Source organism: Enterococcus sp. DIV1304_2 (assembly GCF_050555445.1).
In the GTDB taxonomy this organism is placed as follows: Bacteria; Bacillota; Bacilli; order Lactobacillales; family Enterococcaceae; genus Enterococcus_B; species Enterococcus_B pernyi.
The window spans coordinates 1,812,399-2,043,084 of sequence record NZ_CP187851.1 but is presented as its reverse complement, the minus strand read 5'-3'; the positions used below and the strand labels follow the sequence as shown (position 1 = coordinate 2,043,084).

The 230,686-nt window shown below is 38.5% G+C and carries 209 protein-coding genes, 1 tRNA gene, 1 other RNA gene and 1 riboswitch (2 of these 212 only partly in view); of the genes, 167 read left to right on the top strand and 44 right to left on the bottom strand.

Annotated elements, in window-relative coordinates; all coding sequences use genetic code 11:
• Positions 1–750: the 5' portion of a serine hydrolase gene (locus IGJ14_RS09375; RefSeq protein WP_104776396.1), read on the bottom strand. 558 nt of this gene lie to the left of the window's left edge; the window shows 750 of its 1,308 coding nt (coding positions 1–750); its start codon is at positions 748–750; its stop codon lies beyond the left edge, outside the window.
• A gap of 476 nt (positions 751–1,226) precedes the next feature.
• On the opposite strand from IGJ14_RS09375, the gene IGJ14_RS09370 reads away from it, so the two are divergent.
• The 9 genes from IGJ14_RS09370 (at position 1,227) to IGJ14_RS09330 (ending at position 10,630) form a co-directional block, all read left to right on the top strand.
• Positions 1,227–2,333 carry a hypothetical protein gene (locus tag IGJ14_RS09370; RefSeq protein WP_104776395.1) on the top strand — a complete coding sequence of 369 codons (1,107 nt, stop codon included), beginning with the start codon at positions 1,227–1,229 and terminating at the stop codon, positions 2,331–2,333.
• A 375-nt stretch (positions 2,334–2,708) separates the two neighbouring features.
• Positions 2,709–2,909, top strand: a complete 201-nt coding sequence (locus IGJ14_RS09365) for a cold-shock protein (RefSeq protein ID WP_005875554.1) — start codon at positions 2,709–2,711, stop codon at positions 2,907–2,909.
• Positions 2,910–3,189: 280 nt separating this feature from the next.
• Positions 3,190–5,979, top strand: a complete 2,790-nt coding sequence (locus tag IGJ14_RS09360; protein ID WP_195273244.1) for a helicase C-terminal domain-containing protein — start codon at positions 3,190–3,192, stop codon at positions 5,977–5,979.
• A 68-nt stretch (positions 5,980–6,047) separates the two neighbouring features.
• Positions 6,048–6,551 (top strand): DUF5590 domain-containing protein, encoded by a 504-nt coding sequence (locus tag IGJ14_RS09355; RefSeq protein ID WP_104776393.1) that lies wholly within the window; start codon positions 6,048–6,050, stop codon positions 6,549–6,551.
• 26 nt (positions 6,552–6,577) lie between these two features.
• Positions 6,578–7,771 (top strand): pyridoxal phosphate-dependent aminotransferase, encoded by a 1,194-nt coding sequence (locus IGJ14_RS09350; RefSeq protein WP_062804936.1) that lies wholly within the window; start codon positions 6,578–6,580, stop codon positions 7,769–7,771.
• 30 nt (positions 7,772–7,801) lie between these two features.
• The gene (asnS, locus tag IGJ14_RS09345) at positions 7,802–9,100 is read left to right on the top strand and encodes an asparagine--tRNA ligase (protein WP_010734979.1); all 1,299 of its coding nucleotides are present in this window, start codon (positions 7,802–7,804) and stop codon (positions 9,098–9,100) included.
• 160 nt (positions 9,101–9,260) lie between these two features.
• The gene (locus IGJ14_RS09340; protein WP_104776392.1) at positions 9,261–9,896 is read left to right on the top strand and encodes an SGNH/GDSL hydrolase family protein; all 636 of its coding nucleotides are present in this window, start codon (positions 9,261–9,263) and stop codon (positions 9,894–9,896) included.
• On the top strand, positions 9,893–10,237 hold the full coding sequence (locus tag IGJ14_RS09335; RefSeq protein ID WP_104776391.1) for a hypothetical protein: 345 nt from the start codon (positions 9,893–9,895) through the stop codon (positions 10,235–10,237). The genes IGJ14_RS09340 and IGJ14_RS09335 overlap by 4 nt, the downstream gene beginning before the upstream one ends.
• Before the next feature lie 33 nt (positions 10,238–10,270).
• Positions 10,271–10,630, top strand: a complete 360-nt coding sequence (locus IGJ14_RS09330) for a YccF domain-containing protein (protein ID WP_104776390.1) — start codon at positions 10,271–10,273, stop codon at positions 10,628–10,630.
• A gap of 71 nt (positions 10,631–10,701) precedes the next feature.
• Here the strand turns inward: IGJ14_RS09330 and IGJ14_RS09325 are convergent, their stop codons facing one another.
• The 3 genes from IGJ14_RS09325 to IGJ14_RS09315 all read right to left on the bottom strand — a co-directional run bounded on the left by IGJ14_RS09325 (position 10,702) and on the right by IGJ14_RS09315 (position 13,284).
• Positions 10,702–11,994, bottom strand: a complete 1,293-nt coding sequence (locus tag IGJ14_RS09325; RefSeq protein WP_104776389.1) for a hypothetical protein — start codon at positions 11,992–11,994, stop codon at positions 10,702–10,704.
• Between the two features lie 110 nt (positions 11,995–12,104).
• The gene (locus IGJ14_RS09320; RefSeq protein ID WP_104776388.1) at positions 12,105–12,854 is read right to left on the bottom strand and encodes a hypothetical protein; all 750 of its coding nucleotides are present in this window, start codon (positions 12,852–12,854) and stop codon (positions 12,105–12,107) included.
• Positions 12,835–13,284: a hypothetical protein gene (locus IGJ14_RS09315; RefSeq protein WP_104776387.1), complete on the bottom strand. Its 450-nt coding sequence runs from the start codon at positions 13,282–13,284 to the stop codon at positions 12,835–12,837. Before IGJ14_RS09315 ends, IGJ14_RS09320 begins: the two co-directional genes overlap by 20 nt.
• Before the next feature lie 207 nt (positions 13,285–13,491).
• Here IGJ14_RS09315 and IGJ14_RS09310 point away from each other — a divergent pair, with 207 nt between their 5' ends.
• The 9 genes from IGJ14_RS09310 to IGJ14_RS09270 all read left to right on the top strand — a co-directional run bounded on the left by IGJ14_RS09310 (position 13,492) and on the right by IGJ14_RS09270 (position 25,422).
• The gene (locus tag IGJ14_RS09310) at positions 13,492–15,573 is read left to right on the top strand and encodes a heavy metal translocating P-type ATPase (RefSeq protein WP_104776386.1); all 2,082 of its coding nucleotides are present in this window, start codon (positions 13,492–13,494) and stop codon (positions 15,571–15,573) included.
• A 298-nt stretch (positions 15,574–15,871) separates the two neighbouring features.
• Positions 15,872–17,335: an APC family permease gene (locus tag IGJ14_RS09305; protein ID WP_010734986.1), complete on the top strand. Its 1,464-nt coding sequence runs from the start codon at positions 15,872–15,874 to the stop codon at positions 17,333–17,335.
• Between the two features lie 102 nt (positions 17,336–17,437).
• On the top strand, positions 17,438–17,971 hold the full coding sequence (locus IGJ14_RS09300; RefSeq protein ID WP_104776385.1) for a topology modulation protein: 534 nt from the start codon (positions 17,438–17,440) through the stop codon (positions 17,969–17,971).
• A gap of 75 nt (positions 17,972–18,046) precedes the next feature.
• Positions 18,047–18,487 (top strand): CopY/TcrY family copper transport repressor, encoded by a 441-nt coding sequence (locus tag IGJ14_RS09295; protein WP_066025739.1) that lies wholly within the window; start codon positions 18,047–18,049, stop codon positions 18,485–18,487.
• A gap of 13 nt (positions 18,488–18,500) precedes the next feature.
• Positions 18,501–18,710: a copper chaperone CopZ gene (gene copZ, locus IGJ14_RS09290; RefSeq protein WP_010734989.1), complete on the top strand. Its 210-nt coding sequence runs from the start codon at positions 18,501–18,503 to the stop codon at positions 18,708–18,710.
• Complete coding sequence (locus IGJ14_RS09285; RefSeq protein WP_104776384.1) at positions 18,711–20,894, top strand: heavy metal translocating P-type ATPase; 2,184 nt, start codon at positions 18,711–18,713, stop codon at positions 20,892–20,894.
• Positions 20,895–20,919: 25 nt separating this feature from the next.
• A complete protein-coding gene (copB, locus tag IGJ14_RS09280) occupies positions 20,920–23,085 on the top strand; it encodes a copper/silver-translocating P-type ATPase CopB (protein WP_104776383.1) in 2,166 nt (721 codons plus the stop codon).
• Between the two features lie 390 nt (positions 23,086–23,475).
• Entirely contained in the window at positions 23,476–24,798 is a 1,323-nt protein-coding gene (locus IGJ14_RS09275; protein WP_023519980.1) for a hypothetical protein, read from the top strand.
• 42 nt (positions 24,799–24,840) lie between these two features.
• Entirely contained in the window at positions 24,841–25,422 is a 582-nt protein-coding gene (locus IGJ14_RS09270) for a hypothetical protein (protein WP_010734993.1), read from the top strand.
• A gap of 145 nt (positions 25,423–25,567) precedes the next feature.
• Here IGJ14_RS09270 and IGJ14_RS09265 read toward each other — a convergent pair whose 3' ends face one another.
• The gene (locus IGJ14_RS09265) at positions 25,568–25,933 is read right to left on the bottom strand and encodes a hypothetical protein (protein WP_229053892.1); all 366 of its coding nucleotides are present in this window, start codon (positions 25,931–25,933) and stop codon (positions 25,568–25,570) included.
• A gap of 199 nt (positions 25,934–26,132) precedes the next feature.
• Between IGJ14_RS09265 and IGJ14_RS09260 the strand changes: the two genes are divergently transcribed.
• The 3 genes from IGJ14_RS09260 (at position 26,133) to IGJ14_RS09250 (ending at position 30,307) form a co-directional block, all read left to right on the top strand.
• On the top strand, positions 26,133–26,603 hold the full coding sequence (locus IGJ14_RS09260; RefSeq protein WP_010734995.1) for a hypothetical protein: 471 nt from the start codon (positions 26,133–26,135) through the stop codon (positions 26,601–26,603).
• A gap of 141 nt (positions 26,604–26,744) precedes the next feature.
• Positions 26,745–27,629, top strand: coding sequence for a phosphate ABC transporter substrate-binding protein PstS family protein (locus IGJ14_RS09255; protein WP_104776382.1), 885 nt, complete (start codon positions 26,745–26,747; stop codon positions 27,627–27,629).
• A 224-nt stretch (positions 27,630–27,853) separates the two neighbouring features.
• Positions 27,854–30,307 (top strand): cation-translocating P-type ATPase, encoded by a 2,454-nt coding sequence (locus IGJ14_RS09250; RefSeq protein WP_195273229.1) that lies wholly within the window; start codon positions 27,854–27,856, stop codon positions 30,305–30,307.
• 100 nt (positions 30,308–30,407) lie between these two features.
• Here IGJ14_RS09250 and IGJ14_RS09245 read toward each other — a convergent pair whose 3' ends face one another.
• Together IGJ14_RS09245 and IGJ14_RS09240 are read right to left on the bottom strand one after the other, a co-directional pair.
• Complete coding sequence (locus IGJ14_RS09245; protein WP_023519976.1) at positions 30,408–32,150, bottom strand: sensor histidine kinase; 1,743 nt, start codon at positions 32,148–32,150, stop codon at positions 30,408–30,410.
• Complete coding sequence (locus IGJ14_RS09240; RefSeq protein WP_010734999.1) at positions 32,147–32,851, bottom strand: response regulator transcription factor; 705 nt, start codon at positions 32,849–32,851, stop codon at positions 32,147–32,149. Before IGJ14_RS09240 ends, IGJ14_RS09245 begins: the two co-directional genes overlap by 4 nt.
• A gap of 127 nt (positions 32,852–32,978) precedes the next feature.
• Between IGJ14_RS09240 and IGJ14_RS09235 the strand changes: the two genes are divergently transcribed.
• The 5 genes from IGJ14_RS09235 (at position 32,979) to IGJ14_RS09215 (ending at position 36,427) form a co-directional block, all read left to right on the top strand.
• The gene (locus IGJ14_RS09235) at positions 32,979–33,452 is read left to right on the top strand and encodes a DUF523 domain-containing protein (protein WP_010735000.1); all 474 of its coding nucleotides are present in this window, start codon (positions 32,979–32,981) and stop codon (positions 33,450–33,452) included.
• Positions 33,442–33,780: a putative DNA-binding protein gene (locus IGJ14_RS09230; protein WP_010735001.1), complete on the top strand. Its 339-nt coding sequence runs from the start codon at positions 33,442–33,444 to the stop codon at positions 33,778–33,780. The genes IGJ14_RS09235 and IGJ14_RS09230 overlap by 11 nt, the downstream gene beginning before the upstream one ends.
• 20 nt (positions 33,781–33,800) lie before the next feature.
• Complete coding sequence (ffh, locus tag IGJ14_RS09225; RefSeq protein WP_010735002.1) at positions 33,801–35,219, top strand: signal recognition particle protein; 1,419 nt, start codon at positions 33,801–33,803, stop codon at positions 35,217–35,219.
• 96 nt (positions 35,220–35,315) lie between these two features.
• On the top strand, positions 35,316–35,879 hold the full coding sequence (locus IGJ14_RS09220; RefSeq protein ID WP_104776380.1) for a DNA-3-methyladenine glycosylase I: 564 nt from the start codon (positions 35,316–35,318) through the stop codon (positions 35,877–35,879).
• A gap of 14 nt (positions 35,880–35,893) precedes the next feature.
• Positions 35,894–36,427, top strand: a complete 534-nt coding sequence (locus IGJ14_RS09215; protein ID WP_104776379.1) for a dihydrofolate reductase family protein — start codon at positions 35,894–35,896, stop codon at positions 36,425–36,427.
• A 65-nt stretch (positions 36,428–36,492) separates the two neighbouring features.
• Here the strand turns inward: IGJ14_RS09215 and IGJ14_RS09210 are convergent, their stop codons facing one another.
• On the bottom strand, positions 36,493–37,047 hold the full coding sequence (locus tag IGJ14_RS09210; RefSeq protein ID WP_104776378.1) for an NADPH-dependent FMN reductase: 555 nt from the start codon (positions 37,045–37,047) through the stop codon (positions 36,493–36,495).
• 318 nt (positions 37,048–37,365) lie between these two features.
• Between IGJ14_RS09210 and rpsP the strand changes: the two genes are divergently transcribed.
• From rpsP to IGJ14_RS09155, 11 genes are all read left to right on the top strand, one after another.
• On the top strand, positions 37,366–37,641 hold the full coding sequence (rpsP, locus tag IGJ14_RS09205; protein WP_010735006.1) for a 30S ribosomal protein S16: 276 nt from the start codon (positions 37,366–37,368) through the stop codon (positions 37,639–37,641).
• Between the two features lie 11 nt (positions 37,642–37,652).
• Positions 37,653–37,901 carry a KH domain-containing protein gene (locus tag IGJ14_RS09200; protein WP_010735007.1) on the top strand — a complete coding sequence of 83 codons (249 nt, stop codon included), beginning with the start codon at positions 37,653–37,655 and terminating at the stop codon, positions 37,899–37,901.
• 104 nt (positions 37,902–38,005) lie between these two features.
• A complete protein-coding gene (locus IGJ14_RS09195) occupies positions 38,006–38,821 on the top strand; it encodes a hypothetical protein (RefSeq protein ID WP_104776377.1) in 816 nt (271 codons plus the stop codon).
• Between the two features lie 125 nt (positions 38,822–38,946).
• Complete coding sequence (gene rimM / locus IGJ14_RS09190) at positions 38,947–39,471, top strand: ribosome maturation factor RimM (RefSeq protein WP_010735009.1); 525 nt, start codon at positions 38,947–38,949, stop codon at positions 39,469–39,471.
• Positions 39,461–40,198 (top strand): tRNA (guanosine(37)-N1)-methyltransferase TrmD, encoded by a 738-nt coding sequence (gene trmD, locus IGJ14_RS09185; protein ID WP_181055211.1) that lies wholly within the window; start codon positions 39,461–39,463, stop codon positions 40,196–40,198. Before rimM ends, trmD begins: the two co-directional genes overlap by 11 nt.
• 145 nt (positions 40,199–40,343) lie before the next feature.
• The gene (gene rplS / locus IGJ14_RS09180) at positions 40,344–40,691 is read left to right on the top strand and encodes a 50S ribosomal protein L19 (RefSeq protein ID WP_002286913.1); all 348 of its coding nucleotides are present in this window, start codon (positions 40,344–40,346) and stop codon (positions 40,689–40,691) included.
• Between the two features lie 374 nt (positions 40,692–41,065).
• Positions 41,066–42,076, top strand: a complete 1,011-nt coding sequence (locus tag IGJ14_RS09175) for an acyltransferase family protein (protein ID WP_195273226.1) — start codon at positions 41,066–41,068, stop codon at positions 42,074–42,076.
• A gap of 44 nt (positions 42,077–42,120) precedes the next feature.
• Entirely contained in the window at positions 42,121–42,675 is a 555-nt protein-coding gene (locus IGJ14_RS09170) for an RNA polymerase sigma factor (protein ID WP_104776374.1), read from the top strand.
• Entirely contained in the window at positions 42,668–43,393 is a 726-nt protein-coding gene (locus tag IGJ14_RS09165) for a hypothetical protein (RefSeq protein WP_104776373.1), read from the top strand. The genes IGJ14_RS09170 and IGJ14_RS09165 overlap by 8 nt, the downstream gene beginning before the upstream one ends.
• A complete protein-coding gene (locus IGJ14_RS09160; protein WP_104776372.1) occupies positions 43,390–44,274 on the top strand; it encodes an ABC transporter ATP-binding protein in 885 nt (294 codons plus the stop codon). Before IGJ14_RS09165 ends, IGJ14_RS09160 begins: the two co-directional genes overlap by 4 nt.
• On the top strand, positions 44,261–45,424 hold the full coding sequence (locus IGJ14_RS09155) for an ABC transporter permease subunit (RefSeq protein ID WP_430607609.1): 1,164 nt from the start codon (positions 44,261–44,263) through the stop codon (positions 45,422–45,424). The genes IGJ14_RS09160 and IGJ14_RS09155 overlap by 14 nt, the downstream gene beginning before the upstream one ends.
• A 315-nt stretch (positions 45,425–45,739) precedes the next feature.
• On the opposite strand, the gene ppdK is transcribed toward IGJ14_RS09155, so the two are convergent.
• Positions 45,740–48,358: a pyruvate, phosphate dikinase gene (gene ppdK, locus IGJ14_RS09150; RefSeq protein WP_104776370.1), complete on the bottom strand. Its 2,619-nt coding sequence runs from the start codon at positions 48,356–48,358 to the stop codon at positions 45,740–45,742.
• A gap of 168 nt (positions 48,359–48,526) precedes the next feature.
• On the opposite strand from ppdK, the gene IGJ14_RS09145 reads away from it, so the two are divergent.
• Both IGJ14_RS09145 and IGJ14_RS09140 read left to right on the top strand, forming a co-directional pair.
• A complete protein-coding gene (locus IGJ14_RS09145; protein ID WP_065096529.1) occupies positions 48,527–49,156 on the top strand; it encodes a CBS domain-containing protein in 630 nt (209 codons plus the stop codon).
• A gap of 13 nt (positions 49,157–49,169) precedes the next feature.
• A complete protein-coding gene (locus IGJ14_RS09140; protein WP_065096528.1) occupies positions 49,170–49,982 on the top strand; it encodes a pyruvate, water dikinase regulatory protein in 813 nt (270 codons plus the stop codon).
• 63 nt (positions 49,983–50,045) lie between these two features.
• Here IGJ14_RS09140 and thiE read toward each other — a convergent pair whose 3' ends face one another.
• Genes thiE through thiD form a run of 3 tightly spaced genes read right to left on the bottom strand, consistent with a single transcriptional unit; the run spans position 50,046 to position 52,298 of the window.
• Complete coding sequence (gene thiE / locus IGJ14_RS09135; RefSeq protein WP_065096527.1) at positions 50,046–50,687, bottom strand: thiamine phosphate synthase; 642 nt, start codon at positions 50,685–50,687, stop codon at positions 50,046–50,048.
• A complete protein-coding gene (gene thiM / locus IGJ14_RS09130; RefSeq protein ID WP_065096526.1) occupies positions 50,677–51,489 on the bottom strand; it encodes a hydroxyethylthiazole kinase in 813 nt (270 codons plus the stop codon). Before thiM ends, thiE begins: the two co-directional genes overlap by 11 nt.
• Positions 51,486–52,298 carry a bifunctional hydroxymethylpyrimidine kinase/phosphomethylpyrimidine kinase gene (gene thiD, locus IGJ14_RS09125; protein WP_065096525.1) on the bottom strand — a complete coding sequence of 271 codons (813 nt, stop codon included), beginning with the start codon at positions 52,296–52,298 and terminating at the stop codon, positions 51,486–51,488. Before thiD ends, thiM begins: the two co-directional genes overlap by 4 nt.
• Positions 52,299–52,375: 77 nt before the next feature.
• A riboswitch (TPP riboswitch) is annotated at positions 52,376–52,473 on the bottom strand.
• A gap of 225 nt (positions 52,474–52,698) precedes the next feature.
• Here thiD and IGJ14_RS09120 point away from each other — a divergent pair.
• From IGJ14_RS09120 to IGJ14_RS09045, 16 genes are all read left to right on the top strand, one after another.
• Complete coding sequence (locus IGJ14_RS09120) at positions 52,699–54,171, top strand: helix-turn-helix domain-containing protein (RefSeq protein ID WP_104776369.1); 1,473 nt, start codon at positions 52,699–52,701, stop codon at positions 54,169–54,171.
• Between the two features lie 164 nt (positions 54,172–54,335).
• Positions 54,336–54,983, top strand: coding sequence for a WxL domain-containing protein (locus IGJ14_RS09115; RefSeq protein ID WP_104776368.1), 648 nt, complete (start codon positions 54,336–54,338; stop codon positions 54,981–54,983).
• Positions 54,970–56,004 (top strand): DUF916 and DUF3324 domain-containing protein, encoded by a 1,035-nt coding sequence (locus tag IGJ14_RS09110; protein ID WP_104776367.1) that lies wholly within the window; start codon positions 54,970–54,972, stop codon positions 56,002–56,004. Before IGJ14_RS09115 ends, IGJ14_RS09110 begins: the two co-directional genes overlap by 14 nt.
• 56 nt (positions 56,005–56,060) lie before the next feature.
• Positions 56,061–56,366 carry an LPXTG cell wall anchor domain-containing protein gene (locus tag IGJ14_RS09105; protein WP_066025718.1) on the top strand — a complete coding sequence of 102 codons (306 nt, stop codon included), beginning with the start codon at positions 56,061–56,063 and terminating at the stop codon, positions 56,364–56,366.
• Positions 56,356–58,440 (top strand): MucBP domain-containing protein, encoded by a 2,085-nt coding sequence (locus tag IGJ14_RS09100; protein WP_195475788.1) that lies wholly within the window; start codon positions 56,356–56,358, stop codon positions 58,438–58,440. The genes IGJ14_RS09105 and IGJ14_RS09100 overlap by 11 nt, the downstream gene beginning before the upstream one ends.
• Before the next feature lie 306 nt (positions 58,441–58,746).
• The gene (locus IGJ14_RS09095; RefSeq protein ID WP_019723363.1) at positions 58,747–59,004 is read left to right on the top strand and encodes a TfoX/Sxy family protein; all 258 of its coding nucleotides are present in this window, start codon (positions 58,747–58,749) and stop codon (positions 59,002–59,004) included.
• Positions 59,005–59,703: 699 nt separating this feature from the next.
• A complete protein-coding gene (locus IGJ14_RS09090; RefSeq protein ID WP_195475790.1) occupies positions 59,704–61,185 on the top strand; it encodes an InlB B-repeat-containing protein in 1,482 nt (493 codons plus the stop codon).
• A gap of 175 nt (positions 61,186–61,360) precedes the next feature.
• Positions 61,361–62,161 carry an SDR family oxidoreductase gene (locus IGJ14_RS09085; protein WP_010735016.1) on the top strand — a complete coding sequence of 267 codons (801 nt, stop codon included), beginning with the start codon at positions 61,361–61,363 and terminating at the stop codon, positions 62,159–62,161.
• Positions 62,162–62,177: 16 nt separating this feature from the next.
• Positions 62,178–64,040: a BglG family transcription antiterminator gene (locus IGJ14_RS09080; protein ID WP_195475792.1), complete on the top strand. Its 1,863-nt coding sequence runs from the start codon at positions 62,178–62,180 to the stop codon at positions 64,038–64,040.
• Entirely contained in the window at positions 64,037–64,519 is a 483-nt protein-coding gene (locus IGJ14_RS09075) for a transcriptional regulator GutM (protein ID WP_195475793.1), read from the top strand. Before IGJ14_RS09080 ends, IGJ14_RS09075 begins: the two co-directional genes overlap by 4 nt.
• A complete protein-coding gene (gene srlA / locus IGJ14_RS09070; RefSeq protein WP_019723990.1) occupies positions 64,519–65,073 on the top strand; it encodes a PTS glucitol/sorbitol transporter subunit IIC in 555 nt (184 codons plus the stop codon). Before IGJ14_RS09075 ends, srlA begins: the two co-directional genes overlap by 1 nt.
• A 15-nt stretch (positions 65,074–65,088) precedes the next feature.
• Positions 65,089–66,096 (top strand): PTS glucitol/sorbitol transporter subunit IIB, encoded by a 1,008-nt coding sequence (gene srlE / locus IGJ14_RS09065; protein ID WP_195475795.1) that lies wholly within the window; start codon positions 65,089–65,091, stop codon positions 66,094–66,096.
• A 16-nt stretch (positions 66,097–66,112) separates the two neighbouring features.
• Entirely contained in the window at positions 66,113–66,469 is a 357-nt protein-coding gene (locus tag IGJ14_RS09060) for a PTS glucitol/sorbitol transporter subunit IIA (protein ID WP_195475797.1), read from the top strand.
• Between the two features lie 37 nt (positions 66,470–66,506).
• On the top strand, positions 66,507–67,211 hold the full coding sequence (locus IGJ14_RS09055) for a fructose-6-phosphate aldolase (protein ID WP_195475799.1): 705 nt from the start codon (positions 66,507–66,509) through the stop codon (positions 67,209–67,211).
• A 454-nt stretch (positions 67,212–67,665) separates the two neighbouring features.
• Positions 67,666–69,117 (top strand): FAD-dependent oxidoreductase, encoded by a 1,452-nt coding sequence (locus IGJ14_RS09050; protein WP_195273219.1) that lies wholly within the window; start codon positions 67,666–67,668, stop codon positions 69,115–69,117.
• The gene (locus IGJ14_RS09045) at positions 69,083–72,445 is read left to right on the top strand and encodes an LPXTG cell wall anchor domain-containing protein (RefSeq protein ID WP_430607597.1); all 3,363 of its coding nucleotides are present in this window, start codon (positions 69,083–69,085) and stop codon (positions 72,443–72,445) included. Before IGJ14_RS09050 ends, IGJ14_RS09045 begins: the two co-directional genes overlap by 35 nt.
• A gap of 337 nt (positions 72,446–72,782) precedes the next feature.
• On the opposite strand, the gene IGJ14_RS09040 is transcribed toward IGJ14_RS09045, so the two are convergent.
• From IGJ14_RS09040 to IGJ14_RS09025, 4 genes are all read right to left on the bottom strand, one after another.
• Positions 72,783–73,439: a YitT family protein gene (locus IGJ14_RS09040; protein WP_010735027.1), complete on the bottom strand. Its 657-nt coding sequence runs from the start codon at positions 73,437–73,439 to the stop codon at positions 72,783–72,785.
• Between the two features lie 112 nt (positions 73,440–73,551).
• Positions 73,552–75,138, bottom strand: a complete 1,587-nt coding sequence (locus tag IGJ14_RS09035) for a response regulator (RefSeq protein ID WP_430607595.1) — start codon at positions 75,136–75,138, stop codon at positions 73,552–73,554.
• Complete coding sequence (locus IGJ14_RS09030; RefSeq protein ID WP_195273217.1) at positions 75,131–76,579, bottom strand: sensor histidine kinase; 1,449 nt, start codon at positions 76,577–76,579, stop codon at positions 75,131–75,133. Before IGJ14_RS09030 ends, IGJ14_RS09035 begins: the two co-directional genes overlap by 8 nt.
• Positions 76,580–76,587: 8 nt before the next feature.
• Complete coding sequence (locus tag IGJ14_RS09025; RefSeq protein ID WP_104776354.1) at positions 76,588–77,553, bottom strand: ABC transporter substrate-binding protein; 966 nt, start codon at positions 77,551–77,553, stop codon at positions 76,588–76,590.
• A 274-nt stretch (positions 77,554–77,827) separates the two neighbouring features.
• Here IGJ14_RS09025 and chvE point away from each other — a divergent pair, with 274 nt between their 5' ends.
• The 9 genes from chvE to IGJ14_RS08980 all read left to right on the top strand — a co-directional run bounded on the left by chvE (position 77,828) and on the right by IGJ14_RS08980 (position 90,056).
• Complete coding sequence (gene chvE / locus IGJ14_RS09020; RefSeq protein ID WP_229049006.1) at positions 77,828–78,871, top strand: multiple monosaccharide ABC transporter substrate-binding protein; 1,044 nt, start codon at positions 77,828–77,830, stop codon at positions 78,869–78,871.
• 184 nt (positions 78,872–79,055) lie between these two features.
• The gene (gene mmsA, locus IGJ14_RS09015) at positions 79,056–80,588 is read left to right on the top strand and encodes a multiple monosaccharide ABC transporter ATP-binding protein (protein WP_019723426.1); all 1,533 of its coding nucleotides are present in this window, start codon (positions 79,056–79,058) and stop codon (positions 80,586–80,588) included.
• A complete protein-coding gene (gene mmsB / locus IGJ14_RS09010; protein WP_019723427.1) occupies positions 80,588–81,790 on the top strand; it encodes a multiple monosaccharide ABC transporter permease in 1,203 nt (400 codons plus the stop codon). Before mmsA ends, mmsB begins: the two co-directional genes overlap by 1 nt.
• 12 nt (positions 81,791–81,802) lie before the next feature.
• A complete protein-coding gene (locus IGJ14_RS09005) occupies positions 81,803–82,126 on the top strand; it encodes a PTS sugar transporter subunit IIB (RefSeq protein ID WP_104871104.1) in 324 nt (107 codons plus the stop codon).
• A gap of 177 nt (positions 82,127–82,303) precedes the next feature.
• Positions 82,304–83,392 (top strand): GntR family transcriptional regulator, encoded by a 1,089-nt coding sequence (locus IGJ14_RS09000; protein WP_019723429.1) that lies wholly within the window; start codon positions 82,304–82,306, stop codon positions 83,390–83,392.
• 301 nt (positions 83,393–83,693) lie between these two features.
• Positions 83,694–85,280: a xylulokinase gene (locus IGJ14_RS08995; RefSeq protein ID WP_396349516.1), complete on the top strand. Its 1,587-nt coding sequence runs from the start codon at positions 83,694–83,696 to the stop codon at positions 85,278–85,280.
• A complete protein-coding gene (locus IGJ14_RS08990) occupies positions 85,274–85,972 on the top strand; it encodes an L-ribulose-5-phosphate 4-epimerase (protein ID WP_104776350.1) in 699 nt (232 codons plus the stop codon). The genes IGJ14_RS08995 and IGJ14_RS08990 overlap by 7 nt, the downstream gene beginning before the upstream one ends.
• A gap of 20 nt (positions 85,973–85,992) precedes the next feature.
• Positions 85,993–87,417 (top strand): L-arabinose isomerase, encoded by a 1,425-nt coding sequence (gene araA / locus IGJ14_RS08985; protein WP_195273215.1) that lies wholly within the window; start codon positions 85,993–85,995, stop codon positions 87,415–87,417.
• Between the two features lie 263 nt (positions 87,418–87,680).
• The gene (locus IGJ14_RS08980; protein ID WP_430607588.1) at positions 87,681–90,056 is read left to right on the top strand and encodes a phosphoketolase family protein; all 2,376 of its coding nucleotides are present in this window, start codon (positions 87,681–87,683) and stop codon (positions 90,054–90,056) included.
• Positions 90,057–90,213: 157 nt separating this feature from the next.
• Here the strand turns inward: IGJ14_RS08980 and IGJ14_RS08975 are convergent, their stop codons facing one another.
• Positions 90,214–91,509, bottom strand: coding sequence for an ISL3 family transposase (locus IGJ14_RS08975; RefSeq protein WP_430607585.1), 1,296 nt, complete (start codon positions 91,507–91,509; stop codon positions 90,214–90,216).
• A 621-nt stretch (positions 91,510–92,130) separates the two neighbouring features.
• Between IGJ14_RS08975 and IGJ14_RS08970 the strand changes: the two genes are divergently transcribed.
• The 5 genes from IGJ14_RS08970 (at position 92,131) to IGJ14_RS08950 (ending at position 97,619) form a co-directional block, all read left to right on the top strand.
• Entirely contained in the window at positions 92,131–95,010 is a 2,880-nt protein-coding gene (locus tag IGJ14_RS08970) for a lectin-like domain-containing protein (protein WP_430607583.1), read from the top strand.
• Between the two features lie 12 nt (positions 95,011–95,022).
• The gene (locus tag IGJ14_RS08965) at positions 95,023–95,328 is read left to right on the top strand and encodes an LPXTG cell wall anchor domain-containing protein (protein ID WP_430607581.1); all 306 of its coding nucleotides are present in this window, start codon (positions 95,023–95,025) and stop codon (positions 95,326–95,328) included.
• On the top strand, positions 95,325–95,885 hold the full coding sequence (locus IGJ14_RS08960; RefSeq protein WP_430607578.1) for a WxL domain-containing protein: 561 nt from the start codon (positions 95,325–95,327) through the stop codon (positions 95,883–95,885). Before IGJ14_RS08965 ends, IGJ14_RS08960 begins: the two co-directional genes overlap by 4 nt.
• Positions 95,886–95,908: 23 nt before the next feature.
• Entirely contained in the window at positions 95,909–96,484 is a 576-nt protein-coding gene (locus IGJ14_RS08955) for a hypothetical protein (RefSeq protein WP_010735043.1), read from the top strand.
• 127 nt (positions 96,485–96,611) lie between these two features.
• Positions 96,612–97,619: a DUF916 and DUF3324 domain-containing protein gene (locus IGJ14_RS08950; protein ID WP_430607575.1), complete on the top strand. Its 1,008-nt coding sequence runs from the start codon at positions 96,612–96,614 to the stop codon at positions 97,617–97,619.
• A gap of 563 nt (positions 97,620–98,182) precedes the next feature.
• Here the strand turns inward: IGJ14_RS08950 and IGJ14_RS08945 are convergent.
• On the bottom strand, positions 98,183–99,064 hold the full coding sequence (locus IGJ14_RS08945; protein WP_430607572.1) for a hypothetical protein: 882 nt from the start codon (positions 99,062–99,064) through the stop codon (positions 98,183–98,185).
• Between the two features lie 422 nt (positions 99,065–99,486).
• Here IGJ14_RS08945 and IGJ14_RS08940 point away from each other — a divergent pair, with 422 nt between their 5' ends.
• Both IGJ14_RS08940 and IGJ14_RS08935 read left to right on the top strand, forming a co-directional pair.
• Positions 99,487–101,910 (top strand): hypothetical protein, encoded by a 2,424-nt coding sequence (locus tag IGJ14_RS08940; protein WP_430607570.1) that lies wholly within the window; start codon positions 99,487–99,489, stop codon positions 101,908–101,910.
• A 263-nt stretch (positions 101,911–102,173) separates the two neighbouring features.
• Positions 102,174–103,166, top strand: a complete 993-nt coding sequence (locus tag IGJ14_RS08935; RefSeq protein WP_430607567.1) for a zinc-dependent alcohol dehydrogenase family protein — start codon at positions 102,174–102,176, stop codon at positions 103,164–103,166.
• A gap of 212 nt (positions 103,167–103,378) precedes the next feature.
• Here the strand turns inward: IGJ14_RS08935 and IGJ14_RS08930 are convergent, their stop codons facing one another.
• On the bottom strand, positions 103,379–104,881 hold the full coding sequence (locus tag IGJ14_RS08930; RefSeq protein ID WP_065096006.1) for a helix-turn-helix domain-containing protein: 1,503 nt from the start codon (positions 104,879–104,881) through the stop codon (positions 103,379–103,381).
• A 776-nt stretch (positions 104,882–105,657) separates the two neighbouring features.
• Here IGJ14_RS08930 and IGJ14_RS08925 point away from each other — a divergent pair.
• The 26 genes from IGJ14_RS08925 (at position 105,658) to IGJ14_RS08800 (ending at position 136,002) form a co-directional block, all read left to right on the top strand.
• Entirely contained in the window at positions 105,658–113,400 is a 7,743-nt protein-coding gene (locus tag IGJ14_RS08925; protein ID WP_430607564.1) for an InlB B-repeat-containing protein, read from the top strand.
• A gap of 20 nt (positions 113,401–113,420) precedes the next feature.
• Complete coding sequence (locus IGJ14_RS08920) at positions 113,421–113,960, top strand: hypothetical protein (RefSeq protein WP_065096004.1); 540 nt, start codon at positions 113,421–113,423, stop codon at positions 113,958–113,960.
• A 59-nt stretch (positions 113,961–114,019) separates the two neighbouring features.
• Positions 114,020–114,676: a hypothetical protein gene (locus IGJ14_RS08915; RefSeq protein WP_430607562.1), complete on the top strand. Its 657-nt coding sequence runs from the start codon at positions 114,020–114,022 to the stop codon at positions 114,674–114,676.
• Positions 114,677–114,697: 21 nt separating this feature from the next.
• The gene (locus tag IGJ14_RS08910; protein WP_410300109.1) at positions 114,698–115,075 is read left to right on the top strand and encodes a hypothetical protein; all 378 of its coding nucleotides are present in this window, start codon (positions 114,698–114,700) and stop codon (positions 115,073–115,075) included.
• Between the two features lie 165 nt (positions 115,076–115,240).
• Entirely contained in the window at positions 115,241–117,004 is a 1,764-nt protein-coding gene (locus IGJ14_RS08905) for a 1-deoxy-D-xylulose-5-phosphate synthase (protein ID WP_430607559.1), read from the top strand.
• A 310-nt stretch (positions 117,005–117,314) separates the two neighbouring features.
• Positions 117,315–118,097 (top strand): ABC transporter ATP-binding protein, encoded by a 783-nt coding sequence (locus IGJ14_RS08900; RefSeq protein WP_023519938.1) that lies wholly within the window; start codon positions 117,315–117,317, stop codon positions 118,095–118,097.
• Positions 118,094–119,779 (top strand): ABC transporter permease subunit, encoded by a 1,686-nt coding sequence (locus tag IGJ14_RS08895; protein ID WP_430607556.1) that lies wholly within the window; start codon positions 118,094–118,096, stop codon positions 119,777–119,779. The genes IGJ14_RS08900 and IGJ14_RS08895 overlap by 4 nt, the downstream gene beginning before the upstream one ends.
• Positions 119,706–120,704, top strand: coding sequence for an extracellular solute-binding protein (locus IGJ14_RS08890; RefSeq protein ID WP_430607553.1), 999 nt, complete (start codon positions 119,706–119,708; stop codon positions 120,702–120,704). Before IGJ14_RS08895 ends, IGJ14_RS08890 begins: the two co-directional genes overlap by 74 nt.
• Before the next feature lie 10 nt (positions 120,705–120,714).
• Positions 120,715–121,866, top strand: a complete 1,152-nt coding sequence (gene phnW / locus IGJ14_RS08885; protein WP_410300112.1) for a 2-aminoethylphosphonate--pyruvate transaminase — start codon at positions 120,715–120,717, stop codon at positions 121,864–121,866.
• Positions 121,859–122,653 (top strand): phosphonoacetaldehyde hydrolase, encoded by a 795-nt coding sequence (phnX, locus tag IGJ14_RS08880; RefSeq protein ID WP_430607550.1) that lies wholly within the window; start codon positions 121,859–121,861, stop codon positions 122,651–122,653. Before phnW ends, phnX begins: the two co-directional genes overlap by 8 nt.
• A gap of 248 nt (positions 122,654–122,901) precedes the next feature.
• Positions 122,902–123,669, top strand: a complete 768-nt coding sequence (locus IGJ14_RS08875; RefSeq protein ID WP_430607548.1) for a DeoR/GlpR family DNA-binding transcription regulator — start codon at positions 122,902–122,904, stop codon at positions 123,667–123,669.
• Positions 123,666–125,063, top strand: a complete 1,398-nt coding sequence (locus tag IGJ14_RS08870) for a M24 family metallopeptidase (RefSeq protein WP_430607547.1) — start codon at positions 123,666–123,668, stop codon at positions 125,061–125,063. The genes IGJ14_RS08875 and IGJ14_RS08870 overlap by 4 nt, the downstream gene beginning before the upstream one ends.
• A 130-nt stretch (positions 125,064–125,193) precedes the next feature.
• A complete protein-coding gene (locus tag IGJ14_RS08865; protein ID WP_019723930.1) occupies positions 125,194–126,210 on the top strand; it encodes a family 20 glycosylhydrolase in 1,017 nt (338 codons plus the stop codon).
• Between the two features lie 262 nt (positions 126,211–126,472).
• Positions 126,473–126,622, top strand: a complete 150-nt coding sequence (gene rpmG, locus IGJ14_RS08860) for a 50S ribosomal protein L33 (protein ID WP_010735066.1) — start codon at positions 126,473–126,475, stop codon at positions 126,620–126,622.
• A gap of 35 nt (positions 126,623–126,657) precedes the next feature.
• Positions 126,658–126,774, top strand: coding sequence for a putative metal homeostasis protein (locus IGJ14_RS08855; protein ID WP_019723931.1), 117 nt, complete (start codon positions 126,658–126,660; stop codon positions 126,772–126,774).
• Between the two features lie 51 nt (positions 126,775–126,825).
• On the top strand, positions 126,826–127,377 hold the full coding sequence (locus IGJ14_RS08850; RefSeq protein ID WP_050816389.1) for a GNAT family N-acetyltransferase: 552 nt from the start codon (positions 126,826–126,828) through the stop codon (positions 127,375–127,377).
• A gap of 179 nt (positions 127,378–127,556) precedes the next feature.
• A complete protein-coding gene (alsS, locus tag IGJ14_RS08845) occupies positions 127,557–129,263 on the top strand; it encodes an acetolactate synthase AlsS (protein WP_019723933.1) in 1,707 nt (568 codons plus the stop codon).
• 12 nt (positions 129,264–129,275) lie between these two features.
• Complete coding sequence (budA, locus tag IGJ14_RS08840; protein ID WP_207463631.1) at positions 129,276–129,983, top strand: acetolactate decarboxylase; 708 nt, start codon at positions 129,276–129,278, stop codon at positions 129,981–129,983.
• A gap of 84 nt (positions 129,984–130,067) precedes the next feature.
• Entirely contained in the window at positions 130,068–130,556 is a 489-nt protein-coding gene (locus IGJ14_RS08835) for a GAF domain-containing protein (protein WP_019724431.1), read from the top strand.
• Between the two features lie 141 nt (positions 130,557–130,697).
• Positions 130,698–130,961, top strand: coding sequence for a hypothetical protein (locus tag IGJ14_RS08830; RefSeq protein ID WP_019724432.1), 264 nt, complete (start codon positions 130,698–130,700; stop codon positions 130,959–130,961).
• Positions 130,962–131,246: 285 nt separating this feature from the next.
• Complete coding sequence (locus tag IGJ14_RS08825) at positions 131,247–131,651, top strand: MarR family winged helix-turn-helix transcriptional regulator (protein ID WP_019724433.1); 405 nt, start codon at positions 131,247–131,249, stop codon at positions 131,649–131,651.
• 31 nt (positions 131,652–131,682) lie between these two features.
• On the top strand, positions 131,683–132,321 hold the full coding sequence (locus IGJ14_RS08820) for a nitroreductase family protein (protein WP_010735080.1): 639 nt from the start codon (positions 131,683–131,685) through the stop codon (positions 132,319–132,321).
• Between the two features lie 21 nt (positions 132,322–132,342).
• Positions 132,343–132,630, top strand: a complete 288-nt coding sequence (locus IGJ14_RS08815) for a putative quinol monooxygenase (RefSeq protein ID WP_023519920.1) — start codon at positions 132,343–132,345, stop codon at positions 132,628–132,630.
• A gap of 227 nt (positions 132,631–132,857) precedes the next feature.
• Positions 132,858–133,225: a transfer-messenger RNA gene (gene ssrA, locus IGJ14_RS08810) on the top strand.
• Between the two features lie 465 nt (positions 133,226–133,690).
• Positions 133,691–134,704 carry an Abi family protein gene (locus IGJ14_RS08805; RefSeq protein ID WP_019724270.1) on the top strand — a complete coding sequence of 338 codons (1,014 nt, stop codon included), beginning with the start codon at positions 133,691–133,693 and terminating at the stop codon, positions 134,702–134,704.
• A gap of 569 nt (positions 134,705–135,273) precedes the next feature.
• Entirely contained in the window at positions 135,274–136,002 is a 729-nt protein-coding gene (locus tag IGJ14_RS08800; protein ID WP_019724269.1) for a response regulator transcription factor, read from the top strand.
• Here IGJ14_RS08800 and citG read toward each other — a convergent pair.
• The 3 genes from citG to IGJ14_RS08785 form a co-directional block, all read right to left on the bottom strand.
• Complete coding sequence (gene citG, locus IGJ14_RS08795) at positions 135,957–136,853, bottom strand: triphosphoribosyl-dephospho-CoA synthase CitG (protein WP_108144847.1); 897 nt, start codon at positions 136,851–136,853, stop codon at positions 135,957–135,959. The two genes, IGJ14_RS08800 and citG, sit on opposite strands and share 46 nt — an antisense overlap.
• Complete coding sequence (locus tag IGJ14_RS08790) at positions 136,846–137,541, bottom strand: GntR family transcriptional regulator (protein ID WP_019724391.1); 696 nt, start codon at positions 137,539–137,541, stop codon at positions 136,846–136,848. Before IGJ14_RS08790 ends, citG begins: the two co-directional genes overlap by 8 nt.
• Before the next feature lie 200 nt (positions 137,542–137,741).
• Entirely contained in the window at positions 137,742–139,088 is a 1,347-nt protein-coding gene (locus IGJ14_RS08785) for a CitMHS family transporter (protein WP_019724392.1), read from the bottom strand.
• A 400-nt stretch (positions 139,089–139,488) separates the two neighbouring features.
• Here IGJ14_RS08785 and IGJ14_RS08780 point away from each other — a divergent pair, with 400 nt between their 5' ends.
• The 10 genes from IGJ14_RS08780 to IGJ14_RS08735 all read left to right on the top strand — a co-directional run bounded on the left by IGJ14_RS08780 (position 139,489) and on the right by IGJ14_RS08735 (position 147,222).
• On the top strand, positions 139,489–139,809 hold the full coding sequence (locus tag IGJ14_RS08780) for a hypothetical protein (protein ID WP_108144845.1): 321 nt from the start codon (positions 139,489–139,491) through the stop codon (positions 139,807–139,809).
• Positions 139,810–139,828: 19 nt separating this feature from the next.
• The gene (locus IGJ14_RS08775) at positions 139,829–140,224 is read left to right on the top strand and encodes an acetyl-CoA carboxylase biotin carboxyl carrier protein subunit (RefSeq protein WP_029594282.1); all 396 of its coding nucleotides are present in this window, start codon (positions 139,829–139,831) and stop codon (positions 140,222–140,224) included.
• A gap of 72 nt (positions 140,225–140,296) precedes the next feature.
• The gene (locus IGJ14_RS08770) at positions 140,297–141,412 is read left to right on the top strand and encodes a sodium ion-translocating decarboxylase subunit beta (protein ID WP_034691433.1); all 1,116 of its coding nucleotides are present in this window, start codon (positions 140,297–140,299) and stop codon (positions 141,410–141,412) included.
• Positions 141,413–141,427: 15 nt separating this feature from the next.
• Positions 141,428–141,553, top strand: coding sequence for an OadG-related small transporter subunit (locus IGJ14_RS08765; protein ID WP_010735089.1), 126 nt, complete (start codon positions 141,428–141,430; stop codon positions 141,551–141,553).
• A gap of 16 nt (positions 141,554–141,569) precedes the next feature.
• Positions 141,570–142,580 carry a [citrate (pro-3S)-lyase] ligase gene (gene citC, locus IGJ14_RS08760; protein ID WP_019724538.1) on the top strand — a complete coding sequence of 337 codons (1,011 nt, stop codon included), beginning with the start codon at positions 141,570–141,572 and terminating at the stop codon, positions 142,578–142,580.
• Positions 142,577–142,885 carry a citrate lyase acyl carrier protein gene (citD, locus tag IGJ14_RS08755; protein ID WP_010735091.1) on the top strand — a complete coding sequence of 103 codons (309 nt, stop codon included), beginning with the start codon at positions 142,577–142,579 and terminating at the stop codon, positions 142,883–142,885. Before citC ends, citD begins: the two co-directional genes overlap by 4 nt.
• Complete coding sequence (citE, locus tag IGJ14_RS08750) at positions 142,873–143,760, top strand: citrate (pro-3S)-lyase subunit beta (protein WP_108144843.1); 888 nt, start codon at positions 142,873–142,875, stop codon at positions 143,758–143,760. The genes citD and citE overlap by 13 nt, the downstream gene beginning before the upstream one ends.
• 2 nt (positions 143,761–143,762) lie before the next feature.
• On the top strand, positions 143,763–145,295 hold the full coding sequence (gene citF / locus IGJ14_RS08745) for a citrate lyase subunit alpha (RefSeq protein ID WP_019724332.1): 1,533 nt from the start codon (positions 143,763–143,765) through the stop codon (positions 145,293–145,295).
• Positions 145,288–145,827, top strand: coding sequence for a citrate lyase holo-[acyl-carrier protein] synthase (gene citX, locus IGJ14_RS08740; RefSeq protein ID WP_430607538.1), 540 nt, complete (start codon positions 145,288–145,290; stop codon positions 145,825–145,827). The genes citF and citX overlap by 8 nt, the downstream gene beginning before the upstream one ends.
• Positions 145,828–147,222, top strand: coding sequence for an oxaloacetate decarboxylase subunit alpha (locus IGJ14_RS08735; RefSeq protein ID WP_430607536.1), 1,395 nt, complete (start codon positions 145,828–145,830; stop codon positions 147,220–147,222). It begins immediately after the preceding gene.
• A gap of 293 nt (positions 147,223–147,515) precedes the next feature.
• Here the strand turns inward: IGJ14_RS08735 and IGJ14_RS08730 are convergent, their stop codons facing one another.
• Positions 147,516–148,289, bottom strand: coding sequence for a Cof-type HAD-IIB family hydrolase (locus tag IGJ14_RS08730; RefSeq protein ID WP_019724436.1), 774 nt, complete (start codon positions 148,287–148,289; stop codon positions 147,516–147,518).
• Positions 148,290–148,431: 142 nt separating this feature from the next.
• Between IGJ14_RS08730 and IGJ14_RS08725 the strand changes: the two genes are divergently transcribed.
• Genes IGJ14_RS08725 through IGJ14_RS08715 form a run of 3 tightly spaced genes read left to right on the top strand, consistent with a single transcriptional unit; the run spans position 148,432 to position 150,921 of the window.
• Positions 148,432–148,782: an SdpI family protein gene (locus IGJ14_RS08725; protein ID WP_019724437.1), complete on the top strand. Its 351-nt coding sequence runs from the start codon at positions 148,432–148,434 to the stop codon at positions 148,780–148,782.
• On the top strand, positions 148,763–149,479 hold the full coding sequence (locus IGJ14_RS08720) for a response regulator transcription factor (RefSeq protein WP_065095978.1): 717 nt from the start codon (positions 148,763–148,765) through the stop codon (positions 149,477–149,479). Before IGJ14_RS08725 ends, IGJ14_RS08720 begins: the two co-directional genes overlap by 20 nt.
• A complete protein-coding gene (locus IGJ14_RS08715) occupies positions 149,479–150,921 on the top strand; it encodes a sensor histidine kinase (protein ID WP_019722958.1) in 1,443 nt (480 codons plus the stop codon). Before IGJ14_RS08720 ends, IGJ14_RS08715 begins: the two co-directional genes overlap by 1 nt.
• Positions 150,922–150,998: 77 nt before the next feature.
• Here the strand turns inward: IGJ14_RS08715 and IGJ14_RS08710 are convergent, their stop codons facing one another.
• The 3 genes from IGJ14_RS08710 to IGJ14_RS08700 form a co-directional block, all read right to left on the bottom strand.
• On the bottom strand, positions 150,999–151,511 hold the full coding sequence (locus IGJ14_RS08710) for a hypothetical protein (RefSeq protein WP_104776589.1): 513 nt from the start codon (positions 151,509–151,511) through the stop codon (positions 150,999–151,001).
• Positions 151,498–152,226 carry a hypothetical protein gene (locus IGJ14_RS08705; RefSeq protein ID WP_019722957.1) on the bottom strand — a complete coding sequence of 243 codons (729 nt, stop codon included), beginning with the start codon at positions 152,224–152,226 and terminating at the stop codon, positions 151,498–151,500. Before IGJ14_RS08705 ends, IGJ14_RS08710 begins: the two co-directional genes overlap by 14 nt.
• 486 nt (positions 152,227–152,712) lie before the next feature.
• Positions 152,713–154,911 carry an LTA synthase family protein gene (locus tag IGJ14_RS08700; protein WP_430608480.1) on the bottom strand — a complete coding sequence of 733 codons (2,199 nt, stop codon included), beginning with the start codon at positions 154,909–154,911 and terminating at the stop codon, positions 152,713–152,715.
• A gap of 386 nt (positions 154,912–155,297) precedes the next feature.
• Here IGJ14_RS08700 and IGJ14_RS08695 point away from each other — a divergent pair, with 386 nt between their 5' ends.
• From IGJ14_RS08695 to ybaK, 3 genes are read left to right on the top strand one after another with little or no spacing between them, the layout of a single operon-like run.
• Positions 155,298–156,467: a class I SAM-dependent rRNA methyltransferase gene (locus tag IGJ14_RS08695; RefSeq protein ID WP_065095976.1), complete on the top strand. Its 1,170-nt coding sequence runs from the start codon at positions 155,298–155,300 to the stop codon at positions 156,465–156,467.
• Between the two features lie 16 nt (positions 156,468–156,483).
• Positions 156,484–157,239, top strand: coding sequence for a type I 3-dehydroquinate dehydratase (gene aroD, locus IGJ14_RS08690; RefSeq protein ID WP_108144838.1), 756 nt, complete (start codon positions 156,484–156,486; stop codon positions 157,237–157,239).
• Positions 157,240–157,259: 20 nt separating this feature from the next.
• A complete protein-coding gene (ybaK, locus tag IGJ14_RS08685) occupies positions 157,260–157,745 on the top strand; it encodes a Cys-tRNA(Pro) deacylase (protein WP_010735105.1) in 486 nt (161 codons plus the stop codon).
• 113 nt (positions 157,746–157,858) lie between these two features.
• On the opposite strand, the gene IGJ14_RS08680 is transcribed toward ybaK, so the two are convergent.
• Positions 157,859–159,118 carry an NAD(P)/FAD-dependent oxidoreductase gene (locus IGJ14_RS08680; protein WP_335884443.1) on the bottom strand — a complete coding sequence of 420 codons (1,260 nt, stop codon included), beginning with the start codon at positions 159,116–159,118 and terminating at the stop codon, positions 157,859–157,861.
• Between the two features lie 112 nt (positions 159,119–159,230).
• Between IGJ14_RS08680 and gdhA the strand changes: the two genes are divergently transcribed.
• Both gdhA and IGJ14_RS08670 read left to right on the top strand, forming a co-directional pair.
• Positions 159,231–160,580 carry an NADP-specific glutamate dehydrogenase gene (gene gdhA / locus IGJ14_RS08675; protein ID WP_034687723.1) on the top strand — a complete coding sequence of 450 codons (1,350 nt, stop codon included), beginning with the start codon at positions 159,231–159,233 and terminating at the stop codon, positions 160,578–160,580.
• Between the two features lie 110 nt (positions 160,581–160,690).
• Positions 160,691–162,037, top strand: a complete 1,347-nt coding sequence (locus tag IGJ14_RS08670) for a glucose-6-phosphate isomerase (protein ID WP_019722952.1) — start codon at positions 160,691–160,693, stop codon at positions 162,035–162,037.
• Between the two features lie 345 nt (positions 162,038–162,382).
• On the opposite strand, the gene IGJ14_RS08665 is transcribed toward IGJ14_RS08670, so the two are convergent.
• A complete protein-coding gene (locus tag IGJ14_RS08665; RefSeq protein ID WP_430607532.1) occupies positions 162,383–162,877 on the bottom strand; it encodes a hypothetical protein in 495 nt (164 codons plus the stop codon).
• Positions 162,878–163,191: 314 nt separating this feature from the next.
• Here IGJ14_RS08665 and IGJ14_RS08660 point away from each other — a divergent pair, with 314 nt between their 5' ends.
• Positions 163,192–163,389: a cold-shock protein gene (locus tag IGJ14_RS08660; protein ID WP_019722950.1), complete on the top strand. Its 198-nt coding sequence runs from the start codon at positions 163,192–163,194 to the stop codon at positions 163,387–163,389.
• 143 nt (positions 163,390–163,532) lie between these two features.
• On the opposite strand, the gene IGJ14_RS08655 is transcribed toward IGJ14_RS08660, so the two are convergent.
• Positions 163,533–164,828: an ISL3 family transposase gene (locus tag IGJ14_RS08655; RefSeq protein WP_195339621.1), complete on the bottom strand. Its 1,296-nt coding sequence runs from the start codon at positions 164,826–164,828 to the stop codon at positions 163,533–163,535.
• Positions 164,829–165,088: 260 nt separating this feature from the next.
• Here IGJ14_RS08655 and IGJ14_RS08650 point away from each other — a divergent pair, with 260 nt between their 5' ends.
• On the top strand, positions 165,089–165,253 hold the full coding sequence (locus IGJ14_RS08650; protein ID WP_157999840.1) for a hypothetical protein: 165 nt from the start codon (positions 165,089–165,091) through the stop codon (positions 165,251–165,253).
• 243 nt (positions 165,254–165,496) lie between these two features.
• Here IGJ14_RS08650 and IGJ14_RS08645 read toward each other — a convergent pair whose 3' ends face one another.
• The 3 genes from IGJ14_RS08645 to IGJ14_RS08635 all read right to left on the bottom strand — a co-directional run bounded on the left by IGJ14_RS08645 (position 165,497) and on the right by IGJ14_RS08635 (position 167,397).
• Positions 165,497–166,420: an Ltp family lipoprotein gene (locus IGJ14_RS08645; RefSeq protein ID WP_019722948.1), complete on the bottom strand. Its 924-nt coding sequence runs from the start codon at positions 166,418–166,420 to the stop codon at positions 165,497–165,499.
• A gap of 179 nt (positions 166,421–166,599) precedes the next feature.
• Complete coding sequence (locus IGJ14_RS08640; protein ID WP_019722947.1) at positions 166,600–167,028, bottom strand: ImmA/IrrE family metallo-endopeptidase; 429 nt, start codon at positions 167,026–167,028, stop codon at positions 166,600–166,602.
• A gap of 6 nt (positions 167,029–167,034) precedes the next feature.
• Entirely contained in the window at positions 167,035–167,397 is a 363-nt protein-coding gene (locus IGJ14_RS08635; protein ID WP_010735116.1) for a helix-turn-helix domain-containing protein, read from the bottom strand.
• A 316-nt stretch (positions 167,398–167,713) separates the two neighbouring features.
• Between IGJ14_RS08635 and IGJ14_RS08630 the strand changes: the two genes are divergently transcribed.
• A complete protein-coding gene (locus tag IGJ14_RS08630) occupies positions 167,714–168,103 on the top strand; it encodes a phage holin family protein (RefSeq protein WP_019722946.1) in 390 nt (129 codons plus the stop codon).
• Positions 168,104–168,245: 142 nt separating this feature from the next.
• Here the strand turns inward: IGJ14_RS08630 and IGJ14_RS08625 are convergent, their stop codons facing one another.
• Positions 168,246–168,395, bottom strand: coding sequence for a hypothetical protein (locus IGJ14_RS08625; RefSeq protein WP_010735118.1), 150 nt, complete (start codon positions 168,393–168,395; stop codon positions 168,246–168,248).
• Between the two features lie 345 nt (positions 168,396–168,740).
• On the opposite strand from IGJ14_RS08625, the gene IGJ14_RS08620 reads away from it, so the two are divergent.
• Positions 168,741–168,935: a hypothetical protein gene (locus IGJ14_RS08620; protein WP_019724616.1), complete on the top strand. Its 195-nt coding sequence runs from the start codon at positions 168,741–168,743 to the stop codon at positions 168,933–168,935.
• Positions 168,936–168,993: 58 nt separating this feature from the next.
• Here IGJ14_RS08620 and IGJ14_RS08615 read toward each other — a convergent pair whose 3' ends face one another.
• The 4 genes from IGJ14_RS08615 to IGJ14_RS08600 all read right to left on the bottom strand — a co-directional run bounded on the left by IGJ14_RS08615 (position 168,994) and on the right by IGJ14_RS08600 (position 173,334).
• Positions 168,994–170,793, bottom strand: a complete 1,800-nt coding sequence (locus IGJ14_RS08615) for a glycerophosphoryl diester phosphodiesterase membrane domain-containing protein (protein ID WP_177187683.1) — start codon at positions 170,791–170,793, stop codon at positions 168,994–168,996.
• A 101-nt stretch (positions 170,794–170,894) separates the two neighbouring features.
• The gene (locus tag IGJ14_RS08610) at positions 170,895–171,491 is read right to left on the bottom strand and encodes a TVP38/TMEM64 family protein (RefSeq protein WP_010735121.1); all 597 of its coding nucleotides are present in this window, start codon (positions 171,489–171,491) and stop codon (positions 170,895–170,897) included.
• Positions 171,492–171,695: 204 nt separating this feature from the next.
• On the bottom strand, positions 171,696–172,031 hold the full coding sequence (locus tag IGJ14_RS08605) for a hypothetical protein (protein WP_176285314.1): 336 nt from the start codon (positions 172,029–172,031) through the stop codon (positions 171,696–171,698).
• Complete coding sequence (locus IGJ14_RS08600; protein ID WP_142433466.1) at positions 172,000–173,334, bottom strand: DUF1576 domain-containing protein; 1,335 nt, start codon at positions 173,332–173,334, stop codon at positions 172,000–172,002. Before IGJ14_RS08600 ends, IGJ14_RS08605 begins: the two co-directional genes overlap by 32 nt.
• 253 nt (positions 173,335–173,587) lie before the next feature.
• On the opposite strand from IGJ14_RS08600, the gene IGJ14_RS08595 reads away from it, so the two are divergent.
• Together IGJ14_RS08595 and IGJ14_RS08590 are read left to right on the top strand one after the other, a co-directional pair.
• Positions 173,588–174,154, top strand: a complete 567-nt coding sequence (locus IGJ14_RS08595; RefSeq protein WP_023519894.1) for a TetR/AcrR family transcriptional regulator — start codon at positions 173,588–173,590, stop codon at positions 174,152–174,154.
• 330 nt (positions 174,155–174,484) lie between these two features.
• Positions 174,485–174,572: transfer RNA gene (locus IGJ14_RS08590), tRNA-Ser, on the top strand.
• An 816-nt stretch (positions 174,573–175,388) separates the two neighbouring features.
• Here the strand turns inward: IGJ14_RS08590 and IGJ14_RS08585 are convergent.
• Positions 175,389–175,952 carry a hypothetical protein gene (locus IGJ14_RS08585; RefSeq protein WP_195476317.1) on the bottom strand — a complete coding sequence of 188 codons (564 nt, stop codon included), beginning with the start codon at positions 175,950–175,952 and terminating at the stop codon, positions 175,389–175,391.
• A 651-nt stretch (positions 175,953–176,603) separates the two neighbouring features.
• Between IGJ14_RS08585 and asnB the strand changes: the two genes are divergently transcribed.
• Positions 176,604–178,499: an asparagine synthase (glutamine-hydrolyzing) gene (asnB, locus tag IGJ14_RS08580; RefSeq protein WP_019724147.1), complete on the top strand. Its 1,896-nt coding sequence runs from the start codon at positions 176,604–176,606 to the stop codon at positions 178,497–178,499.
• 127 nt (positions 178,500–178,626) lie between these two features.
• Here the strand turns inward: asnB and IGJ14_RS08575 are convergent, their stop codons facing one another.
• The gene (locus IGJ14_RS08575) at positions 178,627–179,073 is read right to left on the bottom strand and encodes a DUF2188 domain-containing protein (protein WP_019724148.1); all 447 of its coding nucleotides are present in this window, start codon (positions 179,071–179,073) and stop codon (positions 178,627–178,629) included.
• A 217-nt stretch (positions 179,074–179,290) separates the two neighbouring features.
• Here IGJ14_RS08575 and rpmG (IGJ14_RS08570) point away from each other — a divergent pair, with 217 nt between their 5' ends.
• The 7 genes from rpmG (IGJ14_RS08570) (at position 179,291) to IGJ14_RS08540 (ending at position 187,936) form a co-directional block, all read left to right on the top strand.
• Positions 179,291–179,455: a 50S ribosomal protein L33 gene (gene rpmG, locus IGJ14_RS08570; protein WP_373865805.1), complete on the top strand. Its 165-nt coding sequence runs from the start codon at positions 179,291–179,293 to the stop codon at positions 179,453–179,455.
• 82 nt (positions 179,456–179,537) lie between these two features.
• The gene (locus IGJ14_RS08565; protein WP_010735128.1) at positions 179,538–180,029 is read left to right on the top strand and encodes a dihydrofolate reductase; all 492 of its coding nucleotides are present in this window, start codon (positions 179,538–179,540) and stop codon (positions 180,027–180,029) included.
• A gap of 315 nt (positions 180,030–180,344) precedes the next feature.
• Complete coding sequence (gene kdpA, locus IGJ14_RS08560) at positions 180,345–182,021, top strand: potassium-transporting ATPase subunit KdpA (RefSeq protein ID WP_195476315.1); 1,677 nt, start codon at positions 180,345–180,347, stop codon at positions 182,019–182,021.
• A 15-nt stretch (positions 182,022–182,036) separates the two neighbouring features.
• Positions 182,037–184,067 (top strand): potassium-transporting ATPase subunit KdpB, encoded by a 2,031-nt coding sequence (gene kdpB, locus IGJ14_RS08555; protein ID WP_019723986.1) that lies wholly within the window; start codon positions 182,037–182,039, stop codon positions 184,065–184,067.
• Positions 184,068–184,101: 34 nt separating this feature from the next.
• Entirely contained in the window at positions 184,102–184,623 is a 522-nt protein-coding gene (locus IGJ14_RS08550; RefSeq protein WP_019723987.1) for a potassium-transporting ATPase subunit C, read from the top strand.
• A 27-nt stretch (positions 184,624–184,650) separates the two neighbouring features.
• On the top strand, positions 184,651–187,275 hold the full coding sequence (locus IGJ14_RS08545; RefSeq protein ID WP_108144939.1) for a sensor histidine kinase: 2,625 nt from the start codon (positions 184,651–184,653) through the stop codon (positions 187,273–187,275).
• Complete coding sequence (locus tag IGJ14_RS08540; protein WP_019724299.1) at positions 187,253–187,936, top strand: response regulator transcription factor; 684 nt, start codon at positions 187,253–187,255, stop codon at positions 187,934–187,936. The genes IGJ14_RS08545 and IGJ14_RS08540 overlap by 23 nt, the downstream gene beginning before the upstream one ends.
• Before the next feature lie 154 nt (positions 187,937–188,090).
• On the opposite strand, the gene IGJ14_RS08535 is transcribed toward IGJ14_RS08540, so the two are convergent.
• Entirely contained in the window at positions 188,091–189,047 is a 957-nt protein-coding gene (locus IGJ14_RS08535; protein ID WP_019724300.1) for an iron-hydroxamate ABC transporter substrate-binding protein, read from the bottom strand.
• A gap of 165 nt (positions 189,048–189,212) precedes the next feature.
• Between IGJ14_RS08535 and IGJ14_RS08530 the strand changes: the two genes are divergently transcribed.
• The 13 genes from IGJ14_RS08530 to IGJ14_RS08470 all read left to right on the top strand — a co-directional run bounded on the left by IGJ14_RS08530 (position 189,213) and on the right by IGJ14_RS08470 (position 200,073).
• The gene (locus tag IGJ14_RS08530) at positions 189,213–190,013 is read left to right on the top strand and encodes an ABC transporter ATP-binding protein (protein WP_019724301.1); all 801 of its coding nucleotides are present in this window, start codon (positions 189,213–189,215) and stop codon (positions 190,011–190,013) included.
• A complete protein-coding gene (locus IGJ14_RS08525; protein WP_108144940.1) occupies positions 190,013–191,002 on the top strand; it encodes a FecCD family ABC transporter permease in 990 nt (329 codons plus the stop codon). Before IGJ14_RS08530 ends, IGJ14_RS08525 begins: the two co-directional genes overlap by 1 nt.
• Positions 190,999–192,003, top strand: coding sequence for a FecCD family ABC transporter permease (locus IGJ14_RS08520; protein ID WP_019724477.1), 1,005 nt, complete (start codon positions 190,999–191,001; stop codon positions 192,001–192,003). The genes IGJ14_RS08525 and IGJ14_RS08520 overlap by 4 nt, the downstream gene beginning before the upstream one ends.
• 222 nt (positions 192,004–192,225) lie before the next feature.
• Positions 192,226–192,507 (top strand): TIGR04197 family type VII secretion effector, encoded by a 282-nt coding sequence (locus tag IGJ14_RS08515; RefSeq protein WP_019724478.1) that lies wholly within the window; start codon positions 192,226–192,228, stop codon positions 192,505–192,507.
• Positions 192,507–192,854, top strand: coding sequence for a DUF3958 family protein (locus IGJ14_RS08510; RefSeq protein ID WP_019724479.1), 348 nt, complete (start codon positions 192,507–192,509; stop codon positions 192,852–192,854). Before IGJ14_RS08515 ends, IGJ14_RS08510 begins: the two co-directional genes overlap by 1 nt.
• Positions 192,851–194,362: a transposase gene (locus tag IGJ14_RS08505; RefSeq protein WP_430607521.1), complete on the top strand. Its 1,512-nt coding sequence runs from the start codon at positions 192,851–192,853 to the stop codon at positions 194,360–194,362. The genes IGJ14_RS08510 and IGJ14_RS08505 overlap by 4 nt, the downstream gene beginning before the upstream one ends.
• A complete protein-coding gene (locus tag IGJ14_RS08500) occupies positions 194,362–194,691 on the top strand; it encodes a hypothetical protein (protein ID WP_430607518.1) in 330 nt (109 codons plus the stop codon). Before IGJ14_RS08505 ends, IGJ14_RS08500 begins: the two co-directional genes overlap by 1 nt.
• Before the next feature lie 365 nt (positions 194,692–195,056).
• Entirely contained in the window at positions 195,057–195,608 is a 552-nt protein-coding gene (locus IGJ14_RS08495) for a 5-formyltetrahydrofolate cyclo-ligase (RefSeq protein WP_065096499.1), read from the top strand.
• Positions 195,609–195,625: 17 nt separating this feature from the next.
• Positions 195,626–196,330, top strand: coding sequence for a rhomboid family intramembrane serine protease (locus IGJ14_RS08490; protein ID WP_430607516.1), 705 nt, complete (start codon positions 195,626–195,628; stop codon positions 196,328–196,330).
• A gap of 19 nt (positions 196,331–196,349) precedes the next feature.
• Complete coding sequence (locus IGJ14_RS08485; RefSeq protein WP_010735144.1) at positions 196,350–196,559, top strand: YqgQ family protein; 210 nt, start codon at positions 196,350–196,352, stop codon at positions 196,557–196,559.
• Between the two features lie 2 nt (positions 196,560–196,561).
• Positions 196,562–197,527 (top strand): ROK family glucokinase, encoded by a 966-nt coding sequence (locus tag IGJ14_RS08480; protein ID WP_019723942.1) that lies wholly within the window; start codon positions 196,562–196,564, stop codon positions 197,525–197,527.
• 14 nt (positions 197,528–197,541) lie between these two features.
• On the top strand, positions 197,542–197,937 hold the full coding sequence (locus tag IGJ14_RS08475) for a rhodanese-like domain-containing protein (RefSeq protein ID WP_010735146.1): 396 nt from the start codon (positions 197,542–197,544) through the stop codon (positions 197,935–197,937).
• Positions 197,938–198,270: 333 nt separating this feature from the next.
• A complete protein-coding gene (locus tag IGJ14_RS08470) occupies positions 198,271–200,073 on the top strand; it encodes an FAD/NAD(P)-binding protein (RefSeq protein WP_430607513.1) in 1,803 nt (600 codons plus the stop codon).
• Between the two features lie 192 nt (positions 200,074–200,265).
• On the opposite strand, the gene IGJ14_RS08465 is transcribed toward IGJ14_RS08470, so the two are convergent.
• Positions 200,266–200,433 (bottom strand): DUF3042 family protein, encoded by a 168-nt coding sequence (locus tag IGJ14_RS08465; protein WP_010735150.1) that lies wholly within the window; start codon positions 200,431–200,433, stop codon positions 200,266–200,268.
• A gap of 245 nt (positions 200,434–200,678) precedes the next feature.
• Between IGJ14_RS08465 and galE the strand changes: the two genes are divergently transcribed.
• From galE to IGJ14_RS08370, 19 genes are all read left to right on the top strand, one after another.
• On the top strand, positions 200,679–201,668 hold the full coding sequence (gene galE / locus IGJ14_RS08460; protein WP_065096439.1) for a UDP-glucose 4-epimerase GalE: 990 nt from the start codon (positions 200,679–200,681) through the stop codon (positions 201,666–201,668).
• A 10-nt stretch (positions 201,669–201,678) separates the two neighbouring features.
• Positions 201,679–203,163: a UDP-glucose--hexose-1-phosphate uridylyltransferase gene (gene galT / locus IGJ14_RS08455; protein ID WP_430607511.1), complete on the top strand. Its 1,485-nt coding sequence runs from the start codon at positions 201,679–201,681 to the stop codon at positions 203,161–203,163.
• 29 nt (positions 203,164–203,192) lie between these two features.
• A complete protein-coding gene (locus IGJ14_RS08450; RefSeq protein ID WP_430607509.1) occupies positions 203,193–204,188 on the top strand; it encodes a LacI family DNA-binding transcriptional regulator in 996 nt (331 codons plus the stop codon).
• Positions 204,189–204,322: 134 nt separating this feature from the next.
• Entirely contained in the window at positions 204,323–205,045 is a 723-nt protein-coding gene (gene tsaB / locus IGJ14_RS08445) for a tRNA (adenosine(37)-N6)-threonylcarbamoyltransferase complex dimerization subunit type 1 TsaB (protein WP_066026073.1), read from the top strand.
• Positions 205,029–205,571, top strand: a complete 543-nt coding sequence (gene rimI / locus IGJ14_RS08440) for a ribosomal protein S18-alanine N-acetyltransferase (RefSeq protein ID WP_410300142.1) — start codon at positions 205,029–205,031, stop codon at positions 205,569–205,571. Before tsaB ends, rimI (IGJ14_RS08440) begins: the two co-directional genes overlap by 17 nt.
• A 6-nt stretch (positions 205,572–205,577) precedes the next feature.
• On the top strand, positions 205,578–206,048 hold the full coding sequence (gene rimI / locus IGJ14_RS08435; protein ID WP_019724247.1) for a ribosomal protein S18-alanine N-acetyltransferase: 471 nt from the start codon (positions 205,578–205,580) through the stop codon (positions 206,046–206,048).
• Positions 206,045–207,088, top strand: coding sequence for a tRNA (adenosine(37)-N6)-threonylcarbamoyltransferase complex transferase subunit TsaD (tsaD, locus tag IGJ14_RS08430; RefSeq protein WP_019724246.1), 1,044 nt, complete (start codon positions 206,045–206,047; stop codon positions 207,086–207,088). Before rimI (IGJ14_RS08435) ends, tsaD begins: the two co-directional genes overlap by 4 nt.
• Before the next feature lie 293 nt (positions 207,089–207,381).
• Positions 207,382–207,963 carry a hypothetical protein gene (locus tag IGJ14_RS08425; RefSeq protein WP_019724245.1) on the top strand — a complete coding sequence of 194 codons (582 nt, stop codon included), beginning with the start codon at positions 207,382–207,384 and terminating at the stop codon, positions 207,961–207,963.
• Positions 207,964–207,994: 31 nt separating this feature from the next.
• Positions 207,995–208,642, top strand: a complete 648-nt coding sequence (locus IGJ14_RS08420) for a class D sortase (RefSeq protein ID WP_019724244.1) — start codon at positions 207,995–207,997, stop codon at positions 208,640–208,642.
• A 9-nt stretch (positions 208,643–208,651) separates the two neighbouring features.
• A complete protein-coding gene (locus IGJ14_RS08415) occupies positions 208,652–209,506 on the top strand; it encodes a hypothetical protein (protein ID WP_108144986.1) in 855 nt (284 codons plus the stop codon).
• Between the two features lie 20 nt (positions 209,507–209,526).
• On the top strand, positions 209,527–210,303 hold the full coding sequence (locus IGJ14_RS08410; protein ID WP_019724208.1) for a YveK family protein: 777 nt from the start codon (positions 209,527–209,529) through the stop codon (positions 210,301–210,303).
• 12 nt (positions 210,304–210,315) lie between these two features.
• Entirely contained in the window at positions 210,316–210,993 is a 678-nt protein-coding gene (locus IGJ14_RS08405) for a CpsD/CapB family tyrosine-protein kinase (RefSeq protein WP_019724207.1), read from the top strand.
• A gap of 17 nt (positions 210,994–211,010) precedes the next feature.
• A complete protein-coding gene (locus IGJ14_RS08400) occupies positions 211,011–211,760 on the top strand; it encodes a tyrosine-protein phosphatase (protein WP_019724206.1) in 750 nt (249 codons plus the stop codon).
• Between the two features lie 109 nt (positions 211,761–211,869).
• A complete protein-coding gene (locus IGJ14_RS08395) occupies positions 211,870–213,027 on the top strand; it encodes a glycosyltransferase family 4 protein (protein WP_019724205.1) in 1,158 nt (385 codons plus the stop codon).
• On the top strand, positions 213,015–214,103 hold the full coding sequence (locus tag IGJ14_RS08390) for an EpsG family protein (RefSeq protein WP_065096448.1): 1,089 nt from the start codon (positions 213,015–213,017) through the stop codon (positions 214,101–214,103). Before IGJ14_RS08395 ends, IGJ14_RS08390 begins: the two co-directional genes overlap by 13 nt.
• A gap of 10 nt (positions 214,104–214,113) precedes the next feature.
• Positions 214,114–215,208 (top strand): glycosyltransferase family 1 protein, encoded by a 1,095-nt coding sequence (locus tag IGJ14_RS08385; protein ID WP_065096449.1) that lies wholly within the window; start codon positions 214,114–214,116, stop codon positions 215,206–215,208.
• A gap of 28 nt (positions 215,209–215,236) precedes the next feature.
• Entirely contained in the window at positions 215,237–216,193 is a 957-nt protein-coding gene (locus tag IGJ14_RS08380) for a glycosyltransferase family 2 protein (protein WP_019722847.1), read from the top strand.
• A gap of 19 nt (positions 216,194–216,212) precedes the next feature.
• Positions 216,213–217,379, top strand: coding sequence for a nucleotide sugar dehydrogenase (locus IGJ14_RS08375; protein ID WP_065096450.1), 1,167 nt, complete (start codon positions 216,213–216,215; stop codon positions 217,377–217,379).
• Between the two features lie 4 nt (positions 217,380–217,383).
• Positions 217,384–218,802 carry an oligosaccharide flippase family protein gene (locus IGJ14_RS08370; RefSeq protein ID WP_019722845.1) on the top strand — a complete coding sequence of 473 codons (1,419 nt, stop codon included), beginning with the start codon at positions 217,384–217,386 and terminating at the stop codon, positions 218,800–218,802.
• Between the two features lie 111 nt (positions 218,803–218,913).
• On the opposite strand, the gene IGJ14_RS08365 is transcribed toward IGJ14_RS08370, so the two are convergent.
• Positions 218,914–219,615, bottom strand: a complete 702-nt coding sequence (locus IGJ14_RS08365; RefSeq protein ID WP_029593981.1) for a Crp/Fnr family transcriptional regulator — start codon at positions 219,613–219,615, stop codon at positions 218,914–218,916.
• A 459-nt stretch (positions 219,616–220,074) separates the two neighbouring features.
• On the opposite strand from IGJ14_RS08365, the gene arcA reads away from it, so the two are divergent.
• The 5 genes from arcA (at position 220,075) to IGJ14_RS08340 (ending at position 227,997) form a co-directional block, all read left to right on the top strand.
• Complete coding sequence (gene arcA / locus IGJ14_RS08360; RefSeq protein ID WP_019722843.1) at positions 220,075–221,304, top strand: arginine deiminase; 1,230 nt, start codon at positions 220,075–220,077, stop codon at positions 221,302–221,304.
• Positions 221,305–221,409: 105 nt separating this feature from the next.
• Positions 221,410–222,429, top strand: coding sequence for an ornithine carbamoyltransferase (argF, locus tag IGJ14_RS08355; RefSeq protein ID WP_019722842.1), 1,020 nt, complete (start codon positions 221,410–221,412; stop codon positions 222,427–222,429).
• Positions 222,430–222,542: 113 nt separating this feature from the next.
• Positions 222,543–223,496: a carbamate kinase gene (arcC, locus tag IGJ14_RS08350; protein WP_019722841.1), complete on the top strand. Its 954-nt coding sequence runs from the start codon at positions 222,543–222,545 to the stop codon at positions 223,494–223,496.
• 417 nt (positions 223,497–223,913) lie between these two features.
• Positions 223,914–225,605 carry an arginine--tRNA ligase gene (gene argS / locus IGJ14_RS08345; RefSeq protein WP_019722840.1) on the top strand — a complete coding sequence of 564 codons (1,692 nt, stop codon included), beginning with the start codon at positions 223,914–223,916 and terminating at the stop codon, positions 225,603–225,605.
• 355 nt (positions 225,606–225,960) lie between these two features.
• Positions 225,961–227,997, top strand: coding sequence for an EndoU domain-containing protein (locus tag IGJ14_RS08340; protein WP_430607499.1), 2,037 nt, complete (start codon positions 225,961–225,963; stop codon positions 227,995–227,997).
• Between the two features lie 145 nt (positions 227,998–228,142).
• Here the strand turns inward: IGJ14_RS08340 and IGJ14_RS08335 are convergent, their stop codons facing one another.
• Positions 228,143–229,141, bottom strand: a complete 999-nt coding sequence (locus IGJ14_RS08335) for a hypothetical protein (RefSeq protein ID WP_019722838.1) — start codon at positions 229,139–229,141, stop codon at positions 228,143–228,145.
• A gap of 193 nt (positions 229,142–229,334) precedes the next feature.
• Between IGJ14_RS08335 and IGJ14_RS08330 the strand changes: the two genes are divergently transcribed.
• Positions 229,335–229,760, top strand: coding sequence for an EndoU domain-containing protein (locus tag IGJ14_RS08330; protein WP_019722837.1), 426 nt, complete (start codon positions 229,335–229,337; stop codon positions 229,758–229,760).
• 16 nt (positions 229,761–229,776) lie between these two features.
• Here the strand turns inward: IGJ14_RS08330 and IGJ14_RS08325 are convergent, their stop codons facing one another.
• On the bottom strand, positions 229,777–230,686 hold the 3' portion of the coding sequence (locus IGJ14_RS08325) for a hypothetical protein (protein WP_019722836.1). It continues 74 nt past the right edge of the window; the window shows 910 of its 984 coding nt (coding positions 75–984); the start codon falls outside the window, past its right edge — the gene reads right to left on this strand; its stop codon occupies positions 229,777–229,779.

The following is a 230,686-nucleotide window of genomic DNA, read 5'->3' as shown; positions in this document are numbered from 1 at the left end:
AACGCCTTCTTTGAAGTTGATAAAACCTGGAAGCATCCAATTCCAATTGACCATTTCCACCGGTGATTGTGTATTTTCACCAAACATTTTTGTTGCAGTGCTCGTCACTTCTAGTACCTCGGGAAAATCAAGTAACAGATGACGTGCGATGATCGCTACGTCTTTTGCGGACATTTGATTTTCATCTGCCTCGCCAGTACCTTCTGGACGATTTGCGCCGAGGTACACGTTGTTCAAGCCAGAAACATTGACGATCGTTGCATTTTCAATGCCCCATTCTTTTAACTGGTCATTCATGACAGTCAGAAAGGCTGTTTCGCTGCCAGAGATCTTTTCAGCTAAAGCGACCATTGATGCATTGGCTGATTGGATAAAAGCAGAGTCAAAAAGTTCTTTTACAGTATAGGTATTCTCCTTATGTAAGGGAACATTCGATAAATTAGGTGCAATACTCAAGGTTTCAGCATAATCGGAGATTGCCACTTCATCATCCCAGGATAATTTTCCTTCTTTGACTTGGTCAAGTACGATGTACAACCCGATGATTTTTGAGATTGACGCGATCCCCATTGTTTTTTCTCCGTCTTGGTCGTATAAAATTTTTCCGCTTGTTGCGTCCACAGCAAATGCTGCTTGGGAATTCACAGAAAATGCTTCATCGGCCTGTACGGATAAAGTTGGCAAGAATGATCCTAACGTCAAAAGAAGCGTTGCCAACAGTAAAGCGAAATGTTTTTTCTTAGTGCCCATGTCCAATCTCCTTGTTTTCTAATTTGATTTGCTACAAATTAAAATTTTATCAGAGAGTGTGCGTAGTTTCAATCTTTCTGAAAAAAACTTTAGATAAACCAAACGAACACAAGAGGATAGTTAGCGTTGATTCTTTTTGACTCGTACAGGTTGAGCCTCGGGTTCATTTAGACGAAAGGCAGTGAATACAAATAGAGCAGTCATACATAGTAAACTAAATATCATCAATAATTGCATATAAACACCTCGATTTCTACTTTTCTCTATGTTATCAGTTAGGTATGAATAATTTCGCTGTGAAATGTAACGAATCATTGATGAAATTTTGAAGAATAGTTGAAGAAAACAATCCTTAATCAGAGATGGGATTGTAAACGATTTTTTGTCTAGGGACCATTTTGTTTTATGGATAAAAATGGTTGTGGTAGACTTTAGTTAGTAGTATTGAAGAAATGATTTTTAGGAGGGGTACGTTTATGGCGAAAAAGGATAGAGAGTTACTGTCACAACTGACTTCAGCAGGTGTCAAAGGACCATTTATTACTATTATGCTAAACACTCACGTTGCACATCAAGATGTGGAAAAAGATCAGATCAAATTCAAGAACTTTGCAAAAGAAGCAAAAAAACGTTTTGAAAAGAAATATGCGGAGCATGATTGGTCGAATTTTCAAAAAAAAATCGATCAACTACTAGAAGATGCTTCATTTTGGCGCAGTGCCACTGCGAGTGTCGCGGTGATCTTGTCTCCTGAAAGTACCATTGTTCATCGTTTGAGCATTGCAGTAGATGATCAATATTATGTAAGTGACCTACCTTATTTATTAGCGATCATTAAAAATGGACATTTTAACTACTCGTATTATTTACTGGGATTGAATCGTGATTCAATGAAGCTTTACGAAGTAAGCAACAAACAAGTAAAAGAAGTTGATCTACCCGAAGGAGCACCTACAGATGTGGTGACAGCTTTAGGATCTGAGCTGACAGGCGGAGGGATCAACTACTCGTCAAACGGAAGTGAAGGTTCAACTTTCCATGGAGTTAACCCTAAGGATGAAGAAGTTGAAATTGACTGGATCAACTATTATCAAGCGGTCGATGAATTTCTCAAAGATAGCTTGGATAATCCTGAAAAATGGCCTGTGTACTTGTATGCTTTACCTGAAAATCAAACAATGTTCAAAAAAGTGGCGAAAAACCCTTATTACCGTTCAGATGTGGCGATCTCAGCTTCACCTGCCCAATTATCTTTAAAAGATATTGAAGCAGGTGCGAAGAAACTGTCGGAAGAATTAGCAGCGAAGGAAGCAAGTAGCTACAATCAACTGCTAGATAAAAAATTCTTGGATCAACTAGTGGACATCGTGCCAGCAGCGAAAGAGGGAAAGATTTCTCACTTATTTATCGCAACCTCTAATCTCGCTGACGGTTTTGGTGAAGACCCAGAAACAGAGTACGACCGTCGACAAGTGTTGAATCAACTAGCTGACGACGTAATCACCAATGGCGGACAAGTCTTTATCTTGGATCAAAAAGATGCGCCTGACGAAAAGAGCTTGACCGCGATATTGCGTTATTAGTCTCTAGGAACAGTACCTAGAAACGATGGATAATCCGTTTATAAGAAAGGAAAAGCCATGCAGATCATTTACTTGATTTCGTGGCTTTTTCTTATTTCTCAAAGAAGAAAGGTGAGAAGATCACCTAACTGAAAACTGAATTTTTTTTAAGCGGGAATTAAAAACGTTCGTTTTCTTTGGAGAAATAAGCAAAAGAATGAAAAAAAAATAAAAAAAGTCGAAAATTTACTAGCTAAACTGTAATTAATGTGCTACAATAACTATGTAGTTTTTGTTCGGTAATCTTGGTAGTTTGTTTCAAATAAACATCTTCCAGATATTCACCATTCAAGTAATTGCAAAATATGTGTTTGATACACAAGGAGGATTTTTATTATGGAAACAGGTACAGTGAAATGGTTTAACTCAGAAAAAGGTTTCGGTTTCATTACAGCAGAAAACGGCAACGATGTATTCGTTCATTTCTCAGCTATCCAAGGTGATGGATTCAAAACTTTAGAAGAAGGCCAAACAGTAAACTTCGATGTTGAAGAAGGTCAACGTGGCCCTCAAGCAACTAACGTTGTTAAAGCTTAATTAACCCACTACTAAATAAAAGCTCAGTCTGCTAGTTCCTAGCGTTCTGGGCTTTTTTGTGTTTTCTTATAATATTCTCTGACCGTCTTCACCTAAGAACATCTCTCAGGTTAGGTGGATAAAAGATAACGAGATAAGGTGGTAGGACGTGAACTTACTACTTCTTTCAGTAACAGAGATAACTACAGACGTATACATTAGGTTGATTTCCTAAGAATTTTCAAGTGTTTTGTAGTATAATTTCAAAAGAAGACTAGAGGGAAGAGAAGAGGAAGATATGTTGAAACCGAAAACTTATGCAGTCGTCGATATTGAAACGACTGGGACAAATCCAAAAGAAGATCGCATTATCCAATTTGGATGTGTCATGATCGAAGATGGGCGGATCACCTCTCGTTATTCGATGGATATCAACCCTGGGCGAAAAATCTCAAAACAGATCCAGCATTTGACAGGGATCACCAATCAACGTGTCCATCGTTCACCCTATTTTGAAGATGTAGCACAAACGATTTACAACCTTCTAGCGGATACCATCTTCGTGGCGCATAATATTTATTTCGATTATCAGTTTTTGAACCATGAATTGATTCGGTGTGGTGTACCCAAATTAAAGATTCCGGGAATCGATACGGTCGAGTTGGCACAGATATTTTTACCGACCGAACCAAGCTTTCGTTTAGCTGATTTATCTGAAAGTCTGGGTTTTATCCACGATAATCCCCATCAGGCTGATAGCGATGCAGAAGTGACAGCCCAACTGCTCTTACTGATCGAAGAACGGATGCGCCGCTTACCTTTAGTGACACTTGAACAAATCGTGAAACTGAGCAATCATACAGGGATGGATACCAAGTTATTCATCGAACAAATCACTAATGAGTTGAGAAAGCAGCCACCACCTTTATCGGACGAACTGGAAATCATCGAGGGAATCGCCTTACAAAAAAAAGAAGTCGAATTATTTTCAGAAGTCTACTATGGTCATAAAGATTATCCAAGAAAAAAACAAGCGAAAGAAAAAATATTTGGGAAAACATTGATGTATCGTAAGGAACAAAATCGTTTGATGAATGTCGTTTATGATCATTTTACCAAAGATGAATCCAAAAATTTGATGATCGAAGCTGCGACTGGTATGGGCAAGACGATCGGCTATCTATTGCCTCTTAGCTATCTAGCTACACCGGAGAAGCCGGCAGTGATCAGTACGGTCTCACTTGTTTTACAAGAGCAGATCATGGAAAAAGATATTCCTTTGTTGAATCAATTATTCGACCAACCGATCCAAGCAACGATTATCAAAAGCTACCGCCATTATCTCGATTTGCAACGGTTTAAAGCTACACTCCTTGAGCCGAAGGAGCAAAAGCAGTATGCACTCTACCAAATGACGGTTCTTGTCTGGTTGACACAGACGAAAACAGGGGATTTAGACGAGTTGCATCTAACGAATTTGAATCATGCCTTTTTTACAGATGTTTCCCATCGGGGGCTTGATTTTTTAGCAAAAAAACAAGCATTTTATGAACAAGATTTTATTCGATTTTTGCATCGACAAATCAAGCAAAGCAATTTCTTGATCGTCAACCATGCTTTCTTAGTCCAAGAAACGCAAAGAAAGACACCGTTGTTGCCTGAAAGTCCTTATTTATTGATCGATGAGGCGCACCATTTGCCTGAAATTGCTGAAAAAGTCAATGATCAACGATTCAGTTTGAGCTATTTTAACAAGGAAGTGCAATTATTCGAAGAGCCTGACCGCTTGTTCGATTGCTTCAAAGGCTATCTGCCAGCCAATCATGAGGGGCAGCGTTGGCTTGATATCTACAAAGAAGAGTTGTCCGCGCTTCGTGAAGCACAGCTTTGCTTAGCTGAAGGGTTACTGGAGATTGTCCCTCAACAAAAAAGACAAACTTACCCGGAAGAAGTCATGATCACGAAAGAAGACATGGATAAATTATCTTTTGAGGCAATTACAGCCATTGACCATCTTCATCTTTTTTACCAAGAAATAAAGGAATTGCAACACAGGATTCGTTCGGGATTGGAAGTGCTTCAAGAAAGTTGGACGAAGCAAATGCGGGTCGATCTTGCAAGTCTGTATGCTTTGTTTGATCGTTTAGATCAACAAGCTAGTTTTATGGAAGAATGGTTGGAGAATTGGCAAGAAAGTTTAGTCCATTGGTTCGTTCCAGGAGCCACACCACAGCAGACGATGTTCCATCTCCATGATTTCACTGCTGCACTGATCCCAAATACAGTTTGGTATCAGCGCTATGAACGGATTTTATATATAGGCGGGACATTGAAAGTAGGGCCAGATCGTCAATACTTAGCAAAACGATTAGGAATTGAAGGTACTCCGCTGAAAGTCATTGCCTCTCCTTATGATTACGAAAAACAAGCGCGGATCTTCGTGCCAAAAGAAGCACCAGAGATCAATCAATTAAGTGGTACAGCGTATGTCGACTATCTAACGGATGTGTTATACCAGTTGATCAGACAAGAAAAAAGACCGATCTTGGTTTTATTTACCTCTCATGATATTTTACAAAAGGTGTATCAACGGATGCATTTGACGATGCTTGAACAAGGAAGAGAGATTTTAGCTCAAGGAATCGGTGGCAGTCGGGAGAAACTATTGAAACGCTTTGTTCTTTCTGATATGAGCGTACTATTCGGTGCAGATAGTTTTTGGGAAGGTGTCGACCTGCCAGGAGATGCCTTACAACTAGTCGTCATTACACGGCTTCCATTCGATCATCCACAACGTCCAATGGTCAAAGCGAGAAATGCGTATTTAGAATCGGAAGGCATCAATCCTTTTTATCAAGAATCCTTACCAAAGGCAGCACTGAAGGTCAGACAAGCTTTAGGTCGTTTGATCCGTTCGGAAACGGACAAAGGTGTCTTGCTGATTTTAGATCGACGATTGGTGACCGCAAAATATGGCGCGAGGATCATTCATGCCTTGCCTAAAAAGATGCCTGTCCAAGAGGCACCTTTTGAAAAAATTTGTGAGGACATCCATGATTTCTTAAACAAAAACGAAGAAATTAAGCCATGATCGAGGACTATTTTTACCTCGAAATCTGTTATAATGGACATCAATGAAAAAAGAAGGAGCGACAGTCCTTGAAGAATCAGACAAACAAAGAACATACGATCAATCGCGTATTGTTGGGCTTGATCATCGCTTTATTGGCAGTAATCGTGATCAGTACTATTTTTTATCTGCGCGCGACACGCCCAATGACGCAAGCAAAACAAGAAGCGACAAAACTAGCTGAACAATATGCAAATCTTGAGGAAGTGGACCAATTCTATTGGTTTACTCGAGAAGCCACTTATTTTTCATTAACAGGTCAAAATGATAAAGGGCAAGATATTGCAGTGATCATTCCTAAATCGGGTGAGCGAGTAAAAGTATTAGAGCAAAAAGCAGGATTGACCGAAGAAGCTGCCCGCCAAGAAATCAGCCAGAAACATCCCGATCAACAAGTGGAAAAAGCTTCTTTAGGGATGTACAAAGATGAACCAGTATGGGAAGTCATGACCAAAACCTCTGATGATCAGTTGAATTATTATTTACTTTCTTTTGAAACGGGAGAGGAAGTCAAAGTCATCAGCGGGATATAGAAAAGACGGATGAAAGGATAGATTGGATGAAACAGTCAAAAAGAGTGGAACGCTTAGAGCCTTCCGTAACACTAGCAACTGCAGCAAAAGCGAAGGCATTGAAAGCACAAGGGAAAGACATTATCAGTTTGACCGTAGGAGAGCCTGATTTTGCTACACCTGAAAATATCCAAGAAGCAGCGATCGCAGCCATCAAGAATGGAAAAGCAAGCTATTATACGCCAACAGCGGGTATTCCAGAATTAAGACAGGCAATCGTTTCGTATCTGGAAACCTATTATGGCTTGACTTACGATGCTTCTCAGACGATTGTGACAGACGGGGCGAAATTTGCCCTCTATGCCTTATTCCAAACAATCCTAGATCCAAAAGATGAAGTCATCATTCCAGTACCTTACTGGGTGAGCTATGGTGAACAAGTCAAGTTAGCAGAAGGTGTCCCTGTTTTTGTCACTGGTCAAGAAGTCAATGATTTCAAAGTGACCCTCGAACAATTGGAACAAGCACGTTCTTCCAAGACAAAAGCAGTCATTATCAATTCTCCTTCTAATCCGACGGGGATGATCTATACAAAAGAAGAACTACAAGTTATAGGTGAATGGGCAGTAAAAAACGATATTTTAATAGTTGCTGATGATATTTATGGCCGATTAGTTTATAATGACAATGAGTTTACTCCAATTGCAACGATTTCAAAAGCAATACGTGAACAGACGATAATCATCAACGGTGTATCAAAAACCTATGCAATGACAGGCTGGCGTATCGGATACGCGGTCGGCGATCAAAAAATCATTGATGGGATGATTGCGATTGCATCACAATCAACTAGTAACCCAACTGCAGTCAGTCAATATGCGGCTGTTGAAGCATTACAAGGGGAACAAGATACCGTTGAAGAGATGCGCAAAGCATTTGAAGAACGTCTAGACATCGTATTTCCGCTTGTTGCTGATTTGCCTGGGGTGTCGGTCAAAAGACCACAAGGCGCATTTTACTTGTTTCCGAATGTGAAAGAAACGTTAGCGATATGTGGCTATGAACAAGTGACGCCGTGGGTCGAAGATCTACTAGAAGAAGCAGGGGTTGCTCTAGTTACAGGTGAAGGTTTCGGCGCACCGGAAAATGTTCGTTTGAGTTATGCGGCGAATCTAGCAACGTTAGAAGAAGGAATCCGACGAATCCAACGTTTTATTGAGAGTAAAAGTCAAAACGAATAGAAATTATTATAGGACAAAGGAGAATTTTACGTGGAACAAATTCAAATCATCGATTCAAAAAAACATGTAGGCGAAACAGTAACGATCGGTGCTTGGGTCGCTAATAAGCGTTCAAGTGGGAAAATCGCCTTTTTACAATTGCGAGATGGGACAGCATTCTTCCAAGGAGTTGTCGTAAAAAGCGAAGTGCCTGAGGAAGTTTTCCAAATGGCAAAAAATCTTTCTCAAGAAACATCGATCCTTGTGACAGGTGAGATTCGTGAAGATAGCCGTTCTAAATTTGGCTATGAAATCGGGATCACGAACATTGAAGTAGTGAGTGAAAGTCATGATTATCCAATCACACCAAAAGAACATGGAACAGATTTCTTGATGGATCATCGTCATTTATGGTTACGCTCTTCACGCCAACATGCAGTGATGCAGATTCGAAATGAAATCATCCGTGCAACCTACGAATTTTTCAACAACAACCAATTCGTTAAAATCGATCCACCGATCTTGACTGGCTCTGCCCCAGAAGGAACCACCGATCTATTTGAGACAAACTACTTTGATCAAAAAGCATATCTGTCACAAAGTGGTCAATTGTACATGGAAGCTGCTGCAATGGCATTTGGTAAAGTATTTTCATTTGGACCAACTTTCCGTGCTGAAAAATCAAAAACACGTCGTCATTTGATCGAATTTTGGATGATCGAACCTGAAATGGCATTCACGCATCAAGAAGAAAGCTTAGAAGTACAAGAACAATATGTTGCTTTCTTAGTTCAAAGTGTATTAGATAATTGCGAGTATGCTTTAGACGTCTTAGAACGTGATAAAGAAGTATTGAAAACTTATACTAAATTACCTTTCCCACGTATCACGTATGATGATGCCATCGAATTATTGAAGAAAAATGGTTTTGACGATATCGAGTGGGGCGATGATTTCGGTTCACCGCACGAAACGTTCATTGCGAACTCATTTGAACAACCAGTCTTTATCTTGAACTATCCAAAAGCAATCAAACCATTCTACATGAAACCACATCCAACAAGAGAAGATGTCGTGATTTGTGCAGATATGATCGCACCTGAAGGATATGGCGAGATCATCGGCGGAAGTGAACGTGCGACTGACTATGATTTCTTACTTGAACAAATCAAGAATCATGGCTTAGACGAAAAAGAATACTCATGGTACCTAGATCTACGTAAATACGGATCTGTTCCACATTCTGGTTTCGGCTTAGGCTTAGAACGTACAGTGACTTGGATCTCAGGGATCGATCATGTACGTGAAGCAATTCCATTCCCACGTTTGTTAAATCGTATTTACCCATAAGAAATAAGACGCGTTCCACGAAAATCGTTCATCGCATTTTCGTGGAACGCATTTTTTTTAAGAAGTTATTATAAAATCACTATTGTTCCAATTCCTTCTTTCTTTGGCTAGATGTGTGTGGGATAATAACGTAAAAGTGGCAAGGAAAGTAGGGTGTGTGATGGAACAACGACTTTTATTCATTGGAGATAGTATCACAGATGCGGGTAGAGGAACTGACGATCTCGGTCAGGGCTATGCACTGTTAACAGCGGCAAAATTGGCTGCGAGTGATCCAGAAAACACGTGGACATTCGTCAATCGCGGAATCGGCGGAAATAAGTTAGCAGACCTAAAGAAGCGCTGGCAAGCAGACTGCATCGATTTGAAACCTGATATGGTCTCGATTTTGATTGGTATCAATGATACATGGCACAATGTAGGCGAGCCTGCAGCATTTGCGACAAAAGAATCTTTTGAGCGTTTTGAAGCCGATTATCGGTATTTACTTGATCGTTTAGTGGAAAGTGGCATCAAAAAAATCGTCTTGATGGAACCATTTGTTTTGCCAGAGCCTGACGATCGGAGAAGTTGGCGTAGTGATCTTGATCCAAAGATCCACTTGATTCGTCAACTAGCAAAAGAATATCAAGCAGTTTTTGTCCCGTTAGATGGAACGTTGAATTCTTTAGGCATCTCATATGGCTATGAGAAATATACAGGGGACGATGGTGTCCATCCGACACTACTGGGTCATGAAACGATTGCCAATATTTGGATAGAAACGGTCAAAAAAAGAAAAGAGTGGTTTGAATGATCATTCGCCCAGCAACCGAAGCAGATCTACCGATGATCAATACGTTGATCAGGCAACAAGAAAATCGATTCTTGGAGGAACTAACGCTGCCAGATATAAACGATCCATTGAATATATCGTTTATAGCAGCACAAGATGACGCAGAAAAACAAATGATTTTCGCTTTTGGACAAGCGAGACAAATCGAAACGACTGAAGCAGATCAGCAATCAGGTGAACTGGTTCAAACGATTTTTGTGGCAGTTGATCAAGAAAGAACAGTAGCCGCTCAGTTTATGGAGCAGTGGTTACTAGAAGCAAAAAAACGTAAAATCAAGAGAGTCGATTTCAATGGGTTTTAAAGTAAGACTCTCGTTAGAATGGAGAAAGAAACAATGAGTTGTATTGGAAACATTATCTGGTTTATTTTTGGTGGTTTACTCGGCGGACTTAGTTGGACGGTAGCAGGTGTATTATGGTGTATCACAATTGTTGGTATTCCGGTCGGGCTGCAATGTTTTAAACTAGCGTCTTTGTCGTTTGCACCATTTGGAAAAGAAGTCATTTATACAAACAATGGCGTATCGTTGATCGTCAATATCATTTGGTTGATCGTGTCAGGTTTGCCGATTGCTTTAGGCCATGTCATCAGTGGGATTTTACTTTGTATCACGATCATTGGTATTCCTTTCGCAAAGCAATCCTTCAAACTAGCACGCTTAGCGTTGATGCCATTTGGGGCAGAAATCGTTTAAATAGTGACTAAATATAAAAGTAACTCTCTTGCACAGTTGATCGTCCAAAAGAGTTACTTTTTTTGTTTCACTTAGCGAGTGATTTCTGTATGGATTTTAGGCTTTTGTTTACTTAAAAAATTTGATTTGTTGGTTGCGTCTACTACGCGATGATTAAAATTCGCTTGTGTAAGGGACGTTTGTGTTGGAGAAGTTGGAAGTGGCATGTCTGTGGCGTTACTTTTAGAGGTCTGTCTATCAGAAAAAATCCTATCTTTGACTGTTTTGACTGTTCCCCCAAACCGCTTGCTCTTAACTTTTACTTTTTGTCGAAATCCCTCTTTTAATGGTTGATCCGTTCCATCGATGATTGCGTCGATGTGAGCATCCAATGGTTTCAATCGCCTGGAATCATCATAAAAAACATGATAATAATAAGGTGCAACCTCGACGGATTGATTTTTGACAAATTTTTTAGGTGTTTTAGGATCTTCGTAGACTTTCTTTACGAAATCATCCGAAATATCAACGAATTCATCTCTGGAGATAGTTTCTTTTAGACCAGTGATTTTTTTTCGCTGTTCGTAATGTTTCCATAATTGAGAAAATTTTTGATCGTGTTTTAAATTTTCACCTAAAAAAGTCTGAAAGAACCGCTCACGAAACGCAAACGATGAGCAGAATTTAGGTTTCACTTTATCTTCAGTCAATGGTGGAGTAAAAATAGCTTCCTGACAATTATGAAGAACACTTCGGAAAGTGACAAGCGGTTCTAAAATCGGGCAGTTGGGAATCATTGCATACTCTCTCATTTCAAAATTAAGGTTTTTTGCAGGCTTATCCGACAGTCTGGTGATTTCATTGATGAGGTTAATTTTAGACTCACTGTGATGTTCAAGCTTTGTCGCAAATAGTATTTTACTTAATTTCCCCAACTGATCCGCTGGGATTTTTAGCAAATGATTCCCCATCTCTTTATTTGTCTCATATTTATCTAATTTCGCGACAAGATAGTCATTATCTTGCTTATAAATCACTAAGCCATAAATATGATTATGATAAGAGTCAGGGGTCACTGAATAAGCTGGAAAAATCATAAAACTGGCTGGGTCATCTTTTTTTAAATGTCTGATTTTCTCTTCCAGTTCAGCCGGTTTTTTCATATCGTAGTAGACGATCGTATTTCTTAAAGACTGGATCACTTGATTTTTTTGACTTTCATTGATCAAGGTACCAGCAACATCATTTTCAATCATTTTGATAAATCTTGAAAATAAAAATTGATAATTTTTTCTTCCGCCTGAACCGACAACTTCAAATTCCGCCGCATTTCCTAATCTTAAAGCAAGTGCCAATTGGTGGTATTGTCCATCAAAATCAAGCATAATAACTCTCCTTATTTTTTATTTTTGTGAAGTGATCCCACGATAGAAAGGATAGGATAAATTTACTTGGCAACTGTTTTTCACTTTATCTCAATTTTGTAGGAAAACAGTTATCTTTGTATTGAACACACTTGGCGCTCTTTTTTTGAGAGAAAACTCATGTAGGTAACATTAGCTGATGAAGTAGAAGCAATCCTATTGCTTAGTGTAAAATCTTGAGAATTCTCAGCGTTTTTATGTTGAGATCTATCAGTTGCTATGTTCTTTTTATTGGTTATATGACTAATTTTTGTGTGTAACGTTTCCAATTTTTTTGACCTTGAATGAAATACTTTATAATTTTGTTGACTTGCTTCATTTGTTTGATTTCTCTTAAATTCTATTGGAACGGCTGGATCATTTAAGACTTTATTTAAATATTTAATAGAAAGATAGCGGATCTTTCCTATGTATTCTTTATCAACTAATTGAGTTTCTGCTTTTCGCATGGTGTAATAATGCCATAATATAGAAAATTGTTGATTATGTTGCTCATTATCGGTTAAGAACGTTTGATAAAATCGCATCCGAAGCTCTTTTGAAGGCCATAGCTTTGGATTGATCACTTTCTTCTCCTTGATTTCGGCAGACGAAATTGGCTTATTGCAATTGTACACAGTCCATTTTAATGCTGTTAACGGTTCAAGTATCGGGCAATTTGTAATACCTGGATAACCACGCATTTTCACATGTAAAGCAGAGGGTTTTTCAACAGCTATTTTTTTTAGTTTTGAGAATATATCAACAGATATTCTCGTCTTTCGATACTCAAACTTAGAATAATAAAGAATATCGCTAAGCTTATTTAAATTTTTTTTCATCAATTTTAAGCTGGAAGTTCGTAGTCATTGACTCTAATTTATTGATTTTAGTAACAATGTAGTCCTTATTTTTGTGAATGATCAAGCTATATATGTGATCATGAAATAATCTTATAGTAGTAGAGTAAGAGGGAATGATGACAAAGCTAGTTGGGTCATCCTCTCTTAAATTTTCAATGATGTGCTGAACATCTCTTCTTTTTTTTCCATCATAATAGTCAATGGTCTGTTTAAAAGAGTGTATCAAGTCATTTTTTTTATCTGTTTCAATAAAAAAGGAGTCTTGATCATTTTCGATCATTTTAATCAATTTTGAAAATAAAAATTGATAATTTTGTTTTCCTTTCTTTCCGACTGCTTTGAAGTTGGCAGCTTTTCCTAGTCGTAAAGCCATAGCTAGTATATGGTATTGATCGTTGAAATCAATCATGTATTACCTCCTTTATTTTCTATTGTAAAAGTTTATCATTCGTCGCTTTTACATAAGCACCTTCTTTTACACCTTGCAGAAATAATGATTCTCTCGAACGATACTTCAATCATGATCGGTTATTACTATGATTTGACATATGAATACTCATTCATGTATAATAACTTATGAAGAGATAGTCATATGTTTAGTGAGGAGGGACTGGAAATGAAAATTTATCAATTAGAAGGGTTAGATTGCGCCAATTGTGCGATGAAAATCGAAAAAAAAGTACAAGCCATACCTGGTGTAAAAGAAGCATCGGTCAATTTTGCGACTGGAAAAATGATGATCGATGCAGACAAGGCTGTCATTGAAGCGATTGAAAAGCAAGCAACAGAAGAAATCCATCAATTAGAACCAGAGGTCAAAGTAATCGAAGTGAAAAACCAGACAAGCAAAAATCATGAATCAGAAAAAGATAATAAAACAGCGTTGTTGCGTATCGTCATAGCGACACTTAGCTTACTTTTATTATTTTTATGGAAGCCTGATGAGCCTATTCGTTTCATTACTTTTTTCGCCATTTTTGTTCTCATTGGCTTTGATGTCATCAAGCAAGCAATCCTCAATATTCGTAAAGGACAAGTGTTTGATGAAAACTTTTTGATGTCGATTGCAACGATCGGTGCGATGATGATCGGCGAATATCCAGAAGCAGTTGCTGTGATGTTGTTTTATCAGATCGGTGAGTATTTCCAACATTTTGCGGTCGATCAGTCTCGTCGGTCCATTCGTGAGTTGCTGGCGATCCGACCAGAAATTGCTCATGTGATCTCTGAAACCGGCTTGGTAAATAAGCAACCAGAAGAAGTGCAGATCGGTGAAGCGGTCATGGTCAAACCAGGTGAAAGAATTCCTTTGGACGGAACGATTTTGAAGGGACAATCTCTCGTTGATACTTCTGCATTAACAGGAGAATCGTTGCCTAAAGAAGTGATGAGTGGTGAAAATGTATTAAGTGGTTTTATCAATAAGACCCATCCTTTAACCATCGAAGTAAAAAAGAACTATGAAAATTCGACTATCAGTAAATTATTAGAACTAGTGGAGACAGCAAGTAGTAAAAAGGCACCTGCTGAAAAATTCATCACTAAATTTGCTCGTTACTATACGCCGATCGTCGTTGCTTTAGCTGTTCTTTTAGCAACTGTCCCACCCTTACTTTATGGAGGAGATTTTTCTGAATGGATCTATCGAGCATTGACATTTCTAGTGATCTCTTGTCCATGTGCATTGGTCATTTCTGTTCCGCTTAGCTTTTTCGGAGGAATCGGTGGAGCGAGTAAACAAGGGATACTTGTCAAAGGTGGAAATTATCTAGAACTTTTAGCTCGTACAGAAACAGTGGTATTTGACAAAACAGGTACCCTGACAAAGGGTGATTTTGCCGTACAAAAAGTTGTTTCTACCATCGACGAGAAAGCATTTATGAAATATGTTGCGAGTCTAGAAAATCTATCGACACATCCAATCGCTAAGGCGGTCATGGATACCTACAGTGGCCCGTTATACGAAATCGAAGAACCCACAGAAATCGCTGGTGAAGGAATCAACGCACAGGTCAAGGGACAAGAGGTACTTGTCGGAAATCAAAAATTATTGGCTCGCTATGGAGTCGAGCAACCAGAGAATCACGAAATAGGAACATTGATCTATTTAGCGATCGACAGTCAGCTCATGGGCTATTTAGTTATTGCGGATACGATCAAACCAGATGCAACATTTGCTATCGAGGCATTGAAAAAAGTCGGCGTCAAAAAGACAGTGATGTTGACAGGTGATGCCCAAAAGATTGCGGAACAAGTCGCAAAAGAGGTTGGAGTCGATACAGTCTATAGTGAACTGCTTCCAGAAGATAAGGTAGAAAAATTAGAAGCATTGATGAGGGAAACGACTCAGAAAACTGCCTTTGTCGGTGATGGGATCAATGATGCACCGGTATTAGCTCGAGCAGATGTGGGAATCGCCATGGGTGGTTTAGGCAGTGATGCAGCCATTGAAGCAGCCGATGTCGTCATCATGAACGATGAGCCATCAAAACTTGTGGAGGCGATTCAAATTTCAAGAAAAACATTGAAAATCGTCAAGCAAAATATTGCGTTTGCTATTGGAGTAAAAGTAATCGTATTGGTTCTCGGAGCTATTGGCTTTGCTTCTATGGGAAATGCAGTCTTTGCCGATGTGGGTGTGACCCTGATAGCAGTTTTAAACGCCATGCGTGGGCTATCTGTCAAAAAAGTCAAATAAACAGTCAAAAAAGCACCGTTAAACCACAGAAATCATTTATTTGAGGACTGTGGTTTTTCTGTGATTAAAATAACTAGAAGATTTTAATTGTTCTGAAAATTCCAAAATAGTTAGAAAATACTTCTTGTTTGTGCGCCTTTAGATTAGGTGTTAGAGGATAAAATGAAAAATAAATGTAAAAACAATGTGTTTTACCTAAAATAATCCACAAATAAAATAACGAAGTGTTGTAAACATTATGAAAATTGAATATGATAGTCAATGAATAATTATTAAATATTTATAAAGGAGAAATCAGATGAACGAAAAACAACTGCGCTGGTTTACAGTAGCGTTGATTGCATTCAACATGGTCTGGGGTATGGGGAATGTCGTCAATAACTACGCGCAACAAGGAATCTCAGTAATCACTTCATGGTTATTGATCCTAGCTATTTATTTTATCCCCTATGCACTGATCGTCGGTCAATTAGGATCAGCATTCAAAGATAGTAAAGGGGGCGTTAGTTCTTGGGTAGAAAATACTACTTCGAATAAACGCTTAGCTTATTATGCTGCCTGGACATATTGGGTCGTGCATATTCCATACTTAGCACAAAAACCACAAGCGATTTTGATTGCAGCTGGTTGGGCAGTTCAAGGAAATGGCGATATCGTCAATACGATGTCTGTCCAAATGGTCGCAGTGATCTCCTTGATCATTTTCTTAGCTTTCTTGTATCTATCAACAAAAGGCTTATCAACATTAAAAGTTATCGGTGGTTTAGCAGGTACAGCGATGTTCGTCATGTCATTATTATTCATTTTACTTGCTGTTACTGCGCCATTCATCAATCCAACGATGGAATTTGCGACAGCAAATATGAACCAAGTCAAAACGTATATTCCTAAGTTTGACTTTAGTTACTTTACGACTGTTTCAATGTTAGTCTTTGCTGTAGGAGGCGCTGAGAAAATCTCTCCTTATGTTAATTCTACACGTAACCCGGCAAAAGAATTTCCAAAAGGGATGATCTTTTTAGCAGCGATGGTCGGTATCTGTGCTGTTTTAGGTTCTGTGGCAATGGGTATGTTATTTGCAAGTGACAATATTCCGAAAGATTTAATGGCAAACGGTGCGTACAGTGCCTTCCAAATCTTAGGTAACTATTATGGTATCGGTAATGCATTGATGATCATCTATGCATTGACGAATATGGTCGGTCAAATTTCTGCCTTGGCATTTTCTATTGATGCGCCATTGAAGATCTTGTTAGCCGATGCAGATCCAGAATTTGTACCAAGTTGGTTACGTAAACGTAACCGTAAAGGAACGTTGGTCAATGGTTACATGTTAACTGGTATCTTAGTCGGTATCATCATTCTATTACCGATTATTGGTATCAAAGATATGAATGAATTAGTTAAATGGTTGACGAACTTAAATTCAGTCGTTATGCCAATGCGTTACTTATGGGTATTCCTAGCCTATATGATGTTGAACAAAGCATACAAAAAATTCACGTCAGAATATAAGTTCGTGAAAAATCCTAAAGTTGGATTCATCTTTGGTGCTTGGTGTTTTGCTTTCACTGCGTTTGCATGTATTTTGGGAATGGTACCAAAAGTGGAATACGCTGCTGATCCACAAGCTTGGTGGTTCCAATTGATCTCAAATATCGTCACACCAATCATTTTGATTTTACTAGGTATGATCTTACCAGCAATCGCGCGTCGTGATAATAAGAAAAATCCATTGAAAGAACCAGTTTCTCAACTTTAAAATAAGATTTGACCGAATCAGTCCAACGATTGGTTCGGTCTTTTTTTGCGTTATTAAGAATAAGAGGTAAAATAAAAAGATGACCATTCGAAGGAGGACAAAATGAAAATAATGATTATTGGACAGTCGGGTGCAGGTAAGTCCACACTTGCAAGAAGCTTACAAGCAACGTCAGGAAGCCCTCTTTTAGCACTGGATCGTTTGTGGCTGGCAACGGACTATGGAAAAGCAGCCAAGCAATGGTTGTTAAAAGAACAGGAAAAATTTATGGCTGAGAACAAGGATTGGATCATCGAAGGGAATTATCTATCGATTGCAAAAGATCGAATTGAACAAGCTGACTGGATCCTGTTACTTCGCTTGCCGAGACACATCGCGATGTATCGTGTGGTCAAACGTTCGATCAAACGAAAATTAGATAAAAGTACCCGTCCAGATGTTCCAGAAGAATTTATAGAAAAATTCGACAAAGAATATTTGGACTTTTTACTTTTTGTTTGGCGTTTCAAGAAAGATAGGGAACCCTTAGCAATCAAAAAAATCTATGAACAAGGAGCAGAAGAAAAATTAGTCATTTTGAATGGTTCACGACAGCAAAAAAAATTTCGAGAGCAATGGCGAAGTAAAAGTAGTTGACACGTTTCGTTTACAAGTGTAACCTGTATTTAGAATTGAAGTTTACATTTGTAAACGAAGAGGAGAGTGATACATATGGAAGAAGTGAAAAAGCCAATCAAAATCAGTGACTCAGAATGGGAAATCATGCGTGTCGTCTGGACATTAGGAGACACCACAGCTCAGGAAATCACACAGATCCTTTCTGAATCAATGGGCTGGAAAGCAGCAACAGTCAAAACGTTATTAGGGCGACTTGTCAAAAAAGAAGCGATTTGGACAGAACAAGAAGGGAAAAAATTTATTTATCACCCAGCGGTGTCTGAAACGGACACTGTGCAAAGTGCTGCAGAGAATTTATTCTCACATATTTGTGCAAAGAAAATCGGCGAGACGATTGCAGATCTTGTCTCAGAAGCAACTTTAACACAAGCAGATATTGACCAAATCATGGCAGAACTAAAGAAAAAAGAGCCAGTAACAGATATCCAGTGCAATTGCATTCCAGGACAATGTCATTGCCATCATAACAACTAGGAGGAAAACAGGGATGAAAACAAAAGTAACGATCAAAGGAATGAGCTGTAAACATTGCGTTGCAAGAGTGGAAGAAACGGTCAATGCGCTACCGGGTGTAAAAAAAATCAATGTCAACTTAAAAAAAGAGATCGGAACTGTGTCATTAGATGAAACAGTGATCCAACCATCTACGATATGTCAAGCAATCAATGATTTAGGCTATCAAGCAGAGGTGATTTAAATGGAGTATCCAGCTAAAAAAGACACACTCGTGATTACTGGAATGACTTGTGCCAATTGTGCTGCACGAATCGAAAAAGAGTTGAATGAACAGCCCGGTGTATTATCTGCGACTGTTAATCTGGCAACAGAAAAAGCAACGATCAATTATCAGGAAGTATCAATTGAAGAACTGATCCAGAGTGTTGAAACCATTGGTTATGGTGCGATTTTATATGATGAGGCCCATAAGCAAAAAATTGCAGAAGAAAAGCAAACTTATTTAACAAAGATGAAGCGAGATGTCATCATAGGTGCTATCTTGACGCTTCCTATGATGATCGCGATGATTGCAATGATGTCAGGCTTTCATGGAACGCTTGTCCATTTTTTCCATGATCCATGGGTTCAACTGATTTTAGCAATCCCTGTCCAGTTTTATATTGGTTGGCGCTTTTATGAAGGAGCGTATCATGCCATCAAAACAAATGCACCCAATATGGATGTGTTAGTGGCAATCGGTACGACCGCCGCATTTGCGCTTAGTGTATACAATGGTTTTTTCAGTACACATTCATCGGACTTATATTTTGAAAGTAGCAATATGATCATCACACTGATTTTGTTAGGAAAATATTTGGAACACACAGCCAAAAGTAAAACCGGTGATGCCATCAAACAGTTGATGTCTCTTCAGAAAAAAACAGCACAGGTCATAAAAAATGGCGAAGAAAAGACTATCCCGATCGATGAAGTAGAGATTGGGGATATTTTACTCGTCCGACCGGGAGAACAAATCCCAACAGATGGGAAAGTCATCAAAGGGGATAGTGCGATCGATGAAGGGATGTTGACTGGAGAAAGCGTGCCAGTTGAGAAAAAAACGGGGGATCTACTCTTCGGCGGAACCATCAATTCCACAGGGATTCTTGAAATGACGGTGACTCAAGTGGGTAAAGGAACTGTTCTTTCACAAATCATCCAAATGGTGGAAGATGCCCAAGGAAGCAAAGCACCGATCCAAAAAATTGCTGATAAGATTTCTGGTATTTTTGTACCTATCGTTTTAGTCATTGCCTTCGTTACCTTAATAGCAACCGGACTAATCAGTGGCAACTGGGAACTGGCAGTGATCCATAGTGTTTCAGTGTTGGTCATTGCTTGTCCTTGTGCATTAGGACTAGCGACGCCAACTGCTATCATGGTTGGTACAGGACTAGGTGCACGAAAGGGTATTTTGATCAAAGGCGGAGAAGCATTGGAAGCTGCGACACATCTAGACACGATCCTTTTAGACAAAACTGGAACGATCACACAAGGGAAACCAGTAGTCACAGATGTTATCGGTGACGAAGAAGTGTTAACGATCGCCACCACATTAGAGCAAGGATCAGAGCATCCTTTAGGCAAAGCCATTGTGACTTATGGAAAAGAACAGGCGATCACGACGTTGCCTGTACTTCAAGCAAAAGCACATCCAGGTGCTGGGATCAGTGGAGAAATCAATGGAAAATCTTATTTTATTGGTACGAGAAAACGACTAGTCGAGATGAACGTTTCATTTGAAGCGTATCAAGAACAAGCGTTACAATTAGAAGGACAAGGAAAAACCGTAATGTTTCTTGCAGATGATAGACAAGTATTGGGTATGATCGCTGTGGCTGACCAGATAAAAGAACATGCGCGATCAGCAATCCAACAATTACAAGCCCAAGGATTGGCAGTTTATATGGTCACAGGGGACAATCAATCAGTTGCAACGACGATTGGACAAGAAGTTGGTATTCCAAAAGAAAACATCTTTGCTGAAGTATTACCTGATGAAAAAGCAGGATATGTCGAAAAATTGCAAAAAGAAGGAAAAAAAGTGGGAATGGTCGGTGATGGTATCAATGATGCCCCCGCCTTGGCTTTAGCAAATGTCGGTATCGCCATGGGGAATGGCACCGATATCGCCATGGAAACAGCAGATGTAACGTTAATGAATAGTCAACTCTCGTCGATTGGACAAACGATCGAACTTTCAAGTGTGACCTTGAAAAAAATCAAACAAAACTTATTTTGGGCATTTATTTATAATACGATTGGCATTCCATTTGCTGCGTTTGGCTTATTGAATCCAATCATTGCCGGAGGAGCGATGGCCTTTAGCTCAATCAGTGTGTTACTCAATTCATTAAGTCTAAACCAAAAAATGAAGAAATAAACGGTTCAACAAAGGAAAGGACAGAATGAAAATGAACGAGCAAAAAAAACAAACGATGCACGAGCATCATCATGATGAAATGAAGCAACAAAAGAACATGACACACCATAAAATGGATCATACGAGTATGGACCATACAAAAATGAACCACGAGAGCATGGCACATGAGCATCACTCAATGGATCATAGTTCCATGGATCATCATGACCATATGAGTGGCGGGATGGATCATTCGATGCACATGGGGAATTTTAAACAGAAATTTTGGCTGTCATTGTTGCTAGCGATTCCGATCATCTTGTTTTCTCCCATGATGGGCATGGAATTTCCCTTTCAAGTGACTTTCCCTGGCTCTGATTGGCTCGTCTTGATCTTGGCGACCATCTTATTCATCTATGGCGGACAACCCTTTTTAAGTGGCGCCAAAATGGAATTGAAGCAAAAAAGTCCAGCAATGATGACTTTGATTGCCATGGGGATCACTGTGGCTTATGTTTATAGTGTCTATTCTTTTATCGCAAATCTCATCAACCCACATACTCATGTGATGGACTTCTTCTGGGAATTGGCGACGTTGATCGTCATCATGCTATTAGGGCATTGGATCGAAATGAGTGCCGTTTCTAATGCAAGTAATGCGTTACAGAAATTAGCAGAATTATTACCCGAAACGGTCAAACGATTACGAACAGATGGGACAGAAGAGACGGTTTCTCTAAAAGAAGTCAAAGAAGGAGATCACTTAGTCGTTCGAGCAGGAGATAAAATGCCAACGGATGGGAAGATCCTCAAAGGTGAAACGATCGTAGACGAATCTGCCGTGACTGGTGAATCAAAAGGGGTCAAAAAACAAGCACCTGACTCAGTGATCGGAGGATCGATCAACGGAGACGGCACCATTGAGATCGAAGTGACTGGAACTGGTGAAAATAGCTATTTAGCCAAAGTCATGGATATGGTCCGTCAAGCACAAGGAGAAAAGTCAAAACTAGAGTCATTGTCTGACAAAGTAGCGAAATGGTTGTTTTATGTCGCATTGATCGCCGGTCTATTGGCATTTGTTGTGTGGCTTCTTTTGACCGATCTACCTACTGCTTTAGAACGCATGGTCACCGTCTTCATCATCGCCTGTCCTCATGCGTTAGGTTTGGCGATTCCTTTAGTTGTTGCACGTTCGACGTCGATTGCTGCTAAAAATGGATTGTTGCTCAAAAGTCGTCGCGCCTTAGAACAAGCCAATGAGTTAGATGTCATCATGCTGGATAAAACAGGTACGTTGACGGAAGGGAAATTCACCGTCACGGGTATCGAAAGCTTAGACGATGATTATCCTCAAGAAGAACTATTGAAATATCTAGGTGCCTTAGAAGCAAACGCCAATCATCCTTTAGCCATTGGGATCATGCGTTATTTGAAGGAACAAAATATTTCTCCTTATCAAGCAGAGAATCAAAAAAATCTTTCAGGGGTTGGCTTAACTGGCACAGTAGCAGATAAAAATGTAAAAGTAGTCAACGAAAAAGAAATCAAACGTTTAGGACTTGAAATGGCGAAGGAACGATTAACTCCTTACGAAGAACAAGGGAATACAGTCAGTTTTCTATTGATCGATGATCGTTTAGTGGGATTAGTGGCTTTAGGCGACATCATCAAAGCAGAAGCAAAAACCTTTATTCAAAGTCTCAAAGAAAGAAATATCACTCCGGTGATGTTGACTGGTGACAATCCACATGCAGCAGAAGTGGTCGCACAATACTTAGGTATTGAAGAGTATTATGGCGGACTTTTACCAAATGACAAGGAAGATATCGTCAAACGTTATCAGGAACAAGGGAAAAAAGTCATCATGGTCGGTGACGGAATCAACGACGCCCCAAGTTTAGCACGTGCGACGATCGGGATGGCGATTGGAGCAGGAACCGATATTGCGATCGACTCAGCGGATGTAGTTTTGATCAACAGTGATCCAAAAGATATCTTGCATTTCTTAGATCTAGCCAAACAAACGAGAAAGAAAATGATCCAAAACCTATGGTGGGGAGCTGGTTACAACATTCTTGCCATTCCTTTGGCAGCAGGGATTCTTGCACCGATCGGGATTTTGTTAAGTCCAGCGATTGGAGCCGTCTTGATGTCATTGAGTACCGTAGTCGTAGCACTGAATGCGTTGACGTTGAAGATCAAAGAATGATCACTTTTAGTAAATAATTATTGAGTAAAGAGTGAATATGACTATGTCAATGCGGTCGGGACAGAAGTGTTCAGTCTCAAGAAATAAGGCGCCAGCCACGAAAATTGTTTTTCAAATTTTTGTGGCTGGCGTCTTATTTCCGAAGAAGTTACTTCTGTTCCTGCCGTTTATCCGGTTTTAGGTGGTGGGAGAGAACGAAGGGCCCACTTCTTTTTTTGTCGTTGGTATGATTTACACAAACGAGAGACTTTGGATTAATTTCTGGTTAATTTTGTAAATTATTAAAATAATAAAAATAAAAAATATTTCTTTGCGTACTTTATATAAGAGACATTTTCAGAGTATTGATGAACCACTCTGGAAAAACTATTGATAGAGTGAGGTTAAGCAATGAATTGGCAAACATTACTAACAAAAAATGCACAGAATATCTTTTTACTGATCAACCAAATGAAAGATCTGACATGGAAGAAAAGCGACTTAGCAAAAAGGATGGATGTCGATGTCAAAACGATCGATCGTTATTTGAAGCGATTGAAATCAGAGGATTATCCCTTAGAACTAGCGTATGACAAAAAAGAAGTCCAACTGGTTTACCACCAAGCATACAATGAACCATTTCTTTTGTTTGAATTTTTGATCCGATCGGATTCGTTTTGTTTATTACGGGATCTGATTTTACAAAGAGAATACTCCTTCGAATACGATCGTTCCGCACAAGAACGATTGAAAAAATGGTTAGGGGATTATCATCTTTCTTTTTCCTACAAAAAGCGACAAATCTATGGTTCTGAACGAAAAATCAGATATTTACTTTTTTGTTTTCTCAAAGAGTTCCCAACTTTTTTTAAGGAAGACCATGATCAAACATTTTCAGAACTATTCATCCAACTTCTAGACCAACGTCCCAAACATACAGATATTGAGATTTTTACAAATCATCAATTGTTCTTCTATGAGATTTTTCCAGAACTACTCTTTCGCTCTGAACAAAAGCTTCCGACAAAAGAAAAGAATTATCGGGCTATCCTGCGACTGAATAGCCATTTGATCACAGACAAGCGGTGGGAAAGGATCGAAAAAACCTCCGTCTATCAAAAATTATCGATCGTTACTGAAAAATTAGATTCATTATTTTGGTTGACGAATGATTTTGAAAGTTCCAACAAAAAGAAAATAACAAGAGTACTATTCCAAGAGTGGTTAAAATATTCAATTGGTCTTCATGATCGCTTTATCCATGAAGAAGCTGTTGCCTACCAAGCATTAGCAGACACGATCCCTAATTTTATTGAAAAATCAAACCAGTTTCGTATCGCATTACAACAAGCTTTGTTTCAGCCCACAACCGATTGGGCAAGGATGTTGCTGAAATTATTAAATGAACGAGGCTATCTGGAGATGTATGCACCGGAAGTCAAAATCGTATTCTTTTTTCGCTATGACCATGAAGAAGCTAGACGACTTGCAGCAATTTTAGATAAAACGTTACGTCATCGCAAACGCACATCGATCCACGTATGTACCAGGAGTAAGCCACCTAGTTATGCTCAACTTGTCATCACAGACCACTTTTTTTCTGCTAGTCTCACTAATGATCAGAAAACTTATTTTTATCAAGACTCACTTGGAATCGAAAAACTATTATCAGACATCGATTATTGGATCAACACAAAGATAACTTTTACGAGTAAACGAATCATCGAACGCTAGAATATGCTATAATGGACTGGAAAAACAAAGGAGGAAAATCCATTGGAATTAAAGAAACTAGAAGTACCTACATCTTCGATTACAGAAGTGAAAAGATCGCCGATGGATGTGTTTGACCAAGCTAGAAAAGCTGAAACAGGCGTATATATTTTTAATCGTGAAAAAGTTGCTGGTGTGATGTTGACCCAAGAGCAATATGAGACGTTGTTGCAAGAATTAGCCACGCTTCGCCAACTCGTTGCGACAGAAACAGAAGAGGCAAAAACAAATGGAACTGGGACAAACGAACCATTCACAAAAAATCGCACGGCCATCGTATCCACTTCTGAATCGTTAGATGAATTGGTTAGCGCCTTAAAACAATATTTAGTTACAGGTGTATCTATCTCTGCTAAAAATCTTGATGAACGAATGGTGGCATTGGGATTCATTACGAAGAAAACTGGTTTTGGCGGGGTTGTTGATATGCTCAATGAATTAACAGAAACGGGTAAAATCAATTACCAATTAAGGAAAAAACCAAATGGTAAAATCGTGATCGCAGAGATCATCGGTGAACAAGATAGTCAATCTCAACTATTCGATAAGCTGATCATCAAAAAAATCTATTTACATGAAATATAAAAAACTACGAAGTGTTGCCTTGATTGCTTCGCTAAACATTGAACCTAGGCCAAAAAGAATATAAAAATAAAAGTAAAGCCCTCTAACGACCACTAGCCGTCTCTGGGGGTTTTACTTTTATTTTGCTATCTAAAAAAGTGAACGCTTATTTTACTTGCTTACGCGAATAAGCAAATATACTTCCCCAAATGATCCCTAATAACTGTGGCATTAAGTAAACCCCAGCTAGAAGTAGAATGATTTTTTCAGGAGAGAAGGGATGATATAAAAAATGCCATTCAGTACATTTAGCAAAAAATAAATAAGAGGTGATCGTAGAACAAAGATTGCCAAGAACCAATGTTCCTAAACGATTGGCTCGTCTCAACGTAAAACCAAGGAAAAAAGCCCAAAATATCAATAGTATAAATAGGATGACTGAATGATAATAATAATCAAAAAGTAGAGCAAGATAAAAATAAGGCACACACATCAATAAGTAGATTGTTTTTTTTATGTAGAATAATTGCAAAGGTCCATTCCTCCAAGTCAGTTCTCCTTTGTTTTAATTGTAAAATCAAACAATGAATAATCAATTCTTTTTAGAAATATTCTGAATAAAATGAATAAACTCTCATTGCTTTATTCTTAAAAAACTAGTCTTTCCCCTCAGTTTTTTTAGAGAAATAGAATATAGTATGATAGATGGAGTGTCTTTTGGGAGGTTTTGTATGAAAAAGAGAATAAAACTAGAACAATTGTATTTGTTTCTTTGGTTTTTCCCAATTTTTCTTTTGCCTTTTACATGGGTGAATGCAGTGGTACAAGGTGCCGAGATTCTTGGCATCATCAATGGAAGTGGCTTTATTATTTCCAAAAATTTTCCGACATTGACCCTTTTTTATTTTTTGATCAGTGTGAATTTGATCGTTTCAAAAACATTTATAAAAAAGTATAATTGGCATTTGATCCAGTTTTCTTCTATGCTGGTCTTTACATCTTATTTCTCGATATTACCGAGGATCATCATCGGTCCGAATGGATTAAGTGAAAGTGGACTAAAAGATACAAGCTATTCTGCGATGTATTTTTTGACCATCAAACCTTGTTTTTATGTAGCGATTGCTTCCTTTGCGTTAGCAGTCGGCCTATTCTATTATACAGAGATCCGTGAACAATCTTTACTTATAGAAAAGATATAGCTTTTTGTAGGACGTCCATTTTCGGACGTTTTTTTGTTTTACGATATATTTACACAACTTAACAATAACTTTACATATTCAATATCTAGGATTTACAGTACCCTGATACAATCAATTTGTAACTAAGAAAGGGGCATATAAATGAAAAAAGTTTTATTTTCTTTAGGAGTATTAGGTTTTATCTTAGCTGGATGTGGTTCTGGTTCAGGAAGTACGGATGGATCAGCCAGCAACTCGGCTAGTTCAGATGATCAAGTAAAAATCGTAGCGGTCGGTTCAACCGCTTTGCAACCTTTAGTTGATGCTGCACAAGAAATGTTTACACAAGATAACCCCAACTATCAGATTTCTGTTCAAGGTGGCGGAAGTGGAACAGGTCTTAGTCAAGTAGCATCAGGTGCTGTAACAATCGGAAACTCTGATGTATTTGCAGAACAAAGAGATGGAATCGATGCAAGTAAATTGGTAGACCATCGTGTAGCAGTTGTTGGAATGGCACCAATCGTAAATAAAGATACAGGCGTTGATGATATTACAAAAGAACAATTGATCGACATCTTCACTGGCAAGATCACTAACTGGAGTGAATTAGGCGGAGCAGATCAAGAAATCAACGTCATCAACCGTGCAAACGGAAGCGGCACTCGTGCAACCTTTGAATACTGGGCATTAGATGGCGCTGTACCAATACAATCTCAAGAACAAGATTCATCAGGAACAGTTCGTCAAATCGTTTCTCAAACACCAGGTGCGATCAGCTATTTAGCTTTCTCATATTTAGATGATTCTACTCAAGCGTTGAAAATCAACGGTGTAGAACCAACTCCTGAAAATGTCTCAGACAACAGCTGGGAAATTTGGTCTTATGAGCATATGTATACAAATGGCGAACCTGAACCAGAAGTGAAGAAGTTCTTAGACTTCATGATGACTGATGCCGTACAAGAAGGACCAGTACAAGATTTAGGCTACCTACCGATCAGCATGATGAAAGTTGAACGTGACGCAGAAGGTAACTTATCATAAGATTGAATACATCTTTCAATCACATGTTTATTCATAACGACTACCATTGATCATTAAGCTTAGTTCCTCGTTGAGGATCTAAGCTTTTTTAGTTTATTGCTCACTCTACGTTTTCGTTTTTTTCCATATGACAGTTTTGAAAGAAGAATATCAGTTATATCTGAGGATTTATTGGACGAAATGACGTATGGTTAAAGAGTAGAAAAAAAGTTGAGGGATTAGTTATGAGAAGAAAAGAAAAACAGCGAGAAAAACAGATGCAGCAAATGTTGGCACAATTAGAACGCATTGATCCTAACAAAAATGAAGGGCTGACAGACACACAGGTACAAGAAAGAATCCGTGTTGGCGCTGTCAATCAAGCAACGAGTCCTACATTTAAAACGAACAAGCAAATCGTGATGGAGAATGTCTTTACTTATTTCAATCTGATTTTTTTAGTCTTAGCGATTCTATTATGTGTCGTCAATTCCTATAAAAATTTGACTTTTTTACCTGTCATATTGGCAAATACGGGCATTGCAATCTATCAAGAGATCCATTCCAAGAAAATCTTGGATCAGTTGAGCATGTTACACGCCGCAACGGTCAAAGTATTACGGAATGGTCAAGAACAGAAGATAACTATCGAAGAGTTAGTGCTAGATGATCTCGTCATTCTAAAAACAGGAGACCAGATCCCAGCAGATGGAAAGATCATAGACGGCAATCTACAAGTGAATGAAGCGCTATTGACTGGTGAAGCGGATGAGATAAATAAGGAAATCGGCGACGAACTAATGTCGGGAAGCTTCATCGTCGCGGGTAAAGCGAAGGTTCAGTTGACACGAGTCGGCAATGAATCTTATATTGCCAAATTAACGATGCAGGCAAAAGAAATGGGTACTGGAGAACAATCAGAGATGATTGCTTCGTTAGATAGGATCATCAAGTGGGTAGGGATCATCATTATCCCCATTGGATTGACCTTATTTTCTCAAAGCTATTTTTACAATGGCAATACATTGAGAGAGAGCATTGTTTCGATGGAAGCTGCGTTGATCGGTATGATTCCTGAAGGACTGTACCTACTCACGACGATTGCTCTAGCAATGAGTGCGACACGCTTAGCGAAACAACAAGTGTTGCTTCATGACATGAAAAGTATCGAAACGTTAGCACGAGTGGATGTATTATGTGTTGATAAAACAGGAACAATCACTGAAAATGCAATGGACGTTCAACGTGTGCTGATTCCTGAAAATCCTTTAGCAAAACAAACAGCAGATCAGTTGGATGAATTACTTGGTGACTACGCACAGGCAATCGAAGCTGACAATGAAACGATGCAAGCAATCAAAAATTACTTCACGAAGCATTCTGACAGGGAGGCAACAGCAAGTTTACCCTTTTCTTCTGTGAGAAAATATAGCAGCGTGACATTTACAGATAAAACGTATGTCCTTGGAGCACCAGAGATGGTCTTACGTGAAGCGTTCACGAGTTATGCTTCTGAATTTAGCGCGTATACGGATCAAGGCTATCGGGTATTAGTTTTCGGTGAATACCAAGGGGTATTGTCACAAGAAGACTTGGAAGAAGCCGTTATCCCGTTAGGTTATTTATTGATTGCCAATCCGATCCGTCAAGAAGCGAAAGCGACGTTTAATTACTTTAAGAAGCAAGATGTGGCTATCAAAGTGATTTCTGGTGATAACCCAGCGACAGTTTCTCATGTTGCCACACAAGCGGGTATTTCAAACGCGGAGCAATATGTGGATGTCTCCTCGTTAAGGGAAGAAGAATTTCCAGAAGCCATGGAAAAATATACCGTCTTTGGCCGTGTCAAACCAGAACAAAAAAAGGAATTTGTTCGTTTACTAAAAGAGAAGCATACAGTGGCGATGACTGGGGATGGGGTAAATGATATCTTGGCGATGAAAGAAGCCGATTGTAGCATTGCGATGGCATCAGGAAATGAAGCGACGATGCAGGCCGCACAAGTGGTCTTATTAGAATCAGATTTTTCTAAAATGCCAGAGATCGTTGGCGAAGGACGGCGTGTCGTAAACAATATCGAACGTTCTGCCAGTCTTTTCTTAGTAAAAAATATTTTTTCATTCTTATTGTCTGTTTTTTCTGTTCTTTTTGCATTCACTTATCCATTAGAACCTTCACAAATCACATTGATCAGTTTATTCACGATCGGGTTACCTTCCTTTTTATTAGCATTGGAAGAAAATGAAAACCGAATCAAAGGCCGATTCATTGAGAACGTCTTGGAAAAAGCCATTCCGGGTGGTCTGACCGATATGATGGTGGTAGGCGCTTTAGTCGTGGGTGGTTCAATTTTAAATCTGAACAAAACCGATACGTCGACAGCCTCTACCATGTTGCTGATCGTTGTTGGCTTTTTAGTCCTTTATAAAATCTGTCAACCATTGAATCAATTTCGAACACGGATCATGCTATTTTGTGCAAGTGGAATCGTCTTTTCTGTTGTCTTCTTGCATAAACTATTTTCAATATCAGCCATTTCGCCAGTGTCTATCTTAATGGTGGTCATGCTCTTTTTCGCAGCAGAATCCATCTTTCGTCAGTTGACTTTTTTCGTGGAAAAATATTTGCATTTAGATAAGATCGATACGACACGTACGAAAAAACGTTGGAGAAAAGTATTTCCATTTTTCAAGAAATGAGCGAAGAATTATTGGGTACAATGAGATAGCGTCAACCTCCTAAAACAGAAATGTTCTTGGAGGTTGACGCTTCTTTCATTTATACCTATCAGGTTCACGATTAATTGATTTTAGGGATCTTCACAATAAAGGTAGAGCCGATACCAGGGTGACTCTCGATTTCCACCGTTCCATGAAGTAAATTCACGTATTCTTTCACGATCGACAATCCTAATCCTGTACCACCTGAATGGCGACTACGCGCTTTATCTACACGATAAAAACGTTCAAAGATGCGTTCTTGATCTTCGCGATCGATACCAATACCAAAATCTTGTACAGAGAAAATCAGTTGATCGTGGCTTTCGTAGCGAATGATGATCTCACTTTCTTCTTTTGAATATTGGATCGCATTTTCAAATAAGTTTTTGATGATCGGGTAAAGCAAATCAGGATGTGTCGTAAAGGCAGTATTTTCTCCAATCAATTTGATCGTCAACTGTTTTTTCCGGATCATTGGTTGATAGCTTTGGATCACTTGTTGGAAATAAGGCTCCATATAGATCGTTTGGGTTTCATGTAAACTCTCTTCGTCTTTTGATAATTGAATAATTTCTCGGATCAGCTTATCTAAACGAATCGCATCTTTTTGCATGATCAATAGAAATTCAGTCAGTGTGTCGGGGTCTTCTTTTGCACCGTCCAGTAAAGTCTCAGTAAACCCGATCAAAGAAGTGACAGGTGTTTTTAATTCATGTGAGACATTGCCGACAAAATCTTTTTGCATTTTTTCTAAATGTCTGACTTTTGTCAGATCATAAGCAACACCTAAAATTTGGCCAGTATCCTCTGAACTATTGAAATAACGCAAGCTGATATCAAGAGTTTGCGTACCGTCAGCAATCGTGACTTCTTGATGAACGATCGGTTCAGTCGGAGAAACTTGATGGATCAATTGGATCAATTTTGGTTCGCGGATCACTTCTGTGTAATGTTGATTTTCTTGATAATCTTTCACACCTAGATGGACTTGCATTTTTGGATTAAGCAGACGCAGTGTCGCATTGGAGTCAATCAGAAAGACACCGATCATCAATTCATTCAACAAGCTGTATAATTGCTCTTCCGTCGTCGTATAGGCGCGATACATTTTGGTCATCTGTTCACTCAAGCCATTGATCGTCTGGTATAATTCTTCCCATTGATCAGAAGTCTGCATAATGATCTCCGTTTGTTCCGGGTTCTTGACCATCTTTTTCAAAACAGGAATCACTGTTTTGAGTGGTTGGTTCCGTTGGTAAATCAGATAGTAAATCATAAATGTCAATAAAAGAAAGAAAACTAAGAAGAAACCAAATACCCAACGGCGAAAACTTTCCGTGCGAGGAAGAAAGCCACTTGTAGGTTCAGCGATGCGAATGATCGCTACTAATTTCCCATTGACTTTGATAGGCAAGGCGACATAAAGTAATTCTTCGTTCAATGTCGTACTCTTACGAAGTGAAGTGCCAAGCGTACTGCCTTCTAAGATCGCTTTGATTTCCGGACGTGTTTTTCTTTGTTCATGCAGAGAAGATTCTTCCGTGTCATAAATGATCGTGCCAGTTTGATCGATCAACGTCACTCGTTCATTGGATTGATGGACAAATTCATCCAGAACTGCTTTATTACTAGCAGAAGCAGGATTCTCAACATCTAGTTGACGAGCCAATAACTGCGCTTTTTTAGTCAAATAACTTTCTTGCTGTTCAATGATCTGTTGTTGGAAATAATGGGAGATGATCTGCCATCCGCCAAAAAATAAGCCAAGCAACAAGACGAGGAAAAATAAGCGCTCGGAGAATTTTTTCCATTGTTTTTTCATCGTTTTGGTTCCTGGAATTTATAACCAAAGCCCCGAACAGTCAGTAAATATTTAGGATGTTTCGGATCACGCTCGATTTTTTCACGTAAATGACTGACGTGGACATCAACAATACGACTTTGTCCAGAAAAATCAAAATTCCAGATACGATCCAACAGTGTATCTCGGTCGATCACTCGATCTTTGCGTTTCATGAAATAAACAAGCAACTCAAATTCTTTCGGCGTAAGTTCGATCGGTTGGTCCTCGATCGTCACTTGATAATTCGTCAAGTCAGCTTTGATTTGTCCAATGGATAAGTATTCTGGTTCTGCCTCATCAGATTGAGTTTTACGGGGTTCGATCCGACGAAAGATGGCTTTCATCCGTGCAAGGACTTCCCGAGGGCTGAAGGGTTTCGTCAAATAATCATCCGCACCGATCTCCAGTCCAATGATTCGATCGACTTGATCATCTTTAGCTGTTAGGATCAATATAGGTGTGTCATTTTTTTCTTGACGGAGTTTTTGTGTGATCGCGATTCCGTCGATCGAAGGAAGCATCACGTCTAAAATAATGAAATCATATGAATGTTCCAATGCAAGATCAAGACCTTCTTGACCATCTGCAGCACTGGTTACTTTATATCCTTCTTTTTCAAGATTGAATGTCAGTAATGTTACAATTGAGGGTTCGTCATCAACAACTAGTACTTTTTTCATAAATTCTCCTTTTGATAAATTTCATCTCCTTTATTTTAGCACAGAATCGGGGGCAAGGACTATTTAACCAGCTAAATAAATGGTATAATATAAAAGCAATTTGCTCAGCTAAAGGAGAAAATGTCCGATGATCGGTATCAGTGCTTGTTTAGGTGGCGTGTCATGTCGCTATGATGGCCGGGAACAAACAATCCCTGCCTTAAAAAAACTCGTGACAGAAGGTCAAGCAATCGTGATCTGTCCAGAAGTAGCAGGAGGTTTGCCCATCCCAAGAGAACCAGCAGAAATCGTTGGTGGTGATGGGTTTGATGTCTGGGATCATCAGGCTAAGGTCATGACGATCTCTGGAAAAGATGTCACAGAAGCCTATAAAAAAGGTGCGATCAATGCTTATCAAGTGCTAAAGGAAAAGCAGATCTCAACGTTGATCTTAAAAGCAAATAGTCCTTCCTGCGGCTCATCAACTATCTATGATGGTAGTTTCACTGGTAGTCTGAAAGAAGGCATTGGCGTAGCTACCGCCTATTTTCTCCAACAAAAAATCAGTGTCTGCTCAGAAGAAGAGTGGATGGATCAACGAGGTGAGTTGAATGGAAATTGAGAAAACCAATCGGATGAATGCTCTTTTTGAATTTTATTCGACACTGTTGACTGAGAAACAAATGAATTATATGGAATTATATTATGCAGATGATTTCTCACTTGGAGAAATCGCTGAAGAATATGAAGTCAGTCGCCAAGCAGTTTATGATAATATCAAACGAACGAGCAAGATCTTGGAGAATTACGAAAAAAAACTCCACCTTTTTTCTGACTATGTCGTTCGTGAACAGTTGTTGACAGAATTGACGAACTATATCAATGAACAGTATCCTGAAGATCAAACGCTACAAGGATACATCAAAAAAATTCAAGAAATCGAAGAATAACAAAAAGGAATGAATAAAATATGGCATTTGAAAGCTTAACTGAACGCCTACAACAGGCGATGTCAAAGTTACGAAAAAAAGGAAAAGTCTCTGAAGCTGACGTCAAGGAAATGATGCGCGAGATCCGTCTTGCGCTATTAGAAGCCGATGTCAACTTACAAGTAGTCAAAGATTTTACGAAACGTGTGCGCGAACGTGCAGTTGGAGCAGAAGTACTTGATAGTCTTTCTCCAGCACAACAAATCGTAAAGATCGTGGATGAAGAGTTAACGATCACTCTGGGTTCTGAAACAGTTGAATTGACTAAATCTCCTAAAATCCCGACTGTCATCATGATGGCTGGGTTGCAAGGGGCAGGTAAAACAACGTTTACTGGTAAATTAGCGAATTATTTAAAGAAAAATGAAAATGCTCGTCCCTTGTTGATTGCAGGTGACGTGTACCGTCCTGCTGCCATCGACCAGTTAAAAGTTTTAGGACAGCAATTGGATGTTCCGGTTTTTGATATGGGAACAGATGTGAGTCCTGTAGAAATCGTTCGTCAAGGGATGGAACTCGCAAAAGAAAAGAAAAATGATTACGTATTGATCGATACAGCCGGTCGTTTACACATTGATGAAACATTGATGGATGAATTAAAACAAATCAAAGACTTGACACAACCTAACGAAATCTTACTCGTTGTTGATGCGATGACTGGTCAAGACGCCGTCAACGTTGCGGATAGCTTCAATCAACAATTAGGGATCACCGGGGTCGTCATCACAAAATTAGATGGAGACACACGTGGGGGAGCGGCGCTATCGATTCGTTCAGTGACCGGTGCACCGATCAAGTTCATCGGTTCTGGTGAAAAGCTGACTGACTTAGAAGTCTTCCATCCAGATCGTATGGCAAGTCGTATCCTTGGTATGGGGGATATGTTGACGCTGATCGAAAAAGCGCAACAAGACTATGATGAGAAAAAAGCAGAAGAGCTTGCGCAAAAAATGCGTGAAAACTCATTTGACTTCAATGATTTCATTGAGCAATTGGATCAAGTCATGGGTATGGGCCCAATCGAAGACTTATTAAAAATGATCCCAGGGATGAATCAAATGCCAGGAATCGAAAATATCAAAGTTGATCCGAAAGATGTTGAGCGTAAAAAAGCAATGGTATATTCGATGACACCTGCAGAACGTGAAAATCCAGACCTATTGAATCCTAGCCGTCGACGCAGAATTGCTGCTGGTTCAGGGAACAGCGTAGTGGAAGTCAATCGTATGATCAAACAATTCAAAGAATCCCGTAAGATGATGCAACAAATGTCTAAAGGGGACATGAATATTCCTGGCATGGACCAAATGTTCGGTACTGGCGTCAAAGGGAAGCTAGGAAAAATGGCGATGAATCGCATGATGAAGAAAAACAAAAAGAAAAAGAAGAAAAAGAAATAAACAGTAATCAAGTGCAAAAAAGCTTCGAAGACGTATTTAATTTTGTCTTCGGAGTTTTTTCATACATTGTTTGAAAATCCTAAAAGGAGTGAGTCGATGAAACGCTGTCCATGGAGTGAATCAACTGAAATGATGCGTGAGTACCATGATACGATTTGGGGGGGACCTGAATATGAAGATCAACGACTGTACCGTAAATTAATGCTTGATATCAATCAAGCAGGTCTTAGCTGGCAAACGATCTTGAACAAGAGCCAAGCTTTTGATGAAGCTTATGACCAGTTTGAACTCGAAAAAATTGCCAAGTATGATGAAGAAAAAATCGAAGAATTGATGAACAACAAGGGGATCATTCGCAATCGTCGAAAAATCGAAGCGGCAATAACGAACGCACAAGCTGTTTTGGCAATGCAAGCCACTGGACTCAGTTTTTCGGATTATCTCTGGTCTTTTGTGGATGGCAAAGTGGTAACCGGAAACTACCAAGACCAAAGTGAAGTGCCAACTACTAGTGAACTCTCTGATCGTATCTCAAAGGACTTGAAAAAACGCGGCTTCAAATTTATTGGAAGTACGACCATTTATGCCTTTTTAGAAGCGGTAGGGATCATCAACGATCACCTGATCACTTGTTTTCGCCACCAAGAAGTCAAACGCTAAAGGAGAAGGATAATATGTCTAAGATCATTTTTTACGGAGCAATCAGTATGGATGGCTATCTAGCAACAACTAATGATGACTTACAATGGCTCTTCGATACGCCTACTGGGGAAAAAACAACCTATGATGCGTTTTATCAAACCATCGATACAACGATCATGGGCAGAAAAACGTACCAAGAAGCCAAAAAATATTTAGATACAGCCAAGATCTATCCAGAAAAAACCAATTATGTCTTTTCAACAGACAAAAAATTGAAGTTGGAGGATGCTAGGGTCGTTCACGAAGATCCCGTAAGCTTTCTCAAGGGGTTGAAGGAATCAAGTGAACAAAGGATCTGGGTAGTTGGTGGGGGCAGTTTGCTCAAACCAATCATTGAACAGCAACTGATCGATGAATGGTACATTCAAATTGCGCCGGTTTTACTTGGGAATGGGATTCGTCTTTTTCAAGAAGGGGATTATGTACAGCGGTATCAATTGGTGGACACGAAACGCTTTGGGGAGTTTATTGAGCTACACTATCATAAAGAAGAGCACAAAGAATAGTAGGTCATACAAAAAACCACGAAACAACATGCTGTTTCGTGGTTTTTTGTAAAATTAGCAAGACATCAAGCGTTCAATTTTCCAGCGAAATCTAGATACGCATCTAAAATCGTTTGGAAGAAATCAACGGTTCCTTGGATAATGTTGCCATCTTCATCAAGTAAGTTAGTGATATTTCCGATATACGCTTCTGGTTGTTGTAATGTTGGGACATTTAAAAAGACTAATGATTGACGTAAGTGATGATTTGCGCCAAAACCACCAACTCCACCAGGAGAAGCAGTGACCACTAAACCAGGTTTTTTATCCCAAACACTTTGACCATAAGGACGTGAACCAACATCCAAGGCATTTTTCAATACAGCTGGTACTGAACGATTATATTCAGGAGTAACAAATATCACGCCGTCTAGGTCTTTGACCTCTTCACGGAAACGTGTCCATTCTGCAGGTGTTTGCTCAGGTGTTTCAATGTCTTCGTTATAAAAAGGAAGGTCATCGATTTTTATAAATACAGGCTCGTATCCTTCCGGTAATAAGTCCGCAAAAGTTTCTGCAACTTTCTTATTGTATGAATCTTTTCTTAAACTTCCGATGAAAAAACCAATTTTTTTTGTCATAAAACAATTCCTCCTTCAATCTTTCTATATTTATCTTACAAAAAATAAGTAAACTGAGCAAATAAAAACACTTGGGTTATTTTAATGTGTGATCGAAAACACAGGAAATGCTTATGGATAGGGGATTTACAAGCTTCCTATGTTCAACCTTGATGATGCAAAAAAAGTAAGAAGAAATCCGTAGAAAAGGACACTAACTACTTAGAGAAAGAATAAAAATAGAAAAAAATCAGACTGTAAAGAAAAAAAGCTTTACAGGGTAAAAAAAAACTGGTACACTACATCTTGTGAATAAAACAATGGAGGTGGAAATATATAATGGCAGTTAAAATCCGTTTAAAACGTATGGGTTCTAAAAAGAGTCCTTTTTACCGTATCGTCGTAGCTGATTCACGTTCTCCTCGTGATGGACGTTTCATCGAAACTGTAGGTACTTACAACCCTTTGAAAGACCCTGCAGAAGTAGTTTTAAAAGAAGATTTAGTACTTGACTGGTTATCAAAAGGTGCACAACCTTCAGATACAGTACGTAACATCCTTTCAAAAGAAGGCGTTATGAAAAAACATCATGAAGCTAAATTCTCAAAGAAATAAGGTGACCGGATATGAAAGATTTAAGCGACTTAGTCTTAACAATCGTTCGTCCGTTAGTTACTTATCCTGATCAAGTCCAGCTAGAAGTCGTTGAGTCGGAAGATTTTTACGAATACAATCTAACTGTGGCTCCCGAAGATATCGGTCGTATCATCGGTAAACAAGGACGCGTTGCGAAAGCAATCCGCACGATCGTTTACGGAGTACGAATCAATGCACCGAAAAAAGTGCGTTTGAATATCATCGACAATAAAGAATAAACTGTTTCGTTTTCGCGAAACAGTTTTTTTGTGTTCTTTAGAGATCATATTTGGCAAAAACAGGTACAAAGCGTATCCTTAATAGTAAGAGAGGAGTGTTTCGAATGAAAAAAATAGGGTTGATCAGCTTATTCGCAGTCGCTTTACTCGGTGCCTGTCAATCACCAAGTGAAACGAGTCAAGAAACGACAAATGAAACAGTTCGTACGACAGAAACAAGTACTTCAAAAGAAGAGATAGGGTCATCTTCCGTAAGTAGCAATGAGACAGTCTCATCAGCTGAAACAAGTACGAGTACGCAAGAAAATTCGACGCAAACTGCCTTTGAGCAATTGCAAAAAGAGTATCCAGACACACCGATGCCCAAAGAGATCCCAGTTGGGTCATCTAACTTGAACATCGCAGCAACGATGACAAAACAAGGCTTTTCTGTCTTATACTATCAATCAGAACAAGCGCTACCACTAAACGACGCCTCATTGAACCAAGCAGAACCAATCGCTTCTTACCTTTATCAAGATGACTTTGCATCTTCCCAAGAAACACTGAACACGATTCAGCCATTTACGGTCGATACTGGAGGAAGACAAGTCGATCTCGGTTATAACATTGTCGGTTATCAACAAGGTGCTGCTGGTTCTTCGATTCTTGAATGGCAAGAAGGAAATTGGCGGTTACGAATACGTGCCAGCAATATTGACGGACAAGATCCTGTACCTTTGGCGAAACAGATCGTGACTTACTTGGAGTCTGCCCGCTTACCTGCACCGGAAAAAGTCGGAACGATCGAAATCAATATGACCGATGGCACGAATCAAAATACTCGAATCATTTGGCAACAACCAACCACTGTCTATACCATCACGAATCAAGATACGATGAATGCATTAAAAATGGCTGTTTCCATGGAACAACAATAAAAGAAGACTAGAATTGCCAAGAACCACATGCTAAAATAGACAGGAAACGATAGAACACTCTGAGTCCAAAAGCAAATCGTGACCAAGCAGAGTGAGAAGAATCATGAAAGAAATGAGGACAAAAGTTGACTGAATATCTAAACGTTGGCAAGATTGTCAATACACAAGGAATCAAAGGCGAAGTCCGTGTCATCTCAACCACAGATTTCCCTGAAGAACGTTACAAAAAAGGTGAAGTTTTGACACTCTTCCAAGAAGGAAAAGCTCCTGTAGAATTGACTGTAAAGAGTCACCGTAAACACAAAAACTTTGATTTACTCAGCTTTGAGAATCATCCTTCCATCAATGACGTTGAAAAATATCGTGATGGTATCTTACGTGTATCAAAAGAAAACTTAGTTGAATTGACAGAAAATGAATATTACTACCATGAAATCATTGGCTTGAAGGTCATCGACGAAAACGAAAAAGAACTAGGAAAGATCAAAGAGATTTTATCTCCAGGCGCAAATGACGTTTGGGTCATCCAACGACCAAAGAAAAAAGATGCACTGATCCCGTATATCGATTCCGTCGTTCAAGAAGTCGATCTTGAAAATGGCTTGGTTCGTGTGACATTATTAGAAGGATTGATCGATGATGAAGATTGACGTGTTGACTTTGTTTCCGCGAATGTTTGAAGGTCCGATGGGGGAATCGATCATTGGTAAAGCAGTAGCAAAAGAATTGTTAGAAATCAATGTTTTTAATTTCCGTGAGTATTCGGACAACAAACACCAAACAGTCGATGACTATCCTTATGGTGGTGGGGCAGGGATGTTATTGAAAGTCCAACCTATCTATGACAATATCAAAGCCATCGAAGAAAAACATCCAGAGACTAAGAAACGTGTGATCTTGCTTGATCCAGCTGGTAAACCATTTAATCAAAAAATGGCAGAAGAATTTTCGGAAGAAGAGCATTTGATCTTTATTTGTGGCCACTATGAAGGCTATGATGAGCGCATCCGTTCACTCGTAACAGATGAAGTCTCATTGGGAGATTATGTATTGACCGGTGGTGAGCTAGGCGCCATGGTGATGATCGATGCGACCGTTCGGCTATTGCCAGATGTTTTAGGTAATCAAACATCTGCCCAAACAGACTCGCATTCTACTGGCTTGTTGGAACATCCTCAATATACAAGACCAGCAGAATTCAAAGACATGAAGGTACCAGAAGTATTGACCAATGGTAACCATAAATTGATTGAAGAATGGCAACTAAAAGAATCCTTACGCCGGACATATCTTCGACGTCCAGACATGTTAGAAAAATTAGACATGACACCGCAAATGGAAAAAATGCTAGCGGAGATCAAAAAAGAAGAAGCTTGAGTTGCAACAAATAAATGAAAATTTTCTTTACACTCACCATAGAATATGATAGTATTCTATGGTGAGTGTAAAAACACTTAACTATTACGATGTTCCGCTGTGAGAAATTACTCATAAGAATGTTTGGAATAAGGAGAAGAAAACAATGAATCCATTAATCGAAGAATTAACAAAAGAACAACTACGTTCTGACATTCCAGCTTTCCGCCCTGGTGACACTGTACGTGTTCATGCGAAAGTTGTCGAAGGTACTCGTGAACGTATCCAGTTATTTGAAGGTGTTGTAATCAAACGCCGTGGTGCTGGAATCAGCGAAACTTATACAGTACGTAAAGTTTCTAACGGTGTAGGCGTTGAGCGTACATTCCCATTGCACACACCACGTGTTGCAAAAATCGAAGTTGTCCGTTACGGTAAAGTACGTCGTGCGAAATTGTACTACCTACGTGCATTACACGGAAAAGCAGCTCGTATCAAAGAAATCCGTCGTTAATTTCTCATTATCAGACAGAGGAAGAACCCTTGAATTTTCAAGGGTTCTTTTTTTATTTTCAATTTTTGAGGACCTTGATTTTATGTTTTTCCCTTCCAATGCTTTGTTACTGTAAGATGTTTGGAAGCCTTTCTTTATATTTAGTCAGAAAAGCCAGTTGCTCACGATAAATGGCGATAATCTGGAGGCGTAAATATTTCAATAGACGTTGAATATAATTGAGATATAAAATGAAATTGCTGAATGAGAAAATACTATTAAAAAAACTTTCATTCGATATTTACATATATTTATTAGATTTTGCTAATCTTTAAATGTTTTTTTTACTTTTACAGTTAATTATTAGTGTAAGAGCCAAATCATAAGGAGAAGCCATGAATAACAAAAATCAGAACCTATATATTGCACAATTTATTGCAACGGTTTGTGTTGTCGTTGTCCACTCTGGAACGATTGTTAGTGATCCGACATTGCATTTTATAGTTAAAAGCATAATTTGTCGAATCGCTGTCCCGTTTTTCTTCATCAATAATGCGTACTTCTTTCGATTGAACAGCAAAAGAGAAGGGCATTCGCTTAAGTGGCTGAGAAAGATAGTATATCTCTATGCAGCGACTTTTATGCTTTACATACCTTTTGGTATTCAGTTGGTACAACAGACAGTCCATGTTCATTTAGGATTACTACCAATAGCAATTATTGTCTCTTTCTTATACAGTGGAAGCTTCTATCATTTGTGGTATTTTCCTGCTTTAATCTTCTCGATAGTTATTGTGAGATACATGCTTCAAAAACTAGGTTATAGATGGATGTTGCTGATTTGTTTCCTGCTCTTTTCGATTGGCTCTATTGAAACATATTCAGCATTTTTTTCTAATCCGTTGCTCGTTTCAGGCGTGGAAAAATATTTCAGTGTGTTTGCGACTACAAGGAATGGTTTATTCTTTAGTCCGATATTTGTTCTCATAGGGTTTGTTCTGGCAGATAATAAGTATAAATTAAAAAAATACTCCAAGTCACTTTTCTATGGATTGATCTTAGCTAGTCTTGTTGGAGTTTTTGAGGGAATGATTGTATATCAAAATCAAGGAATTGATAAGAATTTTATGTACTTCACTATTCCATTTACGGTGTGTTTGTTTGGATTATTAGTTATTACGAAAAACAAGATAAGCGGATTTGAAAGGTTAAAACCCTATAGTCAAAGTGTTTTTTTGCTACATATGATACCTATTCAAATTTTTAATTTCTGGCATAACGAAATTACTGTCGTTAATGGCTTATTTCGTGTGATGGTGGGAGTGGTAATTCCACTCATTATTGTTTGGGGTTTTGGCATGGTAAGAAAAACAGTGTCAAGAGTAAGACTTGCCAAAATAAAGTAGATGCAGGCGGATTTTGATCCCTTGATGAATTGAAAGAGAGGTAGGTGAAAGAGATCAATGACTATTTAATTATCCTGAAAATAAAGTCAGGAGATGTTGACGCTTGGGAAAAACTTATTGATAAATATTATGACAAAATTTTCAATTATTGCAGAAGAAGGTTTTTTGGAAAAAGTAGATTAGCTGAAGATTTAACCCAAGAAACGTTTTTGAAAGTGATAAGTAGTATCGATTCTTATAAGTTCTCAGGAAGTTTTTTCAATTATCTTTTCACCATCGCTGTGAACACGTGTAATAGCTACAGCAAGAAAAATGATTTTGACGAAGTAGTATTTGATGAATCTTACAATAAAGAGTTAGATGAGCAGGATTATAACGTTAACTTTGTAAATGAACAAAGTAGGATCATTCAGCGTGCGTTAGACCAACTTCCAGAATATCAAAGAGAAGCGATCATACTGAAATTTTTCTATGATATGAAGGTTAAGGAAATAGCACAGTTAACTAAAACGAGTGTGCCAACAGCACAATCAAGGATTCAACAAGGACTAGACAAAATGAAACAAATACTTAAAAAGGAGGACTATTATTTTGAATAGAGATTATCCGAAAAATGATATTTCTACCCAAGAAGCCAAAAAAAGAATAGTGAAATTGGGAACCAAGCAAATACTTAAAAACCAAATTTCAAGAAAATCTTATTTAAGTTTGTTTTTATCCTCAATTAAGTTTGTGGGATGGAAATTGTGGAGTATTCAATTTGCACTTCTAGGATTCTCCTTGTTTCTTATGTTTTCAAAGGGTGAAATGAGCTATGAACATGTTCTGAGAGGGATAACAGGAATGGTTCTTTTTTCAGTGATATTTTTCACAGATGAGCTGTTTAAGAGCTTCACGAATAATATGTGGGAGCTAGAGCAGACGTTTAAATACGATTTACGGCAACATACAGCGATGAAAATGCTTGTTTTTGGTGTATTTGATTTGCTTTTGATAGTGATTCTTGCGGTAGTAGGTAAGCAGATGTTTCCTGTGTCTTTCTTAAGGTTTGCGTTGTATCTTCTCGCTCCGTTCAATGTTTTCTGTATTGTTTTATTCTCAATTTTTACTCTACTACGAAATAACTTGTCGAACCTATTGCTTTGGACTAGTTCGGGAGTACTAGTCGCAGTATCGATTATTACCGAAGAGATATTCAACATTTATAGTTTTCCACTTTCTTATTGGACGATTGTTTATGTGATTACTTCCATTGGACTTCTTGCATTGATAAGACAAATGCTAAAGAAACATAACATGGTTGGTGATTTTATATGAAACTGGAAATAAAGAACATTACTAAGAAATTCGATGGATTAAAAGCCTTAGATAATGTTTCCCTGACGTTGAATAAAGGCGTTTATGGCTTACTTGGAGCCAATGGCTCAGGGAAGACAACTCTTTTTAGGTTAATTTGTGGAGTGATCAAATCCGATGATGGAGAAATTTTATATAACAATAAGGATGTGTCAGCAAACAGTGAAGCATTTAGATCTATTCTCGGCTTCTTACCACAAGATTTCAGTTATTATCCAGATTTTACAGGGATAAAGTTTATGCTTTATATCTCAGCGTTAAAAGGATTGAGAGGGAAACTAGCAACAAGACGATGTTTGGAATTGCTTGAATTAGTTGGACTCTCAGATCAAAAGAATAAAAAAATAAAGAAATATTCAGGTGGTATGAAACAACGTTTAGGAATTGCTCAAACACTGATTAATGATCCTGAAATTTTGATACTTGATGAACCCACAGTTGGATTAGATCCAAAAGAGCGAGTGAGGTTCAGAAACTTAATCAGCTCCCTATCAGAGAATAAAATCATTATTTTATCTACTCACATTGTATCTGATGTGGAATATATTTCGAATGAAGTATTGGTTTTAAATAAAGGTGTGGTTCAAGATAGAGGATTAGTAACTGAATTAATGAATAATATCGAAAACAGTGTGTGGGAAGTTGAAACATCGCTTGACGAGATTGATTTATATTACCAAAAATATCCTGTAAGCAATCAAAAGTATGTAGATGATCGTGTCATCTTAAGAATCATTTCGACTGTCAAACCGAATGACAATGCTCTCCATGTGAAGGCGAACTTAGAAGATTTGTATTTATACTATTTTAGAACTGAGGATCAAACGAATGCAGATTTTTAAATTTGAAAGTGAAAAGATACTGAAAAACAAATCGATTATTGGAGCTGGGCTTGTCCTGTTATTGAGTCTTTTTGCAATCGTCTATATTGGCTTTTTTCAGTCGCAACTTAGGGGAGCTAAAAATATTACTGGTGTTTCTGGTAGGGAATCAATTGAAAGATATCTAGATTTTACAAATGAGTACCAGGGCGAGTTGACTGATCATAAGGTTAAAAAAATTACATCTGACTATTTGAAGATTTATCAGGACAAAAAAAGAAAAAACATTCAAATATTTGATTACTTTCAATGGTCAGTGGTCGATACATTTACAAATCACGAGGAGCAAGATGTTTATGTTGAAATGATAGATGCCATTAGGGACGGTAAAAAATATACCATTGACGATGTGAATCTTTTATCTATGAAAAACGTGGGCTATAAAAAAATGGACTTTCCGATCAAAATAGGGAATTTTAAGACTTGGACGGATTTGTTAAATGTCACTTCAATTGCTTTTATCCCAGTTTCACTGTTTGTCATTCTGATATGCTCGATTCTTTTTGCGAATGATACTTCAAAAAATATTATTCCTTTGTTGTTGTCTACAAGGTACGGCAGAACAAAAATGATAAAATCAAAAATTCTGGTTGGAACAGGTATGGCAATAGCTTCCTTCCTAATCGTTCAGTTAATCATCTTGATAATCTTTTATATTTATTATGGATTTAGTGGGTGGGATGTGAGCGTTCAAGCCAACTCGGATTGGAAGGTCTTTGATTTTCCATTGGAATGGAATATGCTTCAATCTTACATGTTCGGTGTTGTTTTTCAGTTAATAGGAGTGCTGTTCATCGCTGGCGTAACTATGCTGATTTCCAGTTTGAGTAGTTCACCATTTAGTGCGCTAGCTATTTCACTAGGAGTCTTTGTCATTCCGCAACCACTGACGCATATTTTTATGTCGGGAATACCGAATAAAATAATGTATTTCTTCCCAATCAATACATTTGAAATTGATAAAGTGTTGTTATGGATGAGTCGAGATAATATGTTCTTCTTTCACTCTTTTGTTGCCAACGTCGCTTTAATACTTATCGTTCTGTTGGTGACAAAAGCGGTATTAGATACAAGTATTTATGTGAGAATGAAAAAACTCAGTCTTTCTTAAAGGATACAAAGAGAAAGGGAGCCAAAAATAGAATTTAGATAAAGACCGAGCAGGATATGTTGGTTGGATCTTAGACAATATGATCGACAATGGAGAGCTATCAGAAAATCGGTATAGGAACTATTTGAAATTGCAGAAAGAACTGATTTTTCAAGAAAAGAGAATCCGCGAAAAAGAGAAGTTGAAGAATAAAAGAAAAAGAAAATAGCTCACGGTAAAATAATATTGCTCTAAAAAAGTACCCACAGCCTAAAACGTTCCATACGTTGGCTGCGGGTACTTTTTTTTTAAAACTAGATACAAACAAATAAATAATCAAGACGGACGGTTACGGATAGCTGCTTGTGCCACCGCTAATCGAGCAGCTGGAATCCGGTAAGGAGAGCAGGAGACATAGTCGATTCCAATGGCTTGAAAGAAGGGAATCGATTGAGGATCTCCGCCGACTTCACCACAAATGCCGATCGTCATCGTTGGTTTGGTTCGACGTGCATTAGAAACAGCGAGTTTGATCAATTGACCAACACCTTGTTGATCTAAATGTTGAAATGGATCATGGGTCATGATCGTTTTTTCTTGGTAGCGATTGATGAATTTTCCAATATCATCTCGAGAAAATCCATAGGTCATTTGAGTGAGATCATTTGTACCGAAACTGAAGAAATCAGCTTGTTCTGCTAATTGGTCGGCAATCAAACAAGCACGAGGTAACTCGATCATCGTACCGATCTCGTAAGGAAATGGTATGATGTTTTGTGCGTTGAAAGTTGCTTCAATCGTTTCGATCAATAAAGCTTTAAGGTGCATTAGTTCTTCTTTTTCAGCAATCAATGGGATCATGATTTCTGGAACAACTGGTATTCCTTCTTGTGTTAGCCGAATCGCACTTTGAATGATTGCTTTGACTTGCATCTGATAGATTTCTGGTGTAGTGATCCCTAAGCGACAACCACGATGACCTAACATCGGATTGGTTTCTTTCAAGTACTCGATCTTTGCTGTCAGCTCATTGACTGATCGGTTCAGTTTGTCTGCTAAATTCGCAATGTCTGGTGCCTCATGGGGAAGAAACTCGTGCATCGGTGGGTCAAGTAGGCGAATGACCATAGGTTTATCTTGGATCGTTTGGAACATCTGATAAAAATCATTTTCTTGAAATGCGAGCAATTTTGTCAGAGCTGTTTCCATTTCTCGGTGATCTTCTGCTAAAATCAAGCGACGCATTTCTAAAATACGATCTTCTCCGAAAAACATATGCTCGGTCCTAGCTAATCCGATACCTGTAGCCCCAAAATCAAGAGCAGTGGTTAAATCAGTCAACGTTTCAGCATTGGCGCGCACTTCTAAGTCCGCATGTTCATCAGCCCAAGATAAAAATAAAGTAAGGTCTTGATTATTTTCAGCGACAACTGTAGGAAGTTCCCCTAAGTAAATCTCGCCTGTATTGCCATTAACGGAGAGAATATCGCCTTCTTTTAGCCGAATGTCATTTGTGGTTACAGTTTTTGCTTCTTCGTCGATCGTCAAGGTTTCCGTACCAGTCACGCAACAAGTGCCCATCCCACGAGCGACGACAGCGGCATGAGAAGTCATCCCGCCACGACTAGTGACGATGGCTTCACTAACGATCATTCCTTCGATATCTTCTGGAGAGGTTTCTTGGCGAACCAAGATGACTTTCTTTCCTTGTCCGTATCGTTCTTTTGCTTTTTCGGCTGTAAAGACGATCTCACCTGTAGCAGCACCGGGACTTGCAGGTAAGCCTTGAGCAAATGGTGTTGCTTGATCGAGAGCTTCAGGTTTGAAAATCGGATGGATCAACTGGTCGATCATTTCTGCTTCTACTCGCAGCAAAGCCTCTTCTTTTGAAAGAACGTTCTCGTCTACTAAGTCAGTCGCAATCTTTAAAGCAGCTTTAGCTGTGCGCTTGCCATTTCTTGTTTGTAAAATAAATAGCTTCCCCTGTTCAACGGTAAATTCGATATCTTGCATATCTTTGTAATGGAGTTCTAGCATTTGTGCGTAGTGCAAGAAATCTTGGTAGACATTAGGTAATCGCTCACTAAGCTCTTGGATCGGTTGAGGCGTGCGAATGCCAGCGACAACGTCTTCTCCTTGTGCATCCAGCAAAAATTCACCAAAAAGCTGATTCTCACCTGTAGCGGGATTTCGGGTAAAGACGACCCCTGTACCGCTTTCATTTCCGCTATTTCCAAAAACCATTTCTTGGACATTGACAGCCGTGCCTAAATGATGAGAGATACCATGTAACTCTCGATAAACGTTTGCTCGTGGATTGTTCCAAGAGTGGAAGACCGCTTGGATTGCTTCTTTCAACTGATCCATAGGATGTTGAGGGAAAACTTTATTATGTTTGGCAAACAATTCTTTATAATTTTTGATCAAAGCGGATTGTTGCTCTTCGTTGAAATCAGTAACCGTTTGATTGTTTTCTTTTTCTGCTTCTATGAGTAAACGATTGAAGTTCTCTTTGTGGATACCATAAACGACATCGCCAAACATTTGCAATAAACGACGGTAGCAATCGTAAGCAAAAGCTAAACTAGTTTGCTCAGCTAAAGCATGGACACGTGAATCATTTAGACCTAGATTGAGAATCGTATCCATCATACCAGGCATAGAAAAAACAGCACCACTCCTTACAGAAACTAGCAATAAATCATCATCATTCGTAAATGACTTGTTTGTTTTTACCTCTAGCCGTTCGATCGCTGTTTGAATCTCTGTTATCAATTGTTGATCAAAGAAAGCAGCGTCTTTAAGATAGCGCATACAACTTTCTGTAGTCAGGGTAAAGCCAGAAGGAACAGGCAAACCTAAATGAGTCATCTCCGCTAAATTTGCACCTTTTCCACCTAATAATGCTTTATCTTTGCTTCTGCCTTCGTTAAAGTCATAGATCCATTTTACCATGTGATAAGCCTCCATTGATTTAATGTGAGTCATGTTTAACATAAATACATCTTAATATGACTCATATATATCTGTCAATCAGAAAAATTAAACACAAATTTATTGTGAAATCGGTTTATATATGTGTATAATAAGTAATGAGAACGAAGGAGGGAGGAAATAGTATAGATGAAACTGAGCGAACGACAAAAAAAAGTCATCGAGATCGTCAAAGAGACGCAACCTGTCAGTGGAGAAAAAATCTCTGAACTCTTAGACGTCTCCAGAGCGACATTACGATCAGATCTATCCTTCTTGACAATGGCAGGCATACTTGAAGCAACGCCTAAAATTGGCTATACCTATACAGGATCAGATTTAGAAACGCTTTTTTTCTTTAAAACATTCACAGTAAAAGTGGGTGAGATCATGGTTCCACCGTTGTTGATCGATTTGAATACCTCGATCCGTGATGCAATCACGACGTTATTTGTATATGACGTTGGGTCGATTTATGTGATTGATGGAGATAAACAATTGGTGGGCGTGTTATCTCGAAAAGATTTGTTGAGAGCTTCCTTAAATACCGAAATCGATCATACGCCGGTCGCTCTTTGTATGACTCGAAGTCCACATATCAAAACTTGTACAAAAAAAATGGATATATTAGAAGTAGCGACGATCCTTCAAGATTTTGAAGTTGACTCTCTACCAGTGGTGGATGCAGCAAATGAGCGAAACGTAATCGGTAAGATCACTAAATCAAAAGTATTGAATTTTATCACTCAGCAAGCGAGAAATGCTGAACGAAATCGATAGGGGGAGTTTATCCATGCAAAATGAAGTCATTGTTTATTCTATCTCAGATTCACTAGGTGAAACGTCTCAAAAATTATTATCCGCTGTGATGGTCCAATATCCTAACTTAGTGTTCAATAATAACTATAAATTTCCTTTTGTGAATCAGAAGGATGAGCTGTTGTCGATTTTAGCAGATGCTTTACGTGATAAAGCAATTGTGATTAGTACCCTCGTGAATCATGAACTGTCGGAAGTGGCAAAATCTTTTAGTCGGAAAACTGGATTACTCTATATTGACTTGATGCACCCTCTTTTTGAGATCATTCATGCGAAAACTGGGATGCAGCCGATTGAAGAACCAGGGGCCGTCCACAAATTGGATACAGAATATTTCAATCGGATCTCTGCTATCGAGTTTGCTGTAAAATATGATGATGGAAAAGATCCAAAAGGTTTTTTAGATTCAGATGTCGTGCTTCTTGGCGTTTCCCGAACATCAAAAACACCTCTAAGTATGTATCTGGCAAATAAAGGCTACAAAGTGTCGAATCTGCCACTGATCCCTGAAGTACCATTACCCAAAGTATTAGAAGCAGTAGACAAGAATAAAATCGTTGGTTTGATCTGTCATCCAGAGAATTTAGTGAGAATCCGGAGCAATCGCTTAGATTCTTTAGGCTTGCATCAGTCGTCAAGCTACAACAATTTAGAAACGATCCACAAAGAATTGGCATACTCCCAAGAGATTTTTGATCGCTATGGAAATGTTGTCATTGATGTATCAGATAAATCGATTGAAGAAACTGCTTTTATCGTTGAACATCATTTGAAAAGCTTGAAGTGAGGTATGAAATGAAACGCGCCCCATGTAAAGATCATTTGACTTTACATGGGTCGCTTTTTTGATTTACTGTTTTTTGATAATCGTATTGATTTGTGCAGCAAGTTCTTTAGTCGCTTTTTTGATTTCTTCTTTTGCTAGGATCGCTGAAACCACAGCAAAGCCTTGGACGGGGAAGGTTTTGAATTCTGCAATCGTGTGTTCGTTGAGACCACCGATCAAAACAACAGGGATCGAAACGTGTTGAAGAATCTTCTTGAGTTCATTTTTTGATACGATTATGGCATCTGTTTTAGTAGCGGTTGGAAACATCGTCCCTACACCTAAATAATCTGCCCCAGCTTGTTCAGCGGAAATTGCTTGTTCGAGTGTTTGGACGGAAGCGCCGATGATTTTTTCAGGGCCAATCATTTTTCTCACCACAGCCACAGGTAGATCTGTTTGACCGACATGAACACCGTCTGCGTCACAAGCTAACGCAATGTCTACTCGATCGTTGATGATCAATGGAACATTGTATGGTTTAGCTAATCGTTTCAATGCGATCGCTTCCTCATAAAAATCTCGTGAATTGGCTTTTTTTTCTCTCAACTGTAAGACGGTGATACCTCCTTCAAGAGCTTGTTGCACTGCTTCTTGGAGGGGCTTTTTTTTCAGCAGTGACTGGTCTGTCACTAGGTATAAGGAATAGTTGATGTCATTTTTCAAAGTAGTTTCCTCGCAGTAGTAATGTTTCCCGATCAATACGGCTGATTTCATCAATCAATGCGATCCGAAAACTTCCCGTACCAGCCGTTTGTTCCAACGCAAGCTCGCCAGCAATCCCCATGGTAAGAACAGCTGTAGTTGTTGCATGGAAAAGATGTTCAGGAGAACCCCCACAAAAGCTAGCAATCAATGAAGTGAGCATACAGCCAGTGCCAGTGATCCGACTCATTTCAGGACAACCATTGTGCACTAAGATTTTACGCCGCCCATCAGAAATTACATCTGTCGCACCGGTGATCACTACGATACATTTGTGAACGGTTGCTAATTGATCAGCAATCCGTTGGGCTTCTTCAATGGAGCTTGCATCATCTGCCGAGGCATCGACACCTTTCGTCGTGCTTGCGATTCCCACTAAAAAGCGGATTTCTGAAATATTGCCACGAATCACTGCACATTTCAAGTTTTCTATGATCGTTTTCGCTGTTTGATTACGAAACTGTGAAGCCCCTGCACCGACTGGATCAAAAATGATCGGGATACCTTTTTCATTGGCTGTTTGCCCAGCTGAAAGCATCGAAGCTACGGTACGTTCATTCAAAGTACCCATGTTTAGTACCAATGCCTGTGACATTGCTGTGATTTCCGCTACCTCTAACGCATCATCAGCCATGATCGGTGAACCACCGATCGCAAGTGTGACATTCGCACAATCATTGACCGTTACATAGTTCGTGATATGGTGGACCAAAGGCTTTTTCATACGGACCGTTTCTACAGCTGTTTTTAAAAATGTATTCATTGACTTTGTTCCTCCTTAAGACCATTGCGATAGAGTGAATAGAAATGATTGGTTGGGCCATGACCTTCGCCTAATTCTAGTGAATGTGCGATTGCAGTAGTGATATATTTTTTAGCCTTGGAAATTGCTTGGTCTAATGGTACGCCCAAAGCGAGTTGTGAGGCAATCGCTGAAGAGAAGGTACAACCAGTGCCATGGGTGTTTTTTGTGACGATTCGTTCAGACGTATAGGAGTAAATATTTTTCCCATCATACAATATATCAGTGGCTTCACCTGTGCGATGGCCTCCTTTGATCAAAACTGCAGCGTGAGATGTTTCATAAATGGCTTTTGCTGCTCGTTCCATTTCTTCCAGGGAAGTAATCGAGCGATCTGCGATTTTTTCTGCTTCTGGAATATTGGGGGTGATCAAAGTAGCTAATGGTAAGACGTTTTTGATCAATGTGTCGATTGCTTGTGGCTCCATCAAGGCATCGCCATTTTTTGCATACATCACAGGATCTAGTACAATATTTTTAGGTTGCCATTCTTGTAGGCTGTTTGCAACAGCTAACATGGTATCTGTGCAAGACAACATACCGATTTTGACTGCATCTGGATAGATATCCTCGAAGACGGCTGTCATTTGTTCATTGATTATTGTTGGTGCGATATCTTGGTATGAGATCACACGAGCGGTATTTTCAGCGACTACTGAGGTGATCACAGACATCCCATAAACACCATGAGCGGCAAATGTTTTTAAATCGGCTTGGATACCGGCGCCACCGCTACAGTCTGAGCCAGCAATACTTAGTACTTTTTTCATCAAATTCCTCCTTAAAATAGAAAAAAAGACATTCTTCCAGTATAGAAGAATGCCTTGATTGTTTCGATTTCGCATCAACAAAAAGGACATTTGCTCCCTACGCTGGTATCAACCAACAGGTTCAAAGGGTCAGGTTTTACCTTCTCAACGCGATAACGTCCCCCTGCAAACAAAATCATATTTAGTTACGAACCAATGATATCTAAAAAAAGCAGAAGATTCAAGTTTTTGAGTATCTAGCAAGAATGCCTTGATGTGTAGTGAATGACAAGTGAGCTTATTTGTGATTACTGTCAAATTATTTCCAAATTCCAGAAATTTTATAAGTATATTTCCTTTTACACACATGATAAAATGCAGAATGATGCATTTCCAAACGAAACATTCAGAGGTGAATACTATGGAAACATTCTTAACAAAATTATCACAGAAAAAAGTGGTGTTATTAGATTATTTATTGGAAAAAGATAACTGGTGCTCCATGGAAGAACTGAAACAGCTATTACAGGTAACTGATAAAACAGTTCTCCATTATATCGAAGAATTAACGACTTTATTGGCTGAATATGGAGAAAATATCTTTCTTGAAAATGAGAATAACAAACAATTTTGGGTACATAAAAAGAACGATTTCCCAATCTATACGATTTATCTATATTTTTACAAATCTTCTTATAACTACCAATTGATCGATTTTATGTATCGTCATCCTGAAGAGACTTTGGAAACCTTTGCGAACGCTCAATTCACTAGTATTTCTACGGTTTTTCGCTATGCTAAATTATTGGTTCCCTACTTTAAACGCTACCGCTTGAAATTCCAACCCTTTAAGTTGGAGTTGAATGCAGAAGAAAGAAACATTCGTAGTTTCTTTTATTATTTTTATTGGCATTCCACGAAAGAGAGTGAACGGGCTTGGCCATTCCAAACAGCGCTATCGACAATAGAAACTTACATTGATTCATTCGAAGCAATCTATCAAATTTCATTAAGTCCATTACAAAGACGAACTCTTTCATATTGGCTGACCATCAATTTAGAGCGGAGTAAAACGAGAAAAATCAAAATCGATCCTTCTTACCAAGTAGTCGTTGATGAGGATGCTCATTTCAGCTATTTAAATCAGTGGGTAGAACAAGTGAAGCTGGGACTGTCATTAGATGAACGATACTTTCTTTATCAGATCATTTATTCGTTTGGGATCATTGATGGTCATAAAAAATATGAAAATAGCCATGCGGCCGCCCATAGAAAATTTTGTACGACTTCCTTTCGAGCCGTGCAAAATTTAGCGGATGCGTTGAATCAAACCTTTCAATTTAAACTAGATTTAGAAGATCCGGAATTGATTTTCAATTTTGTTGCTTTTCATGAAAGGAGTTCTTTATTTTATGGGAATACGGATCTGTTTTTCAATCGTTCATATATTAAGGAAATACAAGAAGAGAATTTGCGAGAATCAGTCATAATGGAAGATTTATCTAAAATCTTGAAAGAAACATCGGATAGTGACGTAAATGATCTTTTGGAAAATTGGGAACAATTATTTTTGTCCTATTATTTTGTCTTGGATTATTATGATTTATTTTTGAACAATTTGGCGCCAATCAAAATCCTGATCCAAGATGATCTGCATCATACTCATCGTTTGTGGTTGATGAATAAGATACAAGTGTATTATGGTAATGCTTATGTTTTGGCTTTTTATGATTATCAAACTGAATTATCAGAAGTTGATTTAGTAATTTCTAATTATTATTTAAAGACGAAAAATACACCTTTACTATTGATGAAAAATATTCCTTCCGATAGAAATTGGCGACAATTGGGTGAAATTCTTTTCAGAATTGCGTATAAAAAAGCTGGTTTGTAAGTAATCAAACTAGCTTTTTTAGTGTGTTATAGAATAATCATGTTCCGATACTTTTATTTTTTTTCTAAAATCAGACGTTTTTTTAAACTAGAAAAATCATGGAGCTCATGACAAAATAATCAATAGCTCGATTAGAATAATTATTTTTTAGGAGGAGTTATAAAATGAAGAGAATAGTGACAACAGCAACGTTAGCTTTGTTAACAGCAAGTGCATATGGAACAATCGCATTTGCTGAAGAAGCAACAAACAAGACAAATGTAACACTGACAGCGGGAACTGGAACAAACGTCGAACCTGTTATTTCAGATGACACACACGATGATAATCCAAGTACAGGAAATACTGGAGCGTTGTCCATTCCTTTTGCATCGAACATCACATTTGGTAAACAAGAGATCCAACAAGGAGATGCGGATTACTATGCGCTAAATAGAAGTCCATACGTTCAAGTAAATGATACGCGTGGAGGAGCAAAAGGTTGGACTTTAGGTGTAAAAATATCGCCATTTGTAGGAGAAAACGGTGAGGAATTGAAAGGAGCAAAAATGACACTTTCTGGTGGTGAAGTCATTACAAAAAATAATCAATCTGCCCCACCAACCATCTCACAACAATCAATTGATTTAAATGGACAAAGTCAAGAAGTCATGTTAGCAAAAGAGGGGCAAGGAGCAGGGGCGTTTGCTGTTGCATTTAAAGGAGAAGACAAAGCAAATAAAAATGTCAAACTCCATGTACCACGTGCGGGTGTAGAAGCTCAAAGCTATACGGCAGATATCACTTGGGTGTTGAATGATGCGCCGATTTGATTTTATGAGAGAGCAGAGTCGATACTCTCCTCTCTTTTTTATTAGTATCATCTGCTTCTTTATTTTTTGTCTCACCACAAATGTTCATGCAGAGTCGAATAAAGTCTCTTTCGATGCGGAAGCTGTCTTACCTGAAAATCAGCAATCAGATGCTAGCTACTATGACTTGCAAGTAAAACCTGGTGAAAAACAAAATCTTATACTCAAGGTACGTAATACAAGTTCAAACCAAATAAAAGTGATAGTTGAGGCAAATAACGCTTTGACCAACAAGAATGGAGCTATCGATTATTCTAACCATGGAGAAAAACTTTTGGGAGGACCTTCGTTTGAAGACCTGATTTCGGAATCGCAAACGGTCATGTTGGCGCCTGAGGAAGAAAAATCAGTGGTTTTCCATTTAGCAATTCCGAAACAAGGATTTGACGGCACGATCTTAGGCGGATTCTATTGTTATGAAGATACGGATAGTGAAGATAAAAAAAATGAAGGATTTAGTTTGAGAAATAAGTTCGCATACACTTTAGGTGCTAAATTGACTTGCACTGACAAAGAAATCGAACCGAAATTTTCATTAGACGAGGTGACGCCAGGTTTAGAAAATGGGTACTTGACTATTTTTGCATCTTTAGCTAATGCTGCACCAGTCATAAAAAGTCAACTAGACGTTCATGCAATCGTAACAAAAAAAGGGGAAGAAAAACCAATCAAGGAATTTCGAAAGAAAGTGTCTTTTACGCCGCGTACAAAATTTAAACTGCCACTAAGTTGGGACAATGAACCATTAAAAAAAGGAACCTATGAACTTGCTATGGAGTTGAAAGATGAAGACGGAAAGACATGGCACTTAAAAAAAACATTTGAAATAAAAGGAACAGATGAAAAATTGAATGATCAGGCAGTTAAAGTGAATGATATAGATGATTCAAATCTATTTATATATTGCTTGTTTAGTTTTGCTGTGTTGATCATTCTTAGTTTGATTTGGTATATAAACAAGCTGCGCCGTCAACTAAAATGATACTTACGAAGTGATTGATCAATAACAAACGACTTTTTTACGAAAGGAGTTTAGAGATGAAAAAAATAATTTGGATCGGGTTAGTGGGGCTGTTGATTGGGGCAACAACCCCCGTGTCTGCTATAGAGGAAGGAACAAGTCAAGTCGGTATTCGGTTTGTTCAACCAGAAAATAAGACGATCCCAATGAAAAAAATAGAGGCTTCAACAGTTAATGAGGTCCAAGAAAAAAATGTTCAATCAGTTTCTTATTTGCCAAAGACCAGTGAAAAAAATAGTTGGTTAATTCAGTTACTCGGCATAACAACTTTGATTAGTTATTTGTCGATCCTTTTGAAAAGGAGAGTCAAACATGAAAAATGATCTAAAAAAATATGTAGGATGTTTAGGGGTACTGTTTTTTTGTTTATTTATCCACCCGAGTAATGTCCATGCAGGAGGTAGTATTACTAATTTACCGTACTTCCACTATGCAAATAGCATGAAAACGCCAGCAGGAACTACATTCAAAATGCATTATGGCAAGAACAGTTCCACTGAAGAAGTAGAGGGTAACTATTCTAATGGGTGGTTGGATGTTAGCCAATCAAGTCCCAACGCAAGTGCGTTGATAAAAAATGTCGGTTATTATAATGGAGCAGCTGTTAACGTAAGAATTGTTTTGCAAGTAATTGGAACAAATGATGGCGGTAAAATATCCATTAGGAATCCATCTACTTTCTTGGACATCACGATTCGGGGGCAAATGGGTGTTACTTATTTTTTTGAAAACAATGAAGGAACACAACTGCCTGTTGAAACTACATTTACTTATAATGGCTTAAATGCAAACAAAAGTATTGGGTATAAAAATATATTCGGGTTAACTCAATATTTGATTGCAAATGATCCAACTGATATCACTTATGATACAGAAGAACAAGGGGAGGATAGTTGGACTTATTTAAAGAACAACGAGCATCGTACGTGGCGACACCCTACTCAAGCTTTTCAAGTGAGTACAAAAAAAGTATCTGAAATTGAAACGATCGTTCAAAATTTAGACAGTACCCCTTCTTCTCTAATGTATGAAACTGACTTTCTGGCAACGCCTGAATATTCTGGTATAACTGCTACTAACACGACCATTGATGACCCTCAAAAAGAAGTTGGCATACAAGGTGTCCAAACCGTACCGAGTGTTTTACAAAGCCAGAAAATGAAGAATTTGAAAGTGGACTTCTTGTTGGATAATAATCTGAAACATCCTCAATATAAAGTGAAAAATTTCAGAGTCACAAAATTCAGCGGGGAAGATGTGTCTGATCTATTTGAAGGAAAGGCGTTGAATAATCATGACTATCAGTTGACGGCAAAGGATTCTGGCAATAATAGATTGTACGATACAGTTTTAAACTATCAAGTAGTACTAGAATGGATCGGAAGCAAAGATAATCCAGTAGATAAAGATTCGATTGAGAACAATTACTTGAAAATACCATTTTCAGTTGTATCAACCGTCGATAGTGAGAAAAAACCAAACAGTTCTGCCTTTACATCTGTCAATTATCTTGGACAAGTAACAGTTGAATATTTGAAGCAAGAGACAGGAGAAACGCTACTACCGCCAGAAACTATTTCTGGTTTGATCACCGATCCCTATGATCTTTCAGAAAAGTATCCTGAAATCACTGGTTATTTTCCTATCAAAGAGAATGAAAATCAGGGGATTTATACACCTGAGCCAAAAAAAGTTAGCCATTTCTATAAAGAAGGTAGCTTATTGACGTTTTCTTTAATCGACGCAGAAAATCCTTTGAGAGTATCTCATTTCAAAAAACAAAGGAAGTTGAAAATTCGTTTTTCTCACAATACCGATGAAACAATTCGTTTGGTAGCCCAATGCGGAGATGAGCGGCGAACATTAGGAGATCTTCCAAACGCTGAAAAAGAAGGCACTAGCGAGTTGCAAGTTAATTTTTCTGAAAGTTGGCTAGATAAAGACGTAGACTTTTACATGGAAAATGATAAAGGTGAGCGATCGAATATTGAAACGCGTCACTTGATTTTAGATAAGGGAGTACAACTTTTCCTACCCGCCAATCTCACATTTGGCACGCAAGAAATACCAAGCTATGACAAATCAATTGGAGCGATAAATCAAGAAGAAATCCAGATCAAAGATGAAAATATGCTAGAGGAAGAAAATTGGACAGTAAAAGTAAAGGAAGAAAAAAAGTTAACGAACAAAGAAAATAAATTATTTACGAACAACATAGAATTTTTAGTTGGAAAAGAGATAAAAAATATTAACACAACAAATCAGATAATTTGTGAAGGTAGCGGAAATATCAAACTATCAGATATAGGTAAACTTAGGGTAATTATTTCTCCGACAGATTTTGTTGGAGAATATGAAGGAACGCTTATTTGGACCTTAGAACAAGCCCCAAAATAATGTTATATACAAAAAATGATTTAATGTACAATCGTATAGTGTAACCTTCTCAACGCGATAACGTCCCCCTGCAAACAAAATCATATTTAGTTACGAACCAATGATATCTGAAAAAAGCAGAAGATTCAAGTTTTACAGGAGCAAGCCTACACTGAGTAGCTAAAAGCAACAGTTTACTTTCTGTCAAAGTAGCGTTCTTATAGGAATTGCTAGTGCGTTTCTCAAGATGGTATACTAAAGAAAAACGATAGAATATTCTAAGTGTACGATGCAATATATCAAAGCCAAACTTTTGGAGGGAATCTTATGACAGAATTAAGTAATCTACCGAATATAGGGATAGTACTAGAAGAAAATTTACGAAAGATTGGTGTGACAACGGAAGAACAATTTAAAGAAAAGGGAACGGAACAGATATTTTTTGAAATTCGTCAAAAGGTGGACAGTGGCGCTTGTCTGCATATGCTATATGGAATCGAAGGAGCGAGAAAAGGCAAGCCTGTGCAAGCTTTGACAAAAGAGGAAAAAGAAAAGTTAAAGCAATTCTATCGAAGCTTAATCTAAAATAAATAAGCAATGAAGTCAGGAAATTGTGGCTTGTTCCGTATTTCGTTGCTTATTTTTGTATAATTTTTTTAAAAAAGTTCATTGTTATCGATAGATAAGCAATCATTTGTTTTACTTTTCTGATCAAAATAATCGGTGAAGATAGAAAATACGAAATTATTAAAAAAAATTTCTTGTGAATTTAATAACAATATTAAGTTTTTTTATAACTTTTTAACAGAAATATATATTGTTAGGAAGAAGCGATGAAATTGATTGAAATTGAAAAAAACGAGAACTTAAACAAAAAATAGAACATATTTAATTACTGGTTTACTAGTATTCTGAGGATTTGGTATGTAAAAATTCATACAATTTTAATTTTAAATTTGTTATAATTTACTTGAGATTAAGTGAAGTTTCATTTTTATAAACCGCTAAAAATAGCTGATAGATAAAAAAATATAACAATTTCGGTATGTGATCGCAGGCTTTTATATTTTTATAATATTAATAATAAATTAAAAGCGAATGAAACATTACAACTAAATAGAAAGGTAGGAGATTAAATTTGTGATCGAATTTACTGTCATTAATTTTTCAAAAAAGGGGGATTTTGTAAATTAGAAAATATTCGTTTTTTATTGATCAGTATTGAGCAATTTGAAACGCAAAGGTAATGTGATTTTTGACTTCATGTCAGAATGGAGGATCATTATGAAAAAGATAGTCGCTTGTTTTATTGTTTTACTGGTGTTTTTAGGTTTCAATCCAACTATTTCTGCGGCAACTCTAGGAATCAATTCAGAAGTGTCGTATTCTGCAAATGGCATTGATTATTATGATGTCGGGGAAGATGCAATGATCCCATGGCGCTTTAATGGTGCGCAAATCAATCCTGGAAGTTCTCCAGGGATATTTTCAACACAAGTGAAATTGTTATCTCAAAACCAACAAAGTGGCAGAGCAATGGTCATGGTTGATCTAAGCACACTAGATAATACTGATGCGGAAAGAAGAAATCCTAGTGAGATGGAGCTGGAAGTTTTTCTAAATGGGACCTCCTTAGGAAAATATCAGGTCGGCGACCTATTCAGTAATACTAGCCCGTATCTAGATCAAAGTGTTCGTATGATCGGCGTCCCATTTACCATCGAAGGTGAAGTCGGTGATATAAATACACTTGAAATTCATGTCTCGCTACCAGTAGATGCGTCAAATGCTTCTCGACTAGCATCAATTACTGTAAATGCTTCATTCACACCAATTGAATCGTTTACAGTGAGTTATGTAGATGGTGTAGAGAATGAAATTGTATTTGAGGATAGAACATTCAAACGTATTGAACCTGGAGCTGCTACACCAAGTTTTGGTGCAGAACCGATAAGAAAAGGTTATACATTTGTTGGATGGAGCCCGACTGTCAGCGAGACAGTAACTACCGATGCGGTCTATACAGCAATATGGGAACCAATTCCCACTTATCAGGTCAACTATACAGACGGGGTACCAGATGAAGAGATTTTTGCAGATCAAGTCTTTACCGATTTAGTCGCCGGTTCTGCGACACCCACATTCAATGGGCAACCTACAAGAGCTGGGTATATATTTAAAGGATGGGATAAAGCAATAACTGATACAGTGACTGGTGATGTCACTTATACAGCCATTTGGGAACCTGTGATGCCACAAACTGTCACTTATCAAGTAATCTATACAGACGGTGTTGCAAATCAAACCATTTTTGAAAACCAAGTATTTTCAGAATTGTCTAAATGCATAGCAACCCCTGTGTTTAGTGGAACACCATCAAGAGAAGGCTATAAATTCATCGGTTGGACGCCAACTGTCAGCGAGTTTGTGGAAGGTGATATGACTTATACCGCACAATGGGAAAAATCACCGCAAATCATTGAACCGGTGACACCACCGACCCAACAACCAGAAGTAAACAAAGTGAGTGAAACAGTGAAAACGACTGAAACAACTAAAGCAATAACAAAAGTAATCAAGAAAGAACAAGTCGCGTATACTACACCCATAAAACAACCTAGAAAAGTGAGACATCTTCCAAAAACGGCGGAACAATCGATGTATTCGAATAGCTTGGTTGGCTTGGGTATGATCATAGTCTTCGTAGTAGGAATATACTGGTTGAAACATTCAAAATCATTAACAAGCGATAAAACTGAAACATAATGCTCGAGTAAAGAAATATAATAGAGGAAAGAACTAGTAAATAAAAAGAAGTATCACTCAATCATAAAAAGACATTAAGTCAGATTTTTTTTGGAAACTCAAAAAAAGTCTGACTTAATTATTTTCTTCTACGTAGCTATACTGAAAGCGTAAACAAAAAAAGGGGTGATAGCTTATGACAAATTGGCTGAACATTGAGGGGAAAACGATTATCGTAACCGGAGGATCTTCTGGTATCGGGAAAAGTATCGTCGAAAGTCTATTGGAACAACATGTCAATGTAGCAAATTTTGATATTAAAGATTCGACACTTAAACATCAACGATTATTATTTGTAAAAACCAATATAACATTACGACAAGAAGTAGAAGCTGGAGTTGCAAAAGTAAAGGATCATTTTGGTACGATAGATGGTTTGGTCAACAATGCAGGCATCAACATTCCACGCTTATTAGTGGATAAAAAGCAAGCGCATGGGAGATATGAATTATCCGAGGAAGTATTTGACAAAATCATCGCAATCAATCAAAAAGGATTGTATTTGATGACTCAAGCAGTAAGTAGAATCTTAGTTGCTAAAGGAGAAGGAGTAATCATCAATATGTCTTCTGAATCAGGACTTGAAGGTTCAGAGGGGCAAAGTGCGTATGCGGCAACGAAAGCCGCTGTCAACAGCTTTACTCGATCTTGGGCAAAAGAGTTAGGAAAATCAAATGTTCGGGTAATAGGGATTGCCCCAGGAATCATGGAGGAAACCGGACTACGCACACTTTCTTATGAAGAAGCCTTGGCCTATACTCGTGGCATCACGATTGAAGAGCTTAGAGCAGGTTATGCCAAAACGAGCACGATTCCATTAGGTCGAAGCGGGAAATTAAAAGAAGTCGCTGACTTAGTTAGTTACTATCTATCTGATCGTTCGAGTTATATCACTGGAGTAACCACAAATGTGGCCGGAGGAAAAACTAGAGGATAAAAAGTGGGGGAAGTAAATGACGGTGGTGAACAGATGGTATCAAATTCTACAATTACTGGTTACCCACAAAGAAATGAGGATCGGCAGTTTGAAACAACAGCTGAATACAAGTACGCAAACGGTGAAAACCAGCATTGAATCTTTAAACGAAGAATTGATTGGAATTGCAGAAATCGTTCAACATAAGAATGATTTTCATATCGAAATTGAAAATTTTGAAAAATTTGATTTGATAATGAACGGCAGTTTGAGGCGGAAGAGCGATTTTAATTCTTGCAGTAAAAGAGTTTTCTTTATCGTCAAGAAGCTGATCGAGCAAAAAGATTTTTTGCTGATCGATGATCTGTCAGAAGCATTAGGGGTCAGCCGAAGTACTGTTGTTAAAGATCTACGAGTGATGAAAAAACTGATTTCCTCTTTTAATGTCGAAGTGATTGGAACGCCGAATCGTGGACTGCGTATGCGTGGAGAAGAACTGGATCTACGACTGTTACACCTTCATTATGTACAAGAATATTTTGCCGAACGTCCATTATCAGAACGCACACAAGATTTCGTAGAACACTTAGTTCAAAAATTTAATTTACCTAAAAATCAAGGCCTTCTTTTGAAAAAAACGATTTCTATTACAATGAAACGACTCCTTAAAGGAAATATACTGGTAGATTTGCCAAATGAATATATGGACCTTATGACGAGTCATCCTGCTTTTGTCGAATTGATCCATCATTTGGAATATGAATATAGCATCACATTAAGCCAAACAGAACAAGCTTTTCTCAGTTTTCCTCTTAATATAAGTGCTATTGCTGGCATGGATAAGTCTACTATTGATGAGCAAAAAATCGAACAGTTATTTCAACAAATGATAGAGACAATTCATCAAAATTTACTAGTAGAATTTGATGAAACCTTCTTAGTCCATGAAATAAAAGAGCACTTCATTTACATGCTCAATCGTTTGATTTTTCGAATAGAGCTTCAAGATCTGTTCTATGGTGAAATCGAATCCCAATATCCTCTAGCCTATGAACTGGCAAAAATTGGTCTACAGCAGATCGGGGAGCAGTTACAACGAGTGGTTCCGACTGTTGAAATCAGCTATATTGCCTTTTATTTTGAACTTGCATTGAGGAAACAAACCAGTAACAACGAACACAAAGAAATTGCAATCGTCTGTAATACCGGAAAAGGAACAGCCTTGATTATTCGCCGTCAATTGGAACGGGTTTTGGGTCCGCAAATCAGCATGGTCCATTTTTCTGAGGAGGAGTATCAACAGGAAGACTTAGATCAATATTTTGCTGTTTTTACAACCATTCCGCTGAAAAATGTAAAGAAACATACGCCAATCATTCGATTGATCAATCTATTCAACGAAACTTGGTTGCAAGAAGAGTGGCGTAAAGCAGAAAAGTTGAGAGCCGCAAACGTTCATCACTTAAAATTAGATTTTGAGATTTTAAATGAAAAGAAACCCTACAAACAAAATCTTGATCATATGCTTGAATCACTTGAGAGCAAAGGCTTAGTCGATCAAGAATTTAAGGAGCAATTGTTTATTAGAGAAAAGTTAAGGAGTACGATTTTTGAATATGGCATTGCTTTTCCTCATGCCATCAATAAAAAATCGGCTGAAATTATTTTATCAGTGGGTATCTTTAGGAAAGGAATCTCCACGATCAACGGACAAGTGCAAGTCGTCTTGTTGTTAGCCATTCCACAAGATCTAACAATGGAAAAAGAAAAAGAATTGCTAAAACTGTATGATCAGCTTTTTGCTGTTATTGGCGATCCTGAATTTAGAAGTGAACTATGTCGTTTGGATGATTTAGTTGAGTTACAAAATTGGATGATACGAAAGGGAGTCATAACATGAACTTCATATATATATTCGGCGCATTTGCACTTGTTGCTTACGGACTGCAAGTAATATTTGGAATGAAACAAATCAAGCATTTTAATCAAATCTATCTAGAAATGCGCAGAAAAGGGAAGGTGGCTATCGGTCGTCGCTCTGGAAAAATCAAAGCAGGAACGATCGTCATGTTTGCTGTCGATCAAAAAGGAATCATTATTGATGCGCGAAAGATGCAGGGCGTGACTGTTCTAGCAAAATTTCGTCTATTGCCACAATATATCGGAACAGATATCCACTACATCGACAACTATCATCCTTTGGTACGAACAGAAAATAAATTGGTGCAACAAGCAATGGCAAATGCCAGAGAAATCTATTTGCGGGTAGAATTAGGCAATTATCAAGAAGAATCGATACCTTCCCCACTTACGATGCTTGGCATTCAATTCAGTTTATGGAAAAAACAATACCTATCAAGAAAAAGGAGTGTTGAATAATGGAATATATCACAAAATTTGCGGAAGGTTTCATCGGTTTATTTGAAACGGGTGCGGAAACTTTTATATCTTGGATGACTGGTATCGTCCCTGTAGTGTTGATCCTAATGGTCGCAATGAATACACTGATTGCTTTCTTAGGTGAAGAACGAGTAACTAAAGTTGCCAAACTATCAACGAAGAATCCCGTCACAAGATATTTGATCTTACCTTTTTTATCTGCCTTTATGTTGGGGAATCCGATGTCTTTTACAATGGCTCGCTTTTTGCCTGAATATTACAAGCCAAGCTATTATGCTTCTCAAGCACAATTTTGTCATACGAGCAATGGCGTCTTTCCCCACATCAATCCGGGTGAATTATTTGTTTGGTTAGGAATCGCCCAAGGAATCACAACCTTAGGATTAAATTCAATGGAATTAGCTGTACGTTATATGTTTGTCGGAATTCTTATGAATTTTATTGGTGGTTGGGTGACAGATTTTACCACCGCATATGTTTGTAAACAACAAGGGGTTACCCTGAGTAAAACAGTAGAAACAGCGACAGAATAAGGAGGAAGTGAGAAAATGAGCTATCACAGTATTCGAATTGTAAGAGGAACTGGTGGGTTCGGAGGGCCATTAGTGATCACACCAACAGAAGAAAAACACAAATTCATTTATATTACGGGTGGGGGAGAAAAGCCAGCGATCGTCGATAAAATTGCTGAATTGACAGGCATGGAAGCAGTCAATGGCTTTAAAACTTCTATCCCAGATAATGAAATCGCTCTAGCGATCGTTGATTGCGGAGGAACGTTGCGTTGTGGGATCTATCCAAAAAAAGGAATACCTACGATCAATGTCGTACCAACAGGAAAAAGCGGACCATTAGCACAATACATTACAGAAGACATTTACGTCTCTGCAGTAGGGATCAATCAAATCACACTGACTACTGAAGAAGGCACAGTCGGTCAATCTGTTAACATAGAAAATAAGCGTGTAGCAGCACGTGAATATAAATACGATACAAGTAAAAAAATTACTGAACAAAAAGCTGAACAGCAGAATTTTATTGCAAAAATCGGCATGGGTGCAGGAAAAGTAGTGGCAACTTTTAATCAGTCCGCGCGCGAAGGTGTACAGACGATGATCAATACGGTCATTCCATTCATGGCATTTGTTTCTTTGTTGATCGGGATCATACAAGGATCTGGTATCGGTAATTTCTTTGCCAATATTATGGCACCTTTAGCAGGGAATATTTGGGGGTTGATGATCATCGGTTTTATCTGTTCCTTACCGTTTCTATCTCCATTATTAGGACCTGGAGCAGTAATCAGCCAAGTCATCGGGACACTGATCGGGGTGGAGATCGGAAAAGGCAATATTCCGCCACAGCTCGCTTTACCTGCGTTATTTGCCATCAATACTCAAAATGCTTGTGATTTCATCCCTGTCGGATTAGGCTTAGAAGAGGCAGAGGCTGAAACAGTAGAGGTTGGCGTACCTTCCGTTTTGTATTCACGCTTTTTAAACGGTGTACCTAGGGTGTTAGTCGCATGGATAGCAAGCTTTGGAATGTATAGTTGAATCTAGGAGGAAAAAAATGTCAGTTTATTCAACAAAAGTCACTTCGATTGGCGCAGAAGCGACGCTCTTTAAAGAAGAGAAGCTCGTGATACTATTTGGAAAAGATGCACCCGATATGCTATCAGCCTATTGTTACCATATTGAACTTCAGCCAATCCACGGAGAGATCAAAGTAGGACAACAGCTCTTCGTCGATGAGACAAGCTATCGCATCACGTCTGTCGGAAGTTTGGTCAATGATAATCTAAAAGAGCTTGGACATATCACAATTAAATTTGATGGAGCGGTAACACCTGAACTTCCAGGTACTTTATACGTCGAAGGAAAAGAAATCGTTGAGATTGGTATCAAGACTACAATCAGTATTCAGTAAAATACAGAGCAACATATCTGTTGAAAGGATGAATAAAATGGAATTTATGTTAGATACGATCAATATTGAGAAAATTAGTTATTATCAATCGATCCTTCCGCTATCTGGAGTAACGTCGAATCCTTCAATCATCAAAAAAGAAGGAAAGATTGATTTGTTTGCTCACTTGAAAGAAATCAAGCAGCTCATTGGAAAAGCAAGTTTACATGTACAAGTAGTTGGAGAAACAACGGAGGAAATCTTAACTGATGCCCAAGTAATCATGGCTCACCTTGGTAAGGATATCTTCATTAAAGTACCAGTGAACGAACCAGGACTGGCTGCCATCAAACAACTGAAAGCCAAAGGAGTACATGTCACTGCAACCGCTATCTACTCTGAAATGCAAGGATACTTAGCAATTGCCGCAGGTGCCGATTATGTGGCACCTTATTATAACCGTATGGAAAATCTGAATATCGATGCTGTTGCTATTATCAAAGCATTAGCAATGGAAATCGAACGAACGCAATCTCAGAGCAAGATCTTAGCTGCGAGTTTTAAAAATGTTGCACAAGTCAATCATGCTTGTCGCCAAGGGGCGCACAGTATTACTGCGTCACCAGATATTTTTACACAAGTATTCGGTATGCCTTCCATTCATAAGGCAGTGACAGATTTTAGGAAAGATTGGGAAGAGACATTCGGTGTCAAAGATGTGAAAGCATTAGGAGCAACAGGGGCGATAAGTCCTACTAAATAAAAAAGAATAAAGAGTCATGGAATGGTTATCGATCCGTTCTGCGGCTCTTTTTAAATAACGTTATATTTATTATATTCAGCTATAATCAAATAGTCACCGTGTAGTTAAACCAACAATGGAATGAAAACTTCATATGTCCATCTACATATAGTTGATATTGTAAAAAATAAATTTTTTAATGACATTCAATAAATGAGCATATCTACTTTATGACTGGATGTTTACTAAAAAAATGAACGGTTTATTTCATCCGTTGAAGCAAGAATGATTATATTCTTTAATATACCGATTTGAATAAGTGGAAGAGGAAATAGTTGCTTCATTGCGTCTTAGTGGTTAGACCTTTATAACTGACAACTAGTCTTTCTAAGTGATATAATTTATATAAATAGTAGATTAAAAATAACCGTATGTATATTTTATAGCATGCTTTTATTAATGAAGGAGGCAGTTGATGAGGATCATAATTGTTGGAGGAAACCACGCGGGGATTGCCGCAGCACTTCGTATTCGTGAGGAATATCCAGACGATGAAGTAATCGTATTTGAAAAAAAAGATGAAATAACATTTGTCTCCCAAACAATCCCATTATTTTTGATGGGACATCAAGATATCCACTCCCAAGCAAATTATGCAACACCGCATGAAATTATTGCTCAAGGAGTGGATTTACGCATTCAAAAAGAAGTAACCAACATCGATGCGAAAAAGAAGACGTTGAATTTTAGAAATGTGTTAAGTCAACATGAGCACGAAATAACTTATGACCGATTGATCATGGCTGCGGGTTCGTATCCCAACCTTCCTCCAACTGGCGGAAAACTGAATGAGACACTTTTTCTTTTGAAAGAGCGTAAGGATGCTGAAGCAATTGAAAAATTTATATCAGAAGCCCATCATGCGGTAGTGATTGGCGCTGGACTGGTCGGTGTAGAGATTGCTCGTATCTTAGCCCAACGAAAAATGAAAGTCACTTTGATCCAATCAAATGCAAGAATCCTTGACAAATATTTGGATGAGAATGCCGCGATCGAAGTAGAGAAGCAACTAGAAGAAGAAGGTATCCAACTATTACTAGGTACTAGAGTGACAAGCTACCATACAATTGATAAAAAAATCTGGAGTCGACCTAAAATCGAAGTTGAAACTTCTTCTGATTTGACTATCCGTGCAGATGGCGTCTTTGTTTCTGTTGGCTTCCGACCAAATTCGTTCTTATTAGCTGGACAAGTTGAAACCGGTGACCGTGGAGCAATCGTCGTTGATAAGTACATGTATACAACAGATGATTCGATTTTAGCGATAGGGGATTGTTCTACGACTTATATGGACTTGACCAAAGAAAATATTTATAATCCTCATGCTTCCGATGCTTTTCGTCAAGGACTGATCGCTGCTGTCAATATCCACGAGAAAAAGCAAGAAGTAGCAATGACCACAGGGACTTATAAATTCAATATGGATGGCTTTACCATTGCGAATACTGGGATTACATTGAATCAAGCAAGAAAATTCGGATATGATGCAGAAGAAGTACACTACCAGAATCGTTATCTAGAGCGTGGCGGACAGTTTGTGCATGAATCGATTGTCAAATACTCACCAATTGAAAAAGGCAGAAAGAATCATTATTCAAGTATTTATCTAGTTTATGAGAAGAAAACAAAAAAAATCTTAGGATTGCAGGTTCTAGGAACAGTTGATATTTCTCAATATGTCAATATCATCAGTTTAGCAATCCAAAAAAATGTGACCGTGCCAGAAATTGAATTTACGGATTTCTTTTATGAACATGGCTACAAGAATCCTCTAGGTTTTACAAAAATATTAGCCTCTTTAGTTAGGGAAAAAGAAAGAGAGAGTGGTCGTGATGGCAAAGAAGAAAGATCAAATGAAATTGAATAAACCAGACAAAGAGATGTCAAAAAAACAAAAGCGAATGATTGAAGCTGGCGCACTGTTGACAGTAGGTGCTGGTGCATTTATCGGTGGCGTCACGATTCCAAATCTTTCTGCCTCTGCAGACAGTTCCTCTTTGTCCGAAAAGCGACTTGTTGAAGATGAGACCATCCAAGATATTGAACATACTTCTGTGGATGAATTGAATCAATCCTTACAAAAAGGTCAAAGTAGCAGTGTGAAGACAAATACTGGCTTTGTAGCTAAGTTAATGGATCAACTACCAAGTAAAGAAAAACTTTCTTCTATGTATGAAGGAGAAGGGATCAAAGTCAGTGATAGTCATACGGCATATGATATCCAACAAATTCTAGGAATCAAAGATGCGGACGTTTATTACCAGACTTCTACTTTATCTACAAGTGATGCGCAAGTAATGAAAATGTCAAGCTATCGGCAATTGATCCAAGCAAATCCGAATGTGAAGGTAACTTCACAAGATAATTATAAAACGGTCTCTCCTCATTTATATGAATCCAAAGAAAAGGCTTATGAAGATTCTGCAAACTGGAAAGATTCAAAAGTAGTTGCAAGTACGAGAGAAAAATCCTTAAGTTTCTCATCTAAAACGAAACCTGAAAGCACCAACTTTACCGCGGATGATGGTGCAGTATTAGGAAATATGAAAATCGATACAGGTTTTTCTTTGAACGTGAAAGCGGAAAATGGTCAAGCAAAATTAACAGATGAAATCAAAAGCGATTTTGAAGATGCAATGGAGAAGAATTTTTCCATCACTTATGAAGGTAGTACCTATTATGCAGTTTATCATGATGAGTCTATTTCTACCGACCATGGTAAAAATCAAGCAGATGGTTATTTCACATTTTCTTCGTCGACACATGGATTGCCTTTAGAGATCAATGGTCATTACTTGGTCTCACCTGTTCAGTTCGGTAGTACAGTTGACAGCTTAAAAACGTCTTTATCCTTGCACGGTGTACGGAGTTTTGAGAACACCGATTCTTGGTTAAATACAGATGAATCCAATATCAATGTAAAAGTAAATTTCGTTGATCAATTAGCGGATGAAAATACAACTTACTATGAAATCCAAGCAAAAGATCAAGTGATCGAGTCATTGAAATATGAATATGTGACCGTTAGTTTAGATGAGCAAAAAGCCACTGATTCAACTACAGCATATGCAGATGAGATGTCAATGCCAACGTATAGTGGTTCTCAATCAGGTATTAGTCCTGGGGGAGCAGTTGATGGTAATCTCGCAGAAGACGCAGCTGGATTAGCAGGATGGAATCAGACAGCGACGTTTTCTGGTGGTGGATATGGCGGACACACGATTACAGCGAATTCGGCAGTAACTGTGAAAACAGGACAGGTTTCTCAGACAAACTTTTCTTCAGTTATAAGTACGGTCAATATAACAGTAGACGGTGTGTCTTATAATCAGTTTGTTGCTCAACCAATCATGGTCAATGGGGTTCAGTATGCTGGTTATTTAACTGGTGCAAACGGAAGCGGCAGTGATTTTACGATCGTTGTGAAAGATACGAACTTTAATATCTACCAAATCGGGGGAGAATTTGCTTATATTTCTTCCTCAATGACGGATATGGCTTCACCAGATGCAACAACACCGGATGCAACCAACCCACAAGTGACCCCAGGAACAACTACACCAGAAGTCGATCCAGGCACAGGTGGCGGAGAAACTACTGATCCAGGAACAACTACGCCAGAGGTCGATCCAGGCACAGGTGGTGGAGAAACTACTGATCCAGGAACAACAACGCCAGAGGTCGATCCAGGCACAGGTGGCGGAGAAACTACTGATCCAGGCACAGGCACGCCAGAAGTAGATCCCGGCACAGGTGGAGGCGAGACTGATCCAGGGACAACAACGCCAGAGGTAGATCCCGGAATGGGCGGCGAAACTGATCCAGGCACCGGAACGCCAGAGGTAGACCCCGGCACAGGCGGCGAAACTGACCCGGGAACCGGCACACCGGAAGTCGAACCAGGTACAGGAGGGGAAACTGACCCAGGTACAACAACGCCGGAAGTCGAACCAGGTACAGGTGGCGAAACTGATCCTGAGACCGGCACACCAGAGGTAGACCCAACTATTCCAGATAAGCCAGATGCAGGTATTCCAATTGTCAATCCAGTTTTACCAAGTCAACCAGGAGCAAGTATTCCAGGTGTAGATATCGTAATACCAGATAAAAGTCTAAACACGGTCACGCCAGAAATTGATCCGTTAATACCTATTAACCCCGGCACGGTCACACCAGAAGTCGATCCAGGTGCTGGAGGCGAGACCGAACCTGGAACAGGCACACCGGAAGTCGATCCAGGCACAGGCGGTGAAACCGATCCCGGAACGACAACACCGGAAGTAGACCCAGGCACAGGTGGTGACACTGATCCCGGGACAGGCACGCCAGAGGTAGACCCAGGCACAGGTGGAGAAACAGATCCCGGCACCGGAACACCGGAAGTCGATCCCGGAACAGGTGGAGGCGAGACTGATCCAAGTACAACTACGCCAGAGGTAGACCCAGGCACAGGGGGCGAAACTGATCCGGACCCAGGCACACCAGAAGTAGACCAAGGCACAGGTAGTGGCACTGATCCCGGCACCGGAACACCAGAGGTAGACCCAGGAACGGGTGGAGAAATTGATCCTGATACAGGAACGCCAGAAGTAGATCCAGGTACAGGAGGGGAAATTGATCCCGAAACCGGTACACCAGGGGTAGATCCCGGTACAAGCGGGGAAACCGATCCCGGAACAGGCACACCAGAAGTAGACCCAAGCACAGGCGGCGAAACTGACCCAGGAACAGGCACACCAGAAGTCGATCCCGGTACAGGAGACGGCGAAACCGAGGTAGGCACGACAACACCAGAGGTAAATCCAAGAACCAGTGGTGGAGGAACTGATTTAAGTAGTACCACAACAACTGAGACTACCGATACAGATAATCAAATTGTAAGAACCCAAGTACTAAGTGATAACAGCTCTAACAATGGATTATCTAGTATTAATCAAACGAATGACCAAACGACTAACACACAAGGAACAAGTGACTCTGAAGATGTTTCAGGTAAGCAATTACCTAAGACTGGTTCAACTTCAGGGATGTTTGGAAAATTTGTTGGTGGGATACTTGTTGCTTTTGCGGGATTCTTTGGACTATTCAAACGTAAACGTCGTGAATTACAAAAGGATGAAGATCGTGTCGAACGTGTGATCAAAGAGGAAGATGAAGAACAAGAAAATAAAGAGGAAAATAAGGATAAAAAGTAGAAGATAAGATACAATAGAGTACTTTTACCTCGATAAGCAAGAAATCGAAACATAAGTGCTTAGCCTCGAAAAAAAGGCACCATCCACGAAATTTGTTTTAGTGGATGGTGCCTTATTTCCAATGATGTTACTTTTGTTTCCGCTGCTTATTCGGTTTTAAGTGTGTGATAGGACTAATGTCCAGACACTTTATTTTGAAGTGGTCATTTTGATTCAACTCATTCCAACTAAAGAATGGATAAAATAAAACGATAGAAAACAACCCATGAACCCCCGAAAATAGTTTCCTATTTTTGGATTTCATGGGTTGTTTTCTAATAGCTATTAGTTACAATGCTTATTCTGCTAGATTTTTATTAGGTTGTTCATCTAGAATAGGCGAACTCTCATTCACTAAATCAATCGGCTTAATAGCTAAAAATTGAGTTTGAAATTGTAATAGTTTTTTCATGAAAAATGAAATGAGATAAATAGAGATGGCAGAGATAACCGCTTGTCTTATCCCAAGAATCACAAGGTTTAGAGCGATGATCACGGTATTTGTCAGTAAAACGCCTAGAGCATGTTCGATCCCAAAATATTTTTTGAAAATCAATGGGGGAACCGTAACCCCGCCGTTTGACGCGCCGATTTGATAAAGAATGAATATTCCAAGACTAAATAGAAAACTGCCAGCGACTAAGGCGATTGGGAAATGTTGGGTGATTACCAAAGCCGGTGTGTATGCTAAAATAATCGGAAATATCAAACTACCTATCAGAGTTTTAAAAAAAACTGCTCTTTCCAGAAAGATAAAAGCTAAACAAAGCATCGCTAGATTGATTGCCCAAACAATCAATGTCCGGTCGATCAGCAAGACCATTTCTAGAAGAAAACCAATTGATCCTACGCCTGCTGAAGCAATTTGATGTGGAAGCAAAAACATATTTAGTCCCACAGTAATACTAATGATTCCAACAATAATCACAGGTAATTTTTTTATTTCTGCTTTCACACGCGTATTCCTTTCTTTTTTCACTATTTCTATAATTATAGCAAGTAGTCCAGTTAAGAAAGTAACAACTTTTTCAGACTAAACTGAAAAAAATATTCCGCGGGTTTGTTGCTTATTTGTTGACTAGATAATGATTTTCTTGTAAAGAATGTGCACGATTTTGTTTCATTTTTCGATACTCTTTAGGTGAGATTTTTTCTTTTCGTTTAAAAATAGAACTAAAATAATTTGGATCATTGTATCCCACTTCTGAGGCTATGACAGATAGTTTTGAATTGGTTTCCCGCAAAAGTCGCCTAGCCATGCTCAATCGTTGTTCAGTAAGATAGTCAATAAATGTTTGTCCTATTCCTTGAGAAAAAATCGTACTGAAATGTGAGCTGCTCAAATGGACATGATCAGCCACTTCTTTAAGAGAAAGCTCTGGTTCAAAATAGTGGTTTTCAATATACGTGACGGATTGTTCGAGTACTTCTTTATATTGATTCATGTGATTCTCAAGTACCATTTCTTTTAAAAAGTAAATCATTTGTTCAAGGTATTGGATGAAGAGAGGCGTGTCTGACAGAATGTTCGGAATTTCCTCTGTAGTGGTAAAAGAAACGACTTGATTGGTTTGGTTTTGACGTATCGTTACTAATTCATTCAACTCATTGATGATCAGATGCCTAACGAGAAGTGGATCGGCATGTTGATTGGTCTGTTTGACCAACTTCTCAACAAACGAAGAAATTTCGCTTTTTCTTAGTAAACGAATGGATTCTTTTAGATCAAAAGATTGTCCGTAATTGCCAAGCTTTTTTTCATAATCTAAATAAGAAAGAATTTTTATTTTAGGATCGATCTTCAAGTAACTGAGCAAATGAACAGCAGTCTGATAACTATGTGGAATTTCGCTGATTCGTTTCACAGGATATCCGATTGCAATAACTAAATCATCTGTTGTATGCCCTAATGTTTTGTGAGAAAGCAATGCAACCTGATTTGTTTTTTTTTGTAATAGATCTTCATTTGGATCAAAAATCAATAGTTTGATAAATCGTGAAGAAAGGGAAGAAAAAAGTATTTGTTTATCGTGATCGAATAGCTCAGCCATCTTTTCATGAAAAATATCATAATCTGAAAAAAATTTATTTGTATGATTTGCGATCAAAAGAACCATATATTTATTTCCGGCGATTTCACGTTCAAGTTTTCGACCTTCTTCAATTGCTTCTGAAAGTAGTAACTGATTATTGAACAGGGCATTCAAGTAGAAGTTTTTTTGTACTTCTAAGGAATAGCCATTTGTTTCTTTAGACTGTTTCAATAAGGAGGCAGCTTCTAGTTTTTGAATGATTTGTTCTAGGCTTTTTTGTAGTTCATTAGGTTTGATCGGTTTTAACAGATACTCGGCTACTTGAAGTTGAATCGCAGCTTTTGCATACGTAAATTCATCATATCCACTAATAAAAATGATTTGGATATCAGGCAAGAGTTTTTTTACTTCATTTGCTAATTCAATACCATTCATAAAAGGCATACGAATATCCGTCACCAAGATATCTGGTTTTTGTTCCGCAATCATTGATAGAGCAAGTTCGCCATCGCTGGCATCTTCAATGGAGCTTAATGGTAGAAAGGTTGAAAATTCAGTGATCATCCTCTTCAATGATTCGCGAATCAAATGTTCATCTTCTGCGATAAAAATTTTATACATTTGCTTCATTCCTATCTATATTTTTTGTAGGGACAACGACATGGACGACCGTACCGTGGTCGATCCGGCTAGTAATCGTGATATTTGCATCAGTTCCATAGTATAAAAGCAAGCGTTTGTTGACATTAAAGAGTCCATATCCTTTATGAAAATTAGTATCTAAACCATCTGCGAGTTCTTGGTTGATCTCTTTTAACTTGGTTTCTGTAATCCCTTTTCCATTGTCAATGATCCAAAAATGGATAAACTCTTCTTGATCTATATACGCTTTTACAATGATTTTTCCCTTCCTACGCACCAGTTTTATTCCATGATAGACCGCATTTTCAATCAATGGTTGAAGAATCATTTTTAATATTGGATGATGATCGACTTTTGGATCAATGGTTAATTGATAAGATAATTGATCTCCATAACGGATTTGCAAAATCTTCAAGTAATTGACACAATGTCTGATTTCTTGTTCGACTGGGATCCAGTCTTTTCCTTGACTTAATGAAATGCGGAAGAAGTCAGATAAGGCATATGTCATTTCTTTGACTTTTTCGATTTCGCCCATTTCTGCCAAGACCAAAATGGCGTCTAAACTATTATAAATAAAATGAGGAATGATCTGAGCTTGTAGCGTTCTGACTTCACTTTGCGCAAGATTATATTGCTTTAACGCATTTTCTTCTAATAAAATCACTAAGTTATCAGCCATATCATTCATACTATTACTTAATTTTTTCAACTCATTGTTTTGTTGTGTTTTGATCCGATGATTCAAATGACCTTCTGCTAAAGCATCAGCCATTTTGATCATTTCATCCATAGGCTGTTGGATTTGGTACATCATTTTCGTGTTGAACTTTCTAGTCAATAGAAAAATCAATGCGATGATAATGACCTCAATGGTGGAGAGAATGACTAAGGAACTGCGAACTTCTTCACTTTTTACAGAAGCAGTATCAATTTCGATTTTGACAAAATCTTGTAAAATATCATGGGCAAGTTTGACCGCAGATTCAACATGTAACATCAATGCTTGATTCTCTGCGAATGTTTCTTTTTGATGGATATTTGCAATGATTTTGTCTAAATAGTCAGAAACATTATCAAGGGAGCGCAAAACGATATTGAGTGTTGCTAATTCTTGTGAGTTTTGAGTGCTGACTTTGATCGCACTGATTTCTTCTTTGATGCGATTGATCTGGTTGCTCTTTTGGAATTCTTCAGGTGTGATCTGTCCATAAGTTAATCCAAGAGCTTCTTCGATGATTGTTTCTTCTACATTACTGGCGATTTGATTAGCAATCGAGATATTATGGATACTTTTTTCATAGGAAAAAAGATAATGTGTATAAAGTGCAATGCTAATGATCAAAGGCGTGATTGCTAAAGATAACATGAGCCAACTTGTATGTCGAAGTAGTACTTTAATGCTTTCGTTCTTTTTCATTTTTCCTCCTAATATCCCCGCGGTGGGATCGTTGAAAAATCATTTTGATCTGAGAACACCGTATCAGAAACGTAGATGTCTTGTGGAATCGCTTTCTTTTCGAAGTAGCGTTTGACTGTATTGGCTACTAGTTCACCCATAAAAGGATTGCATTCTACCACACAGTTGACCATTCCTTTTTTTAATTGATCGATCATCTCTTTTTGTGCATCAATGCTGACAATCACAAAATTCTTTTCGAGCTTTTTTTCCTTGATCGCATCTAAGGCACCTAGTGTCATTTCATCATTGTGTGAATAAATGACATCGATTCCCTCAAGTTTTCCCTCATCAATGGCTTTTGAAAATTGTTCTTTGGCTTTTAAGCGAATATAGTCTCCGGTGATCACTTGCCTGACATGGATTCTTGGGTCGCGACCGATGGTTTCTAAAAAGCCGTCTGATCGCAAGCGAGTGGGAGATGTATTTTCTGAACCACGTATCTCAAATACTTGGATCGATTCTTGTGCTTTTTGCTGGTAAAGATTGGTGACATAAAGGCCGGCTCGACTGCCTTGTGCTTTGAAACTTGAACCAATATGGGTCAAATAGAGATCTTGTTTTTCCGTTGTGATGTTGCGATCAACGATGATGACTGGGATATTCGCTTCTTTGGCTTCTTCCAAAACAGAATCCCAGCCAGTTTCTTCGATAGGAGATAACACGATCATATCGACTTGATAGGCAATAAATGTCATCACATCTTGTATCTGTTGTTTTGGATCAGAGTAACTATTTCGGTGAAGGACTTGGAAATTTTGTTTTTCCAGTGCTTCTTTGATGGACTGATTTTGAACTTTGCGCCAATTACTTTCGGTGCCAGCTTGAGAAAAACCAATAGTCAACTCATTTTTTGTAGGCTCAGTAGAGTTGAAAGCACACCCAGTCAACAACAGGCAAAAAGCTGCCAGAATAAAAAAACTTTTGTTCTTCATAATGAATCTCCCCTTTTATCTATATCATATAGCGTTTTCAAATTTCATATTAGCATGTTTGTCAATTTCGTAAGAAAATCAAGAATCGTCAAAAGAAAATGAAGAAAAATCAAAAGTTTACATAAATTTGCGACGGAATTTATAGAAACACAGAAAAATAATCAATGAAAGCGTTTTATATTTCAACTATGATGAATTCATCAAATAAGTATTTGGAGGGACACACATGAAACGAGTTGGGAAAAATTGGTTGGTAGCAATTGTTTTTTTATTAATGTCAGTGACAGTATTTGCTGGTTGTAGCAATGGCAGTGCAGCCGGAGATGAAAAAGGATTTGTAGGGATTTCGATGCCAACAAAATCTGCAGAGCGTTGGATCGCAGATGGCGACAATATGGTCAAGCAACTAGAAGAAAAAGGCTACAAAACGGATTTGCAATATGGAGAAGACAAAGTAGAAAACCAAGTGGCGCAAATCGAAAATATGATCACAAAGGGAGTGGATACGTTGGTCATTGCTTCGATTGACGGTTCAGCATTGACAGATGTCTTAGAAAAAGCACATCAGGCGGATATCAAAGTCATTGCGTATGACCGTTTATTGATGAACTCTGAATATGTCGATTATTATGCAACATTTGATAATTTTGGTGTAGGTGTTTTACAAGCTTCTTATATCGAAGATAAATTAGGCTTAAAAGATGGTGCTGGCCCATTTACGATCGAATTATTTGGCGGTTCGCCTGACGATAACAACGCATTGATCAATTACAATGGTGTGATGTCGATTCTTCAACCTTATATCGACAGCAAACAATTGAACGTCTCATCAGGTCAAACGAAATTCAATCAAATCGCGACGCTTCGTTGGGATGGCTCAACTGCACAAGCACGTATGGATAACTTATTAAGTGCTAACTATACAGATGACCAACTAGATGCAGTTCTTTCTCCTTACGATCCAATTAGTTTAGGGATCATTTCTTCCTTAAAAGGAGTAGGGTATGGCTCTGCCGACAAACCACTTCCAGTTATCACAGGACAGGATGCAACGATTGCTGGAGTGAAATCTATCATTGCAGGAGAGCAAACACAAACGATTTTTAAAGATACACGGGTGCTAGCTGATAATACGGTAGAGATGATCGAAGCAATCAACAATGATAAAGAAGTGCCGGTCAATGATGAGGAAACCTACGATAATGGTGTGAAAGTCATTCCGACTTATCTAGCTAACCCAGTTTCTGTAGATAAAGAAAATTACAAACAAGAGCTGATCGATACTGAGTATTACAGTGAAAGTGATTTAGGACAATAAGTAACAAGGGTTTTGGGACATTCGTCGTCTTATGCCTTTTATAACCGGATAAACAGTGTTCCAGAAGTAGTTCCTTCAGAATTAAGCGTGAGATCCCAGGAATTTGAAGAACGATTTTCGGTTTTTCACGCTTATTTCTCGGAGTTGAGCACTTCTGTCACAACCTCGATTAGGAAGTGGAAAAATGGCAGATTATATTTTAGAAATGAAAGAAATCATCAAAGAATTCTCTGGTGTTCGTGCGTTGAACAATGTCAATCTCCGCATCAAACGTGGAGAGATCCACGCCCTTTGTGGCGAGAATGGTGCAGGAAAATCCACGTTGATGAATGTGTTGAGCGGTTTGTACCCTTATGGCAGTTATTCAGGCGAAATCATGTATGACGGGGAGGCTTGCCAATTCAAAAATCTCAGAGATAGTGAAGCGAAAGGGATTGTGATCATCCATCAGGAATTAGCATTGAGTCCCTATCTGTCGATCAAAGAAAACATTTTTTTAGGGAACGAACAAACAAAACATGGCGTGATCGACTGGAATTTGACTGAACGAAAAACAGAAAATCTACTAAAAACGGTAGGCTTGAAAATCGATCCGAATACCTTAGTCTCACAAATCGGTGTCGGGCATCAGCAGTTGGTGGAAATTGCGAAGGCTTTTTCTAAAAATGTTCGATTACTTATATTAGATGAACCGACAGCAGCGCTGAATGAAGAAGAAAGTGCCAATCTTTTGGCGTTGATCAAGGAGTTTCGCAATCAAGGAATCACTTCGATCATTATTTCGCATAAATTGAATGAAATCGTTGCGGTAGCTGACCGGATCACGATCTTACGAGATGGTCAAACGATCGAAACGTTAGAAAATACAGCAATCAGTGAAGAGCGGATCATTAAAGGAATGGTTGGTCGTGATTTAACGAATCGTTACCCTGATCGTCATCCTAATATCGGCGAGGTTTATTTTGAAGTCAAGGATTGGACGGTCCATCATCCATTGACCACCGAGCGAATCATCAATGATCATATCGATTTTTCGATTCGACGAGGCGAAATTGTCGGTATCGCTGGCTTGATGGGGGCAGGACGAACTGAATTTGCCATGAGTGTTTTTGGTCGATCTTATGGAAGCAATATCAGCGGCAAAATTTTTAAAGATGGAAAAGAATTAGTGATCAAAGATGTTTCTCAAGCCATTGATCATGGGTTGGCGTATGTATCCGAAGACCGTAAGTCGGTTGGATTGAATCTTTTGATGGACATCAGAGAAAATACGACGATTGCTAGTCTCAAAAAAATTAGTCGAAGTGGTATCTTAGATCAAGAAAAAGAAGTGATCGAAGCAGAAAACTTCCGTAAAAAAATGAGGACCAAAGCGACTAATGTGTTCCAAAACGTCGGTAGCTTGAGTGGTGGGAATCAACAAAAAGTCGTTTTAGCTAAGTGGTTGATGACTGAACCGGAAATTTTATTTCTGGACGAACCGACTCGCGGTATCGATGTCGGGGCAAAATATGAAATCTACACGATTATTGAAGAAATGGCTGCCTTAGGAAAGTGTGTCTGTATCATTTCCTCTGAACTACCTGAGATCATCGGTATGTGTGATCGGATCTATACCATGAATGAAGGGAAAATGACAGGAGAAGTGCTTAGAGAAGAGGCAAATCAGGAGTTATTGATGAACCTGATGACAAAGGAAGAGGAGGCAGTGGGCTGATGGAAAATGTCACAAAAAAAAGTCAGGAAAAAAATGCTTGGAATGTAAAAGAAAAGATATTAGATATCTTTAGTAAATATAGTATGGTCATTATTTTGGTCGCTTTATTGATTGCTTTTCAACTAATGACCGGCGGGATCTTTTTAAGACCGTTGAATATTACGAATATTGTGTTACAAAACAGCCATATTTTGATTTTGGCTGCGGGAATGTTGTTGGTCGTGCTTTTAGGCTACGTGGATCTATCGGTAGGTTCAGTCATGGCATTTGTTGGAGCGATGGCGGGTATGTTGATGGTCAATAACAACATCAGCCCATGGCTCGCAGTCCCTTTATGTTTATTAGTTGGTGGAGTGATCGGTGCATGGCAAGGCTTTTGGGTCGCTTATGTAGGGATTCCTGCGTTCATCGTGACACTTGCCGGTCTATTGATGTTTCGTGGCTTGACACAGGTTGTATTAGGAGGGCAATCTTTAGCGCCTTTCCCTGGAGGTTTCCAAAAAATCTCGACGGGGTATTTACCAGATATCTTTGGTGTTCCTGGAATGCACTTATTGACGTTGATTTTAGGTGTCGTGTTAGCTGTTAGTTTAGTATTTGCTCAATGGCGTGCGAGAGCGCGAAGAAAAGAAAATTTATTTGAAGTTCCATCAATGAACGCATTCTTGATCAAAGCGGCATTGACGATCGTTCTTGTCTTAGGATTAAGTTATATCTTTGCTTCCTACCAAGGATTTCCAGTAATATTGATCATTTTAGGTGTGATTGTTGGGATATATGGATTTTTGACCAATCGGACAGTTGCGGGACGACAAATTTATGCCACAGGTGGCAATTTGAAGGCAGCACAATTATCTGGGATCAAGACGAAGAAAATCACTTTTTGGGTATTTGTGAATATGGGCGTCATGGCTGCTTTAGCAGGACTGATCTTAGCCGCACGTTTAAACGCTGCTACCCCTCAGGCGGGAACTTCGCTTGAATTAGATGCGATGGCTTCTGTGTACTTTGGAGGAGCTTCGACTTCTGGAGGGATTGGAACGATCACTGGAGCAATCGTCGGTGGCTTAGTCATGGGTGTGCTGAATAATGGGATGTCGATCATGGGGGTCGGAGTAGACTGGCAACAGGCAATCAAAGGCTTGATTTTATTGCTTGCTGTTGTGTTAGATATTTACAATAAAAAACGCAAAATTTCTTAAGGTGGCGAGTGGATGGAAACGACAGAGGAAAAACGGATATTATTGATTTGCACTGCTGGAATCACTTCAGGTCTATTAGTGAAAAATATCCAAAATGCAGCAAATGAAAAAGGTGTGCCTCTTCACGTATACTCTGCACCGGCAATCGTAGCAGAGCAGGCAATCCAAAACCAGCATATTGATGGACTGATGATCGGTCCACAATCTGAATATGAAGTGGAACGGTTAAAAGATTTTCTAACGGTGAAAGCTGTTCCTTACAAATTGATTCGTAAAGAAGATTACGAAACATTTGATGGGGAATCCGTCTTAGCAGATATTTTACAGTTCTTTTGAAATCACTTGAACTAAAAGCTGAAAAAAAGCAGTTGTTCCTTACAAAGCGCGAATAAAACGAATCTCACAGATGTTTTTTTCGTGTTAATAATCCTTTCCAAAACAAGTTGTGCTACAATGATATAAAATAATTGTTCGGACAACTTACGTCGGAGTGAAAGGATTGGCAAAGTAACCATGGAGAAAACAAAATATCAAATGATCGCAGATGAGATAAAGGATAAGATCATTGACCAAATTTTCAAACTAAATGAACCGATACCGCCTGAACTCCAATTACAAAAAGACTACCAAGTAAGCCGTCATACGGTAAGACAAGCGATTGGATTGTTAGTCAATGAAGGGTATCTACGTAAAGAGAAAGGCTCTGGAACATATGTTGATGATGCGTATAAGAAAACATCGGAAAGCAGAAAAAACCAAAAGACGATCGGCGTGATCACGACGTATTTATCGGATTATATTTTCCCCTCGATCATCCGAGGAATTGAAAAAACGTTGAGTGAGCAAGGCTATTCGTTATTGCTAGCGAGTACGAATAATGATCATCAACAAGAAAAAAACTGTTTGGAAAAAATGCTGCAGTTTGGTGTAGATGGCTTGATCGTAGAGCCAACAAAAAGTAATGAATACAATCCGAACCTTGCGCTTTATGTCCGATTGAGAGAACAAGGGATTCCGATGGTCATGATCAATGCTGTCTATGAAGAATTAGCGGTCGCCTCGATTTGTGTCGATGATGTAAAAGTTGGCTTTAAAGGGACAGAGTATTTGATCCAGCAAGGACATCAGCGATTACTGTTCATCACGAAAATCGATGATTTACAAGGGAAATATCGGATGAAAGGATTTATTCAAGCGTGCGAAGCCTACGGTATCCAATTTTCGCCGGAAGATATCATTACCTACACGACTGATTCACGTGGGAAACTAGGTGAAAAAGTCCTCTTACAGCTAAAGGAATCGGCAAGCACCGGCATCATCTGTTACAACGATCAAATTGCTAGCCAGTTGCTTGATGAGGTGATCGCAAAGGGTTATCAAGTACCGCAGCAATTGTCGATCATCGGAAATGATGATTCCTCGTTGAGTCAGATGGGCGCAGTGAAACTGACCACTTTAACTCATCCAAAAGAGCGGATGGGGAAAGATGCAGCAGAATGGATCATTCACACGATCCAAACGGGCAATCAAGGAGAAAATATCGTCTATGAACCTAGTTTGGTGATCAGAGATTCAGTAAGTGCAGCAAAGAATGCCGAGTAGCTGAGGGAAAACGATAAGTGTACCAAATACGATAAAAATTTATTTAATGAACATTAGTCAATGTCTAGCAAGATTATTTGCTCTTAAAAAGGTAAAGAGGAGGAATTTACTCTCTTTGCCTTTTTTATATGATAAATGTGAATTTATCAGGAAAAAGAAAAAGGATTTATGTACGAACAAATAACTATATTTGCGTTGACATGTACGTACAAAAAGTTTTATACTGTAACTATCATAAAGAGAAACTAAGGAGGCGTTTGACATCGAAGCGAAAGAAACTAGGCTGAAACGAATAGAAGCGATTCGCACAGGGCAAACAGCACTAGGTATTGAGCTAGGTTCGACGAGAATCAAAGCAGTGCTGATCGATCAACACTATGAGCCGATTGCAGCTGGAAGTTACGATTGGGAAAACCAGTTAGAAAACGGTATTTGGACCTATTCACTTGATGAGATTTGGAAGGGGTTACAATCGAGTTATCAGCAATTAGTCGACGTGGTTTCTGAAGAGTATGACACGACACTAACTACGATAGGAGCGATCGGCTTTAGCGCAATGATGCACGGTTATTTAGCATTTGATCAGCACGATGAATTGCTTGTTCCTTTTCGCACGTGGCGCAATGCCATTACCGCAGAGGCAGAAGAAAAGTTGAGCAAAGCCTTTCATTATACGATTCCACAGCGTTGGAGCATTGCCCATCTATATCAAGCAATTTTAAATAAAGAAACACATCTAAAAGATCTTAGTTACTTTACAACATTAGCTGGGTATATCCATTGGCAGTTGACCGGACAAAAAGTATTAGGAGTTGGAGATGCTTCAGGAATGTTTCCGATTGATCGTCAAACGAAGGGATATGATGCACAAAAGATTGCTATTTTTGATCAATTGGCACAAGCAGAAGGTTTTATGCAACCTTTAGAAACGCTCCTTCCAGAAATTCGTTTGGCTGGTGAGGTTGCAGGGACGCTGACTGAAAAGGGAGCCAAGCTCTTAGATCTATCCGGTAACTTATCTGCAGGGATTCCTGTTTGCCCACCAGAAGGGGATGCCGGCACCGGCATGGTCGCAACGAACAGTGTGGGGCTACGCACAGGGAATGTTTCAGCTGGGACATCGGCTTTTGCAATGATCGTATTGGATAAAGAGTTAGTAAATATCCATCCAGAAATCGACCAAGTAACAACACCTGACGGAAGCCCTGTAGCAATGGTGCATACAAACAATTGCTCATCAGAAATCAACGCATGGGTCAAGATTTTCAAAGAGTTCAGTGAGAGTCTTGGCGTGACGATCGATACACAGCAGATTTATGAAACCTTATTTTTGAGAGCGCTACAAGGAGAGGGTGACTGTGGAGGATTACTCAGCTATGGGTATCACTCAGGAGAAAACATCACAAAAATGGAACAAGGCAGACCATTATTCGTGCGACAGCCTGATAGCACATTTGATTTAGCAAATTTTATGCGGATGCACCTGTCGAGTGCTTTTGGGGCGATGCGTCTAGGGATGGAGATTCTTAAATCTGAGCAAGTCACGATCGATCGTTTAGTGGCACATGGCGGGATCTTTAAAACGCCGAAAGTTGCTCAAACGATTCTAGCTTCAGCAATGGAAGCACCTGTCACAGTCATGGAAACAGCCGGAGAAGGAGGCGCTTGGGGGATTGCCTTATTAGCTGCTTATCTCCGATCGGCAGATGGCATGACTTTGGAAGAATTTTTAGCAAAAGAGGTATTTTCAACTAGTGAAGGTCTGACGATCGAGCCTAAAGAGGCAGATTTAAAAGGTTACGAAAAATTTATTGAGCTGTATGAAAAAGGGTTGCCTATCGAAGCATCCGCGATCGTATCAATGGAAGAAGGAGTGAGAGAATGTTAGAAAGTCTGAAAGAAGCGGTTTATCAAGCGAATTTAGCTTTACCAAAACAAGGTTTGATCAAATATACATGGGGGAATGTCAGTGCGTTTGATCGAGAAACAGGATATTTTGTCATCAAACCTAGTGGTGTGAGCTATGAGGAAATGAAAGCAGAAGATATGGTTGTTGTTGATTTGAATAATCAAGTCATCGAAGGCAAGCTTAATCCATCCTCCGATACACCGACACATGCGGTTCTCTACAAACATTTCCCGGAAATTGGCGGGATTTGTCATACGCATTCGACGTGGGCAACGATTTGGGCGCAAGCGGGTCTCGATTTACCCGCCATGGGTACGACTCATGCAGATACTTTTTATGGTAGCGTTCCTTGTGCAAGATTTTTATCACAAGAAGAAATCGATGCTGGTTATGAACACGAAACCGGCAATGTGATCATTGAGACATTCCAAAATAGAAATATTGATATCATGGCGATCCCGGGAGTGTTGTTACATGGTCATGGACCGTTTACTTGGGGAAAAGACGCTTCTCAAGCGGTGATGAATGCCGTTGTACTGGATGAAGTGGCGAAAATGAACTTATTTACTCGCCAATTGAATAGTTTTTCCGAACCATTGCCACAACGAATATTGGATAAACATTATTTACGCAAGCATGGTAAAGATGCGTATTATGGCCAAAAAAAATAAAAAAAAGAGGAGTTATAAACATGTTAGCAATCAGTGAAAAAGAATTTTGGTTCGTCGTAGGTTCACAACATCTATACGGAGAAGAAGCTTTAGCACAGGTCAAAAAGAATGCGGAGACGATCGTTACAGCACTAAATGATCACCAAACGTTGCCTTATCCGATCGTACTAAAAGAACTAGCAGTGACTGCTGATACGATCACTTCGATCATGAAAGAAGCGAATTACCAAGAGCAAGTAGCAGGTGTGATCACTTGGATGCATACTTTCTCCCCAGCAAAAATGTGGATTCGTGGCACGCAGTTATTACAAAAGCCTTTGTTGCATTTAGCTACGCAATTTAATGAGAGTATTCCTTGGGAAACGATCGACATGGACTTTATGAACTTGAACCAAGCAGCCCACGGGGATCGGGAATATGGTTTTATCAATGCACGACTCAATAAGAAAAATGAAATCGTGGTAGGTCATTGGCAATCCGAAGATGTGCAACGTCAGATCTCAGACTGGATGCACGTGGCTGTGGCTTATAATGAAAGCTTCTCGATCAAGGTTGCTCGGTTTGGAGACAATATGCGTAATGTGGCTGTGACCGAAGGAGACAAAGTAGAAGCACAGATCCAGTTTGGCTGGGTGGTCGACTATTATGGGATCGGCGATTTAGTCAAAGTGATCGATGAAGTCACTGAGGAAGAGGTAGCGTCATTATTTGAAGAATATAAACAACTCTATGATTTTGATTATGCAGATTATGACCATGACACTTGGGAAGCACATGTCAAAGTACAAGCAAAACAAGAAATCGGGATCAGACGTTTCTTGGAAGCGGGCAATTATAATGCTTTCACAACAAACTTTGAAGATCTTTACGGTATGCAACAGTTACCTGGCTTGGCAGTCCAACGGTTAATGGCAGAAGGCTACGGATTTGCCGGTGAGGGGGATTGGAAAACAGCTGCTTTGGATCGGATGTTAAAAATCATGGCACAAAACAAAGACACAGGTTTTATGGAAGATTACACGTATGAATTGACGCCAGGAAAAGAAGCAATTTTACAATCTCACATGATGGAAGTAGATCCGACATTGGCGGTCAATCGACCAAAAATCGTTGTTTCGCCATTATCGATGGGTGATCGAGAAGATCCGGCTCGTTTGGTGTTTGACGGTAAAGCCGGCGATGGTGTCGTGGTTTCCATGGCAGATTTTGGCACGCATTACAAATTGTTGATCAATGAAGTGGAAGCCTTCGAACCAACAGAAGAAGCCCCACATTTACCAGTGGCACGCGTACTTTGGAAAGTCAAACCGAATTTCCATGAGGGGGTAGGTGCTTGGATCCGCACAGGTGGCGGACACCATACCGTTGTGTCATTACATCTTACTACCGAGCAGATCCAAACATGGGCGCGCTTGGTTGATTTAGAAGATATCGTCATCAAATAAGTGAAATGATCAATTGAAGGACTTTGGGACTTTAGAAAAACTTACGTCTAACACTCTTTTTCAAAGAAGTAGAGCGTTATGATGTCATTTCTTAGAGATTCAAGTTAAAGTTAAATAAATACCGTAATGTTATCAGCTGATTAAGGGATAGCACATACGAGCAGTCGAAAGAAGCGACGAAGATGAGTCTGGACACTCTGGTAAAGACCAGACTCATTTTTTGTTCTTTCGTAGGACTAGCAATGATTAAAGGGGTGTTCGATATGACAAACGTAGACAAACAAATAGAATTCGAACAATTAGATGCTTGGTGGCGGGCTGCAAATTATATTTCTGTTGCTCAAATGTATTTAAAAGATAATCCATTATTACGCCGTCCATTAACTAAAGACGATGTAAAGACACATCCTATTGGGCATTGGGGAACGATTGCTGGACAAAATTTTGTGTATGCACATCTAAATCGTGTCATCAATAAATACGATTTGGATATGTTTTACATAGAGGGCCCTGGTCATGGTGGACAAGTGATGGTATCCAATTCTTATATTGATGGCAGTTACAGTGAGATCTATCCTGAATTTACAGAAGATGAAGCCGGATTGGCACATTTATGTCGGGTATTTTCTTATCCTGGCGGGATTGCATCCCATGCTGCGCCAGAAACACCAGGATCGATTCATGAAGGTGGAGAACTTGGCTATTCACTGGCCCATGCGACAGGTGCGATCCTTGATCATCCGGATGTCATCGCGGCGACAGTTGTAGGCGATGGCGAAGCAGAAACAGGTCCATTAGCTGGCGGTTGGTTTTCAAATGTCTTTATCAACCCAGTGAATGATGGTGCGGTGCTACCGATTTTGAATTTGAATGGCGGGAAAATCTCAAATCCAACCATCCTTGCCCGCAAGAGTGATGAGGATCTTCGAAAGTATTTTGAAGGAATGGGCTGGAAACCTTATTTTGTTGAAGGCACAGACCCAGAGGCTGTTCATCACATCCTAGCTTCAACGTTAGACACAGTGATCGAAGAAATCAAAGAAATCCAAAAGGAAGCAAGACAAGCACCTGCGGAATCAGCTACGATGCCAAGATGGCCAGTCATTATTTTTCGGACGCCAAAAGGCTGGACTGGACCAAAGACGTGGGAAAATGAACAAGTTGAAGGAACGTTTCGTGCCCATCAAGTACCGATTCCAGTTGATTCAGAGCATATGGAACACGTCGATCATTTGGTTGATTGGTTGCAGTCTTATCGCCCAGAAGAGTTATTTGATGAACAAGGAAGAATCAACCAAGAAATCAAAGATCTTTCACCGAAAGGCAATCGCCGGATGTCGACAAACCCAATCACAAATGGCGGAATCGATCCCAAACCGTTAGTCATGTCTGATTGGAAAAACTATGCCGTGGATACTTCAACACCAGGAGCTGTCGTTGCACAAGATATGATGGTCTTTGGGGAACAAGCTAGAGATGTAATCACGGAGAACCCAACCAATTTTCGGATCTTTGGTCCGGATGAAACAAAATCCAATCGCTTGAACAAAGTATTTGAAGTGACTGATCGACAATGGTTGGAACCTAAAGATGCTTCAGATGAGTGGCAGTCATCAGTAGGAAGAGTTATTGATGGTCAATTGTCGGAACATCAAGCAGAAGGCTTTTTAGAAGGCTATGTTTTGACAGGTCGGCACGGATTCTTTGCTAGTTACGAATCCTTTTTACGTGTTGTTGACTCGATGTTGACGCAACACTTCAAATGGATGCGTAAAGCCAGTGATCAGCCTTGGCGGAAAAACTATCCTTCGTTGAACTTGATTGCCACATCGACTGTTTTTCAACAAGATCATAATGGTTATACCCACCAAGACCCTGGTGTGTTGACTCATTTAGCAGAGAAAAAAGCAGAGTTTATTCGCGAATACTTGCCGGCAGATGCGAATAGTTTGATGGCTGTGATGGATCGTGCGTTGCAAGAAGAGCAAGTCATCAACTTGATTATTTCAAGTAAACATCCACGTCCACAATTTTATTCGGCAACAGAAGCAGAAGAACTAGCCAATGAGGGCTTGAAAATCATCGATTGGGCTAGTACGGTTTCTGCGAATGAAGAGCCAGATCTAGTGATCGCAGCAGCAGGCACAGAACCAAACCTTGAAGCACTTGCGGCAGTCTCGCTATTGAATCAAGCATTTCCACAACTAAAAATCCGCTTTATCAACGTGGTGGATATCTTGAAGTTAAGACACCCATCTGTTGATCAGAGAGGACTAAGTGATGAAGTGTTTGACACGTTCTTTACGAAAGACAAACCAATTCTGTTTGCTTTCCATGGCTATGAAGGCATGATCCGGGATATTTTCTTCTTACGGCACAATCACCAATTGATGGTTCATGGTTATCGAGAAAATGGCGATATCACTACACCGTTTGATATGCGTGTCTTTAGTGAGTTGGATCGATTCCACTTAGCGCAACATGCAGCGGTAACTGTCTACGGTGAAGAAGCAACAGCTTTTGCTGAAGAAATGACACAACAATTGAAAGAACATCGAGAGTATATTCGGAAAGAAGGTCATGATCTGCCAGTAGTGGAAAACTGGAAATGGACGGAGTTAGCTCGGGTGAAGGAATAATAACTAAGAATGACACTAGTAAAACGCGGATCTATCTGCCTTTACTAGTGTTTTTTTAGCACTCGTAAATTTAGTGGCTCTTTGTCAATAAGGACTGATGAGTTGCGAAAAATTAAATCTGGGTCAGAATGAACCTCATTCTGGCTCAGATTTTTTGTTATCTCACTTTGATTAATTGATTGGTCAAAAAGATTCTAATTTTCATGTTCTCAAATGATCTAAATCCGTAGGATACTCGTTTCATCGTTTTTATGTGGGTATTCTTTGCTTCTATTTTTCCATTGGAGTAAGGATAAATCATCGCATTGGCGATGCCTTCTTCGTAGGTCAGAAGGTTTTGAAGTTTCTCACGAAAGCCGTCATCTAACGTTTCGGGAAGTTCTGCCAATAAGGAGAAAAACAAGTCAGGGTCTTTATCTCGAAAAGTTTCAACTAATTCATGGAAAAAGGGATACGCCTCCTTTAGGGACTTAGAAAAGCTAAGCAATCGATCAATCATCATTGCTTCAGTAAGAAATGGGTATTTAGGTGCTCGGAAACTTTTCCATGTTTTATACTCATAGTGGTTAATGTTTGCACGATTTTTTAGCAGAAAGCGCCAGTTCTTTTTCAGTTTTTCTGCATGGCTTTTCTGTCCTGCTTTACGCAGTTCATTCATTTCACGGATACGCAACTCATTGAAAGCTTGATTCATGTGTTTGACAATATGAAACCGATCAATCACTACTTTCGCATTTGGCAGAACGCGTTTGGTGAGCTGGAAGTAGGCGGCGTTCATGTCTGTGACTAAGAATTTTACTTCTTCTGGATTGGTGCAGCCCAAGAAATAGTTTGTTAATCGAGGTAATTTACGAGTAGGTAAGATATCAATTAAATTACCTGTTTCTCCATCTGCGCAAATAAAGCTCATTTTATCTTCTATGGAAGTGTGCGAACGAAATTCATCAACCATCAATACTTTGGGGAGAATCCTCTTAGTGGGCTTTGGTAAATAGCTTTTAAACTCTTTCAATGTACGAATAACGGTAGTCAAAGATACCTGACAGCTTTTCGCAATAAAAGATAAAGAGACTTTTTCAGTCAGTAAAGAAGCAATTTTATATCTGACATGATCCGCAATTGAATGTCTTGGGCGGACAAAATAGCTTTGAGCAGTCCAATGGGTTCGACAGTTTTTACAGGTATAGCGTTGCTTTTTTAAGCGCATAACCATTGGCATATGATTGTATTGTTCAAAGCGGACAATGATTTCTTTCTTTCCATTTTTCACCACAATTGCTTTCCCATTTCCATCTACCACAGTAGAACCACAACTTCTACAGGCACAAGGATCAGGTGAGAGAATGGCATTAATGACCAATGTCTTTTCCTTATGAAAGATCTCGTAAGAGATCTCAGTAATCATCAAATCTTTATCTATTAATCTTAGCATTTTTTTGATAGAATCATTCATATAGCATATCGTCCTCTCAGTTGTTTATTTTGTGGTGATTTAATCATACTAGAGAACGATATGTTTTTTAATACCTAAAATGAAAATGGGACTGAAGAATCAATTTTGATTCATCAGTCCCATAAATTATAGAGCCAATTTAGTTGCTTTGCAGAATTTTAGTGTGGGAAAAATCAAAGCAACCTATTAGTGGATTAAAAAAGTGAGTCGTGTATACAATGAGCATCGTATTCATTATTTATTCATAAATATTAATGTTTTATGATTTCGTTTGCAACTATTGATGTCAAAGTATTTTATTGTAGTTAGCGTTCTCTAAAAATATAATGTTATAAGCATAAAAATTCATTTAAAAAATAAAGTATGTTATTATTTTTTTGATGAGAGATATCGTAAGAGAATAGTTAAATTATACATAGTTTTATTTTTTTATTTTGGGTAACTCGCTTAGTTCCTCCGTTGTTTTTACATAATAGTCTTTGATAAATTTTCATTTTCTAGTGAAATCTAGTAGAAATGGACCTGATCTCAAAGGCTATTTGAAAAAATGATAAAAGTAACGACTTTCTAAAAGTCTTCTATATTCAAATTGCGATAGTTTGGACAAAGGAGGTAAAGTTTGTGGGGATAAGGAATGGAATTCAAACCAATACGCGACCGTTTTTTATAACGTTCGTTATTATTGTGGTGTTCTTTATTGGAGGCGTTTGCTCTTCTGTTTTTGCTGATGTCAATCAAAGGCAGTCAACAAATGTGTTGGTCGATAATGGAGAAGTGGCGTTATCACTCGAAGACACGAATAAAGGGGTGCGTTTTAAACTAGAAAAAAATTCATCTGAAGCGTTACAATTTTCCGTAAATTTGATTGATTCTAAGGGTGAAAAAATCCCACTTATGATAGATGATCAACCCATTACTGAGAATCTGGTGTTGACAGAAGAACAATTTTCTACCCTACATTTTACCAAACCAACTGAACCTGTTCGATTATTTATCAAGTATAAGTCCGCAAATGGAACACTGACGGATCTGACACCACCTGAAGGAGAAATTCTTCCACTTGTTGAACCAGAAAATAATGATCAATCAGGTACTTCAGGGAGTCAACCAACCGAAGTAACGAGCGGTACCATTGAAGAAAATAGCAAAACTGGAGAAAATCAGGAACCAACTGAGACACAGCAAGCAACCAGTGAAGCGAAAGTAGCGGAAGAACAAAGCTCGACGTCTTCTGACTATCAACCACCCCAGGCACGAGCAATCCAAGCTTTTGCAACAGGTACAGGTTCTCAATACGTACCGCCGGGAGCTATCCCTATCAGTGGCGCTTTTGCCGCACCAAATGGCGGGGCTGTCGTTTCAAATGTCACGAATACGAATGACAATGGCGGAAAACCATTTTCACAAATCTCTCTTTCGGGGAGTAATAACTGGACGTCGATTTGGTCAAATGACGCGTATCGCTTGGATTTCACGAAATCATTTTCGCAACGTGTCTACGTCAATTTTGGCACACAACAAGCAGATGGCGTGGCGTTTGTCATGCATAACGATGCAAGAAAAACAACGGCCATTACGAACTCACGAGCGGTAGGTGTCGACGGTCAAAACTTGGGAGTCTACGGAGCGACTGGCGGCTACTATGAGTCATTGGCTCAGAGAACGCCAGAAACGACAGCTATTCGTAATTCATTTGCGGTGGAATTTGATTTATTTGCCAATGAAGCAGTAACTGGTAGAGCACGCTATGACGCACAGATTCCTGCTGGAAGTACGCCACATATGGCGTATACCTTTCCGGGTAACCTAAGCCGAACGTATCAACCAATCAATGCAGTGAATGGTGATTTAGGAGCAAATGATTGGTTCACTTTGACCCTCGCCAATCCCGGACGGATCAAACACAACAGCTTGATCCCACTTAATGGAGCTGTCAGTACCAATGTCCAAGATGGAACATGGTACGAGTTCAATTATAGCTTTAATAGCACCACACGGAACTTTACGTATTCATTTAGAAATCCTGTCAATGGAGCAAAAACTGCTGACACAACGATACCTTGGGGAGAGCTGAACTCGGAATTGCAGTTAGCAACCAACAACAATCGCGCCTATTGGGGATTTACTGCAGCCAACGGTAGCGTATCAGGACAAGTTCGTTTTGCTTTTACACAACCGCCGATACCGATAGGCGCGACAGTGACGAGTAATGTATTGGACAACGCCAATACATCTGTGACCGTTCCCAGTACAGATACAAGTAAAAGTAAATATTTGATGAGTGAGCAGCCAGCTAAGATCCAATCAACGATCAAGGTAAATACAGGCGAAGCCGCCTTGAATACTACGAGGTGGACGACGGTGCTTGATGCGAAAGCAATCAATTTGGCAACAAATGCGACAATCACACCGACGATCACGAAAACGACTGCCGCAGGGGTGACGTCAACGATTGCCCCAGCAAATTTAGCAACAGTCGTGACAAATAACGCAACGACTGGCGTGATCACAGTGGTCACGACGATAGCCAATAACGCGATCAATCTCAATCCCGGAGATTCAGCGACACTGAGTTATTCAGCACCAACAAGAACATTGTCAGCGGATGCACTAACTAGTTACGGAAGTTCAGTCTTGGCAAATCCAGTGGGAACGACACCAAATGATACAACAAACATCACCTACTATGGCGATACCGTGTATTATTGGGTGCGAAAAACGGATCAATTTACTGCTTTGTCATGGGAAAATGTCAATACGGTGACCAATTTTAGTGAGACGTTGGATATCTCTGCGAATCGCGATCCTGGGTACAAAAGAACATTTTATTGGAAAGATTTAGATGTCGGCGATCGATTGAGTTTCAAAGTGAAAAAAGGAACGACTTATCTCACTGATGTTCCATTCTCTGATGTCACAACAACAGGGGCGACAAATTTTAACGCAAATACACAGTTAGTGATCCCAACAAAATATTTTGATTATGGTGAGAATAAATTTGTCATTGAAGTCTACTCCTCCGGAAAAATGACGAAACCTGAAGAACCGGCAGCGTCATTGAATCTGACGGTAAACTACACTGGAGAATTAAGACTTGAGCAGGCACCAAGTACATTCAAATGGACGAATCGAAAGGTTCGTCAAAGTAAAGGGATCTTGGATCGTGATGCGGGCAATAGCTTAGAATTAAAGGTATGGGATTCGAGAGATCCACGAACAACAAGAAATTGGTCGGTTGGACTTTCGATCACGAGTGGAACGAACGCACCTTTTTCTTTCGTCTGGAAAACAAGTCCTACGAGTGCGGTTCAAAATTTGGGTAATTCACCAATCAAAGTGTTTGATTCTGCGAGTGTGACCCCGACTGGTTATGTTTATACGCTGAATATGAGTGAAAATGCGGGTGTGTTGTTAAATAGCTCAAAACTGTTGCCTGTAGGTGACTATAGTGGACGAGCAACAGCCAATTGGAAGCTATATAACACGGCTACGATCGAATAAGGAGGCGATGAGATGAAGCGAATAACTATGAATCTTTTGTTCCTGCTTAGTGTTGTTTTGTTCACTGGCTTTGTGCGAGTCGCTCCTACGTTTGCCGACGAAGTGATTGCTTCCGATCAGCAAGAAATCCAGTTTGAATTATATGAAAAAGACGAAGTGAGTCCCATAGATAAGGTTGAAAGTGGAACGACCAAACCGCAAGCGGAAGGGATGCTTCCGCAAACAGGTAGTTTGTTGTATGGAACGTCTGCATTTCTCGGTACATTGCTGATTGGATTTGTCGGACTGATGTATCGATCAAGGAGGCAGAAGCGATGAAGCCTAAAATCAAATGGTTGCTACTATTTATCTTGCTCCTGATGTTTGTTTCTCCTCCAAAGATCCGAGCTTCTTCTGTTGGTGAAGAGAAAAAATCAGCAGTGAATGTCCAAATCATCGAACCTGCTATTTATTTAAAGAAAGTAATACCACCGACTTTTGATCGCTACCCAGTCCCTGAGACGGACATTGAAGTATCAGCAAAGCAAGATCTAGTGATCGAAGTGGTTGACAATCGTTCTGGAACAAACGGGTGGAAACTCGATTATTCATTATCTGCTTTTAAAAATCAGCAGGAATATGCAGCAAAACTTTCTATGAAAGATGGACAGTTGATGACAGAACAAACCACTGTCTATCAAGTCAATGATATAGAAAATATTAGTCATGGCGAAACGCAAGAACTCGTCAAAGTCAGTCAAGGAACGAAACAAAACTTTCGATTGATCATCCCGAAGGAAAGTATTAAGTTGAGTGTTCCTGCTAATAGTCCAAGTGGTACCTATAAAGCGATACAGACGGTCAACCTCGTAAATGTGGTTGCCGATGTAGATTAATTGAAAATCAAGGAGGAATAAAAATGAACCACAAAACAAAAACATTAAGTGCAGTATTCGCAGGGTTGATTTTAGTAAATATAGGTGGAGTAGCAGCATTCGCAGCAGAGGTACCAGGACAAACTGGAAGTACACCAACGACTGTAACGATCACCGATGCTACTTCAGGAGATTTAAGACTCGATGCCGTTCCAGCGACTTATGCGTTTGAGACGGAAATCGAAAATGGCACGTATTCACTTAGTACTGGAACGATCGGTACACCAGGAAATATCGTTGTTTCAAATGATAGTATCGCTCAAGCATGGTCAGTGAGAGCAACTGTTGCGAATAATCAATTGACACGAGCAGCTGCACCAGCCACATTTGATGTGAATTCATTCCAAATCAATGGTGCACAATTAGTTGGTACAGGCGCAACTGGGATTGTCGCTCGATCAGCGACTACACCAGATGCCGGAAATAATACCGGTCAAATCACCACTCCGGTAACATCGATCGCAATTGGTTTTACCGATCCGAGCAATGTCTTACAAGTAAATAATGTCTTGAACGGTACGATCAATTATCAATTGTACAATACGGCAGATGCTTCTTAATGGCTGTGCCCAAATTGAGAAGATTGGAGCAATCGCATTCAGCGATTGCTTCAATTCTTTCTATAAGTTTTTGTTCATGATCAAATCTCTGGGAAAAACCAAATGAATCGATAAATGAGGTGTAGGGATGCGGAAAATAATTTTAGCCATTTGTTGCATGTTTGCTTTTAGCTTCCCCTTAGTTACAGAGGCGGAAACGGATAGTGAAGTGGGCTTTCATATCAAAGCAATTATTCCAGAAAATCAAGCCGATAAAAAATTAACTTATTTTGATTTGCAACTAGAACCTGGTCAAAAACAAACGATCAAGTTTCTGATAGAAAATACATCGAATGAAGAGTCAACTTATCAGGTTGCAGTAAACCAAGCCTATACGAATGACCAAGGGTTTATTGATTACACGCAACCAACTGATGAACCAGATATACCGGAGGAATTTCAAATCGACAACATTGCGAAAGTCCCAGAAAGCATCACTTTAGCTGGTGGGAAGTCACAAGAAGTTAGCGTTGACCTCACAATGCCGGAAAAAGAATTTGATGGACAAATCTTGGCAGCCATCCATGTCATGAAAGTAGGTCAAGCGGAACAAGAGGGCCAAATCGTTAACAATTATGGCTATGTCTTAGGATTGAAATTAACGAATAATACGAATGAAGTGCAAAGAAAGGTGGAATTGGAAGGCGTCGAACCAGCCATTTCATTTGGGAAAACAAGTGTGGTAGCAACTTTGAAGAATCCAACGATGGATGCGATCGGTCATTTGAAATATGCAGCTGAGGTGAAAGATGCCACAGGGGAAGTCATAAAAGAAGTATCCTATGATAAAGAGATGCAAATGGCACCCTTGTCCACGTATCGATTTGCAATCGATTGGGACAATGAACGACTGGAAGCGGGAGATTATTCCTTACATTTGACAATCTCAGATGCAAAAGACAACGAGTGGGTATTCGATCGCGACTTTACAATCAGTGAGAGTGATGCGAAAGAAGTGAATAAGGTAGCAATCTCTAAAGTGAATCAGCAGTCAATCCCGACTTGGGTCTATGTAGTTGTGGGTGTCTTACTTGGGATCATCCTTCTATTGATCATTTATTTTCTATTCATACGTAAGAAGAAAAAAGAAGAGTAACCAAAAGGGGTTGTGATCCTTATGTTAACACGAGTCTTAGCATAGGGATCACAATCTCTTTCTGTCAGTTAGCGTTTTTTATAGAAATAATAAAGCACACTGATGAAAAAAATCACAGATATAAGAAGGCCGATTTCGTAATATACAAACACCCTCAGAGAATCATAAAAGTAATACGCCATGATTTTAGTGATAAAATAAATCACTGGACATGCAGCTAGGAACACCAAGAAGGTGCGCTTAGTTAATTTAAAGAAATAAAAAAATGCTAGCACGGCAATACTTAAAGGAAACCAAAATAAAAACTTGCTTAACTGAACCAACATCATTCACTCCTCTATAATCTTCGTAATCAAATAATACCATTTTTGTGTTATTTTTAAAACTATTAATAGTATCATAACAAAATATTTTTTTTGATTTTAAAATAAAAATAAGTGGTTTTTATATATAAACGCTTGATTTACAGAGGTTTGTGAAAATATGTTCATGTGGAACGTTCGTTTTTTAATAACATTTTTAAAAATGGAATTAGGTTCCTTTGTTATATATCGACCATTTTTTTAAAATGATTTTAACGAATTTGTATGAATAAACTGTAAAACTATTTCAGTGATCCAAGGACAGTCTTGGCGACGCATACTGAATGGTTGGTAACCATTATAGTGATAGATATATTCATTTTTCCAACCTTCTGTTTTGGTTTGCTTCATTTTCAATAACTCGATCAATGGGTGTAATGCCTCTTGATCAAGATCTGGAGTATGAGAAGCGATGTAGATAAGATCGGTCAAGGATAAAACGTAGCCTTGTGGAAACATATTTTCTGTAATATGTGCAGAAATGGGCTGTCCATTCGATAAGCGTTTGAACCATTGATGCTTTTCCATATACATCACACCATCAGCAATCATTTTTTTTACTTGTGGGTCAGTTTGATCCACCATTTTTTGATAAGTGATCAACGCACGAACAGTTTTTCCAATGCCGATGTAACAAGGGGTTTTTCTTAAACAACCGCCATGTTGACAAATACCACGTCCTGTCCATGAGGTTGTTTGATTCCGTTCAAAGAGCTGATAATTTTTGATCCACATGAGTGCTCGCTGTGCAGAAAGTTTTTGCCCTAAACCGAGACGAACATAGGCTTCCAGTAACATCGCATTGTAGCAAGGAACGATATCTTCTGCTTTTCCGGTATAAGAAAAACCGTCTGACGTCGCAATCGTTTTTTCTACATACTGGATCAATGACTGGGTAACTGGTAATTGACTGGCATAGGGGATTTCGGCTAAACCAACCAAAGCAAAAATTTTTCCTAAAGCGGATAGATTCTCTTGTTGTTCATATTTTTTGACGATCTGTGATTGCTCAAGATAGATCATGGGATCTTCAATTGGTTCATTTTGGTCTATTTTCGTTTTTAATCGATAAGCTGCATCCATAAAAGCATGACTCCTTCAATTGCTTATTGTGAGTATTTGGTAAGGGTTTCACAAATCAAGTATATCATCAAATGGCGGTTCCATGATGGCGCAGCCATCAAATTTTAGCTGGTATATTTTGATGTTCCTTTTTTTTATTTCCGAAAAAATTATGATACTGGGAGATTTCTAATAATTGAGTGTTCTTTTAATAGCAGTAATCAATGGCGAATATTTCTAAGATATTGGTGTGAATTTATTTCTATAATAGGAAATAATAAGCACGATAATGCTGATAAATGGTGTTATTATTCTTGGTGTAAAGGATGTGGATTGTTATTTCTTTACAAAAAAACCGCCAATAAAAGGGGGCTATGAATGGGTGAAGAATCTATCCATAGATAATTGGTGGGTAAAATTTCCTTAGGAGGATGATCTACATTATGAAAAAAAGGAAAACAATGTGTCAGTTGATGTTGCTCGGTCTCACTGTGTCGACAATGATGGTGCCAGTTTCCCATGTGTCAGCAGCAATTCAGTCAGTAGAAAAGAGCAAGGAGAATGATTCTTTACAGACGAGTCAACTCAATCAGTCTTTACTAGGATCGATCACTTCCGACCAAGAACAAATCAATCGTTTAGATCAAAAGTATGAGTTAGTCGCTTATGATGCAACTGTCTTGCCTGAAAAAATTGATTCTAAGTCACTCTTAGTGGCTGCAGATGCGAAAGTCGTTGATGAAGAAGGTGAGCCTCTAAGTGGTTTCACGCCTTATGTCAAAGCAACAACCGTTGAAGCAAAGCCAGGGGAATATCAGCTGACCGTTGGCTTAAAAGAAGATGCCAGTGTGGAAAAAACAGTAAAAGTAACAGTTTTAAATGAGAAACAAGAAACAAAATATACGATTTTAGCAGAAGACGTGACTGTACTAGTAGGACAAACCGCTACTGATTACATTCTAAAAGTTGCCGGTGCCTATGCACGTAATGAAAAGGGCGAGTTATTTGATGTGATCGTAAAAAGCTCAAACGTTGAAAATCAATTAGGTGAGTATGAAATGACCTTAGGGATCAAGGAAGATCCTCGTGTGGAACGAACGATCAAAGTCACTGTCTCAGACAAAGAAAGCTACGTATTCAGTGCCCAGGATGCGACAGTCATGGTCGGTCAAACGGATGAGGCATCAATTCTCTCAGCTGCTAATGTCGAGATCACGAATCAGCGTGGCGAAGCAGTGGACGCAAAAGCCGTCATCAAGTCATCCACTGTCCAAGACTTTCCAGGTATTTATCTAGCGACAATCGCTGTCGATCAAGATATGACTATTGAAAAAACAATCACTGTCACCGTGATGCAGGCAAACGAGGACACAGTAGGTCAGCCCAATTATCAATTACTTGCTGAAGATACGATAGTTTCTATTGGACAAACAGATGAACAATCATTGATAGCGGCAAGTGGGGCATATGCAATCGATGCAACGACAGGAAAAGTTGGACAAGTCGTTGTCAAACAGTCAACAGTCCAAAATACTCCGGGAGAGTATGACGTGACATTTGGTGTAATCCAAGATGATTCTATTGAAAAAAAAGTGAAAATCACGGTACAAAATCCAGAGGACCAGCCTAAGTATCATTTGAATGTCTTGGAAAAGAATATCACTTTACAAGTTGGGCAAACCGATGAGGCGACAATTCTCTGGGCTAGTGGCGCTGAAGTGAAGGATCAAGATGGGTATTTGACGTACGAAGCAAAACCAATCATCAAATCCTCAACCGTTGAAAATAAAGCAGGTGTCTATGAAGCAACGATTGCAGTGGATAAAGACCTTTCAATCGAACAAAAGATCCAAGTGACAGTCATTGGTGAAGAGACAACTGAACCTGAATTATCCTATGAACTTTATGCCAATGATGGCTTCACAACAGTTGGTCGAACAGATGCTCGTTCAATCATTGAAGTAACCAATGCACAGGCCTATGATAGCTATGGAAATATGGTCGCTGTTATCGTTAAAAACTCAACGATAGAAGATAAAGCAGGTGTCTACAAAGTCACGCTAGGAATCAGTCAAGACTCTACGATTGAAAAAACAGTGAATGTGACTGTTGAAGGAGAAGAAACTGAAATCCCTAACTTTGATTATTTCGTGATTGCAGAAGATGCAGAAGTCGAGGTTGGACAAACAGATGATTACTCCCTTTTGTTAGCAACCAATGCGTATGTGTTCAATCAAACATTAGGAAAACAAGTCGTACCGATCATCAAGCATAGCACAGTAAAAGATACTCCAGGAGAATATGAAGTGACGATTGGTATCGAACAAGATGAACGTGTGGAAAAAACAGTGATAATCACAGTAGTTGGGGAGCAAGTTCCACAACAAGAGTACATTTTAAATGCAGCAGATGCTGCTGTGACTGTCGGACAGACGGATGACCAATCAATCTTAGCGGCAGTCGGGGCCACTGTGACAGATTTATCTGGTCAACCAGTCGACGCACGACCAGTGATCAAAGCATCGACAGTCAAAGACGAAGTCGGTTACTATGAAGTAACGATCGGTATCGATAAAGGCGATATTGAAAAAACAGTTGAAGTGATCGTTCGTTCTGAAAATCTTATAGAAGGCTATACGTTTTTAGCAGAAGATGCTGTTATTACGGCCGATGAAATAGATGACGCCTCCATTATCAAAGCGACAAATGCACGAACTGTTTATAGTGATGGCAAAGTCGTGAAAGGTGCAGTCATCAAAGAGAACAATGTTTTGCCTATTCCTGGCGAATATGAAGTGGTACTGATGGCGAATCAGTATGGTTTTGGGGCAAAAACTGTCAAAGTAACAGTCGTAGCAGTCAACTGATACGTCATTACTAATTGATCTGTACCGGTTCATTATCTTACGGATATCACAAGAGATGGAAACAGAAGTGTTTAAGCTCAAGAAATTAGGCGACAACCATGAAAATTGCTTCTTAAAATTTTTGTGGTCGTCGTCTTTTTTTTTGAAGATCGTACTTCTGTTTCCGCCGGTTATTCGTTTCTAAGGTGCGCACAGTCTTCTTTTTATTTCAGGTAAATGTTACACTTGTGAAAAGAATCCAACGATCATCAAAGGAGAAAAAAATGAAAAATCACTGTCTGATTTACCGAGCATTTGGTTTGCCACAAGAGGTTGTGCAACTAGAAGAGCAACCACTCACTTTAAGACAAGGAGAAGTCTTGGTCAAAATGTTAGTGGCTCCAATCAATCCTTCTGATTTGATTCCAATCCACGGCGCCTATGCACATCGCATCATCTTGCCACAAATTGCTGGGTATGAAGGTGTCGGGAAAGTGATCCAAGTCACTGATCCTCAGGATGAACAAATGATAGGACAATACGTTTTACCCCTACGAGGAGAAGGAACTTGGCAAACCTATCACACAGTACCCAAGAGTGAATTAGTAATTGTTCCCTCTTCGGTCGATCTATTAACAGCTGCCCAGATGTACATCAATCCTGTAACCGCATGGTTGATCTGTACAAAAGAATTGAACCTGAATAAAGGAGATCATATTTTGCTCAACGCAGGAAATTCTTCCATTAGTAGAATTTTTATCCAATTGAGTAAAATTTTATCATTTAAAGTCATTGCAATCGTTCGCCACGAAAAATATAAAAAAGAGTTAACTGAACTAGGAGCAGATTTGGTCGTTCTTTGGGATGAAGAAACAACGTTGCCACAAATTTTAGCACATACAAAGGGGAAAGGCGTAAGGGCGGCGATTGATCAAGTAGGTGGGAAAAGCGGTGAAACTATGGCGCGAGCGATTCAACCGTATGGGAAGTTCGTTGCGATCGGGTTACTCTCCGGTCAACAAGTTGATTGGTCGCTCATCCAAACATTGCCGATCCAAGCCAAAGTTTATCATCTAAGGCATTGGGCGGATTCGGTTTCCAATGAAGAATGGCAGAAACAATTTCAACAACTATTCCGTTTGGTTGAAGAGGGACAATTGAACCTACTAACTACCGCTCCCATGTATCCAATTTCTGAGTATCGTCAGGCATTGATAGAGGCAGAAAAGAAAAAAGAAAAAATATTTTTAAATTTCGATGTTCCATTAGAGGGCTGAGACAATCAAAAGAGAGTGTGATATTCGTCCTCTCGTACCACTTAAAACCGAATGAACGGCAAGAATAGAAGGAAACTCTTCGCAAAATAAGGCGCCACCCACGAAAACTTGGAGAACAAATTTCGTGGGTGGCTCCTTATTTCTCGAGGTTAAACACGTCTGTTTCGACCTCTTTTTGAGATCACGGCTAAAGGATAGGGAGTGTTTTTCCTTTAGTTAGTTTCTGAATAAGCAGGCAAAGACAAATAAGTGATCGTCTCCATTAAAAGACGCCAATCCGCTATCGTCGGCACATTGGAGATTCGATGGATGCGACAAACCTGTTCATCAATCAAATGAAGATCGTAATTACAAACTACGAGATCAGCTTGGTAGGTTTCGATCGATTCTTTTGTGACAGCATGTTCAATTTGAAATTCGACCGTTGACCGTTGCATAAAAAGTGTCTCGATCTCATTCAGGATATAATCATCTAAAGATGGCGGTCCTTGGATCGTAAACAAAATGCGTAAAGGGCGATACGACTGCTTCATCAACAGCGAAGCATGAAACGTTGTCAACGCAGCTGCAAGATAATCGATATGAACAAAACCAAATAATGGGTTATTTTTTAGAATCGTCAGTTTTTCAAGCCATACTTGGTAGAGCTCAGAATAACGTGCCTTCATTTGTGTCACCATCGTGGGTGAATGTAATTCATAAGTATGGCTCATTTTAGAAAGTAAACGCGCATTGACCAAGTAAGCTTCCATTTTTTCTAGTGTCCCGTCTTTGATCATGTGTTCCGGGAAAACAGTCGCTAGAAAACGTTGGATCGCTTCGATGACACCAGGGCTTTCTTCTCGATAAAATGCATAGGAGCGACCATCGTCCAAATTGCTTTGACGTGTGTAGGAAATACAATGAAGTGAGACCAAGTATAACCACATCGTTTCATTTAATGAGAGCGTTTCATTCGAGCGTGAAAGATAGTAATCCTGTAATAATGGCTCAAGTGAAGAGAAGCCTTTGCTGCTTTTGATCAACACTTTGATACTTCGATTTAAGTTGCAAAGTTTTTTACACTTCCACCGTGCTTTTGCAATCGACAGCCATAAAGCGGCACGAAAATGGCTAAAATGTAAAAAGGCATGATCTCTTTTATGGCCTTCGTCGACTAAATACTGTGCATCGATTTCACTATCTGAATCAATGATCGTACTATCGCCAAAACTTGAGTAAAAGGCAAAAAAACAAAAACGAATATCTTCTTCTCTACCTGATAAAGTCAATGGTCCAGTGGTGATCGTCACACTGAATTCCTTCAAGATATTATTCATATGACGGATCGTTTTAAAAATTGTACTTCTAGAGACCATCAAGGCATCAGCTAATTCATCGGTTGAGTAAGTTACATGATGAAGCAATAGATCCATGATCTGGTAGGTGATGGTCCTTTTAGCTAATAAGGTGATCATCGAATCGATTGTCATTACCTTTTTGTAGTGAAACGATAGTAGTCCCTTGTGATCAATCTTTAGTGAAACGCACTGCTCGTTCAGCGCATGGTTGATTTCCTCGATGTCTTTTTTTAGTGTTGGTTTTGACTTCTCTAAGTTAAGAGAAAGATCATTGAGCGTTAACTGGTTGGTTTTATTTTTATGTACTAAATTTAAAATTTGATATTGTCGTTTAAACTGATTATCAAGTTGTAAGGTGATGGGTAAATTTTCCATTATTCTGGCTTCCAATCTTTATTTTTCTATAAATATGTAAGAAATATAGTCTCTCTGTAAAGTTAAAACACATAGTTAGATAGGCTCAGGGAAAGATGTGCATATTATAAGTATACAAAAAAAACAAACGTTTGAAATAAAAAATCATTATAATTTAAAAATAATCTGTTTTAAATTAAGGACAAATAGTTGGGATTGCCGTGTTTTTTATCGAATAATTGTTTTTTAAATAATTTTGTTATTTTTTATAAGTGAAGATATTTTGTTTTTTCAATAAAAAGTATACAAAAATTTCTTAGGCGCATAGTGTGATATTTTTTTCTAAATAATAAAAAAATAGTTTTTGACTATGGGTGTATGTATTGAAACCAATGACTATTACTATAATTACAGAACTTATAGAAATAAGGCAGTGCTTTATTTTTTTTTGTTCGAAAAAAAATAAAAATAAACAAAGAATAGATTAGTGTTATTATAATCAAAAGATGAAAAAATAATAGTTTTGTTACATCGTTATTTAATATCATAGTTTCATCTGGGTTAAGAAAGGGGGCCAGCTATTCAATTAGTCGAACATATAACTAGCGATATCTAAAAAAGTAGGCATGTTCTATTACAAAGAACAGTTGTTTAGGGAATCAATCGTGCAATAGAAGATACTAAGTAGAAAATGAATCACTATAAATCAGTACATTCCATACATTGAGTATAACTTTCTGCCAAAAAATCAGCAGATTACGTCACGTCAAGTAATACGTGTAGAGTAGGAGGAGGAAATGACTCATTTTTATAAGAAACAAAGTTTACATATTATTGTAATTATCTTGCTGCTTTTCTCGTCATTAGGAAATACTATCAGTGTTATCGCTGAGACGATCAACGAGTCAAGCGTAGAAGAACAGGTAGAAGACGTTGGTGAATCACAGGAAACAATAGAAGAAACATTGGTAGAAGGTGAGGAGCCGACTGAGGACGAGAGCGAACCGGTAGTACCAGAAGTAGTAGGCGATGAGCCTTTACTGGATAGAGAACCAAGAGCGTTACAGGAGATAACTAATCTTGATCATTTTTGGCTAACTCGTTTTTTGAAAGGGAATGCGAGTGGGACTCGCACACAGTTTCCAACAACATTCAGTAATTTCTTTTCAAACGACAGTCGGGCAAGAGTAGTATGGACCGGCAGTAGTCAACTAGGAAATCGAACAGGAAGTCGAATTGAAGGGACAGTTTCGTTACCAAGGCAGTTTATATTTCGTAATGGTAGTGATTATTTAATGGCAGGAGGAAGCATACCGACTTTTCCTTCCATGCCACTCAGGAACGCTTATCAATTTGGCAGTATTGTCTTGCAACATAGTCAAGGGGATTTTACAGCAACCATTCGTGAGCGAACACCTTATCAAATAAAGAATGCTGTTTTATCACCATCCAATACGAATGAAGGAACATTAGCAGATTTTCAAGAATTCATCATTACCATTGAACGAACGAAGGATGCCACGATTACGAGTCAACGTACCAACACAATGACAATTGATACCAGCTGGATATTCAATACATTTTTTGAAATCCCATCTAGTTGGTTTTATGGGTACTATCCTAATTATGTCGCATTTGCCTCTCAAGGAATCCGTGGCAGTTTCACAGAACTACCCTCTCATACATTAGCATTTGCTAGAAATCCATCGCAAGGAGCGAGTGCAAATCCATCGGCGCCTATGACTACACTGGCACAAGGGGCAACAACGACAGTGACCGCTGCGGCTCCAGCGACGGGATATCAATTTGCAGGATTTGATGTGAGTGGTACAGGAAGTTCGATCACGAATGTGAATACAGCCAATCGCACAGGTACGTTTACCATGGGATCACAAAATGCGACCGTTACCGCACGTTATGAGTTGAGTAATCGAACCTTGACTCTGGCACGTTCGCCACAAGCCGGAAGTGCAAGCAATCCAACTGCACCAACGACTACTCTGGTGGTAGGTGCAACGACGACGGTCACCGCAGGGGCACCTTCACCTGGCTATCGTTTAGCGGGATTCAATGTGACAGGTAACAGTACGATCACAAATGTTGATTTAACCAATCGCACAGCCACCTTTACTATGGGAACTGAAAATGCGACAGTCACAGCAGAGTATGCTTCGACGGTCATCCGCAATGCAGAGGATCTTGGAAAATTTTTAAGAAGCGAATTTCCTTATGATTCCAATGAACAGACGTACACGATCGAACCAGAAGCCAATCAGACAATCGATATGTCTGGACAAGGGAACTTTTCAGGGCGTAGTCAATTTTCAGGTAACCTGATCGGAAATGGGACGATCATCAAAAATCTTTCATTGGTGGCGTCAAATGCTTCTCTTGGATTGATCCAAACACTCAACGGCGGCAACGATTCTAGAATCGAAAATCTAACCTTAGCTGGCTTGGTACTCAATAATACACGAACATTGTCTAACTCAGCTGGAATCATCGGTCAAGTTGCTACTGGTACGTCAGTTGCGCTTGAAAATATCACGATTGATGAAAGTAGTCAAATCGCAGCGAATCAACCGAATGGAAGTGCGGGACTGATCGGGAACAATCAGGGGTCAGTAACAATCAAAAACAGTGACATCGCTGGTACTGTGCATTCCAACACTGCCAATGGTTTGATGGGGGGGATCGTTGGACAAAATGAAGGTCAATTGACCATTGAAACGAGTCTCTCACAAGTGGAATTTACCTCAGGGGGATCTTATACACTAAGTATAGGAGGTCTAGTAGGCGTAACCAATGGATCAGTCACGATCACTGATTCAAGGAGTGCGAGTCATGCAGCCATCAATTCATTAAGTGGCACTTTTCGAGGTGGATTCATTGGTCGAGTGATTTCTCCGGGAAATGCGACGATCCAACGAAGTGCTAACGTCAGTGATATGCGTGGAAATAATAGTTATGTCGGTGGGTTTATCGGCCAAATGTCTGGAACTGCGAGAATTGAAGAAAGTTACCACAGCGGGCATGTCCAAGGAAGTACGAGCCTTGGAACCGCAGGCTTTGTCGGCTTGACTGAAGGCAGTGGTGCTCTTGACATCATGGATAGTTATAGCATTGGCTCTTCCAATGGTAATGGGGTGATCGGTGTCAATCAACTAGCAAGTAATGTTACGTTGAATCAACTCTTTGTCGCAGGTTTTACTGGGGGGCAACCCATCACTTCAAGTACGTCAGGGATCAATGTGACGAACGTTTATTATGATTCAAGTACCACGAATAAAACAACTACGTCAGGTGTAGGTGAAGCAAAAACAACCTTGGAGATGATCGAATCGACAACCGATATGTTAGGTTTTGGGAATCGTTGGCGGACCGATTTTTCAGTGGCTCAGCGAACGAATAAAACCTATCCTTACCTGAGTTGGCAGACCCAAGGCACGCAACCGGTGATGTTTTTTGACAGCATCGATCCAATGGTCGATCGTCAAGTAACAGGTAATCAAGTGTCGGTAACGTTAGATCTACAAAACGAGCCATTGAAACTATTCAATCCATATAGTTCTGGCTTAGCTGGTGAAGCGACAGCAGGAACCTTCACTTTCAATCGTGGATCTATTGCAAGAGTGTCGATTGGTGTCATCAATCAGCAAGGCGTCGTTGGCTTTACTGCCCGACGAATGACGGCGACGAGCGCTCGTAATCCAATCGCTGGTAGTGATCATGATCCAGAGATTGAAAAAAATGATTTTCTTGAAGGTGAAACGACACAAATCAAAGCAGCTGCACCTAACGAAGGCTATCGCTTTGTTGGGTTTAGTGTGACCGGTGCGGGTAGTTCAGTTTCAAACATCGATTTGACCGCACGAACAGCGACAGTCACGATTGGAACTGAAAACACGGTCATCACAGCAGAATACGCCTCAACGATTATCCGTAATGCCGATGATCTTGGAAAGTTTTTACGAAGTGAGTCTCCTTATGATGCAAACGACCAGACTTACACGATCGAACCAGAAACAAATCAAACGATCGACATGTCAGGAGAAGGTGATTTTTCAGGACGTAGTCAATTTTCTGGTCATCTGATCGGAAATGGCACGATCATCAAAAATCTTTCATTAGTAGCTTCCGGTGTTTCTCTTGGATTGATCCAAACGTTAAACGGTGGCAACCTTTCACGAATCGAGAACTTGAAGTTAGAAGGACTACTCGTCAATGATACGAGGACGCAATCTAACGTGGCTGGAATCATCGGTCAAGTAGTAAGCGGTAAGTCAGTTGAGCTTGAAAATATCATGATCGATGAAAACAGTCAAATTGCTGCTAGTCAACCCTATGGGAGTGCCGGATTGATCGGGAACAACCAAGGTTCAGCATCGATCAAAAACAGTGAGGTTTCAGGAACGTTACACTCCAACACAGCTAATGGACTAATGGGTGGACTTGTTGGTAAAAATGACGGTCCATTGATCATTGAGAGTAGTCTTTCTCGAGTTACTTTTACTGGTGGTGGTTCATATACATTAAATATCGGTGGACTAGTGGGTGAAACCAGTAGTGAAGTAACAATCACTGATTCTGTAAGTGAAAGCCAAACAGCAATCAATTCATTGAGCGGAACATATCGAGGTGGAATGATTGGTCGAGTGACCTTCTCAGGGGAGGTCACGATCCAACGAAGTATCAATGCCGGTGATATGCGAGGAAATAACAGTTATGTGGGCGGATTTATCGGAAGGATGTCAGGAACTGCTAACATCGAGGAAAGCTATCACAATGGACATGTCCAAGGAAGTACAAGTCTAGGAACTGCTGCGTTCATTGGTATGACCGAAGGCAGTGGCGCCCTTGGTATCGTGGATAGTTATAGCATTGGCTCATCCAATGGCAATGGTGTGATCGGGATCAATCAATTAACGGATCGAGTGACACTCAGCCAACTATTTGTTGCAGGTTTTACTGGGGGGCAACCCATTACCTCAGATACGATGGGGATCACTGCGACCCATGTGTATTATGATTCCAGTACAACGAACAAATCTACTACGACTGGAGTAGGTGAAGCGAAAACTACGCTAGAGTTGATTGAATCAACAACCACTGCACTAGGTTTCGGGAGTCGTTGGCGAACCGACTTTTCAGTGGCTCAACGTACGAATAAAACCTATCCATACCTGAGTTGGCAGACCCAAAATACGCAACCATCTATGTTTTTTGATAGCATCGATCCAATGGTCGATCGTCAAGTGACGGGCAACCAAGTAACGGTAACGTTGGATTTGAAAAATGAGCCATTGCGATTATTTAATCCATACAGCTCGGGGTTAGCCACTGAAGCCACAGAAGGAAGCTTTGTTTTCAATCGCGGCAATGTCGCAAACGTATCAATTGGGGTCATCAATCAGCAAGGAGTTGTTGGCTTTACCGCACGGCGAATGAGTTTGACACTGGCCCGTGATCCCTTGGCAGGGAGTGCAGCTGATCCAAACGCTGACCAAACGAATTTTATCGAAGGGGAAACAACAACGATTCAGGCGGCTGAAGCAAATACAGGGTATCGTTTTGTTGGATTTAGCGTGACGGGCACAGGAAGTACCGTGACAAATGTTGATCAAAAAAATCGAACAGCTACTTTCACGATGGGGACAGAAGATGCAACAGTGACAGCAAATTATGTGCAAACGGTCATTCGTACAGCAGAAGATCTAAGTCGCTTTTTGAATCGTCAAGCACCTTTTGATCAAGACGATGAAAACTATTCGATTGAACCAGAAGATGGGATAGCAATCGATATGGCAAATGCAGGTACCTTTTCTGGCAGACAAGTATACGGAGCGAAATTGATCGGTAATCATGCGGTCATCAAGAATTTGACATTGACTAGTGGAGAAATAGACTTAGCCTTTATTCGCTCAGTCGGGAATGCTTCTTTACGAATTGAGAATCTAACATTTGAAAACTTGAGGGTGACGAATACTAGAGGACAGTCATATACCAACTATACAGCAGGGGTGATTGCTCAAATTGGTACAGGAAATATGGTTGAACTTGAGAATATCCAGATGGATAGTAACAGTAGCATTGTTTCAAACCAGTCAAATGGAAGCGGAGCTTTTGTTGGAACCAACAATGGACAACTAACGATTACGAATAGCCAAGTATCAAGTAATCTTCACTCGAATACTTCGAACGGTCTATTAGGGGGTCTCGTCGGTCGCACGACGGGCGTGCTTAACATGAGTCACTCTAGTTCAAAAGTGAATTTTACTGGTGGTAATAATTATACCTTGAATCTAGGCGGGCTGGTCGGTGAAGTATCTGGTACAGTAACGATCACCGATACACAGAGTGAAACTCGCTCGACAGTGAATTCTTCAACTGCTAGCTACCGTGGAGGGTTGATTGGCTATGTGACAGAAAATGGTCAAGTGCAGATTGAGCGAAGTATCAATTCGAGTGATCTCCGAAGTGGAAATAGTTCTGTTGGTGGATTCATAGGTGTCATGTTAGGGAATGTCACCATCAATGAGAGTTATCACAGTGGCTATATCCTTGGAAATGTTGCAACTGGCACTGGTGGTTTTATCGGTAGGATCGAAGGGAATGGTCGCTTGACGCTGACGGATAATTATAGTGTTGGCTCAACAAATGGGCATGGAGTGATCGGAACAGTCGATTCGACTGCTACCGCACAACTTACGAATTTATTCGTCGCAGGATTTACTGCTGGAGAACCAATTTCGAATACTACCACAGGAATCACAGCAAATAATGTGTATTTTGATTCAAGCACGACAAGAAAAACAACGACAAATGGTGTGGGTGAAGCACGTAGTACTACAGGATTGATCGATAGAACGATAACTGAACTTGGGTTTGGTGAAAAGTGGTTCACAGGTTTTGCTTTGGGGAGCAATGCCAATCGAACTTATCCGTACTTGAGGTGGCAGACGAATGGGGCACAAACAGCCGAGTTCTTCCACTCGATCCAACCAGAAGTAGATACAGCTGTCTCAACCAACCAAGTAACAGTAACTTTAGATCTTGCAGGACAACCTGTTCGCTTATTCAATCCATATCAAGCGGACTTGGCAGGAGAGATCACATCAGGTACATTCCAGATCAATCGGAATAATGCCGAACGCTTTTCAATCGGGGTCATCAATGAACAAGGCGTCATTGGTTTTACTGGTATCGGAAATTATACAGATATCCAGCCAAAGAACCAAGTTTTGAACTATGGATATGGAGAAACGGATTATCAGGCAAAAGACTTTGTCACAGTCTTCAAAGATCAAACTGAAACAGAGGATTATGATGCACGTTTTGTAAGTTTCCCTGATTCACTAAATGGTCAAGCTGCACGTGTAGAGGTTTCAAAAAATGGCACAGTATTAGCTACAATCGATGTTCCTGTCACTTATCAGTTTGGTCATTCGCTAAATGTAAGAGGCATTAGTTTTCAAGGAACAGACCTACGAGCAGCAACTTTAAGCTTGAACAGTGATCAGACACAAATTGTTGCGACCTATAATAGTGCATTAGCTGGAACTTCGGTTCATTCCTATTTTGGAGATGATATGTACTATCAAATCAGGCACTATAACCAAGCAACTGTTTCTAGTGGTCCAATGAATGCACAAACGCCAGATTTCGATTTTTCTGTAAATGGCAATCAAAGGTTAGATACATTGAATGGTTTCGGAACAAATCGAAGACTATCAGTTACGAAAGGCGATATCGTGGAAATTTTCCATGCAGAAGCCAATGGCAGACTGGACAACTTCCAAGATAATGTGGTGCAACCAAGGATATCGGATAATCGAAGTCGTTATCAAATCACTGCGAAGGGGTTTGAACGAATAAACATCGATCGTTTAAATCCAAGGGAACAAAAAACAGTGTTAGGAATGTCTCGTGAAGATATGGATCGTCAAGTTGGGCGATATTTAGATATCAGTCAATATCCAACCTTGAAAATTGAAGGTTTCACTCAATATCCTGATACGTCAAAAGAAGGAGCGACGATTGGTAAGATCGTTGTCAGCGAGTCATTGGTGAATGGTGAAAAAGCCACATGGGAATATACCGTTCCTTTTGTGGTGGAAAGTGATCCAGCAATCCATGTAACGTTACCGGTTCGGATGGCTTTTGATGTCTTAGACGATCAAGTGACTAGTGATGATTACCAGGTGGTCAATCATTCGACAACGACAGAACTGACAGTTTCCTTCCATACCAAAAACGATGTGGAATTAGCAAGTACTTCAAATATTGTCTTTTTAGATTCATCAGAACAAGAGACGACGAGCGAATCGATGTTTTTATATTTACAACGAATCGGTGCGGCACCATCTGACAAGCCGTTAGTTGGACAAGCCAGTACTTTTGCTGGTACTCAATGGGCGGAATCAGTGCCGTCAGATTCCCGAATGTCGCTTGGTTTTACAGGAAAATATTTTGGGGATACCACACAAAATAATAAAGTAACAGGCAAGTTAAATTTACACCTTGCTGCGAAGATAAATTGAACACACACAAGAAGGTGAACATGATCACACAGGAAACACAGAAAATAACTGAAAAAAATGAACAACAAAAGAAAAAAAGATTACTGGCGCTTCTTTTATTATTGCTTGCGTTCGTTGCGATTGGTTGGTATTGGTATGTCAATAACCAACCAACGCAGATTTTGTCGGACGATTTTCCGGAAATCAAACATGCGGAAAAAATGACAGGCGACCAATTGAAAAAATATGCCAATCAAGCGGTAGACGATAGTAATGTAACTATCAATGTGTATCCAGAAGTCAGTGTCAATGCGGATGGGAAAACGGGCAATATCTGGATCCAAAACTTGCCGACCAATCGCTATGGGCAACAAGCCATATTGTCTATGAAGGATTCTAAAGAAACATTATATGAAACAGGCTTATTGGAGCCTGGATATGAAGTAACCGAATTGACATTAGCAAAAGAGTTAACGACAGGCACGCATCCAGGAGTAGTGGAATTAGAGTTTTATGATTTAGAAAATAAAAAGCTTATGGGTAAAACGACGGTTGACGTGACCATCAATGTCAATCAATAAAGAGGGAATAAAGCAATCATGCTTTAGGATATAAAGACATAAATAAAGGAGAAAACAAAATGAAAGCAAAAAATATTTTAGCGACAGGTTTGATGTTCGGCACGATTTTAGCAGCAGGGGCAAGTGTTCAAGCTGATATTTTCATCAACGGAGATGATCAAACGATCGATAATTCATTAGGTGGATCGATCGATAAGACTGCAGATGTGGCGATCGATGGAACTTTAGGTTTTGATAACACAGATCCGGAGGCACCAGAACCAGGAAATCCAGATAAATGGTTGAATGTGACGTTACCTTTAAAAGCGGTCTTCTTCACTGAACCAGAAGACTATAAGACAATTCTAGGTGGAGAGCATACGATCACCAATCATTCAGGTCGTCCAGTAAAAATCAGTCTAGGAAATTACGCAGTTTCATCTGGTGATATCTCAGCAATCGATCGGTTAACATTGGTTGGTAGTTTAGGAGACAGCAATCTATTGATTGAAAATGGTTTGGTGAATTCAAACTTATCAGGCGATTTGATGACCTTAGCTTCACCGAATGCACGTCCTGGTGATTTAACAGGAGCAAGCACAGCGACGTTTACTTTTGAAGGTGATGTTGATACTGATGTTCTTGATTTTCCAACGGATAAAGGATCAATCTCAATTGCAAGTAAGTTGACATTGAATATTGAAGCGCTAGATGAAGCTGGAGATCCTTATCCATAGTTCAAATCGTGAGGTGATTGGATGAAACAAAAAAAACAAACAATTCTTTGTTTGTTCATGGCTTTAAGTCTATTGATCGTTGGATTGCCACAAACGCACATAGAAGCTAGTTCTAATACCATTGAAGTCACTGGAAAACTAGAGTTTGATTCAAATGCGACACAAGAAACAAGCCCCACAAAGCCGAACACCGATGATCCGAAAGAATCAGTGACACCAAGCGCACCGCCTAAAAAGAACGTTTTACCACCATTGGGAGAACAAATACAAGTATTGTACGTTTTGACAGGTGTGATTTTGATTTTGATCGTTCTTGTTAGTTATCAAATTATTCGTGACAAGCGACGAAATCCAAAAAAAATGGGTAAAATCATTGTGAACTATTCATCGAAGAAATAAATAAAAAGCCGTAGATTGAAGGATCTACGGCTTTTTTAATGAAAAAATAGCTTTATAACAGCAGGTTCAACATTTTCGCAAATCAGAATTATTTGTTAAAAAAATCACTTGACTTAGAGTTCGGTTCAAGGTGTATGATTAAGCAGAAATAAAGGAGGGAAATTCATGTTATTAAAACAAATAAAAGGTCCTCAAGATCTAAAGCAATTGAAGCAAGAAGAGCTTCAACAAGTGGTAGAGGAAGCACGTGCCGCGTTATTGCAAAAAATCAGCCAATATGGTGGACATAATGGCCCCAATCTAGGCGTTGTTGAAATGACGGTAGCGCTACATTATGTGTTCGATTCACCAAAAGATCAATTTGTTTTTGATGTCTCACACCAAACCTATGTGCATAAAATGTTGACAGGAAGAGCGCAAGCGTTTTTGGACCAAGCGCATTATCAGGCAGTCTCAGGTTACACGAACCCATTAGAGAGTGAACATGATCTCTTTACGATCGGACATACATCGACTTCATTGTCTTTAGCAAATGGTCTAGCTAAGGCGAGAGATTTAAAAAACGAAAAAAATAATGTCGTTGCAGTGATTGGCGATGGGTCGTTGTCGGGAGGTTTAGCCTATGAAGGTTTGAATAATATTTCTGAACTAGGCACCAATACGATCATTATCGTCAATGATAATGACCAGTCGATCGCAGAAAATCATGGAGGACTTTACAAAAATCTCAAAGAGCTAAGGGAAACGAATGGTCAGGCCACGAACAATTTCTTTAAAGCATTAGGACTTGATTATCGCTATCTTGACGCAGGTAATGATTTAGCTGCTTTGATCGAGTTATTCGAAGAAGTAAAAGATCAAAAAGAGCCAGTTGTGTTGCATATCCATACCATCAAAGGAAAAGGCTTCTCCTTTGCAGAAGAAAATCGCGAAAAATTCCATGCGGGTGGACCGTTTAGTCTCGAAACGGGTGAGTATCTGCGATCGAAAGGAGCAGAAACCTATAGCAGCCTAACCACAGACTTCTTATTGCGCAAAATGGCGGAAGATCCAACAGTTGTGGCAGTAAATGCAGGCACACCAATGATTTTATTTTCACCGGAACAACGTCAACAAGTCGGCGCACAATTTGTTGATGTAGGGATTGCCGAAGAACATGCGGCGACGATGACTGCTGGTTTAGCTAAAGGCGGAGTAAAACCTGTATGGGCAGTCCATTCACCATTTTTACAAAGAAGTTATGATCAAATTTCTCATGACTTAGCGTTGAATCGTTTATCAGGTACGATCCTCGTGACACTTGCTTCTGTAAACGGAATGAATGATGAAAGTCATTTAGGGATCTTTGATATTCCATTTTTAAGTCATATCCCAAATCTAGTCTACTTAGCCCCAACTACGAAAGAAGAATACTTAGCGATGCTTGAATGGTCGATCGATCAAACGGATCGATTAGTGGCAATCCGCGTACCAGTCGGCCCAATCACTTCTTCTGGTGAAGTAGATCGAACAGATTACAGTCAGTTATATAAGAACAAAGTCATCCAAAAAGGCGAAAAAGTAGCAATCATGGGTGTAGGTAATTTTTATGGTTTGGCAGAAGAAGTCGCTGTTGAATTGAAGAAACATCTCCAACTAACTGCGACGGTGATCAATCCAGCTTACATTTCAGGTTTAGATACTGAATTACTGGATGAACTCAAAGAAACGCACGATATAGTTGTAACACTTGAAGATGGTATCTTGGAAGGTGGGTACGGTCAAATGGTCGCTGGCTATTTAGGGGATGCAGCGATTCGTGTACAAACTTATGGCTTAGATAAAGCTTTTCATGATCGCTATGAAGCATCAGAACTATTAGCGGAAAATGGGCTGACAGTAGAGAATATCGTGAAAAATATTAAAGAAACGCTTGCCGAGCAACGATAATCAACTCGAAGAAGTGCTTATTTATGGAGAGCGCTTTGGACCGAAGCGAGCTTACACTTGAACCACATTTACATTAAATAGATAAATAAAATGATCTAGTACGTAATCACTGAAACAGTGGTCTGCTTTCAATGCTGAGGACAGCGCATTGAAGCAAGCCACTGTTTTTTTATAGAAATACTTATCTGAAAATGATTAGAAAATTTACACAAAAAATATATATTCCTACAAATAATTTACTTAAAGTTAATCAGAAGTAAAAAGTGATTTTCTACAATTAGCAGTATAGAAAGAACAAAGGAGTGAACGCATGTTAAAGCTAGATGGTATTAGTAAGACGTTTAATCATCATGAAGTGTTAAAAGAAATCAATGTATCGATCGCTAAAGGTGAGATCGTTTCGATACTCGGTGCTTCGGGTTCAGGAAAAACAACTTTATTGAATATTATCCTTGGATTGGAGCAACCAACAAATGGTCAACTACTTTATGATGGCGAAGATATCACAAAACAGGTCATGGAAAAACGACCATTTAATATTGTCTTTCAAGACTATGCTTTATTCCCTAACCTAAGTGCCTATGAAAACTTGGTGTACGGGTTGCGAAAACAAAAAAATATCACTTCCAAAGAAGAATTGCAAGAATTGATCGATCTATTGGATTTGAATGATCATTTGGATAAACGCATCCACCAACTATCTGGCGGGCAAAAACAACGGGTGGCATTAGGTCGGACTCTGGTGATGAAACCCCAAGTATTGTTACTAGATGAGCCCTTAAGTGCATTGGACGGTGTCATCAAAGAATCGATCAAAGAACGTATCCAATTGATTGCTAAAAAACTGAACTTAACGACGATCATCGTCACGCATGATCCAGAAGAGGCATTGACCCTTTCTGATAAAATCATGGTTTTGAAAGATGGTCGAATCGCACAATACAGTACACCAAAAGAAATCGTGACGAATACGATGGAACCCTTTGTACAGGCATTTATTGTCGATCAGCTAAAAATCAAACGACGTAATATTGAACGGATCTTTACTCAAGCAACCGGCGTAGTTCATGAAAAAGTGGTTCGCTTCTCATGAGAAAGATGAAAATAGAAGCATTACTGCCAGCGTTCATCTTGTTTGGTTTTGTCCTCGTATTGTTTTATCCCTTAGCGAATGTTTTGAAAGAAGCGTTGACTGTTGAAGGCGGCTTTTCCTTTGAGTTGTTCAGGGAACTAGCAAGGAACTTCGATTGGCTAAATGCGTTAAGTAATAGTTTGCTCATTGCTGGGCTCACAGCACTTTTTGCCACCTTTCTTGGCTTTTGGTTTGCTTACGGGATGCACTTTACGAATCTACCCAAGGGGTTCAAATGGGTGATTGAGAAATGCTTTATGTTGCCAATGTTATTACCGACCATCACATACGGGTTTGTGTTGATCTATTCTTTTGGCCGTCAAGGATTGTGGACACGTCTATTCGGTCAAGAATTGTTTTCGATCTATGGAAAATCAGGTGTGATCTTAGGATTACTGATCTATACGATCCCAGTGACTTTCTTATTGATGAATGACGCCATGAATTATTTGGATAAACGCTATTTGACGGTATCGAGATTGATGGGAGACGGATTTTTTAGAGGATTGAAAATCACGATCCTGCAACCTTTGGGCAAAACATTTGGTGTTGCTTTCGTCCAAGCCTTTTTCATGAGTTTTACGGATTTTGGTATACCTGTAGCGGTGGGGGGGCGAGAACCGTTTATCACGACTTTATTGTATGAGTACTTTATGGGTTCGATCCCAGACTTTAATCGAGGAGCCGTCATTGCATTGATCATGTTAGTTCCTTCGATCGTTAGCATTCTGTTTTTGCGTAAGATCCAAAAAAATGATCATGCAACCCCCGGGACAAATACGTCAGTAAAAAGCAACCCTGTCAGAGATTTATGCTTTGGCGTAGGACTGACAGTTGGTGGTTCATTTATTTTAGGAGTCTTCCTCGTGATGTTTCTTCTTCCTTTTGTAGAAGGGTGGCCCTTTGATATGACTTTTACTACACGTCATATCGAAGCGTTTCTACAAACGTCTGATTTAAGAAGAACGTTGAATACAGGGATATTCGTTGCCCTATGGACAGCGTTGTTTGGAACAGTTATTGCTTATTTGGCAGCAATTTTTACCGCTAGATCCGCAAAACAAAACGTGATCCTGAAAATGATCGATAGTCTTGCTTCTGTCACGAATTCAATTCCGGGGATGGTTTTAGGGATTGCCTATTTGTTGGTGTTTAGTGGAACAACTCTTCAAAGTACGATCAGTATTTTGGTGATTGCCAACATGGTGCATTATTTTGCAACCCCTTATCAGTTAGCGAAAAGTGCCTTATTAAAAATGAATCCCAACTGGGAAAACACAGCGAAGATGATGGGGGATAGTTGGCTTGATACAGTGGTTCGCATCATTCTTCCAAATTCAAAGCGGACGATCGTAGAAATGGCTTGTTACTATTTTACAAATTCGATGGTTACGATCAGTGCAGTGGTGTTTTTGACAAGTGCCCGAACGATGGTGATCACGACCAAAATCAAAGAATTACAACATTTCGGCAGATTCACTGAGATCTTTATCCTATCCATCTTATTATTGTTGATCAATTTAACCGCAAGAATACTTGCGCAATCTATCATGAGGAGATTTGAAGCAAATGAAAAAATTAGTCAAAAAAGGGTTCATTTATCTGTCGTTCGCCAGCGCTTTAGGAATTTTAGGGGCGTGTAGTACGTCAAACGCAAGTGAGAATGCCAACGGTAACGAAGAGAAAGTCATCATCTACACGAATGCAGATGAAGAGCCGGTTCAAATCATCAAAGATGTTCTTGATTCGAAGGGATTTGAAAACCAATACTTACTACAATCCTTCGGCACTTCGGAATTGAGCGGAAAACTTTGGGCGGAAGGCACAGATATTGAAGCGGATCTAGTGACAATGAGTACGTTCTATTTGGATGGTGTCCAAGAAAATGAACCAATATTCAAAGAATTGGCATTAGAAGTCCAACCAATCGATGATCTGCCAAGTTACCAAGCACCGATGACGACACAAGAAGGAGTCATTTTCTACAATACTCAAGCAATGGAAGAAGCAGACTTGCCTGTACCGACAAGTTTAGCTGATCTAGCTGATCCAATCTATGAAGGGCAACTAGCGATTTCTGATATCAACCATTCCTCAACAGCTTGGTTGTTGTTCCAAGGATTGATTGATCAATATGGGGAGACAAAAGCACAAGCGATTTTAGCCGATATTTATGACAATGCAGGCGACCATATTGAAGCGTCTGGTTCGGGTCCATTAAAAAAAGTCCGCGTCGGTGAAGTGGCGTTGGGTTTTGGATTACGTCATCAAGCAATCAAAGATAAAAAAGAAGGATTGCCGATCGATTTTGTGGAACCAAGTGAAGGAACATATGCTTTAACAGAATCACTCGCAGTGATCGATAAAGGAGAAGCGACGAATCCTTTAGCCGAAGAAATGTTGAATGTGATCCTTAAAGAAGGTCGGGCAGATTTATTACAATTCTACCCAAGTAAACTTTATGAAACAGATGATCTAGCGGGGGTTGAAACTGCCAAAAATCAAAAAGTCTTCCCGGAAGCATTAACCCCAGATCTGCTAAAAAAACATGCCAGTCTAGTTGAATAGGAGAAAGAAAATGAGTGGAAAAACAAAGGTGATCGAACATTATGAAAAAGAAATCAATCACAGTAAAATCAATTATAAATTACTGACACCAGGTCCTCTGACCACGAGTCGTACAGTGAAAGAAGCAATGCTTGTCGATCATTGTACATGGGATGATGATTTTAAAGTCATCACTCAGGCGATTCGACAACGATTGCTTGATCTTGCTGGTGTCTCCAATGAGGCTTATACAGCTGTTTTGATGCAAGGAAGTGGCAGCTTTGCAGTTGAATCAGTGTTAAGTTCAGTTGTTGGCGCGACCGATCGTTTACTGATCTGTACAAATGGTGCTTATGGCGAACGGATGGTGCAAATGGCTCAATACCATGGCATTGATCATGTGATTTATCAAGTGGCTGAAAATGAAACACCACAAGCTGAAAAAATCGAGGAACTATTAGCGTTGCATCCTGGTATTACTGCACTTGCAATGATCCACAGTGAAACGACTTCTGGTATTTTGAATCCTTTAGAAGAGATTTCAGCAGTGACAAAGAAGCACAAATTATGTTTTATCGTCGATGCGATGTCAAGCTTTGGCGGCATCCCGATCCCTGTTGGAGAGTTAGGAATCGATTTTCTAGTTTCAAGTGCAAATAAATGTATCCAAGGAGTACCTGGATTTGGTTTTGTGATTTGTCAAAAAGAGCTACTAAAAAAAAGTGCCGGAAAAGCACGCACGTTGAGTATGGATCTGTATGATCAATTTCGTGTGATGGATGTAGACGGGAAATGGCGTTTCACTTCACCAACCCATACTGTTCTCGCATTTTGGCAAGCGCTAGAAGAGTTGGCGGAAGAAGGTGGTATCGATGCTCGCTATGACAGATATCAGATGAACAATGAGCGTTTGCGTGAACGAATGGCAGAAATTGGGTTTGAAGCCTATGTTAGTGAGAATCAGGGACCTTTCATCACGTCATTCAAATATCCTGAGAATATCCAATTCGAATTCCAAGCATTTTATGACTATTTAAAAGCACATGGCTACGCGATCTATCCTGGGAAAATCAGTGATACTGATTGCTTCCGGATTGGGAATATTGGTGAAATCTATCTGGAAGATATCGAAAAAGTAGCTGGGTTGATCCAGCAATATATGGAGGAGCGAAAAAATGATTAATGTGGTCATCTTAGATTGGGCAGGAACAGCAGTCGATTTTGGTTGTATGGCACCGGTGGCGGCGTTTCGCGAAGCATTCAAACATCAAGGGATCACTGTGACTGAACGAGAAATCAGAGAGCCGATGGGAATGAAAAAAATCGAGCATATCCAAATGATGCTAGAAATGCCTCGTATTGCTGAGAGTTGGTTAGAAACTCACGGACGTCAGCCTGAAACTACTGATATCGAGGCAATCTATGAAACATTTGAAGAAGTATTGTTCCAGCAATTGGCAAATCATGCAGAAGTGAAACCGGGTGTACTTGACACCGTCGCAACTTTACGTAAGCGAGGAACCAAAATCGGCAGTACGACTGGTTATACGAGTGAAATGATGGCAATCGTTGTTGCGAAGGCGAAAGAACAAGGGTATCAGCCAGATCACATCGTCACACCAGATGAAGTAGACGGCAAAGGGCGTACCTCTCCAGAGATGTTATTAACGAACTTGAATTATTTTAAACAGGAAAATAGACAAGAAGTGTTAAAACTAGGAGATACGATCTCTGATATACTCGAAGGGAAGAATGCGGGAGTTCTTTCTGTGGGCGTAATTGAAGGAAGTTCACAAGCTGGTTATTCCTTTGACACGTATCAGCAATTATCGTCTACTGAAAAAGAGAAACTTTTTGAGCGGGTGCGGCAAGAATTTTTAGAAGCTGGCGCAGATTATGTGATCGATCGGTTTTCTGATTTGCCAAGACTCATTGAAACAATTGAAGAGAAGCAAGCTGTTATGAATTGAATCAATCAACCATCAAGAGGTCGAGACCGAAATGTTTAGCCTTGAAAAATAAGGCGCTAGCCGCGAAAATTGTTCTTCCAATTTTTGTGGCTGGCGCCTTATTTTTTTCGAAGAGGTTACTTCTGTTCCTGCCATCTATTCGGTTTTAGGTGGTAAAGAATTAGTGGCCCACTTATTTTACGAAAAAAACAGCAGAATATTGCAAAACAATGCAAAATAGCGTATCTTAGATGAAAGGAGTGAGCGTCATGTTGAAGGAAGAACGCATCCAACGTATTAAAACAATGATTGATCAAGAAAAAAGTGCTTCGATCGAAGATTTAGCAGATCGCTTAGATGTGTCTAAAGATACGATTCGCCGCGACTTGATCCAGTTAGCAAAACAGCGCCAAATCAAACGGACCCATGGCGGTGCTTTAGCGATTCAAAAAGAAGCAACGATCTTTGATTATGAGCAACGGTCAACGATCCTAAATGATGTGAAAAAACAAATGGCTGAGCAGGCGCTTGAAATAATGGCAGATCCTTCTTCGATCATCTTTGATTCTTCGACCACAGTGGAAGCGGTGATTAGAGAACTATCGGACAAAACAATCCATGCGGTCACCAATTCTTTATCTCACGCTTTATTACTAGCTAATCATCCGAAAACAGTTATTTCCTTATTACCCGGTAGATTACACAAAGAACAGTTGTTTCTATTTGGAACGGAAACAGTGGAACAGTTGAAAAATTATCAAGCAGACTACACACTACTTGGCGTATTTGCGTTGACAAGCGAAGGACTGTTCATCCATACAGAGGAAGAAGGCTTAGTGAAACGTCAGATGATCCAACAAGGTCGTAGGGTGATCGCGCTAGCGGATCATACAAAACTAGATAAAACTGGTTTTTATAAAGTCTGCGACTTATCAGCGATTGATTATTTGATCACGGATCAAAAGCCTCCTAAAGCATTAGCCAAAGCACTGACTCAGAACCATGTAGAACTCATAGAAGCGAGGAAGAATGAATGAAAAAAGAAAACATCCAGTTAACAACTATACCAAAACCAGCGATTTTTCCAGATGTTCCCCCTGTCTTCTTGACGGAGGACACGATCACCGAACGGATCAGCAAAACGCTCGAACGCATGAAAGACGAAACGATAGATCTGTTGGTGATATATGCAGATAAAGAGCATGGTGGTAATTTTGAATATTTTACAGGCTTTATTCCGCGGTTTGAAGAAGGGTTACTAGTGTTAGATCAATCGGGCAAATTCACGATGATTCTTGGGAATGAGAATCTAAAAATGAATGCCCATGCGCGGATCACTGCGGATTTGATCCATTATCCAGCATTTTCTTTACCGAATCAACCAATGGACCATGAACAAAACCTGTCAGCTATTTTTGCATCACTAAAGGTGGCAGATAGAAAGAAAATCGGGTTAGTCGGCTGGAAGTTGTTTACGTCTATGACACAAAACAATAGCCAATTGTTCGATGTACCATTTTTTATCGTAGCTGCGCTAAAACAAGCAATCACTGCGGAAACTGCTATCGTCAATGGCACTCATCTATTGATTGGTGAGGAAGGGGCGCGTGTCACGAACAATGCAAATGAAATTGCACACTACGAATATGGGGCAAATCTTGCTTCGTCTTGCATGCTACGTGCATTAGATGCCATTGAGCTTGGTGTGAAAGAATCCGAGATCGGAGAGTTGTTGCACGGACAAGGACAAGCGAATACAGTGATCACGATTGCTGCAACTGGACGCCGTTTTGAATTTGCGAATCTTTATCCAACAGCAAAAACGATCCAATTCGGTGATCCGCTGTCATTGACGACAGGCTTCAAAGGTGGCTTATCCAGTCGTACAGGATTTGTGATCGAAGAAGAAGCTCAACTGCCAGTAGAACAAGCTGATTATCTGGATCGAGTAGCAAAACCTTATTATGCAGCTATCGTCAGCTGGCTAGAAGCTATCCATATCGGAATGAAAGGGGCTGATCTCTATCAGTTGATTGAAACAGTCTTGCCACAAGCGACCTATCACTGGCATTTGAATCCAGGACACTTGACGGCGGATGAAGAATGGTTAGCCTCGCCCATTTATTCTGGTTCGCAAGAAATCATCAAGAGTGGTATGATCTTCCAGTTAGATATTATTCCTTCTGTATCAGGATATACTGGAGTAAGTGCAGAAGAATGTGTGGCACTTGCAGATGAAGGATTGAGAAATGAACTGAAGGAGCAATATCCAGACATGTGGGAGCGGATCGTTAGACGTAAGCAATATTTAGCGGACGTCTTGAAGATTCATTTAAGTGAAGAATTGCTGCCTTTATCAAACACTGTCGGTTATCTCCGTCCGTTCTTTTTAGCCAAAGAAAAGGCATTTTGTGTAGATTCAGTTGAATAAGCAACCTCCCTTCTTAACGATCGAGTAATCTGGTTGAGAGGGGATTTTTTTATTTAAGTGCAAAAGAGTATTCTCGTTGGGCCTCCTTTATTGTATAATATGTAAACGATTTCTTTTTGTGGAGGTAAAGATGAAAAAGGTTTTATTGATTGATAATGGACGTAAATATTTTTCGAAAGAACAATTGATCCAGATCATAAAAAAAGCAAGACAATGTCGATACACGGCGATTTCTTTTGCGCTGGGAAATAACGGATTACGCTTTTTACTGGATGACATGACGCTGACTGTCAAAGGAAAAACTTATTCCAGTCAATCAGTCAAAGAAGCATTGATTGCAGGAACAAAACAGTACTATGATGATCCTAATGGTACTTATTTGACGGAAACAGAAATGACAGAGTTAGCTAGTGTGGCTAAGGCAGAAAACATGGAAGTGATCCCGCTTATAAATACCCCTGGCCATATGGACGCGATTCTAACAGGAATGCAACAATTAGGCATCGAACATCCTTGTTATCAAACGTCGATTCGAACACTTGATTTGGATAATCAAGAAGCGGTCGCTTTCACGAAAGCACTACTTGAAAAATATGTGAGCTACTTCTCAACGATCACTAATTCTTTCAATATAGGTTGCGATGAATTTGCCAATGATTTAACTGATGGCGGGTGGCGAGGACTCCAGCAGTCTGGGAAGTATCGCGATTTTGTCACTTATACCAATCAATTGGCTGAACTGGTCAAAACCTATGGGATGATTCCGATCGTATTTAACGACGGCATCTACTACGAGGAAAAAGAACAATTTGGTCGATTCAATCAAGACTTAGTGATTGCCTATTGGACAGCAGGGTGGGACAACTATCACGTCAGTTCTGCCGAATTTTTACTTGATCAAGGGCATCAACTGGTGAATACGAACGATCACTGGTATTGGGTCATCGGTCGAAAAACAAGCGAACAAGGACATTACTCCTTTGATACAGCAAAAAACGCACTAGCGACAATTTCGACATCCACTGTAGTCAGCAATACCGAATTACCAGTGATGGGTAGTATGGTCGGTGTTTGGGCAGATGAGCCACAAGCAGAGTTTGTACTAGCCGATCTGTTTGAACTACTAGTAACAACTGTAAAACAATAGTCAAAACAAAAAAACTGTCATTCGATGGCGCACGTAGTTGCCCGTTGAAAATCAGTTTTTTTGTTATTTTTAATTGTTTAAAATGAGTGGCCATTCATTTGAAGGTATTTTCATTCGTTTTTTTATTGACAGTAATTCGCTACTAGCGTATATTATATTTTATAAATCGTAATCATTACTATTTGAAACTTGAGTGGTTTGATCGAAGCTGAAAATAGGGCAAAGATTGAATGACTAAAAAAGAGTGAGAGAAGGAGAAAACATGCGCCAAAACATTACATTAGAATGCAAAGAAACGGGTGAGCGAATCTATCTGACGAGTAAAAATAAAAGAAATACACCGGAACGATTAACGTTAAAGAAATATTCGCCAAAGTTAAGAAAGAAAATGCTATTTACAGAAGTAAAATAAGGTGAAATGAATGTTCTAGAAAATGGGGGGATAAAATGGAGAAACAAGACCTTTCAAGCGCATATAGACGATTGAAAAGCCCGAATATCAAAACACGAAAACGTGCGCTCAAACTCATCCAACAATCAAAAAGATTGAAGAATAAACACTAATAGTAGTAATATCATTGGTTTCAATACAACTCTTTTTTTTGCTGTATAACGATGATAAAAAACGTGTTATACTATTCAAAAATAAAGGGGGCGAAACCAATCGATATCAAGTATACCTATGCAACGATCAAGGATCTACCGCGAATTGTGGACATTTATAATCAGTCTATCGCATCGAAGCAAGCAACAGCGGACCTAGAACCGATAACGGTTGACTCGAGGGTCCCTTGGTTTGAGGCGCATCATGCTGATTCTAGACCGCTTTGGGTAATGCGTCATGGCGATCATATCGTCGGTTGGATCAGCCTTAGTGATTTTTATGGTCGGCCTGCGTATCAACAGACAGCGGAAATCAGTATTTATCTAGACCCAGTGACACGTGGTCATCATTTAGGTAAGGCCGCGCTTGCCTTTGTGGAAACTCAACTACATCGTTTAAAAATCCAGACAGTGCTTGCATTTGTTTTTGATGTGAATCAGGCAAGTAAAAAGTTATTTCTCAAAAATGGATATGCCGTTTGGGGACATTTGCCAAAAGTTGCCAATATGGGCAATCAAGAAAATGACCTGATCATTCTAGGAAAAAAATATCAAAAGCAATAAAAAAGATGTACTTTTTGTCCATGTGACAAAAATGTATGTCTTTTTTTTTGCTTCTTACTACACAAATGACTCATTAAGTGCTAGACTAATAGATGAAACAGGTGTGAATATCTGTATTAATATTATTTCTATTTATAATGTAATGATCATGTAAATAGCGTTGAAAAGGAAGATGTCTCATGTTGCTTAAGGAAAAACAAGGTGTAGAAACTGTATCAGAAGAAGTAATTAAAGAAAAACAAGGTTCAACAACTGTAGTAGAAAGTTTAATCAATCATCAAGTTGATTACGTATTCGGTATTCCAGGAGCGAAAATCGATGGAGTATTCAATGAATTAGAAGATCATGGTCCAGAGTTGATCGTGACGCGTCATGAGCAAAACGCTGCCTTTATGGCGCAAGCAATTGGTCGTATTACTGGAGAACCAGGTGTGGTGATTGCGACAAGTGGGCCTGGTGCGAGTAATCTAGCAACCGGACTAGTCACAGCGACAGCAGAAGGTGATCCTGTGTTGGCAATCGCAGGGCAAGTAAAACGAAGTGATTTATTAAAATTAACACATCAAAGCATGAACAATGCTGCATTGTTTGAACCAATCACAAAATATAGTGCAGAGATCCAAGATCCTGAAACAATTTCAGAAATTATCGCTAATGCCTATCGAATGGCAAAGAGTTCGAAAAAAGGCGCTAGTTTTATCAGTATCCCTCAAGATGTGGTGGATGCACCAGTCAAATGTGATGTCATCAAACCATTACAAGATCCTAAATTAGGCTCAGCATCTTCAGGAGATATCGACTATCTGGTTGAACGGATTCGTGAAGCGAAGTTACCTGTATTGTTAGTTGGAATGCGTGGGTCAAGTAAAGATGAAACAGCAGCCATTCGTCAGCTTGTTGAAAAAACAGGATTGCCTGTGGTAGAAACTTTCCAAGCAGCCGGAGTCATTTCTCGTCAATTAGAAGACCACTTTTTTGGTCGAGTAGGTCTATTCCGCAATCAACCAGGAGATATGCTGTTAAAACGGAGTGATTTAGTGATTGCGATTGGTTATGATCCAATCGAATATGAAGCGAGAAACTGGAATGCTGAAAAAGATGCTAGAATCATCGTCATTGATGAAACACCAGCTGAAATCGACAGTTACATGCAACCAGAACGTGAACTAATCGGGGACATTTCTGCAACATTAGATTTACTGACAGAGTCATTAGAAGAAACACAAGTATCAGCAGATGCGCAAGAATATTTAAATACGTTGCAAGAAAAGTTGAAGGCACGAGATATTTGTGAAACCAGTAGTGAAGACGGGATCTTACATCCGTTAGAAGTGATCAATACACTGCAATCGAAAGTAACGGACGACATGACTGTGACGGTTGATGTCGGTAGTCATTATATTTGGATGGCCCGCCACTTTAGAAGTTATGAAGCGCGTCATTTGCTATTCAGTAATGGCATGCAAACATTAGGAGTCGCACTTCCTTGGGCGATCTCTGCTGCACTGGTTCGTCCAAATACGCAAGTAATCTCTGTATCAGGAGACGGTGGCTTCTTATTTTCTGCCCAAGACTTAGAAACAGCTGTGCGTAAAAAATTGAAGATCATTCATTTGATTTGGAATGATGGTCGTTATAATATGGTCGAGTTTCAAGAAATCATGAAATATGATCGAGCATCAGGGGTTGATTTTGGTCCAGTTGATTTTGTTCAATATGCCGAAGCTTTTGGGGCTAAAGGTCTGCGAGTAAGCAATGCAGAAGAATTGGCATCTGCCTTAGAAGAAGGATTTGCTACAGAAGGACCAGTCATCATCGATATCCCGATTGACTATCGAGATAATGAAAAATTAGGTGAAACGATCTTACCAGACCAATTTTACTAAGGGGATGTTCAGATGACAGAGAAAGTATTATATCAACATGGTACATTAGGTGCGCTAATGGCGGGACTGATGGACGGTACAACTTCCATCGCGGAAGTCTTGAAGTACGGTACACTAGGTCTTGGAACACTACATGGGTTAGACGGCGAAGTGATATTTTTAGACGGTGAAGCCTATCAAGGTAGATCAGATGGCGCATTGATCCATTTGTCCGGAGAAGAGTCCACTCCTTATGCGGCAATCACTGCATTTTCAGCGGATCGTTCATTTGCAGTCAAACATCTATCTAGCGAAGCATTAAAAGAACAAATCCTGAAGGACGAAGCAGGAAAAAATCTCTTTTTAGCAGTCAAGATCAGCGGTTTATTTAAAGATATGCATATCCGGATCATGCCAAAACAAGAAAAACCATATCGACGCTTAGCGAAGATCTCAGAATCCCAGCCAGAGTTTCATCGATCAGATATTCAAGGGACAATTGTTGGGTTTTATACACCGGAATTATTTCAAGGGGTGGCTGCTGCAGGCTTCCATTTACATTTTATTGACGAAGAGAAAACATTTGGAGGGCATATCCTCGATTTTACTGTGTCGCAAGGAACAGTAGAAATCAGTCAAATGGAATCTTTGGTGCAACATTTTCCCACGAATGATCCGACTTTTATCCAAAATGAAATCGACTATGCAGATCTAGCTGCTGAAATCGAGCAAGCAGAATGATCTAGTCATTGAGAATCAAAAACAAATCATAGCGTTGCTCCTTGAATTAGGCTATAATTTTGGGCATAGAAGGAGTGATTTTGGATGTTATGGACAGAAAAAGAAAAAAGAGATGCTTATGAAATTTTGCTACTCCAACAAAAAGGACTTTTAGAAGCAGAAGACAACTGGTTGGCCAATTTAGCTAATTCCTCTGCATTATTGAATGAAACATTACCTCAAACAGTCTTTGCCGGCTATTATTTATATGACGGACAAGAATTGATTTTAGGCCCTTTCCAAGGTAGAGTGTCATGTACCCGTATCAAAATGGGAAAAGGTGTTTGTGGAGAAGCAGCAGAAAAACAAAAAACATTGATCGTTGCGAATGTGAAAACCCATGAAAATTATATTTCATGTGATTCAGCCGCACAATCTGAAATCGTAGTACCTATGATCAAAGAAGGTCAATTGATCGGAGTACTTGATATCGATTGTGGTGTGACCGATGGCTACGATGCTTTAGATCAAGAATTTTTGGAACAATATGTTGAGTTATTGTTAGGTGATTTTCCTGTAAATGTTATGAAATAAAGTGAAAAAGAGTTGAAAAAAGGTGTTTGATCACTTTTTTTCAACTTTTTTTTAGTTTATTGAATATTTTTGTTTTCATAATCTAATTTTAATGTTATTATCATTTTATAAAATATTAAAGAACCAAGAGGAGAATGAGTTATGACAAGCGAAACAATCGTTTTAGGACAAAAATATGTATGTCATCCAATCGGCATCAAAAATAAAGTAGTTGGAGAAGTAATCGGAAAATTAGAAAACTGTGTGATTATGAGTGTAGAGGAATATGATCGTACAGATCACTTAGATATTCTAGAGAAATGTGGGAAAGTTGTCGCAAAATATACAGATATCTTTGAGTTGAGTCCCGTTGAACAGGTCTTTCAGTCACCAACCAAGCTGTACACACATGCAATGGTATCTTAAAGTGATGAATACGCCTATCGCCTAGCAGGAAGTCTGATTTGAATAAGCTATTGTTAATTATCAGACTTCCTTTAATTTGCATACATAATAGAAGCAATTGAACATTCATACATAATTGTTAAGAAATAGAATACTCGAATACAGACAGTTGAAGAAGAAGCAAGTTAAAAGGGAAAATAACTTTTAACTTGCTTCTTTTTCTTTTTACTTTACAAAAGGAAGTAAATGATTTATATTATTGACAAGTCAATAATTGATTAGTCAACGATAGTAGGAGGCAACATTATGGAGCTGAGAAAGTTAAGTCAATTGCTTTATCAGATAAAAATCATCAGTCAAGAAGGAACAGCTTTATTTGAAAAAGAAACTGGATTTAGTTTAACGAGGTACGAGATCTTGATGTTCTTACAAGAAAACGGGGAATGTTTGCAAAATAAGTTACAGAGCGATTTAAAAATCGATTTGGCAGCTATTTCACGTCATCTAAAGATATTAGAACAAAAAGGATATGTGATCAGAAAAAGAAATGAGAACAATAATCGTGAAGTATTCGTTTCTTTGTCCGATAAAGCAGTGAATGAATTGACCGAGTGTGAAAAAAATCATCAAGAATCAGATGACTCCCTGTGTGTTTCGCTATCAGATGAAGAAATCGATCAACTGACTAAATTACTAGATAAATTATACTAAAAATCAAAACGAAGAAAGAAGCGGTTAAGTAATGAATAAAACTCTAGCAAACAATGATTTTTCTGATATTGTCTTTGGCAGAAAATCAATCCGTGTGTACGACGAAAATGTGAAAATCCCTCATGAAGAAATGTTGGAAATGATCCAAGAAGCAACAACAGCACCATCTTCTGTGAATCTACAACCTTGGCGCTTTGTAGTAGTTGAAAGCGAAGAAGCAAAAGCGAAATTGAAACCATTGATCCGTTTCAACACAAAACAAAATGATACGTCATCTGCCATGGTCTTGATTTTTGGTGATATGAATTGCTATGAATACGGAGAAGAAATCTATGATCAAGCTGTAGAAGAAGGCAAAATGCCAGCAGAAGTTCGTGACGAACAACTAGCAGCGATCATTCCTTATTACAAAAATTTCACACGTGAACAAATGAATGACGTAGTGAAGATTGATTCAAGCTTAGCAGCTATGCAATTTATGTTAACTGCACGTAGCCATGGATATGATACAAATCCAATCGGCGGATTTGAAGCAGACCAATTAGCAGAAGCTTTCGATTTGGACAAAGAACGTTATGTCCCTGTAATGATCTTGTCAGTTGGTAAAGCAGTCGATCAAGGCTACGAATCTGTTCGTTTAGCTTCAGAAAAAATCACTTCTTTCAAATAGAAAGAAAAAGGAGACGGACGAATGATCATCATCAATGCAAAATTTACCATCAAAGAAGCAAAACGCGCTGAATTTTTAGAAGAAGCGACACAATTGATCGAAGCGACTAGAAAAGAAGATGGCTGCTTGAGTTATCAATTGTATGAGTCAACGGAACAAGTAAATGTCTTTGTGATGGTTGAAAACTGGCGTGACGAACAAGCAATCGAAGGGCATAACCAAAGTCCATTGTTGCAACAATTGTTCAAAAATATGCCTGAATATGCAGAAAAAGAAACAGAATTGAATGTCGCGAAAACACTTGCTTAAAAGGATTCGCTGACACGTTCTTTTGCGATCGAAGCAGCTAAAGTAGAAAGAACGTTCACTTTAAGAGGGAGCAAGAAAGGTCTGGTGTCTATTCATCCCTAAGACCTTTCTTGCTTCGCTCAAGAAGTGAAGCATCTACTCGAAAAGCAAACATCCATATTGAAAAAAAACTACATATATGGTATATTATGTAAGTATCTTGAAAATACCGTAACCCATTTTATTAAGGGGACGTTACGGATTCGACAGGCACAGTTCGAGCTTGAATTGCGTTTCGTAGGTTACGTCTACGCTAAAACGTTACAGTTAAATATAACTGCTAAAAACGAAAACAACTCTTACGCTTTAGCTGCCTAAAAACAGTTAGCGTAGATCCTCTCGGCATCGCCCATGTGCTCGAGTAAGGGTCCTAACTTTAGTGGGATACGTTTCAACTTTCCGTCTGTAAGTTGAAAAAGAGAACATCAGACTAGCGATACAGAATGCCTGTCACTCGGCAAGCTGTAAAGCGAACCTCTAAATGAGTTGACTATGAACGTAGATTTTTAAGTGGCGATGTGTTTGGACGCGGGTTCGACTCCCGCCGTCTCCATTCGGAGAAATCATATAAGTAGCAAAAACACTGTTGTACCAACGATTGTACAGTGTTTTTGCTACATTTTTTTATTTTTGACTACGTTCAGTTCCTAGCTAGATAGTTGGCGAAATTAACGGCCGTCTCATCACGCTTCTCAGGAGAAACGTGAGTATAGATGTTCATAGTCGTTTGGATGTCCGAGTGACCTAAGCTAGATTGGACATTCTTATATGTTTCGCTGGTTTCGAATAATGAAGAACATCAGAATTATTATTTTAAGTATTAAGTATTGACTATTCCAACTAAATAGAAAAAATTCTTGTGTAAAAAAATTAGTATGAAAAAATCTATCTATCTATTGATTTGATCAAATTGCTATGATATATTTTATTTAACGAAGGGCGCGATGCCTAGGAAAATAGTCCCATTTCATATTTTTTATGGATTGGGGCTATTTTTCTATCATTTTGAAGGGATAATAATATGGGAGAAAAAATTTTTTTATCTTTGGAAGAACAAATAAAAAAACTTGAGTCTCGGAAACTTAGTTTTAGGAATGATGAAGAAAGGAAAGAGGCAATATATGCATTGCAAAATAATTCATATTATTCACTAGTTAACGGATATAAAGATTTTTTCAGTATTATAGATAAAAATGGGGAAGATGATTATCAATACGTACTATTTGTAGATTTAAGAGATACATATGATTTTGATAAAGAACTTTCAGCATTGATTTTTAAATACTTATTGAGAATTGAAGATTCTATTAAAGCTATATTTTCATACCATATTGGCAAACATTATGGACATAAAAACCATGATTATCTTGATCGAAAAAAATATAGAAAAGGTAGTTTTGTAAAAAAAGAACAAAAATACGAAATTGAGATTTTATTAGAAAAATTAAATCGAACTATTGATATGGAAAGAGATTTACAGATAAAGCATTATTCCAATATGTATGGCTATGTACCACCATGGGTATTGGCGGGTTGTTTATCTATGGATACTCTTATGTATTGGTATAAGCTATCTGATAGACAAATAAAAGAGCAAACTGTTAAAACTATGATGTATGATTTCAGCCAGTACCCGTTTTACCACATAACTAATATAGAAGAAAATCTGGAATTCTTTGTAAATCTAACTACAATCATAAAAGAATACAGGAATCGTGCTGCACACAGTAATAGAATCATTAATCATCGCTCTAGACACAATATCAAAATCCATCTTTTAGAGTTATACGCACTTGAAAGAAAAGAAATTAGAAGCTTATATACAAAGGGTATATTAAAAAATGATATCTCTTCTTTATTCGTTACTATAGCCATTATGTTATCAAAGAGAAATACAATTAGGAACAACTTCATAAGAGAACTTGAGGCGCTATTTTATAATTTTAAATTAGCTAATCCCAATCTATATACGAGAGTAACTAGTAAGGTTAGGCTTGATTACGATTTTTCAGAACTATTAAGAGATATAATTTAATTTTTTAAAGTTTTTGTATGAGTATTTCAGGACATTTTTACCGTTCTTTCTTACTAATATGCTATGTTTTTTAAAACTCTTGATTAAACTGACTTCAGCAGTAACATTCAAATCTAAATTAGAATTATTTTGTGTACATAATTAAAACATATTAAAAAAATGAGCAAAATATTCCATTGCATACTCTATCCATAATTATAAGTATCTTTTTTTTAAAAGGATTTTTCTTTCAAAGTTTTTTCTGAGGACAAATTGTACTTTTCTTAATAATAGATATTTATAGTTAGTCATACTATAAAGCTGTCAAATAAATTCTATAAAAATTTTCACTAGGTTTAACCATCATCAAAAATAGTAAAAACAAATTATTATATGAAGCGACGTCTATATGAAGTAAGTAAAAAATGTTTTTTTATTGTATTTTCTTTTTTTTGAGACAATAAATCATCGTCTCTGTGCGTATAATAGAGCTGAGGGATAAATTGTGATATTATGATCAATTACTTTTTTTAATTGAATAAGTAAATTACAGTTTTAACCTATGGATGTTCTGGGCAGGAGGAAAGAAAATGAGAAGTGAAAAGATATTGGCGATTGATGAAGATCTAACATTTAGAAGAATGATTTGGAAGGCATTACAGCCAACTGGCGTTTTGATTTATCAAAGTGATTCCGTCGAAAAAACACTGGATATCATGTCTAGAGTGACCTTTGATCTGTATCTTTTAGATATTCGTTTAGCTCATCAAACAGATGGCTACCATATTGTGCAACTGATTCGAGAGCAAGACAATCTTTCACCGATCGTTTTTTTTACTGAACAACAAAATGAAATTGAAATTATCACTGGATTGGAGATGGGAGCAGATTATTACATCACTAAACCATTCAATCCAACACTATTAAAGGCGCAAGTCATGGCTATTTTGGACAGGCACAAGGTACTTAAAGAACAAACGACCCACTGTAAAGAAAATAAAATCATCATAGGTGATTTTTGCTTTGACAAAGCGCTCTATCGTTTATATAAAAAAGGCAGATCCATTGAGTTGTCTTCAAAAAAAATCAAGCTGATGCAATTCTTTATAGAAAATCCCGAACAGGTTTTTTCAAAGGAACAAATTTATCAAAGTGTTTGGAATGACAGTGAGCTGGATGCCAATACCATTATGGTTTTTATCAATCACTTACGAAACAAAATCGAAGATGATCCAAAAAATGTCCAGTACCTCAGAACGGTTAGAGGACTTGGTTATATTTTCTTACCCTCTGGTAAAGAAAGTAATCCTTCTAATTGAGCGAAAAAAATACCTAATGAAAGTAAATCTGCTGCACCACCAGGGCTTAAATTGCGTTTGGTCAATCGTTGATCATAGATTGTTAATTCATCAAGTAGCTGCTTCCATGGAAGCTTTGCTTGATGAATTTTTTTTGTTTCTTGTTGTACTTTTTGCCACTCCTGAATACCACCACGGTGAAGTAGATTTCCGTCTTCGATTTCACTCATCAACAAAACCAAAGCACGGAGAAATACTTCATCGGGCGCATGATAGTTTGCTGAACGTAAGTAAGGGAGAAGAATGGAAGTAAGGCTGGGATAACACTGAGCAGCCTCGCCACGAATACCCGAAATACCATGTGTCAAAAAAAGCTCTTCCCCATGTGTACGGTGTGTTTTCCGCGCTAAGTCGTGAAAATCCTCTTTGATCAAATCATGTGTCAGTTCTCCTGTAAAATCTAGTATTTGCTCCGTCTGTTTAGCGTTTAATGGAAGTCTTTGGATAAAACGTTGTTGCATGTGCCAACCGATAGCGCCTAAGATGACTGCAAACGAAAAATTCGCTCCTTTATGTGTATTGATATCATTCGTTGCGACAAGCATTGCTTGTTCTGCTTGATACCCTAGGTTTCTTAGTTTTTCAAATAATGATTTCGTATTCCCTTTATGAGTAAAACCTGCTTCGATATATTTTTGGAAAAAAGGTGTTAACGTTTCGATACTTATTTGAAAGGTTTGAAAATCCATATCATTATGCGCGCCATTTGAAATAGGATCGACTAGTCCTGGTTTTGGACTCAAGGCTACTTCATAAAGCAAAGCGTACGTTGCAGTTTCTGCGATCGTACCTATCAGTGTATGATCAGTCAATTTTTCTACGCTCCATTTCAGCTAAAATAAATTGTAATGAACGATCTAAATGCTCGTGGGTGATCAAGGTGATTTGTTCTGCGTTTTTTGTTTGCATTCCGCGATAGATCAGCCAATGTTCTTCAAGAGCTTTATCTCTCCGTCTGGATGAACGAATGGCGATATCGCGAAAATAAACGAGGTAAGCTTGTAACTCTAAGACAATAGATTTTAAACGGAGCATTTGGCTTTTCTCGTAAATAAACGTATTGAAGTCTGAAAAATTTTGCAAGACTTTTTCTGTTTGATCTGCTTGATTATAACTTTCACCGCGTAACAACAGTTCTTTTAGTTCAATGAAGTCTTCTTTTGTCATCTGATTCATTGCCTTGATCGTGGCAAGGGTATCTAAAGATTTACGGATATCATAGATTTCGTAAGCATCTTTTATACGAATACCTTTGACGACGATGCCGATCTTAGGCACGTGTTCAACTAATTTTTCATTGACTAATTGCTTCATTGCTAAGCGAATGGGTGTGCGACTGATATTCAATTCTTCCGCTAAGACTTTTTCATTGATTCGTGTATTTGCAGGAATATCACCAAGAATGATCGTTTTACGAAACGCTTCATAAATAAGTGCATTCAATGTTTTATTTTGAGTTAGATCCAAATTTTTTCGTAATGCTTCAACCACTTGCTTCATTTTTTTCTCCCCATTTCTACTTAGACATTCAGTTTCTGTTCTAAGTTTATCATGCTTTCCAACCCTCAAGAGAACGAACCCAAAAATATGTCAATAGCAGTTAAAACGGCTCCTTCACTTTGGCAGAACGTGAAAATTAGTATTCCAATAATGAAGGAGCCGTTCGTTTAGTTAGTCACTCTTGTTGGTACGATTGGTTTTTATTGTGGGATGTAAAATGGCATATGTCCAAAAAGAATAATTGTGACGACAAAAATAGTAAAAATACCCAAGGCATATTTTCCAGCTTCTCGTTGCCATTTCCCCATATCCAATCCGGTCAAACGTAACAAAAGATAGATAAAAGCGACTAAAGGGCTGAGCAAATGGAAGGCTTGACCCATCAAAGAGGCAAGAGCCATTTGCATATTCGTAAAACCATAGGCATGTCCGGCTTCTGCTAAAACCGGTAATACACCGAAATAAAAACCGTCATTTGAAATAAAGAAAGTACCGGGCGCTGAAATCAACGCAATGACTAATCCCCAGAATCCTGCTAGTTGTTTTGGAATGAGATAAGTAAAGCTATTCGCGAGTGCTTCAGCCATACCGGAACCTTGGAAAAGCCCCATAAAAACTCCCGCCGCAAAAACTAAAATCACGACTTGCACCGCATCGCCACCATTTGCACCAATACGGGCGGATTGATCTTTTAGATTAGGATAATTGACCATTAAGGCAATGCATGTTCCTACTAAAAATAATAAAAGAGGTGGTAAGGCAATCGAAGAGATAAACGAGCTTGCAACCAACCAGGCAATCAACACGATCGTGAGTATCCCATTGAATACAAAATTTTTAGGACAGCGCATTTTGACTGTTTCAGGATCGGTGATTTTAGTGATTTCTTCAATTTCCTCATTTGATAATTGGGTAATACCTAAACGGTCACGTTCTTGTTTTCCCATCCGGCGTGCAACGAAAAAAATGACATAAAGCAAAGACAAGATCATTCCAGGAGCTAGGTAAGACAAGATATCCGCATCGACTTCCAATACTGCCATCGCTCGAGCGGTCGGTCCACCCCAAGGTAATAGATTCATGATGGTATTTTGAAGAATGATCAATACCCCTAAGTTCATCATTTTCATGTTTAATTTTTTATAGATAGGAATAAAAGCGGAACAGCAAATCAACGTAGTCGTTGTCCCATCGCCATTCAGCGAAACGGTTGCGGCAACGATCGCAGTTGCCATTAAAACTTTCATTGGATCGCCTTTGGCAAAATAAATCATTTTTTTAGTGATTGGATCAAATAGACCAGCGTCCAACATGATTGAAAAATATAAAATGGCAAATAATAGCATGATTCCTGTATTTGAAGTTGTTTTGATACCTTCTAATACAAAATCGCCAATATTTCCTTTCTGTGAAGCACCGGAAATCATTGCAACTAAAGTAAATAATAGTGGAATGATCACAAGGGAAGTAAATGGAGATATTTTCTTTTTCATGATGACATACATAAAAATAATGATCATTGCATAAGATAAAACGGTTAATAACATACGCTTCTCCTTTTCTAATTGTATTGTTTGTAAGCGGTATCAAAATTAGGTGGGTAGAAAATTATTCTTAGGACAGAAAGAGTTGTATTTTACTAAAATTGACGCCTCCTTGACGACTCTAGGATAAGCAATATTTTAAAGGGAAGATAGGTGAAGTAAGAAAAAAGAACATGAAAAAAACAATTTGGTCTACCTAATCTTATCGAATGCTTAATAGTACCTTAACAGAACATTAATTCATTGTAAAAAGCTTTTATATCAATGTTTGTATTGCTTTTTTTTGCCTGATTCAAGAAAAAGAAACAACAAAAAAACAATCTTATGTCAGTTTGGAAAACATAATTGGTTGAATCACTCTATAATAAAAATAAGGACAGAAAAGAAGAAAGGAGCATGAAGTATGTGGCTGTTTACAAAACGAAGAAAGAAGCAGCAACCAGCAGTGGAGCCCAGCCCCACAATAGTAGAAAGAGACAATGAAAAGATGGATGAAATGAAATCGGTTCCTGCATATATTGATGCTGCGCCAGCTGATGTTCAGCTTGTCAGTGTGGTAGCTGCAAGTTTAGCAGCAGAATATGATCCGGAGAGTCGATTCATTATCAAAAAAATCAAGCAGAGAAATCCGGAAGCAATTTTGGTTTCACTGATTGCTACAGGTGTAGCAGCGGGAGTCAATCCAAATAGTCAGTTTATTATACGAAAAATAGCCAAAAAATAAATGTTTTGGAGGAGAAAAAATGTTGCGGAAATTCAAAATCTCAATTGATGGAAAAGAATATTTAGTGGAAATGGAAGAAATCGGTGGAAGTCCGCAAACGAACCCAGTTCCAACACCAGAACGATCTACACCAGTGGAAGCGGTCGTACCATCAGAGGTCTCAACAACTGTACCAGAAACGAAATCCTCAGTCGAAGCGGGAGCGGATGCGATGACTTCGCCGATGCCAGGCACGATTTCTCGTTTATTAGTTACAGTTGGGGAGGTAGTGGAAATCAATCAACCTTTGATGATTTTAGAAGCGATGAAAATGGAAAATGAAATCGTTGCTGGAAAAGCTGGTCAAGTGACTGGAATCCATATCAGTCAAGGAGAAATGGTGAATCCTGGTGATCCACTTATCACGATCAGTTAAATGTTCGCTTTGAGAGTAGAGTCATTTTGGTGACTCTTGGTATTCAATATTAAGTAAAAGGAAGTGACATGTGTGGAAACACTTATTGAAGGAGTTATTGGCATGGGGCAAGAGCCGGGACGCATCGTGATGATGGTGATTGGCGGAGTCCTCATGTACCTTGGGATAAAAAAAGAATATGAACCAACGTTACTCGTACCGATGGGGTTAGGTACGATCTTAGTCAATTTCCCTAATTCAGGTGTACTGAGTGCCGGTGGTGAGGCCGGCGCATTCCAAATTTTGTTTGATATGGGGATTACGACGGAGCTATTTCCGCTCTTATTATTCATTGGTATTGGTGCAATGATCGATTTCGGCCCCTTGTTACAAAATCCATTTTTATTACTTTTTGGAGCCGCCGCACAATTTGGGATTTTCTTTACGATCATCGTAGCGATCCTATTAGGTTTTGATTTGAATGATGCAGCTTCTATTGGCATCATCGGAGCAGCGGATGGACCAACTTCTATTTTTGTCGCGAACACGTTGAATTCGAAATATATGGGTGCCATCATGGTGGCTGCCTACTCGTATATGGCCCTCGTGCCAATCATTCAGCCAGTTGCGATCAAAGCTGTGACGACTAAAAAAGAGCGACGTATTCGAATGAATTATCGTGCAGGGGAAGTGTCGCAAACAGCAAAAATCCTCTTTCCTTTAGTTATTTCAGTCGTCGCTGGTTTGATTGCGCCTGTCTCTCTGCCACTTGTTGGTTTTTTGATGTTTGGAAACTTGTTACGAGAATGTGGGGTATTGGATCGTTTGTCGATCACTGCTCAGAACGAGTTAGTCAATCTCATCAGCATATTATTAGGGATCGCCATCTCGGTCAAAATGCAGTATGAAGAATTTTTACAGATCGATACGTTGATGGTTATCGGTCTAGGGCTGGTTGCTTTCATTATGGACTCGATCGGTGGAGTATTGTTTGCTAAATTATTAAATTTATTCCGAAAAGAGAAAATCAATCCAATGATCGGAGCAGCAGGAATCTCTGCTTTTCCAATGTCTAGCCGCGTCATTCAGAAAATGGCAACAGAAGAAGACCCACAGAACTTTATTTTGATGCACGCAGCTGGAGCCAATGTATCTGGTCAGATTGCTTCAGTGATTGCCGGCGGCTTATTGCTCGCCTTATTGGTATAAGAAAGGAGAAAAACGATGTCAGCAGAGTTAATCAAATCTCTTGAACTACTAGTTTTAGGATGGGGTGGCGTATTCGTTGTTATCTTGATCATTTATCTTGCTTCGATGCTATTGAGTCGCTTGTTTCCAGTAAGAAAATAAAAAGAAGGTCTTGTACATGTATACAATCAAAAGATTATGGTTGGAAAAGGATGCTCAAGTCTATCAACAATGGCTGGAGCTGATCGAAAAATCCGGTCTCACATTGAATGAAAAGGTTGACTATACCGTTGGGATCTATCAAGAAGAGCGGCTGATTGCCACCGGTTCTTATGAGCGCAATATTTTAAAATATTTGGCTGTTGCGAAAGATTTCCAATCAGAAAATTTGTTGACGAAGATCGTTCAGCAATTAATTGATCATTTATCCAAAGAAAACAAAAGGCATTTCTTTGTCTACACAGATCCTAGTAATCACCCGATTTTTCATGCTATGGGATTTAAAGAGATCATTGCCACTGAAACCATATTGTTTATGGAACAAGGTACACCTGACTTTCAAGATTATCTTGCCATGTTGAAGGCAAAAAAGAAAAAAGGTACAGGCTGTGGGATTGTGATGAATGCCAATCCTTTTACAAAAGGACATCAGTACTTAGTGGAGTGCGCAGCCAAACAAGCAGACCAAGTCTACCTTTTTATTCTTTCAGAAGATCGTTCAGAATTTTCCTTTTCCGAACGGTTCGAAATGGTCAAGCAAGGGGTCGCGCATGTAAAAAATGTCACGATTTTGCCGACAGAAGATTATCTGATTTCTTCCGCCACATTTCCTGCCTATTTTTTAAAGGAACATGCTACAGAAGAAGCAGCAAAAGCGCAAGGTACATTGGATGCGCTACTTTTTAAAGAAAAAATCGCACCGATACTTGCAATTGAAAGTCGATTTGTCGGTGAAGAACCGTACTCTAAGGTAACTGAAATCTATAATGAAACATTGAAGAAGGTATTTGGAGAATCGCTTTCTTTGATCGTCCTACCGCGAAAATGTATCAAAAACGAAGTAATCAGTGCAACAAAAGTCCGAAAAGCCTTACAAGAAGATGACGTGCAGACATTACAAGCGTATTTGCCTGCTTCGACTTATAACTATATCAAAAATCATAAACGTAATAGAGGTGACAGGAAGTGAAAATTTATCAAAGTGCAGTGGCTGGAACAATTGAATCCAGTGATATCATGATCACGATCGATCCAAAGATAGAAAAAGGCATTGAACTTTCCTTGACAAGCAATGTCGAAAAACAATTTGGTCACCAAATCAGAAAAGTCATTATGGACACCCTTCAACAGTTAGGCATTGAAGCCGCCAAAGTAACAGCTGTCGATAAAGGTGCGCTTGATTGCACGATCCAGGCAAGGACGATTACAGCAGTCCATCGAGCTGGAAAGCAAGAGCGCTATGATTGGAAGGAGATCAATTCATGGAACGTTTAAGAAGAACGATGATGTTTGTTCCTGGTGCAAATGCAGCGATGCTGAGAGATGCGCCATTATACGGTGCAGATTCACTGATGTTTGATTTGGAAGACGCCGTATCCTTAAAAGAAAAAGATTCGGCACGCTTGCTCGTTCATATGGCATTAAAAACATTTGACTATAGCAAAGTAGAAACGGTCGTTCGAATCAACGCATTGACGGCTGGGGGTGACCAAGACATTGAGGCAATGGTATTAGCAGGGATCGATGTCATTCGCTTGCCAAAAACAGAAACCGCACAAGACATCATCGAGGTTGATCAGGTCATCACTTCAGTGGAAGAAACTTATCATATCCCAATGGGAACCACAAAAATGATGGCAGCGATCGAATCTGCAGAAGGGGTATTGAATACAAGAGAAATCGCTAAAGCTTCCAAACGGTTAGTTGGCATCGCGTTAGGTGCCGAAGATTATGTGACCAATATGAAAACTCAACGATATCCAGATGGGCAAGAATTGTCTTTTGCTCGAAATATGATCCTTCATTCAGCTAGAGCTGCTGGTATTGCAGCAATCGATACTGTCTATTCAGATGTCGAAAATCTTGAGGGATTTCAAGCAGAAGTCCGTCTGATCAAACAATTAGGCTTTGATGGGAAATCAGTGATCAACCCACGTCAGATTCCATTAGTCCATGCCATTTATGAACCAACAGAAAAAGAGATCCAAGGAGCGAAAGAAGTGATCTGGGGCATCCAAGAAGCAGAAGCAAAAGGTTCAGGCGTGATTTCTGTGAATGGCAAGATGGTGGATAAACCAATCGTCGAGCGAGCAGAAAGAGTGATTGCTCTTGCAAAAGCGGCGAAGTTGATCAGAGAGGAGGATATCTAGAAATGGTTGTAAATAAAGTTGGTAAAGAGATTCCACAAACAGCAACAGTTGCTCATCGTCTGTACGAAGGTGAGTTGGACCATATTGAACCATACAAAGAAGCCAGTAGAAGCATCCATCCTGTCCGTCCGAATGACAAAAAAATAGTGGGAAGTCTCAAAGAAGCCATTGAAAAAACTGGACTGAAAGACGGGATGACGATTTCTTTTCATCATCATTTCCGTGAAGGTGACTTTGTACTAAACATGGTCATGGAAGAAATTGCATCTCTAGGAATCAAAAATATCACGATCGCACCAAGTTCAATCGCAAATGTCCATGAACCTTTGATTGATCATATAAAAAATGGCGTTGTGACAGGAATTACCACAAGCGGTTTGCGGGATAAAGTAGGTGCCGCGATTTCGGAAGGAATCATGGAAAAACCAGTAGTCATTCGTTCCCATGGTGGAAGAGCGCGAGCGATCGCATCCGGTGACCTGCATATTGATGTCGCTTTTTTAGGCACGCCAAGTTCGGATGAATATGGAAATGCCAATGGAACTGCTGGGAAAGCTATTTGTGGCTCACTAGGTTATGCCATGGTCGATGCAAAATATGCGGATCAAGTCGTTATCCTCACAGATAATTTGGTTTCCTTTCCCAATACTCCAATCAGTATTGCACAGACGGATGTCGATTATGTTGTAGAAGTGGCAGCGATAGGTGATCCTGAGGGCATTGCCAAAGGGGCGACACGCTTTACTAAAAATCCTAAAGAACTATTGATCGCAGAGTATGCAGCAAAAGTCATCACTCATTCCCCTTACTATCAGCAGGGATTCTCCTTTCAAACTGGAACAGGCGGTGCTGCACTGGCTGTTACTCGCTTTTTGCGGGAAGCAATGTTGAAAGACCAAATGACAGCTAGTTTTGTATTAGGTGGGATTACGAATGCGATGGTGGAATTACTGGAGGAAGGTTTAGTAGAAAAGATCATCGATGTTCAAGATTTTGATCACTTATCTGCGATTTCTTTAGGCGAAAACAACCAACATTATGAAATTGATGCAAGTATGTACGCTTCTCCAGCTACTAAGGGTGCCATGGTAAATCAGCTTGATACAGCAATTTTATCTGCGCTAGAAATCGATACGGATTACAATGTCAATGTTATGACTGGTTCAGACGGAGTGATTCGCGGGGCTGTTGGCGGTCACCCAGATACCAGCATGGGTTGTAAAATGAGCCTAGTGATCTCGCCACTCGTTCGTGGACGGATACCCACTGTTGTTGATCATGTCAATACGGTTGTGACTCCCGGAACTAGCATTGATGTCTTAGTTACGGAAGTAGGTATCGCCATCAATCCTAAACGACAAGATCTGATCGAGTATTTTAAGGGTGTAGATATACCGCAATATACGATTGACGAGCTTAAACAAAAAGCATATGACATCGTTGGCGAACCTTCAGCCATCCAGTATGGCGAAAAGATCGTTGCTTTGGTGGAATACCGTGATGGCACACTGATCGATGTGGTCAAAAATGTGTAGCAAACTATTTGATGGACCGACTGTGACGCATGAAGAAATCCTGATCGCAAGAGAAGCCCGTGCCAATAGACAGAGAAAATTATTGGAAGCAAATCCACAAAATGTGTTGCTTTCAGCAACCATGAATATACCAGGTCCTGTCAAAACGTCAGAAGAAATCGCACAAGTCTTTCATATAGTGGTCGAAGCTATAGAAGAATGTGTTTCAGAAGTCACTCCATTGGTCCAATTGTACCGTAAGAAAAAAACAGGTTACGAGTATTTTTTGCTTCTTCCTTTAAGAAAAGAGCTACTAAAAAAGCGCATGATCGAACTCGAAGAAACATGCCCCTATGGTCGATTAGTTGATCTTGATGTACTTTTTTGGGAAGAAGGAAAGATGCAGCAGTTGAGTCGCGAGATGCTGGGATATAACCAACGGACATGTTACGTGTGTAACGAAGTAGCCAAAGTTTGTAGTCGCAAACAGAAACATTCCCTGCAAATGATACGCACACATATCCAGCAACTTGTTGAGAAAGGAAGGAAGTAAATGGCAAAAAAAATCCAAATGATGGAAACCGTTTTGCGTGATGGGCAACAAAGCTTGATTGCCACAAGAATGACTACAGCAGACATGTTGCCAATCCTGAAAAAAATGGATCAAGCAGGCTACCATTCATTAGAGATGTGGGGTGGCGCTACCTTTGATGCGTGCTTACGTTTCTTAAATGAAGATCCATGGGAGCGTTTGCGTATGATTCGTTCACAAGTCAAACAAACAAAGCTACAAATGTTGCTTCGAGGACAAAACCTCCTTGGGTACAAAAATTACGCAGATGATGTAGTCAAAGAATTTGTCGAGAAATCGATCAAGAATGGCATTGATAGTATTCGTGTGTTTGACGCATTGAATGATGTCCGAAATTTACAGACTGCTATTGTGACAGCTAAAGAAGCTGGTGGTCATTGCCAAACAGCTATTTCTTATACGACGAGTGAGATCCATACGATCGATTATTTTGTAAGATTAGCAAAAGAAATGGCGGATACAGGAGCAGATTCGTTATGTATCAAAGATATGGCGGGCGTATTGACTCCACAAACTGGTTACGAATTGATCAGTCGAATCAAAGATGCCGTGCCATTACCCTTAGAAGTCCATACTCACGCAACAAGTGGGATCGCTGAAATGACCTATTTAAAAGCAGTTGAAGCAGGGGCGGACATCATCGATACGGCTATCTCTTCTTTTGCGGGTGGAACGAGCCAACCTGCAACTGAATCGATGGCTTTGGTTCTTGAAGAAATGGGCTATGATACAGGGCTAGATATGAAAAAAGTGACAGAAATAGCAGAATACTTCAATCCAATCAGAGATCGTTTTCGAGAAGAAAAGATGTTGAATCCTAAAGTCAAGGACATTGAACCTAAAACATTGATTTATCAAGTGCCTGGCGGTATGTTATCTAATTTATTAAGTCAGTTGACGGAACAAGGATTACAAGAGAGATATGAAGAAGTATTAGCAGAAGTGCCAAAAGTTCGAGCAGATCTTGGCTTTCCGCCACTTGTTACTCCGTTGTCCCAAATGGTAGGAACGCAAGCGCTGATGAATGTACTTTCTGGTGAGCGGTATAAACTCGTCCCAACTGAAATCAAAGAATATGTTCGAGGGTTGTACGGCCGTCCTCCAGCACCAATCGCTGAAGCCATCCAACAAACAATCATTGGCGATGAACAAGTGATCCAAGAGCGACCCGCAGATTTACTAGCACCTCAATTGCCGCTACTCAAAAAAGAAATCAGTGAGTATGCAAAATCACCAGAAGATCTTTTAAGCTATGCCTTATTCCCTCAACAAGCCAAAGATTTCTTAGGGCGTCGCGAAGACCGTTTTTATGACGTACCACTGCAAACGGTTGAAGTGATGATCGACATGGACTGACGTCAAAACAAGGATTCGGTTTTTAGCCGCGGTTGAGAGATAGTAAAATAAAGGTGGATATATGTCATTTTAGAGATGTTGAGTAGATAAAATTCCCTACTCATGGACTTAGGGGCGATGTCTGAATCCTCAGTCTTGGGCGAGATTAACAATAAAAAAGGAACTGCGTGAACAGTCCCTTTGGAAAGCGCCGCTAAAAAAGGCGCCAAAAATTTCATTCGGTATAGTAGAAATAGTCGTCCTCTGTTAAAGTGACGGCTATTTCGTTTTGTCATGTTTAAGCAGATCCACAATCAAATCAATTCAAAATGCTTCAATGCGTGAACGATCCCGCCTTCGGTATTTTTCTTCGTAATGAAGGTTGCAAGTTCTTTCAACTCATCATAAGCATTGCCCATCGCGATTTTGTGATCACAAGCTTCAAGTAAGGCAAAATCGTTCGGCCCGTCACCAAAACCAAAAGTTGGGACATTCTCTAATTTTAATGTTTCTTTTAAGCGTTTGACCCCTGCACCTTTTGAAATACCTTTTCTGACCGTATCGATCGAATAGGGACTATTGCGGTAAAAAGTCATGTCTGGGAAACGTTCATGATAATATTCATCACCTGATTCGGAAAGAATCAGCAACATATTGATCGGATGATCCTGAAAAGCGGAAGGATCGATTGGTGGCACATCTGAATGGATAAAGCCATAAGCTTTTCTCATGGTCTCTGTGTGATGAGTACTCCAAATGTTCTCTCTATTATAAAAACAAAGGGCATGACCTTGCTCTTCGATATGGTCACGCATTTTTTGACATTCTTCTTTAGAAAAGCGTACAGAATAAATTTCTTCTCCCTCTACGCTAATGCAAGAACCGTTCATTGTTACAGCGGAAGTAATACCCGCATCACGCATGATTTGTTTGATTTCCATTTCTGTCCGTCCAGTAGCGATAACAGGTAGGATATCATTCTCTTTTAATGCTTGGATTGCTGCGGCGATCTCAGGAGTTATTTTAGAATGTCCATCTAATAAAGTTCCATCGAGATCGAAAAATGTGATTGCTTGATAGTTTGTCACAAATAAAACTCCTTTTTCATTTGACTATCTTTATCTTATCAAAGAATGAACAAAAGACAAACGTTTCGTGAAGAATTACTGAACTTATTGGTTCAGCAACCATTTTAGAGTATACTATAGACAGAGATTGGAGAGTGAAATCATGATTTTTTTAACAGTTGGTCTTTTTTTGACCTTGATAGGGCTCTTATTTTTAATTTTGCCTTCTAAAGGTAATTTACCTTTCTATGGTTATCATTCAGAACGTGCCACCAGATCCGACGAACATTGGCGGATTGCCCAACGAACAAGCGGAAAATATTTCTTGATTTTCGGATTATTGATGACCTTGATCGGCTACGGATTAAAAATCACCGAACATACCAATTTTTTTATTATTGAAATGTTGGTCTTAGTGTTTCCGATCATGCCGATTTTTATATTAACAGAAAAAAAATTACAAACTTACGATTTGATAAATGGAGGAGACGAGCATGAACATTTTAATGATTGAAGATAATCAATCCGTATCTGAAATGATGCAGATGTTTTTTTTGAATGAAGGATGGGAAGCAACCTTCAAATACGACGGAAAAGAAGGATTAGATGCGTTTTTAGAGAATCCACAACATTGGGATATGGTCACGTTGGATCTTAATCTTCCGACATTGGATGGCATGATGGTTGGACGAGAAATCCGAAAAGTTTCTAGTACGGTACCAATCATCATGTTGACCGCCCGAGATTCTGAAAGTGATCAAGTGATCGGTTTGGAAATGGGAGCTGATGACTATGTCACTAAACCTTTTAGTCCCTTGACGTTGATTGCACGTATGAAGGCATTACACCGTCGTAGCGAATTGGTAGAAACAAAAGAAGAAAATCCATTATCTGATCAAAATTTTGACATCCAAACCGATCACTTCAAGATGAATACGAAAACGCGTGAAGCCTACTTGAATAACCAACCGATCGATGGATTGACACCAAAAGAATTTGATCTTTTATTTACATTAGCAAAAAAACCAAGACAAGTATTTTCAAGAGAACAGTTATTGGAACTCGTTTGGGATTATCAATATTTTGGTGATGAACGAACCGTCGACGCCCATATCAAAAAACTGCGTCAAAAAATCGAGAAAGTAGGCCCACAAGTGATCCAGACCGTTTGGGGAGTAGGCTATAAATTTGATGATTCAGGTGTTGCCTGATGCGCTATTTATACCAACAATTACTGGCATTTTGTGGGATGATCGCGATGATCATCTTGATCGTCGGTATTTCTTTTACGCAATTGACCAAGCAAACCATCGAAGAAAATAATTACCAACAACTTTTTGGTTATGCCGAGTCGGTGGAGAAAACGACCCAAACCTTTGCGGATACGTTTCCTCAATTCAATCAAGATCAAGCATTCCAAAATGCGTTGGAACTGACTGAACAAGTATTAACTGAACAAAATGTCAATTTTATCTTTATTGATAAATATGAGCGAGTGATCTATCCAACTGCTGGGGTTTACTTGAATTTTACGATTACAGCAGATCAATGGGAAAGTTTGAGAAGCGGTCGCCAAGTCAAGTTTACTTCAAATAAAAATATCTCAGGAGAGAATCAAGCCACATCCTATGCTTTGGTTCCTTTCAACTTGAATCATGAGTTTTATGGGGGATTAGTTGTAAGCCAACCAGCCAGAAACATCGACAATAGCGTGCGATCAGTCACCTTGAATCTCTTCAAAGGCTTCATCTTCTCAAGCATCATTGCAATCATCGCAAGCTATGCCTTTGCGGCTTTCCAAGTCAAACGGATCAATCGTTTGAGAAATGCTACAAAAGAAGTCACGAATGGCAACTTCGATGTGCAATTACCTGTAAATGACAAAGATGAATTTGATGAATTAGCAGACGATTTCAATAAGATGACCAACTCATTGAAAGAATCACGAGCAGAAATCGAGGAACAAGAGAATCGGCGCAGACAATTCATGGCAGATGCTTCCCATGAAATGCGGACCCCTTTAACAACCATCAATGGCTTGTTAGAAGGCTTAGAGTATAATGCCATCCCAGAAAACCAACGGGAAAATGCCATTAAATTAATGAAAAATGAAACTGAACGTTTGATTCGTCTAGTCAATGAGAATTTAGATTATGAAAAAATCAGAACGAATCAAATCAGTATGGTCATCAAAAAATTTGATGGGACAGAAACGTTAAAAAACATTGTTGCTCAATTGGAAGCAAAAGCAGAAGCTGCGGGTAATCAATTGATTTTAGAAGCACCTGAACAATTAGACGTATACGCTGATTATGATCGGTTTGTACAGATCATGGTCAACATTATTCAAAATGCGATCCAATTCACTGAAAATGGAACGATCACAGTCACATTAGAAAAAGGTTATCTTGAAACGATCATTAAAGTGACCGATACTGGTATTGGTATGTCAGAACAACAAATGAAAAGCATATGGGATCGCTATTACAAAGTTGATCCATCTAGAAAAAATACAAAATATGGCGAATCCGGCTTAGGGTTACCGATCGTTCAACAATTAGTTCGATTGCATAAAGGAAAACTCGACGTAACAAGTGAGTTAGGAAAAGGAACGACATTTACTGTAAAATTACCAGATGTTGAAATCGAATGATAACTAAATCAAAAACCGTTAAAACAAGGCTTCTCTCTTGTTTTAACGGTTTTTTTATGAAGATCAACAAGCTCAAGTTAACTCGCTTCTTTACAATCAGTGACATAGGGGCTTTCGGCAATGGAAAGATCATGCGTCAACAATAAGATCGAAAAAGAATGATCGTTGACTAAATCGCAAAGATTTGTCAAAAGATCTTGAATCTCGATAATCGACAAATCATCGATAGGGTCTTCGATGATCAGTTTATTTTTATCGGCGAGGATTGCATGCATCAGTTGCAATTTGATTCTTTCATACGTGCTCAACTCACTTACTGATTTTTTGAGCAACGAGGAATCTATCATTAGGTTATCTTGCGCTTGTTCCTGTTTGGCTTTTTTTTGTTTTTCGGGGATGTCCAAAAAGACTTGTTCTTTTAAATTAAGATAAGGGAAGAACGGCCAATTTTTTTGAACGATCATCAGATCAGTTCGTTCTGACGCGAGGAGTTGTGCTTTGATCTCTGTGAAAATCACCTGTTGTTCGGCTTTCGAACCGATCAGAACAGTAAAACCGCTAAATGATATCAGTGAATCATGTTGGTTCATCAATGATCAGCTTCTTTCTTTTTAAAAGTCGATTTGAAATCATGAAAAGACAGGTACTAAGTAATGTGCTAATACTAACTAAACAAATGATCGTCTGTCCGATCCCTTTTAAGGTATCTACTAAAAAGTTATCGCTAAAAAAATCGATCATGAAAAAACTATTTTGGTCAATCGAGATCGATAAACCATTTCCAGAAGAAAAGACACTTGGTAAATTCGGTAGTTCGAAGAAATCTAACAGAGCCAAATTGATTTTTTGGAGTAAAGCTTGATAGCCATTTTGGAAAGCAAAAACGATCAAAAGAACGCCAAGACAACTCAGAACTAATGGAATCAAGGATTGCCAAAAAACAAAGAAGAACATTTTTGGTTTGGAAAGACCCGCTAATCGCCAATTGATGATTTCCATACGATGACGATAGAGTGAGAGTAAAAAGAAAAAAAAGAAACACAAGGCAAACAGTGCCAGTATACAACTGATCACAACCAGATAGGCTTGTTGAAGCGTTTCTGATGAAGGCAAGTTTTCTTTGACATCAGAAGCATCAAATATCAACACCCGATCTTGGATTTGTTTGTGTAAAGTGGTTTGTAGATTATATAAGTTAAAGCTGATCAATAATAGAAAAGCAGAAAAGCTTGAAAACAAAGTATATAGAAATGTTTGTTTTTTGTAATAAAGTAATCGTGCGGTAGAATAACGGATCATATTCATACTTTTCACCTCAAGAATAGTATAAAAAATGAATATGAATAAAGTATGAAAATCATTTAGTGAAAAACCGAAATAAAGGAAGGCTGGTCAAGTAGGACAAGCAAAAGGAACCTGAAGGCGTATAAAAAACTTCTTTAGTGACGCTATTCTTTTGGCCCTACTATGAGATCCAGTGCAAAAACTAATAGGGAAATGTATCAATTTCAAGATTTATGAACGAGCGATGAGTCCCCAAGAATCAAATGATTTGTCTGGGATCTTATTCGTTTCAGACTTAGAGTATGTATGAGGGGACAGAGATGCATCGAATATGATTAGTAGCATCTCTTTGCACTTTCAATCGTGGAGGTAAAAAAATCACTGAGTAGAAATAAGCAAATCTATTTATATTTCTAGTTATTAGATCAAAAAAAAAGCACCCGAAGAAAGGATTTCCTCGAGCGCTGTTCGTTGAGTGATAACATTCGCTACTTGTTCTCACGTTGTTCATTCGTTGTTTTCTACTGCATTTTCACTATCCGTAGGTTCCTCGGTAGGAATACCATGGATATCTTGGAAAGTTTTTGTTTCGTAAAGATTTTGTGTCGTTTGATTGTTGTTCTCACTGAAGACGCTTGTTGATTTGTCACCAAGTGAACGCTCGGCATCACTTAGATGTTGCAAGCCATTTTTGTAATCAAACTTAGAAGTATCAAGTGGTTCTAAACCACTTTCTGTATAAAATCGAAGTAGATCGCCATTGTTGATCTGGTCTGAAACGGCGAGTTGCTTGCTGACTGCTTCACGTAAGGCAGTAACTTCTGCTTGTTGTTCTTCAGTCATATCGGATAGGACTTCACCTGTTTGGGTATCGTAGACAGCTCCACCATAATAGGTGTATTTAGGTGAAACGAAGTCACCATCACGGAAAGCGACTAACTGGTTATTATCAGGTGAGAAAAGATCTTGTCCTAATTGGATATAATTTTTTGAATCAACACCTAATAAATGAAGCAATGTCGGTAAAGCATCGACTTGGCCACCGTACGTATGATTGATCCCGCCTTTTGTTTGTCCAGGGATATGGATCATATATGGCACGCGTTGCATCGCTGCATTGTCAAAATTTGTCCATGTCGAACTTGTTTTACCAACTAATTCAGCTAAAGATTTGTTTCTTGTATTAGAGATCCCGTAGTGGTCACCGTATAAGACGATGACTGAGTTTTCATACAAGCCACTTGCTTTTAAATAGTTGAAGAATTCTTCTACCGCTGTGTCTAAATAGTTAGCTGTCGCAAAGTAACCATTGATTGTTTCATCGTTCGTATTAGCTACTGGGAATCCAGCTTCCTCATTCGTGAATTTTGAATAAGGGAAGTGATTCGATACAGCAATGAATTTTGAGTAGAATGGTTGTTGCATCCGTTCTAAATATTGGACGGATTGTTCAAAGAATGGTTTGTCATGTAAACCGTATTGGAATGAGTTATCGTCATTCACGTCATAGTATGAAGCATCAAAGAAGTAATCATACCCAAAACTCTTATAAGTTTCGTTACGGTTCCAGAATGTACCAGCATTCCCATGGAATGCTGCACTGGTATAGCCTTTTGTTTGTTTTAAAATATTTGGTGCTGCTTGGAAAGTATTCTTACCACCAAGTTGAGTGAATAGCGATCCTTGGTTCAAACCGAATAATGAATTTTCCATCAATGTCTCTGCATCACTTGTTTTTCCAGCTTTTACTTGATGGAAGAAATTGTCAAAACTAAATGTTTCATTACTGTGGAATAAACTATTCAAGAAAGGTGTTACTTCATGTTCTACGCCATTTTCGTCTTTCAGTTTATAATCGATCACAAACTGTTGTAAGCTTTCTAAATGGATATAGATAACATTCTTACCCTCAGCTAATCCATAGAGATCTTGGTTTGGTTGCGCATAATGTTCTTTGACGTAAGTTGCTACTTCTTTCATATCATTTGGACTTGCTTCAGCTCGTACTTGGTTCGTTTGGTAAGTTTGGATACCGTCGTATACCATGAACGCGTTCAGTCCAAGATATTTAACTAGATAATCACGAGAGAATGTACGTGTCAATAACTCTGGGCGATCTGCTTCAGCTAAAAATAGATTTCCAGAAAAGATCATCACTGCTAAGGTAGTAAAAGCAAACGCCATTCGAGCGCGTACAGGACGTGGGTCCATTTTGATTTTTTTCGTTGCTAAAAGTGCAATGATCAAAATGATATCGATCCAATAAAGGACATCATAAGGACGGAATAACCGTAAGGCACTTTCGCCTAAACCACTTGCGACTTTTCCGGCGCCTAGGATCGCGTTGATCGTAATAAAATCAGTGAACTCACGATAATAGATGATGTTAGAAAATAAGAGCAAGGTCAACAAGAAATAGATGACTAGCATCGTGATATACGCTGCTTTCGTTCGTCTAACATATAAGGCAATCCCTAAAAGAAGGATAGTCGTTGCGATCGGGTTGATGAACAAGATAAAATATTGGATGCCACTCTCGATCCCTAAATGGAAATCAAATAGATAAGTAGCAATCGTTTTGACCCATAACAAAACTGCTAGTAAAGTAAAAAATCCGAGCCTTTTATTTAAAAAAGCGGGTGTTTTTATTTTCAAATTAATCTTCCTTTCTGCACTCTTACATAAAAAAAGAGTGACATGAAACATACTCACGACTCACATACTCCTAACCATTTTACTAGTAGACCAAAATAGTGTCAATTGAAAGTACAAATCAAGCTTGATAGATTAAGATTTTCTTTAAGATCGCTAAGTTTTGTACAAAAATCTACACATGAATAGGGAGGACAAAAGTGCGCAGCACTGAGAAATCATCATGGAAAATCGGAAATCATTCTTCAAATTGTCGTTTTTTCAAAATATTTTCTGAAGGAACTACTTTCGGAACACTGTGCATTTCGTTTTAGTGGGAGATGAGGAGTTTTTATTTTAGCTCTTTTCTAAGGGAAACTACCTATAAGACAAGGAATCTCTAAGACAAGAAGCGTGTTTTTTGTTATACTAAAAGGGAGAATGAAAAAGCAGGTGAGCCAATGAAACTAACAATAAAAAAAAGAGCAGTCAAGAAATTTTTAAAAGGCTATCCATTGATCCAAGAAGAAGATTTAGTCCAAATGAAAAAAACGACGGAATGGGTAGAATTAATTGATCAGCAAGGGAAATTTTTAGGAAAAGGCTATTTAGGAAAACAAAACAAAGGGATTGGTTGGGTACTCAGTCAAAAGGATGAACCATTTGATCAATCATTTTTTGAACTAAAATTTCTGACAGCTAAAGAAAAAAGGACAAGCTATTTTAATGATGAGCAGACAACAGCTTTTCGTTTGTTCAATGGAGAAGGAGATGGGATCGGTGGTTTGATCATTGACTACTACGATAGCTTTGCTGTCTTTTCTTGGTACAATGAAACCTTATATTTGGCTCGTGAAGTTTTATTAAAAGCTTTTCAAGCTGCTTATCCTGAAATTGTCGGAATCTACGAAAAAATTCGCTTTGAAACAACACGATTACCGGAGAGCCAGCATGTGACTGGAGAAGAGGCCAAAGAACCACTACTTGTCCAAGAAAATGGTGTGACTTATGCCACTTATTTGAATGAAGGTCTGATGACAGGGATTTTCCTTGACCAAAAAGAAGTCAGAGGGGCATTGATCGATGGCTTAGCTTTAGGGAAATCAGTACTGAATATGTTTAGCTATACCGGTGCTTTTTCTGTAGCTGCTGCTATGGGTGGGGCAACAGAAACGACAAGTGTCGATCTAGCAAAACGAAGTTTGAAAAAAACTCGTGAACAATTTGAGGTCAACGGGTTGACACCGGATGCCCATAAAATCATCGTCATGGATGTTTTTGAATACTTTAAATATGCACAACGTAAAGGTTTCTCTTATGATGTAATCGTTTTGGACCCTCCAAGTTTTGCTCGGAACAAGAAAAAAGTCTTTCGTGTAGCCAAAAATTATGGTGAATTAGTGAAAGATAGCTTGTCGATCTTAGCCGATGAAGGAATCTTGATTGCCTCAACAAATGCAGCCAATGTGTCGATTGATCAATTTCAAGCAATGATCGAAGATGAACTAATTTCTGCTGAGTATGAATACCAAATCAGCGGTGTTTATCGTTTGCCTGATGATTTTCAAACCATTGATTCTTTCCCAGAAGGAAATTATTTAAAGGTATTTGTTTATGAAATAAAAAAATAGAGAGGGCGTGAAGTAAATGTTTCAAGTAAAAGGAGTAAGATTTGGTACTGGACGTCCAAAAGTCTGTGCGCCCTTGACTGGTACAACTCGCGAAGAACTTCTGAGAGAAGCAATCCTGGCGAGGGAAGCCGGTGCTGATTTGGCTGAATGGCGTCTTGATTGTTATCAGGATGTCTTCAACAAAGAACAACTAAAAGAAACGTTAGTACTGATCTATGAAATGTTAGAAAGACTTCCATTGCTTTTGACTTTTCGAACCTTAGAAGAAGGTGGAACGCAAGATATTTCCATCAAAGACTATCACGATCTGTATAAATTTTTGATCGACACAGAATTAGTGGAAATGCTAGATATTGAGTTGTTCAAAATCGAAAGTATGGAAAAGGATCTGCTCCATGATATCCACCGCCGCCAGATCCCACTGGTCATCAGTAGTCACGATTTTAAAGAAACACCAGCAGATCCGGTCTTGCTGTATCGTTTGAATATGATGGAACATTTTGGTGCAAGTATCGGCAAAATTGCTGTGATGCCAAATAATGAACGTGATGTTTTACGGATGATGGAATTGACTCGTCGTGCACATGCGTTTGTGTCAATGCCTCTAGTCACTATGTCAATGGGTGAGCTTGGCATGGTCTCTCGACTTGCAGGCAACGTGACAGGTTCAGCCATCACTTTCGGTGCGTTAGATGCGACACGAGCTTCTGCACCTGGCCAATTACCAGTTAAAGAATTAAAACAAATCATTAGTTTACTCAATGAAAATTAAGCTAGACGAAGGTGAAGATTTTGGCAAAGAAGAAACCAGTAAAAACGAATGCTATACGTATGGTAGAACAAAAAAAGATTGCTTATACAGAACATGAATATGCTTGGGATGAAGCACATATCAGTGCCTCATCCGTTGCTGCTCAGTTGCCAGGAAGTGAATCACGAATTTTTAAAACATTAGTAGCAGTGGGGAATAACACAGGCCCGATCGTTGCCGTTATTCCTGGAAGTACTGAACTTGATTTAAAAAAACTAGCAAAAGTCTCCGGCAATAAAAAAGTAGAAATGCTCCATCTCAAGGACTTGGAAAAAACGACCGGATATATTCGAGGTGGCTGTTCACCAATTGGTATGAAAAAATTATTCCCAACATTTATTGAAGAACAGGCAAAAGAATATGACCAGATCATTATTTCTGCTGGAAAACGCGGACTGCAAATGGAACTCGCTCCAGAAGCCATCGCTGAGTTGACCAATGCAACATTTGTCGATATCAAAATTTAAAAACCACAAACAAAAAGCAAAACAAATGCTGAAAGATCGATCCATGAAAGGCGAACGACACGCGTTGCCTTTCATGGATGTTTCATTCAAGCAATGTTTTGCTTTTTTGTCTCTTACCATTGACTTTGCATGGCTGCGTGCATTCCTGAAACACGTCCCGTAGCAAAAGCTGCCGTGATATTAAAGCCACCTGTATACCCATTTACATCAAGTAACTCTCCACCAAAAAACAGTCCGTTCAATACTTTGCTTTCCATGGTTTTTGGATTGACTTCTTTTAATGAAACGCCACCACCAGTAACAAAAGATTTCTCGATGGGAAATGTCTTATGGATCAATAGCTCAAAGTTTTTACATAATTCAGCAAATTCTTGGATTTGTTTTTCGGTGGTTTGGCTACCAGTTAGTTCGGTCATTTCTAGCCGTTCAAGATAAAATTGGAGTAGACGTTCAGGTAGAAAACCACGCCACGCATTGATCAAATTCTTTTTCGATTCCTTACTTAGTTCCACTAACTCCTGTATCAGTTCTTCGACTGATTTCGTCGGGAAGCAATCTAAAGAAACAGTTACAGGTGCCTGCGTTTTTTGTAGCTCATTGTTGATGAAGCTGGAACACCTTAAAGCTGCTGGTCCAGAGATTCCAAAGTGGGTAAATAGAAGATCCATCGTGTGTTCCGTGATCACTTTTCCTTTTTGGTTCAAGACACGTAACGTGATATCCTGTAAAGAAAGACCTTGCAACACTTTATCCGCAATAAATGACTCTTCAGAAATCAAAGGAGACTCTGTTGCATAAAGTGGTGTGATCGTGTGGCCTACTTTTTTGACTAATTTATACCCATCACCCGTTGCACCAGTAGAAGGATAGGTGCGTCCACCAGTCGTCAAAATGACGCATTTTGCTTTAAATTCATCAAATTCAGTACGGACACCATAGATTTGGTTGTCCTTATGGATCAATTTTTCTACACGTTCACCAAAAAACATCGTGACGTTCAATTCATTCAGACGATGAACCAGTGCTTCAATGATCGTTTTTGATTTATTTGTCACTGGAAACATCCGTCCGTGATCTTCTTCTTTTAAGTGAACTCCTTGTGATTCAAAGAATTCCATGATGTCAAAATTGTTGTATTGAGAAAACGTACTATATAAAAATTTACCATTTCCTGGGATATGCGCAATCAAATCATCGACAGGGCGATTATTTGTGACATTACATCGACCGCCACCAGTCATCAATAATTTTTTACCTGCTTTTTTATTTTTTTCGATCAACAAGACACTGGCACCATACTCGGCTGCACTGATTGCAGCCATCATGCCACTTGTTCCTGCGCCAACAACAATCACGTCATAAGTTTTTTCCATTTTCTCACCTCACAGAGAGTGTAGCATATTTGAAGACGATTCGCAGAAAATGTTTTGACCTATGATTGAAATAAGCTAAAATAAAGTCAGATGAATAAAGGAGCGTGAACCTATGTCAAATGCAAAAGAATACGTACAAGCGATACAAGAAAAACTTCACCAAAAAGATGACGGCCAAATCGAGTTTCTGCAAGCGGTCGATGAATTTATGCCTACGGTCATCCAATTTTTAGAAAAAAATCCAGAATACATTGAAAAAAATATTCTAGGGATTTTAGTAGAACCAGAACGAGTGATCCAATTCCGTGTTCCTTGGCAAGATGATCAAGGAAACTGGCAAGTGAATCGTGGGTACCGAATCCAATACAATTCAGCCATCGGACCATATAAAGGTGGCTTACGTTTTCATCCAAGTGTCAATTTGAGTATTTTAAAATTCTTAGCATTTGAACAAATTTTCAAGAACAGCCTGACAGGCCTACCAATCGGTGGCGGTAAAGGCGGAAGTGATTTTGATCCAAAAGGAAAATCGGATAATGAAATCATGCGCTTTTGTCAAAGTTTCATGTTGGAACTGGCAAAACATATCGGACCTTCAATTGATGTACCGGCAGGCGATATCGGTGTAGGTGCTCGTGAAATCGGCTATATGTATGGTGCCTATAAACGATTGAAACAATATGATGCAGGCGTTTTGACAGGGAAACCTTTAGATTTCTGGGGAAGTAAGATCCGAACAGAAGCAACAGGTTATGGCTTAGTTTATTATGTAAAACATCTATTGAACGAAGAACAAGATTCATTTGCTGACAAAACAGTGATGGTTTCAGGCAGTGGAAATGTGGCAATCTATGCAATCGAAAAAGTCCATGAATTAGGTGGGAAAGTCGTTACTTGTTCTGATTCAGGTGGCTATATCTATGACCCAGAAGGTATCGATCTTGATCTATTAAAAGAATTGAAAGAAGTCAAAAGAGCCCGCTTAACAGAATACGCCAAAGAACGCTCATCGGCTGAATACCACGCAAATGAATCGGTTTGGACTTTGAAACAAGCGGCTGATATTGCTTTACCTTGTGCAACGCAAAATGAAATCGACGGACAATTGGCAGAGATCCTTGTAGAAAATGGCGTGAAGATCGTCGCAGAAGGTGCGAACATGCCATCCACATTAGATGCTGTTTCAGTCTATGAAAAAGCAGACATCTGGTATTGTCCAGGAAAAGCTGCCAATGCTGGTGGTGTAGCTGTATCTGCGCTAGAAATGAGCCAAAATTCACAACGTTTGGTGTGGGAAAGCAGCCAAGTTGATGCGCAACTTGATGAGATCATGGCAACAATCTATCAAACATGTCGTCAAACTGCCAAAGAATTTGGCAACGAAAAAAATCTTTTGCTTGGTGCCAATGTGGCAGGTTTTGAAAAAGTCGCAAAAGTAATGGCTATGCAAGGTTTAGTCTAAAAATGGAAGTTTCTTGCAAATATTAGAAGCTTCTCGCATATTTGCTTGAAAAATAATAAAAAAAAACGTAAAGTATATCTGTAGATTGAAACTTTTAAGGAGGAACAAAAATGGCACACATTCATTTTGACTATTCAAAAGTTGCACCATTTGTCAATGAACATGAGTTAGGCTATATGCAGAGTCAAGTTACTGCTGCAGACAAATTATTACGAGAAGGAACTGGCGCAGGTAGCGATTTCCGAGGATGGATCGACCTACCTACGAACTACGACAAAGAAGAATTTGCTCGTATCAAAGCTGCTGCTAAGAAAATCCAATCTGATTCTGAAGTCCTTGTGGTCATCGGTATCGGTGGTTCTTATTTAGGTGCTCGTGCAGCAATCGATTTCTTACAACATACCTTCTACAACTTGTTGGGAAGCGACAAACGCCAAACACCACAAATTTTCTTCGCTGGAAACTCAATCAGCTCAACTTATCTTGCTGACTTGATCGAAGTGATCGGCGACCGTGACTTCTCAGTAAATGTCATTTCAAAATCAGGAACAACGACTGAGCCAGCCATTGCATTCCGTGTATTCAAAGAATTACTTGTTAAAAAATATGGTCAAGAAGAAGCAAACAAACGCATCTACGCTACAACAGACAAAGCAAAAGGGGCTGTTAAAGTAGAAGCAGACGCAGAAGGATGGGAAACATTTGTGATTCCTGATGATGTCGGTGGACGTTTCTCTGTATTGACAGCAGTTGGTTTATTACCAATCGCCGCAAGCGGAGCAGATATCGATGCCTTGATGCAAGGTGCTGCCGATGCAAGCAAAGCTTATTCAAGCGACAAACTTGAAGAAAACGAAGCTTACCAATATGCAGCAATGCGTAATATTCTTTACCGTAAAGGCAAAGTTACTGAATTGTTGATCAACTACGAACCAGGAATGCAATACTTCTCTGAGTGGTGGAAACAATTATTCGGCGAATCAGAAGGTAAAGACCAAAAAGGAATCTACCCTTCAAGTGCAAACTTCTCAACAGACTTGCACTCACTTGGACAATACATCCAAGAAGGACGTCGCAATATCTTCGAAACAATCGTAAAAGTTGAAAAACCACGTAAATCGATTACAATTCCAGAACAAGCAGAAGACTTGGACGGACTTGGTTATTTACAAGGAAAAGAAATCGACTTTGTAAATACAAAAGCTTTTGAAGGTACATTATTAGCTCATACAGACGGCGATGTACCAAACCTATTAGTTAAAATCCCTACAATGGATGCTTACACATTAGGTTACACAATGTACTTCTTTGAAATTGCTGTCGGCATTTCAGGTTACTTGAATGGTATTAACCCATTCGACCAACCAGGAGTAGAAGCTTACAAGAAAAACATGTTTGCTTTACTAGGCAAACCTGGGTTTGAAGATCTTGCGAAAGAATTGAACGAACGCCTGTAAGATGGGGGTTAGAGAAGATTCTTAGTAATGCAAACGACTAAACATGTAGATACCATTTTATTTTAGTGGTACTACATGCAGAAAAGACAGCCGATTATTGGCTGTCTTTTTTTTTATGTAAATTGGACCAGTTGACCAGTTTCTTTCTTATCTGGATTGTTTAAAAAATCATCTGATTTACTTATAGCACGTTCTTTGACAAGGAGAGAGAGGTGAGCATATATCTGGGGGGAGATACTTCTTTGTAACTGAGTATAAATGGAGTGAGAAATATATTTATGGAGGTAGGATAGGTTGATCAAGGTTTATTGACAAATAAAGCCTACTAAATTTTTGGTTAAATAATTAAACTGCGTTTCTGTATGCATCAGTTATTGTGATCGTTCCTTCCTTAGAAACTCGATAAAAACCTACCGATCCTGATCCTCCTTGTTCAAGAATTGATTTACTTTGTGCATGGAATAGATAGTCTGATTCAATCATTTTATAGAAAGTAACCACGATATCCTCATTTTGTAATTCAGGAGAATCACTGATAAGTACTTGCATTGCTCGTTCCTGAGAGGTTATTGCATTACCTACAAGGGGCGAAGAAGCAGCCGCTGATTCCGTTGTTACCTCAGATGATTGAGTAGAATTTATAGCTTCTTGAATTTGTGAAGGTTGAAATATTGATGAATTTTCTTGAGACGAACTCTTTTCATTTATTGAATTTAGTTTGATATTACTCGTTGAACTTATAGATTGGTTATCTGACTCTGTATTTTTTGAGGTAGTTGTCTCACAAGCAGCGAGTAAAAGAAGACTAGTTACCATACCAATAAAAACAATTTTTTTCATTATAATTTCTCCCATATATATTATTTATTTATCGTACACTTCATATATATATTGTAAAAAGATAAGACATCCAAATTAGCGTGATAATAATAACTTCCATTAAACTTGTTTTGACTAGAGATAGGTATCATAAACTCTAATGATGTTTTGCGAGAGTTATTATTTGTGTTCTTAGCTGATACATGCTATATTATATAAGTAATCTAATTTGAAACGTAATCTGAGCGATATATTCACACTATAAAAACTCCTTTTACTAAGTAATATTAATTGCAACAAAACACGTATGATATACGTAATAGGAGGAAATATATATGAATAACGGTACAGTAAAATGGTTTAACTCAGACAAAGGTTTTGGATTTATCACTGGTGAAGATGGACAAGATGTATTTGCACATTTTTCAGCTATCCAAGGTGAAGGCTTTAAGACTTTAGATGAAGGTCAAGCAGTTACATTTGATATTGAAGATGGTCAACGTGGACCACAAGCAGTAAATATCAATAAATAATTCAATAGACGACTTTGAACCATCTCTTTGTGAGATGGTTTTTTTGTTATTAAAAAAATCAGGCTCTTTGTCAATAAGGACTGATGAGTTGCGAAAAATTAAATCTGGGTCAGAATGAACCACATTCTGGCTCAGATTTTTTGTTATCTCACTTTGATTAATTGATTGGTCAAAAAGATTCTAATTTTCATGTTCTCAAATGATCTAAATCCGTAGGATACTCGTTTCATCGTTTTTATGTGGGTATTCTTTGCTTCTATTTTTCCATTGGAGTAAGGATAAATCATCGCATTGGCGATGCCTTCTTCGTAGGTCAAAAGGTTTTGAAGTTTCTCACGAAAGCCGTCATCTAACGTTTCGGGAAGTTCTGCCAATAAGGAGAAAAACAAGTCAGGGTCTTTATCTCGAAAAGCTTCAACTAATTCATGGAAAAAGGGATACGCCTCCTTTAGGGGCTTAGAAAAGCTAAGCAATCGATCAATCATCATTGCTTCAGTAAGAAATGGGTATTTAGGTGCTCGGAAACTTTTCCATGTTTTATACTCATAGTGGTTAATGTTTGCACGATTTTTTAGCAGAAAGCGCCAGTTCTTTTTCAGTTTTTCTGCATGGCTTTTCTGTCCTGCTTTACGCAGTTCATTCATTTCACGGATACGCAACTCATTGAAAGCTTGATTCATGTGTTTGACAATATGAAACCGATCAATCACTACTTTCGCATTTGGCAGAACGCGTTTGGTGAGCTGGAAGTAGGCGGCGTTCATGTCTGTGACTAAGAATTTTACTTCTTCTGGATTGGTGCAGCCCAAGAAATAGTTTGTTAATCGAGGTAATTTACGCGTAGGTAAGATATCAATTAAATTACCTGTTTCTCCATCTGCGCAAATAAAGCTCATTTTATCTTCTATGGAAGTGTGCGAACGAAATTCATCAACCATCAATACTTTGGGGAGAATCCTCTTAGTGGGCTTTGGTAAATAGCTTTTAAACTCTTTTAATGTACGAATAACGGTGGTCAAAGATACCTGACAGCTTTTCGCAATAAAAGATAAAGAGACTTTTTCAGTCAGTAAAGAAGCAATTTTATATCTGACATGATCCGCAATTGAATGTCTTGGGCGGACAAAATAGCTTTGAGCAGTCCAATGGGTTCGACAGTTTTTACAGGTATAGCGTTGCTTTTTTAAGCGCATAACCATTGGCATATGATTGTATTGTTCAAAGCGGACAATGATTTCTTTCTTCCCATTTTTCACCACTATTGCTTTCCCGTTTCCATCTACCACAGTAGAACCACAACTTCTACAGGCACAAGGATCAGGTGAGAGAATGGCATTAATGACCAATGTCTTTTCCTTATGAAAGATCTCGTAAGAGATCTCAGTAATCATCAAATCTTTATCTATTAATCTTAGCATTTTTTTGATAGAATCATTCATATAGCATATCGTCCTCTCAGTTGTTTATTTTGTGGTGATTTAATCATACTAGAGAACGATATGTTTTTTAATACCTAAAATGAAAATGGGACTGAAGAATCAATTTTGATTCATCAGTCCCATAAATTATAGAGCCAAAAATCATAAGAGGAAAACTATATGGACTACTTGATCTTGGCAAATAGATAGTCCATCTGGCTAAAAGGGGCTAACTATAATAGTCACTTTGATTGGAAAACAGCAAACTATACAGTGGAAAAATGAAGAAAGAATTTGTAGATTGGGAATCAGTGATTAGCGCAAAAGAAAGAGACAAAGGTGTGGGATTTTGGACTCTTATAGAAGAAGATATTATCGACACAAATGGATATACCTTTGATATTACAACCATTTTGTCACATCAACATAACGAGGAAAGCATATGAGCCAGAAGTTAGTTTAAATAGGTGAATATCTATTATGGGAAATAGGTTTAGTGAATTTTATATAAAAAATACAACATGAAGAGCTATATGAGAAATCGGGATATTGGGAGTAACTAAGGGTAATGATTAGTTTGGGCAGTTGGTGCAGGTGCTAAGTAAGATACTTTAGATGTTGAAATATAAAAAAAGACTGTAGATAGTTAGTAAGACCAACAAACACCTACAATCTTTATTTAAATATTATTATTCGTTTAAATGTTGTATCGCATATTCAGCTTCTTCTGGTGTAAATTGTTCGCCATACTCAGAAATAAGTTGATCACGAATTGCTTCAGGAGACATAGCCATTTGTTCTTGATAAGATTTAGCTTTTGCTAGCGCATTTGCATTGTAATCAGTTTGCAAATTATCTACAGCATATTGAGCTGCTTCTGGAGCAAATTTTTCTCCATATTCAGAAGTAAGTTGTTCATAGATAGCTAATTTAGACATATTCATTATTTCTGAGTAAGATTGTGCTTTCGTTAAAGCAGACTTATATTCAGTAGGCAAACTTGCTTCAAGTTGTTTACGTTCTTCTTCTTGTTTTTTTGCCGCTTCGGCTGCAGCCTTTTGTTCTGCTTTTGCTGCTAGAACTTGCGCATTTGGCTTGATAGTGATCTTAGAACTTTTAGAATCTTTATCTATACTAGTATAAATAGTTAATTCCTTGTTCTCGTCTTCTGTCATTTCATAAACAAGACTAAAGTTACCGTCACTATCTGCTTCAGTAGCATCTCCGACAATACCTAGTCCAACACTCACTCTAGCGCCAGGGTTAGTTTTCCCCGAAATTGTAGCCTTATTCGATGAATCACACTCGATTTCAGATGGTATTTCCAATAAAAGATTTATCTTTGGAGCAGAACTTTGAGTTGTGGTACTAGTGGTTTCTGAAGTGATAGTTGAATCATTTTTTGTTTCAATAGTGGATGTCTGTTTTGTTTCCGCTTTAGTGTCTTGTTTACTATTCTCTGAACTTGCGGGGGTAAATACACTAATTAATAATATAGAAATTATAACCGTAGCAATCGAAATATTTCGATTTTTTTTATTTGGAACCTTTTTGATAAAATACCAAATACCTACACAACCTAATAAAAATGTTAAAGTAAATAAAGTACTCATATTTAACTCCCTTTTCCTTGATGAATACTCATCATATTTTATATACCCAATTTAACTTTTTCCATTACTCCTTCCTTGTTTCTTACTCCCATTTAACGGCAGGTAGTAGTAGTCGCCAAATCTATATTATCGAGGACTTACCCCACTAAGTCCTAAATAAACATAAAATAGTACACTCATTAAATCAAAAACCGATAACAACTCTCTGGAAGGCCATAAAGTCTTGTCAGCTCTTCCACTTCTCTTGGGTAGGTTTCCGTATCTTCTTTGTACAAGGAAACGATCAAGTTCGAAGCAAAGCAGTTAGCTTCGCTCTCAGATTTGCTTCTTGAATTTCTAGAGGACACATAGTAACTAGAGATTTCTCGATGGAACAAAGCGTGTCCGAGTTCATGGGCACAAATATAAAAACGTTCTTCTGATTCTTTCAGTGAGTTGTTCAATAAAATAATAGGGGAGCCTAATAGTTCTTGAAACTGTCCTTTTGGATTATCGAGAAAAGAAACATATCTGATTTCTATTCCTAATTTTTCAGCAATCACAAAAGGATTGGCGGTATCATAGGTACGCTTCAGTTCGCTTACTAGTTTGATAATATCCATCTCCATATATGCTCACTTCTCTTTGCCACGTTTTCGAAATTCCCAGAAAAGCCCCGTCAATACATCTTTCACACGTTGCTTTTCTTGTTCTGTCAATGTTTCTCCACCATACGCCATATTGACATTTGAATTGAGCATTTTGTCTAACTCAAATAAATCATCTTTATTTGCCCATTTTGGCGCTTGGTTGCTGCCCAATAAGAAATCAGTTGTTACCCCAAAATAATCCGCTACTTTTTTTAAATTTTCCGACTTGGGTGAAACACGATCCCATCTTCGGATCTGGCCATTAGAGATTCCTACGGCACGTTCGACTTCAGCAAAGGTTACTTTTTTTTCTTCTGCTAATTGTTTGATTCGCGCAACTAGTGTCATAAGGAACCACCTTTCTTGATATTCAAATAGCATAAAAGTCATTATGGTTGACAATTAGCTTTTAAGCTATTATAGTTTGCTTATACACTGATTCAATTGTTCGAAAAGTTAAGAATACAGTTACTTAAAAGTTCTTTCGATAAAGCATGCTTAAGATAAAGCGTATTCTTATGATTTCTATTGACTTTATAATAGCTTAAAAGTTATTTTGTGTCAAAGATGATGAACATTGAATTGTAATCAAATTGAAGTAGTCTGTCGGAATAGGTAAGATCAAACAAAGGTTAGGTATTCCAGAAAGTGGAGGGTGAGCAAAATGATTGTAGAGAATGCTGTGGTATTGAATGAGTTTAGAAATCTTGTAAGTAATGTGTACATTCAGATTTTTGTATTGATTCTATGTCTTGATTTTATTAGTGGTATCTGTCTGAAAACAGGAAAAAAGAAACGATTCAAACGTTCTGTGGTAAAAGATGTAATCAAATATTTGTTGATTTTACTTATTGTTTTGATTGCTTATCCCTATCTCAAAATTACAGGTTTTGAAGCAATTGGTATTGCTTTGGTTTTTTCGTATTGTGCGATCTATGGCTTGTCCGTTATTGAAAATCTAAGGAAACTAGGAATACCTGTACCTGATTTTGTTAAAGTACGTTTGAAAAAATGGCGTGATTTCTCAGAGGAGCAGGGGAAGTACAAAAAATGATCGATAGGATTTTCTTAAAAGTGCTGCTAGGATATTCTTCTTATTTGGAGTAAACAAAAAAGACGTTTCTATGGCTCGTTTAGCCAAAAACGTCTTTTAATTCTTTATAGAATTATCAGCTGACATGAAAAGGGAACACTCCTTAGTTAGATTCGTGTAGCGCTTTTACTGCTTGCTCAATGGTGATCCCATAAGCGATGTGTTGTTCGTTCATTGCATCGATTGCCATGAAGCGATTCGTTGAACTATCAAATGCTACACGATAGCTGATGCTTGTTTTTGTGAATGTCATAGATATTTCTCCTTTCATTGGTATTTGTGTATTCATGAAATTTTTCATAAAACTTCCGAATACACCTTAAGTTTAGCACCATTCTAAAATTTGGGCAATCAATGTGCTATAAGATAGCTGTTGCTAGTTTACTTGAAATTAATTCTCTGAGATTCCCATCAATAATCCAATCATTAATAAGATAAATATACCAGTTTGAATATAGACCATCATTATTCACCTCTTTGACCCTAGTGTAGCTCTTTTTTAGCTTGGACTCACGAACAGTGGGGGATAAAGTTCAAACAAAATTGTCATATTTTTGGTTGGGATGACTGAAATAATAGTAACGAAGGAATCAAAATAGTGAAAATTGGAAGCGGTGAGCAAACACTTGCTTTGAGATATTTCGCAAACTTCATTATAATAAAAGAAAGGGGGCGAATCGCTATGCAAAAAAGAAAAAATTCTGGTAAACTAAGCATTTTTCTAGCAGTTATATCTGCTATCCCTGCTGTTTTAGCAGTCGTTCGAGCTATTAAGGAATCAAAGCAAAGATAAACTAAATAAAACGTGTCGCTTACTTATCCGATGGGATAGTGAGCGACACGTTTTTATATTAACCAACACCTAGAACAAAGTTTAATAACTTGTCTGAGTAAGTAATTTCTCCTTCTGACTCTCTGACCGTATCATTCAATGCTTGCATATCATCTGTAATAATACCATCTACACCATAAAACATCATTCGGCTCATGTCGTCTGAATCATTAGGTGTCCATACATAGACTTTCTTACCATCCTGATGGGCAGAATCAATAAAGTTACGATTGATCGTACTGTACTCCATGGTTAAGAAATCCGCAGGTGTTACTGGAGGACCAACTAGATTAAAAGGCAAAATGTAGCCAACATAAAAATTTGGGTTTTCAGCTTTTAGATCTGAGACTGTTTGATAAGTCAAACTTTGTAAAATATGTCCATGTATTAAAATAGTTTCTTCATATTTTTTAACAAAGTTTTTGACTAAATTATCCGAATCTTTTCGAGTCGTTTTGATTTCGATCAATAATTTCTGGTTCAATTCATTTGCTCGTTTTAAATACGTATCGAATGAAACCAATGGTTCTTTGGCACCATTTTCAGTCACAGTCAATTTTTCCAGTTCTGCTAAAGTTAGGTCTTGAGGTGCTTTATTGACTCCAGTCAAATTTCTTAAATTGAAATCATGCATGACCACGAATTGACCATCTTTTGTTTCTTGGATGTCCATTTCTACATAATCTGGATGATAATCTTTGCTCGTCTTTTCTAGTGCAGCAATCGTATTTTGTGCGCTGTTCCCTAAGCTAACGCCACGATGGGAAATCGTTAAAGGTTTTGTTTCAGAAGCAGATGTCAGGTAATTCATATTGTAAATACAAACACCAACACCAAAGAAAACAGCAAATAAAGTAAACGCAGTATTTTTTAAAGCTGTGTGTTTTTTGGGCACTTCTTGTGAAGAGAACCAGCTGGGAATATCTGGTAAGAAACCTTCATCATCCATAAAGTCTACAATGACGTAAAAAATTCCGACGGTAGACATCACAATATTGAACAAAAGAACGCCTTGTAAGAGTGTCATGGCAAAAACAGCACTAATCAATGAGTAATCGGAGAAATATTCCTCAACAAAGATCTGACCTGACAAGATTGCCAAGTAACTGATTGTTGAAATCAATAAAATCGTACCACTGATCACTAAAAATTGACCTGAAATCGCAAAAAAACGTGCTTTGGTCAAACGCCAACTCTCACGGATCGCTTCACGAAAAGGGCGATCTCTTAAAATCATTTCAGGTAATGCAAAGATTAAACGAATCCCGATATAGCCGAGGAAGACATAGACAAGTAGAAAAGAACTTACGATGATCCAGCGGTTAGTGAAAATAAAATCCATAATAAATGCAGGAATTTTTATTTTAGAAAGTAAGTCTGAATTAAAACTTAATCCGCTGATTGGTAAAATCAAAAAAAAGTAAGCTAAGAAAAATAAAAAAATCATCGGACGAACTTTTTTTATTTGTCGGATGGTCAACTGCAATAATTGCTTCAATGAAATTGGTTCTTGTTTTTTGATGAAATAAACACTCATTAGCAAAAAAGTAAACTCAAAATAGACTAAGAGCAAAATCAACAATAAGACAGCAATCAAGGAGAAGAAAACTCCTGGATGTTGCGAAATCAGTGTGGGGATATTATCCGTTGAAAGATAATCGATCGACCCACGTTGTAAAATCAAGCGTGTCATACTACCGAGCAAAGGCAAACAAATAAACAAAATAAACCCATGCATCAGAACTACATCACGAAAATAAGCTTGTGTTCCTTTAAGGAAGTCCCAAGCATTTCCTAAACTTCGTTTTAAATAAACGATCATTATTATCACCTACTCCTAACATTATAGCGCAAAAAACATAAAAAAGGAGTACTGCAGGAATCTTTCATTGCAGTACTCACAGTGTATCTATTAAGAAATTATCCTAACAAGCCAGTCAGGAAGTTACCACCATAAATCAATGCCATGCTGTACAAAAAGATCGATAAGGGTTTAGCAATCAAAATAATCAACGTGTATTTTTTGACTGAGATATTTGTCAAGCCAGCCATTAAACACAAGGCATCGTCTGGTGCTACTGGTAAGAAGATCGCTAGCGCAAAAAGCTTTTCAAAACGACTTTGGTTTTCTAACCAACCAATATATTTGTCATATGTTTTATCACTAATCATCGACAGGATAAATGGTTTTCCATATTTTCTACCTAATAGGAAAATAATGATCGAACCGATACAAATACCAACGTAATTATAGATAAAGCCAGCGTAAGGACCAAAAATCAGGACACCTGCTGCGGTGCTGATCCCCCCAGGAATGATCGGTATAACGACTTGCAGTATTTGGATCAAGATAAAGATTATCGGTCCTAAAATAATTGAATCACCTACAAGACCTCTTAATGCGTTCAAATCTTTAAAGACGCCTAGATTAATAAAATAAATCGTAAGTGCAATTGAAAAACCAATACCGATGATCGATATAATATTCATTAATTTACGTGATACTGCAACGTTCATCCCTAGTCAACTCCTTCGAGGTTTTCATCTGATAATTGTATTTTACCTGAAAAGCGTAACTGCGCGCCACTATTTCAAGTGAGAAACAACAAACAATTTTGTAAGTTCAAACCAAGTATAGAGGATGAAACAAAATAAAACATCCATCTAGAGTCTTATTTACTTAATTTTATGATCTATAAAAGGTTCATGGCTATTTCACATTTAAATTCGGCGAAAAATCTTGATGTTTAAAATTGGCGAATCATACATGATTTCTACATCATCGATCAGATTCCCAAGTAATCGATAGGATTCTTGGCCATGAGAAGGGGTGCCTAGCAACTCGTGGTAATAGATCTCCATACTAGGATCTCTAGGTGTATTCAACAGTGAGGCCAATGTATTCAAATCTTTTGGCGGATTTTTTGTTGTTCCTTGGAATTCGATATATAGTCCTTCATCTGTATACTCTAAGCCAATACGAATCTCCTTGATCTCGTGTTCGTAAAGATACGTGAGAAATTCATCAATGATCCTCTTTGATAGTTCTTTTTCCATTTCCATGTGCGTTCTTTCCCTTCCCGGTAAACGTAAAATTTTCTAGGATAGGCACTAGTATACCAGCAATAAATCCCGTTGAAAACCCACTATTATATAGATTCAATCCTCCATGCAAGTTACTGAGATTATGGACAAGAGTAATATGTAAAAAGCCTGCAATCACTCCATAAACGCCGCCATAAAATCCACTGATCGGGGCAAGCCCTGTACCGAAAATCGCAGCTACGAGCATGGTCGTATCGGTCATATCATGCATCGTTCCTAATATTGAGGCAATGTAGATACCAATCAAAATCGGAAAACAATTTTTAACATGACTTCCGAATGAGCTGAAACCAGCCACTGAGATGATTCCTCCCACCACAGGCCCATTTAGCACACCACCGATCAGCAAGACGTAAGACATCAATAACAAGCCAACCAAGCCCATATTGATCAAGGTGGCGCCGATACCTGATGTGCCGATGAAATCTGTTGTTAGTTTTCCAGAAGACTCAAAGATTTCACGTAATCCTTTCAATTTGAATGCGTTAAAGAAGAAGCCACAAACAGCGGTTGATAAAAAGAATAAAAAGATGATCCAAGTCAATTCGTGGTGGTAATCAGTCGAAAGAATCGAGTGTACTTCGATCGAATAACTAAATTGCCGAAGAATACCTGTTACCAACATAGCAATCAACCCTGAAGTAAAACCAATATTATAAAGTGTAAAACCACGATGAAAGGTCAGAGTCTGAACAGCTAGGATCGGCAATAAAAAACCAACGATCAAACCGGCTAAATTACCCAAGAAAGCACCTTGAAGGATTGGTAAACCCATCCCGAACGTAATATAGCTGACAACTGGAGAGAGTGCACTACCAAATAAGCCAATCATTACATATTGAGAAAATGGTTTGTGCATAAAATAGGCATATAAATAAACACCGAGGATAATGGAGATGGAATTGTATAGATTTTTCCCAAAGAATGAAAAACCCGCGACAGTCAATATGGAAGCAAACATCGCACCATTCAACATGACTTTATGGCGATAGGCGAGTAACACAGAAGAGAGTGTAAGTAAGCCTACATTCATAAATGCGCTTCCAAATCCGCCTAAAGCAATATAATCAGTCAAGAGATTACTTGGAGAGGTCATGATGACCGTTAGTCCAACAAGATTATTTGTCAAAGAATCACTGAGCAAGCCAATAATCAAAAAAAACAATCCTGAAAAAATAAGGTAAAAATAGTTTTTCCTTTGAGAAATGATTCTTTTTTTAGGATGAATATAAATAACGTCACTTTTATTCTTCATTACACACCTTCTTTTCCTTTTTATTTAACTATAACTTGAAAGAAAACTTTAGGTCAACTTAAATTCAACACAAAATCAAAAATTGTAAGGGGAAACAAATTACGTAAAAAAATATTTAGAAAATTGAGAAAACCAATAAAAAACACATATATGCTTTAAAATATAACAATTTAGGTATATTATTTGCAAAAATTGATCAATATCGGTTAAAATAAAAGAACAGAGACTGTAGCATGAAGTGGGGGAGTTTATTATGAGAAGAAAAGTCTATACGAAGGATCAAATTCTGAAAGCTGCATATGAAGTTGTTGCTAAAGAAGGATTTAAAGGTTTCACTGCACGAAATATCGCGAAGAAGATGGGGATATCTACCCAACCGATTTACTTAGAGTTCAAAAATATGGAAGATTTAAAAAATACGCTATTAGATGTTATCTTCCAACAGTTAGAAGAAGAAGTGTTTCCTGTAGAGCGTACAGGAGATAAAATCATCGATTTAGGATTGAATTATATTTATTTCGCTAAGAAAAACCATAGCCTTTATATGGCTTTATATATCGATGAGCATGGAAATGGTCAAAAGATGCATGATTTTTCTTATAATTATTTCCGCAAGTTATTAAAAGAGGACGCCCGCTATAAAGATTTATCGGAAGAGTATATTGATGCGCTTCATACTGGTACTTGGGTAACCATCACTGGTATTGCTTCATTGATGTCTTCTAGTATTATGCATCCGACAGAAGAGCAAATCATTTCGATCATCAAAACGACGGTCGATTCTGTACTTGCAATTGAAAACCCAGAAAAAATACGTTAATTACAACAGCATGAGGTCGAGACAGAAGTGTTTAGCCTCTAGAAATAAGACGCCATCCACGAAAAATGTTCTTCAAATTTTTGTGGATGGCGCCTTATTTTTCGAAGAGGTTACTTCTACTGTTAACGCCGTTTCTTCGTTTTTTGGTGGTGCGAGAAGACGAATGTCCCGTAAGCTATTTTATTCCAATCCTGTAATTTGAAAAGTGTTTTCAAATTTAAACATAACAGTTATGGTATTTAAATGACCAGTTTACAAAACAAATAAGATGAACTGGAGTGCATAATACCTCTTGACATTTGTAGAAAAAAGATTAAAAATAGTAGGCATGGAAGGTTGGCAGAGTGGTAATGCACCGGACTCGAAATCCGGCGAACCGGCTAACACCGGCGCGCAGGTTCAAATCCTGTACCTTCCTTTTATACCAACGGTTAGACACGATTTAGATCGTGTCTTTTTTGTTGAATTTTTACCCTAGAATATTTTTTGACTCCCCTTTTGGTACTCCTTTTATCATTTTACATACTCATCTCATGTGATTTGTAAATTTACAAACACAGTCTATTTTATGTATAAAGAAAGTTCTCTATAAAAAGAAAGAAACAACAAGGGACAGCCTAGCTATCCCTTGAAAGTCAACCGTTATGGCAGTCTTTGCAACAGTAGCGACATCCATCGAAACTTTTGGATGTGTGGGTTGTGCTTGCTTTATGTAGGGCTTCTTCACATGTAGAAAATACGCCAATAAAAAGTGCATCCTCTGGACAATGCGTACATGAGATCACGTGGACTTCGTGATTTCCTCGATCATCTGTTTTTTTGTTAAAATAATAAATTGCCATCTATATCTACCATCCTGATTTATTTCAACGTCTTGTTCGTTGATAGTATAAATTATACGGGAAGGTTGAGTGATCATGAGGATTATTTTTTCGCTATGATGGAAGAGGTTGTTTAAAAAAAATCTTGCAATAAAAAGGATGGAAAAAAATTTATTATTAAAGTAGCGATTGCTAATCTTGATTTTTTTGTCGTTGAATCTCAAGTTATTGCTTTTTGTTGCTCGCAATAAAAAAATCAATTAGCTTCCTAGCTTGAGGAATAAATAATTTTTATTTAGAAGAAGATAAGCGCAGAAATCCAAACAACGGTGTAGTCTTTTTTGGTTTCTGCGCTTGTTTTCTTGTATTCAAGTAATCTGTTCTCTTTAAATATATTTTCTATTTATCTGAAATCAGCTAATATAGCCATGATTTTTTAGGGATTTTTGATGTTCGCAAGGTGTTCCGACGATCGTGAAAGGAGTTATTTTAGTCGTCGTCGTTTGCCCATTCCATTCATAGGCGTAATTTCTGCCGCTCCAATTCTTGTCGCAAGCGAAGCAGTGATATTCTACCTCTATTCTTCCAGTTGCGTCTTCTGCTTGAATCCAGCCGATAGACTGAGCGGTACCGTTCGTGATATTCGCTTGATTTAAATCCCAATCATAAGGATCTGAGCTAAATGCACTCAATGGTGTAGCAGGTGTATTCATTGCTTTTTCCAAAACTGGATCTTCTGTTTGCTTTTGTTCTGTAAGTGTTTGGTTTGCAAATGGTCGATTCTTTTCGCTTGTTGTTTCTGTTGTAGTTAATGAACGTTCGGTACTTTTTGTCTGTGAAGTATTCGTGGCTTCTTGAACTGCCGTATTTTGGATTTCTGGGGCAAATAAAGGAAATAGCATGATTCCTAACATAAATGCCCCAATAATAGTTGTTACCCCTAACAATATCCCCAATAGTACTTTTCCGATTTTCATGTTGATCCTTCCTAACTTTAAAATAAAATATGTTCTTAAATTGAGCATCTCCGAAATTCGTTTTTTCGTCAAGTGATTTGATAGCAGGTTACAGTTATTGTATATTGATTTTTATTACTTGAAATTTACCTATTATATAAAGTGAAGCAGGTAGTACAAAGAGTTACTCAGTTATTTTCAAATGTAATAAGAGGCAAATAAAAAGTTTTTTTAATATTGTGCCGAGTAGTTCTCGTTTCTACCAAACAGAATAACTGACTTTTTTTTCGCATGATGATTTTCTTACATGCCGACGTAAAAGACAGTGATGGATAAAAGGTATCCTATCAAAGCGCAAGTAAAGAAGATTTTAGATTGAAATAAAAAATGAAATCGCTTGTTATTTTGAAGATATACGTCTACAAAAATCTCCCTATTTATGAATAACATGAAATATTTGTAAACTATAGGAGAATCCAGTAGCTTCCTAGGATAAAACATGTTAAATTAATTGTTGAGTCTACTTTTTTTAAAGATAGAGATTTTTCATTTTTATTTGTTTTCATGTGACGAAATTGTAAGAGTGAAAATCATTCATTCTGGATGCCTTCCTGTGATAAGATTCATGTGGACATAATAATGGAATAGTAATTTTAGTAGGATGTGAAATAAATGTGCGGAATCGTAGGATTTGTTAATGACAAAGATAATAAAAAAGCAATCATCAATGACATGATGGATCGCATCATTCACCGCGGACCGAATAGTTCAGGTGAATACATTGATCGTGATGTGGCTTTGGGTTTTAGACGTCTAAGTATTATTGACTTAGAAGGGGGCACACAGCCCATTTACAATGAAGATCAAACAAAGATCATTATTTTTAATGGAGAAATCTACAACTATCAACCACTTAGAAAAGAATTGATCGACGCGGGTCACATTTTCAAAACCCATGCAGATACAGAAGTTTTACTGCATGGCTATGAAGAATGGGGCACTGAGTTATTGCAAAAAGTACGTGGAATGTTTGCTTTTGCGATTTGGGATAATGAGAAAAAAGAATTATTTGGTGCAAGAGACCATTTTGGGATCAAACCATATTATTATGCTGAAATGAACGGAACATTGATGTTTGGTTCTGAAATCAAGAGCTTCTTACCACATCCAGATTTCAATAAAGAATTAAATCGGGAAGCATTGAAACCATATATGACGTTCCAATATTCTCCTTTGAATGGTGAAACTTTCTTTAAAGGTGTCTATCGTTTGCCAGAAGGTCATTATTTCACTTACAAAGATGGCAAAATGGATATCCAACAGTATTGGGATGCGAACTTTGAAGAAAAGGGCACACAAAGCCGTCAAGAATGGATCGATCAAATTGATGAAACTGTGAAAGCATCGATCGAAGCACACACGATCAGTGATGTGGAAGTTGGCTCGTTCTTATCAAGTGGGGTCGATTCAAGTTATGTGACTTCTGTTTTGAAACCAGACCATTCATTCTCAATAGGCTTTGATGATAAAACCTATAATGAAGCAATCGAGGCGCGTAAATTAACAGAAATGCTTGACTTGGATAACACCGCAGCTGTCATTGATGGAGACATGTCCTTTAAGGCTTTCCCTTTGATCCAATACCATTTAGATGAACCGGATTCTAATCCATCTTGTGTACCGTTATATTTCTTAGCAAATCTTGCGGCACAAAGTGTACGAGTCGTTCAATCTGGTGAAGGGGCAGATGAATTATTTGCTGGCTATCAATCGTATGGCTTCCACACGAATTCAAAATTTATCCGAGTGATTGCCCAAGGATTGAAAAAATTACCTAAAGGAACGCGCTATAACTTAGGAAGAAAAATCGGTAAGATGCGTAATTTCCATGGTAGGATCCATTTATATGAATCATTAGCGCCTGCCAAAGAATATTTTATCGGGCATGCACGGATCTTTGAAGAAAACGAAGCAGCCAACCTGTTGACTCCAGAGTTTCAACAAGCCCCAACAGTCAAAGAAATCATGGCAGAACATTATGCGAAAACGGAAGGAATCCAAGACGAGATCAACAAGATGCAATATGTTGACTTACACCAATGGATGCCAAAAGATATTTTATTGAAAGCCGATAAACTTTCAATGGCAAGTTCACTGGAAGTGCGAGTACCATTACTAGATATCGAAGTGATGAAATTAGCACAACAGATCCCAAGCAAGTATTTATTGAATCAAAACAATACGAAAGATGTCTTTAGACAAGCTGCGAATAAGCATCTGCCTGAGGAATGGTCAAATCGTGTAAAACTTGGGTTCCCTGTACCGATCAAAGCTTGGCTTAAAGAAGAACATGGCTACCGCCAAGTAAAAGAATTATTTACAGCTGATTTTGCGAAAGAGTTCTTTGATCAAGCGAAAATCATCCAATTACTTGATGACCATCATGAAGGTAGAAGTGAAGAACAACGTAAGATTTGGACGATTTTCAGTTTCTTGACGTGGTACAAAGTTTATTTTGTGGATGAAACGATTCCTCAAGCTGAACCGATCCAATATGTAACAGTTTAGAAGGTAAAATATTTTTTCTAATGAATAAAAAAACGAAGAGTGCCGATCCATAATGGATAGACTCTTCGTTTTTTGTCGTAAATTGACATTGCTTGCTTTTTTAATCCAAACAAGCGATGAGGAACAATCAATAATGCACTTCTCGCTCGAATGTACCATCTTTTTTGTAGATCATTAAGGAAGTCTCTTTATTACGAGCTACTTCTTTGCCTTTTTCAACGGCTTCTTCCTTATGGTCGAAGTGATTGCTTGCTTTTTCAGCTCCTTTTGAGCGAACGATCCAGTGCTCCTCTTCAAACTTTACTTCGACTGTAGCATCTAATAATTTCGCCGCTCGTGGATTGCTATCATGCTTGTCATTTTTTTGTGGATTTTTCTCTTTTGAGAAAGCTTTCTTCTCTTTCTCATCTGCACTTTCAACCCATTCTTTCGCTTGACTGATCGCAATCGGGATTGCACGATCATCAGGATAGCCTTCATCTAAAAGCGCATTGCCGATATCGATTGCTTTCTTTTTCGTCAATTCTTCCAAGTTCTTCATGGCTGGTGGAAAATCTTTCATATTCCAAGGCATAGTTAACTCCTCCTAAAAGAATAATTGATTTTACTACTATAACAAGTGTAATCTCAACTTGGTAAAAAGAAAAATCATCTGTTTCAATTTTTGCTGTGCTTATTTTTTTCTCGTCAAGTAGAACTACTTAACAAAATCGTGAAAAAGGCTAGCAATCTGATAAAAATCATGGTAAGATAATCAAGTCTGAGAGTCATCTTAGAGGATTCTAGTATAAATGGGAGGGAAAATCATGCGCGTAAACATTACTTTAGAGTGTACTTCTTGTAAAGAACGTAACTACCTAACTAACAAAAACAAACGTAACAATCCTGATCGTTTGGAAAAGCAAAAATATTGCCCACGCGAACGTAAAGTTACTTTGCACCGCGAAACAAAATAATATGTCTAAAAAAGTTTGGGTCTGTACCCAAGCTTTTTTATTTTTAGTATAATCAAGTAGTAGATGAAAGGAGCGAGTCAAAATGTTTATTTCCATGTGGGCCCAAGACAAGAATGGATTGATCGGTAAAGATGGGTTATTGCCTTGGCGTTTGCCAAATGATATGCGTTTTTTCAGAGAACATACGGTGGATCGTTTATTAGTGATGGGGCGTAAAACATATGAAGGCATGGGCGATCTATCTCTTCCTTATCGCCACATCATCGTGTTGACTACCCAAGAAGATTTTGAGGTCAAAGAAAATGCAGAAGTCATGCATTCAATCGATGAATTATTGGCTTTTGCGGAGACTGTTTCAGAAGATATTTATGTTTCTGGTGGAAGTCGGATCTTTCAAGAACTATTGCCCCAGACTGGGATCATTTGGCGAACACTGATCGATGGTGAGTTTGAAGGAGATACGTATATTGGAGAAATCGACTTTAGTGATTTTGAACTAGCAGAAGAACATATCGGTATCACGGATCAAGAAAACCATTATGCCCATCGCTTCCAAAAATGGGTAAGAAAGTAAGCTCTGATCATTGATGCATAAAATGGAGGATTGAAAGAAATAAAGGGAGATGTTCAAGATCATGGGAGCATCTTTTTTTTGTCTTTTTTATAGAGAAACAGCTAAGTCAAGCGAGCGTTGCTCCTTAAGATTTAGCTGTTTTTTTGTGTTGTATAAAGAACATATAAAGAAATTTCTTGAATATTAACACTATCTTTATAGTCCTTTGTCTATGATGAAAACAAAGGAGAGGAAGAAAATGATCTTATTTTTAGGTTGTATCAGTATTATTTTGTTAGCTTATCTATTCTGGTTTTTATTTAAGGGGGAAGAGCAATGATGAGTGCAGTATTTCAAGGGTTGTTTTTCTTTTTTATTCTACTCGTTTTAGCCGCACCTCTTGGGTGGTACATCAAGTTGATCATGACAGGGGAAACACCAAAATATGTACGTTTCATCCAACCAATCGAACGCTTTTTTTATCAATTGATTGGTCCTGAGAGTCAAAAGAAAATGACGGCGAAGCGCTATTTAGCGCATGTGTTGGGTGTTGGAATCTGTTCTTTGCTATTTTTAACCGGATTATTGATGGTCCAAGGTTGGCTTCCTGGTAATAACGGCGTAGAAAATCTGTCATTTGATTTAGCCGTGAATACAGCTGTTAGTTTTGTGACAAATACCAACTGGCAAGCTTACGCAGGAGAAGTGACACTGTCGAATACGACGCAAATGTTTGGTTTGACTGTGCAAAATTTCCTGTCAGCAGCGGTTGGTTTAGCGGTTCTTTGTGCATTGATCCGCGGCATCATCCAAAGGAAATCAAGCCAACTGGGCAATTTTTGGCAAGATCTAGTACGTAGTTTGCTTTACATTTTTTTACCACTTTCATTAATTACTGCTGTACTTCTGATTTCCCAAGGCGTGGTTCAAACGTTTAGTCATGGGATGTCATACACTGGTCTATCTGGAGAATCTTTATGGTTGTATCTAGGACCTGTGGCCAGTCAAGTAGCCATCAAGCAATTAGGAACCAATGGTGGTGGATTTTTTGGTGCAAATTCCGCGCATCCATTTGAGAATCCGACGATCTTTTCTAATTTCATCGAGAATCTCGCCATCTTGTTGATACCTACTGCATTGATTTTTGCTTTCGGCTATTGGGTCAAAGAATGGAAACAAGGTCGAACGATTTTGATCGTTTCGTTTGTTTTTCTTTTTGCAGCTTTTGTAGGTGTAGCAATTAGTGAATATCATGGGCCCGCTTTTACGGATGTACTGGGTTCACTGAATATGGAAGGAAAAGAAGTACGTTTTGGTGTGGGTTGGTCAAGCTTATGGGCTGTTAGCACAACAGCGGCATCGAATGGATCAGTCAATGCAATGTTGGACAGTTTTACGCCTCTCGGTGGTGGTATTCCGCTTTTCTTGATGCAATTAGGGGAGATCATCTTTGGAGGTGTGGGTAGTGGATTATATGGCATGTTGGCATTTCTACTACTGACGGTTTTTATCGCTGGGCTACTTGTCGGTCGTACGCCAGAATATTTAGGCAAGAAAATCGAAGCTTTCGATATCAAGATGGCTAGTTTAGTGATTTTGACGCCAGTATTATTGACGTTGTTTGGTACGATGGCAGTTTCACTGCATCCTGATGTTTTAACTTGGTTGACCAATAAAGGTCCCCATGGATTTAGTGAGTTGCTATATAATGTGACTTCTTTAGCAAATAATAACGGGAGTGCATTTGGTGGGTTGACGGCAGATACACCGTTTCTAAATCTTTTAGGAAGTGTCTTGATGTTGTGCTCTCGCTACATTCCGATCGTTGCTATTTTGTTCTTGGCTGAAAACATGGGAAGGAAGAAAACCATCGCGATCAATGATGGAACACTTTCAACAACGAATGGCACATTCATCTCCATGTTGATGATCGTTATCCTTGTTGTCGGAGCATTGAGCTTTTTACCAGCGTTGGCATTAGGTCCGATCGCTGATCATTTTACCTTAAGTTAGAAGGAGTAAAATCAAATGAAAACTATTTATGTATGGGCAATCAAAGAAGCCTTTGTCAAATTAGACCCAAGACAACAAATCAAAAACCCAGTGATGTTCATGGTCTACATCGGAGCGATCTTAGCGACGATCCTTTGTTTTGAACAAACAACCGTGCCTTTATGGTTTACTATAACGATCACCTCTTTGTTATGGATCACTTTGTTGTTTGCAAATTTTGCCGAAGCAGTGGCAGAAGGTCGCGGAAAAGCGCAGGCAAATAGCTTGAAGCAAGCAAAAAAAGAAGTAGTCACTTATAAGATCAATCGCTTAGAAGACATTGAAAACCAAGAATTTATTGAGATCAAATCTTCTGATCTCAAAAAGGGGGATCTGATTTACGTAGTATCGGGTCAACAAATTCCGGCGGATGGTGATGTAATCGAAGGAGCTGCTTCAGTGGACGAAAGTGCCATTACAGGGGAATCAGCGCCAGTGATCCGTGAATCAGGGGGCGATCGAAGTGCCGTTACTGGTGGGACGACGGTGGTTTCTGATTACTTGGTGATCCGTGTGACATCCGAAAATGGACACTCCTTTTTAGATCAAATGATTTCAATGGTGGAAGGGACACAACGAAAGAAAACCCCGAATGAGATCGGGTTACAAATCTTTTTGATCACTTTAACGATCATCTTTTTAGCGGTCTCTGTTAGTTTAGTTCCTTTTACCGAATTCAGTAGTCAGCTGTCAGGTAAAGGGACGCCGATTGCGACGATCGTTGTCATTGCTTTATTCGTATGTTTAGCGCCAACGACGATCGGTGCATTGATTTCATCGATCGGAATTGCTGGAATGAGTCGGTTAACGAAAGAAAACGTGATTGCAATGAGTGGTCGTGCCATCGAAGCAGCGGGAGATGTTGATGTATTACTGTTAGATAAAACAGGAACGATTACTTTAGGAAATCGTCGGGCAAGTGAGTTTTTACCGGTCAATGGTGTCACAGAACAACAATTAGCTGATGCAGCACAACTTTCATCTTTGGCAGATGAGACGGCAGAAGGCCGCAGTATTGTCATTTTAGCTAAAGAAAAATTTGCTTTGCGGGAACGTATTTTTGAAAAATCTGAAGTGAAGTTCATTGATTTTAGTGCGCAAACCCGCATGAGCGGCATGGATTATCGTGGCGATCAGATCCGTAAAGGTGCCGCAGATACGATCAAGAAATATGTGCAGGCACGTGGTGGACAATATCCAGAAGAATGTGATCACATCGTTGCAAAAGTTGCCCAAGCTGGCGGAACTCCTTTGGTAGTTGTAAAAAATGATCAAGTGATGGGGGTCATTTATCTCAAAGATATTGTAAAAAATGGTGTACAGGAAAACTTCGCAGATATGCGTAAAATGGGGATCAAAACTATCATGATCACAGGAGATAATCCTTTGACAGCAGCGGCGATTGCGGCTGAGGCGGGGGTCGACGACTTTCTCGCAGAAGCAACACCTGAAAATAAAATGGATCTTATTCGTGACTATCAAGAAAAAGGACATCTTGTAGCAATGACAGGTGATGGAACGAATGATGCGCCAGCATTAGCGCAAGCGGATGTGGCAGTGGCGATGAATACAGGGACACAAGCAGCAAAAGAAGCGGGCAATATGATCGATTTAGATTCTAGTCCAACGAAGCTATTGAAGGTCGTACGTATCGGTAAACAATTATTGATGACTAGAGGTGCTTTGACCACGTTTAGTATTGCAAATGACGTCGCAAAATATTTTGCTGTGATCCCAGTCTTGTTTTATGGGATCTATCCCGAATTGGCCCAATTGAATATCATGGCACTAGGTAGTCCTCTTACGGCGATTTTATCGGCTGTTATCTATAATGCAGTGATTATTGTCGCATTGATTCCTTTAGCGTTAAAAGGAGTCAAGTATACAGAAAAACCTGCCAGTCAGATTTTGCGTCATAATCTATTGGTCTATGGATTAGGTGGTTTAATTGCCCCATTCATATTCATCAAACTGATCGATCTCGTTTTGAGCTTTTTCTTAATATAAAAAAAGACATTTTGCAGAAAGAAGGAATTCACCTATGAAAAAGATCCTTAGAGCACAGCTTAGTTTTTTATTCCTCAGCATCCTACTCCTCGGTGGGCTATACACCGTCGCTGTTACTGGTATCGGTCAACTTTTCTTTGCCCATCAAGCCAATGGTAGTCAGGAAGTGGTTTCAGGGAAGGTGGTCGGCTCTTCGTTGATTGGACAATCCTTTCAACAGGAAGCTTATTTTAATGGAAGAGGGCAAGACGTGACCCAACTTTCACCAACCTCATCGGAGCAAAAGAAATTAGTAGAAGATAAAACGAAATTGGCGCAACAAAACGATCAAATTATGGAGATCCCAATCGATCTAGTCACAAACTCTGCAAGTGGTGTCGATCCGCATATCAGCGTGGCTGCTGCACAAAGCCAAGTGACGCGGATCGCCAAAGAGCGGGGGCAAGACGTTGCTAAGATTCGTGCTATAATACAGGAAAAAGCACAGAAGGATTGGTTTTCGGATCGCAGGTTTGTCAACGTGCTTGAATTGAATCTATCACTAGATAATATGTAGGTGGCAGAGGGGTTAGGAGAAACAAAGATGGAAAGACAGGATTTTTCAGAGAGATTAAAGAAGCGTGAAAAAAGCCGTGGACGTCTACGAGTGTATTTTGGTTTCGCAGCAGGAGTCGGTAAGACATACGCGATGTTGGCAGAAACACAGGAGCTTAGCGTACTAGGTAAAGACGTTGTGGTTGGCTACATTGAACCTCACGATCGACCTGATACCAATGAGTTGTTAGAAGGTTTACCGCAGATTCCTTTAAAAGAGCTGACCTATAAAGGGTTGACCTTGAGTGAACCAAACATCGACGCCATCATCAAACGTCAACCAGAAATCGTTTTGATCGATGAGTTAGCCCACAGTAATGCACCAGGATCAAGAAATCGCAAACGGTATCAAGATATTGAAGAATTATTGAATGCGGGCATCAATGTCCATACGACGATCAATGTCCAACATATCGAAAGCTTGAATGATATCGTTGAAGAAGTAACTGGAATCGAAGTAAAAGAAACTGTTCCTGATACGTTTTTCCAACAGGCAACATTGAAGGTCATCGATGTTGAACCAGATGAATTGATCGATCGTTTAACGCAAGGGAAAATCTATGCTGATGAAAATGCGAAGCGCGCATTACAACATTTTTTTATCCCTAAAAAATTGGAACAGTTGCGGGGGCTAGCAATTCAGCGAGCTTCAGATCATATCAATCGTGTGATTGGTAAAACAAATGGTGTCCAAAGCAAATTGATCACGATCGTTCAAGACGCCTTCCCCAAAATGGCTGAGAAAAGCATTCGTTGGACTGCTCGATTAGCTCAAGGGTTGGGGGCGGAATGGATCGTCTTATATATCCGTTCTGATGATCATTTACAAGGAACGAGCGACTTAGCCGAGAAACTTGGGGCAGAAGTCGTGGTGATCGAGGAAGATCATTCATTTGAAACAATCGTCGAATATGCTAAACTGGTCGGTGCAACCGATTTGATCATCGGGAAAAATTTGGCGAAACCATGGTCTGAACGCTTGTTTTCAGAAGAGCTAGATGTTCGCTTGCTTAAACGGTTACCAGAAACTGAGCTTCACTTGATTCCCTATAAAGAAAAACGTTCAACCATCCTTTCCCATTCCAAAGAACTAGTGGAAGGGGGAGGGAAAGATTTTGCGATTTCATTGATCTGTGTATTTGTAGCAACACTTTTGACTGAGGTGATGCAATATCTTCACTTCGGAGAACAAAACTTGATGTTGGTGTACATTTTCTTCATTTTACTCGTTGCTCGTCTGACCTCTGGTTATTTTTGGAGCGCGTTATCTTCTATTTTAAGTGTCTTGGCTTTCAACTGGTTTTTTGTCGAGCCGCTGTATTCCTTGACCGTGTATAAACAAGGCTATCCGATTACTTTAGTCATCATGCTGATCGTTGCACTGATGATCAGCAATTTGATGGTCCGTCTGAAAAAACAAGCTGTCCATGCGAGAGAAAAAGAGCAACAGATGGAAATTCTGTATGAACTGAACAAGCAGTTTGTTTTAGCAGAAGACCAACAACAAATCGTTGATTTGTCTGCGACTTATTTAGGCAGATTATTGGATCGGGAAGTGATTTTCTTTGATCAACATGCCATCAAGTTAAGTCAATATACACCAAAAGATGCACCATTTGTACTAGACCATCCAGAAGAAGCTGCTGTAGCATACTGGACCGCTAAAAATCAAAAGGATTCAGGTTATGGAACGGATACATTAAGTGGCGCAAAGGGTTTTTATTTACCGATTGTCGCAAACGGCAAGACGTTAGCCGTTTTAGGGATTCGTCGCAGTCGTGGGCTTCCGATCGAGGATAGTCAGTTGAACTACTTACGGTTGGTGTTGACCCAACTCGCTGTTATCTTAGAGCAAACAGAGCTTAAGAATGAAAAAGAGCAAATCGAGTTAGAAAATGAGCGTGAAAAAGTCCGCAGTAATCTATTGCGTGCGATTTCCCATGATTTGCGTACACCGCTGACTGCGATTTCAGGGATTGCGGAAACACTCTTGCAGACAGATGAAGAGCTGAAACAAGCAACGCGCCAAAAATTGCTGACCGATATCCAGACAGAATCTCAATGGCTGATTCGCATGGTGGAGAATCTGTTGTCGATCACACGGATCAATATGGATACGATGCAAGTGAAAAAAACAGCAGAACCGATCGAAGAGATCATTGAAGCAGTGTATGAACATGTCGCAAAAGTCTATCCTGACAAAGAATTATTGGTCCATTTACCAGCAGCGGTTTTATTTGTCGAAGTTGACCCTATTTTAATTGAACAAGCGATGTTCAATCTTGTGGAAAATGCGTTTCGCCATGGTTCAACAAAAGGACAAGTAGAGGTCAGCGTATTCCAAGAGGGAGAACAGGTTATTTGTGAAGTGAAAAATGAGGGTGAGATCTCATTGAAGCAATATGAAAAAATCCAGATGAATCTATCCAACGAAGAAGAAGTACCGATCGATTCAAAAAATGGTCTTGGCATTGGCTTAAGTATTGTCAAAACCATCGTCCATGCCCATAATGGTAAATTAGAGATGGCTGTATCAGAAGGAAAAACAGTGGTTCGAATCTATTTGAATAAGAGTGAGGAGGTGACGTTACATGAGGAAAGTACTATTGATTGAAGATGACCCAACGATCACTGATTTTATGGAAGTCGTGTTGGCAAAAGAACACTATCACGTTACGATTGCTACAACAGGCATGGAAGCTTTGAATGTGTTCCAAGAAAATTCCTTTGACTTACTTTTACTCGATTTAGGTTTGCCAGATATTGATGGCATCGAATTATTGAAAATCATTCGTAAACGACTGGCTACACCGTTGATCGTGATCTCTGCTCGAAACAATGAGCACGAAAAAGTCAAAGCCCTCGATCTTGGTGCTGATGATTATGTTACCAAGCCTTTTGGGATGAATGAATTACTTGCTAGGATCAGAACAGCTTTTCGTCATCGTAAACAAGAAGAATTACCTTCAGTCATCACGAATGGGGAATTATCATTGGACACAGAAAGTCAGCTGTTGACCAAAGCAGGAGAACCGATCCATCTCACTAAGAATGAATATCGTATCTTACTCGTGTTATTCCAACATCTCGGAAAAGTCGTCACGTATCGTGTATTAACATCAGAAGTTTGGGGACCTTATGGAACAGATTCCCAAGTGTTGCGAGTGAATATGTCAAACATTCGGAAAAAAATCGAGAAAAATACCATTAGTCCAGAATACTTGATCACTGAGATCGGGGTGGGCTATCGATTACGTGATTACCGGAGTTCTTAGAAATCGACAAACAATTGAACATCGAAAAAAACGACAATCGCCAAATGTTTTTCCATTCTGGTGATTGTCGTTTTTGATGTGATGTTTTTTTGAAGCTGGCGTACTGAAAATATCTTTCATTTACTGCTCAAGCTAAATTGTATTTTTCACTACCTTACTTTAGCTCACCTTTGATATCATCGATCATTTGACGGCTCGCGATGGGTCCATTATATAACCAGCTGGAAGTTGGACCAAATTCGAATACTTGACCCGCTTTGACTGCTTTCAGATTTTGCCATGTGGGTTCATTGAACATCGCTGCTTGTTCATCGCTATTGACTAAGATGATATAGTCAGCGTCTAATTCAGCTAATTTTTCTGATGAAACAGCAGACCAATCAGAAGTGGCTTCTTTTGATACTTCTTCCACTAAAGGTGGGACACCGAATTGTAGATCTTCATAAACGATGCGACCACTTGAACGATTCTCGCTGACCATAAAGGCGGAGTTGTTCGTGACCCATAAGACAGCCGCTGTTTTACCCTCGATCTTATCACTTAATGCTTCTCTTGTTTCTTTCGCATAGTCTTGATAGTCTTGAATGATTTCCTCTGCTTTGTCCTCTTTATTCAATACCTTGCCAATGTCTTGCAACTGTTCTTCCCATGTGACATCTGTACCGTTCTTAACAACATAGGTTGGAGCAATTTTACTATATTGCTCGTATTTTCCACCTTCAACAGTAGCAGAAGAAGAAATCAATAATAAATCAGGTTCAAAACTTAACACATTTTCATAGGGTAGATCATAGGAGATAGTTGGGATATCTTTCAGATCATCTTGTAAATAATCTTGGATCGAACCACTGCCGACGGTCCATTGAGCAACTGGGGTTTCACCTAATGCCACAAGGTAATCCTCTAGATAACTGCCGATGATCCGTTTTGGTTGGTTCGGGACCTCAACCGAATGGCCTAATGTATCTGTCACGGTATGGGTACCATTATCAGCAGTAGTTGTTGAAGTAGCTGTTTCTTCGGTCGTTGATGTGCTAGGTGAGCAAGCACTAAGTAATCCCACCAAAAGTAATGCGCTAGAGATTGTGAATAGTTTATTTTTAAGTCTCATGTCTTTCCTCCAAATGTAATTGAGAACGTTTCTCAATTGCTATTATTCCCCAATAAAAGGGCGCTGTCAACTCTTTTTACTAGCGGGAACGACGAAATTTGTGCTTGACGAATTTGTGAAGTACCGTCATAATTGAGAATGATTTTCAATGAGAGGGGGAAGTATATGTCTAGATTAAATGCAGTGGAAATTACTACCGGTTACCCCAACAAAACGATAATTGAAAATTTGTCTGTCGCCATACCTGAAGGGAAAATCACCAGTTTGATTGGTCCTAACGGTAGTGGTAAGTCTACATTATTAAAAAGTTTTACCCGCATACTTCCTGTAAAAAACGGCAAAATATTAGTCAATGATCGTGACTTGACGACCTATCATTCAAAAGAATTAGCGCGGAAACTTGCCTTACTAGCCCAAACGAGTGAATACCCATTAGGAATGACAGTTGAAGAAGTCGTTTCTTACGGTAGATATCCTTATCAAAAACTATTCAGTGGCATGGATGATCAAGATCTACAAGCCATTGAGTGGGCGCTGACAGCGACGGATCTGATCTCGTTAAAAGATCGAGACTTAGCGAGTTTATCCGGAGGACAAGCCCAACGTGTCTGGATCGCGATGGCGTTAGCTCAAGAAGCGGATATCTTGATTCTTGATGAACCAACGACTTTTTTAGATCCTGCGCATCAACTGGAGATCTTAGATCTGTTGAAAGAAATCAACCGAATGAAAAAAACAACGATTTTGATGTCGATCCATGACATCAATCATGCCTCCCGCTTTTCCGATTATTTAGTCGCAATGAAAGACGGGCGATTAGTCGTCAACGGGACCCCAGAACAAGTCATCACGAAAGAATGGATGAGAGAGATTTTTGAGATCGAAGCACAAATCGTTCAATTACCTGAAACAAACAAACCTGTCTTTTTGACATATGATCTCATCAAGAAACCGGAGGGAAAATGATGAGGAAAGGGAAAAAAATAAATATCCTATGGCTGCTTCTGTTATTGGCAATCCTTGTCTTCTTTTTTGCTTTATATAATGGTGCTTCTACAGTCAAAGGTAATGAAGTTTGGCAGGCGTTGTTCCAGTTCGATCCAACTGATCAAGCCCAGCAGATCATTCGTAATATCCGTCTGCCTCGGGTCATCGGAGCATTTATCGTGGGTAGCTGTTTCGCCCTCAGTGGTGCTTTGATGCAAGGGGTAACGCGGAACAACTTGGCAGATTCAGGATTGTTAGGGATCAATGCTGGCGCGTCGTTAGCCATGGCATTTAGCTTTGCTTTTTTACCTAAAGCTTCGCCGTTTTCAATTTTTCTGCTTTCATTACTTGGTTCGTTGATCGTGACGATGACAGTACTAGGTTTCTTTAGTTTTTCAAAAATCGGACTTAGCACCATGCAAATGATTTTAGCAGGTGTGGCGATCAGTTCTTTTTTTACGGCAATCAGCCAAGCACTGACCCAACTATTTAATCTACAACAAGATTTGACTTTTTGGTTTGTTGGCGGTGCGGCTAATATTACTTGGCAACAGTTGTTCGTTCTTTCTCCCATCTATCTAGTGGCAGTTATTGGCTCTTTTCTATTAGGGAAGTCGATTTCCTTGATCCATTTGAGCGAATCCCATGCGATTGCATTAGGAGGACATCCACAGCGCACACGGGTCTTGGTTTTCATCTTTGTTTCGATCTTGGCGGCGCTAGCTGTTTCTTTAGTAGGGCCCGTTTCCTTTATTGGCTTGATGGTCCCACCTGTTGTTCGTGGCTTTGTCGGTACGGATTATCGTTACGTCTTGCCAGCTTCGTTTATCGCTGGAGGGATCTTAGTCATGTTAGCAGACTTTGTGGCACGCATGATCAATCCACCATTTGAAACACCCTTTGGCTTAGTCATCTCCTTGATCGGTGTCCCTTTCTTATTGGTACAAGTCAGGAGGGAACGCGTGTGAAAAAAATATATTGGGGGATTGGCCTGTTACTATTTTCATGGCTTGTGACTGCGGGAATCAGTTTAATGATCGGTACACCGTTTCTTTATATTGACCAATTGATCGATGTCGCACTTGGTAGAGGAACACAGATCCAACAATTGGTTCTGACAGAATTTCGCTTGCCACGCCTATTGATCAGTTTATTCGCAGGTACCTGTCTAGGAATCGCAGGCTATCTTTTGCAAGGAGTAACTAGAAACCCATTAGCTGATTCAAGTATTTTAGGTATCAACTCCGGCGCAGGATTTTTTGTGATGTTATACTTAGGTTTTTTTACTAGCCATGCGTCACCTTTCTTGTTGCTTTTCGTTGCCTTTCTAGGCGGCACGCTTGCTGCATGTCTAGTCTATTTTGTTGCCTATCAGCGTTCTGGACAAGTAGCGATGAATCGCTTGCTCCTTTCAGGTATCGCTGTGAATGCGGGCTTTTCTGCGGCAATGCTATTAAGTACGATAAAAATCTCAAAAGAAAATTATGGCTTTGTGAACGCTTGGTTAGCAGGTTCGATCTGGGGGGCTAGTTGGCCTTATGTCACTGCCTTTTTGCCATGGGTACTTATTCTGATCCCTTTAGCGTTTTTCTATAGTCGCAGGATCGGTCTTTTATCCTTTGGACCAGAACGTGCGCAAAGCTTAGGATTGAATGTGTCACGAAGTCAGTCGATTATACTACTGCTTGCTGTAGGCTTAGCCTGTGGCAGTGTTGCTGTGGCAGGTAGTTTGTCCTTTGTAGGCTTACTCGCACCACATGCTGCCAAAATCATTGTACGTAAAGAAAATCAGTGGACCCTCCTTTTTAGTGGTTTGTTCGGAGGATTATTTGTCAACATTGCTGATATTCTTGCGCGCGTCATTTTGCCAGATGGAGAAGTACCTACAGGAATTCTGATTGCTGTCTTGGGCGCGCCGTATTTTCTTTATTTATTATTTTACATTCAAAAGAAACAACTATCCGTATAAGATAAGAGCAGAATGTTGGAATCAGTTTGGATAGCATAGAGGAACACTGAAGGAGATTTTTCCTTCAGTGTTTTTTAGTCCATTGAGAAATACCTTTAACAACCAGATAAGAAATAAAGTAACAAGACCTATCTAATACAATTCTCATCCAACAAAAGGTTATGTATTGTTATAATGAATATGTAAGCGTTCTATCTAAACATTGTGATAAAGGAGGAAGTTATGGTCACATTCAGCAGTAATTCTCAACAAACCCAACAGTCCACTTCAAGAATCACCAGTGCAACAACCCCTTTAAACCAAGCATCATCGATTCAAAATGACACACGTACCACGCTAATTGGCAATCAAGACATTCAAAGTAGTTTTACATCCGCCAAAAACTCAGCCAGCCAAATCGCTTCAGCCATTTCAGGCGCTGCTAATCAATTGCAAACTGTTGCTCAAGGATTTTCTACACTAGACACTCAGTTAAGTCGAGATCTTTTTAAGGAGAGACGCTAATGAATCAATGGACAAATCTTGATACCGAGGAAACGTTGCTGCAAGCAAAAAGAGAAGAACAGGCAAAGAAAATGAAACAACTTGATGCCTGCCGTTCAGATTACCAGAATCACTTTAAAGAAATCGGAAACTTCTTATTTCGATTACAATTGTCTTACCAGAAGTCGAATACCTCTAAATCTATCGAAATATTCACCACAGAATTTTCACAACAAAGTAGGCGATTGATGAATGGCTTTGATGAATGTCAACACCACGAAATGCTCCAACAGCAAAGCATCACACAAAAGCTTGATGAGATTGCCTTTGAGAAAAGAAAAATTTTGTTGGAGGATCAAAACACATGAGTATTGATATGTATCTTTCGGATTCCTTAGCCCAAGCCACGAGCGCCAGTCACTTCTGCCAAAAACAAGTCACTGATTACCAAAATCTCCAACAAGCCATCACTCAATTCACTTTACAAACGCCCAATCTCCAAGGAAAAACCTACGACGCTGCGAAAGCCTATTTTTCTCAAATACTTTACCCACTCGTCCAAGGAGGAATCTTACTCTCCGAAGCGGTCGAAAAAGCAGCGAAACGATTTCCACAGGAATACATAAATCAAGTTGATTCCATCAGCTTGAAACAATCCGAATTAGAAGCGCAAATTCGTCAAATGAATCAATATATCACCCAAGCCGAGGGGATACGGCAGTTGCTTCTTTCACCTCATATGCCGGAAGAACACCAAGGGTTTCAACTCAATCAGAATACGTTGTTACTCACGATGTATCATGACTTGAAACACAAGCTGGAAGAAAAACTCCAAAAACTCTTAGCTTACAACCAAAGCTCCGCGCAATTTTTTACAGAAATCAAAAGTCTCGAACAAGCAGTCAATCAAGGCCTTGCTCAAACGAAAACTGCTTGGAATAGCCAAACGAAGACATTCTCTATGCCGAAAGATTTGTCCTGGACAACTACGATCCAAGACAAATGGCAACAAGCAGACAACGAGAAAAAAGGTATCGATCCAACTAAAAACAAAGAACTAGAAAAGTACAACGTCTATGCTCTCATTATTCACGATAGCGAGGGCAACCCACGTGTCTTTTGGAAAATCGAAGACAAGCAATCAGGCTACGGCATCGTGAACCCCGAGCTGTATCAATATGTCACGAAAGTAGGTCACTACTTAGAACCTGAACTGATCCAGTTCATGACGTATGATACTTACCAAGAGAAAGTCAATGCGGCTTGGCGCCAAGGTGTTAATTACGAAACCGGTGAAAAACTAGACCCACTCTTAGGCAGTATCGTCTCTACCTCGCAATACGTTAAAGACGGCTACACATGGATCAACGAATCTGAACTCGGTCAAGCCCTGATGGGTTTAGGCTTTACATATGCGTCGTATAAAGTATTGACGACTACTGGTGTGAAGCAGGTGGAGAGTGGTAAGATTGAGGAGGTGGGTAATCCTAAAGAAATTAATATTCATGGAAAACTAAATACGGAATTAGATGAAATTGATTTAATTAACAAGGTTATTTATGAAGATAAATCTGCTTCTAAGCTATATATGGAAAAGCCTGATTTTCCTCAAACTGAAAAGCAGTGGGCTTATAAACATATATTTAAAAAAGGTTCTAATAGACTGGATGCGCTAAATCAAACTGAAATTAGTATATCTGGTATAGACAGTAGTTTAGTTTCTTCCATGGATGAGATTAAAAATATTAAAGATTATACATTTAGGATTGATACAGATACTCCAGCTTTGCGTGAAGCTGTTCAAGAACAAATTAATAATCTTAAAACAAAGTATCCAGACTATAATTTTAATGTAACATATGGAGGTGAAAAATAATGTCAGTAGGATTATTTAAATATAATGGGGATATCTATGAGGAAAACTCTGAAGTTATATTAAGTGAAAACATATCCTCACAATCATTTTATGAAAGGTATTGGGAAAAAGCTATAGAAGAGTTAGGCATCAAATATATACAAGATGGCTCGGAATTTGATAATACAAAATTAGAAGTTGTCATGGAAGAATTAGATTTATTGAAGAAATGGGCGACAGCAAATCTTCAGGGAGAAGAGAAAGAATACATGACCGCTAGGATTGAGAATTTAGAAGAAGTCATTCCAAAATCTTTCATTTCAAACAAAGATATATTATATATTTTTTAAAAATGAAAAAAGTAAACTAAGGTTTAATAGAAATGGAGTTGTTAAGATTTAACACATTTAAATACTTGAAAATACTCAATTCATAAGTAATGAAGTTGAAACTGAATAGGAAACATAGTTAATAAAAAACATTCACATTATTAGTCAAAACTAATTTGTGAATGTTTTTTGTGGAATTTGATGGCAATAACTACATGACGTAGTCGCGGGTTACACATGGTTCAACGAATGTAAAACCAGTACAGCTATGATAAATCGATGCCCTAACTAAAATTAGATAGAACAAATGCAAAAATCTAAAAAGTTAAATTGCTATTTTCTCCGTTTTCCGCTACCATTTTAACAGAAGGTAGGCAGGTGATTATTTGGGACACGAAAAGCAGAAAAAAGAACAGCTCCGTCAATTTGGCATTAACGAACTTAAAAAAATTGCTGCAAGTGGTTATAAAAAAGAAAAAGAACAAAAAATCTATAAGCAATTGTTTGCAACCGAGTATTGGAAGCAGGCGCAAGTCATCGGTATAACTCTTTCAAATGAATTTGAAATAGATACACGACCGTTGATCGAACAAGCGAGAGCCTCAGGGAAAATCGTTGTAATCCCTAAGACATTGCCGAAACGTCAAATGGCATTTTATGAGTTCTCTGAGAACACAGTTTTAGAACGTTCAAGTTTTGGTGTGTTAGAACCTGTTTCAACGCATCTTTATGAGGCAACGATGATCGATTTATTGATCGTCCCAGGAATCATCTTTCATCCAGATGGGTACAGAATCGGTTTTGGTGGAGGGTATTATGATCGCTATCTGAAAGAGTATCCGCATCAAACGTGTAGCTTGACTTTCAAAGAGATGATTCATAATGATTGGGAACCAGAAGACTTTGATAAGAAAATCCAACATTTATTGAACGACTAAAAAATAAGGGGGTATATATGAAAGTAAATCGGCAGCAACAATTCAAATTAAAATCTTGGCTCGATGGGCCATTTTTAACACAGATTTTTTTAGTGATCCAAACAATCGTCTTTTTCGCAATGGAGGTATTACCTGGTAATAGCGTGGCTTTTGAACTAGGCATGTCTGGCCAGCATATTGCCTACTTACATGAATGGTGGCGTTTGATCACACCAATATTTATTCATTTTGGGATGATGCATTTTGTATTGAACTCTGTCGTCTTGTATTTTATGGGTTCACAAATCGAAACGGTATACGGTCATTGGCGCTTTTTCTTGATTTATTTACTTAGTGGTATCATGGGAAATGTGACCAGTTTTGCCTTCAATGAAATGAACGTATTGTCTGGTGGGGCGAGTACATCGCTTTTTGGTTTATTTGGCGCGTTATTTGTTCTAGGTGTTCATTACAAAAATGATTATGTGGTGAAACAGCTGGTACGCCGTTACATGATATTCATTGTTTTTTCTTTTATATTCGGTATATCAGATACCTCAGTGGATATTTGGGGACATGTTGGTGGCTTGATCGGAGGTTTCTTGATAGGGAATCTATTAGGATTACCAAATCGATCCAGTGATTACTCGATCCATCATCGTATTTTATCGTCGATCGTTTTTCTCTTTCTTTTTATAATATGTGTTTTAGTGGGTTTAAAAAATTATGGAATACTTGTATAATGTGAAGGAAGTGCTTTAAATGGAAAGCTTATACGACGTACAACAGCTATTCAAGAGATTTGGTATCTTTATTTATGTGGGAGCACGGATTTATGATATTGAATTGATGACGATCGAATTACGTAAGCTTTATGATAATCATTTGATCGATCACGAAACATATATGACTGCGTGGCACATCTTAAAAAGAGAACACCGAATCGAAGAGAGCAGAAAGAAAGGAATTTGATCATGGACAAAAAAATTATTGGGATTGATTTAGGTGGAACAACAGCAAAATTTGCGATCTTGACACCTGACGGAGAAATTCAACAGAAATGGAGTATCGATACCAATATTTTGGATGATGGCAAACACATTATTCCTGAAATCATTGAATCTATCAATCATCGTCTGAACTTATACGGTATGAAAGCGGAAGATTTCATCGGTATCGGTATGGGGACACCAGGGACAGTCGACAGCGAAGCTGGTACAGTGATTGGTGCGTACAATTTAAACTGGCGCGAGCTTCAATTTGTCAAAAAAATGATTGAAGAAGGAACGGGCATCAAATTTGCCATCGATAATGACGCCAATGTCGCAGCACTAGGCGAACGTTGGAAAGGTGCAGGCGAAAATGATCCTGATGTCGTATTCATCACTCTAGGTACAGGTGTTGGTGGCGGTATCGTGGCGGATGGTCATTTACTTCATGGTGTGACTGGAGCCGCTGGAGAAGTAGGACACATTACGATCGATCCAAATGGATTCGAATGTACTTGTGGCAAACGTGGCTGTTTAGAAACTGTCTCAAGTGCGACAGGTGTCGTTCGAGTGGCCCGTCATTTAGCAGAAGAATACGCTGGCGATTCAAGATTGAAAGCGATGCTTGATAATGGTGAAGAAGTAACAAGTAAAGATGTTTTTGAATTAGCAGAAGCAGATGATCCATTTGGTTTGATGGTGGTCGATCGTGTCTGTCTATATCTAGGACTAGCTTGCGGGAATTTAGGAAACACGTTGAATCCATCAAGTATTGTCATCGGTGGTGGCGTGTCAGCTGCTGGAGAATTCTTACGCAGTCGTGTGGAGAAATATTTCAAAGAATTTACTTTCCCACAAGTAAGAGAATCAACAAAAATCAAATTAGCTGAATTAGGAAATGAAGCAGGCGTTATCGGTGCTGCCTCATTAGCCTTGAAATATGCTGAATAAAGTGGAGGCACGACATGGTTTTATGGATTATTAACATCATTTTATTACTGATCATCTTAGCAATCGTATTTTGGGAAGTTTACTTACGAGTAATGGCTAAACGTTCTGCAACAATGCTTGAAGAAGAAGAATTTCGTGAAGGAATGCGTCGTGCACAAGTCATCGATGTTCGTGAAAAAGATGTCTTTGATGCGGGTCATATTTTAGGCGCTAGAAATATTCCTTATACAGTACTAAAAAATTCACTTGGTTCGATTCGTAAAGACCAACCGGTTTATATTTATGATCAAAAGAAAAGTTTGAGTATTCGTACAGCTAACCAACTGCGTAAAGCAGGCTACCAAGATATCTATATCTTAAAAGGCGGCTATGATGGTTGGTCAGGTAAAATCAAAAGTAAAAAAATCTAACGAGGAGTCTTGTACTTCTTATGTTACCTTAGTAGCAACAAGAATAAGAGCGGTTATTCGCTCTTTTTTCTTGTTGTTTTTTCTTATTGCAGAAAAATTATGCTATGATGGAATGAGAGAATATGACAAAGGTAGTCAGCACCAAGTATTTTTCTAAATTCGTTTTTTTGATTTACGGATGTTATTTGGAAATCAGTTAGTCACAAAATGAAAAATATGAAGAACTATTGCTCCTTAGTGAGTTAGCCAAGTAAATCATTGTAGCGCGTATTGAGTGAAATCAAGAGAAAAGATGCGTGACAATCAAGCAAATACATATAGGTAGGTGGATAGATGAGAATTGGGATCATCGGGGCAGGACCTCGTGGACTTAGCATGTTAGAGCGTTTACTCTATAATCAACAACAAGAAGATATTGAGATCCTCCTTTTTGATCCAAGTGGGATCGGTGGCAAGGTTTGGCGAGTCGATCAGCCAAAAGAAGTACTCATGAATTCATTGGCGTCACAAGTGACGATGTTTACGGACGAGACATTAAGTAGTGGAGGCGTGGTCGCTAACGGAGTGAATCTTTATCAATGGGCGAAAGAATTTGCCCCTTCTTATCTTAGTCAGACAACTATCAAAGAAAAAGAAGCGTTTTTGTGTGAAGCAGCTAATTTATTAGACAACCAACCAACAAGTCGTCGCTTCTTTGGCGTCTATCTCCAATGGTTTTATGCGCGTCTACAAGAACGATTTTCTGATCGTTTCGATTATATACAAGAATTAGTCATCGAAGCCACCAAGAAAGAGAAACAATTCATTCTGCGAACTAAAGAAGAAGCCTATGTGGTGGATCAACTGATCTTAGCAACGGGTCATTGGGAACATGAACAAACGTCAGAAGAAAGCCAATTAAGTAAGTATGCGGCTGAGCATCACTTATTTTACCAAGGACCAGCTAATCCAGCAGATGTTGATTTATCGATGATCCCTGCCCAAGAGTCGGTATTTATTCGAGGGTTAGGACTATGCTTTTTTGATTATATCGGTTTGTTGACACAACAACGAGGCGGTCGCTTTGAAGAATTGGAAGGTCGATTAGTTTATCGTCCGTCTGGAGAAGAGCCAGTCGTCTATTGCGGCTCTCGGCGAGGCTTACCTTATTATCCCCACGGACGAAACCAGAAAAAAGTTGGTGAAGTGGCACAACCAGTCATTCTGACGCAAGAACGATTAAATATGTATTATCGTACTAAAAAACTGACTGGGGAGGATTTTTTTACTGACTTAAAAAAAGATCTCGAATTGTTTTATTATAAAAAAGTGATCGAGGAACATGGGTTGTCGATTGCTCTCAGCGAATTTCAAGAAGTCTTTCTTGGGGCTACAGAAAAGGAATGGCTGCGAAAATATCCTGAATTATCAAGCCACTTGTGGTCATGGGACTTACTGGATCACTTGACCGACCACACGTTGCCGTATCAACAAATGAGTCGGAGGTATATCGAAGATCAAATCAATGAAGCGTTAAAAGGCAATGTGAGCGGTCCATTGATTGCGACGTTGGATGCATTGAAAGATTGGCGAAATATCGTGCATCAAGTAATGCTATGGGAAGTTTTTTCTGCAAAAGAATATAAAGAAATATTGTGGCAATGGTTCAATACGTTTGATGCGTTTTTTACTATTGGTCCGCCTTTACGAAGAACGCAGGAATTAGCAGCATTAATCGATGCAGAAATTTTCCATTTGGTGGAACCTCCTTTTACTGTTGTAGGAAAGGACAAGAGATTTCACCTGGAACCAGGAGGGCTTACAAGTAGCTATCTAATTGAGGCACGATTACCAAAAAATGACTTACGAACAACAAGAAATCCAGCCCTGATCAGTCTACGTGATGCCCAGATCCTTCAGCCATTCCAGTTGCATGATCCAAGTGGCGATTTCGTTTCTGGTGCGGTATCAATTGAACGAGAAAATTCACGTGTGATCGATGCCCATGGAGAAGTACAAAACAATTTGTATTGTATCGGCATCCCAACTGAAGGGGTAGAATGGTTAACAGCCTCCGTTCCGAGACCCCATGTCGATTTTTGGAATCTTAGACAAATTGATCGTATCGCACAACTGATTTTAGCAGAAAAATCATAAAAAGAACGTTCTTTTTGAATAGCATGAGGGAGATAGAGGAAATACAACTGTGCTATTTGTCAGCTCCCATTTCTATCGTAACTTAAAAATGCGAGTTTTAGAAAAAACTCGGTAGAAACAAAAAAACCCAAAAAATTGAAGAACAATTTTGGGTTTTTTGTTTTTGAAGCTGAATGCTTCAATCACTAGCTCTTATCGTGATACACGTTTTCTCATTGCTTTTTTACGATTTTCTTCAATCATTGCTTCTTTTTCGTCGATTGGGTCGATGACTGTTTTCTTCACAGAAGTTACTAAACCAGCCACAGCTGCTACAGTAGCCAAGCTACCTACTAAGATACCTGATACAAATTTTTTCATAATGATTCACCTCATTTATCTATTTGACACTTCTATTATGAAGCAAAACAAGGAAAAACGCTAGTCTTTCGTTTTTTATTTGAAACCCTTTACAATAAAATGTTGAAAAAATTTACTAAATGTTTTATTATAAATTTACTAAATAAAATGAAAGAAGGTTTTGTCAAAAAAAGTCCCTGTTTTCTGGTCATCACTTTTGTTAAAATAAATAACGAATATAATTATATGGATAAAGGAGTCTTAACATGACAATTTTAGTATTAGGCGGAGCAGGCTATATTGGTTCCCATGCCGTCGATCAATTAATTGAAAAGGGCTATGATGTAGCAGTCGTGGATAATCTTTTGACAGGCCATCGTCAAGCAGTTCATACTGATGCACGTTTTTATGAAGGCGATATTCGTGACAAAGAATTTTTACGCGGAGTTTTCCAAAAAGAAACGATTGAAGGCGTCTTGCACTTTGCAGCGAGCTCGTTAGTCGGTGAATCAGTTGAAAAACCCCTAGTCTACTTCAATAATAATGTTTATGGCATGCAAGTACTATTAGAAGTAATGCACGAGTTTGATGTGAAACGGATTGTCTTTTCTTCAACAGCTGCGACTTACGGTGAGCCAAAAGAATCGCCAATTACAGAGGAGTCACCAACGAATCCGAAAAATCCTTATGGCGAAAGTAAGTTGATGATGGAAAAAATGATGAAGTGGTGTGACGAAGCATATGGCATGCGTTATGTGGCTTTACGCTATTTTAATGTAGCAGGAGCTAAGAATGATGCGTCGATCGGCGAAGATCATACACCTGAAACTCATTTAGTGCCGATCATTTTACAAGTAGCTTTAGGCCAACGAGAGTCATTAGCGATCTATGGGGATGATTATGATACGCCAGACGGAACATGTATCAGAGATTATGTACAAGTAGAAGATCTGATTGCTGCGCATATTTTAGCTTTAGAATATTTAAAAGCTGGAAATGAAAGCAACTTCTTCAACTTGGGAAGTAACAAAGGTTATTCAGTCACAGAGATGCTAGAAGCAGCACGAGAAGTCACAGGCCGTGATATTCCTGCGAAAATCGCACCACGAAGAGCAGGTGATCCAAGTCGTTTAGTAGCGTCAAGTGAAAAAGCGAGAGCAATCCTTGGCTGGGCACCTGAATATACAGATGTGAAAGAAATCATCAAAACTGCTTGGGCATGGCATGAAAGCCATCCTAACGGGTATGAAAAGTAGGTGGAAGAAAATGACGATTAGTCAAACAATTGCAGATTTTGTCACACTAGCAATCGCTTCTGGCGGTTGGATGGAAATGGACCGTATCTACTTACAAAATCGTATTTTAGGTCTTATTGGCGAAGAAGCCGGCGACTCTTTTGAAGTACGTCCAGTGCAAGAAGAATCGGTCGACCTATTGAATCGTTTAGTTGAACAAGCAAAAGAAAATGGCTTGGTGACGGATGTAACAGCTGACCGAGAAATATTTGAGGCACAATTGATGGATTTTTTGACGCCACCACCTTCTGTTGTCAATGCTTTTTTTGCTCAACATTATTCAAAAAGTCCAGAAGAAGCAACGGATTATTTTTATCAGTTGAGCCGCAACAATGACTATATCAAAACACGAGCCATCGCAAAAAATATCGTGTATACTTATCCGTCTGAATACGGAGACTTGGAAATCACGATCAATCTATCTAAACCTGAAAAAGATCCAAAACAAATCGCTGCAGAAAGAAAAGCGGTGCACGTCGATTACCCATCGTGTATGTTATGTATGGAAAATGAAGGGTACAAAGGAAGATTGAATTACCCAGCACGAACCAATCATCGAATCATCCGAATGAACTTAGATGGAGAAAGTTGGGGATTTCAGTATTCGCCTTATGCCTACTACAATGAACACTCGATCATTTTATCAGAAGAACATCGACCAATGCGCATCACAAAAGAAACGTTTGCTCGGTTGTTGAAGATCACTGAAGTCTTACCACACTATTTCGTAGGTTCAAATGCTGATTTGCCGATCGTTGGTGGATCGATCCTTTCACATGACCATTATCAAGCTGGACGTCACGAATTTCCGATGGCAAAAGCGCCGATGGAGAAATTGATCAAGCTAAGCGAGTATCCGCAGGTGATTGCAGGGATCGTCAAATGGCCGATGTCTGTGATCCGTTTACAGTCGCCCGATAAAGATTTATTAGTAGAAGCAGCGGATGCGGTCTTAAACAAATGGCAGAACTATTCAGATGAATCAGTATCAGTCATCGCCTATTCAGCAGATGGTACGCCACATCACACGATCACGCCAATTGCTCGTCGCAGAGAGGATTACTTTGAAATCGACTTAGTATTGCGTGACAACAATGTGTCCGAAGAACATCCTGAAGGGATTTTCCATCCTCATCGTGATATCCAACATATCAAAAAAGAAAACATTGGTTTGATCGAAGTGATGGGGTTGGCTGTGTTGCCGCCACGCTTAAAACCAGAATTGGAAGAAGTGAAGCAATATCTACTAGGTGAAGAAAACCAAGTCGCGAACTATCATCGTGAATGGGCAGAACAGCTAAAACAAGCAAATCCTGATTTGACTGAAGAGACTGCGACAGTTGTTATCCAAAATGCTGTTGGGCAAGTCTTCGCCAGAGTGTTAGAAGATGCCGGTGTCTTCAAACGGGACGAACAAGGAAGAGTTGCGTTCTTGCACTTTACTGAAACATTATAAGCATCGGTCACTTACAGGAGGGGAAACGAATGGCCACAATCAAAGATATTGCTCAGTTGGCGGGAGTTTCTCCTGCCACTGTCTCAAGAGTGCTGAATTATGATGAGAAATTGTCAGTAGGAATGGAAACGAAACAAAAAATTTTTGAAGCAGCTGAACACTTGAATTATAAAAAACATCATAAGAATCTAGCCTCTGAAAAACAAACGATCAAATTGATCCAATGGTATGACACACAAGAAGAATTAGAAGATCTTTATTATCTTTCTATACGCTTAGGAATCGAAAAAAAAGCGGAGGAAGCGAATATTCGCCTGATCAAGGAAACATGGGATGCCATCAGTGAGCAATCTGCAGATGGAACGATTGCTTTAGGAAAGTTTGACGAAGAGCAATTGAAAGAATTGAAACGTACGCAAGAGAACCTTTTACTTGTCGATTCAGATGGCACAAGATTTGGCATCGATTCTTTAGTTGTTGATTTTGAGTCGAGTCTTCGCTTAGTGATGGATCATTTCTTACAAGAAGAAGTCAAACAACTCGTGATGTTAGCCGGAAAAGAGTACACGAAGCAACACCGAACACCGGTGACTGATCCTAGAACGGCAATTTTTCAAAAACTGATCAGTGAAGAAAAGAACCTCACAGGAAAGATCATTGAAGCGGATTTTTCAGTGGAGGCAGGATATCAAGCTGTTCATGATTTTTTATTGCAAGAAAAGGAATTACCGGATGCGTTGTTTGCTGCGAATGATGCGTTAGCAATTGGTGCATTGAAGGCAATCAAAGAAGCAGGATTGACTATTCCGCAAGATATCTCAGTGATTGGCTTCAACGATATCAGTGTGGCAAAGTATGTCTCACCACCCCTCTCTACAGTCAAAGTGTACACCGAATGGATGGGGGAGTTGGCAGTTGAGACATTGACCCAGTTAATCCATAGTACTGCACCGGTTGCAAGAAAAATCACGATCGCGACAGAACTAATTTTACGAGAATCAACAAAACAAGCTACGATCAAATAGACGATTATCAACCTTAGTAAAGGGGTGGGAATTTCAACAGCGGCGAGAGCCAAACTTGATTTTTCCTCCCCTTTTTTACCTCGAAGTATGCTACAATGATAAACGACATTAGAGTAGTAGAAGGGAACGGTCAAATGATTACATTAGGGATCGATACAGCAAATCAAACCTTAGCTGTTGGCGTATTGGAAGACGAAACAGTGTTAGGTCAAATCCAAATCAATAGAAAGAAAAATCATAGTCTGACGTTGATGCCAGCGTTGGATCAATTGATCTCAGATTGCCAACTCACACCAGAACAAATCGATCGAATTGCTGTGTCAAGTGGTCCAGGCTCTTATACAGGATTGAGAATCGGTGTCACAACTGCCAAGACATTAGCATATACTTTAAATAAAGAATTGGTTGGTGTTTCCAGTCTTGCTGTACTTGCAGCAAATTGCGTAGGAATCGAAGGAATCATTGTACCGATGTTTGATGCGAGAAGAAAAAATGTTTATGCTGGTGCCTATCGCTGGCATCATGGAACATTAGAAAACGTACTAGAAGACACCCATATTGCTTTTGTAGAATTAACCGAAAAATTAAAACAAATGGATGGATCGATCACTTTTGTCGGTAGCGATTGCCACAAATTCAACTCAGAAATCGCTCAATCAATACCTGATGCTAAGCGTAACTCCTTGCCACTTTGGGATATTCCTAGTGGAGTTGTCGTCGCGCAATTAGGGGCTTCAAGTAATCCGGTCAACGATATCCAAGCCTTTTTACCACGTTACCTAAAACGAGTGGAAGCAGAAGAAAAATGGTTGGAGACACATACGCCAGGAGAAGAAAGCTATGTTGAAAAAATTTAAAGCCTATCTACGGACCATGCTTCAAGAAAAAGCAGATTATCCAGAGAAAACGATCACTGTAGGCGAAAAGCAATTTCAAATACGGGAACTGACAGTTGAGGATGTCAAGGCGTTGTTAAGTATCGAACGGGAAGTTTATTTAGGGGAATTACCTTGGACAAAAAGTGCATTCATCTCAGAGCTGACTTCCCCATTCATGACTTTATATTTAGGGATATTCGATCGAGAAGAATTATTCGGCTTTGTTGGATCTAGAGTATTAGGACTCGATTGCCATCTCACGAACATTGCGGTCAGTCCGAGTTACCAACGGCAGCGTATCGGCACCTATTTAATCAACGAGATCGAGACATTCGCACGGATGAATCAATGCGAGACCATGTCATTAGAAGTACGGATCAGTAATCAGAATGCCCAACGCTTATACAGAAAACTAGGCTTCCAATCGAGAAAAGTAAAAAAAGGGTATTATACAGAAACGAATGAAGATGCCTTAGACATGGTAAAACTATTAAAAGAAGAGTGAAAAAAAGTGATTGAAGAAAAAACAGCTTTCAATGATACAAAATTAGCAGAGGAGCTTTGGCGAGTCAGTGATGATGCTTTCTTAACTGGTTCACCTTGGACAAAAGAACAGTTCATGTCAGATATCCAACAGCCACAAACCAATTATTTAGTTGTTCATCAGGATGACAAAATCATTGGCTTTATTGGCTATGCCAAAGTACTTGATGAAGTAGAAGTAACGAATCTAGCGGTGCTGACTTCTGAACAACATAAAGGTGTAGCAAGACAATTATTACAAGAAATGCTCAAACGAGAAACAGCCAATCAAGCGCATAGTGTTTTTTTAGAAGTGCGACAGTCGAACATGGCGGCACAACACCTTTATGAATCAGAAAAATTCCGTCAAGTAGGTAAACGAAAAGCCTACTATCATGATCCGGTCGAAGATGCGGTCATCATGTGTACAAAGCTAAAAACAGAGGTGATAAAACCATGAATGAAAAACAAACAGAATTGATTTTAGCAATTGAGTCAAGCTGTGATGAAACAAGCGTAGCTGTCGTGAAAGATGGACAAGAAATCTTATCGAATATCGTTGCCTCTCAAATCAATAGCCATAAACGCTTTGGCGGGATCGTACCTGAAGTTGCCAGTCGCCATCATGTAGAACAGATTACTTTATGTCTTGAAGAAGCATTGATTGAAGCAGGAGTGACTGCCGAACAACTTACAGCGGTTGCCGTCACAGAAGGACCAGGTCTTGTGGGGGCATTACTCATCGGTATTTCAGCAGCAAAAGCTTTTGCTTGGGCAAATCATCTACCGTTGATCCCTGTCAATCATATGGCAGGACATATCTACTCCGCTCGCTTCGAAAAAGCGTATGAATTTCCATTGATGGCGTTGTTGGTCAGTGGAGGGCACACTGAGTTAGTTTATATGGAAGAAGATGGCGCTTATGAGATCATCGGCGAAACAAGAGACGATGCCGCGGGAGAAGCCTACGACAAAGTAGGACGTGTCTTAGGCTTGAGTTATCCCAGTGGCAAAGAAATCGATGAATTAGCCCATCAAGGAACAGATGCCTATCACTTTCCTCGAGCAATGATCCGTGAAGATAACTATGATTTTAGTTTCAGTGGCTTAAAAAGTGCATTTATCAATTTAGTCCATAATGCGGAGCAACGAGGAGAAGAATTAGATCGAGCAGACCTCGCTGCTAGCTTCCAAGCCAGTGTTGTCGAAGTTTTGGTTACAAAAACGATCCGCGCCTGCAAAAGTTATCCGGTGAAGCAATTGATCCTTGCAGGTGGCGTCGCTGCTAATCAAGGACTAAGACAAAGCTTAAAAGAAAGCTTGGCCACAGAATTACCTGAATTGGAGCTGATCGTACCACCATTACGTCTTTGTGGCGACAATGCAGCAATGATCGGCGCCGCTGCATCCGTCGAGTGGCGCAAAGGTCATACAGCCGATTATCGATTGAACGCAGAACCAAGTTTAGTGTTAGGTGATCCATTGGAAAATGTCAGGTAATTTACCTGACATTGGTCCAAGTACTTTAAGTATAGAAAAGATTATATAGATATAATCTAGGTTATTATAAATATAGTTATAAATAAGCGATTACGTATTTATGATGAACTGAGTACTGATCAGAGAATATACTTCGAAAAAACTTAGATTAACTCAAGTTATATAAATTGTGTCAGTTAATTCTATGTGATAGTATAAGGAATGTAGAAAATAAAAAGGATAATGTTATTTTCTATGGTGATTTAACTGAAGGTTGAAAGCCTTCACAATTCAATGCAAAGGAGGTCGAATGGATGAAAAAGTTTGTCGGATATTTAGTTGTATTTTTCACTGCATTATTGTTCACTGTCCCTGTAGATGCCGCTGGCGCGATTTCTGCTAATGAGCAACAGATCCTAGACTTGTTGAAAGCACCAGTAAGTGTTCAAGGAAAAGAATTCACTGTTCCTGATACTTACATTACACAAGCCGAAAACCATTTGAAACAAAATGATTTAACGGATGCACAAGTAGAAACTGCCGTTACAGGTATTCAAAATGTGCGTAATCTGTTAGGTTCAGTAACAATAGATATGACAGGAGTCAACACGCTTGATGATTTGATCCGTGCTTTACCGCGGGATATCATCTTGCAAATCCAACGAGAGGTAACGAGAGTTGCTGACGCGTTAGGATTAGTTGTACTAAATTGGAATGGTGGTAATATCCAAATCGGTGCGAAAAACGCTGATGGAACAACATCACCAGCTTTTAGTACTAGTTCTCCAATTAAACAAACAGGTGGTAACTATACCGCTAGTGCAATGGCAATTGCTTCATTACTATTAGTCGCAGCAGGTGCGGTCGTAGTAGGAAGAAAGACAAAGATTGCGTAAAAAGCGCAAGCTGCTTAAGAGACTAGGGGCAATGCTTTTTGTCCCTGTCTTTTTTTTGGCAGCTGGTTATTCTCTAATGTACGTCATAGGAAGACCTGTCATTCATTTTGCCACTTCTTCTTTAAATTTGTTTTTACTTTCAGATGTTCCAACATTTGAAACGCAAGAACAAAGCTTTGAAGCTGTAAAAGAAGAAGATGTCGCTAAAGATGAGAACAATGAACTGGCATCTAGCAGTATTGCTTACCCTAGAGGTGGCGAACGCTACGGTGACATCATTGTAGACTCTTTAAATTTGAATGTGCCTTTGTATTTTGGAGATACCGATGAGATATTAAGAAAAGGTGCCGGACAGTATATGGGTTCTGTCTACATAGGTGAGACTGGAACGTCACTAGTCGGTGGGCACAATGTGGATGGGTTTGGTAAGCTAAGCGGTATCCAAACAAATGATATCGTGACAGCTAAGACGACCTATGCGAATTACCGCTATCAAGTAAAAGAAATGGTGATTCGTCATAAAGATGATCCGGAAATCAATGAATTGATCAGTCAAAAAGATAAACCAATACTGCTTCTTTATACATGCTATCCTGTCGATAGTTTAGGCATGACGGATGAACGACTTTTTGTTATCTGTGAGTTAGTTGAAGGTCCGTTGATCAATCCTAATAAATAGGAGGAAATCATGAGTACGCAAAAATTCATGCAAAAAGGGTCCCGTTGGCTGCTTACTTTTATTTGTTCCTTGAGTTTGTTTGCCGGCATGACATTAGTTGTATTAAGACTAACGTTGTTCAACCAACAGTTCATGGAAAAAGCCATGGAAGAAGCCAATTATTCAGAAACGATCACCTCGGAGATCAATCAAAGAATCAGCGATCTAGGTCGGGGAAGCAATATTCCTGCAGATGTGTTAGCAGACACTGTTCCTCAATCCTACGTACAATCAAATGTTGAACATTACATTCGCACCATTTATACAGACATTCCTTTTTTGATTGAACGGACAGATGATGTAGACAAGATCATCCAGAAAAAAGTCGAAGACTATGCGAAAGAAAACAATTATGAAATCAATGCAGAAACACAACAATCAATCGACAATCTAAAGAAATCTGCAATTGAAACCTATAGTGAATATATTGAGATCCCTTATCTTTTGACCTATGGCAAGCAAGTGATGGGTTACAAAAGAACGCTGACCTTATTGATTTTCTTTACAATGACAGTTTCTGCATTATTAGTGATTGCGATCATTGCGATCGACACACGTTTTTTCCATCGTGCGTTACGCTATTTAAGTTATGCAGTGGGTGGCGCAGGTCTAATGCTGTTAGCGTTACCTCTTTTTGTGTACCTTTCCAAAATGGTCGAGCGTATCGGCATTAATTCAAAGTCGCTCTATCATTTTCTAACTACGTATCTAAGCAATTTCATTGTAACATTTATCCAATGGGGTATCGTGATCATAATTTGTAGTTTTATCATCTGGATTTTGAGCGAATTATTAAGAAGACGCAAAGTTAAGAAAAGATATTAAAGATAGAAAGTGGAGAAAACATGGAAGAAACGATTAGTCTAGGGGAATTATTTGAGATTTTAAGAAAGCGTTGGTTGTTGATTCTCGCAACCACGCTTGCTGGATTTGCTTTAGCTGCAGGAGTCACGTTCTTTTTGATCACACCTAAGTACAGTTCATCAGCTGAAATGATCGTCCAGTCAAAAGCAGAAAATACGAATACGAATCTACAAGATGTCAACGCTAATGTTATGTTGATCAATACTTACAAAGATATGATTTTAGGCGATGTCGTCATCAATGATGTCCAACGAGAGCTTGAACAAAATTATGGACAAAGTCTTACCAAGGGTGAGTTGAAATCAGTGATCAGTGTCAATCAATCACAAAACTCACAAATGTTCCAAATCGTTGCAACTGTCGATAATCCAGATCATGCAACTGACATCGCAAATGTAACAGCACAAGTGTTCCAATCAAAAGCCACGGACGTATTGAATGTCAATAAAGTGACGATCACTTCTGCGGCGCAAAGTAATCCTACGCCTGTTTCACCAAACAATATGTTGAACGTAGTTATCGGCGGGTTGCTTGGCTTGATGATTGGAGTCGGATTAGCCTTTCTTCTAGAACTGCTAGATAAAACAGTCAAGGACGAACGTTTTGTAACAGAAGAATTAGGATTGCCGATTCTTGGAGACGTCAATGAAATGACGAAGAAAGAACTTGAAAACGGCCGTATGTTTCAACCATCAAAAGTCGAAACGATTGAAACAACTGAACAAAGAGAAAGCCGTCGTTCACGAAAACGTGTATAAGGAGAAGTATTTATGAAGAAAAACACTATTTTACCTGTTTCACTCCTCAGCATTACCGATAAAAATGCCATGGTTTCCGAACAATTTCGGACGATTCGTTCAAATATCCAATTTGCTTCTGTTGATCGTGAGTTGAAGACAATGGTCGTGACTTCATCTGGACCAGGTGAAGGAAAATCAACAACAGCTGCTAACTTAGCTGTCGTATTTGCAAATAGTGGCAAAAGAGTCTTACTAGTCGATGCTGATTTGAGAAAACCAAGTGTGGCATTGACCTTTCAATTACCAAACGTCAATGGATTAAGTAACTTCTTAGGTGATCGCGAAGGAAGACCGGAATCATATTACCATACCAGTTCCGTCGAAAATCTGTGGGTCATGACAAGTGGACCGAAACCACCTAACCCATCAGAACTACTTGATTCGAAACGAATGGAAGAAGTGATCGAACAGCTAAAAGCATTGTTTGATTTGATCATTTTTGATTTACCACCCATTGCAACAGTCACTGATGCACAGATCTTAGCCGCAAAAACAGATGGGACACTGTTAGTCGTCCGAGAACGTAAAACAATGAAACAAGAATTAATCAAAGCCAAAGAACTGCTATCCATTGCACAAGCAACGATTTTAGGTGTTGTTTACAACGGTGCGAAGAAGAATGCAGATTTTAATTATTATTATTATTGATGAGGAAGTGAGCAAAAATGATTGATTTACATTGTCATATTTTACCTGGTATAGATGACGGACCAAAAACGGTCAAAGAATCGATCGCCATGGCAGAAGAAGCTGTTCGACAAGGAATCACCCACATTTTATGCACCCCTCATCACAATCAACGTTTCACCAATGAAAAAGCAGATGTATTATTAGCTGTCGAAGACTTGCAAAAAGAACTCGATCGACAGTCCATCCCCCTAACTTTATTTGAAGGACAAGAAGTTCGAATAAAAAGAAATCTGATAGATGAAATCAAAAGTGACAAGATTCTTTTTGCAGATGTCACCGATCGCTATTTGCTAGCTGAGCTACCAACAAACAGCATTCCCGAATACACAGAAAGTTTGTTTTATGAATTACGTCAGATGGGGATCGTACCAATCATTGTCCATCCTGAACGGAACCGCGGTTTTCAAGAAAGTCCTAATCTATTATTACCCTACTTGAATATGGGCTGTTTGGCGCAGTTGACTGCACCAAGTATTGCAGGTGTGTATGGCAAACAGATCAAGAAATTGAGTGAACAGTTAATTGAACATAATTTAGTACAAATGATTGCTTCCGATGCACATTCTCGGAAAAACAGAGATTTTTATATGGAAAAGGCATACAAAATTGTTGAGAAAAAGTATGGAAAAGAAGTCATAAACAAAATGGACCAAACTTGTAGAGATATAATTAATGGTACATTTACAAAAGCAGAAAATTATAAATATATAAGGGGAATGATTTAATTACAACCCTCAAATAATAGGTGTTAGTCGAATGTTGTTTTTATACAAATATGTATCAATGGGGACATGAAAAAATTAAAAACAATCGTTTGTAGGGATGAGGAGTAAAATGAAAACAAAAAAAATATTGTTTGTTGCAACAGTAGTAAAAACCCATATTAATACATTTCACATAAAAAATATGGAATATTTTAAAGGATTAGGCTACGAAGTTCATGTAGCTGCTAAAAATGATTTTGTGCCTAAAAATTCACTTAATATACCGAATTGTGATGTATATCATGATATTGATTTTCCTAGAAATCCTTTCTCCACCGATATGACAAAAGCTTATTCACAATTAAAAAAAGTGATTGACGTGGAAAATTTTGAATTGATTCATTGTAACACTCCTGTAGGCGGACTACTAGCTCGTATAGCTGCTAGACAATCTAGGAGAAATAGCGGTACAAAAATATTGTATCAAGCTCACGGGTTTCATTTTTTTAAAGGCGCACCATTAAAGAATTGGATGTTATTTTATCCAGTTGAAAGACTTATGGCAAGAGACACTGATTGTCTATTGGTAATAAACCAAGAGGATTTTAAAAGAGGAAAAAGTTTTAAATGTCAACAAGTACAGTTGGTTAATGGCGTCGGAGTAGAGATTGATAAGTTTCATAATGCTTCAGGAAATTTACGAGAAAAATATATGATTTCGAAAGAGACAAAAATTATTTGTTCAATAGGGGAGTTAAATAAAAATAAAAACCATATCACAGTAATTGAATCTTTAGCAAGAATTAAAGCTGAAGTAGATAAGAATTTTATATACTTTATTTGTGGAGAAGGTGCACAAAGAAGAAATATAGAAGAAAAAGTCAAAGAATTGGATTTAAAAGACAACGTTATATTATTGGGGTATTCAAACGAGGTACCTAAAATTCTTGCAGATGCTGATTTATTTGTTTTTCCTTCTTATAGAGAAGGGCTACCTGTTTCTGTGATGGAGGCAATGAGTGCTGGTGTGCCAGTAGTCGCTTCAAACATCAGAGGAAATAGAGATTTGATTGAAAATAAAGTAAACGGTGAATTATTTGATTTGAAAAATAAAGAACAGTTGGACGATATATTGAAAAGTTTTTTTAATAATAGCTTGCCAGTTAAAGAGTATGTTTCTAATTCTTATATGAAAATACAGGATTTTGAAACAAACAAGGTACTCATTCAAATGAGTGATATTTATGATATGCTTTTAGGTAGAGAGGAAGTCAAATGCAAACGATAATTTATACAAGTGTAATAATAATATCATCGATATTTATTAGTTTTGTCCCTAATTTAATTTATACCACAAAAAATAAAAAGGATAATATGAGTGTAATTTCTATTATTATTATTATATCAATTATTGTAGCGTTTTATTCATTTTATTTAGGTCTTAATCACGGGGTTCCAGATAGATATAATTACATGTTAGAATATACCATTAAGTATAAATGGTTTATGCAGGACTTTGAATCATTCTTAAGTTCACCAATCGAACGAGGTTTCATTTTAATTTCATATATATTTAATGGGTTAAATATATCTGTTGAGTTATTTTTCTCAATAGTTTCCTTTTTTGTTACCTTTTCGAATTTAATTATCATATATAAAAGCAGTTCCAATTTTAAGCTTGCTAGTTTTTATTATTTTATTTCCATCTTATATTTTATTGGTTTTAGTCAGATTAGACAGATAATTGCAATTACTATTGTCAACATAGGTATTTATTATCTGTTTAATAGAAAAAAGCTATCTAGATTTTTTCTATGCGTATTTATTGCTATGAACTTTCATGCATCAGCTATTCTAGCTTTGATCTATATATATATATATTACCGTAAGATTAAATTAATAGACTACATTGTAATAGGTAATTTGTCTATATTACTTTTATTATTTTATGATAGAATGTTTCAGATTATAAGTAAAACAGGATTTTATATACAATATTTTGGATATGAAAGTACTGAAAATATTCTATTTAGCGGGGATCTAACCACTGTATTAAAAGGTACCCCTTGGTTTTTAATTTTAATTTTATTAGTTGTTTTAAAGAATTATGGTATAAAAAATGATTTTTTGTTGGATAAGGTCTTAATGACATGTTTAATTGTTTGTATTTTTATTGTGCTACAATTGAGGGTTTACTGGTCATTTCGTTTTTCATATTACTTTATGGCCCCAATTATATGGTATCTTCCTAATACTTTAAATTATTTTAAAAAATCGGAACGACCTTTAATTATATTTATTATATATATAATTCCTATATTAATTATATTAAGAGAAGTAGCAATTACTTATGTAGTAAGTTAGGAGGAATTTGATGAGTAAATATAGAATATTACATGTTGTTGGGATCATGGATAGAGGTGGTGCTGAAACATTTATTATGAATAACTATAGGAAAATTGATCGGTCTTTATTTCAGTTTGATTTTGTTGTGCATTCTAATAGTGAAGGAAGCTTTGACAAGGAAATTAAAAGTTTAGGTGGAAACATTTATACTTTTCCTAAATTTAATGGTATGAATTATATAAACTATAAGATCTGTTGGGAAAAATTTTTAAAAAAACATCCGGAATATCAAATAATACATGGACACATGAATAGTACATCAAACATATATATGAAGATAGGAAAAGATTTAGGACGCAATGTAATTTCACATGCTCATTCTACTTCGAATGGATCGGGTATTATAGGGAAAATTAAAGATTATACCAGTAAAGGTGCAATGAAATATTCTGACTTAAAGTTAGCTTGTTCAATTGAGGCCGGAAGATGGTTATATAAAGATGATGAAAATTTTATTTTTCTAGAAAATGGAATTGATGTTGAAAAATTTGCATATAATAAAATAGTCAGAGACAAATATAGGGGCATGTTAGGAGTTGCTGAAAGCACAATAGTGTTATCGCATGTTGGTAATTTCTATCCTGTAAAAAATCATGAGTTTCTAATAGACACACTAGAAAAGATTTTAATCAAAAAAAAAGATGTTGTTTTATGCTTGTTTGGTAAAGGGGAAACAGAGAGTAAAATAAAGAGTATAGTAAAACAAAAAAATATGGAAAATCATGTTATGTTTATGGGAGCTCAAGACAATATATCAGAATGGTTAAATGCAATGGATTTATTTTTGATGCCTTCATTGTATGAAGGCTTAAGTGTAGCTTTAGTTGAAGCACAAACTAATGGTCTACCTTGTATTATATCTGATAATATTGGTAAGATGAATCAAGTTACTGATTTGGTATCATTTAAAAAAAATGACTCTGAATCATGGTGTGAATCAATCTTAACACAAAAATGTAATGAAAATCGTATCAAATACTCTGATATAGTTAGTAAATCTGGTTTCGGTATAGAGAATGTACAAAATAAATTAACAAATCTGTATTTGGAATTGCTAAGATAAAATACCTAGTAGAAAAGGAAGTACGCAAGTGAACAATATAGTTGATTTTAGCTTAATAGTTCCCGTATATAATGTAGAAGAGTATATTTCAAACTTCTTAGAGTCCGTGTTAAAGCAAACAATAGATAATTACGAAATTATTATTATTGATAATAATTCAAATGATAAGTCTATATCAATAGTTAATAATTATATCTCGAAATTCAAAAATATACTTATTACGGAAGAAAAAAAACAAGGTGTTGCAGCATCAAGAAACAAAGGATTAGAAGTTGCCAAGGGAAAGTGGATCTTATTTATAGACCCAGATGATACGCTTGAACCAAAATACTTGGAATCCTTTAATGCAGCTATGTCAGAGAATATTGATGTTGCAATTTGTGGTTATAGATATATTGATTACAAAACTAAACGTATTATAAACGAAAGTAATTATGAAGGCCTTAAAAATAAAAATCCAGAATTGTTAATTCAAACATTTACTTCTCAATATCAGGGCTTTTTATGGAATAAATGTTTTTCAAAAAAAATAATTGATGATAATAATTTATTTTTCTGTGAAGAACTCGTGGTGATGAGTGATTTACCTTTTGTAACTCAATATTTAAGTAATTGTAATAACTGCATATTTATAGATGAACATTTATATAACTATTATAGACAGGTAAATTCGATAACTGAAAAAACAAATAAATCCAGTGTTTTTAATAAGAAAAAATACTTGTCAAAAATTAATAGTTATAATCTTGTGTTAGATACAATTGATGGAAGTGCATACGAGATAGCATATCATTATTCTATTTTTAATAAAATAACTATTCTGAAGCAACTAAAACAAAATAGATTTGTAGAATTTATTGAATTTAAAAAACAATATAAAAGAGAAATCCTTGCATCATTTTATACAATTTTATTGAATGATAAATTACCATTAAAGTTTAAAATAAGAAATTACTTAGGCGGAATAGTTCTATTTGTTTTATAAATCAATTAAGGAGTAAAAAATGAAAATATCAGTTTTTGGATTAGGTTATGTTGGCCTAGCAAATGCACTACTTCTAAGTCAAAGTGAAGAAGTGAAAGCATATGATATAGTAGATAAAAAAATTGATCAACTCAATCAGAAAGTATCTCCAATAGAAGATAAAGAGATCACTAGTTTCCTAGAAAAAGATAGTCTAAAAATCGAATTTACTAAAAACTTTGAAGAAGCTGTGATTTTCGGTGATTACCTGATTATCGCAACCCCTACAGATTACGATGAAAAGAAGAACTATTTTAACACTTCATCAGTTGAGAAAGTAATCGAGCAAGCTTTAGCAATTCGATCGGATGCTACTTTTATAATCAAATCAACTGTTCCAGTAGGTTATACAGAAGAGTTAAAGAAAAAGTATGGAACGGATCGAATAATATTCTCGCCAGAATTTCTGCGTGAGGGTAAAGCCCTATACGATAACCTTCATCCCTCAAGAATCGTTATTGGTGAAAAATCAGATAGGGGACAAGAAATTGCTAATCTTTTTAAGAAAAATGCTCATGATAATGATGTCCCAATACTATTGACGAATTCAACAGAAGCGGAAGCAATCAAATTGTTTTCAAATACCTACTTAGCTCTAAGAGTTGCTTATTTCAATGAACTTGATACGTATGCCGAATCGAATGGCTTAGACAGTAAGCAAATTATCGAAGGTGTAGGATTAGATCCTAGGATTGGTTCGCATTATAATAATCCATCATTTGGCTATGGAGGGTATTGTTTACCAAAGGATACTAAGCAATTGCGTGCAAATTATAGTGGTGTCCCAAGCAATTTGATTGGTGCAATCGTTGATGCAAATGCGACCAGAAAAGATTTTATCACTGAACAAATTTTAGCTAGAAGTCCCAAAGTTGTAGGGATTTATCGTTTGACTATGAAAGCTGCATCAGATAATTTTCGTTATTCTTCAATTCAAGGAGTCATGAAGAGACTTAAGGAGAGAGGTATTTCCGTTATAGTTTATGAACCCACTGTAGATGAGAAAAAATTTTCAGGTTTTCCGGTGATACCTGAACTGGCAGATTTTAAAAATCTAAGTGACGTAATCATATCCAATCGGTTTGATGAAGAACTAGATGACGTTGAAGAAAAAGTTTATACTAGAGATATTTTTAGAAGGGATTGAGTGAGTGAAAAACATAGCTCGTAATTTCATTTATCAATCCATATTCCAGATCATGAAAATAGTTATTCCAATTATAACCATACCTATAGTATCCATGGCGTTAGGTCCTGCTGGAATAGGGATCTTCAATTATACCAATTCAATCGCACAATATTTTGTACTAGTTGCTAGCTTAGGTATAGCTATGTATGGGAATAGAGAAATCGCACTTGCTTATAATCGTCAAGAGGACATTTCTAAATTATTTTGGGAAATTGTTGTATTTAAGGCAATACTGACATTAGCAGTATTTTTTATCTACATTGCTGTTGTCAGCTTTTTACCTAACAGTAATTACTTTTATTTTCAAAGTTTAACTATATTAGCAGTGCTTTTTGATATATCATGGTTCTTTATGGGAATTGAAGATTTTAAGTTGACCAGTGTATCGAGTTTATTCGTTCAAATAATAACTTTTGTGTTGATACTGCTTTTTATTAAAGATTCAAATGATGTAGGTATCTATATTCTGATCCAAACAGCTGGTATATTTGTTTCCCAAGTATTAGTTTGGTTCTTTATCAAGCCTTATATAACATTTCAAAAAATAAATCTAAAAAAAAGTTTTAGTCACATTAAAGGCTCTTTTGAATTCTTTATACCCCAAGTAGCGATTACCTTATATACAAATTTAAATAAGACCTTATTAGGCTTATTCATAGGGGCTTCAGCAGTTGGATTTTATACAAACTCACTCACATTAAATACAGTATTTATAACAATCATCACTACACTCGATATTGTTTTACTTCCACATATGAGTGGTTTGTTTGCTAAAAAAAATGTTGAGCGAATTGTAGAGCTGATGGATAAAACGATTGATCTACAGTTGTTTTTTAGTTTACCGATCATGTTTGGGATGTTAACCGTATATGATAAACTTGTTCCATGGTTTTTTGGGGAAAAGTTCTTATTTATTAATAATGTCATCCCGTTTTTTACTCCTTTAATAGTAATCATTCCGCTAGGCATGGCTGTTTCAAGACAGTACCTTATTCCTATAGGTAAAGTTAGAGAATATAATAAATCTGTGATTATTGGTGCAGGTATAAACATTATAAGTAATTTAATCTTACTACCAACCGTTGGTTTTTTTGGAGTTGTCATTTCTAATTTATTGGCTGAATTCTTTGTTACTGCAGTAAGAGTGCGATCGTTTCTCAAATCTACTAACTTTTCTTTTAATTTCCGGCGAATAAGTGTTTATTTTATTTCGGCACTTGCAATGATGATTATCACTAGAACATTGACTAATCCTATGCAAGCAAGTTTAATAACTAATATAGTCCAAGGTTTAGTTGCTATTACCTTGTATTTTATTTTTACAATAGTAATGAGAACAAATCCTATTGTTTCATTTATTCAAGAGAGGAGAAGTAAGTGAATGATTGCTTACTTCTTTTTTATATGTATCAAAAAATGAGCCAAAGGTAGTGGATATCTTCAAATACCTTTGGCTCATTTATTAATATTTATAGTGGAGGATGGTAACGTACTACTCCCGCCACCCCGGCGTCACTGCTTCCTTACAAAACGTGAACCGTTTCTTATCATAATTCACCAAGCCTGAATCTTTTAGCTGTTTGATTACCTGTCCGGCGGTTTCACGAGTGGTACCGCTATTGACTGCTAGTTCTTTCAACGTGATTGGATAGGGGATCGATATATGGCCGTCTTCTGTAGGGATTCCTAATTCTTCTTTTAAAACAAATAGGTTTTGTTTCACTCGGTCAAATGCACTGGAGGTCAAGCCGATTTGAATGCGTAGTTCGTGCATCTGGACGACTTTTCCTAATTTCTGGATCATGTAAATCATCTGATTAGGGTTGTTTTTGACGATTTTTTCATAACAAGCTACAGGAAAATAAAAAGTCTCGATGTCGGTCATGGCTTGTGCTGTATACGTATAAGGTTCTTCTTCAAAAATACCAGACATTGGAAAGAGATTATTTGCTGTGACATAATCATAGTAGTAATAAGTAGCACTTTCATCATAACGCTCTAAACGGATCAATCCTTCTGTTAAGACATAGAAACGTTGCCGTTCATCTCCTTCATCAAAAAGTACTTGTCCTTTCTTATATGAACGTAGGACAGTCTGCTCTTTGATTTCTTCAAATTCCTCATCAGTAAAGTGTTCAAAATCAGGTTGATATCTGAGTTTAGAAAAATGATAATCGATTTTATTTACACGCATGAACATCCCTGCTTCCTATTATTCTTTAATTCTATTGTGACTTCTTTTATTTCTTTTGTAAAGCCATAATACATTCCGTAAAAAGCTATATTTTGTAAAAAATCAATTGCGTTTGTTATTATGTAGAATTTATACAAAACAGATGAATATAATTTGTTGAGTGATCACAAAAGTGTATAAAAAACAAATAATATACATAAAGTAAACGCTAACAACCTTAATTTAAATGGGATTTTAAAATATACAGAAAAATTTTTTTGATGAATAAAAATTTTTTTGATAGAGTTTTCAGTATAAAAAAAAGAGAAATTATTAATAAAAGATGCAAAAATGTGTAATTATTTAATTAAGCTTTAATAATGAGAGATTCTTCTCGTTTTAAATGCGAGAAAAGCATGAAAGTGATTACAAAAGCAGTTTATTCTAAGTATGTAATCAAAACGAAGGAGGCAACACAACATGGATAAACCGATTCACGTTTTCTCTGAGATAGGAAAGTTAAAGACAGTTTTACTAAAACGACCTGGTCAAGAAGTGGAAAATCTAACGCCTGATATTATGGATCGTTTGTTGTTCGACGACATTCCGTATCTACCGATTGCACAAGCTGAGCATGATGAATTTGCAAAAGTTCTTCAAAGTGAAGGTGCTGAAACATTATATTTAGAAAAATTGGCGGCTGAAGCAATCGATGCAGGTAATGTCAAAGAGGAATTTTTAAATAAAATGTTAGATGAATCTTTTATTGCATCTAATGCTGTTAGAGATGGTCTTCATGAGTTCCTTCTATCAATGGAAACTCAAGATATGGTAGATAAGATCATGGCGGGTGTTCGTACAAAAGACATCGATGTTAAATCACGTAGCTTATACGATTTATCATCTGATGATGACTATCCATTCTACATGGACCCAATGCCAAACCTATACTTTACAAGAGACCCTTCCGCATCAATGGGGAATGGGATGACAATCAATAAAATGGCATTTGAAGCACGTCGTCGTGAGTCAATGTTCACTGAATACATTTTGAACCACCACCCACGTTTTGCAAACAAAGGTGTTGACGTATGGTTGGATCGTGAAAATCCAGATCATATCGAAGGTGGGGATGAATTGATCCTTAGTGACACAGTTGTTGCTGTTGGTATCTCACAAAGAACAAATGCAAAAGCGATCGAGCGTTTAGCACGTCACTTATTTGCGAAAAACTCAGGATTTGAAAAAGTCTTGGCAATCAAGATTCCTAATAATCGTGCCATGATGCATTTAGATACAGTATTTACAATGGTTGACCATGATAAATTCACGATCCACCCAGCGATCCAAAGTAAAGAAGGAAAAATGGACGTCTTTACAATTGAACAAGCTGGCGATGATATCAAAATTTCTCATTCAGATGATTTACAAGAGTCATTGAAATCAGTTCTAGGATTAGATGATCTTGTATTGATCCCAACAGGTAATGGCGATGCGATCGTTGCACCTCGTGAACAATGGAATGATGGCTCAAATACATTAGCGATCGCTCCAGGGGTTGTAGTTACTTACAATCGTAACTATGTATCTAACGAGTTATTGAGAAGTTACGGCATCAAAGTGTTGGAAATCACTTCAAGTGAATTGTCACGCGGTCGTGGCGGTCCTCGTTGCATGAGCCAACCGTTAGTTCGTGAAGATTTAAAATAGTTTATTCCTGATGGCAGTCACTGTCAGCTGCCATCAGATTTCCTCTTAATACCAAGTACACTAGGTACTATCAAATAGAATACAATTTTAAAGGAGAATGTTCATATGAAAGAATCAGTATTTCAAGGAAGAAGTTTATTAGCAGAAAAAGATTTTACAAAGGAAGAGTTACAATATTTGATCGACTTTTCTCAACACTTGAAAGATTTGAAAAAACGTGGCATCCCACATCATTACTTAGAAGGAAAAAACATTGCATTACTATTTGAAAAAACATCAACACGTACTCGTGCAGCATTTACAACTGCGGCAATCGATCTTGGTGCGCATCCTGAATACTTAGGTGCAAATGACATCCAATTAGGTAAAAAAGAATCAACTGAAGATACAGCTAAAGTATTAGGTAGCATGTTTGACGGAATCGAATTCCGTGGTTTCAGCCAACAAATGGTAGAAGAATTAGCAGAATTCTCAGGTGTTCCTGTATGGAATGGTTTAACTGACGAATGGCACCCAACTCAAATGATCGCTGACTTCTTAACGATCCAAGAAAACTTCGGTACAGTAGAAGGCATCACAGTTGCTTATTGTGGCGATGGACGTAACAACATGGCTAACTCATTGTTAGTAACAGGTGCGATCTTAGGAACAAATATGCGTATCGTTGCACCAAAAGAATTACAACCTGAAGAAGAAATCGTGAAAATGGCTGAAGAGTTTGCAGCGAAATCAGGTGCACAATTAATGATCACTGACGATGTTGCTAAAGGGGTAGACGGAGCAGACGTTCTTTACTCAGACGTTTGGGTATCAATGGGTGAAGAAGATAAATTCGAAGAACGTATCAAATTATTGAAACCTTACCAAATCAATATGGATATGATCGAAAAAACAAACAATACAGATCGTTTGATCTTCTTACACTGCTTACCAGCATTCCATGATACGAAGACAGTTTACGGTGAACAAATGAAAGAACGCTTTGGCATCACTGAAATGGAAGTAACAGACGAAGTATTCCGCAGTAAATATGCACGTCAATTTGAGCAAGCAGAAAACCGTATGCACTCAATCAAAGCAATCATGGCAGCAACACTAGGAAACTTATTCATTCCTCGTGTGTAACAACTAACAAGTAAATAATCAAAACGAGTCAGCGTGAGGGTCGTTCAAAAAGAACGCTGGCTTGTTTTGTCATCGGTAAAATTCAGAATGTTCTGGAAAAAGGGGAGATAAACATGGCAAATAGAAAAGTAGTCGTTGCATTAGGCGGAAACGCAATTTTATCAACAGATGCAAGTGCAAAAGCACAACAAGATGCATTGATGGAAACAGCAAAATACTTAGTGAAATTTATTGAACAAGGAGATGAATTGATCATCTCTCATGGTAATGGTCCTCAAGTTGGGAACTTATTGATCCAACAACAAGCGGCTGATTCAGAAAAAACACCGGCAATGCCATTAGATACATGTGTGGCGATGACGGAAGGTTCAATTGGCTATTGGTTGCAAAATGCGATGGGTGAAGTGTTGAAGGAAAAAGGAATCGATAAAGATGTCGTTTCTTTAGTGACACAAGTCATTGTTGATGAAAATGATCCATCGTTCAAAAATCCGAGCAAACCAGTTGGACCGTTCTATACAGAAGAAGAAGCGAACGATCAGATGAAAGCAGACTCTTCCGTAACATTCAAAGAAGATGCAGGCCGTGGTTGGCGTAAGGTCGTTGCCTCACCAAAACCAATCTCAATCAAAGAAGCTCGTGTGATCCAAACATTAGTGGAACAAGGCGTGATCACCATTTCTGTAGGTGGTGGCGGTATTCCAGTTGTGGAAACTGCAACAGGTCTTGAAGGAAAAGAAGCCGTGATCGACAAAGATTTTGCTTCTGAAAAATTAGCAGAGATCATCGAAGCAGATCTATTGATCGTGTTGACGGGTGTCGATAATGTCTATGTGAATTATCAAAAACCTGATCAAAAGAAACTAGAAACAGTTGATGTCTCAGAAATGAAACAATACATTGCTGAAAACCAATTTGCTCCAGGAAGCATGTTGCCAAAAGTGGAAGCAGCGATTGCCTTTGTTGAGGCTCGACCTACTGGGAAAGCAATTATCACTTCCTTAGAAAACATTGAGAATCTATTGGCTTCAGAAGAAGGAACGATCATCGTTGCGGATGAAGCGTAAGATCCTTATCACTGCTTTACCTTGACCGTGTCTATAAAATGTCCAGTTGGTTTTTATTCTCCTTTAGACCTTCTGGACATTTTATGAAGAAAACTCTAGCCAGTCGATTGGATATCTGCTATAATTCAAATCAAGTTAAATAAGAGCAACGTTTGCTGAACAAGAGAGTAATTGGTGTCATTTCGTTCAAAGCGAGTCTGGGTAGAGTGGAAGCCGGACGGACAAATCCCAATGAAGCGCACTTGGAGAACTCTGTCTTTGACAGACGGTCGTCTACCGATATCAGATCGAGCAGGTCCTTTTTTAGGACAATTGGAGTGGTACCGCGGGAATTCTCGTCTCTAGTAAATTCATAGAAATATGGATTTGCTAGAGATTTTTTTGTTTTACAGCAAACAATATGTAGGAGGAAAATAAATGAATAACAAAGATGTTGTTGCAAAAGCACTATATGAAGTAGTACAAGATGACTTGACGTTGGAGCAAGTCGCACAATTACTTGAAAATCCAAAATCAGCGGACCATGGAGATGTCGCATTTCCCACGTTCTCTTTAGCAAAAATCTTCCGTAAAGCACCACAACAGATCGCAGCGGATCTTGCTGAGAAAATCGATGCAACAAATTTTGAAAAAATCGAAGTCGTCGGACCATACTTGAACTTCTTTATGAACAAAGAGATCATCAGTAAGCAAGTGTTAGCTACAGTAGTAAAAGAAAAAGAACACTATGGTGATAGCACGATCGGTAACCAAGGAAGCGTGCCGATCGATATGTCTTCACCAAACATTGCAAAACCAATTTCAATGGGTCACTTACGTTCGACAGTAATCGGAAACTCAATTGGTTTTATTATGGAAAAATTAGGTTACCAACCCGTACGTATCAACCATTTAGGAGACTGGGGCACACAATTTGGAAAACTGATCGTTGCCTACAAAAAATGGGGATCTGCTGAATCTGTAAAAGCTGAACCAATCAATGAATTATTGCGTCTATATGTCCAATTCCACGAAGAAGCTGAAACACAACCTGAATTGAATGATGAAGCTCGTTCTTGGTTCAAGCGTCTAGAAGAAGGCGACGAAGAAGCGATGGAGTTATGGCAATGGTTCCGTGACGAATCAATGAAAGAATTCAACAAGATCTATGACTTGTTAGAAGTTCGTTTTGATTCATTGAACGGGGAAGCTTTCTACAATGACAAGATGGATGAGATCGTCGAATTACTAGAAGAAAAACATCTCTTACAAGAAGACAAAGGTGCAGAAATCGTTGACTTATCTGCTTATGATCTAAATCCTGCCTTGATCAAAAAATCAGATGGTGCGACACTTTATATTACGCGTGATTTGGCAGCTGCTTTGTACCGTAAACGTACGTATGATTTCAGTCAATCATTGTATGTCGTTGGAAATGAGCAAAGCTATCACTTCAAACAATTGAAAGCTGTTTTGAAAGAACTAGGCTTTGACTGGTCAGATGATATGCACCATATCCCGTTTGGTTTGATCACACAAGGTGGTAAAAAACTATCTACACGTAAAGGAAAGATCGTTTTACTAGAAGAAGTATTGAATGAAGCAATCGACTCAGCGAAACAACAAATCAGTGAAAAGAATCCTGATTTGGAAAACAAAGATGTCATCGCAAAACAAGTCGGTGTTGGTGCTGTTATTTTCCACGATTTAAAAAATGATCGTTTGAATACCTTTGACTTCAATTTAGAAGAAGTGGTTCGTTTTGAAGGGGAAACTGGTCCTTATGTCCAATATACTCATGCTCGTGCGATGAGTTTATTAGACAAAGCAGGTTTTGTTCCTTCTGAAGATCAAGCTTATGCGTTGAATGATGAAAATAGTTGGGAAGTCGTGAAGCTTGTACAGAAATACCCTGAAACAGTACTTCAAGCGGGTGAAAAATATGAGCCATCGATCATTGCAAAACATGCGATCAAACTGGCACAAGCATTCAATAAATACTATGCACATACAAAAATCTTAGCGGACGATGACCAAAAAGATGCGCGCTTAGCGTTAGTTTATGCGGTAACTGTTTTACTAAAAGAAGACTTACGTCTATTAGGATTACATGCACCAGATAAAATGTAAAAAGTTTCATTGCTCAATGATTTTCTGAAGAGAAATCTAAAAGTTATTTATCAGTCAATAATCCATTGCATATTTACAATTGAATTGATTTTTATCTAGAAGGTTCTCTTTTAGAAACGAGCCAAGTCGGGATTTGAAAAAATCCCGGCTTTTTTGACGTATTTTTGGTACGGCATACATTTTCATAGTTGTTTTATGTTGAATTGTACATACAAAAATTTTTATGAATAAATAATTGAATTTTCTTTTCTTATTTTAGAAAAAGTCGTTTCATGAGAATCTTCACTTTTTATTAAGCGCTTTCTTTTATTGCGATATACTCTCGGTGTAAATAAAAAAGAAAAGGAGTGGAAAAATGAAAGTGAAAAAGAAATGGTTCTCGTTGTTGATGGTTGTGATGTTGTTGTCGTCGGTTTTCCAACCGACACTCTTAGCCTTTGCGAGTGATCGATCCTTCAAAGAAGCAACCTCGCGTCCAGCTGTTGAGATTGATTTAAGTGGCACTTCGCCAGCAAAAGATGAAAAAACATGGAACGAATGGGTAAAACTCCGAGGATTTACGGATACCCTGACTGCCGAACATAACGTATTTGATAATTTAGTTCTAGCGGATTATTTAGACATGATGGAAGGGCCAAGTACGTTACCCCTCAGTGCACGGTTTGCTCGTTCGAAAATTGCACCGATCATCCAAGCTACCGCCTTTGCTGAATTTACCCGACCCTACTTAAAAGAATCGTCCAAAGAGATGGCTGTCAGTCAGTTATATCGGGTGACCTCCACCAATATCTTAAGACAATCGATCAGTTTACTTGGTGACGCCATTGATGCGTCCGAAGATCCGATTGAGATTTATCCAACCACTAAAATCGAGTTGGCTAGTTGGATTTCAGTCCAAAACCAGTTTCTCGAATACATAGAAACGACCCCCGACTTATCTGGATATGAGATGCGAACTGGCACAGACGGTGTGAGCAGATTGTTCGTGCCGAAAAGCACGAACAATCAAAGTCTGTTAGTTTATCCAGATACTTCACTGAATGAATACTTACCGGGAAATGAAAAATTACCTCCGCGGATCGGCGCCCTGAAACAAATCAATTTTTCTCCATATAATGGTCCAGGAACACCGTATGTCAATGTGACTATGAGCTACACCGCCTATGATCATCGTCAACAATTATATACACAATATGATGTTCGTGGCATCACGATTCCCATGGAGACGGACTTTGATACATTTTTAGCAGAAATCGCCACACCTGAACAAGCCTTGGAACTGGTTAAAGAATATTCTTCGGTCCAATTCGGGGCAGTAGACCTAACAGATGTCGATTCCGTCAATGAAGTCGGAAAAGAAATCACCCGTCAGATGATCGATGAGCGGGATGCGCTGATTGATCAATTGCCTGATACGTTTCAGACTAATCTATTCCGGATTGCAGCGAAAGCCAATGAAAAAGAAGTTGTCATTGATCGGGAAGGTGAGTTTGTGTATCGGGGAACGCAAGAAATTGTTCCCTTAGACCAAATCGACATCGGCTTTAACCAAGAAGTCATCTATACGATCCGCAAAGTGCAAAGCTTTTTCGGTGTCTATTGCAACTACTATGCGTTAGCCGATGGCTTGTTTGATGAAGAACGCACGAATGCCTTACCAAGAAGTCTAGATGAAACCACCATTGCAGCGATTTCTGAAGTCGGTGGCAATGTATTGAAGAATTTACCAAATTACGAAAATACCGACTGGGTCATCAAACAGTCCCAAATCCAGCTCGAAAAAACAGACATCTTACTGATCATTATGTGCTTACCGTTGTCTGAAATGTTTTCTGTCTTACGAGCAGTTGAATCCGAAGAAGTCTTCGTAACAGCGATCGAAGTCGAAGAAGCTGAAGCCACCCGCGTATTGGAAGCGGAAAAGGCTCTGATTACCAAGGGCTGTCCAAATGAAGCCTTGGTGGAAAAATTACCAACTACTGAATTTTATAACCGCAAGTCGTTGCGTCATGTGGCAGGAGAGGTGAGACCGGGGAAAGATGGTGTACCTGTGCTTAATGGTGCTCATTCACGCCATCCTGACTTTTATAATCCAGAAAGTGGAGTGGTTTATGAACCAACTGGGACGGTGGTGAAAGGACGACCTTTTGAGGCGGATGTTAAGTATGATGGGAAATATAAGAATACAAAATCTACTGTTTTTCCAGACAGCTGGGATGCAGAGAAAATTACGAGTGAAGTAGAACAAATTGTAAGGCAAAAAAATTTTGACTCTCCTGGAAACCATACTTTTAGTGGTGAGAGTACAGCTGGATTTGAGATAAAAGGAAATGTAAATGTTAAAATGAATGGTAAAATAACCGTGGTATCAGCATATCCCATTTTAAAATAAATATATACTCTGAAGTAAAAGATTTTCTAATGACATGGGTGAATAAGAAACGCAGATGTGGGACTTATTAATTAACTATAAAAAGACTAATGTCAAAACTATTTTTTAAGCTTTGATATTGGTCTTTTTATTTATAGGAATCTATTTAAAGTTTTTTTCCAAGCCTGCTTAAACCTCTTTCTTTATATTCATTAATTTTTTTTTGAAACATTTCAGGTGTATATACATTACGCCAATAATATAAATTGTTCTGTTGATATTGATAGATGATAGCTAAAATTGAATTATTCAATTGTTCGCTTAAACCAAGGTAGTCCGTATTAAACATCCATTCGCTATAAAAATCCCCATGTATTCCATAGCTTAATTGATAAGGGGAACAACCAAATAAAGAAATACCGCCGTAACTAATTGTATACTCTTCATTAGACAAATAACGTCTAGGATCATTAGGTTCATCTTCTTCAGGATCATAAGGGAATTCAGCGAAAAAGAACCCAACTTCTGGATCAAAATCAATGTATGAGTCATCACGAATCACGGTTAATCGAGAATCTAATTTATTTAATTGAGTTTCTAGAAATTCCGTATTCTTTTCTACAGCAGCCAAAGGTCGGTGCTTGGGGTCAGTGAAACTAATTGGTGAACTAATTAGTTCGCCAGGTCCAATGAATTGTGATGGACGATTATAAGGTTTTAACCTTTCCTGTTCCAATTGTTTTTCTGTAAATAAGTCATTCCAATAGAACAGGTTATGCACTTGATATTCATGAATGACTTTTAAGATAGCTTGGTCAATCACTTTTACTGCTTGTCTAGAAGAATCTGAAGCCCCGCTCGGTTTTCTATAATATTCGTAAATTTGTTCATCGTAAGGAGTAAACCAGTAAAGAGGATAGCCTCTATATCTAAGCAGATACTCCGAATACACAAAATGTTCCATTGGGTGATCTGGCACACGAGGGTCCCAATAAATTTTCGATAGCTTTGGAAAGACCTCTGGACCATAATCAATAAAGTTATCATTATGTATCAAAGTCAAATCTGGATCGATTGCTTGAAATTTTTGTGTGAGTTCTTCTGTCATTTTTCGAATCTTGGCTTGTGGGCGACGATTGGGATCGACAAAGGGAAAGAAGGTCATAGATATTATTCCTTTCTATATCAAGTTTTTTCATTTGAATCATAACATGTTGAAAGACAGTATAAAGAATTTTTTTTTCGAAAAAGTCGAAGTAAAGAGAACAGGAGCAAAGCGATAATAAACATCTAGGTTGGACATCTATCTAAGCGATAAATCGACTATCGAACAGACCAAGTAGTCCTTAGTAGAAAAATTGAAAATCACTGAATACTATAACCGTAAAGCCTTGCGTCATGTAGCGGGAGAGGTAAGACCGGGGAAAGATGGTGTACCTGTACTTAAAGGTGCTCATTCACGCCGCCCTGATTTTTATAATCCAGACAGTGGAGTGGATTATGAACCAACTGGGACAGTGGTGGAAGGACGACCTTTTGAGGCGAAAGTTAGATATGATGGGAGATATAAGAATACAGAATCTACTGTTTTTCCTGACAATTGGGATGCAGAGAAAATTACGAGTGAAGTAGAGCAAATTGTAAAAAAAGAGGTTCCGAATATACCAGGTGGACATGATTTTGTGGGAACAGATAGTAGCGGGGAAATTGAAATCAAGGGTAGAGCTAACGTAAAAGCAAACGGTAAAATAACTGTTGTAACAGCTTATCCACTTATCAAATAAAAAACGTGGTACTTGGTTAATCCAAGTGCCACATTTCTTTATATTTATGAATTTCATACTGAAAATCCTCTGGAGTATACTGATTACGCCAGTAATACAAATTGAAAACCATATATTCGCTGATGATATTGTTAATTGTTTCGACCAGTTCTTTAGGTAATTCTAGATACTCAGCGTTGGGAATCCCACCTTTAAAATAATCTCCACAATAGTTACTTCCTTGACTGTAGGGAGTAAAGTTAAAAATAGGAGTACTGTTGTAATATATTGTATATTCCGTATAAGATAAGCTCAAAATTGGATCATCAGCTTCATACTCTTCGGGATCGTATCCCCATTCAGCTATGAAACGTCCATCATCTGGGCCAAAATCAATGAATGTTTCGTCATGAATAATTGTTAATCGGTAATCAAGTTTACTTAGTTGCTTCTCTAAAAATATAGTATTTTTGTTAACAGCTTCTAGAGAACGATGTTTAGGATCTGTCAAATCCATTGGTAAACTAATAATTTCTCCTGGTCCAATGAATTGTGTTGGTCGGTTATAAGGTTCTAACCTTTCCTGGTCTAATTGTTTTTCTGAAAATAAGTCTTTCCAATAGAAGAGATTATGCGCTTGATAATCATGGATAACTTTTAGGATAGTGTGATCAATCATCTTTAATATTTTTCTTGCCGAATTTGAATTTCCTCCAGGTCTTCTATAAGATTCGTAAATCCATTCACCATAAGGAGTAAACCAGTAAAAGGGATAATTCCTATATTTTAGCTGATATTCTGAATACACAAAATGTTCCATCGAATGATTTGCCACGCGAGGATCCCAGTAAATCGACGAAAGTTGTGGAAAAACCTCTGGACCGTAATCAATAAAGTTATCCTTATGTATCAAAGTCAAATCTGGATCGATTGCATGAAATTTTTGT

What these genes read in the sequence shown, in the direction of transcription:
- IGJ14_RS09370 (WP_104776395.1), top strand. Translation starts at nt 1,227, where the DNA reads ATGGCGAAAAAGGATAGAGAGTTACTGTCACAACTGACTTCAGCAGGT.
- IGJ14_RS09365 (WP_005875554.1), top strand. Translation starts at nt 2,709, where the DNA reads ATGGAAACAGGTACAGTGAAATGGTTTAACTCAGAAAAAGGTTTCGGT.
- IGJ14_RS09350 (WP_062804936.1), top strand. Translation starts at nt 6,578, where the DNA reads ATGAAACAGTCAAAAAGAGTGGAACGCTTAGAGCCTTCCGTAACACTA.
- IGJ14_RS09340 (WP_104776392.1), top strand. Translation starts at nt 9,261, where the DNA reads ATGGAACAACGACTTTTATTCATTGGAGATAGTATCACAGATGCGGGT.
- IGJ14_RS09335 (WP_104776391.1), top strand. Translation starts at nt 9,893, where the DNA reads ATGATCATTCGCCCAGCAACCGAAGCAGATCTACCGATGATCAATACG.
- IGJ14_RS09330 (WP_104776390.1), top strand. Translation starts at nt 10,271, where the DNA reads ATGAGTTGTATTGGAAACATTATCTGGTTTATTTTTGGTGGTTTACTC.
- IGJ14_RS09325 (WP_104776389.1), bottom strand. Translation starts at nt 11,994, where the DNA reads ATGCTTGATTTTGATGGACAATACCACCAATTGGCACTTGCTTTAAGA.
- IGJ14_RS09320 (WP_104776388.1), bottom strand. Translation starts at nt 12,854, where the DNA reads ATGAAAAAAAATTTAAATAAGCTTAGCGATATTCTTTATTATTCTAAG.
- IGJ14_RS09315 (WP_104776387.1), bottom strand. Translation starts at nt 13,284, where the DNA reads ATGATTGATTTCAACGATCAATACCATATACTAGCTATGGCTTTACGA.
- IGJ14_RS09310 (WP_104776386.1), top strand. Translation starts at nt 13,492, where the DNA reads ATGAAAATTTATCAATTAGAAGGGTTAGATTGCGCCAATTGTGCGATG.
- IGJ14_RS09305 (WP_010734986.1), top strand. Translation starts at nt 15,872, where the DNA reads ATGAACGAAAAACAACTGCGCTGGTTTACAGTAGCGTTGATTGCATTC.
- IGJ14_RS09300 (WP_104776385.1), top strand. Translation starts at nt 17,438, where the DNA reads ATGAAAATAATGATTATTGGACAGTCGGGTGCAGGTAAGTCCACACTT.
- IGJ14_RS09295 (WP_066025739.1), top strand. Translation starts at nt 18,047, where the DNA reads ATGGAAGAAGTGAAAAAGCCAATCAAAATCAGTGACTCAGAATGGGAA.
- copZ (WP_010734989.1), top strand. Translation starts at nt 18,501, where the DNA reads ATGAAAACAAAAGTAACGATCAAAGGAATGAGCTGTAAACATTGCGTT.
- IGJ14_RS09285 (WP_104776384.1), top strand. Translation starts at nt 18,711, where the DNA reads ATGGAGTATCCAGCTAAAAAAGACACACTCGTGATTACTGGAATGACT.
- copB (WP_104776383.1), top strand. Translation starts at nt 20,920, where the DNA reads ATGAAAATGAACGAGCAAAAAAAACAAACGATGCACGAGCATCATCAT.
- IGJ14_RS09275 (WP_023519980.1), top strand. Translation starts at nt 23,476, where the DNA reads ATGAATTGGCAAACATTACTAACAAAAAATGCACAGAATATCTTTTTA.
- IGJ14_RS09260 (WP_010734995.1), top strand. Translation starts at nt 26,133, where the DNA reads ATGAAAAAGAGAATAAAACTAGAACAATTGTATTTGTTTCTTTGGTTT.
- IGJ14_RS09255 (WP_104776382.1), top strand. Translation starts at nt 26,745, where the DNA reads ATGAAAAAAGTTTTATTTTCTTTAGGAGTATTAGGTTTTATCTTAGCT.
- IGJ14_RS09250 (WP_195273229.1), top strand. Translation starts at nt 27,854, where the DNA reads ATGAGAAGAAAAGAAAAACAGCGAGAAAAACAGATGCAGCAAATGTTG.
- IGJ14_RS09245 (WP_023519976.1), bottom strand. Translation starts at nt 32,150, where the DNA reads ATGAAAAAACAATGGAAAAAATTCTCCGAGCGCTTATTTTTCCTCGTC.
- IGJ14_RS09240 (WP_010734999.1), bottom strand. Translation starts at nt 32,851, where the DNA reads ATGAAAAAAGTACTAGTTGTTGATGACGAACCCTCAATTGTAACATTA.
- IGJ14_RS09235 (WP_010735000.1), top strand. Translation starts at nt 32,979, where the DNA reads ATGATCGGTATCAGTGCTTGTTTAGGTGGCGTGTCATGTCGCTATGAT.
- IGJ14_RS09230 (WP_010735001.1), top strand. Translation starts at nt 33,442, where the DNA reads ATGGAAATTGAGAAAACCAATCGGATGAATGCTCTTTTTGAATTTTAT.
- ffh (WP_010735002.1), top strand. Translation starts at nt 33,801, where the DNA reads ATGGCATTTGAAAGCTTAACTGAACGCCTACAACAGGCGATGTCAAAG.
- IGJ14_RS09220 (WP_104776380.1), top strand. Translation starts at nt 35,316, where the DNA reads ATGAAACGCTGTCCATGGAGTGAATCAACTGAAATGATGCGTGAGTAC.
- IGJ14_RS09215 (WP_104776379.1), top strand. Translation starts at nt 35,894, where the DNA reads ATGTCTAAGATCATTTTTTACGGAGCAATCAGTATGGATGGCTATCTA.
- IGJ14_RS09210 (WP_104776378.1), bottom strand. Translation starts at nt 37,047, where the DNA reads ATGACAAAAAAAATTGGTTTTTTCATCGGAAGTTTAAGAAAAGATTCA.
- rpsP (WP_010735006.1), top strand. Translation starts at nt 37,366, where the DNA reads ATGGCAGTTAAAATCCGTTTAAAACGTATGGGTTCTAAAAAGAGTCCT.
- IGJ14_RS09200 (WP_010735007.1), top strand. Translation starts at nt 37,653, where the DNA reads ATGAAAGATTTAAGCGACTTAGTCTTAACAATCGTTCGTCCGTTAGTT.
- IGJ14_RS09195 (WP_104776377.1), top strand. Translation starts at nt 38,006, where the DNA reads ATGAAAAAAATAGGGTTGATCAGCTTATTCGCAGTCGCTTTACTCGGT.
- trmD (WP_181055211.1), top strand. Translation starts at nt 39,461, where the DNA reads ATGAAGATTGACGTGTTGACTTTGTTTCCGCGAATGTTTGAAGGTCCG.
- rplS (WP_002286913.1), top strand. Translation starts at nt 40,344, where the DNA reads ATGAATCCATTAATCGAAGAATTAACAAAAGAACAACTACGTTCTGAC.
- IGJ14_RS09175 (WP_195273226.1), top strand. Translation starts at nt 41,066, where the DNA reads ATGAATAACAAAAATCAGAACCTATATATTGCACAATTTATTGCAACG.
- IGJ14_RS09160 (WP_104776372.1), top strand. Translation starts at nt 43,390, where the DNA reads ATGAAACTGGAAATAAAGAACATTACTAAGAAATTCGATGGATTAAAA.
- IGJ14_RS09155 (WP_430607609.1), top strand. Translation starts at nt 44,261, where the DNA reads ATGCAGATTTTTAAATTTGAAAGTGAAAAGATACTGAAAAACAAATCG.
- ppdK (WP_104776370.1), bottom strand. Translation starts at nt 48,358, where the DNA reads ATGGTAAAATGGATCTATGACTTTAACGAAGGCAGAAGCAAAGATAAA.
- IGJ14_RS09145 (WP_065096529.1), top strand. Translation starts at nt 48,527, where the DNA reads ATGAAACTGAGCGAACGACAAAAAAAAGTCATCGAGATCGTCAAAGAG.
- IGJ14_RS09140 (WP_065096528.1), top strand. Translation starts at nt 49,170, where the DNA reads ATGCAAAATGAAGTCATTGTTTATTCTATCTCAGATTCACTAGGTGAA.
- thiM (WP_065096526.1), bottom strand. Translation starts at nt 51,489, where the DNA reads ATGAATACATTTTTAAAAACAGCTGTAGAAACGGTCCGTATGAAAAAG.
- thiD (WP_065096525.1), bottom strand. Translation starts at nt 52,298, where the DNA reads ATGAAAAAAGTACTAAGTATTGCTGGCTCAGACTGTAGCGGTGGCGCC.
- IGJ14_RS09120 (WP_104776369.1), top strand. Translation starts at nt 52,699, where the DNA reads ATGGAAACATTCTTAACAAAATTATCACAGAAAAAAGTGGTGTTATTA.
- IGJ14_RS09115 (WP_104776368.1), top strand. Translation starts at nt 54,336, where the DNA reads ATGAAGAGAATAGTGACAACAGCAACGTTAGCTTTGTTAACAGCAAGT.
- IGJ14_RS09110 (WP_104776367.1), top strand. Translation starts at nt 54,970, where the DNA reads ATGCGCCGATTTGATTTTATGAGAGAGCAGAGTCGATACTCTCCTCTC.
- IGJ14_RS09105 (WP_066025718.1), top strand. Translation starts at nt 56,061, where the DNA reads ATGAAAAAAATAATTTGGATCGGGTTAGTGGGGCTGTTGATTGGGGCA.
- IGJ14_RS09100 (WP_195475788.1), top strand. Translation starts at nt 56,356, where the DNA reads ATGAAAAATGATCTAAAAAAATATGTAGGATGTTTAGGGGTACTGTTT.
- IGJ14_RS09095 (WP_019723363.1), top strand. Translation starts at nt 58,747, where the DNA reads ATGACAGAATTAAGTAATCTACCGAATATAGGGATAGTACTAGAAGAA.
- IGJ14_RS09090 (WP_195475790.1), top strand. Translation starts at nt 59,704, where the DNA reads ATGAAAAAGATAGTCGCTTGTTTTATTGTTTTACTGGTGTTTTTAGGT.
- IGJ14_RS09085 (WP_010735016.1), top strand. Translation starts at nt 61,361, where the DNA reads ATGACAAATTGGCTGAACATTGAGGGGAAAACGATTATCGTAACCGGA.
- IGJ14_RS09080 (WP_195475792.1), top strand. Translation starts at nt 62,178, where the DNA reads ATGACGGTGGTGAACAGATGGTATCAAATTCTACAATTACTGGTTACC.
- IGJ14_RS09075 (WP_195475793.1), top strand. Translation starts at nt 64,037, where the DNA reads ATGAACTTCATATATATATTCGGCGCATTTGCACTTGTTGCTTACGGA.
- srlA (WP_019723990.1), top strand. Translation starts at nt 64,519, where the DNA reads ATGGAATATATCACAAAATTTGCGGAAGGTTTCATCGGTTTATTTGAA.
- srlE (WP_195475795.1), top strand. Translation starts at nt 65,089, where the DNA reads ATGAGCTATCACAGTATTCGAATTGTAAGAGGAACTGGTGGGTTCGGA.
- IGJ14_RS09060 (WP_195475797.1), top strand. Translation starts at nt 66,113, where the DNA reads ATGTCAGTTTATTCAACAAAAGTCACTTCGATTGGCGCAGAAGCGACG.
- IGJ14_RS09055 (WP_195475799.1), top strand. Translation starts at nt 66,507, where the DNA reads ATGGAATTTATGTTAGATACGATCAATATTGAGAAAATTAGTTATTAT.
- IGJ14_RS09050 (WP_195273219.1), top strand. Translation starts at nt 67,666, where the DNA reads ATGAGGATCATAATTGTTGGAGGAAACCACGCGGGGATTGCCGCAGCA.
- IGJ14_RS09045 (WP_430607597.1), top strand. Translation starts at nt 69,083, where the DNA reads ATGGCAAAGAAGAAAGATCAAATGAAATTGAATAAACCAGACAAAGAG.
- IGJ14_RS09035 (WP_430607595.1), bottom strand. Translation starts at nt 75,138, where the DNA reads ATGTATAAAATTTTTATCGCAGAAGATGAACATTTGATTCGCGAATCA.
- IGJ14_RS09030 (WP_195273217.1), bottom strand. Translation starts at nt 76,579, where the DNA reads ATGAAAAAGAACGAAAGCATTAAAGTACTACTTCGACATACAAGTTGG.
- IGJ14_RS09025 (WP_104776354.1), bottom strand. Translation starts at nt 77,553, where the DNA reads ATGAAGAACAAAAGTTTTTTTATTCTGGCAGCTTTTTGCCTGTTGTTG.
- chvE (WP_229049006.1), top strand. Translation starts at nt 77,828, where the DNA reads ATGTCAGTGACAGTATTTGCTGGTTGTAGCAATGGCAGTGCAGCCGGA.
- mmsA (WP_019723426.1), top strand. Translation starts at nt 79,056, where the DNA reads ATGGCAGATTATATTTTAGAAATGAAAGAAATCATCAAAGAATTCTCT.
- mmsB (WP_019723427.1), top strand. Translation starts at nt 80,588, where the DNA reads ATGGAAAATGTCACAAAAAAAAGTCAGGAAAAAAATGCTTGGAATGTA.
- IGJ14_RS09005 (WP_104871104.1), top strand. Translation starts at nt 81,803, where the DNA reads ATGGAAACGACAGAGGAAAAACGGATATTATTGATTTGCACTGCTGGA.
- IGJ14_RS09000 (WP_019723429.1), top strand. Translation starts at nt 82,304, where the DNA reads ATGGAGAAAACAAAATATCAAATGATCGCAGATGAGATAAAGGATAAG.
- IGJ14_RS08990 (WP_104776350.1), top strand. Translation starts at nt 85,274, where the DNA reads ATGTTAGAAAGTCTGAAAGAAGCGGTTTATCAAGCGAATTTAGCTTTA.
- araA (WP_195273215.1), top strand. Translation starts at nt 85,993, where the DNA reads ATGTTAGCAATCAGTGAAAAAGAATTTTGGTTCGTCGTAGGTTCACAA.
- IGJ14_RS08980 (WP_430607588.1), top strand. Translation starts at nt 87,681, where the DNA reads ATGACAAACGTAGACAAACAAATAGAATTCGAACAATTAGATGCTTGG.
- IGJ14_RS08975 (WP_430607585.1), bottom strand. Translation starts at nt 91,509, where the DNA reads ATGAATGATTCTATCAAAAAAATGCTAAGATTAATAGATAAAGATTTG.
- IGJ14_RS08965 (WP_430607581.1), top strand. Translation starts at nt 95,023, where the DNA reads ATGAAGCGAATAACTATGAATCTTTTGTTCCTGCTTAGTGTTGTTTTG.
- IGJ14_RS08960 (WP_430607578.1), top strand. Translation starts at nt 95,325, where the DNA reads ATGAAGCCTAAAATCAAATGGTTGCTACTATTTATCTTGCTCCTGATG.
- IGJ14_RS08955 (WP_010735043.1), top strand. Translation starts at nt 95,909, where the DNA reads ATGAACCACAAAACAAAAACATTAAGTGCAGTATTCGCAGGGTTGATT.
- IGJ14_RS08950 (WP_430607575.1), top strand. Translation starts at nt 96,612, where the DNA reads ATGCGGAAAATAATTTTAGCCATTTGTTGCATGTTTGCTTTTAGCTTC.
- IGJ14_RS08945 (WP_430607572.1), bottom strand. Translation starts at nt 99,064, where the DNA reads ATGGATGCAGCTTATCGATTAAAAACGAAAATAGACCAAAATGAACCA.
- IGJ14_RS08940 (WP_430607570.1), top strand. Translation starts at nt 99,487, where the DNA reads ATGAAAAAAAGGAAAACAATGTGTCAGTTGATGTTGCTCGGTCTCACT.
- IGJ14_RS08935 (WP_430607567.1), top strand. Translation starts at nt 102,174, where the DNA reads ATGAAAAATCACTGTCTGATTTACCGAGCATTTGGTTTGCCACAAGAG.
- IGJ14_RS08930 (WP_065096006.1), bottom strand. Translation starts at nt 104,881, where the DNA reads ATGGAAAATTTACCCATCACCTTACAACTTGATAATCAGTTTAAACGA.
- IGJ14_RS08925 (WP_430607564.1), top strand. Translation starts at nt 105,658, where the DNA reads ATGACTCATTTTTATAAGAAACAAAGTTTACATATTATTGTAATTATC.
- IGJ14_RS08920 (WP_065096004.1), top strand. Translation starts at nt 113,421, where the DNA reads ATGATCACACAGGAAACACAGAAAATAACTGAAAAAAATGAACAACAA.
- IGJ14_RS08915 (WP_430607562.1), top strand. Translation starts at nt 114,020, where the DNA reads ATGAAAGCAAAAAATATTTTAGCGACAGGTTTGATGTTCGGCACGATT.
- IGJ14_RS08910 (WP_410300109.1), top strand. Translation starts at nt 114,698, where the DNA reads ATGAAACAAAAAAAACAAACAATTCTTTGTTTGTTCATGGCTTTAAGT.
- IGJ14_RS08905 (WP_430607559.1), top strand. Translation starts at nt 115,241, where the DNA reads ATGTTATTAAAACAAATAAAAGGTCCTCAAGATCTAAAGCAATTGAAG.
- IGJ14_RS08900 (WP_023519938.1), top strand. Translation starts at nt 117,315, where the DNA reads ATGTTAAAGCTAGATGGTATTAGTAAGACGTTTAATCATCATGAAGTG.
- IGJ14_RS08895 (WP_430607556.1), top strand. Translation starts at nt 118,094, where the DNA reads ATGAGAAAGATGAAAATAGAAGCATTACTGCCAGCGTTCATCTTGTTT.
- IGJ14_RS08890 (WP_430607553.1), top strand. Translation starts at nt 119,706, where the DNA reads ATGAAAAAATTAGTCAAAAAAGGGTTCATTTATCTGTCGTTCGCCAGC.
- phnW (WP_410300112.1), top strand. Translation starts at nt 120,715, where the DNA reads ATGAGTGGAAAAACAAAGGTGATCGAACATTATGAAAAAGAAATCAAT.
- phnX (WP_430607550.1), top strand. Translation starts at nt 121,859, where the DNA reads ATGATTAATGTGGTCATCTTAGATTGGGCAGGAACAGCAGTCGATTTT.
- IGJ14_RS08875 (WP_430607548.1), top strand. Translation starts at nt 122,902, where the DNA reads ATGTTGAAGGAAGAACGCATCCAACGTATTAAAACAATGATTGATCAA.
- IGJ14_RS08870 (WP_430607547.1), top strand. Translation starts at nt 123,666, where the DNA reads ATGAAAAAAGAAAACATCCAGTTAACAACTATACCAAAACCAGCGATT.
- IGJ14_RS08865 (WP_019723930.1), top strand. Translation starts at nt 125,194, where the DNA reads ATGAAAAAGGTTTTATTGATTGATAATGGACGTAAATATTTTTCGAAA.
- rpmG (WP_010735066.1), top strand. Translation starts at nt 126,473, where the DNA reads ATGCGCCAAAACATTACATTAGAATGCAAAGAAACGGGTGAGCGAATC.
- IGJ14_RS08855 (WP_019723931.1), top strand. Translation starts at nt 126,658, where the DNA reads ATGGAGAAACAAGACCTTTCAAGCGCATATAGACGATTGAAAAGCCCG.
- IGJ14_RS08850 (WP_050816389.1), top strand. Translation starts at nt 126,826, where the DNA reads ATGATAAAAAACGTGTTATACTATTCAAAAATAAAGGGGGCGAAACCA.
- alsS (WP_019723933.1), top strand. Translation starts at nt 127,557, where the DNA reads ATGTTGCTTAAGGAAAAACAAGGTGTAGAAACTGTATCAGAAGAAGTA.
- budA (WP_207463631.1), top strand. Translation starts at nt 129,276, where the DNA reads ATGACAGAGAAAGTATTATATCAACATGGTACATTAGGTGCGCTAATG.
- IGJ14_RS08835 (WP_019724431.1), top strand. Translation starts at nt 130,068, where the DNA reads ATGTTATGGACAGAAAAAGAAAAAAGAGATGCTTATGAAATTTTGCTA.
- IGJ14_RS08830 (WP_019724432.1), top strand. Translation starts at nt 130,698, where the DNA reads ATGACAAGCGAAACAATCGTTTTAGGACAAAAATATGTATGTCATCCA.
- IGJ14_RS08825 (WP_019724433.1), top strand. Translation starts at nt 131,247, where the DNA reads ATGGAGCTGAGAAAGTTAAGTCAATTGCTTTATCAGATAAAAATCATC.
- IGJ14_RS08820 (WP_010735080.1), top strand. Translation starts at nt 131,683, where the DNA reads ATGAATAAAACTCTAGCAAACAATGATTTTTCTGATATTGTCTTTGGC.
- IGJ14_RS08815 (WP_023519920.1), top strand. Translation starts at nt 132,343, where the DNA reads ATGATCATCATCAATGCAAAATTTACCATCAAAGAAGCAAAACGCGCT.
- IGJ14_RS08805 (WP_019724270.1), top strand. Translation starts at nt 133,691, where the DNA reads ATGGGAGAAAAAATTTTTTTATCTTTGGAAGAACAAATAAAAAAACTT.
- IGJ14_RS08800 (WP_019724269.1), top strand. Translation starts at nt 135,274, where the DNA reads ATGAGAAGTGAAAAGATATTGGCGATTGATGAAGATCTAACATTTAGA.
- IGJ14_RS08790 (WP_019724391.1), bottom strand. Translation starts at nt 137,541, where the DNA reads ATGAAGCAAGTGGTTGAAGCATTACGAAAAAATTTGGATCTAACTCAA.
- IGJ14_RS08785 (WP_019724392.1), bottom strand. Translation starts at nt 139,088, where the DNA reads ATGTTATTAACCGTTTTATCTTATGCAATGATCATTATTTTTATGTAT.
- IGJ14_RS08780 (WP_108144845.1), top strand. Translation starts at nt 139,489, where the DNA reads ATGTGGCTGTTTACAAAACGAAGAAAGAAGCAGCAACCAGCAGTGGAG.
- IGJ14_RS08775 (WP_029594282.1), top strand. Translation starts at nt 139,829, where the DNA reads ATGTTGCGGAAATTCAAAATCTCAATTGATGGAAAAGAATATTTAGTG.
- IGJ14_RS08765 (WP_010735089.1), top strand. Translation starts at nt 141,428, where the DNA reads ATGTCAGCAGAGTTAATCAAATCTCTTGAACTACTAGTTTTAGGATGG.
- citC (WP_019724538.1), top strand. Translation starts at nt 141,570, where the DNA reads ATGTATACAATCAAAAGATTATGGTTGGAAAAGGATGCTCAAGTCTAT.
- citE (WP_108144843.1), top strand. Translation starts at nt 142,873, where the DNA reads ATGGAACGTTTAAGAAGAACGATGATGTTTGTTCCTGGTGCAAATGCA.
- citF (WP_019724332.1), top strand. Translation starts at nt 143,763, where the DNA reads ATGGTTGTAAATAAAGTTGGTAAAGAGATTCCACAAACAGCAACAGTT.
- citX (WP_430607538.1), top strand. Translation starts at nt 145,288, where the DNA reads ATGTGTAGCAAACTATTTGATGGACCGACTGTGACGCATGAAGAAATC.
- IGJ14_RS08735 (WP_430607536.1), top strand. Translation starts at nt 145,828, where the DNA reads ATGGCAAAAAAAATCCAAATGATGGAAACCGTTTTGCGTGATGGGCAA.
- IGJ14_RS08725 (WP_019724437.1), top strand. Translation starts at nt 148,432, where the DNA reads ATGATTTTTTTAACAGTTGGTCTTTTTTTGACCTTGATAGGGCTCTTA.
- IGJ14_RS08720 (WP_065095978.1), top strand. Translation starts at nt 148,763, where the DNA reads ATGAACATTTTAATGATTGAAGATAATCAATCCGTATCTGAAATGATG.
- IGJ14_RS08715 (WP_019722958.1), top strand. Translation starts at nt 149,479, where the DNA reads ATGCGCTATTTATACCAACAATTACTGGCATTTTGTGGGATGATCGCG.
- IGJ14_RS08710 (WP_104776589.1), bottom strand. Translation starts at nt 151,511, where the DNA reads ATGAACCAACATGATTCACTGATATCATTTAGCGGTTTTACTGTTCTG.
- IGJ14_RS08705 (WP_019722957.1), bottom strand. Translation starts at nt 152,226, where the DNA reads ATGAATATGATCCGTTATTCTACCGCACGATTACTTTATTACAAAAAA.
- IGJ14_RS08700 (WP_430608480.1), bottom strand. Translation starts at nt 154,911, where the DNA reads ATGTTTCATGTCACTCTTTTTTTATGTAAGAGTGCAGAAAGGAAGATT.
- IGJ14_RS08695 (WP_065095976.1), top strand. Translation starts at nt 155,298, where the DNA reads ATGAAACTAACAATAAAAAAAAGAGCAGTCAAGAAATTTTTAAAAGGC.
- aroD (WP_108144838.1), top strand. Translation starts at nt 156,484, where the DNA reads ATGTTTCAAGTAAAAGGAGTAAGATTTGGTACTGGACGTCCAAAAGTC.
- IGJ14_RS08680 (WP_335884443.1), bottom strand. Translation starts at nt 159,118, where the DNA reads ATGGAAAAAACTTATGACGTGATTGTTGTTGGCGCAGGAACAAGTGGC.
- gdhA (WP_034687723.1), top strand. Translation starts at nt 159,231, where the DNA reads ATGTCAAATGCAAAAGAATACGTACAAGCGATACAAGAAAAACTTCAC.
- IGJ14_RS08670 (WP_019722952.1), top strand. Translation starts at nt 160,691, where the DNA reads ATGGCACACATTCATTTTGACTATTCAAAAGTTGCACCATTTGTCAAT.
- IGJ14_RS08665 (WP_430607532.1), bottom strand. Translation starts at nt 162,877, where the DNA reads ATGAAAAAAATTGTTTTTATTGGTATGGTAACTAGTCTTCTTTTACTC.
- IGJ14_RS08660 (WP_019722950.1), top strand. Translation starts at nt 163,192, where the DNA reads ATGAATAACGGTACAGTAAAATGGTTTAACTCAGACAAAGGTTTTGGA.
- IGJ14_RS08655 (WP_195339621.1), bottom strand. Translation starts at nt 164,828, where the DNA reads ATGAATGATTCTATCAAAAAAATGCTAAGATTAATAGATAAAGATTTG.
- IGJ14_RS08650 (WP_157999840.1), top strand. Translation starts at nt 165,089, where the DNA reads ATGAAGAAAGAATTTGTAGATTGGGAATCAGTGATTAGCGCAAAAGAA.
- IGJ14_RS08645 (WP_019722948.1), bottom strand. Translation starts at nt 166,420, where the DNA reads ATGAGTACTTTATTTACTTTAACATTTTTATTAGGTTGTGTAGGTATT.
- IGJ14_RS08640 (WP_019722947.1), bottom strand. Translation starts at nt 167,028, where the DNA reads ATGGAGATGGATATTATCAAACTAGTAAGCGAACTGAAGCGTACCTAT.
- IGJ14_RS08635 (WP_010735116.1), bottom strand. Translation starts at nt 167,397, where the DNA reads ATGACACTAGTTGCGCGAATCAAACAATTAGCAGAAGAAAAAAAAGTA.
- IGJ14_RS08630 (WP_019722946.1), top strand. Translation starts at nt 167,714, where the DNA reads ATGATTGTAGAGAATGCTGTGGTATTGAATGAGTTTAGAAATCTTGTA.
- IGJ14_RS08625 (WP_010735118.1), bottom strand. Translation starts at nt 168,395, where the DNA reads ATGACATTCACAAAAACAAGCATCAGCTATCGTGTAGCATTTGATAGT.
- IGJ14_RS08610 (WP_010735121.1), bottom strand. Translation starts at nt 171,491, where the DNA reads ATGAACGTTGCAGTATCACGTAAATTAATGAATATTATATCGATCATC.
- IGJ14_RS08605 (WP_176285314.1), bottom strand. Translation starts at nt 172,031, where the DNA reads ATGGAAAAAGAACTATCAAAGAGGATCATTGATGAATTTCTCACGTAT.
- IGJ14_RS08600 (WP_142433466.1), bottom strand. Translation starts at nt 173,334, where the DNA reads ATGAAGAATAAAAGTGACGTTATTTATATTCATCCTAAAAAAAGAATC.
- IGJ14_RS08595 (WP_023519894.1), top strand. Translation starts at nt 173,588, where the DNA reads ATGAGAAGAAAAGTCTATACGAAGGATCAAATTCTGAAAGCTGCATAT.
- IGJ14_RS08585 (WP_195476317.1), bottom strand. Translation starts at nt 175,952, where the DNA reads ATGAAAATCGGAAAAGTACTATTGGGGATATTGTTAGGGGTAACAACT.
- asnB (WP_019724147.1), top strand. Translation starts at nt 176,604, where the DNA reads ATGTGCGGAATCGTAGGATTTGTTAATGACAAAGATAATAAAAAAGCA.
- IGJ14_RS08575 (WP_019724148.1), bottom strand. Translation starts at nt 179,073, where the DNA reads ATGCCTTGGAATATGAAAGATTTTCCACCAGCCATGAAGAACTTGGAA.
- rpmG (WP_373865805.1), top strand. Translation starts at nt 179,291, where the DNA reads ATGGGAGGGAAAATCATGCGCGTAAACATTACTTTAGAGTGTACTTCT.
- IGJ14_RS08565 (WP_010735128.1), top strand. Translation starts at nt 179,538, where the DNA reads ATGTTTATTTCCATGTGGGCCCAAGACAAGAATGGATTGATCGGTAAA.
- kdpA (WP_195476315.1), top strand. Translation starts at nt 180,345, where the DNA reads ATGATGAGTGCAGTATTTCAAGGGTTGTTTTTCTTTTTTATTCTACTC.
- kdpB (WP_019723986.1), top strand. Translation starts at nt 182,037, where the DNA reads ATGAAAACTATTTATGTATGGGCAATCAAAGAAGCCTTTGTCAAATTA.
- IGJ14_RS08550 (WP_019723987.1), top strand. Translation starts at nt 184,102, where the DNA reads ATGAAAAAGATCCTTAGAGCACAGCTTAGTTTTTTATTCCTCAGCATC.
- IGJ14_RS08545 (WP_108144939.1), top strand. Translation starts at nt 184,651, where the DNA reads ATGGAAAGACAGGATTTTTCAGAGAGATTAAAGAAGCGTGAAAAAAGC.
- IGJ14_RS08540 (WP_019724299.1), top strand. Translation starts at nt 187,253, where the DNA reads ATGAGGAAAGTACTATTGATTGAAGATGACCCAACGATCACTGATTTT.
- IGJ14_RS08535 (WP_019724300.1), bottom strand. Translation starts at nt 189,047, where the DNA reads ATGAGACTTAAAAATAAACTATTCACAATCTCTAGCGCATTACTTTTG.
- IGJ14_RS08530 (WP_019724301.1), top strand. Translation starts at nt 189,213, where the DNA reads ATGTCTAGATTAAATGCAGTGGAAATTACTACCGGTTACCCCAACAAA.
- IGJ14_RS08525 (WP_108144940.1), top strand. Translation starts at nt 190,013, where the DNA reads ATGAGGAAAGGGAAAAAAATAAATATCCTATGGCTGCTTCTGTTATTG.
- IGJ14_RS08515 (WP_019724478.1), top strand. Translation starts at nt 192,226, where the DNA reads ATGGTCACATTCAGCAGTAATTCTCAACAAACCCAACAGTCCACTTCA.
- IGJ14_RS08510 (WP_019724479.1), top strand. Translation starts at nt 192,507, where the DNA reads ATGAATCAATGGACAAATCTTGATACCGAGGAAACGTTGCTGCAAGCA.
- IGJ14_RS08505 (WP_430607521.1), top strand. Translation starts at nt 192,851, where the DNA reads ATGAGTATTGATATGTATCTTTCGGATTCCTTAGCCCAAGCCACGAGC.
- IGJ14_RS08500 (WP_430607518.1), top strand. Translation starts at nt 194,362, where the DNA reads ATGTCAGTAGGATTATTTAAATATAATGGGGATATCTATGAGGAAAAC.
- IGJ14_RS08490 (WP_430607516.1), top strand. Translation starts at nt 195,626, where the DNA reads ATGAAAGTAAATCGGCAGCAACAATTCAAATTAAAATCTTGGCTCGAT.
- IGJ14_RS08485 (WP_010735144.1), top strand. Translation starts at nt 196,350, where the DNA reads ATGGAAAGCTTATACGACGTACAACAGCTATTCAAGAGATTTGGTATC.
- IGJ14_RS08480 (WP_019723942.1), top strand. Translation starts at nt 196,562, where the DNA reads ATGGACAAAAAAATTATTGGGATTGATTTAGGTGGAACAACAGCAAAA.
- IGJ14_RS08475 (WP_010735146.1), top strand. Translation starts at nt 197,542, where the DNA reads ATGGTTTTATGGATTATTAACATCATTTTATTACTGATCATCTTAGCA.
- IGJ14_RS08470 (WP_430607513.1), top strand. Translation starts at nt 198,271, where the DNA reads ATGAGAATTGGGATCATCGGGGCAGGACCTCGTGGACTTAGCATGTTA.
- IGJ14_RS08465 (WP_010735150.1), bottom strand. Translation starts at nt 200,433, where the DNA reads ATGAAAAAATTTGTATCAGGTATCTTAGTAGGTAGCTTGGCTACTGTA.
- galE (WP_065096439.1), top strand. Translation starts at nt 200,679, where the DNA reads ATGACAATTTTAGTATTAGGCGGAGCAGGCTATATTGGTTCCCATGCC.
- galT (WP_430607511.1), top strand. Translation starts at nt 201,679, where the DNA reads ATGACGATTAGTCAAACAATTGCAGATTTTGTCACACTAGCAATCGCT.
- IGJ14_RS08450 (WP_430607509.1), top strand. Translation starts at nt 203,193, where the DNA reads ATGGCCACAATCAAAGATATTGCTCAGTTGGCGGGAGTTTCTCCTGCC.
- tsaB (WP_066026073.1), top strand. Translation starts at nt 204,323, where the DNA reads ATGATTACATTAGGGATCGATACAGCAAATCAAACCTTAGCTGTTGGC.
- rimI (WP_410300142.1), top strand. Translation starts at nt 205,029, where the DNA reads ATGTTGAAAAAATTTAAAGCCTATCTACGGACCATGCTTCAAGAAAAA.
- tsaD (WP_019724246.1), top strand. Translation starts at nt 206,045, where the DNA reads ATGAATGAAAAACAAACAGAATTGATTTTAGCAATTGAGTCAAGCTGT.
- IGJ14_RS08425 (WP_019724245.1), top strand. Translation starts at nt 207,382, where the DNA reads ATGAAAAAGTTTGTCGGATATTTAGTTGTATTTTTCACTGCATTATTG.
- IGJ14_RS08420 (WP_019724244.1), top strand. Translation starts at nt 207,995, where the DNA reads ATGCTTTTTGTCCCTGTCTTTTTTTTGGCAGCTGGTTATTCTCTAATG.
- IGJ14_RS08415 (WP_108144986.1), top strand. Translation starts at nt 208,652, where the DNA reads ATGAGTACGCAAAAATTCATGCAAAAAGGGTCCCGTTGGCTGCTTACT.
- IGJ14_RS08410 (WP_019724208.1), top strand. Translation starts at nt 209,527, where the DNA reads ATGGAAGAAACGATTAGTCTAGGGGAATTATTTGAGATTTTAAGAAAG.
- IGJ14_RS08405 (WP_019724207.1), top strand. Translation starts at nt 210,316, where the DNA reads ATGAAGAAAAACACTATTTTACCTGTTTCACTCCTCAGCATTACCGAT.
- IGJ14_RS08400 (WP_019724206.1), top strand. Translation starts at nt 211,011, where the DNA reads ATGATTGATTTACATTGTCATATTTTACCTGGTATAGATGACGGACCA.
- IGJ14_RS08395 (WP_019724205.1), top strand. Translation starts at nt 211,870, where the DNA reads ATGAAAACAAAAAAAATATTGTTTGTTGCAACAGTAGTAAAAACCCAT.
- IGJ14_RS08390 (WP_065096448.1), top strand. Translation starts at nt 213,015, where the DNA reads ATGCAAACGATAATTTATACAAGTGTAATAATAATATCATCGATATTT.
- IGJ14_RS08385 (WP_065096449.1), top strand. Translation starts at nt 214,114, where the DNA reads ATGAGTAAATATAGAATATTACATGTTGTTGGGATCATGGATAGAGGT.
- IGJ14_RS08375 (WP_065096450.1), top strand. Translation starts at nt 216,213, where the DNA reads ATGAAAATATCAGTTTTTGGATTAGGTTATGTTGGCCTAGCAAATGCA.
- IGJ14_RS08365 (WP_029593981.1), bottom strand. Translation starts at nt 219,615, where the DNA reads ATGCGTGTAAATAAAATCGATTATCATTTTTCTAAACTCAGATATCAA.
- arcA (WP_019722843.1), top strand. Translation starts at nt 220,075, where the DNA reads ATGGATAAACCGATTCACGTTTTCTCTGAGATAGGAAAGTTAAAGACA.
- argF (WP_019722842.1), top strand. Translation starts at nt 221,410, where the DNA reads ATGAAAGAATCAGTATTTCAAGGAAGAAGTTTATTAGCAGAAAAAGAT.
- arcC (WP_019722841.1), top strand. Translation starts at nt 222,543, where the DNA reads ATGGCAAATAGAAAAGTAGTCGTTGCATTAGGCGGAAACGCAATTTTA.
- argS (WP_019722840.1), top strand. Translation starts at nt 223,914, where the DNA reads ATGAATAACAAAGATGTTGTTGCAAAAGCACTATATGAAGTAGTACAA.
- IGJ14_RS08340 (WP_430607499.1), top strand. Translation starts at nt 225,961, where the DNA reads ATGAAAGTGAAAAAGAAATGGTTCTCGTTGTTGATGGTTGTGATGTTG.
- IGJ14_RS08335 (WP_019722838.1), bottom strand. Translation starts at nt 229,141, where the DNA reads ATGACCTTCTTTCCCTTTGTCGATCCCAATCGTCGCCCACAAGCCAAG.